Source organism: Haloferax prahovense DSM 18310, from assembly GCF_000336815.1.
Taxonomy (GTDB): domain Archaea; phylum Halobacteriota; class Halobacteria; order Halobacteriales; family Haloferacaceae; genus Haloferax; species Haloferax prahovense.
Genome location: NZ_AOLG01000012.1, coordinates 1 through 220650, shown reverse-complemented (window position 1 = coordinate 220650; position 220650 = coordinate 1). Strand labels below are relative to the sequence as shown.

The following is a 220650-nucleotide window of genomic DNA, read 5'->3' as shown; positions in this document are numbered from 1 at the left end:
CAAGTGGCGCGAAGACGACCACTGAGCGACTCGCCTTTTTCAGCCCTCCGTCCGTAACGCGGGGTATGCCCGACGCGCTCGCCCCGCCGACGCTCCCGCCGCTCGAGGGGTGGGTCCGCGTCGACGACGCGACCGACCGGCCGTTCGAACTCGGCCCCGTCAGCGTCGTCGCCCGGACCGTCGTCTACGAGGACGCCGCCATCCGCGAGCGCGTCCCGGCGACCGCCGACGGCCCGTGGCGCTTCCTGTTCGCCAGCCGCCTCGAAATTCGGCCGCACACGCCCCCGTCGAAGGCGCTGACGAAACTGGTCGGCAAGCGCGCGAGCGCCGGTTTCGAATCGCGCCTCGAAGCGCGCGGCTTCTCGGACGTTCGGCGCGTCGAGTCGCGGACGCTTCGGGTGCGAGTCGGCGGCGGCGGCGACGAGACTGATTCCGCCGGCGACGGCGGGACCGAAGCCGAGGCCGACGTGGTTCGGTACGCCGCGACCGTCGAACTCGCGGGGGTCGAACTCGCGGCCGACGCCTACCTCGCGGTGACGCCAGTCGACGGCGAGTTCCTCCTGACCGGCGGCGCGTACCCCCGCGAGGTTCGCGGCGGCGAGGCGGAGACGGCGGCGGCGCTCCGCGAGGTAATCGAACCGGAGCGGTTCAGAGAAGAGCTGTTTCGCGTGATTCGCGGCGTCGGGTGAGGCGACGCCGGCGGGCCGAAAGCGGGGCTGGCCCGGCGGCGTCGGCGTCGTTCACTCGTTGCGGGCGAAGACGAGGTAGCCGGTGTGGCCGACGCCGGCGGTCGAGGGGCGCGACCCGCGGTCGTTGAAGTCCATGTGCCGCTGAATCGTCTCGAACGTCTCCACGTCCGACAGGCCCGCCTCTCTGGCGGCTTCGACGGCCGCGCGCGTGCCCTCTACGAACGGGGAGTAGACGGCGACGTAGCCGCCCGTCACGAGGAGGTCCGGCGCGTGGCGGACGACCTCGGGCGCGTTCTCGGTGTCGAGGGTGAGCACGTCGAACGCCGACTCCGAGAGGTCGTCGACCTCGTCGGTGATGTCGCCGGTGCGAACGTCGACGCGTTCTTCCACGCCGGCGAGTTGCATGTTCTCGCGGGCGACGTCGGCGAACTCGGCGTCGCGTTCGAACGTCGTCACGTCGACGCCGAGGCGACCGAGGTACGCCGAGAGGACGCCCGTGCCGGTGCCCGCGTCGAGGACGCGTTCGCCGGCCGCGACGCCGGTGTGGCCGACGATGAGGCCGATGTCGCGCGGCATCATCGGCGCGCCGGTGCGCTCGAAGTGGTTGAAGAGGTCCGGGCCGCGCGGCTCGCGGACGAGGAACTCCTCGCCGATGTGGGTCTCGAGCGTCTGGCCGGCGTCGACGTCCTCGGGGACGGTGAGCATCCCGAGGTCGGTGTGCAGCTCGTCGCCGGGCGCCCGGAGGTACTCCCGGTCGCCGTGGACGAGGAGTATCACTCCAGTCGCGAGATGGCCGCGGCGAGGTCGCCGTCTTCGGCCTCCAGCGCTTCGCGGGCCTCGTCTTCGGGGACGCCGGCGCGCTGGGCCACGATGGCCACGTCGTCTGCCGGGATGGCGTCGGCGGCCTCCGCGGCCTCGTCGTCGCCGTCGCCGTCGTCACCGGCACCGAGTTCGCGCGTCTCGGGCTCGCCGACGATTTGGTAGGTCTCCTGGCCCTGCGCGTCCATGCGCGTGACCTGCGCGTCAGAGAAGACGAGTTCCTCGTCGGCCGTCTTGATGACGACTTCCTCGGCATCGAGCTCCGTCACGTCGATGCCCATCTGCTTCATCATCTGCTTCATCTTTCGCGGGTTCATCCCGCCGCCTCCAAACATACCCGAAGGGTCGGGGTGGGCGCTCAAAAGCGTGGCGAACGTCGGTGCGCGGCGGGCCGAGCCCGGGCCGACGGTCGCGCGCTCACTCGACCCGCGTGCTGACCGCGAGACCACTGCCGACCGGGAGAACGATGGTCTCGTACCGCGGGTCGGCCCGCACCGCGTCGAGGAACGCCGCGATGCCGCGGGTGTCGGCGTCGGCCCCGTCCAGCGCCTCAGCCTTCCCTTCGCTCCAGTCGGTGAGCGCGCCGAAATCGACGGGGCCGCGCATCACGTTGTCGGCGACGACGACGCCGCCTTCCGTGACGCGGTCGGCGACGAGGTCGAACGCCTCGGCGTAGCGGTGTTTCTGGTGGTCCAAGAGCACGAGGTCGAACTCGCCGTCGACGCCCTCGAACAGGTCGAGCGCGTCGCCTTCGAGGAAGGTCGTCCGGTCGGCGAGGCCGGCGCGGTCGAGAAAGTCCCGCGCCATGTCGAGTTCGTGGGCGTCGTGTTCCGTCAGGTAGAGTTCGGCGTCGTCCGCCATCCCCTCGGCGAACCACGTCGCGGAGTAGCCGAAGCCGGACCCGAACTCGAACAGCCGCTTCGCGTCCGCGAGGTGCGCGAGGACGCGGAGCACGCCGCCCGCTTCGGGGCCGATAATCGGAAAGCCATGCTCGTCGGCGTACGTGGCCATCTCGGCCTGCACCGCGTCGTGTTCGGGCGCGGTCGCCGCGAGGAACCGCCGCGTCTCGTCGGTCAGGATGTCCATGGCGAAGCAGGGCGCGCGAGCGACATAAAATCGGTCGCAGCGGCCGGATTCGTGGGTTCTGTCGCGGGCGCGTTTGCGCTCCGCCTTCACCGCGTCCGCCGCCGTCGGTCTCGCGGTCTCGCGCCCGTCCTCGTCGCACCCGCAGTCGGTGGCGGCACCGCGATTCGCCGACCCGCGTACGCTTAAGTAGGGACAAACCACATCTTCGACCATGTTTGATCCCGACGAGCTCGAAGAGATTCGGGAGGCGAAAGCCGAGTGGGAAGAGGAGACGCTGGGGCCGACGCTCGACCGCTTCGGGGAGCGGAAAGAGGAGTTCACGACGGACACGGGCGGCAACGTCGTCGAGCGGCTCTACACGCCCGACGACGCCGACGTGGACTACGACGAGGACGTGGGCTTCCCGGGCGAAAAGCCCTACACGCGCGGGGTCTACCCGACGATGCACCGCGGGCGGCTCTGGACGATGCGGCAGTACGCCGGCTTCGGGACGGCCGCCGAGACGAACGAGCGGTTCCGCTACCTCATCGACAACGGCTCGTCGGGGCTGTCGCTCGCGTTCGACCTGCCGACGCAGATGGGCTACGACTCCGACGCGATGATGGCCGCCGGCGAGGTCGGGAAGTCGGGCGTCGCCATCGACAGCCTCCACGACATGGAGACGGTGTTCGACGGCATCGACCTCGGCGAGGTCTCCACGTCGATGACCATCAACGCCCCGGCGGCCGTGTTGCTGGCGATGTACGTCGCGCTCGGCGACAAGCAGGGCGTCCCCCGCGAGGAGCTCCGCGGCACCATCCAGAACGACATCATGAAGGAGTACATCGCGCGGAACCTCTACATCTTCCCGCCGGAGCCGTCGATGCGGCTCATCACGGACATATTCGAGTTCTGCGCGGAGGAGACGCCGAAGTTCAACACCATCTCCATCTCCGGTTACCACATCCGCGAGGCCGGCTCGACCGCCGCCCAAGAGGTCGCGTTCACCCTCGGCAACGGCATCCAGTACGTGCAGGCCGCGGTCGACGCCGGCCTCGACGTGGACGAGTTCGCCCCCCAGTTGTCCTTCTTCTTCAACGCCCACAACAACATCCTCGAAGAGGTGTCGAAGTTCCGCGCCGCCCGGCGGATGTGGGCGAAAATTATGGAAGAGCGCTTCGGCGCGGAGAACCCGAAGTCGATGCAGTTGAAGTTCCACACCCAGACCGGCGGGTCGACGCTCACCGCCCAGCAGGTCGAGAACAACGTCGTCCGAGTCGCCTATCAGGCGCTGGCGGCCGTCCTCGGCGGCACGCAGTCGCTACACACCAACGGGAAGGACGAGGCGCTGTCGCTGCCGACCGAGAAGTCGGTCCGCACGGCGCTTCGGACCCAGCAGATTCTCGCCCACGAGTCGGGCGCGGCGGACACCATCGACCCGCTGGCGGGGAGCTACTACGTCGAGGCGCTGACCGACGACATCGAAGACGAGGCGTTCGACCTGCTCGACGAGGTCGACGACCGCGGCGGCATGCTCGACGCCGTGAAGAACCAGTGGGTCCAGCGGGAGATTCAGGACGTGGCCTACGAGCGCCAACGCGAGATTGAGGAGGGCGAGCGCGTCATCGTCGGCGTCAACGAGTATCAGGTGGACGAAGAGCCGACCGTCGAGGTCCAGGAGGTCGCCGAGGAAGATGAGAGCAAGCAGGTCGAGTCGCTCGAATCCCGGAAGGACGACCGCGACGAGGCGGCCGTCGAGGCCGCCCTGGAGGACATCCGCGCCGCCGCGAACGGCGACGAGAACCTCCTCCCGCTCATCGTCACGGCGGTCAAGGCCTACGCGACGGTCGGCGAGATATGCGGCGTCCTCCGCGAGGAGTTCGGCGAGTACGAACCCGGTATGGCCTGAGTCACCTCCGAGACTCGGGGCGCGACCACCGACCCCGACCCGGCGGCCACGTGCTGCTCCCCTCCAGTCCGACCGCCCAGTCCGTCTCGGCCCGTGCCAACTAGTCACTCGAATTATACATTCACCCGGCTAACGAGTTTTATTATCACCCCCCGAGTGGAGACAATCGAGGCTTATGATGCCGCTTATCGCATTCTAAACCCGTCACACGCCCGGCCGCCGTCTGTCGGCGCGAGGTTCGCGCCACCAGTCGCTCGACGTTCGAGCGGCGGCCGTCGCGTTGCGGGGCTCTTCGACCCGAGAGCCCCCGGTATCGCATCCGATTGTCCACCTCACCAGACGAATGTCACGAAGACGCTCCCGAGACAGTCGTACCGTCTCCGATTATCGCCCCTCGCATCACCGCCCCGCGCCCTCGCTGGCGACGCAGGCCGTCCTGCTCGCCTCGATGGCCGCGGTCGTCGCGGTCGTCACCTACCCCGTGGCGTCGCTCGCGGTCGCCGTCACCGTCGCGGCCATCGTCGCCGTCGCCCGCGCCGTCGTCACCCGGGCCGACCGCTCGATGCTGACGGTCGACGTGCCCGGCGTCCCCGTCGAGGTCACGGTCGCCCGGACCGCCCGCGACTGAGGACCGACCGAACGCCGTGAGTTCCACACCGCCCCCGCTCGCGTCCCTCACACCTCGCACACGCCACGCCTCTCACGACCACCACACCCTCCACGGCCGTCACGACTCCCGCGTCCCGCTCTTGACGCGCGCTTCCGCGCTCATTTTCGTCCCCGCTCTCGACGCGTGTCCCGCTTTCGCGTCACTCACCGACCCCGACGAGTCGGGTTCGGAGCACCCGGCCGACCGCCACGACGACCATCGCTTCGAGGTAGCCGAAGACGGCGAGCGCCGGATAGAACGTCGCCGTCTCGCGGACGCCGAACTCGTTGGCGGCGAGCGTGTCGAAGAAGAAGGCGGCAACCAGCGCGGGGAAGTCGACGACCCAAATCTCCTTCGGCAACACGCCGAAGAAACCGACCGCCCACGCGGCCGCGAGCACGGCGAAGACGGCGACTGTGGTCAGGTCTGTGGCGAGTCGAGCGAACCCGCGTGCGAGCCGCCGCGGGTCGCGGACGGCGCGCCGAGACGTCGGCGTCACCGTCGGCTCACGCCACGTCGGCGTTCGACGCGGACGCCGATTCCGCGTCGTCGTCGGCGTCGGCGTCACCGACGAGTTTGACAGCGGTCCCGTAGGCCAGAATCTCGGCCGCGCCCTGCGTTACCTCGGCGGTCACGTAGCGGACGCCGACGACGGCGTCGGCACCCATCGCCTCCGCCTCGGCCACCATCCGGTCTGTCGCCTCGTCGCGCGCCTCGGCCATCAGCCCGGTGTAGGACTTGAGTTCGCCGCCGACGATGTTTCGGAGCCCCTGCGTGATGTCGCGGCCGACGTTCCGAGCGCGAATCGTGTTCCCGCGGACGGCACCCAGCGTCACCTCGATGTCGCGGCCGACGACCGACTCAGTTGTGGTTACTATCATGACATGAGTATCGAACCGTCTGGGTTTATCCGTTGCGCCCGACGAACTGGTGACATGCACTTCGACCACGTCGGAATCGCCACGCCCGACGCCGCCGGACTGGCCGCGCTGTTCGCGGAGCTGTTCGACGCGCCCGTGGCCCACGAGGAGACGTTCGACGGCATGTCGGTCGTCTTCCTCGAACTCGAAAACGGCTACTTCGAACTGCTCGAACCCCACGAGGGGGGTGCCATCTCGAAGTTCCTCGACAAGCGCGGCGGCGGCATCCACCACGTCGCCATCGAGACCGACGACATCGAGGCCGCGCTCCGGACCGCCGAGGCCGCCGGCGTCGACCGAATCGACGAGGAACCGCGCCCCGGCGCGTGGGGCCACGAGGTTGCCTTCCTCCATCCCAAGTCCACGGGCGGCGTCCTCGTCGAGTTCGTCTCGCACTGAGCGATGACGGGAGATTACCCCGACGACGCGCCTGTGGACTCAACCGACGACGACGCAACCGCCACCGGCAGTTCAGACGGTGGCGATGAGGGCTCCGCCGCTGACGGTTCCGCACCCGGCGGCGAGGGAGGCGGGTTCGCCGGACCGATGCGCGACTGGCTCTCCCACCGGGTCGCCGCGACGCCCGACCGAGAGGCGCTCATCCACGCCGCGACCGGCGACTCGTGGACCTTCCGCGAACTCGACGCGCTCGTGGACGAGACGGCCGGCCAACTCGCCGCGCTCGGCGTTGAGGCCGGCGACCACCTCGGCGTCGTTCTCGACCCCGGCGTGGACTACGTCCGACTCATCCACGCCGCGACGCGGCTCGGGGCGGTGCTCGTCCCCCTCAGCGACCGACTCACCCCCGACGAGGTCGGCCGCAACGTCGAACTCGCAGACGTGACGACGCTCGTCTGCGGCGAGTCCACCGAGTCGACGGCGGTCGAGGCCACGACCGACGTGCCTGTCGTCTCCGTGGACGACCCGCGCTGGGAAGGCGTCATCAACCTCTCGTCTATCGCGCCGAAACGGGTCGAACCCGCGGGCTGGTCGCTCTCGGAGACGATGCTCCTGCTTTTTACTTCGGGGACGACCGGGACGCCGAAGGCCGTGAAACTCACGATGGGCAATCTGCTCGCCAACGCCGTCGCCGGGGCGTTCCGACTCGGCGTCTCGCCCGACGACCGGTGGCTCGTCACGCTCTCGCTGCACCACATGGGCGGCATCGGCCCGATTCTCCGCGGCCCGCTGTACGGGACGACCGTCGTCCTCCGCGAGGGCTTCGACGCCGGCGGCGCGGCCGACGACATCGGCAAGTACGACGCGACGGGGGTCTCGCTCGTACCGACGATGCTCAAGCGGATGCTCGACAGCAGGGGCACGCTCTCCGATTCGCTCCGCGTGGTGCTCCTCGGCGGCGCGCCCGCCCCCGACGACCTCGTCGAGCGCTGTCGGAACTACTCGGTGCCGGTCTACCCGACCTACGGCATGACCGAGACGGCCTCGCAGGTCGCCACCGCGACCCCGGACGAGGCGTTCGCCGACGTGGGGACCGTCGGGCGACCGCTCTTTTTCACCGACCTCTGGGTCGTCGACGAGGACGGCACCGCCGTCGAACCCGGGACGCCGGGCGAACTCGTCGTCTCTGGACCGACCGTCTCGCCCGGCTATTACCGGAACCCGGAGGCGACCGCCGACGCCTTCACCGACGCGGGCCTCCGGACCGGCGACATCGGCTACCGCGACGACGACGGCCTCCTGTACGTCCTGAACCGGAAGGACGACCGCATCATCACCGGCGGCGAGAACGTCGACCCCGGCGAGGTCGCGGCGGTCCTGCGGGACCACCCCGACGTGGACGACGCCGTCGTGCTCGGCGTCCCCGACGCCGAGTGGGGCGAGCGCGTCGCCGCGCTCGTCGTCCCCGCCGACCCGGAGAATCCTCCGGACGACGAGGACCTCGACGACTTCTGCCGCGAGCGACTCGCCGGGTTCAAATGTCCGCGACTGGTCGAGACCGCGGAGGAACTCCCGCGGACCGTCTCGGGGACCATCGACCGCGAGGCGGTCCGCGAGCGACTGGTCGCGGCCAAGCCCGTCGCGGAGGCCGAACCGGAGCGCGCGGCGGCCGAGGAAAGCGACGAAGCGCGCGCGACCGAGAGCGGGCGCGAAGCCGACGAATCCGAGGCCGAAGTCGACGAGGCGACGCCCGCGAGCGACGCCGATAGGGCCACCATCGACGACGCCGAGGCCGACCCGGCGGTCGCAGACGCGGACGCGGAACGGGACGGTGACGACGGTGAGGCGATAGCCGACGAAGACGAACGCGATGACGTCGAGAGCGGGGAGGGCGACATCGGCGGCGGCGACGACGGACCCGCTCCCGACCGCGACGAGGAGTGAACGCGCCCGCGAGTGAAGCGAAATCCACAGCCCGCGTCTCGCCGGGTTGTGTCCAAACAATCATTACGTTTTACCGCAAGAGGACAGTATGGTAGGTGCTACCAACCAGACGCTTCGGCCGTTCCTGTGGCGCGCGGGCAAGCTCTTTCCGGACCGCGAAATCGTCTCTCGGACCGCCGAAGGGCTGGAACGCTACACGTACGCGGAGTACGAGGGACGCGTGGCACGGCTCGCGGGGGCGCTTTCGGACGCCGGCATCGGGGACGGCGACCGGGTGGCGACCTTCTGCTGGAACCACAACCGACACTTCGAGACGTACTTCGGCGTGCCGTCGATGGGCGCGCAGTTGCACACCATCAACCCGCTTCTCCCCGACCACCACATCCAGTACATCGTCGAGAACGCGGCAGACCGCATCATCTTCGTGGACCCGTCGCTCGCGCCGAAACTCGCGGGCGCGGTCGATGAGGACGCGTTCGCCTCCGTCGAGCAGTTCGTCGTGATGGCCTCGGACGTCCCCGAGGACGTGGGACTGTCCCCGGTGACGGACTACGAGTCGTTCATCGCCGACTACCCCGACGAGTACGACTGGCCGGACCTCCCGGAGGACCAACCGGCGGGGATGTGCTACACGTCGGGGACGACCGGGGAGCCGAAGGGCGTCGAGTACTCCCAGCAGATGCTGTGGGCGCACACGATGGCGACGCTCCCCAAGTCCGGTCTCGACATCGGCGCGGAGGACGTCATCATGCCGGTCGTGCCGATGTTCCACGTCAACGCGTGGGGCCTGCCGTTTTCGACGACCGCGGCGGGCGCGAAACACGTCTATCCCGGCCCATCGCCGACGCCCGAGGACCTCGCGAAACTCATCGAGGAGGAGGGTGTGACGATGACCGCGGGCGTGCCCACGGTGTGGCTCGGCCTGCTCGACTACCTCGACGAGCACGACGCGGACATCTCGTCGCTCGAACGCATCATCATCGGCGGGTCCGCCGCGCCCAAGTCGGTCATCCGCCGGTTCGACGAGGAGTACGACGTGGACGTGCTCCACGCGTGGGGGATGACGGAGATGTCGCCGGTCGGCACCGTCGCGCATCTCAAGCCGGGGATGGAGGACCTTCCCGCGGAAGAACAGTACGAAAAGCGCGCCAAGCAGGGGCTGCTCGCGCCGGGGCTGGAGATGCGCGTCGTCGACGACGACGGGAACGAGGTCCCGTGGAACGGCGAGGACTTCGGCGAACTCTGGGTGCGCGGCCCGTGGGTGACGACCGAGTACTTCGAGCGCCCCGACGCGAACGCGGAGGACTACGAGGGCAACTGGCTGAAGACGGGCGACGTGGTCACGGTGGACGAAGACGGCTACGTCCAAATCGTCGACCGGGCGAAAGACGTCATCAAGTCCGGCGGCGAGTGGATTTCGTCGCTCGAACTGGAAAACAGCATCATGGCCCACGACGACGTGGCGGAGGCGACCGTCATCGGCGTGCCCCACGAGCGCTGGCAGGAGCGCCCCGTGGCCTTCATCGTCCCGAAGGCGGGCGCGGACGAAGCGGCGCTCAAGGCCGAACTCGTCGCGCTCGTCGAAGACGAGTTCCCGAAGTGGTGGGCCCCCGACGAGGTCGTGTTCATCGAGGAGGTCCCGAAGACCGCGACCGGTAAGTTCGACAAGAAGGTGCTCCGAGACCGGTACGACGACTCCTCGCTCATCGAGGGCAAGACGCCCGACGCGGAGGCTCCGTCGGACGAGTGAACGCCGGGTCGGTCGTGGGTTCTAACGAAGAACTAGTTTGAAGTTTAGACTGGTTCCATACACTATTTTTACTGTACAATCCTATGTCGGGACATGGAACTTCTCGACGACTCCATCGTGCCCGAACACGCCCGCGAACTCAAGCAGGAGGCCCGCGAGTTCGCCAAAGAGCACATCGAACCGGTCGCGGAGGAATACTACGAGTCCGGCGAGTACCCCCACGAGGTCCTCCAGGCGGGGATGGACGCGGGACTCGTCGCGCAGGACATCTCTGAGGAGTACGGAGGCAAGGGCTTCGACCTCCAGCAGATTCTCGCTATCTCCGAGGAGTTCTACCGCGCCGACGCCGGCATCGCGCTGACGCTCCAACTCGCCTCGTTCGGCTGCGAGATTATGGAGGACTACGGCAGCGAAGAACAGAAGGAGAAGTGGCTCCGCCCGGTCGCCGAAAACGAGCAGATTTCGGGGCTCGCGGTCTCCGAGCCGCAGACCGGCTCCGACATGGCCGGCATGGAGACGACCGCCGAGAAGACCGACGACGGCTACGTCCTCAACGGCGAGAAGTACTGGGTCGGCAACGCCGTCGAGGCCGACTGGCTGACGGTGTACGCCAAGACCGCCGACACCGACGACCGCTACTCGAACTACTCGATGTTCATCGTGCCGACGGACACCCCCGGCTACGAGGCCGAGCACATCCCCGAGAAGATGGGCATGCGCGCGTCCAAGCAGGGCCACATCGTCTTCGACGACTGCGAGGTTCCCGAGGAGAACCTCATCGGCACCGAGGGCGGCGGCTTCTACATGCTCGCGGACTTCTTCAACCACGGTCGCATCATCGTCGGCGGCCACAGCCTCGGCCTCGCCGCCGCCGCCATCGAGGAGGCGTGGGAGTTCGTCCACGAGCGGCGGGCGTTCGGCCGCAACGTCTCGGAGTTCCAGGCGGTCCAGCACATCCTCGCCGACATGCGCATGGAGTTCGAGGCGGCCCGCGCGCTCAACTGGCGCGCCGCCGAGAAGGTCGAAAACAACGAGGACGCCGGCTTCTGGGCGGCCGCCGCCAAGACGAAGTCGACCGAGACGGCGGTCGACGTGGCCGAACGCGGCATGCAGCTCCACGGCGGTCGGTCGGTCCTCAACGAGTACAAGATTTCGCGGGTCTACCGCGACGTTCGCATCCCGGTCATCTACGAGGGCGCGAACGAGATTCAGCGCAACCTCATCTACCGGCAGGGCGCGCTGTAAGGCGACCCTGGGCCGGGGGTGGAACTGACAACTCGTTTTCCGGTTTGGCATCGCTTGACCGGAACGCAGTTACTATCTGAGCGTCGTACCTTGACTCAGCACAAATGGTACGCACGAGCGTTATCGGCTGCGGAAACATGGGGAGCGCCCTCCTCACCGGGCTCTGGAAGGCGGGCGGTCACTCGGTCGTCGCCTGCGACCTCGACCCCGACGCCCTCGCCGCGGTCGCCGACTACTGTGAAGCGACGACGGACGACGTGTCGCGCGCCGCCGACGCCGACGTGGTGTTCGTCGCGGTCAAGCCCGACATCGTCGAGGCCGTCCTCTCGGAACTCGACCTGTCTCCCGACCAGACTCTCGTCACTATCGCCGCGGGCGTCCCGACCTCGTTCGTCGAGGCGCGCACCGACGCCCGCGTCGTCCGCATCATGCCGAACCTCGCCGCCGAGACCCGCGACATGGCCGCGGCGGCGACCGGTGACCTGACCGACGAGGTCCGCGAACTCCTCTCCGACGTGGGCGAGTTCGTCGAGGTCGAGGAGTCGCAGATGGACATCGCCACCGCGGTCAACGGCAGCGGCCCGGCCTTCGTCTTCTATCTCATCGAGGCCGTCACGCAGGCCGGCGTCGCGGGCGGGCTCTCCGAGGAAGACGCCGAAATCCTCGCCGCCCAGACGTTCAAGGGCGCGGCCGAGACCGTCGTGCAGGACGACCGCAGCGCCGACGAACTCATCGACGCGGTCTGCTCGCCGAACGGGACGACCATCGAGGGGATGGAGGTTCTCTGGGACAGCGCCGCCGACGAGGCCGTCACCGAGGCGGTCGTCGCCGCCGAGCGCCGGTCGAAGGAACTCGCGGAGGAGTTCGCCGATGAGTGAGGTGAGCGAGACGACGGAGACCTCCGAGGTCGCTGAGCCCGACCCCGACGCGGTCGCCGCCGCCCGCGACGCCGCCGCCGAGGCGAACCGCGTCATCGTCAAGGCCGGCACCAACTCGCTGACCGACGAGGACTCCAACCTCGACGACGACAAGCTCGACAAGCTCGTCGACGACATCGAATCGCTCCTCTCGCGCGGCAAGGAGGTGCTTCTCGTCTCCTCGGGCGCGGTCGGTGCCGGCATCGGCCGCCTCGACCATCCCACGGCGGATCGCGACACCCTCGAAGCGTCGCAGGCGCTGTCGACGGTCGGCCAGAGCCTCTTGATGCACCGCTACACCGAGAGCTTCGAGCGCTACGACCGGAAGGTCGCCCAGATTCTCATCACCCAGCACGACCTGGAGAACCCCGAACGGTTCACCAACTTCCGGAACACGGTCGAGACGCTGTTGGAGTGGGGCGTCGTGCCCATCATCAACGAGAACGACGCGGTCGCCACGGAGGAACTCCAGATCGGCGACAACGACATGATTTCGTCGAACATCGCGGTCGGCATCGGCGTCGACCTGCTCGTGACGCTCACCGACGTGGGCGGCGTCTACACCGGGAACCCGAAGGAGGACCCCGACGCCGAGCGCATCGAGGTCGTCGGCGACAACTACAGCGACGTCGAGGACATCGTCACCGCGAGTTCGACCGGCGGCTTCGGCGGCATCCAGACGAAGGTCCGCGGCGCGCGCGACGCCGCCGAGTACGGCATCCCCGCCGTCATCGCGCAGTCGACCGAGCCCGACGTGCTGGCGAAGATCGCCGAGCGCGAATCGGTGGGAACAATGTTCCTCCCCCTCGATGGTGAACTCGATGACTGAGCGAGACACGACCGCGCAGGTCGAACAGGCACAGTCGGCGGCGCTGCGCCTCGCCAACGTCGACGCGGCCGACCGCGACGCCGCGCTCGGAGCCATCGCGGACGCCATCCGCGACAACAGCGAGGCGATTCTCGCGGCCAACCGCGAGGACGTCAAGGAGGCCGAGGCGATGCTCGAAGCGGGCGAGTACACGCAGGCGCTCGTCGACCGCCTCAAACTCGACGAGGCGAAACTCGACGACATCGCCGGAATGGTCGAGTCCGTCGCCGAGCAGGACGACCCCCTCGGCGAGACGCTGGAAGCGCGCGAACTGGACGAGGCCCTCGAACTGTACAAGCTCTCGGTCCCCATCGGCGTCGTGGCGACCATCTTCGAGTCGCGGCCCGACGCGCTCGTCCAAATCGCCGCGCTGGCGCTGAAGTCCGGCAACGCCGTCATCCTCAAGGGCGGCAGCGAGGCGAGCGAGTCGAACCGAGTGCTGTACGAGACGATTCTGTCGGCCACCGAGGACCTCCCGGACGGTTGGGCGACGCTCATCGAGGCCCACGAGGAGGTCGACCGCCTGCTCGAACTCGACGACATGGTCGACCTCGTGATGCCTCGCGGCTCCTCGGAGTTCGTCAGCTACATCCAGGACAACACCCAGATTCCCGTCCTCGGCCACACCGAGGGCATCTGCCACGTCTACGTCGACGAGTCGGCCGACCTCGACATGGCCGAAGACATCGCCCTCGACGCGAAGGTGCAGTACCCCGCGGTCTGCAACGCCGTCGAGACGCTCCTGGTCGACGAGGCCGTCGCCGCCGACTTCCTGCCGGCGGTCGTCGCGCGCTACCGCGACGAGGGCGTCGTCCTCCGGGGCGACGAGGCGACCCGCGAGTACGTCGATATCGACCCCGCGACCGACGACGACTGGGACACCGAGTACGGCGACCTCGAACTCTCCATCAAGGTCGTCTCGGACCTGTACGGCGCAGTCGACCACATCAACGCCCACGGCTCGAAGCACACGGAGTCCATCGTCACCGACGACGCCGAGCGCGCCGAGACGTTCATGACCGGCGTCGACGCCGCCAGCGTCTTCCACAACGCCTCGACCCGGTTCGCCGACGGCTACCGCTACGGCCTCGGCGCCGAAGTGGGCATCTCGACGGGCAAGATTCACGCCCGCGGCCCGGTCGGCCTCGAAGGGCTGACGACCTACAAGTACTACCTCGAAGGCGACGGCCAGTTGGTCGCCACCTACGCCGGCGAGGACGCCGTCCCCTTCACCCACGAGGCGCTCGACGCCGAGTGGAACCCCGGCCACCGAAGTCGGCGAGACTGAGCGCGGCGGACGCCCTTCGGTCGTCACTCCGCGCATCGAGTTCTCGCGGCACATAGAACTATATCCCTGACAGTCGCCTCTCCGGTAGAGTCGTCTCCGCTGCGACTCGGTGACTCCAATGGATTTAGACGAATTCGTCAGCACGCACGCACCGTCCGAAGGCGGCGAAGCCTTCGAACTCGAAAACTCGAAACTGCTCGACGTGGCTCTCGACGGGAGCGTCATGGCCAAGGCCGGGTCGATGGTCGGCTACACCGGCGACATCTCCTTCGAGCGGAAGTCCGCCGGCGGCCTGAAAGGGATGCTCAAGAAGAAAGCCACGGGCGAAGGCGACGTCATGATGCAGGCGACCGGCACCGGGCACCTCTATCTTGCAGACCAGGCCAAGGAGGTCCAGATTCTCGAACTCGACGCGGGCGAGGAGCTGAGCGTCAACGGTAACGACGTGCTCGCGTTCGAGTCGAGCGTGAACTGGGACATCAAGATGCTGACGAGCATCGCCGGGGCGTCCTCCGGCGGCCTGTTCAACGTCTTCCTCGAAGGCCCCGGCCACGTCGCCATCACGACCCACGGCGAGCCCATCGTCCTCCAGACACCGGCCAAGACCGACCCCAACGCGACCGTCGCGTGGAGCGGTAACGTCTCGCCGTCGTCGAACCGCGACATCAACATCAAGGGCCTGCTCGGCCGCTCGTCGGGCGAGTCCTACCAGCTCGAATTCGCGGGCGAAGGCGGTTTCGTCATCGTCCAGCCGTTCGAGGAAGTCGGCCCCGGTCAGTAGCGTAGCGAACTTCCGCTCCCGTTTTTTCACCGTCGCTCGCCGACCGAGTTCGCCCCCGCAATCCGACACAGAGCGGGCCGAAACGACGCGTATCTCTCGTGCCCGACGGACATATATTGACTGCCTGAACTGTTATGCCGGCTCCGTCCTAATCCCGGCGTATGGGTGACATCAGCGTCCATCTGGTCGACCGCGGTCGCGTTCTCACGGATATGGGGTACGTCCTCGACGGGTACACCATGGGAAGCGCGTCGAACCGAAGCCCCGACCACGAAACGGCCGAGTTCGTCGTCTGGAACGCCGTCATCGACGGCCCCGACCGGACGGTGCTGTGGGACACCGGAGCGAACCCCAAGGCGGGCGACGGCTACTGGCCCGCCCCGCTGTACGAGGCGTTCGAGTACGTCGACGCCGCGGAACACACGCTCGAAGGCGACCTCGATTCGGTCGGCTACGACCTCGGCGACATCGACGCCGTGGTGATGAGCCACCTGCACCTCGACCACGCGGGCGGCCTCGCCGAGTTCGCCGGGACGGACGTGCCGATATACGTCCACGAGGAGGAACTGAAGTTCGCGTACTACTCGGCGAAGACAACCGAGGGCTCCATCGCGTACCTCGCGTCGGACTTCGACCGCGATTTGAACTGGAACGTCGTCCACGGCGACGAACACACGCTGTTCGACGGCTTCCGGCTCGTTCACCTGCCGGGTCACACCCCCGGCGTGCTGGGCGCGCACATCGAGACGCCCGTCGGCGACGTGCTCGTCGCGGGCGACGAGTGCTACGTCGAGGGCAACTACACGGACGAGGTGCCGCTCGGCCCCGGCCTGCTCTGGAGCGAGCGCGACTGGTTCGAGAGCCTCCAGAAAGTGAAGGAACTCGAACGCCGGACCGGCGGCGACGTGCTGTTCGGCCACGACCTCGACCGGTTCGAGTCGTTCGGCGACGGCTGGAACGTCTGAGACGGGCGACGGCGCGCTCGACGGGCTCTGATTTTCACGCGTCAACCGCAGAACAGCGGACAGACGCAGCTCTCATCGCGTCCGAAGAACGGTCAAAAGGGAACCGCAGGGATTGGTTGGGTGGTGGGTTGGGGTGGAGTGGGGGATTGAATGGCTGGTGGAGACGACGAGCCGGCCTAAATCATGAGTTGCACGTCGGCGTCGGCCATGTGCTGGAGGGCCGTCGCCGCGCCGACGCCGGTGGTGACGCCGTCGTAGAACTCGGCTTCGTCGTAGCCCATCAGCTCGATGGTCATCTGGCAGGCCTGGAGGTCCACGCCCATGTCGAGGGAGGTCTCGATGAGTTCCTCGACGGTCGCGGTCCCGTTTTCCTGAATCTTCTTTTCCATCATGCTCGTGGCGACGCTGTCCATGAAGGGCAACGCGGCCACGGCGTTCGGCATCGGCATGCTCGGGTTGCCGACCGCGCTGAGCTTCAGGTTCTTCGACTTCTTCTCGTGGAGGATGTCGAGTCCCCAGAACGTGTGGAAGACCACGACGTCCCAGCCGAAGGCGGCCGCCGTACTGGCGAGGATGAGCGGCGGGTACGCCATGTCGAGGGTGCCTTTGGTCGCGATGATGGTCATCGACTTCTGTCCGTCGTCGTCGGTGGCCTCCCGGAGGTCGGAGACCTCCTCCTGCAGGGCTTGGACCTGCGCGCGGAGGTCTTCGACGGAGGCGGCTCCCGCGTCGACGGGCGCGTCGGCGTCCGAGCTCATTCCTTCTGGATGAGGTGGCGGAAGACCGCGTCGCCGTCTTCCTCGGCCTCTTCCTGGTCGAGCATGGAGACGCCGTCGGTGGAGTCGGCCCAGCCCTTCAGGTCGCTCATACTACCGGAGTCGGTCGCGACGACCTGCAGAATCTCGCCGCTTTCGAGGTCGTCGACCGCGCCGCGGGTCTTGACGACGGGCATCGGGCAGGACAGTCCTTTCACGTCGAGGGTTTCGGTGGGTTCGTATGTACTCATTTTTCGAGGTCACCTGTGTTGGGTGTATTCCACAATATAGGTGTGCTTCGTAAAAGTGTGTCGGTTCTTGGGTAGGCTACACAATACTTAGGGTCCACCGACGTCACTGCCTGAATTGGGACGTTTCGAGGCACTAAGAATCATAACGCGCACTCACGAGTGCGAAATCACACTACAATCTGTCGGTCCTGCCGGGATTAGTATTGCAAGAAAATCAAACTACCATCCGAAAGCTTAAGTCGAATCATCCGATAGTGGGTGATGCATACATGACCGTTCCAGACCTGCCGGAACTCGAAGTCGACGTGCCAGTCATCGAGCCCGAGACGCTGAAAGCCCGCATCGACGAGGGCGAGCCGCTCACCATCCTCGACAATCGCGTGCCGTCTGAGCACGAGGATTGGCGCATCGACGGCGAGAACGTCTCGCACGTCAACATCCCCTACTTCGAGTTCCTCGACGAGGAGCTCGACGAGTCGCTGTTCGAGGACCTGCCCGAAGACGAGGAGTTCGTCGTCCTCTGTGCGAAGGGCCACTCCTCGGAGTACGTCGCCGGGCTCCTGATTCAGGAGGGCTACGACGCCGTGGCGCTCGAACGCGGGATGAACGGCTGGGCGAGCATCTACGAGTACACCGAACTGGAGACCGACGGCGACGCGCTCGTCGCGCAGTACCAGCGCCCCTCCAGCGGCTGTCTGGCGTACCTCGTCGTCGACGGCGACGAGGCGGCCGTCGTCGACCCACTCCGCTACTTCGCCGACGAGTACGTCGCCGACGCGAAGGCCCTCGGCGCTGAACTGAAGTACGCCGTCGACACGCACATCCACGCCGACCACATCAGCGGGGTCCGCACGCTGGTCGAAGAACACGGCGTCACGGGCGTCATCCCCGAGGCCGCCGAAGACCGCGGCGTCGACTACGACACGCCCTACGAGACCATCGCGGACGGCGAGACGCTCACCGTCGGCGACACCGACATCGAAGCAATCCACACGCCCGGTCACACGACCGGAATGACGACCTACAAGGTCGATAACGTGCTGTTCACGGGCGACGGCCTGTTCATCGAGTCGGTCGCTCGCCCCGACCTCGAAGACGGCGACGAGGGCGCGCCCGACGCGGCCGGAATGCTCTACGACTCGCTGCAGGAGCGCGTCCTCTCGCACGACGACGACGCTATCGTCGCCTCCGCGCACTTCAGCGACGCGGCAATCCCCGCCGACGACGGCAGTTACACCGCCACGCTCGGGGAACTGAAGGACACGATGGACGCACTTTCGATGCCCAAAGACGAGTTCGTGGAGTTCATCCTCTCGGACATGCCGCCGCGGCCGGCCAACTACGTCGACATCATCGAGACGAACCTCGGCGTGCAGGTGTCGGACGACGACCGCGCCTTCGAGCTCGAACTCGGGCCGAACAACTGCGCGGCCAGCAACGAAGCCCTCACGAACTAAATGTCGGGTCTGACGCCGCTCCTCGTCGAAGGGCTCTTTCCGAACGGTATCGCGCACTACGCGCTCGGCGGCCTCCTCATCGGCCTCGGGACCGCCGTCATCTACCTCGGGACGGGCATCATCGCCGGTGCGAGCACCTTCCTCGAATCGACGCTGTCGTACGTCTCCGACCTCCCGCGGTTCAACAAGGCGAAGTACGTCGCCTCGCGGGACTGGCGGGTCGTGTTCACGCTGAGCATCGTCGCCGGGGCCGCGCTCTACACCGTCCTGTTCGGTGACGGCTGGTGGGTCTCCGACGTACAGCCGTGGCGCTTCGCCGTCGGCGGCGTGCTCGTCGGCGTCGGCACCCGCATCGGGAAGGGCTGTACGTCCGGTCACGGGGTCTGCGGCGTCGGCTCGCGCTCGCGGACCTCGCTCGTCAACGTCGCCACCTTCATGCTCGTCGCCATCGGGGTCGCACAGCTCCTGAGCGCGCTGGGGGTGTCGCCGTGAGCGACGACGAACGCGGACTCGGGTTCATGCTGGTCGTCATCGCGGGCGGCCTGATATTCGGGTTCGGCCTCGCCGTCAGCAACATGGCCCGCCCGGAGGTCGTCCTCGACTTCCTCCAGTTCGACGACCTCGGTCTCGTCTTCGTGATGGGCGGGGCCGCGGTCGTCACTGGCACCGTCTTCGCGCTCGCCGAGGCGTTCGGCGACCGCGCGCCACTCACCGGGCGCGACTACGGCCGCCGGCTGAAGTCGTTCGACAAGAACGTCGTCGTCGGCGGGGTCGTCTTCGGAGCCGGCTGGGGTATCTCCGGCATCTGTCCCGGCGCGGCCTACGCCAGTCTCGGCGTCGGCAACTACCCCATCCTCATCGCCATCGGTGGGATGTTCGTCGGCGCGTACCTGCAGGGACTCTGGCGCGCCCGCCGTACCGAGAGCGCCGCGACCGGCACCTCCGCCGACTGAGCCGCCGTCGGCGAATTCGATTTCGTTCTTTTCCCGTCCGTCGTCCCCGGAGCGACGGCGACGAAGTTCTCGCCCCCTGTCGGTGAACCGCCGCCGATGGACCGCGGCTCGCGCGCGCTGCCGAACAGTCGGTGGTGGTTTTCTCCCGCGAGTCGACGTTCGACGCTCGCCGCCGATGCTCGAGAACGCCGCCGTGAGTGCCTCTCGACCGAATCCTCTCGGTTGATGTTCAGCCAAATATAGTATTGCACAATAAGCAAACAACTATTTTGTCATAGATAGCGGATAAATATGTTCGTAACGTCGCGTGATACAAAATATGGCCCGGTTCGGTGGTATTTCTATGTCCATTCTATAACTTATGTGTATGCAATAAAGATATGGTCTTGTACAGTATTCCCAAAAGCGTTATATCCTCACTCCGGTTAGCCAGCGGTGTACAAGAAAGTATGATGAGTGCAATACACTCCGGGCACCCCGAGGGGTGCTGGTAAGATGTTCGGAATCGAGACGTTGGGCGGGAACGCACAGGCTGCCGCGCTCGTCGGCGTCGTCCTCGTCGAGGCGATGGTGCTGTACGTCGGGTACGGCGCGCTGACCGCCGCACTCGGACCGACCGTTCGGAAGGCCATCGGTGGTGAGTGAGCGTGTTCGAACTACTCGGCATGTCTGCCGGGATGCTGGCCCTCTTCGTCGCGTTCGGGGTTCTCATCGGCGTCCTGTTCGGCTTCTTCGGCATGGGTGGGTCGTTCCTCGTGACGCCCGCGCTGCTCGTCATGGGCTACCCCTCGCGCGTGGCCGTCGGCTCCGGGCTCGCGTTCGTCTTCGGGACCTCCGTCATCGCGACACTGAAGCACCGCGACCTCGGACAGGTCGACTACAAACTCGGCATCTCGATGATTATCGGGACCACGGTCGGCCTCGAAGTCGGGAAGGAAATCGTCCTCTACCTCGAAGAGCTCGGACTCGCCGGTAACATCATCAGCGTCACGTACGTGCTGCTTCTCGGCGGTATCGGGCTGTTCGTCACCTACGAGGCGCTGAAGGGCGGCGACGGCGGCGGCGTCAGCCACGACGTGGACGGCGACGCCGACATCGACGCCGACGACATCCCCGAGTTAGCCAAGAAGATTCAGAGCTACTCGCTCCCCCCGATGATAACCCTCCGCGGCGGCGTCAAGGTCTCGCTGTGGATGATTCTCTTGGTCGCGTTCGCCACGGGGCTCCTCTCGGGTTTCCTCGGCGTCGGCGGCGGCTTCATCCGCATGCCCGCGCTGTTCTACCTCATCGGCGTTCCGGTGCCCATCGCGGTCGGGACCGACCTGTTCGAAATCATGTTCTCGGGCGGCATCGGCTCGTTCCTCTACGCGCAGTCCGGCGGCGTCGACCTCTCTATCGTCGCGCCGCTCCTCGCCGGGTCGGCGCTCGGCGCGCGCGTCGGCTCCGCCGCGACCTCCATCGTCAACGAGGACGAGATCAAGATTTACTTCGGCCTGATGCTGCTCCTCGGCGCGCTCGCCGTCGCCGTGCGGCAGGCCGGGAACTACCTCGGCATGGGCGTCCTCGACTACGTCAGTCTCGCGCTCATCCTCGGGTCGGCGCTCATGGTCTCCAGCGCGGTGCTCTACAGCGCCGTGAAGTCCATGCGCGCGCCCTCGACCACCGGGGGTTCCACCGCCGACTGAGGGCGACGGCTCGCACGCGAACCGCACTCGCATCGAACGCGAATCCACGACACCGGGACGCCGTTTCTCGCCCGGTGTTGTGCAAACTATACAAACCCTTTTGAGGGCTGACCACGTAGCCCGAACCGATAATGGCTAGCTCGATGGTCGAATACCTGCAATCGGACATGGAGTGTGAGGGACTCCTCGAGTGTCTCCACGGACTGAAGCAACTCGACCGACGGTGTTTCGAGGTGCTCGTCGAGACCGACGAACACCTGACCGTCGACGAGGTCGCCGAGGCGGTCGAGCGGGAACGTTCGACCGCGTACCGCTCCATCCAGCGCCTCCTGCAGGCGGGGCTCATCCAGAAAGAACAGGTGAACTACGAACACGGCGGCTACTACCACGTCTACCATCCGACTGACCCCAACGAGGTCGCGGACGACATGCAGCGCATGCTCAACGACTGGTACGCCCAGATGGGCACGCTCATCCAAGAGTTCCGCGACAAGTACGACGAGAAAATCGTCCCCGCGGAGTAGTTTCCTTCGACCGACGAGCGGCCGCCGCCCCTCGATTGGCCGCGTCCCAAATCGATTAGGTTCCGTATTCAACGGCGCGCAGTCCATAGCTACTGCTACGACCACTCTATGTCGAAGAGTAAAAGCAGTCCCCGAAACAACGAGTTCGTCGAAGAGTGCCAGTCGTGTGAGTCCCGAACGCCGCACGACGTCTCCATCGAAATCAAGACCGAGAGCCGGAAACGCGAGAACCGCGAGTTCTCCCGCGAGCCGTACCGTGTCACGCGCTGTACGCGCTGCGGGAACACGCGGTCCCAGCGAATGAACGACGCGTGAGCGATACCCCCGCCGACCGCCGGCCACCCTCGGCAGACCACGCCCGACCCCGACCGACCGCCTCCGCCACACCGACGTAGCCACGGTCCGAGCCATGACACAGCCACCCACACCAGACGCGCCGACTGTCCTCCTCGTCGACGACGAGGCCGCCCTCGCCGATAGCCTCGCGCTGTGGCTCGAACGCCGCTACCGCGTCCGAGTCGCGTACTCCGGGCGTGAGGCCCTCCAGACGTTCGACGAGAGCGTCGACCTCGTCTTCCTCGACCACAACCTCCCCGGTCTCTCCGGCGAGTCCGTCCTCGAAGAACTCTCCCGACGGGTCGACCCGTCGTCGTTCGCGGTCGTCATGCTCAGCGCCGCGCCCGGCGACGAACTCGCCGACCTCCCCGTTGACGCCGTGCTCACGAAGCCAGTCACCAAACGCGACGTCTTCGACGCCGCCGACCGATTCGTCGGCGACGCGCCCGAAGCCAAACTCGACTAATCTCCTTCCGACGGTCCGTGGCCGCCCGCTTCAGTCGTCCGCCGACGCGGGGTTCAGCTCGTCGAAATACGTCTCGATGAGCTTCCGCTCCGCCGTCCGGAGGTGTTCGTGGAGCGTCGGCGGCGAGATGCCGAGCGAGTCGGCGACCTCTTCTGCCGTGCTCCCGCGGGGCCACTCGAAGTAGCCGGAGACGAGCGACGTTTCGAGGACCGTCTTCTGCCGGTCTGTCAGTTTCGAGTCGAGCGTCCGCCGGAAGGAGTCGGCCGACTGGACGGAGCGCTCCACCTCGCGCTTTGCGACGACCGAGACGCCGGCCGCGGCCGTCGTCACCGCCTCCACGAGCGCGCCGTGGTCGGCGTCGGCCGCGACGTGGAGCGCGAGGGTGCCGCTCCCCTCGGAGAGCGTCAACCGCTCCACGCTCGCGCCGTGGTCGATGGCGGTCGACAGCACCGCCTCGGCGTCGGTGCGGAGTTCGACGACGGACTCCTCGTCGCCGTCGGCGACGACGCGGGCCTGCGAGACGTCGGCGGCATCGATAGCGGCCGCGACCGCGTCGCACCCCGACGCGCCGGCGACGCTGACGAAACAGGTAAGCTCGTCGCCGGCGCGGGTGACGCCGTCCAGCGAGAGTCGGCAGTCGAGCGTCGCCGAGAGACCGGCGAGCACGCCGGCGTCACCCGCGCCGGCGACCTGAAACTCCAGTTCGACGACGCTGTCGCCGTTGAGAAGCTGCTTGCTCTGGGTTGCGTTGATACCGTTGCCGACGGTCGCGCCGAGGTCGGAAAACAGGCCCGCGGACTCCTCGTCGAAGCCGTCGGTCTCGTCGTAGACGACGAGCGCGCCGTACGCCGTCTCGCGGTAGTCGATGGCGACATAGAGCGCCGACACCGCGTCGAGGTCGGCGGCGTCGTCGCCGAAGACCGCCGCGCGGTGCGCCTCGGAGATGTCCTCGAAGGCGAAGCCGTCTTCGACCGTTCCGTCGATGTCGAACGCCTCGTCGACGAAGTCGAGGTCGACGCCCGCGGGGTCGAGTCCGTAGCCCGCCGCAGCGGTACACCGGAGCGTGCCGGCGGCGGTGCGTCTGAGAACGAACGCGGCCTCGTGGGCGCTCGCGACCGCGTCGCAGACGGTCTGTTCGATTTCGTCGCGGCTCCGCGCGTCGATTATCGCCCGGTCGATGTCGCGGAGGAGCTCGTTGGTCCGGTTCAGGCGGTCGAGCTGCGCCTCGCGGTTACGAATCGCCGCCTCGTGTTCGGCTCGGACCGCCTCCAGTCGACCGCGGAGGTCCGACAGCGCCTCGGGCTCGCGGAGCTCTTCCACGTCGCGGCTGTCGAGCGCCGCCTCGGTGGATTCGAGCGCGAAGTACTCGCGGACCTCGGACTCGAAGCCCGACCGCACGAGCAGCTCTTCGACCGTCTCTTTGACCTCCGACTCCGAGACGGGCTTGACGAGGTAGGCGTCGAACGGCATGTCGACGATGTCGGTGTCCGGCTCGACCGCGGTCATCATCGCCACGCGGCAGTCGAGGCCGCGCTCGCGAATCTCGTCGAGCACGTCGTCGCCCGTGACGTTCGGCATTCGGCGGTCGAGGAGGACGACGTCGACGGTGTCGTCGAGTCGGTGGAGGGCTTCTTCACCGCCGTAGGCGGTCTCGACGGCGAACCGCTCGCCGTCGAGCCAGTACCGGCAGGTGTCTGCGAGGTCCTCGTCGTCGTCGACCACGAGAACGACCTGCTCGGCGGCCCGCTGTTCGGGGCTCTCGCGCGCCGAGCGTTCGGTGACCATCGTATCGAACACACAGTAACGGCGAACAGTAATATATCTGCCCATCACAGCAGGTGGAATTTAGGCGGTTCAGTGACCCGATTCGGTCGTCTCCGACGGACGGGGAACTCCCGCGACCGACTGCGACCCGACCCGCGGGCCGAACTCACGCTCGCGGGAGCGTGACGACGAACGTGGCTCCGCCGCGGTCGTTGTCCTCGATTGCGACCGTCCCGCCGTAGCTCTCGACGATTTCGCGGACCAGAAACAGCCCGAACCCGTTGCCCGGATTCGACAGGTCCTCGATGCGCTGGTCGACGATGCGGTGTTTCTCCTCGTCCGGGACGCCCGGGCCGTTGTCGGAGACGCGGAGTTCGACCGCGTCGTCGCCGGCCCCAACCTCGACTTCGACCGCCGGGTTCGGCTTGTCGTTGTGCTGGACGGCGTTTTTCAGCAGGTGCTCGATGACCTCGTCCAGCAGGTCGTCGGCGACGACCGAGACGTCGGGGAGTCGTCCGACTTCGACGCTCGCGGCCTCGGTCTCGCTCCGCAGCGACTCCGCGCCGTGGTCGACCGCCTCGTCGATTCGACGCGGCCGGAACTCGTGGGACTCGCGCTCGACGATGACCTTCATGAACGTCCGCATCGTCCCGACGAGTTCGGTCATCTCGCGGACGCGTCCCTGTATCGTTTCGAGGTGCGTCAGCCCCGCGTCGTCCACGAAGTCCTCGACGATGTCTGCCCGCGCGCCGACCACGTTGAGCCCGTTGAGGAGGTTGTGGCGGATGATGCGGTTCACGAACTCCAGTCGCTCCTGTTCGCGCCGCAACTCCCGCTCTCGCTCCTTGCGGGCGGTGATATCGTGGCCCTCGAGGACCAGAAGCGACACCTCGCCGTCGTCGTCGTGGACCGGGGTGACGGAGAAGTCGATGACGACTGGCCGGTCCGTGTTCACCCGGTCTATCTCGACCTCGTAGCGGACGAACTCGCCGTCGGCCGCGCGGTCGAGCGCGGCCCGGAGGTCGGCGATTCGCTCGTCGTCGCCGCGCCACCACGGCGTCTCCCACGCCCGCAGTCCGACGATGTCGTCGCGGTCGCCGTCCACGAGGTCGAGGGCGGCGTCGTTCACCCGGAGGACAGTTCCGTCGGGCTCGACCAGCCCGATGTACTGGAAGGTGCTGTTGAACACCGCGTCCAACTGTCGCTCGCGGCGCTTCCGGTCGGTCATGTCGCGAGTCACCTTGGCGAAGCCGATGACCTCACCGGTGTCGTCGGTCAGAGCGGTGATGGTCACAGACGCCCAAAAGCGAGTACCGTCGGCACGGACGCGCCACCCCTCGTTTTCGGCCCGGCCCTCGGTCCGCGCTCGGTCGAGAAGGCGCTCGGGCAGGCCGTCTTCGGCGTCCTCGTCGGTGTAGAACGTCTCGATGTGCTCGCCGAGTATCTCTTCCGTATCGTAGCCCTTGATGGCCGCCGCGCCGCGGTTCCAACTCTCGACGCGACCCGAGGCGTCGAGGCGGAACAGCGCGTACTCCTCGATGTTCTCGACGATGCGCGAAAACGCCTGCTCGCGGCGTTCGAGTTCGCGCTCGCGCTCCCGTCGGACGTGGGTGTCGATGCCGTGGGCGACGGCGTGGCCGAGATTCGAAATCGGCTCGGCGAGCTCCGCCGTGAACGCCCGCTCGTGTTCGGCGTACATCGTGAGTACGCCGTAGCGCGCGTCGTCGTAGACGAGGGGCACCGACGCCGCCGAGCGGTAGCCGCGTTCGAGCGCCGGTTCGCGGAACGGCCCGAACGCCGGTTCGTCGGCGATGCTGTGGGTCGCCTGCACCGCGTTCGACCGGACCGCGCGGCCGACCGGGCCGTTTCCCTCGGGGCGCTCTGCCGACACCGACACGTCTATCTCGTCGAGGTACCCGTCCTCGACGCCGGCCCACGCGGTCGGTTCCACGTCGCCGGTCGTCTCGTCGACGACGCCGACCCACGCGAACCGGAGTTCGTCGGTCTGGACGAGTCGCTCGCAGACCTGCCGTTCGATGTCCGCGCGCCCGCCGGCGTCGACGATGGTCTCGTTCACGTCCGCGACGACCTCGTTGAACGTCGCGAGGATGTCGAGTCGCTGGCGCAGTTCGCGCTCCGTCGCAGACGGGTCGTCGACCGACTGCGGAGACCCGTCGGTCATCCGTCTCGACCCCCCCTCGAACCGGCGTCCCGTCGTGCGTGCATACCCCGACTCTAACCCCCACTGACTTGTGCGTTTCTCGGTCGGTCCGAGCCAGCCCTAACCACGTAGGGCCGTGAATTACTACCGACCGCGCCATTCGACTATATGGCCACAGTGACCTGCCCGGGTCACTCGTCGTGCCCGCACGACCCTACGGCGGAATCGACAACCTACCCCCTCTCTCCGCCCTGGGGACGTGTCCCTGCCCAAACCCCAACTCCCTTTCCGCGAAACCGACCGACGAGCCACGGGTGTTTCGTTCGTGTCCCCGGTGCGTACATTCATTTCTAGCCGAGGCAGATACAAGACCAAAAGCACGCACCACCGCGCCATTTACGCCGGATGAGCACATACGTGCAACCCATGAAGAAAAACGAGCTCATTCACGTGCATTCGCTGCTCGTGGAAATCGCTACAGACTACCTCGACCGCGGGGTGCTCACGAGCGCCGACCTCGAACCGTACCACCGTCTTGGAATCGGCCCGATGGCTCTCCGGGACTGCCGGGCCGACCACGAGCACGCCGTCCGGACGCTCACGACCGCGCTCGCGGTCGGTGCCGCCCGCGAGCTCGACCGCGACGCGGAGTCGGTGCCCGGCCGACACCTGCTCCGTCCCGACGAGGCGACCGACGCCGACGCCGACCCCGACACCGACCAGCGCGTCACGTCACACTGATATTTTCTTCGCGGACTCCCCCTCGAACAGCGGCGGCACCGGCCGACGGATGGACCTAAGAGCGCCCGGTGAGACGCCCCCGGTATGCGACTCGAAGACTACTGGGGAGTCGGCCCGAAGACCTCGGACCGACTGGAATCGGCTCTCGGCAGGGAGGGGGCGGTCGCCGCTATCGAGTCGGCCGACGTGCGGGCGCTCGTCGACGCCGGCGTCACCCGCGGGCGGGCGGTTCGCATCCTCCGCCGCGCCGACGGACAGGCCGGCATCGACGTGCTGTCGACCCGCGACGCCCGCGACGTGTACGACGACCTCCTGTCGCTCGCGAGCGACCGCGCGCTGACCGAACACGCCGCCGACCGAATCCGCGTGCTGACGCCGCTCCCGACCGTTGGAGACCGACGCGACCGCCTCGACCGCGTCCTCGCGGCGCGGGAGGCGTGGGCCGACCTCGACGACGACGCCCGCGACGCCGTCGAAGCGACGTTCCGCGACTACGACGAGGCCGGCGAGACCGAGCGCGCCGCCGTTCGCGCCGCGCTCGAACTCCGGGAGGCCGGCCTCCGCGGCGAGCCGTTCGACGCGCTGGAGGAGGCCGACCCGGGCGCCCTCCGCGACGCCCTCGGCGCGCTCGGCTACGTCGACAAGGACGGCTCGGTCGCCGCGGGTGCCGACGACCGCCTCGACAGCCTGCGGAGCCGGCTCGAAACCGCGAACGAACTCCAATCCGGCTCGTTCGACGTGCTCGAAACCATCCAGTCGCGGGGCGTCCGCTCGCTGGACGACTTCCGCGCCGCGTTCGTCCAGTACGTCGCACAGGAGACCGACCTCTCGCGCGGCGAGGTCGAGGCGGTCGCCGCCGAGGACGCCCGCGACGCGACCGACTTCGTGAGCGCGTCGCTCCGGGCGCTCGTCGAGGACCTCGAAGCCGACGTCGCCGCGCGCGAAGAGACCGTCGCCGAGGAGCTACGCGACCGCATCTGGGCCGCCCGCGACGACGTGGACCTCGCGGTCGAGGCCGTCGACGAGGTCGCGCTGTCGCTGTCGCTCGCGCGGTTCGCCGACGAGTACGACCTGACGCGACCGGACATCGCCGAGACGGGGCTGGCGGTCTGCGGGGCCCGAAACCTCTTCATCGACGACCCACAGCCCGTCTCCTACGCCGTCGGCGACCACGAACTCGCGTGCGCTACCGGGTCGACGCCGCCGGTCGGTGACCGCGTGTCGGTCCTCACCGGGGCCAACAGCGGCGGGAAGACGACGCTCCTGGAGACGCTCTCGCAGGTCGCCATCCTCGCGTCGATGGGACTCCCCGTCCCCGCCGAGTCGGCGGTCGTCGGCCGATTCGACTCGGTCGTGTTCCACCGCCGGCACGCGAGCTTCAACGCGGGCGTGCTCGAATCGACGCTTAAGTCCATCGTGCCGCCGCTTTCGGGCGACGGGCGGACGCTGATGCTCGTCGACGAGTTCGAGGCCATCACCGAGCCGGGTCGCGCGGCCGACCTGCTCAACGGTCTCGTGAACCTTACCGTCGAGCGCAACGCGTTCGGCGTCTACGTCACGCACCTCGCGGACGAACTGAGCCCGCTCCCACCCGAGGCGCGCATCGACGGCATCTTCGCCGAGGGGCTGACCGACGAGTTGGAACTGCGCGTGGACTACCAGCCGCGGTTCGGGACGGTCGGCAAGTCCACGCCGGAGTTCATCGTCTCGCGGCTGGTGGCGAACGCCCGCGACCGCGCCGAGCGCGCCGGCTTCGAGGCGTTGGCTGCGGCGGTGGGCGAAGAGGCGGTACAAAAGACGCTGTCCGACGCCGAGTTCGTCGGCTGAGCCGACGCGGCGGCGCGGGGAGCTATCGGCGACGTGCGCTCTCGTCGGCTGCGCGGCGACCGCGGCGGCGACGACTCAGCACATCTCGTCGAGCGAGATGAACGCGTCGGCGTCGGCGGTCAGCCACGCCTCCATTCGGTCGCAGCAGCTGTCGCGCCGGGGGTAGACGGTGACCTGGTCCGGGCTCCCTCGATAGGTGACGACGACGCTATGGAGGAAGCAATCCCCGGTGGTATCCGCGCCGGTGCGGTCAGCGGTCCCTGCAACCGAGTCCTGAGAGGCGGGCACTTCTGACATTCGCCGTCACCTATACACACGCGACGGCGATTACATAACCTTCACTAAGTGTGGTAGTGATTGACAATACCCGTTGGTTACAAAACGTTGCACCAAGTGGGAGTACGGAGTGATACATAGCTTCGGTTTCCCTCGCGCGGGTGTGGATTCCACAGTTCCGCGGGAGAATCCGCCCCGCCGGGCGACTTCTGCCGGCGGAGACGGGTTGAAGTGCCCGGGACCGCCATCTGGCTGTCGATGGTCGATCCCACGTCCGATTTGGAAGAGAACGTAGACCCCGAAGACGCCCCGACCTGTGCGACGTGCGGGGAGCCGGTTGCCAACAATCCGACGCACCGCGTCGTCACGTGGGTCGAAGACGGCGCCGTGCAGGCGCGGCACTTCTGCGACGACGACTGCCGGGACGCGTGGGACGACGAACGCTGACGCTCTCCTGACGACACGTCTGGCCCTCGACACGCCGGCGGCGGCGCGGCGCGTCCGCGACTACTCGACTGACGACCAGAACCGGTCGAGACCGAAGCCGAGCATGTCGGGACTGACCGGTCTGAACTCCTCGCGCTCCTGTTCCGGCAGGTAGTCGCGGACGCCGTTCCACGAGTCGCGGGCGTACCGGGCGTCAACGAAGACGCGGACGCCGACCTCGTCGGTCCCGCGGATGACGCGGCCGATAGCCTGCCGCGCCTTTCTGACCGCGGGCACCGTGAGCGCCGTCTCGAATCCGTTTCCGAACTCGCGGTCGTAGGCCGTCTTCACCGCGCGGGTCCGCGGTGACGACGTGTTGATGAGCGGGACGCCGCAGACGACGGCGGCCGAGAGCTTGTCGCCGCTGTAGTCGACGCCCTCGGTGAGCGTGCCGCGGAGGCTCGTCACGAGCACTTTTCCCTCGCCGCCGAAGAAGTCCCGTTTGAGTCGCTCGGTGGCCCCGTCGTCGGACGACTCGTCGAGGAGGACGGGCTTGTCGACGCGGGCTTCGAGCGCGCCCGCCATCCACTCGGCCTCGGCGTAGTTCGGCATCCCGACGAGGACGTTGCCCGGCGAGCGCTCGCACACCTCGACGGCGGCGTCGGTGTACGCGAGTCGCGTCTCGTTTTCCTCGCCGGGCGGCCCGCGGTTGCTGTGGGTGAACTTCGGCACGTCGACGGCGAAGCTCGCGCGGTTCGACTCGGGGAAGCCGAGGCCGAACGTCCGCTCGGCGACCGGGCGGCCGTCGTCGGCGAGGGCGTCGAGGCCGGTCACGCGACGGAACACGTCGATGGGTTCGAGCGTCGCACTCATGAGGACGCCGCCACCGAAGTCGCCGAGGCGCTCGGCGATGGCCTCGCCGGGGACGCAGTTGTGGACCGACAGCCGGACGTTGTACGCGCGACGCCACGACTCCGGCGGCTCCATCTCGTCCCACGTCCGTTCGAGCTCGATTTCGCGGAAGTGCTTTTCGTGGTCCGCGTAGGCCCACGTCGCCAGCGCCCGCCCCGCCGCGGGCGCGGCCCGGCGCTTGTCGTCTTCCTCCACCGAGTCGAGGATGCGGGCGACCGCCGAGCCGGTCGCCTCGGCGCGGACCCACGTCCCCTCGTCGTGGCCGTTCGCCTCGGCCCACTCGGTGAGTTCGTCGACGCCGGGCTCCTCGGGGTCGCGCAGGGGGAGTTCCTCGTCTTCGAGTTCGGTGAGGTCGGCGCGCCAGCCGACGTACTCGCGGTCGAGGTGCGCGGTCACGCGCCGGTCGAGCTCCTCCCGGAGGTCGCGGATGAAGTCCCGGGTCTCCTCCAGTTCGCGGAGCGTCACGTCGGCCTCCTGTAGCTCCCCGCGGACGAGTTCGGCGTCGACAGTCGACTTGCCGGCGTCGTCGAACTTCACCGGCTGGATGACGCGGGTGAACTCGCTTTCGGCGTCGCGGAGCGTCCGGTCGCCGACGCCGACCGAGACGAGGTCGCGGACGCGGGGTTCGAGCATGTGCGCCTCGTCGCAGATGACGAACGTCGAGTCGTCGACGAGCGCGCCGGTGAACGTGCCGACGGTCGTCGGGTCGAACGCGTGGTAGTAGTTGCCGACGACGACCTCGACGTTGGGCAACAGCGCGCCCATCACGGAGTGCGGACACGACCCCGCGCCCGCGGCCAGCGAGACGAGGTCTTCGGTTGTGATGAGTCCCTTGTCGTCGAACTCGAAGGGGACGGCCTCGATTGGGTCGCCGTCTTCGGGGAGGTCCGCGAGGAAGTTCGCGTAGAACGGGCAGTACTCCACGTCCTCGTAGTCCGGCATCGACTTGGGGTACGGCGTCGGGTCGCCGGCAGTTTCGAGGTAGGAGGGGCCCGCGCTCGTCGAACCGGTGTCGAGGAGGCCGGTCTGTTGCTCGCGGGCGTCTTTGGCGAGCGCCTCGGCGCTGGTCCGGCCGCCGTCGCCGACGAGCCCGCGGGTCCGGTCGCGGAGGCCCTCACAGCGGTCGTAGACGGTCGAGTCGTCGATGCCGCCGCAGCCCTCGCGGCTGTAGGGACACACGTCCGATTTGCCGACGAGCGTGAGCCCCGAGACGGGTTTCCAGTCGGTCGGGAGGTTCTCGTTGATGGTTCGGAGGTCGGCCTCGAACTGCCGGAGCTGTTGTTTGACGCTCGTGAGGACGAAGACGCGCTCGTAGTCGGAGTCGGGGTCGCGGACGAGGTCGATGCCGGCGGTGAGCGCGAGCATCGTCTTGCCGGTCCCGCACGCGCCCTCAACGACGGCAAATCCATCGTCTCGGGCGGTCTGTATCGCGGTCTCGATTCCGTCGGCCTGCTCCGGGTACGCCTCCGGGTGGCCGAACACCTCCTGCCAGGTCACGCTCTGTGGTCCAGTTGCGACGGCCATAGGGGTGTCGGTGACTGGCCGCGGACTCGTACTTGAACGTTCGCGCGAGGGGTGGCGTCCGGGTTGGCGACGCTATTCGAGAAAGGAGGCGATGGCCTCGGCGAACGCCTCACGGTCGCCGTCGTCACCGCCGACGCAGACGACGAACGGCGCGCCGGCGGCGGCGTACACCTTCATCTCGCGGCCCTTCTCGGAGTAGCGGGTGCCGGCGACGCGGACGAGGTCGGCGTCGATGAGGTTCCCGAGGTGGTGACGGGCGTTCTGGACGGATGTCTCGACTCGCGCCGAGAGTTCGGTCGCCGTCGCCGGCGAGTCCTGCAGGCACGAAAGGAGGTCGCGGGCGGTGTCACAAGAGAGGCTTCCGAGGAGTTGCTCCGTCTCGTCGTCGTCGAGCCAATGGACGCGCGGGGCGGTCTCGTCGCTGGTATCGACGGTTCCGTCGGACGGGAGCAACCCTGACATACAATCGACATTTCGGTGCGGGAAGTAAACCGTTTCGGGAGGTCAGGCGCTCGACGGTTCGGTCCGGTCGACGCCCGGCAGTCGGTTCACCGCGTAGAGGACGGCGAGCGCGGCGACGAACACCGCGAGCCCCCCGGCGAGTGTTCGGAAGACCGACTCGAATGCGTAGTTCGCCTCGGTCAGGAAGCCGACCGCGCCGCTCCCGTTGGCCTCCAAGAGGAGCGCCGCGCCGCTGAAGACGGCGTAGGCGCTCCCGCGGGCGTCGCTCGGCAGCGACGAGAGCATGAACGTGTCGAGCGCGGGAAACAGGCTGTGGATGACGTAGCCGAGCACCGCGACGACGACGGCGACGGCGACGAAGCCCTGCGCGTACGTCAGGGCGACGAGCGCGCCGATAAAGGCGACGAGCAGGCCGAAAATGTAGGGGACGTGCGGGAGTTTGTCGGCGAGTCGTCCCGACAGCGAGAACGCGGGGACGCCGGCCGCGAAGACGATGGTGAGCATCGTGCTCGCCGTGGCGGGGTCGAACGCCTTCGCCTGCGTCATGTACGACACGAGGAAGTTGAACAGGCCCTGCCAGACGAACCCCGCGGGCGCGATGAGGAGGATGCCAGTGAGGATGAGTTTCCAGTGGCCGAGCGCGGCCGAGAAGTCGCGGTCGGCGCCCGTGCCGGCCCCTGCGCTCCCGTCGCGGGAGACGGCGTAGAGGAGGAGCGTCACGAGCGCGCCGGCGGCGGCCAGGACCCAGAACGTCTCGCGCCACGTGTACGACGCGAGGATGAAGACGACGACGGGCGCGGCGACGACGGCGGCGACCTGGCTGGCCGCGCCGTGGATGCCGACCATGCGGCCGACGCGCTCGGGGAACAGTTCGCCGACGAGCGGGGTCGCGGAGACGAAGTACGCGCCCGAGGCGAGGCCGAGGCCGAACGCGCCGATTTGGAGGGTCAGCACCGACGTCGCGCTCGCGGTGAACGCCGCGGCGACGACGAGCAGCGTGCCCGACCCGAGGACGACCTTCGACCGCGAGACGCGCGTGAGCAGGTAGCCGACGGGGATTCGCGGGATGGCGGTTCCGAGCCAGACGAGGCTCGTCACGACGCCGATGGTCGCCGGACCGACCGAGAACTGCGTCTGGAGCGTCTCGACGAGCGGCGGGAACGCGACGCGGCCGAAGTTGACGAGGAAGACGAGTCCGCAGAGAGTTCCGAAGAGGCGGCGAGTCACTACCCCGGATTCAGTCGCCGCCGTGTCAAGCGTTGCGAATCCGACCCGCGACCACATGTGTTAACGCGGCCCCGGGCCAACGGGGGCGTATGATTACGAGTCGACGCATGGCCGCGGTCGACCTGAACGCCGAGGCGCTCGGCGTGCCGCGGAAACAGCTCATGGAGTCGAGCGGGAACGCCGTCGCGCGGGCCTGCCGCGACCTCGCGGACCCCGGCGCGTCGGTCGCAATCGTCGCCGGACGCGGCAACAACGGCGGCGACGCGCTCGTCGCCGCACGGTTCCTGAAGGCGTACGACGTGACCGTCCACCTGCTCGGCCGCCCGGAGACGATTTCGACCGACATCGCCCGCGAGAACTGGGACGCCCTCGTCGCGGGCGAGGCCGACCGGCGGACCGTTACCGACTCGGTCGCCTTCGACCTCGGCGACCCGGACCTCGTCGTGGACGCGATGCTCGGCACCGGCGTCACCGGTGCGCTCCGCGAACCCGAGGCGACGGCCGCGCGCGCCATCAACGAATCGGCTGCGACCGTCCTCGCGGTCGACGTTCCCTCCGGCCTCGACGCTGACACCGGCGACGCGGCGGGGCTTGCGGTTGACGCGGACCGGGTCGTCACCTTCCACGACGACAAACCCGGCCTCGTGGACCTCGACTGCGAGGTCGTCGTCGCCGACATCGGCATTCCCGAGGCGGCCGAACTGTTCACCGGACCGGGCGACCTGCTCGCGCTCGACCGCGACGCACAGAGCCACAAGGGCGACCACGGCGACGTGCTCGTCGTCGGCGGCGGCCCGTACACCGGCGCGCCCGCGCTCGCCGCGCAGTCGGCCCTCAGAGCCGGCGCGGACCTCGCCCGCGTCGCCTGCCCCGAAGGCGTCGCCCGCGAGGTGCAGGGCTACTCCGAGAACCTCATCGTCCGCGGCTTCTCGGGCGACCGGCTCGCGCCCGAGCACGTCCCCGACCTCCTCGATTTCGCCGCCGACCGCGACGTCGTCGTCTTCGGCCCCGGCCTCGGCGACGCCGACGAGTCGCTCGACGCGGTCCGCGAGTTCCTCGCCGCCTACGACGGGACCGCCGTCGTCGACGCCGACGCCCTGCAGGTCGTCCCCGAGGTGGAGACCGAGGCGACCCTGATTTGCACGCCCCATCAGGGCGAGTTGCGGAAGATGGGTGGCGAGACCGACGCCGACTGGGAGACGCGACGCGACCTCGTCCGCGAGTTCGCCGCCGACCTCGGCCACACGCTCCTCGTGAAAGGCGCGTACGACGTGGTCTCCGACGGCGACGCCGTCCGCGTCAACCGGACCGGGAACCCCGGCATGACCGTCGGTGGAACCGGGGACGTGCTCGCGGGCGCGACCGGCGCGCTCGCGGCCGTCTTGCCCCCGCTCGACGCGGCCGCCGTCGCGGCCTACGCGAACGGCCGCGCGGGCGACTTCGCCGCCGAGGAGTTCGGCGGCGGCCTCGTCGCGACCGACCTACTCGAACGACTGCCCGTCGGCCTCCGAGGTGACGGAGAGTGAGCGACGAGCGCGCCGGGACAGCGTCGAACGACTCGGACGACCGCGACCTGACCCACGTCGACGAGGAGGGCAACGTGCAGATGGTCGACGTGGGCGCGAAACCGGACACCCGCCGCCGCGCGGTCGCCCGCGGGACCATCCACCTCAGCGCCGACACCGTTCGGGCCATCCGCGACGACGAAATCGGGAAAGGCGACGTGTTGGCGACGGCCCGAATCGGCGCGATTCAGGCCGTCAAACACACGTGGGAGACGATTCCGATGTGCCACCAGATACCCATCACGAACGTCGACACCGAGTTCGAGGTGGCCGACGAGTCGGTCACGCTCTCCGTGACGGTCGGCACGACCGGCAAGACGGGCTGTGAGATGGAGGCGTTAGAGGGCGTGACGACCGGCCTCAACGTCGTCTGGGACATGGTGAAAGCCGCGGAGAAAAACGACGACGGCCAGTATCCGGGGACGCGCATCTCGGACGTCGAAGTCGTCACGAAGGAAAAAGAGACGCTCGACTGAGTCGGGTCGGCGGTCCGACTTCCGCCGTCCGCGCCGAGGCGGGCGGCTCCGACGGTTCGACTCAGGCCGAGTCGGCCGGCGCGGAGAGGTCGGCGGCCTTCGCCCGCGCCTTCTCGACGATTGCGGGGCGCGCCTCGAACTCGACGTGGACCTGTTCGCCCTCGTACTCCTCGGCCTCGACGTGGGCGTGGTCGTAGAGCCACGAGACGAGGCTCATCGTGTCGTCGGCCATCGGCAACAGCAGTCGCTCGCGCTTCCACGCGGGCAGTTCGCCCTCGACGCGGTCGGCCAGTTCCTCGACGTTCTCGCCGGTCAGCCCCGAGACGGCGACCGGATTGGGCGCGAGCGCCGACAGCGCCGCGCGCTTTTCCTCGAGTTCCTCGGCCTCGACCTTGTCCACCTTGTTGAACACGGTCACGATGGGCGCTTCGTTGCGCTCGTAGAGCGTGTCGTGGCTGGTGACGAGCTTCTCGCGCATCTCCTCGATGGGCTCGGAGGCGTCCACGACGAGCAACACGAGGTCGGCGCGGTAGACCGAATCGAGCGTGGACTTGAACGACTCCACGAGCCAGTGGGGGAGGTCCGAGACGAACCCGACGGTGTCGGTGAGAAGCACGTCGCGCTTGCCCGTCTCGGCGCGGCGCGTGGTCGTCCCGAGGGTGGTAAACAGCTTGTCTTGGGACTCCGCGGTCGGGTCGAGGTCCGGGTGAAGGTCGTCGTTCTGGCCGACTTCGAGGTCGGCGGCGAGCCGCTGCATCAGCGTCGACTTCCCGGCGTTCGTGTAGCCCGCGAGGGCCACGAGGTCGAAGCCGGACTCGCGGCGCTGTTCGCGCCGGGTCTCCTCTTTGTCCGCGATGGCGTCCAGTTCGTTCTTGATGCGCGAAATCTGGGCCTTGATGTCCTGCTCGCGGCTCTCGTCGTACTCGCCGAGGCCCATGAACCCGGGGCGCTCGTCGCGCTTCGCCAGCGACGCCTTCGCCTCGGCGCGCGGCAGTTCGTAGCGTAGCTCCGCGAGTTCGACCTGTAGCTGCGCCTTGCGGGTGTTGGCCCGCTGGCCGAAGATTTCGAGGATGAGCGTGAAGCGGTCGATGACCTCCGCGTCGTCCGGGAGCTTCTGGGCGATGTTGTACGTCTGGTAGGGGCCCAGTCGGTTGTCGAAGACGACGGCGGCGGCGTCCTCACGCGCGACGAGCGACGCTAACTCGCCGACCTTCCCTTCGCCGAAGTGGAACGCGGCGTCCTCCTCTCGGGTCTGGGTGAGTTCGCCGACCACCTCGTAGCCCGCCGCGCGGGCGAGGTCGGAAATCTCCGTGAGGTCGGCGTCGCCGCGGTCGACACGCTTCGCGACGACGACGCGACTCATCGCCGCACCTCGAGTGTGGGGTACGTAGCCTGCACTGTGTCAGTCGGTACTAGCCGCCGGAGGCACTTAAGCCCCGCTCGGCCGGGGTCACGCGTCGAGATGGCGTCCCGTCACCTCCCGTTCCATGGCCGCGTTTGGACGCCGGGACTCTTGTAGGTTGCCCGGACGCGACCTGATAGTTCGGTGACTGCGACAGTCTCCCCACAAATCACTTATACCAACGGGCGGGATGTTCGCCGTATGGACCCCTTGCAACTGAGCATCGACCCGCAGCAGCTCGGCATCGAGTTCGGGAGCGGGGCCGTCATCGGCGGTATCATCGGCTTCGCGGCCAAGAAAATCGCGAAGCTCATCGCCGTCATCGTCGGCCTCGAACTCGCCGTGTTCAAGTTCCTCGAATCGCGGGGCATCATCACCGTCGACTGGGAGCGCCTCACCGGCGGCCTCGTGAGCGCCACGCAGGACGCCGCGACCGGCGCGCCTCCGGACTGGATTTCGACGGTGCTCTCGACCCTGTCTATCTCCGCCGGCTTCTCCGGCGGTTTCCTCGTCGGCTTCAAGAAGGGGTAGTTCGCGTTCGAGACTCGCCGACGCGCCTCAGAGTTCGTCTTCGTCCTTGACGATGCGCGTCTCGGCCGTGCCGCTCGTGATGTTGTTCACCTTGTCGTAGAAGTCGTTTTGCATCCCCGCGGGGAACGTGATGACGCCGACCCACGAGCCGTCGTTCTGCCACTCCTCGCGTTCGAGGTCGCCGTAGCTCCGAATCTGTGCCTGTCCGCTGCCGGCGTACTCGGCCGGGAGTTGGACGGCGACGGTGACTTCGGCGAACTTGATTGGCAACACGGGTCGGAGCGCGTCGAGCGCGTCGTCGACCTGCGACTCGACCGGCTCCATCGGGTCGATTTTGAACCCGGCCTCTTCGAGCGCGCGCTCGATTCGCTCCGGCGGGTGCGGCGAGTCGTTCATCTGCGGGTTGACCGCGTTGCGGGCGATGCGGTTGATGAGCGACTTGCGCTTCTGTTCTTGCATCTCGCGGCGCTGTTCGGCCGTGATCTGAATCTCCCCTTTCTTGACGACCTCGGGGATTATCTGGAGCGGGTCGGTCGTTCCGAACACCTTCTCGAGGTCGTTCTCGGCGGGGCGGTCGCCGCGGGAGGCGTCCTCGAACACGTCTTCGGCGGCGATGACCTCTTCGAGGTCGCCGTCGAACTCACCGCGCTTTATCGAGAGCGCCGCGTCGGGGTCGATGAGCACCTCGAACCGCGCGCCGTGAGATTCCAGGCGGGCCGTGACTGCCTCGTCGAGTGAAATCATAGGTTCCGATACTCTCTCCGTGGTAAAAAGCCCTCGCCGACCGACTCCCCCGACAGCGTCTCGCGAAATTCGCCGCGACCCGTTCGGAGCAATCGTTATGCTCGCCCGCACCCCACCTCTCGGTATGAGTTCGCAGACGTCGGAGAAGTCCCTCGAAGAACGGCTCGACCTGTTCATGCGGCGGAACTTCCCCCAAATCGAGATGCACGGCGGCGACGCGGGTATCGAGGCAATCGACGAGGAGACCGGCGAGGTGTGGATTTCACTCACCGGCGCGTGTTCCGGATGCGGCATCTCGCCGATGACGATTCAGGCGCTGAAGGCGCGCATGGTCGCCGAGTTCGAGGAGATAGACGCGGTCCACGCCTCGACCGGCGGCTTCTACGACGACGAACCGGGCGCGGGGTTCGAACCCGACGTGTCCGACGCGCCCTTCTGAGCGGCCTCTGACATCGCTTTTCGACCGAACCGCCCCGACGAGCGACGCCGCCCCGAGCCCGCGCCGCGCCGTCGCTCGCCGTGGGAGAAAACTGAGGAACCGAGTCGAGTCGAGTCGAGCGGACGCCGAGTTACGCGGCGGCTTCGATGATGTCGACGAGGTCCTCTTTGCTCTGGACGCCGATGACCTCTTTGACCTGCTCGCCGCCGGCGTAGAACTGCAGGGTCGGGACGCTGCGAATTCCTTTCTCGCGGGCTAGTTCTTGGAGTTCGTCGATGTCGACCTTGGCGACGACGGCGTCGGTCTCCTCGGCGATTTCCTCCACGGTGGGTTCGAGCATCTTACACGGGCCGCACCACTCGGCGTGGTAGTCCACGAGGACGACCGCGTTGTCGGCGATGAGTTCGTCGAGGTGGTCCGAACTCTCGACGTGGACGGGTGCATCGGTTGTCTTCGGAGTGCTCATACCTCCACGTATCGGCGCGACACTCTTACCCATTGCGCCTGTTTGCGTGCCGACGCACGACCGCGAAACTCCGTGTTCGCGGCGAAATCGGCCGGGTTCAGGGAGCGATCCTCAGCAGTCGTAGGTCAGGAGCACGCCGTCGTCGACGCGCTCCACGTCGCGGAGCGATAGCTTGGGAAAGTCGGCGACGAAGCCCTCGCCGTCGGCGAGCGTCGGCGCGTCGCGGCCGCCGATGACCATCGAGCCGACGTAGAGCGTGAGTTCGTCGACGAGGCCGGCCTCGAACAGCGAGAAGATGAGTTCCCCGCCGCCTTCGACCATGAGCCGGTCGACGCCGCGCGATTCGAGCGCGTCGAAGGCGTCGGGGAGCGACACTCGCTCCGCGCCCGCGACGACGAGTTCCGCGCCGGCGGATTCGAGCGCCTCGCGGCGGTCGGCGGGCGCGGCCTCGGAGACGAGCACGTAGGTCGTCGCCGCGTCGTCCAGAATCCGGGCGTCGGTCGGAGTTCGAGCGCGCGAGTCGGCGACGACGCGGGCGGGATGCGGCGGGTCGCCCCGTTCTTCGCGGGCCGCGACGAGGTCGGGGTCGTCGAGCGTGAGGTGCGGGTCGTCGGCGAGGACGGTTCCGACGCCGACGGCGACGGCGTCTGCGGCCGCGCGAATCTCGTCCACGCGGGCGAAGTCGTCGTCGCCGCTTATCATCACCTGCTCGCGGCGGCGAGACGAGAGCTTGCCGTCGAGGCTGGCGGCGGCGTTGACGTGGACGTGCATACTCGCGGGTCGTCGCCGCGGCGAAAACGCCTTTCGGTGGGGTGCCGTCGCAGTATTGCCGGACAGGAATTAAATAGGCCTCTGTGGTACATTGTGGCATCTATGACTGCCAAGGTCCTGATGCTGGGGTGGGGGTTTCCGCCGAACGTCAGCGGCGGGCTCGACACGCACGTCGGCGAAATGTTCGAGCGACTCGAAGACCGGGATGACGTGGACATCGAACTCGTGCTTCCCGCCGAGTACGCGCCGGACCGCGAGGGAATCGTCGGGGTCCCGACGGGCGAAGGGGACATCATCACCCGAATCGGACGGCTGGGGTCGACGTTCGCGGAGCGCGCCGCCGAGGCCGACATCGTCCACACCCACGACTGGTTCGGCTACGGGCCGGGGTCGCGCGCGAAGTCGAACAACGAGGACGTGGAGTGGGTGACCACGTTCCACTCGCTTTCGTCCGACCGCAACATCGACCCGCCGCAGCGGGAAGTCGAGACCGAGCGCCGAATCGCCGAGCGCTGTGACCACCTGCTCGCGGTGAGCGAACTCCTCGCCGACAAGGTCAAACGGGAGTACGGCGGCGACTGCCACGTCATCTACAACGGCTTTTCGGAGTGCGAGACGACGGGGCGCGACCTCAAAGAGGAACTCGGCATCGACGGGAAGATGCTGTTTTTCGTCGGCCGGCACACCGACCAGAAGGGCATCTCGCATCTCGTCTACGCGATGGAGAAACTCGCCCGCGACGACGTGACGCTCGTCATGGGCGGGTCGGGTCACCTCACCGCCCAACTCAAGCGCTTCGCCGAACTGCTCGGCGTCGAAGACCGCATCAAATGGGCCGGCTACGTCCCCGAAGAGGCCCTCGGCGACTACTACGCCTCGGCGGACCTGTTCGTCTCGCCGTCGCTGTCCGAGCCGTTCGGCATCACCATCGTCGAAGCGCTCTCGACCGGCACGCGCGTCGTCGCCACCGAGAGCGGCGCGGCGGAGGTCCTCCCCGAGGACTGCGTCATCGAGGTCGAACCCGACTCGCGCTCTATCGCCGACGGTATCGAGTACGGCCTCTCGCTGGAGGGAGAACCGGAGTACGAACCGTACACGTGGGACCGCGTCGTCGACGAGACGGTGGAGTACTACCACAGCATCCTCGACGGGGACACCGACGTCTCTGCCGGGGCGGAAAACGAAGTCGAAGCCAGCGACGCGGACGCCGACGAGGCGGACGCGAACTGAGCGGGCGACCCCCGTTCAGCGGAGGAGGCGCACGTCGGTCACCGGCTCGGGGTGGCGAATCCGGTAGCCGCCGCGGGTCGGCACCATCCCTTCTCGCGGCATCGTGCCGCGGGCTGACTGATACGGCGAGTCGTCGGTCTGGACCGACTGGTACGGCGAGTCGTACGCCGACTGGTAGGGGCTGTCCGACGACTGGTACGCGCTGTCGGTGGCCGCCTCGGCGTCGAACCCCTCCGGCGGGAGGTAGATTCGCTCGCCGGACGCCGAGCGGACGACGACCGCGCTGTCCTTGTCGCCCTCCATCACGATGGTCGTCCAGCCGTCCTCGATGGTCACAGAGAAGGAGACCTCCTCGTCGGCGGCGTCGGCGTCCGGGGTCTCGTCGTTCGACATACGACTCCAACTGACACGCGAGCACTTAGTGATTCGCCCGCCGGTCGCCGCCCGCACGCCCGGCAACACTTTTTATCCGACGGGGGCGAATCCCGACTCGATGGAACTCGACCAGCACGCCGAGGAGCTTGCCTCCGCCCTCGGTGTCGACAAAGAGGAGGTCAAATCCGACCTGCAGAACCTCCTGCAGTACAGCGTCCCGCTCGACGAGGCGAAACAGAGCGTCCGCCGCAAACACGGCGGCGGAAGCTCCGGCGGCAGCGACGGCGCGCCGTCCACGAAGCGAATCGCCGACATCGACCCCGACGGCGGCAACGTCTCCGTGACGGTCCGCGTGCTCACCGTGGGCACCCGCTCTATCGTCTATCAGGGCGACGAACAGACCATCCGCGAGGGAGAACTCGCCGACGAGTCCGGCGTCATCTCCTACACCGCGTGGCAGGACTTCGGCTTCGAACCGGGCGACTCCGTCGTCATCGGTAACGCCGGCGTCCGCGAGTGGGACGGCAAGCCCGAACTGAACATCGGCGCGTCCTCGACGGTCGGCGTGGAGTCCGAGACGGTCGAGACGCCCTACGACGACCGCATCGGCGGCGAGGCCGACCTCATCGACCTGCAGGCCGGCGACCGCGGCCGAACCGTCGAGGTCCGCGTCCTCGAAGTCGACTCGCGCACCATCGACGGCCGAAACGGTGAGACGACAATCCTCTCGGGCGTCGTCGCCGACGAGACCGGCCGGCTCCCCTTCACCGACTGGGCACCGCGCCCCGACGTGAAAGAGGGCGCGAGCGTCCGTCTCTCGGACGTGTACGTCCGGGAGTTCCGCGGCGTGCCGCAGGTGAACCTCTCGGAGTTCACGACGCTCGAGGTCCTCGACGACCCCGTCGCCGTGACCGACTCCGCGCCCCGCCTGAAAATCGGCGAGGCCGTCGACGCCGGCGGGATGTTCGACGTGGAAGTGCTCGGCAACGTCCTCGAAGTGCGCGACGGCTCCGGGCTCATCGAGCGCTGTCCCAAATGCAGTCGCGTCGTCCAGAACGGTCAGTGCCGACAGCACGGCGAGGTCGACGGCGAGGACGACATGCGCGTGAAGGCGATTCTCGACGACGGCACCGGCACGGTGACCGCCATCCTCGACCGCGACCTCACAGAGGAAATCTACGGCGGGACCATGGCCGACGCGATGGAGGCCGCCCGCGAGGCGATGGACAAGGAGGTCGTCGCCGACGACATCGCCGACACGCTCGTCGGCCGCGAGTACCGCGTCCGCGGGAACCTCTCCGTGGACGAGTACGGCGCGAACCTCGAAGCCGACGAGTTCGAGGAGACGGACGACGACCCGGCCGAACGCGCGGCCGCCCTCCTCACGGAGGTGCGCGCATGAGCGCCTCGCCGGTCGTCGGCACGCGGGAAATCGCCTACCGCGTCTTCGCCGCCGAGTTCGACGACGCGTCGCTTTCGTACTCCGAGAGCGACGAGGAGCGCGCGCCGAACTACGTGGTCACGCCCACCGGCGCACGGCTGAACCGGACGTTCGTCGCGGGCGTGCTCACCGAGGTCGAACACGTCAACGACGAGGTGCTCCGCGGGCGCATCGCGGACCCGACGGGCGCGTTCGTCACCTACGCCGGGCAGTACCAGCCAGAGCCGATGGCCTCCCTCGACGCGGCGACGCCCCCGGCGTTCGTCTCGCTCGCGGGCAAGGCCCGGACGTACGAACCGGACGACGCCGACGTGGTTTACTCCTCGGTCCGCCCCGAGAGCGTCAACACCGTCGACGCCGACGTGCGCGACCGCTGGATCGTCTCGGCCGCCGAGGCGACGCTCCGCCGCATCGCGGTGTTCGACGAGGCGCTGTCGATGTCCTACCGCGGCGACGACCTGACTCGCGCGCTCGAAGCGCGCGGCGTGGACTCGACGCTCGCGGCGGGCGTCCCCCGCGCCATCGACCACTACGGGACGACCCGGACCTACCTCGAGGCCCTGCGCGAAGTCGCCGTGCAGGCGCTCGAACTCGTCGCGGGCGACCGCGACCAAGTCGACCCCCTCGACGTCGCCCCCGGCGACGGCGGGGACGCGGTCCTCGGCCCGCTCCCCGAACTCGACCTCGAACCGGCCGCGAGCGTCGATATCGAGGTCGGCGAGGCGGACGCGGACGACGGCGACGACCTCGACAACTCGGAGCCCGACGCGGGCGAGTTCGACGCCGAACCGGACGCCGAGACGGTCGCTGACGCCGACACGGAACCGGAACCGGAACTCGACGCCGGAGGCGAGCCCGAACCCGCCGCGGAAGCCGAGCCTGAACCGGAACCCGAGTCGGAGCCAGCATCCGACTCGGAACCCGTCGCCGCCGAAGCGACCACCGCGACCGAAAGCCAGCCGGCGTCCGAGTCAGAACCGGAGACCGCGCCGTCCACGACAGCTGACGCAGAGCCGAAACCCGCGGCGGACCCCGAACCTGACGCAGAGCCGGAACCTGCTGCGGAACCTGATCTCACGTCCGAACCCGACCTCGCGTCCGACTCGCTCGACGCCGACTCGGAGCCCGACTTCGACGCCGGCTCGGACGACGGCGCGCTCGGCGACTTCGAGGACGACGCCACCGACGCGGATACGGCCGAATCGGACACCTTCGGCGGCTCCGACGACGGCACGCTCGGCGACTTCGAGGACGGTTTCGACGACCCCGAACCCGAGGCGGACGCGTCGGCCGCCGCGGCCGACGAGTCGTCAACCGACGCGGCGACCGACTCCGCGACCACCGACGCCGACGACTCGGTCGACCCCGACGGGATGTACGAACTCGACGAGGACGAGCGGGCCGAAATCGAGTCCGAGTTCGGTACGGAGTTCACCTCCGGCGCGGACGTCGACCCCGCCGGCGAGGCGGACATCGACGTGCCCGACGCGGACGACCTCACCGAACAACTCGAAGACGAACCCGCCGACGCCGAACCGGTAGCAGAGCCGGAATCGGACCCCGCGGCCGACGCCGCCTCGGAACCCGAACCGGCGGTCGACCCCGAACCGGAATCCGAACCAGAGCCGACGCTCGACGCCGGGTCGGACGACGCCGAGACCGAGGCCGACGCCGACGAAGCCGCCGAGGACATCGACCTCGAATCGGTCGTCGTGGACGCCATGGACGACCTCGACGACGGCGACGGCGCGTCCCACGACGAGGTCGTCGCGGCCGTCGTCGACGAGTACGGCGCGGACCCCGGCGCGGTCGAAGACGCCATCCAAGAGGCGCTCCTCGGCGGCCGGTGTTACGAGCCGCAGGACGGCGTGCTGAAGGCCATCTGAGGCCGTGTCGGGACCGCTCGTCGAACCGATACCCGGCCACCCAGCCGCGGTGGCGCGGACGAGCAGACGCGGGTTCCCCGAGCGCTCGCTCGTCGTCGCCGACTACCACGCCGGCATCGAGGCCGGCCTGCGGTACGAACGCGGGGTGGAACTCCCGTCGAAGGCCGCGGTCCGCCGCGAGCGCCTGCTGTCGCTTCTCGATCGGACGGACGCCGACCGACTGGTCGTCCTCGGCGACCTCGGTCACCGCATCGGCGACCCGGAGGGAGACGAGGCCGAGGAACTGCGCGACCTCGCGGACGCCGTGGCCGACCGCGCCGAACTGACGGTCGTCCCCGGCAACCACGACGGCGGCCTCGCGGCATTTTTCGGCGACGACGTGGAGGTGACAGACCCCGCGGGCGTCCGCCTCGGCGACGTGGGATTCTGCCACGGCCACACGTGGCCCTCGCGGGAGGTGCTCGCCGCCGACGTGGTCTGTTCGGCTCACGAGCACCCGGCGGTCAGGCTGGAGGACGAGGTCGGCGGCGCGCGGAAAGAGCGCGTCTGGCTCCGCGGCGCTCTCGCTCCCGAAGTGTTCGCGGAGCACTACGAGGTCGACCCCGCGGAGGTGACGCGAGCCGACGCCGAACTCGTGGTGTTCCCGGCGTTCAACGACACCTCGGGCGGGACGTGGGTCAACGTCCCCGGTCAGGGATTTCTCTCGCCGTTCCTGCCCGACGGCCTCGCGGACGGGGAGGCCTACCTGCTCGACGGCACGCGATTGGGCGACTACCGGAACGTCTGAGGGGCCGAAGTCGTCGCGGTCGTCAAACGCGACTTCCCGTTTTTCCGACCCGCTACGCGAAGACGAACGTGAGAGTGCCGATGACGAACACGGAGGTGGCCGCCACGTTGGCGAGTCGTTGCCAACCGGTCCACTCGCGGAAGAACTCCGGGACGCCCTTTTCTCGTTCTCGAACGGCGTAGCCGACGAACCAGAGGGTCGAAAGCGCCAGCACCGCCGCGAAGACCAGTTGCCACGTCGCGAGGTCACCTCGCTGGTTGCCGAGAACGATGAACAGGTTCCCGCCGGTGAAGCCGGCCTGCGACAGCCAAAAGGAGCGCTCGGGAGTCACATCACCACCGAGTACAGTTGGAGGGCGACGCCGAACGTGTAGAGCGCCGCGCCGACGATGACGAGGTAGACGAGCGGGCTCCAGTCCGACGGGACCCGAGCGCGGTCGGGGTCGCGGAGGGCGACGACCGACGCGTAGCCGACCACGACGACGCCCGCGGCCGCTGCGGCGGTGTTGATACCCACGTCTCCCGCGGAAACGTCGAGCGCGATATCGACGGCGGCACAGAGACCGAAGACGAGGAACGCGGACCAGTAGACTCGTTTCGGGGACACGCCCGAAATTGATTCACTGACGACATGAATCTCCCGGTCGGGACCGCCCCGAGCGGTGCGCTTAATCGCCTCGAACCGTAACCTCGGGCGATGCCAGACGGCGAGGCCGCCGCCGGAATGGACGCCTTCGCGACGCTCTCGTCGCCCGTTCGAAACGCGCTCTCGGAGCGCGGATTCACGACGCCCACCGAGCCGCAGCGCCGGGCGATTCCCCCGCTGACCGACGGGAAACACGGCCTCATCATCGCGCCCACGGGCACCGGAAAGACGGAGACGGCGATGCTGCCGGTCTTTTCGGCCATCGCCGACGCCGAGGGCCGGTTCGGTATCTCGGCGCTCTACATCACCCCGCTTCGGGCGCTGAACCGCGACATGCGCCAGCGGCTCGACTGGTGGGGCGAACAGCTCGACGTCGACATCGACGTTCGCCACGGCGACACCACGCAGTACCAGCGACAGAAGCAGGCCAACGACCCGCCGGACGTGCTGGTGACGACGCCCGAGACGCTGCAGGCGATGCTCACCGGGAAGAAGTTGCGGACGGCGCTGTCGGACGTGCACCACGTCGTCGTCGACGAGGTCCACGAACTCGCGTCGGCGAAGCGCGGCGCGCAGTTGACAATCGGGTTAGAGCGCCTCCGCGAGTTGGCCGGGCCGTTCCAGCGAATTGGGCTCTCGGCGACGGTCGGGTCGCCCGAGGAGGTCGGGAAGTTCCTGACCGGCGACCGACCGTTCGAGGTCATCGAGGTCGACGTGGACAACCGCGTCGAGTTCGAAGTCGTCCGCCCCGAGGTGACGAACGAGGACGAGGCGCTGGCGGGCAAACTCGCCACCGACCCCGAGATAGCGAGCCACGTCCGGACGGTTCGAGATATCGTCCGCGACCACGAGTCCGTGCTCGTCTTCGTCAACACCAGACAGACCGCGGAGGCGCTCGGCTCGCGGTTCAAGGCGCTCGGCGACCCAATCGAGGTCCACCACGGCTCGCTGTCGAAGGACGTTCGCATCGACGTGGAAGACCGCTTCAAGGCCGGCGAGTTGGACGCGCTCATCTGCACGTCGTCGATGGAACTCGGCATCGACGTGGGCCGGGTGGACCACGTCGTCCAGTACAACAGCCCCCGCGAGGTGTCGCGGCTCCTCCAGCGGGTCGGCCGGGCGGGCCACCGCTTGGGCGTCGTCTCCCGCGGGACCGTCGTCACCGACCACCCCGACGACACGCTCGAAGCGCTCGCCATCGCCCGGCGGGCCGTCTCCGGCGAGGTCGAACCCGCCCGCGTCCACCACGGGAGCCTCGACACCGTCGCCAACCAAATCGTCGGCGTCGTCATGGACTACGGTGACGTGTCGGCCCGCCGCGCCTACGAGATTATCACGCGGGCGTACCCCTTCCGCGACCTCGACGAGGACGACTTTCGGGCGGTCGTCCGCGAACTCTCGGGGAACCGCCTCCTCTGGCTCGACGAGGACAAAGACCTCCTCGAAAAGTCCGGCGGCACGTGGCAGTACTTCTACGCCAACCTCTCGATGATTCCCGACGAGGAGACCTACGACGTTCACGACATCTCCTCGCGCCGGCAGATAGGGACGCTCGACGAGAAGTTCGTCCTCAACTTCGCCGCGCCGGGCGCGACGTTCATCCAGCGCGGCGAGATGTGGCGCGTCAACGACGTGGACGAGGAGGAGGCGCAAGTGAACGTCTCGCCCATCGAGGACCCCGGCGGCGAGGTGCCGTCGTGGGTCGGCTCGGAGATTCCGGTGCCCGCGCCGGTCGCCGGTGAGGTGGGCGAACTCCGCGACGTGGCCGCGCCGCAGTTCGAGTCCGGAGCCGACCGCGAGGCCGTCGCCCGCGACATCGCCATGCGCTACCCGACCGACGAGGCCACGGTCCGCTCGGCGCTCGGCCCCATCGAGAAACAGGTCGAAGCCGACGCGCCGATTCCGACGGCGAACAGGCTCGTCCTCGAAGGCTCGCCTCGGAAGGTGACGCTGAACTCGCCGTACGGCCACCGGGTGAACGAGACGCTCGGTCGGCTCCTCTCGGCGCTCATCGGCCAGCGGACCGGCTCGTCGGTCGGGATGGAGGTCGACCCCTACCGCATCGAGTTCGACGTGCCGGGGAAGGTCCGCCCGACGACGTTCGCCGAGGTGCTCCGCGAGACCGACCCCGACCACGTCGAGGCCCTGCTCGAACTCGCGCTCAAGCGGTCGGACTCGCTGAAGTTCACGCTCGCACAGGTGGCCGCGAAGTTCGGCGCGCTCAAGCGCTATCAGGGGAAGGGTCGCTTCGGCGGCGACCGCCTCCTCGCCGCGCTGGAGGACACGCCCGTCTACGACGAGGCCGTCCGCGAGGTGTTCCATACGGACCTCGCCGTCGAGGAGACGGTTGAACTGCTCCGCCGCGTCCGCGAGGGCGACGTGGAACTCGCCGTCGCCCGCGAACCGACCGCCATCGGCACCGGCGGCCGCGGGTCGGGAACCGACCTGCTCGTCCCCGAGAACGCCGACGCGAGCGTCATCGAGACGGTCCGCGACCGGATTCAGAACGACCGCGTGCTGTTGGCGTGTCTCCACTGCAAAGACTGGACTCGAAAGACGAAGGTAAAGCGCGTCCGCGACCCCGTGGCGTGCCCCGAGTGCGGCGCGACCCGCGTCGCCGCGCTCAATCCGTGGGACGAGGAGACGGTGAAAGCGGTCCGCACGCCGGAGAAAGACGACGAACAGGAGCGACTGACGAAGCGGGCCTACCGCTCGGCGAGTCTCGTGCAGGCCCACGGCAAGCGGGCGGTCGTCGCGCTCGCGGCCCGCGGGGTCGGCCCGCACAACGCCGCGCGCATCATCAACAAGCTCCGCGAGGACGAAGACGACTTCTACCGCGACATCCTCGAACGGGAGCGCGAGTACGCCCGAACCCAGTCGTTCTGGGACTGACGGGGTGGATTCCGGTTCGCCCGCTTACTCCTCGATGGCCCACTCGTCGAGAATCTCGGTCGTCGCGGCCGCCAGCGCCTCGAAGTCCTGCATCGAGATGCCGTCGGTGGTGACGAAGACGCCGAAGTCCTCGACGGTGATGCGAACGAGGTAGCCGTTTTCGAACACGCGAATCGTGTACTCGTAGTCGCCGAGTTCGGAGCCGCGGTAGGCGTCCTGGGTCATCTTGAAGTCGTGCCACTCGTTGCCGATAAAGGAGTTCAGGTCGGCCTCCTGTTCGAGGTCCTCGCGGAGGTACACCTGCACGTAGTCGAAGCGGCTGAAGTACGTGAGCGACCGGAGGCTGTCGCCGACGGCCGTGCGGCAGACGGTGACGAGCTTTTCTTTTGCTTCCTCGGGGAGGAGATTGGACATCGCTTCAGCCTGCGCGAGCGAGCGCCAAATAGGCGGCGGCTTCGGCAGCGGGCGGGTGGGAGCTGAGACGCGGCGGTCGTCCGTGACGCCGCTACTCCGACGCGTAGACGTCCCGGTAGTCGCGCTCGCGCCGGATGAGCTCCTCGACGCCGTGTTCGAGGATGTCGGAGCCGAGCGACGTGGCGCGATAGTACGAAAACAGGCCTTCGTCGTCGGCTTGCGACCGTTTTCGCTTCTCGACTAACCCGGCGTCGACGAGTTTACCGAGGTGGTAGTGGAGCGTGTTCGCCTGCACGTCGAGCGCCTCGGCCAGCGCTTTCGGACTTCGCTCGCCGAAGTGGACCAGTCGGTACAGCAGGGTAAAGCGCGTCCGGTCGCCGAGTGCCGCCTGCATGTCGAGGTACTCGTCCAGCGTGAGGACGCTCGTCGGCGGCAGCAACTCGGCGGGGTCCTCGGGCAGCCCGTCCGAATCGACCGGGTCGTTCGTCGCCATCTCGGTTCGCTAGATGGAGCGTATCGAGTTAACGGTTCTTGAGTCGAACTTCGCTGAAAAATCCGAATTTTATATACTAACGTGCGGTACGTGTGCCCATGACGGACGCCATCTCGCGCGACGAGATACGGGCGGCGCTCGGGCGAACGACCTACGACCGGTTTCTCGTCTACGTGATGGGTCCGTACAAGTCGTTCAACCTCAACTACGTCCTTTCGGAGGAGGAACTCGCCGCCATCGACATCGAGGACCTCCCCGGACCGATTCGGAAGCTGTTCGCCGCGCGGGACGAGGTCGACGACGCGCTCGCGCTCCTCCGACGGGTGCAAGGAAGTCTCCGCGCGGACCCGGGTGTCAACGCCTTTCTCGCCGTCGACGTGGACCTCAGCACCGACGAGGTGGACGCCGCCACGCAGTCGCTCGCGTTTGCCGAGGCGAGCAACGCGACCGTGTTCGTGCTGCCGTTTCTCGGCCACAACTTCGGCGTCGGCGAGGAGGCGGGGTCGATACTCGAGCGACTCTCCGAGACGCACGGCGACAGAATCGTCTTCGTCCACGAAGCGACGGTCACGAGCGAGATGATTCGCGCGGCGCGCGCCCGCTGGGACCTCCGCGTCGAGACCTACGACACCGAAGCGGAGCTACGCAAGCGCATCCGACTGTTCGTCGCGGACGTGATGAACCGCGAACTACACGGCGACTTGGGCCGACTGGACTGACGCTTCCGCCGAACCATGTTGATTGCTACTCAGCAGCACATTAAATATAGTTTACACGAGAGCGACGAACGACACGTCATGCCCGACGACGCCCTCGGACTGGCGATGTTGGACCGGGTTCGCGGCTGTCTGCGCGCCCCGTGCGTCTACCGCGCCGGCGACGACGCCCGTGGTACCGCCGGCGACGCGCACATCTACGAGAACTATCTCGTCCCGTCGCAGCGGTGGCCCGCCGCGAAGCGCGAGTTCGTCGACTCGCTTCGGACGCCCGTCCTCGACGTGGGATGCGGCGCGGGCCAGCACGCTCTCGCCGGACAGGAGCGCGGCGAGGTCGTCGCCTTCGACGTGAGCCCGAACGCGGTTCGCGCGGCCCGCGAGCGCGGCGTCGAGGCGGCGGTCGTCGGTGATATGTTCGACCCGCCGGTCGGGGCGAGTCGGTCAGAGCCGTCGGCGGGAGGCTTCGAGACGGTCCTCGCCAACGGGACGCAGGTCGGACTCGCGGGCTCGCTGGACCGACTCGCCGACCTGCTCGCGTCGTTTGCCGACCTCGTTTCGTCCACCGGCGAAGTCGTCGTCGACTCGTACGACCCGACGCGCGTCGACCCCGAGCGCTTTTTCGGCTACCGGCCGGACCCGCGGGAAGGCGTCGCCCGACGGTCGTTCCGCGTCGAGTACGGCGACCTCCGCGGGCCGATGCTCGACTTCGTTCTCGTCTCGCCGGCCCGGCTCCGGGCGGTCGCTACCGAGGCGGGCCTCGACGTGCGCGGGGTGACTGTCCCGAACGCCGAGTCGAGTTACTACCGGGCGCGACTGGCGTGAACCGCGCGGTCCCTGCGGCACTTCGCGGTGGCACTTCGGGGCGAGGTCGTCGCCGGCCGTCTCTTCCCACGCGCTACGGCCTACTCCCAGCGATTGGTCGCCTCGTTGCGCCGCGGAAGGAACGGGAGGAACAGCGCGACGGCGAAGACGATACCCGCGATGGCGAGGTACTCGGGCGACCCGAGGACGACCGCGACGAGCGAGAACACCGATGCCTCGCCGTCGGCGACGGCCGAGACCGCGTCCGCGTCGTTGTTCAACAACACGAGGAACATGAATATGGCCTCGGCGAACGCGACTCGAAGGCCGGCTTTCGTGACCCACCACGTCGCGGAGAGCGGGCCGCCGGTGAGCGCGTCCCACTCTCGGCGGACCTTCCGCCGCCACGCCGCGTTCACGACACACCTCTGTTGCGAGTGAACATGAGACACAGTACGCGGCGAAACGAGATAATCTCGCAGGTGAGCGGGAACGGAGGTTCTCCGGCGGTCGGCCCCGTCAGACCTGTGTCGGCGAGACAGATTCCAGCGCCGCATCGAAGTGCGCGCGGGTGATGCGCACCTCGTCGGCGTGGTCGTTCGCCTCGGTGCCCTCGTAGGCGTCGGCCACGTCCTGAATCGCACGGAGCGCGGCCTCGCGGCAGACCGCGGCCACGTCGGCCCCGGTGTAGCCGTCCATGTGAGCGGCCACGTCGCCGAGGTCCACGTCGGTGCCGAGCGGCTTGTCGCGGACGTGCACGTCGAGGATGGCGCGGCGTGCCTCGATGTCCGGGGCGGGAACCTCGACGTGGGTCTCCAGCCGGCCGGGTCGGAGGAGCGCGGGGTCGAGCGCGTCCCGGCGGTTCGTCGCCGCGAGGACGACGAGGTTCGGGTTGTCGGCGGCGTTGTCCATCTCCGTCAGGAGTTGGGAGACGACGCGCTCGGTGACGCCCGAGTCCGACCCGGCGCTGTCGCGGTCGGTGGCGATAGCGTCTATCTCGTCGAAGAAGACGATGCTCGGGGCGGCTTGTCGGGCGCGGTCGAACACCTCGCGGACGGACTTCTCGGACTCGCCGACGTAGCGGTCCAGCAGTTCGGGGCCGGCGACGTGGATGAAGTTGACGCCGCTTTCGGCCGCGATGGCGCGGGCGAGCATCGTCTTGCCGGTCCCCGGTGGCCCGTGTAAGAGCAGGCCGGTCGGCGGGTCGGTCGAGGCCGCCTCGAACAGCGGCGCGTAGGTCAGCGGCCACGTCACCGCCCGTTCGAGCGTCCGCTTCACGTCGTCGAGACCGCCGACGCCCTCGAAGCCCTCGGTCGGCTGTTCGGCGACGTACTCGCGCATCGCCGAGGGTTCGACCGTCGCCATCGCCGACTCGAAGTCGGCGCGCGTGACGGTCATGTCCGCGACGGCGACCTTCCCGCCACCGTCCCCGCTTCCGCCCCCACCCTCGCGGCGGACGCGCCGGAGCGCGGTCATCGCGGCCTCCTTGGCCAGCGATTCGAGGTCGGCACCGACGAAGCCGTGGGTTCGGGAGGCCAGTCGGTCGATGTCCACGCCCTCGGCGAGTGGCATCCGCCGGGTGTGCACGTCGAGAATCTCGCGGCGGCCCGCCTCGTTCGGGACGCCGATTTCGATTTCGCGGTCGAAGCGACCGCCCCGACGGAGCGCCGGGTCGAGGCTGTCGACGCGGTTCGTCGCGCCGATGACGACCACGTCGCCGCGGGCGTCCAACCCGTCCATGAGCGACAGCAGTTGGCCGACGACGCGGTTTTCGAGGTCGCCGCCGTCGTCGCGCTTCGACGCGATGGAGTCTATCTCGTCGAAGAAGATGATGGCCGGCGCGTTCTCGCGGGCCGACTGGAACACCTCGCGAAGCTTCTCCTCGGACTCGCCTTTGTACTTCGAGAGCACCTCCGGGCCCGAAATCGTGGTGAAACTCGCGTCGACCTCGTTGGCGACGGCCTTCGCGATGAGGGTCTTCCCGGTGCCCGGTGGGCCGTGTAAGAGGACGCCCTTCGGCGGCTCGATGCCGAGATGGGCGAACACCTCGGGTTCGGACAGCGGGAGCTCTATCATCTCGCGGACGAGGTCGAGTTCGTCGTCGAGGCCGCCGATGTCCTCGTAGGTGACGCCCGTCGCCCGGCCGCGGCTCCCGGCGTCGCCGCCGTCGCCGCCGGTCACGCTCTTGACGGCGTCGCGGACGGTCTCGCTTGCGCCCTTCGAACTCGTCGCCGTCACGGAGACCGCCGTCGCGTCGGTGACGCGGACCACGCCCTCAGGCTTCGTCTCGCTGACGACGAGGGCGGCCCCGCCGAGTCGCTCGACGCGGACGCGGTCGCCCTCGCGGAGCGGCCGGTTCCGAAGCTCCGCCTTCACGACCTCCTCGATGGTCTCGCGGTCCACGCTGGTCCGCTCGAAGGCGCTGGGTCCGGCGAGCGTCACCGAGCGCGCGTCCTCGACGGCTATCTTCCTGACGCGGACGCTGTCGCCGATTTTCACGCCGGCGTTGGCCCGCGTGTCGGCGTCGACGAGCATCTCGCCCGCCGCCGCGCCGGGGCGGGCGGGCCACATCTTCGCGACCGTCTCTCGGGACCCCTCGATGACGACCGTCTCGCCGCTGAGCACGCCGAGTTCACGGCGGGCGGCCTCGGGGAGGCGGGCGATGCCGCGGCCCGCGTCGCGTTTCTCCGCGGCGCGGACGACGAGCGTCACCCCATCTTCTGACATACCCCCCGATTCGGTCGCTCGACCCTTGAGGGTTCGCCCGGAGTAACCGTTTTCCGGGACGGCGCGGTAACAATACGCATGGTTGCCACGACGGAGAAAGACGGTGTGACGTGGTACCGATGCGAAGAGTGCGGGATGCTGTTCGACGTGGAGACCGACGCCGAGGCCCACGAGGAGAACTGCGACACGGACAGTCCGTCGTACTTGCAGTAGCGGCGCGCGGCGGGTGCGAGGGCGGCTACACCGGGTCGTGTTCGTCTGCGAGTCGCTCGGCGTGGTCCAGCGATGTCGCACGCTCCCAGCGGACGCGCTCGGCGTCGCCATAGGCGAGCGCCTCCTTCAGTTCGTCGCGGAGGACGCCCACGCCGCGGCCGACGAGGTCGCCGTCCGCGTCGCCGAGTTCGTAGTAGCCGTAGGCTTCCGGGGCCTTTCCGATGGTCCGCTTTTCCAGCGGCTCCCAGCGCTTCCGGAGCATCACTCGGCGACGAACTCGTAGGAGTGCTCGGCCCAGTCGTCCTCGACGAAGACGAACACGCGGCCGCGGGCGACCGCGGGGTCGGCCTCGATTTCGAATCGGTGGCCGGGGACACGCCGGACGAGGACGCCGGGGAACAGCTCTTCTTCTTCGCCCTCGCCGAGGATGACGCGGCCGACGCCGCTCGATTCGAGCACGTCGTCGTGGCTCTTGAGGTCGTTGACGTACATCATGACGCCCTCGGTCTCGGTGGGGTCGGTGACGAGAACGTGGACCTCCTTGCCGGGAGCGGTGGCGAGCGTTCCCGTGACCGCTTCGGGGACGCCCCGGTAGACCGTGGTTCGGTTGTCGATGTACTCCACTTCGACGCCGTAGTCGTGGAGTTCGACGCCGAGTGTGCTCGGGGCGATGTCGCTGCGGGCGCTCATGGCTCACCGTTGCCGCGGGGACGGCAAAAACGTCGCGTCTCGGGTCGACCCGCTGGCGTCGGAATCGAACGCGCCGCCGCCGCGTCGGTCCCCGAACCTACGGGCGAAAACGGCACGGACCGCCACACATAACACGATGTGCCGACCTCCGGCAAGTATGCACGGCCGAGCCACCGCCCTCGGGGCGGGCACCGTCTTGAACGCCCTCGCGACGGCGACCGGCTCCGCGTTCGCCATCGACGCGGAGACCACCGCGTCGGTCGAACTGGACGATTCCGGCGCGGTCCGCGGCAGCATCGCGGAGGCCCCGGACGCCGACACGCGGCTCATCGAGCGCTGCGTCGAGCTTGTGGTCGAGGCGTTCGGCGACGGCGAGGGCGGCACCGTCGAGACCGAAAGCGACCTGCCGATGGCCGCCGGCCTCAAGAGTTCCAGCGCCGCGGCCAACGCGACGGTGCTGGCGACGCTCTCCGCGCTCGGTCGCTCGGTCGGCCCCGGCCCGGACGCCGACATCTCCCGGCTCGACGCCTGCCGGATGGGCGTCCGCGCCGCCCGCGAGGTCGGCGTCACGGCGACCGGCGCGTTCGACGACGCCTCGGCCTCCATGGTCGGCGGCGTCGTCGTCACCGACAACACCGAGGACGAACTCATCGTCCGCGACGAGGTCGACTGGGACGTGCTCGTGTGGACGCCCCCCGAGCGCGCCTACAGCGCCGACGCCGACGTGAGTCGCTGCGAGAACGTCGCCCCGATGGCCGACCTCGTCGCCGACCTCGCGCTCGAAGGCCGCTACGCCGAGGCGATGACCGTCAACGGCCTCGCCTTCTCGGCCGCCCTGGACTTCCCGACCGACCCCGCCGTCGAGGCGATGCCCATCGCCGACGGCGTCTCGCTGTCCGGGACCGGCCCGAGCGTCGTCGCCGTCGGCGACCGCGCCGACCTCGAACGCGTCAGAGAACTGTGGGACGCCCGCGACGGAGAGACCCGACTGACGACCACCCGAACCGACGGAGCACGAATCCAATGACAGACGACACCGACACCGCAGCCGAACCGTTCCAGGACATGTCGCTCGACGAACTCCGCGAGGAGATAGAGGATATCGACCGCGGCATCGTCGAACTCATCGCCCGCCGGACCTACGTCGCCGACACCGTCGCGCAGGTCAAAGCCGAGAAGGACCTGCCGACGACCGACGAGTCCCAAGAAGAGCGCGTGATGGAGCGCGCCGGGCAGAACGCGGCCCACTTCGAGGTCGACTCGAACCTCGTGAAGGCGATTTTCCGGCTGCTCATCGAGATGAACAAGGCCGAACAGCGGCAGAATCGGTAGCCGATTTCGGGGTTCTAAGGCCGCACATCGGAGTTTTGTTAGTTGACTCTTCTTTGGGCGGCTGTTCTGTTGTTCCTCGGTCGTTCACGAGGACACGGTACCCACGGACCTCACTCGCGAGTCACCAACTCGGGAAGTGAGATTCGCTTCGGCGAGTCCGGGACGAGCCACGCCGGGACGACTCGCGTGAGAGTGACCATCCCGACCAGTTCGACGAGCGTCTGCGTCACGACGACCGCAGGTACCAGTCGGTACCCCGCCGGAAGCGCAAGTGCAAGTGGGAGGACGACCAGCGAGTTACGGGTGACCGACGTGAACACGAGCGCCCTGCCCTCCCCGGCATCCATCTGCAAGACTCCCGCCGCGAGTCGTCCGAGTATCGACATGACGACGAGGAAGGCGACGTACACCGGAATGACGACTGCAATCTGCTCGATCGAACTCTGCACCCGGGGAAGCTGTGACGCGATGACGACGAACAACGTCGCGCCCATCATCGGAACCGGTAACCACCCCATCGTCTCCTGCCACGCGTCGCCCCTCGACGACCGTTCCGCCCACGCTTCGGTAAGCCACGCGAGCGTCAACGGGAGCGCGATGAGTACCAGAAACGCCTCGACGAACGGCCCCGGTTCGATGACCGCTGCGACCGTCGAACCCATGAACAGCCACAGGTACAACGGGAGCAACAACAGTTGGACGAGCATCAGGGCCGGGGTCGTCGCTGTAACCTGCTCGGCGTCGCCGCCTGCGAGTTCGGTGAAGGTGATTACGTAGTCGATACACGGCGTCAGAAGCACCATGAACGCACCCACGAGGATGACTGGTCGCTGGGGGAGGAACCGAGTGAGTCCCCAGACGACGACGGGGACGACCAAGAAGTTCATACCCAGTGCCGCCGCGACAAACCGCCCGTTCCGAAACGCGCGACGGAGTCGAACGAACGGAATTTCGAGGAACGTGACGTAGAGCAGGGCGGCCAGTACCGGGTCGATGAGCGACTCGGAGAGCGGGGCCGAGTTCGGAAGATAGACGCCGACTCCGACGGCCAAGAGAACGAAGCCTGCATAGACGGCAACTTGATGCCGTTGGAGCCACCGCTTCGAGTTCATCTACTGGCTGATTCGTTCGTTGCCGGTAAACCATCGTCGCTCCCCCGTGTCAGACAGGAAGCGGCGAAGTAGACGGAATCTATCACACCAAGTGGGGACTTGACAGGCCGAACAGCGGCAGAATCGGTAGCTCGGCGCGCCGCGGCCAACCCACTCGAACTCGGCACCGACAGCGCACGGCGTTCGAACCGAGACTAATCCGAGGCGAGACGCGACGCCGCGTCACTCCCGGATAACCATCACCTTCACCCGGCGGACCGCGTCGAAGTCCCGGAGTCGGTACGTTAGCTCTCGGACGCGCTCCGCGGGGCCGCGGCAGAACAGCGATTCGAGACACCACTCGCCTTGGTGGGTGTGGCTCGTGTTGAGGATGACGTCCTGAAACTCGTGTTGCGCCCCGTGCAGCTCGCGAATCACGTCGTGGTGGCGGTAGTCGAAGCCGACGAGCGCGACGACCTCGCCGGACACGTCTTCGAGCCGGGCGTGGGACTCGATGAACTCCTGCATGGCCTCTCGAACCGCCCGCGACCGGTTTTCGATGCCCTCGTCGCGCCACGCCCGGTCGAACTCCTCGACCAGTTCGTCGGGGATGTTGAAACTCGTCCGCATCGGTTCGAACTGACGTGCGCAGCTACAAGAGTTCCCGTTATGACGACACCCCCGGTTCGGTATTAACAACCCCTATACCCCTCGTTTTCCACGAATACGGTAGTACATGGCCTCGAACGAACTGCTCGGACTCGTCGTCGGCGCGGTGGCTCTCGGGGCCATCCACGGCGTCGAACCGGGTCACGGCTGGCCCGTCGCGGCCTCGTACGCGCTCGACCAAGCGAACAAGTGGGTGTACGGGTTCGCAGCGAGTTTCATCCTCGGAATCGGCCACCTCATCAGCAGTATCGCGATGGTGGGCGTGTTCTTCTACGCGAAGGAGTACTTCGACCTCACGCAGGTCAACGAGCCGATTACGATACTCGGCGGCGTCCAAATCGGTGGACAGGTCAGCCTCGTGGCCGGCGTCTTACTCATCGCACTCGGTGTCCGCGAGTACTACCACGGACACGCTCACGGGACTCACGGGCACGACGACGGAGAGGAGCACGCTCACGACCACGACCACTCACACGAGGGCAGTCACTCGCACGACGATGGCCATTCGCACGACCGCGGGCACTCACATGACCACGATGACCACAGCCACGACGGCCACACTCACGGTCACGATGACGGCGGGTTGTTCTCCCGCCTGAAAGCGTTCGTGCCCTTCGTCGGCGGGCACTCCCACTCTCACTCACACGGCGACCTCGACGAAGCCGCGGACCGCGGCCTCCTCGGCATCGCGTGGTTCGCGTTCGTCCTCGGGTTCGCCCACGAGGAGGAGTTCGAGATTATCGCGCTCTGTGCCGGGTCGAACTACTGCCTCGAACTGATGAGCGCTTACGCCATCACCGTCGTCGTCGGCATCGTCGGACTGACGATGTTGCTGATCGCCGGCTACCAGCAGTACGAAGACGAGGTCGAGAAGTACACGCCGTATCTTCCGGCGTTCTCCGCGGCCGTGTTGGTCCTGATGGGTCTCGGCTTCATCACAGGGCTGCTCTAATCGGTGACGGGTAGTCGGCACCAACGTTGATTGCGCCGGCGGGCCATTCAGGACGGGCGATAGACGTATCACCCGGCGACGCATCGAAGCGGCCACGAGGTGATGTCTATTAACCACGACAATCGGAATCTTCGTCCGCGGACTCGTTCTCGGCGTCTCGATAGCCGCGCCGGTCGGACCAATCGGCGTCCTGTGCATCCAGCGAACGCTTTCTAAGGGCCGTCTCTCGGGCTTCGTCAGCGGACTCGGAGCGGCGTCCGCGGACGCGGTCTACGGGGCCATCGCGGGGTTCGGCCTCGCCGCGCTCTCGTCGGTCCTGCTCGGACACCGCAACGGAATCGCCCTCGCTGGCGGGGGAATCCTCCTGTACATCGGCTTCCAGTCGATTCGAGGCGACCCCGAGTCGGTCGAGTCGGCACCGACGGCGGACTCGTCTTCTGTAAGTACGCCGGCCAGCGACGCCCGGACACTCGTCGCCGACTTCGGGTCGACGTTCCTCCTGACGCTGACGAACCCGGTGACGATACTCGCCTTCGTGGGCATCTTCGCCGGCTTGGGCGTCGGCGTCTCGGGCGACTACCTCGCGGCGGCGGTCCTCGTCGCGGGCGTCTTCGCCGGGTCGGCGCTCTGGTGGTTCGTCCTGAGCGCCGCCGTCGACCGCGTCCGGGAGCGAGTCACCCCGGCGGTCCTCCGGCGGGTGAACCAACTCGCGGGCGTCGTCATCGTCGGGTTCGGGGTCGCCGCGCTCTGGAGCGGCCTGTAGCGCGCCGCCTCAACCTCTACTCCGCGCCCGCCGGCCGCCTCGAACGCGCCGTTCGCCGTCATCTCCATATCGTTGGCGACCGTAGGCGTGCGTGAGATGCCCACGCACAAAGCTGAGACGACGTGGACCGGTGGCAAAGACGGTAGCGGCGAGTTCTCGACGGAGAGCGGGACCGTCGAGGGGACGTTCACGTTCCCGACGCGGTTCGAGGACGAACCCGGGTCGAACCCCGAGGAACTCATCGGCGCGGCCCACTCCGGCTGTTTCTCGATGCAGTTGACCGCGTTCCTCGAAGGTGAGGGCTACGCGCCGACGAGCCTCCACACCGCGGCCGACGTGCACCTCGACCCGGCCGACGGCGGCGGCTTCGAAATCTCTCGCATCGACCTGACGCTCGACGCCGACGTGCCCGACATCGACGAGGAGACGTTCGCCGAACTCGCCCAGCGCGCGAAGGAGAGCTGTCCGGTGTCGAAGGCGCTCGCCGGGCCGGAAATCACGCTGACCGCGACGCTCGCCTGAGCGGGCGCGTCGAATCCGGCATCGCGTCCGGCGTCGCGAACCGACCGAGTCGACCGCGCCCTCGGCTCAGCGGTTCGACTCGAACCAGTCTTCGGCGAAGTCGACCAGCGCGGGCTGGTCGAGGAGCGTCGCCTGCGCGGCCGCGACCGACCCGTCTGTCGCGCCGACGGCCGTCTCGAACGCCTCGCCGACTTCCTCGAAGTCGTCGGTCTCGACTTCGATGTCCTCGTACTCGACGACGACGCGCTCGCCGTCTCGGAGCAGCGGCGCGCGCTCCGTCGTCCGCGTCTTTTCGAAGTCCGCGCGGTGTTCGGCGAGGTGGAGCGAGGTGTCGTTCCCGTGGCCGACGCCGAGCAGGAGCACGTCGCCGCCGCGGTCGTACACCCGAGCCAGCGGTGACCCGTCGCCGAGGCCGTAATCGAGTTCGTGGTCAGCGGCTATCGCTTCGGCAGCCGCGCCCCACGCCGCGAAGGAGACCGTCGGATGCTCGCTGCGGACGACGCCGGGGTAGTTGCGGAAGCACTCGGGTATCGCGCCCATTCCGCGGGTGGGCGTCACGTCGGGGCGGAACGGCGGCATCGACTCGCCGATGGTTTCCACCCAGTCGTCGGGGACCGGCGGGTTCTCCCACGCCGACGGGTCGGTGTACTGGCCCGTGTGGGTCGGCATGACCAGCGTCCCGTCGTCGGTCAGCACCGTCTGGAGGGCGTCCACGACCGCTTGCGGGCCGCCGGCGACCCAGCCGATCGAACTGAGCGACGAGTGCACGAGGAGGGTGTCGCCGGCCGCGACGCCGAGCGAGCGGAGGTCCGCGGCGAGCGACTCGACGGTTCCCGGCTCGTCGACGCGCTCGACCGCATCTGCTTCGGACATACGCGTCCGTCGGCCGGCCCGGGATTCAATCTTTGGTGTCGGCCGACCGAAAGGACCAGGTTCGCCCCCGGCGACGCGTTCGACATGTCACGCGTCTCCGCCCGCGACGCCCTCCGCTACGCGACCGAAGACGACGCCATCGCGCTGTTTGCCGTCATCGCCGGCGGCTGGGTGTTGCTAGCCGTCGGCAGTTTCGCCCTCGCAGGCTACGGGTTCGGGCTGATGTTCGCTCTCGGAATCGTCGCCTCACTCGCCGGGGCGCTCGCGATGTTCGCCGGGGGCGTCGGCCTCGCGTACAAACTGCTGGTGGACAGTCGCTGGGCGGCGGAGTGAGAAATCAGTTCACCGCCCGAGAGAAGCCGACGAAGACCACGTAACAGAGTCCGCCCATCACGAGAAAGACGAACTGGTAGCCGGTGTTCGAGACGATGTCGGCGACCGACTGCGCCGGGCGGAGCAGTTTCAGCCACAGAACCATGCCCGCGCCGAGCATTCCGACAAGCCAGAGACCTCCCAAGAGCGGCCGCTGTTTCAGATAGTCGTTGAGCTCGTCACGGTTCATGACATTCAAATGACAGTAATCATATAAAAAGGCGACGGTGAGGCTCGGGCCGCATGCGTGGCGCATCGCGCGAGTCGCCGCGGTCGACAAGACCCTCCGAAGGGCGGACCTCAGAAGAACTGTTCGAACAGCCGTCCGAGGAGGAGGATGACGAGCGGGATGCTAAACAGCACCGCGATAGTGACGAGAAAGCCGGTGACGCTGCCCGACTCGGCGGCTTGGAGAAACGGGGTCATCGGTCTCGTCGGCGTTTCAGGACCCTCGGATATACGCTTTGTTGCCACCGGACGACGCTCGACGCTCGGCCTACTCCAGATACGTCTCGGCGAGCGCGTCCAGCGCCTCGTGGCGGTGGGTCGTGTGCGGCGCGGTCAGCGGCGAGACCGACACGCGGCCCTCAACGACGGCCCGGCGGTCGGTGCCGTCGGGGTCCGGGATGTCGCCGGTTCGCATCCGCTCCCAGACGCGGTCGTGGAGCTTCACGGTCCCGTTTTCGAACTCCGCGGTCATGTCGTACAGCTCCGAGGGAACCGTCACCTGCATGTCCGCGGGGTCGCCGCTGGGGTCGCGCATGGGCGCGTTGACGTTGAGGTAGTCGCACTGGTCGAAGACGCCGGCCGGCTCGGCGTGTTTGACGAGGTACGAGGCCGCGTGGGTCGCCTCGCGGAAGTCCCGCGGGTCGGTCGCCTTCTCGTGCCACGGCAGGTCGCCGCCGGCGGGGACGTACAGCGAGAGGGCGATGGCGGGCACGTCGAAGAACGCGGCCTCGACGGCGGCGCTGACGGTTCCCGACCGGCCGAGGACGTACGCGCCGATGTTGGCTCCCTTGTTGATGCCGGAAACGACCATGTCCACGTCGGGACACAGCGCCTCCAGGCCGGCGACCGTGCAGTCGGCTGGCGTCCCCTCCAGCGCGTAGCCGAGTTCGTGCTCGGTGACGACCGCGTCGGTGGACATCTTCCGGCCGACCGCGCTCTGGTCCGTCGCGGGCGCGACCGCCGTCACGTCGGCGAACTCCGAGAGGGCGTCGTAGAGCGCGCGGAAGCCGACGCTCTCGATGCCGTCGTCGTTGGTGAGGAGGATGCTGGGTTCGCTCATGGTCCGACTGGGGACGGAGCGCGCAAAAAGCCACCCGTCGGACGCAACGTGTCCCGAGGAACGGCGGCGGCCGACGCGCCCCGCTCAGGCGACGCGGTCGACGAGCGTCTCGTCGTCGACGACGAGGTTGTACGCCTCTTCGTCGTCGTTCCAGAGCGCGAGGACGTTCTCGAAGACGAGCACGTCGCCGTAGTCGGCGTCGGCCACATCGGCGTTCAGGACGGTCTCGCGCGTGCGGACGGCGTAGTGGTCGACCGCCTCGCTGCCGTCGCCGATTTTGAACACCTGGTTGTTGCCCTCCGAGAGGTCGTGGCTCAGTTTGACCGCGAGGAGGTCGATGCGGTTCGTGACGTGGCGCTCCATCTCGGCCATCTTGGCGAACCGCGCGGGGTTCCCGCGAACGTCGAGGCGGCGCTCGCCGTCAGTCCGGAGGACGCTGTAGGAGTACTGTACGTCCACGTTGACGAAGGTCCCCTCGTCCTCGTCGCCGTCGCGACCCTCGTCGAGGCGGCGCTGGAACCCCGGCACGTCGAGGTCGGGCTTCACGTCGAACGACCAGCCCCGGTCCGAGGGCGCGTAGCCGTCCCAGAGACGGAGCGTCGGCGAGTACACGGTCACGTCGCCGTCGGCGGGCACGACCTCACGTTCGACCTCGCGGAGACCGATGCTCGTGTTTCTGTCCGCCGGCGCGATGGCGACGATTGCGCCGTCGTCGGCGAGGGCGTCGAGGTACTTCTCGACGACCGCGACGGGGTCGTCGAGCTCGCTCAGGACGCTGGCGAAGAGGACGATATCGTACTCGCCGTCGGGGTCGAACGCCTCGGCGGTCTCGCGGTGGACGGTCGTCCGGAAGTTCCGGCGCGTCTCGCCGAGCATCCGGTCGAGCACGTCGGCGGAGGCGCTCGGTTCGACCGCGTGGTAGTCGACGACGGCGTCGTCGGGGAGGTAGTCGTGCAGACCGAGCGCGGGGCCGCCGGTTCCGGCACCCACGTCGAGCACGCGAGGGTTACGGGGGAGTAGGCTCCGTTCAGCGAGGTCCGAGAGGACGTAGCCGACGGCGGCGTAGTAGTCCGGGAGGTGGTAGATCCCGTAGCCGAGCGCGGCGTCCTCGTCGTACTCGACGGGGGTGCCCCGGTAGTAGTCCTCCTTGAGCTGGCGGACGCGCTCCCGGAGGCGGTCGCCGGAGTCGCCGACGTGCCAGTTCGCGCCGTAGCGCCCGATGAGCAGGTCTTCGAGGGCGAAGGAGTAGTCGTCGGGGAAAGCCGCGGGCGACCAGTGCTGAACCGGCGCGGGGTCGTCGTTCGCGGGGACGAACGTGCCGTCGTCGCGCTCGAAGAGGCCGAGGTCGTGGGCCTCCTCGCGGAGCGTCTGTTTCACCACGGCGGGGTGCGGCGCGCCCTCGATGTACTCGGCTATCTCGTCGGGGTCGATGGGGCGGACGTTTCTGAGGTACTTCGCGTTGTCGCGGACGGCGTCTCTGTCTATCATCGGTGGGCTGTGGAGCGAGTCGCCGCCGCCCGCGCGGCGGGAATCGGGCCCGCGGCGGGGCGTCGGCGTCGGTGTCTCCCTTCACTCGTCACTCGATAGGGTCGTGCTTGTCGGTCTGGTCGCGGGTGCGGTCGTCGGCGACGCGGTCGGCTCCCGCGCCGACTCCGGTGTCGCCGCGGGAGACGCGCCGGTAGAGGTCGGCGAACGCCTCGTCGTCGGCCGCGGCGAGCGCGCGGGCCGCGTCGGCGACGCGGTCGGCCCCGCCGCCGAACGAAGATTGGATGTCCGCGTACACGCGCGGGGTGCCGCCGGACACCGAGGCGACGAGTTCGTCGAGCGCGGCGGAAATCGGCGTGGCGAACTCCTCGCGCACGTCGTCGGCGGCGAGCCCGAACGCGAGGACGGCGGCGTGGGCGGCCGCCTGCACCGTCTCCATCGCCGCGTCGTGTTCCTCGGGCGTCGTCTCGAAGACGCGGTTGCCGGCCGCGTCGAGGTCGGCGAGCAGGGCGTCCGTCTTCGGCCCCGATTCGTCGGCGACGGCGGCGACGTTGCCGGGGGCGTTGTGCGGGGCGAAAAGCGGGTGGAGGCTGAGTCGCTCGCGGTCGGGGAGGTGGTCGCGCATCGCCGCCACCGGCGGTTTCATCGCGCCGGTCACGTCGCACATCGCGGCGTCCGCGCGGTGGGCGTTGTCGGCGACGGCGTCGGCCGCGAGTCGCATCGGAACTGCGAGACAGACCACGTCGAACCGCTCGTCGCCGTCCAGCGGGACCGCCCGGCCACCCAGCGCGTCCGCTGCGGCGACCGCGCTCTCGGGGTCCGCGTCGGCGAACGCGAGGTCGGCGCCGACGGTGCGGCCGAACCAGCGTCCCATTGCGCCCGCGCCGACGATGAGCACGTCCATCGGTACGGGTGTGGAGGTGCAGCGGCCAAAAGGGAATCGGTGGCGGCGGGTGTGGCGAGACGCCCACCTGCACCCGACCCGCAAACCACGTTCAACCGACGCCCGGTGTACGAACCATCAAGTGGCCGATGACCGATAGGAAACTATGGCATTCGATGATGTGGATTTCGAGGGTCGGACGGCCTTCATCACGGGAACCAGTCGCGGCATCGGGAAGGCCATCGCGCTCGACTTGGCCGACCGGGGCGCAAACGTCGTCTCCACGGGCAAGACCGTCGACGGGCGCGAGGACCTCCCCGGGACCATCGTCGAGACGACGGAGGAGATACGCGAGCGCGGCGGCGACTCCATCTGGTGTCAACTCGACGTGCGTGACGACGCCTCCGTGCAGACCGCAATCGACGAGACGGTCGACGCCTTCGGCGGCATCGACTTCGTCGTCAACAACGCGGGCGCGATTCACATCGCGGGCTTCGAGGACACGCCGCCGAAGCGGTTCGACCTCCTCATGGACGTGAACGCCCGCGGGGCGTACGCGACGACGCACGCCGCGCTCCCGCACCTCCGCGAGAGCGACCACGCCCACGTGGTCACCTTCTCGCCGCCGATGCCCGCTCGCCCCGCCCCGGGCAAGGTCGCCTACGCGCTCTCGAAGTACGGCATGACGTTCATCGCGCAGTCGCTCGCGGGCGAACTCGACGCCGACGACATCGGCGTGAACGCGCTGTGGCCGGTCTCCGCCATCGAGTCCGAGGCGACGCGACACTTCGGGATGGGCACGCCCGAGGACTGGCGCACCCCGCAGATACTGTGCGACGCAGTCGCCGAGTTGTTCTCGCGCGACCCGACTGACTGCACCGGTAACGCGTTCTACGACGAGGAACTGCTGTCCGAGGCGGGCGTCGACGACCTCTCTTCGTACGCCGTCGTCGAGGGAAGCGAACCGGGACCGATGTCGGCCCAACTGTTCGACCCCGAATACGAACGCTGACCCCGATTATCGGCGCTGAGTCTCGGGAGCGGACGTTTATAACGAATGAACTCGAAACCACTCGCGATGAGTTCATACGTCGTCGCAGCTAGAGAGACAGTCCTCTCGACGCGACGGTTTGTCGAATCGGCAATTAGACTTATCTACTGGTGGAGAATCGCCTAGCCCATGGAGTTCCCTCGCCTCCCGACACGAGATACGAGCGGCCAGAAAGTCGTCCTGCCGGACGACTTAGAGGGTGAACAGACGCTCGTGCTCATCAGTTTCGACCGCCGCCAGCAGTCGCTGGTCGGGTCGTGGCGCGGGTTCGCAAAGGAGTTGTGCGAGACGTACGGACACTTCGAGTACTACGAACTGCTCGTCCTCGGCGGACGGAGCGGGATGATGCCACCGATGTCCGGCGGCGGAATGTCGCCGGGTGCCGCTCGGAGCCGCACCCACGACAACGCGCTCATCGCGCGGGTGGACAAGACCGCGCTCCAGCGCCGTCTCGGACTGCTCGGCGAGGGCAACATCTACGCGCTCTTCATCGAGGACGGGACGGTCGTCCGGCAGGCAGCGGGCGTACTCACGCCCGAGACGGGCGATGCGCTGGAAGACCTGCTAAAACAGTGGCGCGAGGCCAACTCCGGCTGGACCGACGCGCCCGCCGCTTGCGGCTCGACCGGCGACAACGCCCTCGATAGCTGATTTTCTCCGCCGACGTCGATTCGGATTCGGATTCGGATTCGGCGCTCGTTCCGATTCCGCGTTCTCGCGCCGGCTACTCGACGACGAGTTCGACCGGGTACTCAGTCAGGTTCTCGTAGCCGTCTTCGGTGACGACGACGAGGTCTTCGATTCTGACGCCGCCGATTTCGGGGTCGTACAGCCCCGGCTCGATGGTGATGACGTGACCGGGGCGAAGCTCCTCGCCGCTCGGGCTCAGCGACGGGAGTTCGTGCACGTCGAGGCCGACGCCGTGACCCGTGCTGTGGATGAATCCGGTCTCGGCCGAGGGGTCGGCGCGGAGCGTGCTCTCGCCGGCCGCCTCGTACACGTCGCAGACGGCATCGTGTACGTCCTTACCGGTCGCGCCCGGCTCGACGGCGTCGAGAGCGGCCTCGAACGCCTCCTCGGTGAGGTCGAACCACTCGCGTATCTCGGGCGACGGCTCGCCTTTCACGAACGTCCGGGTCATGTCGCCGTTGTACTTCGTCTCCTTGTCGCGCGGGAAGATGTCGATGATGACGGCCTCATCGGCGTGCAGCGGGCCGCTCCCGCGGTCGTGCGGGTCGGCGGCGTCGGCCCCGCAGGCGACGATGGTCTCGTCGAGGGCGCAGCCGTGTCGCAGGAGCGTCACCTCGATTTCCTCCCTGACGCGCTCGCTCGTCAACGGGTCGCCTTCGTAGGTGAGCGTGCCGTCCTCGGCCACGTCGGCGGCGCGGATGAGGCCCTCGGCGGCCCGCATCGCGGCCTCGTTGGCGTCCTGTGCGGCGTGGATGTGCTCGACTTCCTCGTCGGACTTCACCGCGCGGATGTTCGTGAGCACGTCGTCGGCCTCGGCCTCGACTGTGACGCCCTCCTCGCGCAGGGCGTCGGCGGTGCCGAGCGGGAAGTCCGCGGGGACCGCGAGCGACCCGACCCCGTAGTCGGCGAGGAACGCCGCGACCGTCTTCGCCTTCCCGACGACTGCCCCGTGTTCGGCGTGCTTGTCGCGGTAGTCGTAGTCGGAGAGCCGCGAGACGGTGTCGGCGCGGCTCTCTTTCTTCGCGCGGCCGAACTCCAGCGTCGAGACGAGGAGGTGGATTCCCTCCGGCGTGTAGAGCGTCACGTACGGGTCCGGCGCGTCGAACCCAGAGAGGTACAGCTGGTTGGAGTCGCTCCCGTCGGCCGAGATGAGATAGCCGTCGAACTCGTCGCCGAGGAACTCGGCCAGCGGTGAGAAATCGGGTTCCATACTCCGGGGTTCGCCCGGCCGGTAGTAAAGCTCTCGCGTCGCGGTCGGCGGGTTCCGGTATCGACTCCGCGACACGCCTCTTCGGGCGGGAGACGCGCCGCGAATCGGCCGCCGGAACTCGTCGCGCGCGGGGTGCGGCGGAACGCCGCGGCCCGCGGCGCTCATCCCGAACACAGTACGCTCGCCCGCGATATATGTTTGTTGGCAAACAAGAAACCGAGTGACCGCGCCTCCGTCGCCGTCCGGGAGAACGTCGCCGCGTCCGGTACCCTGATACCGGACCCTGCCGACCCCTCGCGTATGGACGCGCACGTCTCCCCGTCTCGGGTCGCCGGACGCACCCGAGCGCCGCCGTCGAAGAGTTACACCCACAGAGCCGTCCTCGCCGCGGGCTACAGCGACGAGGCGGTCGTCCGCGACGCGCTCGTCAGCGCCGACACCAAGGCGACCATGCGCGCGGTCGAGGCCTTCGGTGGGTCGGTCGACCGCGACGGCCAGACGGTCGAGGTCGCCGGCTTCGGCGGTCGCCCGGGCACGCCCGGCGACGTAGTCAACTGCGAGAACTCGGGGACGACGATGCGCCTCGTCACCGGCTGTGCGGCCCTCGGCGACGGTCTGACGGTCCTCACGGGCGACGCCTCGCTCCGGTCGCGCCCCCACGGCCCGCTTCTCGACGCCGTCTTCGACCTCGACGGCCGCGCCGAGAGCACGCGCCGAAACGGGCAGGCCCCGCTCGTCGTCGGCGACGGCATGACCGGCGGCACGGTCGAGATTCCCGGCGACGTGTCCTCGCAGTTCATCACCGCGCTCCTCATGGCCGGCGCGGTCACAGAGGAGGGCATCGACGTCGAACTCACGACCGAACTCAAGTCCTCGCCGTACGTCGATATCACGCTCGAACTCCTCGCCGACTTCGGCGTGGAAGCGACCCGGACCGACGACGGCTTTTCCGTTCCCGGCGGCCAGTCGTACGCCCCCGAGGGCGGCGCGTACAGCGTCCCCGGCGACTTCTCGTCTATCTCCTACCTGCTCGCGGCCGGCGCGGTCGCGGGCGCTGAGGGCGAAGACGTTGTCATCGAGGGCGCGCGCCCGTCCGCACAGGGCGACAGCGCCATCGTCGACATCGTCCGCGACATGGGCGCGACGGTGGACTGGGACGAGGACGCCGGCGAACTGACCGTCTCCGCGGCCGACCTGACCGGCACGACCGTGGACGTGGGCGACACGCCCGACCTGCTCCCGACCATCGCGGTCCTCGGGGCTATCGCCGACGGCGACACGGTCATCGAGAACTGCGAGCACGTCCGGTACAAGGAGACCGACCGCGTGAGCGCGATGGCTGAGGAACTCGCGAAGATGGGCGCGAACGTCACCGAACAACAAGACAGGCTCACGGTTCACGGCGGCGAGACCGACCTCGTCGGCGCGGCGGTCGACGGCCGCGGCGACCACCGCATCGTCATGTCGCTCGCGGTCGCCGGCCTCGTCGCGGACGGCGAGACGACGATTGCGGGCAGCGAGCATGTCGACGTGTCGTTCCCGAACTTCTTCGAGGCGATGTCCGACCTCGGCGCCGAGATGACCGAGAACTGACCGGGGCGCACCGCCCACCTCGGCTGGCCAGAGCGTCACCGAGCCCCCGGCCGACGAAATCTTTTTCGCCCGCCCGGACGCCGACCGTGGTATGTTCGACGCCGACGCGCAGGCGCTCCGCGAGCGACAGTCGGACGGCGACTATCTCCTGCCGGCCTACGACGACTGGTGTTTCTCGCGGATTCCGGGGACCGTCGCCGACCTGCTCGGCGCGGACGTCGGACCGCGGCTCCCCGCCGAAGCCACCGCGGGTTACGACGACGTGTCACGGGTGATCGTCTTCCTCGTCGACGGCTTCGGCCTCGCCCAGTGGGACGGCGAGCGCGATCGGATTCCCTTCCTCCGGGAGTTCGAGCGCGCGGGCCGCGTCACCCCGCTCACCACCGTCTTCCCGTCGGAGACGGCCGCCGCGATGAACACGTTCCACTCGGGAGCGTTGCCGTCGGAGCACGGCGTCGTCGGCTGGAACGTCTACGACCCCGACGCCGACGAGATGTTCGAGGCGCTGCCCTTCCTCCGGAAGGACGGCACCCAGCCGGAGCGAATCGACCGCGCCGACGTGGCCGACTGCGAGAGCGTCTATCCCGACCTCGCCGCCGCGGGCGTCGAGACGCACCACGTGACGCCGTTCCCGTCCGAGGAGACGGTCCCGCACACCTACGACCCGGAGGACCTCTCGACGTTCTCGGACGCCTTCGAGGAGGCGGTCGAGTCGGCTGTGGACCCGTCCTACGTCTTCGCGTACCTCCCGCAGACCGACGCCGTGGCGCACACTGAGGGCGTCGACTCCGAGGCGTACCGCGAGACGGTCGACGAGACCTTCGACCGCGTGGAGAACGCGATAGCGACGCTCGCGGAAGCGACCGACGAAGACGACGCGGGCGAGACGCTCGTCTGTCTCACCGCCGACCACGGCCTCGTCGACACCGACCCCGAGCGCAACCCCGACCTCTCGGAGCCGCCGTTCGACCTCGTCTCCGACCTGCGGACGCTCACGGACGGGACGCCGATTCGGTTCTCGGGGAGCCCGCGGAACGTCCACCTCCATCTGAGAGACGACCGAATCGAACCGGTCTACGACCTGCTCACGACCGAGTTGGACGCGCGGGTGTTCCGGAAGCGCGAGGTGCTGGAGCGGGAACTGTTCGGCCCCGCCCCCTCGCCGACGTTCGAGCGACGACTCGGCGACCTCGTGGTCGTCCACCGGAACCTCGGCGTCTGGTACGGCGACGAGGAGCCGGGGAACCTCGGCTTCGTCGGCATGCACGGCGGACTCCACCCCGACGAGATGCTGATTCCGTTTGCCACGGCGACACTGGACTCACTCCGGTGACTTCGCTTCCTCGGGGCCGTGGCCCGTCACGCCCGTCTCTCGCACGACGGCGTCGACCCACCAGAGCTTGAGGACCATCACGCCGAGCGTACCGAGGAGCGTGCCGACCGGGTTGCGCTGAATCGCCGAGACGAAGGCGTAGAGCGTGACCGGGACGTTGAGGACGTTGAGCACGTTCGGGTAGTCGAGGCCCATCGTCCCGCGCTCGGCGTCGAGCCACTCGCGCTCGGCGAGGACGATTCGGCTGAGGTAGTTGTCCGTGCGCGCGGGCCGCGGGAACAACACCGGGTTGACCGCGGTGAACGCGACGGCGGCGAGAAAGAGCCGGCGGTCCCGTCGGTAGACCGCGTACATCAACACGGGATAGACGAGGATTCGCGTGCCGGCGCTCCACGGGTTGGCGTGGCGCTCCCAGAACGCCGCTTCGAAGCGGCCGCGGAGTCCGGACGCGGCGTCGGAGTCGGAGTCGAGGTCGGAGGCGGCGGGGCCGGTGGGGGGCGTCGGTTCCATACGGCGGATTCGTCGTCGTCGACCATGAACGTGGGGTCGCCGAACCACCGCCCACGATTGCACCTTTCTACAAACACTAAATGGGCGGCCACCCGAGGGGCGGGTAATGAACGGCAACGAATTCGGTCGTCTCTTTCGGATGACCACCTACGGCGAGAGCCACGGCGACGCGATGGGCGTCACGGTGTCCGGCTGTCCCGCCGGCGTGGAGCTCTCGGTCGAAGACGTGCAGCACGAACTGGACCGACGGAAGCCGGGCCAGTCGATGATTACGACGAGCCGCGGCGAACCGGACGCCGTCGTCGTCAACTCCGGCGTGCAGGACGGCTACACGACGGGCACGCCTATCGGGATGGTCGTCCAGAACAAGGACGCCCGCTCGGGCAAGTACGAACCCTACGTGACCGCGCCGCGGCCCTCGCACGGCGACTTCACGTACTCGGCGAAGTTCGGCACGCGCAACTGGGGCGGCGGCGGGCGCTCGTCCGCGCGCGAGACGGTGAACTGGGTCGCCGCCGGCGCGGTGGCGAAGCAGGTCATCGAGCAGAGCGACTACGACATCGAGGTGAAGGCGCACGTGAACCAGATCGGCGACGTGGAAGCGCCGGAGGTCTCCTTCGACGACCTGCGCGAGCACACGGAGGAAAACGACGTGCGCTGTGCGCACCCCGAGACGGCGGCGGAGATGCAGGAACTCATCGAGGAGTACCAGAAGGAAGGCGACTCCATCGGCGGCTCGATTTACTTCGAGGCGCAGGGCGTCCCGCGCGGCCTCGGCGCGCCGCGGTTCGACTCTTTCTCGGCGCGGCTCGGACAGGCGCTCATGTCGGTGCCGGCGGCGACGGCGTTCGAGTTCGGCCTCGGCCGCGAGGCCCGCGAGTGGACCGGCCACGACCGCAACGAGAACTGGGAATTTAGTGAAGAGGGCGACCCCCGACCCGTCGGCAACAAACACGGCGGCATCCAGGGCGGCATCACGACCGGCGAACCGGTGTACGGCGAACTGACGCTCCACGCGCCCACGTCCATCCCGAAGAAACAGCGGACCGTGGACTGGGAGACCGGCGAGGAAAAGGAGATTCAGGTCGTCGGCCGGCACGACCCCGTCCTCCCGCCCCGCGGCGTCCCGGTCGTCGAGGCGATGCTCTACGTGACCATCCTCGACTTCATGCTCCTCGGCGGACGCATCAATCCCGACCGCCTCGACGGACAGGCCGGCGAGTACGACACCCCGTACCACCCGTCGAGTCCCGACAACGAGTAGCGACCCCCGATTCCGAGTTATCGTTCACTCTATTCCGCGGGCGTGATAGCCCGTTCGTCCACTTTCGACGGTGGGAGGGTGAGTCAGTTTAACAATATTAAGTCCTTCATTATCTTTCCTTGTTAATCCATAGCAAAGTCTTTAATCGGACCCTCCCCAACTTTTCAGGTAGCGCCCCAGCGGGGCCGTGAGCTCAACATATGACTGACCACGAACTTATCTGGCGGATCGCAGGGGGTTCCGGTGACGGTATCGCCTCGACGAGCCAGAACTTCGCCAAAGCCCTGATGCGAGCGGGGCTACACGTTTTCACGCATCGCCACTATCCATCGCGCATCCGCGGTGGCCACACGTACACCGAAGTGCGCGTGAGCGCAGACCCCGTCAAGTCTCGCGGCGACGGGTACAACTTCCTCCTCGCGCTCGGTGACTCCTTCGCCCGCAACCCGAGCGAGGGTGCCTACTACGGCAACGAGGAGATCAAGCCGCTCTCGGAGAACCTCGACGAACTCGACGAAGGCGGAGTCATCGTCTACGACTCCGGTCTGCTCGACGCCTCCGAGATCGAGGACTTCGACGAGCGCGTCGAGGAGAACGACTGGCACGTCTACGACATCGACCTGCGCACCATCGCCCGCGAACACGGTCGCGAGGTCATGCGCAACACCGCCGGTGTCGCCGTCACGTGCGCCATCGCCGGCATCGAACCCGACGTCATCAAGAGCCTGATGGCGGACGCGATGCCCGACAAGATTCTCGAACCGAACCTGACCGTCTTCGACGACGCCTACGAGATGGTCCAAGAGGAGTACGACGTCGAGGCTCCCGACGTGTCCGCGCCGACCGGCGAACACGACGAAGAGCAGGTGCTTCTCTCCGGCTCCGACGCCATCGCGTACGGTGCCATCGACGAAGGCTGCCGCTTCATCGCGGGCTACCCGATGACCCCGTGGACGGAAGTCTTCACCATCATGACCCAGAACCTCCCCGAACTCGGCGGCATCTCCGAGCAGGTGGAGGACGAAATCGCCGCGGCCGCGCTGGCAATCGGTGCCTCCCACGCGGGCGTCAAGGCGATGTCTGGCTCTTCCGGTGGCGGCTTCTCGCTCATGTCCGAGCCGCTCGGTCTCGCGGAGATTACCGAGACGCCGCTCGTCCTCGTCGAGGCCATGCGCGCCGGTCCCTCGACGGGCATGCCGACGAAGCCCGAGCAGTCCGACCTCGAACACGTCCTGTACACCTCGCAGGGTGACTCCCACCGCATCGTCTTCGCGCCCGGGACCGCCGCCGAGGCGTACTACCAGACGCGTAAGGCGTTCCAGATCGCCTACGAGTACCAGATTCCGTCCATCGTCCTCTACGACCAGAAGCTCGGGGGCGAACTCTCGAACGTCCCGGCTTCGGTCTTCGACGAGGAGCCCAACGCCGACCTCGGTTCGGTCCTGACGGAAGCGGAACTCGAAGACGCGCCGCACGACGACTCCGGCAAGTACCAGCGCTTCCAGCACGACACCGAAAACGGCGTCTCGCCGCGTTCGCTGCCGGGCCAGAAGGGCGGTCGCTACCTCGCCACGGGTAACGAGCACATGCCCGCGGGTCACATCTCGGAGTCCCCCGAGAACCGCGTCGCGCAGATGAACCGCCGCATGCAGAAGGTCGACAACATCCGCGCCGAACTCGACGCCGACGGCGAGTTCAACACGGTCCACGGCGACGAAGACGCCGACCTCGGCCTCATCACCTTCGGCAGCCAGCAGGGCACCGTCGAAGAGGCCGCCGACGTTCTCAACGAGAAGGGCCACTCGGTCAAGGTCCTCGGCGTCTCCGAGATGATGCCGTTCCCGAAACAGGAGGTCGCGGACTTCCTCGACAGCGTCGACGAGGCGCTCGTCGTCGAGATGACCGCCTCCGCCCAGTTCCGCGGACTCATCTCCAAGGAACTCGGCGGCTACGGCGACCAGATGTCGAGTCTCCTCAAGTACAACGGCAACCCGTTCGAGCCCGCCGACATCGTCGAGGGCTTCGAGACGGCGCTCCTCGAAGGTGAGGAGCTCCCAGACAACCGCACGAAGTTCGTCCCCAAGGTGGGTGAATAAATCATGAGTGCATTCAGCGCAATCGGTGAAGAAACGGAGCAGGACCAAAACGAGTTCACCCCCGGACTCGAACCCCAGCCGACGTGGTGTCCGGGCTGCGGTGACTTCGGTGTCCTCAAGGCGCTCAAGGGCGCGGCGGCCGAACTCGGCCTCTCGCCCGACGAGATGATGGTGACGACCGGTATCGGCTGTTCCGGCAAGCTCAACAGCTACTTCAACAGCTACGGGTTCCACACCATCCACGGCCGCTCGCTGCCCATCGCCCGCGCCGCGAAGCTGGCGAACCCCGGTCTGACCGTGGTCGCCGCCGGCGGCGACGGCGACGGCTACGGCATCGGTGGCAACCACTTCATGCACACCGCTCGTGAGAACCACGACATCACCTACATCGTGTTCAACAACGAGATCTTCGGCCTCACGAAGGGCCAGACCTCGCCCACCTCGCCGATGGGTCACAAGTCGAAGACCCAACCCCACGGCTCGGCCAAGACGCCGCTCCGCCCGCTCTCGATGTCCCTGAACTCCGGGGCGTCGTACGTCGCGCGGACGGCCGCCGTCAACCCGAACCAGGCGAAGGACATCATCGTGGAAGCCATCCAGCACGACGGCTTCTCCCACGTCGACTTCCTCACGCAGTGTCCGACGTGGAACAAGGACGCCCGTCAGTACGTCCCGTACATCGACATCAACGACTCCGACGACTACGAGTTCGACAACACGAACCGCTCGGAGGCCTCGGAGATGATGTTCGAGACGGAGAACGCCCTCCACGAGGGCACCGTCCTCACCGGCCGGTACTACGTCGACGAAGACCGCCCGTCCTACCAGCAGGAGAAACAGCGCATCGGCGAGATGCCCGAAGAGCCGCTCGCGGAGCGCTACTTCGACGACTCCTACGAGTGGGAGCGGACGTTCGACAACTTCCTCGACAAGCACAAGTAACGCCGACGACGAGGTAGTCGGCGCTCGGTTCACGGCCGGCGGCCGCGCCGGTTCGATGTGACCGAGAACCCTTTTCGGATTCGCAAGATATTTTTCTCCCGTCGGAAAACCAACGGGCATGGAAACCACGTCCACGGAAGGACGCATCCTCGCGGTCTTGGAGGAAGACGCGAAGGCGTCGTATGCCCAGATCGCAGACAGGGCGGACGTGTCGAAGCCGACGGTTCGGAAGTACATCCGAAAGCTCGAAGACGACGGCGTCATCATCGGTTACTCGGCCGACATCGACCCGAAGAAACTCGCCGGGCAGTCTATCGCCATGGTCGGCATCGACGCGACGAGCGAGCGCTACGTCGAGGTCACGCGCATCCTCAAGGAACTCGACTCGGTGGAGGCGCTGTACACGTCCTGTCTCTTATACACNGTCATCTCCGACGAGATTCTGTCTATCGACGGCGTCACGGCCGCACACCCGTCGTTCCTACAGGAGCGACTGAAGTAACGCGGCCGATCTCGCCCGCCGCGACCGACCCGCCGCGTCCTTCCCCTTCGCTTTACTTTCGCCGCGCTATCTGAAGCTTCAGGTGCGTTGCGCCCGTCACCTCGACCATGGCGGAGGAGACGCTGCCGGGCACGACCGCCGACGACGCCCCCGACAGCATCGTCCTTCACGTCGACATGGACTGTTTTTACGCCGCCTGCGAGCGCCTCCGCGAACCCGAACTCGAAGGTGAGCCGGTGGTCGTCGGCATGGGCTACGAACCCGGCGAGGGCCACGGCGCGGTCGCCACGGCGAGCTACGAGGCCCGCGAGTTCGGCGTCGAGAGCGCCCAGCCGATTTCGACCGCGCTCGAACGCCTCCCGCGAACCGAGGGCCTCGGCCCCGACGACGACCCCGCGGCGGCGGGCCACTACCGCACCGTCGACCTCGAGTTCTACAAGGAGGTCGCCGCCGACGTGAAGGCGATTCTCCACGACTGCGCCGACGTGGTCCGCGAGGTGAGCATCGACGAGGCCTACCTCGACGTGACCGACCGGACTGCGTGGGACCTCGCGGCCTCGGGCGACCGGACGCTGGCGGAGGGCTTCGCCCGCTACGTGAAACAGCGCATCGCCCGCGAGGTCGGCGTCGCGGCCTCTATCGGCGTCGCGCCGAACATGTCGACCGCGAAAATCGCCTCCGACTTCGACAAGCCCGACGGGCTGGTCGTCGTCCGTCCCGGCGAGGTTCGGTCCTTTCTCGCACCCATCCCGGTCGAGGAGGTCCACGGCGTCGGCCCCGTGACGGCCCGAAAGCTCGGCTCGCTCGGCGTCGAGACGGCGGGCGACCTCGCCGAGGCCGACGCCTCGGTCCTCGAAGCCGAGTTCGGCTCCCGCGGCCGCGAACTCCACGAGCGAGCCCGCGGCTACGACGACCGGACGGTCACGCCGACGGGCCGACCCAAGAGCCTCTCGCGGGAGTCTGCGTTCACCGAGCCGACCGACGACATCGAGGACAAGCGGGAGGTCGTTCGCGCCCTCGCGGCCGACGTGGCCGACCGCGCGAACTCCCGCGGGGCGATGTACCGGACCATCGGCATCAAGGTGGTCGTCCCGCCGTTCGACATCAACACGCGGGCGACGTCGCTTTCCGGGCCCGTGGACGACCCAGAACTCGTCGAATCGGTCGCGCTCGACTTACTCGACGCCGAGTTCGAAGAGACGACCGTCCGAAAGCTCGGCGTCCGCGTCTCGAAGCTCTCGTTCGCGGACGCCGACCAGTCGAGCCTCGACGGGTGGGAGTCGACCGGGTCCGGCGGCGACGACATTTCAGACGACCGCGTCGGCGACGACACCAGCGACGACGCCGGCGACGACGAGCCCCCGAACGCCGGCGGTGGAACCCGCTCGCACGAGGGCCAGTCGTCGCTCGTCGAGTTCGACTGACGCCGCGGGACCGACGGGGCGAGGGGGAGGAACTATGGCCTCCGAGGGAGTCGACCAAACCGGATGACGGATTCGGACACGGAAACCATCTCGGTCGCCGAGATCAGCGACGGTCCAGGGGGAGAGGGAGCCGAAGAGCCGGGGACGACGGTCGACCTGCCGGTGGTCGACATCCTCACCGGTCGGGGGTTCGTCACCGGCAAGTCCGGGTCGGGCAAGTCGAACACGGCGTCGGTCATCATCGAGAACCTGCTGTCGGCCAACTTCCCGGTGCTCATCGTCGACACGGACGGCGAGTACTACGGCCTCAAACAGGAGTTCGAACTGCTCCACGCCGGGGCCGACGAGGAGTGCGACATCCAGGTGAGCCCCGAGCACGCGGAGCGACTCGCCACGCTCGCGCTCGAACAGAACGTTCCTATCATCCTCGACGTGTCCGGCTACCTCGACGACGCGGCCTCCGACGAACTGGTGACGGAGGTCGCGAAACACCTCTTTGCGAAGGAGAAGAAGCTCAAGAAGCCGTTTTTGATGCTCATCGAGGAGTGCCACGAGTACATCCCCGAGAAGGGCGGGATGGACGAGGCGGGCAAGATGCTCATCAAAATCGGAAAGCGCGGCCGCAAACACGGCCTCGGGGTCGTCGGCATCTCCCAGCGCCCCGCCGACGTCAAAAAGGACTTCATCACCCAGTGCGACTGGCTCGTCTGGCACCGCCTCACGTGGCGCAACGACACCAAGGTCGTCGGGCGAATCCTCGGGTCGGAGTACGCCGACGCCATCGAGGACATGGGCAACGGCGAGGGATTCCTCGTCACCGACTGGTCCGAGTCGATTCGGCGCGTGCAGTTCCACAAGAAGCAGACGTTCGACGCGGGCGCGACGCCGGGCCTCGACGACTTCGAGCGCCCGGACCTGAAGTCCGTCGACGGCGACCTCGTCTCCGACCTCAAGGAGATTTCCGACGAGAAGGCAAGACAGGAGAGCCGCATCGCCGACCTCAGACAGGAGATAGACAAGAAGGACGCGAAGATTCGACAGCTCGAACGGGAGCTAGAGGAGGCGCGAGACCTCTCGCGGATGGCCGACCAGTTCGCGCAGGCGATGTTCCAGAAGGCGGAGTCGCCCTACCGCGGCGGCGACGGTCGCAACCTCAACCGCCCCACCGAAAAGCAGGCCGCGCTCGGCGAGTACAACGAGGCCACCGATGGTGACGTGGCGAACGCGGCAGCCGACGCCGCCGCTGAGGGTGGCGACGGGATCGAGAACACCGGCGACACACCGCCCCGACGACCGCTCGAAGCTCCGTCCGGGCCGCCGTGGCCGACGCACGGACTGCTCTCCGAGAGCGACGAGGCGGGGGCTGACGGCGCCGATGGCACGGGCGACGCGGCCCCTGCGGCCGCGCCGGCCGACGACGAGTCGTGGATGGCGGCCGCCGAGATGGGCGACTTCGAGCCAGCGGAACTCCACCCCGCGCCGGGTGCCGAGAGCCGCCGCGACGTGGTCGACCGCATGACGGCCATCGTGAACGCGCTGGGCGACGTCCACCACGGAATGCTCGCGCACTACCGCGAGCGCGGCATCTCCGACCCGTTGGCGGCCCACGTCGCCGCGGGCGAGACCGGCGACCAGCACCTCGCCTACGGCCGGAACCGCTCGCTCCGTCGGGCGGGCTTCATCCGCCACGCCGGCCGCGGGAAGTACGAGTACGCGCTGCCGGACCTCGTGAGCGACGAGTACGCGGACCTCTTGGGCGACGACGAACTCCGGGAGACGGTCGCGGCTATCGAGGCGTCGTTCGTCGAAGAAGAAGGCGACGGCGAGTAGACGTCGAGACGCGGGCCGTCGGTCGGAAGGAGAATTTTGGCGCGCTTACAGGCCGGAGACGAGGTCTTCGAGCGCCGCGCGCGGGTCGTCGGCCTTGGCGACGCCGGAGGCGAGGAGGATGCCGGACGCGCCGAGTTCCTCAGCGGTCACCACGTCGTCGCCGGTCGAGATGCCCGCGCCGCAGTAGACAGCAACGTCGTCATCCACGTTGGCCGCGGCGTCGACGGCGTCGGTGACGATGCCGGGGTCGGCGGTCGCGACGGAGACGTCGCCGCCGATGAGTTCCGGCGGCTCGACGGCGACCGAGTCGGGGCCCAGCGCGGCGACCGCGCCGATTTGGGCGGGGTTGTTGGCGCAGACGCAGGTTTCGAGGTCCGCTCGCTCGGCGGCCTGTACGGAGCCGTCGATGTCGGCGAGCTTCAGGCGCTTTTCGGAGTGGTTGATGAGCGTGCCGACCGCGCCGGCCTCGGCGACGGCCTCGGCGAGGGTGCTGCCGGTGTGGCTGCCGTGGCCGTTCGGGTCGACGTGCTGGGCCCACGTCTCGACGCCGGTGTCGGCGACGCGGGAGATGTCGGCCGCCTGTGGGGAGACGGCGATGCGGACGCCGGACTCCTCGGCCACGTCGCGCGCGGCGGTGGCGACTTCGATCGGGTCACACGGGTACGCTTTGAGGTTGACTAGGATGAACACAGTCGAAGTCGCGTCCGGCGAGACTAATAAATTGGTTTTCGGGGCCGCGATTGCCACGAGACGGCGTCTCGCGGGCGGAAAATCGTGATAAACGGTGCGGAGAAACCGACCGCGTCGTTTCCGCGATGGGTCGTCGGCGTCGGTCGCCGGCTCGCGTCAGTCTTTGCGCTTGACCACGTCGCCGAGGGTGGTCGTCGTGGAGCCGCCGCCGGACCACTCGGAGTCGTCGTCGCTCTCGCCTTCGACCAGCGAGATGTCGAGCTTGCGCTCGATTTTCTTCCGGACGGAGTCCGGCGGCATGATGTCGCCGCGTTCGAGCTTGCGGATGAGGCTCGCCTTCTCGTTGAGCGACTGGGCGAGTTCCTCTTGGCTCATTCCGCGGGACTCCCGCGCCTGCCGGATGCGGTCGTCGTAGTCGGTCGCGATTTCGTCCATGTCGTCGAACATGTCGCGGCGGCGGCGCTTCGACGACGAGGAGGAAGACGACCCCGAGGAGCGAGAGGAGTTCGAGCCCGACGAGGAGGACGTGGAGTACTTCGTGCTCGCGCTGGAAGTCGACTCGGTGCGGACCTCCGTGCCGAACTCGGCGCAGTCGTCACACAGCTGCAGTTCTGCGCCTTCGACCTTCACAGTCTTCAGAGAGGCTTGGTCGGAGCCGCACATCTCGCACTGAGGCATACACTCACGTACCCGCCCGCCGCGTATAAAAGGCACGCCACCGGTCACTAACCCGACGCGCCCGAGGCGCAACTGACGCGACCGAAACGCGACCGTCCGCGTCACTCGCGCCCGATGCGCGCTCGAATCTGGCGACGGACGGGTCGCGTGACGACGCGGTGGCCTCGCCGATAGACGACGACGTACGAGACCGGCAGGAGCGCGACGAACGCGACGATGAGCCAGCGACCCTGCGTGAACGGGTCGGGCGGGAGCGTGAACGCGCCGGCGACGTACGAGGCGACACCGGCGAGCATCACGGCGAGCGCGGCGCGTTCGGTCCTCGACGGCGGTCGCCGCCTCGACGACCCGCTGACGAAAAACAACAGGTACGCGACCAGTCCGACCGGAACGAAGGCGACGAGCGCCCCGAGGAGGTTCGGGAACCCGTGGCCGCGGGCGGCGGCGTTCTGCGAGACCCAAAGCGACGTGGCGACGAGGACGACGACCGGGACGAAAAACAGCGTCGCCTCCGCGGGCGACGGAACGATGGAGGGCACGAATCGTCGTCGTTCGTGTCACCACATAGTAGTTTTGGCGAGGTTCTGGGACAGTCAGCACCGCGCCTCGTCCGCCAGCGGAAGCGCCAGTTGGACGGTGCTCCACCCGTCGCGTCGGTCGTAGTCGACTCGGCCGCCCGCGGACTCGACAACCCATTTGACGACCCACAGCCCCAGCCCCGAGCCGTGGCTGAGTTGCGTGATGTCCTCGTCGCCGAAGACGGCGGCCCACTCGATTTCGGGGATACCGTCGCCGTCGTCGCTGATGCGGAGGGTCGCGTCGTTCTCGCACGCCGCCGCCTCGATGCGGACCGTCACGTCCTCGGGGGTGTGTTCCAGCGCGTTCTCCACGACGTTGGCGAGCGCCTGCGCGAGTTTCGGCCCGACGGAGACCGGGAGCGACGGGGGAAGGTCGAGGTCGAACGTCGCCGCGGGGTATCGGGTTCGCCGCGACTCGACGACGGCGCGGACCGTCGCGGTCGCGTCGACCACCTCGTCGGGTCGTTGGTCGTCGAGGACGGCGGCGGCGGTTCGTGCCTTCTCGCTGACCCGCAGGAGCGTTTTGGTGTGCTCGGCGATTCGCGCGGCCGCGTGGTCGACGCGCGAGTCCGCCGTCGCCTCGCGTATCTCCTCGGCCATGCCGAGGACGACGTTCATCTCGTTTCGGAGGTTGTGCCGGAGGACGCGCTGGAGCACCTGTAAGTGCTCTCTGGCACGGCGCTGACCGGTGATGTCCGAATAGATGGAAAAGCCGTACCGCCTTCCGTCGCCGCGGCTGTAGGGGATGCCGCGATAGAGGAACTCCCGTCTCCCCCACGCGGTCTGGCGGGTGACGATGGCGTGGTTGGCCTTCCCGTCGGCGGTCCGTTGGTCGAAGTCGACCGCCTCGTCGTCGGCGTTCGGCGGGACGATGAAGTCGTTGAGCGACTCGCCGCGCACCTCGGCCGCACCGTAGCCGAAGACGGCCTCGAACCCCGGATTGACCGTCCGGATAATCGGTTCGACGCCGACGATTTCGAACTCGATGACCGCGTCGTCGACGAGGTCGAACAGGTGGTCGAACCGGTCGCGCTCTGTGTGCAGTCGCGCGGCCGCCGGCTCCGGCAGTTCGCGACAGACCGCGCCGACGACCCGGCCCGCGCCGGTGGCGTCCGAGTCGCCGTCGCGGTCGGCGTCTCCGCTTCCGTCACCGGCTCCGCTTCCGTCACCGGCTCCGCCACTGCCGACTTCGACACCGGGGGACGGGGCGAACTCGATTGCGACCGCGACGGCTCCGGCTGCCCCGCCGCCGACTCCCGAGAGCCGACAGTGGCACCGACGGCTCTCCCACCCGCTCGCCGCTCGCACGGCGGCAGCGGCCTCGCGAACCTCCGGCCAGTCCCCGTCGGCGAGGAGGTCCGAAAACGGTCGCCCGCGGAGCGCCGCGGTGTCCGTCCCGAGGTGTGCCGCGAATTTCTCTCCCGCGTGGACGACGACGCCCGACGCGTCGAGGACGAACATCACTCGGCGAGGGCCGAGCACCGCGGGCGCTCACTCTCGGTGCGAGAAAACAGATATCGTGGGGCCCGGTGGCGAAATTGCGCGAGTATGTGAGTGTGTGTTGCGCGGTTGTGTCTCATTCGATTCGTTCTCTGGTGATAATCTGAAACATATAAATCCGAGGTAGCGGGCAACATCCTCGGGCAGTCGGTCGGGTTACCTCAGGTCGCTCCACGCGCCCCAGAAGCGCTGGACGGCGGTGAGATGGCCGACGACGGCGAAGAACACGAGCAGCCAGCCGACGAGCGTGAACCCGCCGAGCGTGCCGGTGTAGACGGCGGACGCGAGGCCGACGAGGCCCATGAGCGCCAGTCGGTCGGCGCGTCCGACGAGGCCGCCGTAGGCGCGTCCGAGGCCGACCGCCTGAATCTGCGTGCCGAGATAGGAGGTCATGAGGACGCCCGTGACGGCGGCGAGGCCCAGCGCGAACGAGTCGATACCGGCGGCGAGGCCGACGAGGACGACGATGTCGGCGTAGCGGTCGAGCACGTGGTCCAGCAGGTCGCCGGCCTTCGAGGAGACGCCCTGCTCGCGGGCGAGCGCGCCGTCGACGAGGTCGAGCCAGCCGTTACAGAAGACGAACACCGCGCCGAGGCCGTACCAAAGCGGGTCGGCGAGGCCGAAGGCGACGCCGGCGGCGACGGCGAACCCGAAGGCGACGACGCTCACGCCGTTCGGCGAGAGGCCGGCGGCGTCGGCGACCGAGACGAACGGGGCGAGCAACTTGTCGGCGGTGTCGCGGTACTGGTCCAGCGTCATAGGTAGTCGATGAAGTCGACGGTCCCCGCCGAGGGTTCGCGCTCGCCCGCGACGACCGCCGCGATGTCGTCTGCGACGGCGTCGGGGTCGCGCTCGGTCGTGTCGATTTCGTACACGGAGTCCTCGCCGTGGAACTCGACGGCCTCGCCGAGAATCACGTCCAGCGCCTCGGACTCGCGGTTCTCGCGCGCCTTCGTCTCGGCCTCGCCGCGGTCGAGGAGGCGCTGTTCGAGGATGTCGGGGCGACACCGAAGCACGACCACGCGGTCGGCCTCGAAGTGGTGTGCGAGGTGGCTCTCGACGAGTCCGTCCCAGTCGCCGAGTTCGTCGCGGGCGGCGTCGAGGTCGACGACGAGCGTGTCGCGTTCCTCGTCGCGCTCGGTCCAGAGGCCCTCGTCTTTCACGAGTCGGTTGAGGTGGACCACGTCGAGGTCGAGGTCGTCGGCGACGCGCTCGGTGGCGGTGGTCTTGCCGGTGCCGGGCGTGCCGGTGACGACGACTCTCACGCCGTCGGCACCTCCGAGACGATTCGGTTGAGCACGTCCACGGCGCGCTTCGTCTGGGCCTCGGTGCCGCAGGAGACGCGGATGCACTCCGGGAGACCGAAACTCCCGCAGTCGCGGACGATGACGCCCTCGCGCTGGGCCGCCTCGGTGACGGCGGTCGCGTCGCCGACCTCGACGAGGACGAAGTTGCCCTCGCTTTCCCACGTCGGCGCGTCGAGGTGCTCGCGGAGGTACTCGCGGGACCACCGTGCAGACTCGACGGATTTCTCGACGTGTTCCTCGTCGTCGAGCGCGGCGAGCGCGGCGCGGCAGGCGACCTCGCTGGCGGCGAACGGCGTGTTCACGCGGGCGTAGGCGTCGGCCCACGCCTCGGGCACGCAGGCGTAGCCGATGCGGAGGCCGGCAAGCCCGTACGCCTTCGAGAACGTCCGCAGGACCGCGACGTTGTCGTACTCCGAGAGCAGGTCGATGGCCGAGGGCACGTCGGCGAACTCGCCGTAGGCCTCGTCGACGACGAGGAGCGTGTGGTCCTCGACGGACTCGGCGAGTTCGACGAGTTCGTCCCGGGGGAGCACGGAGCCAGTCGGGTTGTGCGGCGTCGTGAGGTAGACCATGCGCTCGCCGTCGTAGGCGTCGAGGACGAGGTCGGCGGTCTGCTCGAAGTCGTCGCCCTTCGACACCTCGTACTGGACGGCGTCGCCGTGGTGGTACCGGGCGCTCATCGAGTAGTACGAAAAGCCGGGCGACGGTTCGAGAATCCGGTCGTCCGGTTCGAGCATCGCGCGGGTCAGGTAGTCGATAGAGCCGTCCGCGCCGGGCGACACCCACACCTGTTCGGCTTCGAGGCCCCACTTGTCGGCGAGGCGCTCGGTCAGGTCCGTGTGGGCGGTCTTCGGGTAGACGCTCACGGTCGGCGCGGCGTCCTCGATGGCGGCGACCGCCTTCGGACTCGGGCCGTGGGGGTTCTCGTTCGAGGAGAGTTTCGTCAGGTCCTCGGGGTCCATCCCGAGTTCGCGGGCGACCTCCTCTGTCCCGCGGCCGGGTACGTAGGGAGCGTGCGCGGAGAGGTCCCGTGGTTGCATGGTCGGAAAATGCGGGTCGCGGTTCTTAAGCGTGCGTACTCCGGGACGGGAGTGGTGAGACGGGAGCGACGGGATTGGGAGGTCAGGGGACGGTGGTGAGAAGCGCCCCCGACGGGCACTACCCGAGTTGCGCCCGAAGCGACTCGGCGAGTCGAAGCGAGAGCGCCGCGATGGTGAGCGTCGGGTTCATCGCCCCGCCGGTCGGGAAGACGCTCGACCCCGAAATCCAGAGGTTGTCGAGGTCGTGCGCGCGACACTCGGCGTCGACGACGCTCGATTCGGGGTCGTCGCCCATCCGCGTCGTCCCCATGTGGTGGTACGCGGGGCCAGTTTCGTCCGGGCCGACGGTCCAGCGGTCCTCGACGCCGAGTTCGTCAAGCACGCGCGCCTGAATCTCGTTGGCCCGCGAGAGCGCGGCCTCCGTTTGTTCATCGACGGACCAGTGTATCTCGGGGACGGGGTCGCCGAGGTCGTCGGTCGTCTCCCGGTCGAGGCCGACGTAGTTGTCCTCGCGGGGGAGCTGTTCGACCAGCGCGCCCATGGACACGTGCGTGCCGTAGCTCTCGTCCAACTGGTCGAGCAGGTCGTCTCCCCACGTGTCGGCGTGGAGGGCGTCGATGACCGGCGACGGGCCGGCGTAGTTGAGAAACTCCAGTTTGAGGCCGTTGACCGGGTCGGCGTCGTCGTAGAACTGGTGGCACTCGCTGGTGTTGAAGCCGACGTGGTTCTGGCGCGTGGGTCGGTCGAGGCGGCCGCCCATCCCGGCGAACAGGTGGTCCATGAAGTACCGACCGACCGCGCCCGAGGAGTTGGCGAGGCCGTCGGGGTAGCGGTCGGAGTCGGACAGCAACAGCAGTCTGACGTTCTCGACGCCGCCGCAGGCGAGAACGAACTGGGTCGCCTCCTGTCTGTGGGTCTCGCCGTCGGGGGTCGTGTAGGCGGCGGCGACGACGCGCTCGCCCGCCTCGTCGTGTTCGAGTCGCCGGACTCGCGCCCGGTCGATGACTCGCGCCCCCGCGGCCTCCGCCTTCTCGACGTGGGACTCGGCGGTGTACTTCGCGCCGGAGGGACACACCGGCTTGCACGTCCCGTAGCCGACGCAGGGCGACCGGTCGTCGTAGGGCTCGGAGTTGCGGGCGTTGCCCACCGAGTGCATGTCGATGCCGAGGCGCTCGCAGGCCTCGGCGAAGATGGAGTCCGAGTGCGACGGCCGGAAGGCCGGAAGCGGGTAGGGCTCGTCCCGCGGCGGCGCGTAGGGGTTGTCGGCCGCGCCCGCGACGCCAAATTCGCGCTCCGCGGCGGCGTAGTGCGGCCGGAGGTCGCCGTAGCCGACGGGCCAGTCGGCCCCGACGCCGTGTCTGGTGTCGAGTTCGAAGTCGCGCTCGTGGAGGCGCATCACCATCCCCTGCCAGTGGAGCGTCGACCCGCCGACGCCCTTCACGCGGGCGGCGTTCAGCGGGTAGAACGACTCGCCCGAGGAGGAAAACGCGTCCCGCGGGCCGCCCATCTCCCACGGGCCGTCGAGGCCGGGGCGGACGTGCTGTTCCAGTTGCTCCCGCCTGTCGCCGTCGAACCGCGGCCCGGCTTCGAGGACGACGACCGCCGCGCCCGACTCGGCGAGCCGATGGGCCACGAGACCGCCGGCGGGGCCGGCACCGACGATACACACGTCGGCGTCGGCGACGGGTGTCCTATCCATCGGTCTCGCCCCCGGAGTCGGTCGTTTCGGGTTCGTCCATCGTCGCCCGCCGGTAGCTCTCGGCCCCGCCGGGGTGGCCGATGGGGTTCTCGATGCCGACGAGGCGGCCGCCGGTCGGCGAGGCGTAGAAGGCGTAGAGCAGTTCGTTCACGACGTGAAACCGGAGGCGCTCGGAGAGCGTTCCGTCGGGAACCGGGTCGGCCGCGTCGACGCCGAGTTCGCGGAGCAGGCGGTCGCGGTCGGCCGCGGGGAGGTCGGCGAAGGCCGCGCCCTCCCAGTCGCGGGCCACGTCGTCCAACTCGGTCGCGGCATCGACCATCGCGGCGCGACGCGAGTCGTCTCGCGCGCGCCCGACGACGTAGGTCTCGACGAACTCCGAGACGCCCTCGGCCGCGCTCGGATAGACGACCTCGGCCGCGGCGGCCATCGTGTCGCGCACCGCGGTCGGTGGAGTGTCGTCGCCGCTCGCTCCGTCCTCACCAGTCGACCCGCCTTCCTTGCCGGTCGAATCGGCGGTCGGCGGGTCGAACTGTGTCAGCGACACGGCCCCGCCGGTGACGCCGAGACCGGCGAGCACGGCCAGCGCGTCCCGTCGAGTCAGTCGCATTCGGCGGGAATTAGGCCAGCCTAATTATAGGGTTTGTCCTCTCGTCCCACGCGGTCGAGGACGACGGCGACGACGCCGAACGTGACGACGACGGGGACGACCGCGACGAACATATCGAATCGCGCACCGAGGTTGTGCGCGAGGACGAGCGCCTGCACGTACGCGAGGAACGTCGCCAGTATCGTATCGAAGACGGGCGGAACGCTGGTTCCGCGTCCCGTCGCTCCCGCGAGTCGGGTGACGGCGAGCGCGCCGACGCCGACTACCGGGATGAGAAGCACGCCGAGCGGGGCGGCGACGAACGAGTCGGGGTCGCCGCCGGTTCCGAAGTGAACCGCGACCGAGGAGGGGAGTACGGGAAGGAGCGCGACGCCCGCGACGGCGCTGAGCGCGAGCATCGCGACGCCGACGAGTGTCAACCGGGGAACACGCATACGGTCGGGTCGTGGCTCGACGATGAAAAAACGGACCGTCGGTCGGGGTCAGTCCTGTCTGACGCGGTGTTCGAGGACGCCGACGCCCTCGACTTCGACCTCGACGCGGTCGCCGTCTTCCAGCGGGCCGACGCCCTCGGGCGTGCCGGTCGAGATGACGTCGCCGGCTTCGAGCGTCATGTAGGACGTGATTTCGGCGACGAGGTCGGGAATCGAGAAGATGAGGTGTTCGATGCTGGAGTCCTGTCGCGTCTCGCCGTTCACGCGGAGCGAGATGCTCGCGTCCTCGGGGAGGTGGTCGGGGTCGGCGAGGGCCGGCCCGAGGGGCGCGGAGCCGTCGAACGCCTTCCCGCGGACCCAGTTCGTCTCGATATCCTGGTCGTCGCGGTTCGACACGTCGTTCATGACCGTGTAGCCTGCGATGACCGCCTCGGCGTCCTCGGGCGCGACGTTTCGGCACTGCTCGCCGATGACGACGGCGAGTTCGGCCTCGTGTTCGACGTTCTCCTTGCCCGCGGGGAGCGTCACGGTGTCGCCGTGGCCGGCGACCGCGTTCGGCGGCTTGAGGAACAAAAGCGGCCGGTCGGGAACCTCCTCGTCGCGCTCCTCGGCGTGCTTGGCGTAGTTGCGGCCGATGCAGACGATTTTCGACGGCTCGCACGGCGGGAGCACGTCGACCTCGTCGAGGTCGTAGTTCTCGCCGCCGAAGGAGACCGAATCGCCGTGCCACTCGCCGGTTCGAACCGCGCCCGCGGGGTCGCGGAATCGGACGTGATGCATGCCCCACGCGTCGGCGGGGGGCGTGATAGGCTTTTACATCGCGCGAGTCTCTCGGTGACGTGGGACATTCTTGCACGATTCTCATCGCTTTTGTGGCCCTGGGGTGACGGACGTGTATCGGCCGTCCCGGACAGTTCGTTCGAGTGGACTCGGGCGGCCGATTCTGCTGTCGAATTCGAGACGAGAGCGGCGGGACCGTCTCCTCGAACGTCGCCGGAACTCCCGGAACGTCGCTACGAACCCCCGACGAGCGCGCCCGCCGAAAAGCGGTCACACCGCCCCCTGCGAATAGCTTTTTGTGTATTTCGCGTGTAACGTTCGGGTGCTATGGAACTCACCTGGCACGGTCACTCGACGTGGTACGTCACGGTCGGAGACACCTCGCTTCTCATCGACCCGTTCTTCGACAACCCCGCCACGTCTCTCGACCCGAGCGACCTGGAGACTCCGGACTACGTGCTTCTCACTCACGGGCACGCGGACCACATCGCCCACGCAGGCGAGTTCGACGGCGCGACGGTCGTCGGCACGCCCGAACTCACCGGCTACGTCGAAGCCGAGATGGGCGTCGACGACACCATCGGCATGAACATCGGCGGGACGGTCGAACTCGGCGACGCGTTCGTCACGATGGTCCGCGCCGACCACACCAACGGCATCAACACCGGCTACGAGCACGAGGCCGGTATGCCCGGCGGCTACATGATCAGCGATACGCTGCCGACACAGGAGTTCGACGCCGACTCCACGACGTTCTACCACGCCGGCGACACGGGACTCATGACCGACATGCGCGAGATTTTCGGCGCGTACTTCGAACCCGACGCGGCCGCGCTCCCGGTCGGCGACCACTACACGATGGGCCCGTGGCAGGGCGCTGTCGCCGCCGACTGGCTCGGCGTCGACCACGTCTTCCCGATGCACTACAACACGTTCCCGGCCATCGAAATCGACGTGCGCGACTTCGAGCGCGAGGTGAAGGCCGCCGGCAGTCAGGCCGAGGTCCACGCCCTCGACGGTGACGAGTCGTTCACGCTCCACTAACCCCTCGCCTCGCTCGGCGACGGCCCGTCTCGGGTCGTCGCTTGTGCACACCGTTGTCCTATTGAGGAACTTTTAGGGTCGGTCGCTCCGTTCCTCGGAACGAATGTCCGACATCCAGACCTCTACTGTCAGCGAAGAAGGTTTCGCATGCACGAGCCAGGTCGGCGACTTCGACCTCCAGATCGACGCGACCGACGAGACGGGCCCGAACCCGAACGCCGCGCTCGTCGCGACGTACGCCTCCTGTTTCCTCCCCGCGTTCCGCGTCGGCGGTCAGAAGACGGGCTTCGACGACCTCGGTAAGGTCCAGATCGACGCCGACGCCGACCTCGACGACGGCGACGACCTCGAGCGCATCAGCTTCGACGTCTACGTGGAGTCCGACCTCTCGGACGACGAGTTCGACGAAATCGCGGAACTCGCCGAGGACATCTGCCACGTCCACGACGCGCTCCGCGGCGAACTGCAGGCCGACGTGACCGTCGTCGGCGACGCGTTCTAAGCGTCGCTCGCCGCTCGGGCCGATACGCATTCTTTTCGCAGAAGTCGAAGCCGCCAGCGACGGGTGTCGCGGCGGGTTCGGAGACGCCCCGCCGGGTCAGTAGCGTCGCTTCTTATAGCTTCGAAGACTCATAGCCTCTCCTTCCACGATGATAACCTCGCGGTCTTGGGGGTCCGATTCGACGACGTCGTCGACCTGTTCGCGGAAGTATGGGCTGTTCGGCTCTTCCATACCACTCCCTTCGTCGCACCTAATAAAAATCTTTGTCAGACATTCTCACGCGCGATACCGCGTGAGCGCCGCGGCGAATCAGTCGTCAGCGGCCGCGGCGGCCGGTTCGTGGCTGATTTCGGTGCCGAGCACGTCGAGGAACGCCGCCAACCACTCGGGGTGGTCCGGCCACGCCTGCCCGGTGACGAGGTTGCCGTCGACGGTCACCTCGTCGACCCACGAACAGCCCGCGCGCTCGACTTCCGCGCGAACGGCCGGGTAGGCGGTCATCTCGTAGCCGTCGAGGACGCCCGCGGCGGCGAGAATCTGCGGGCCATGGCAGATTGCGGCGACCGGCTTCCCCTCGTCGAAGAAGTGCCGGACGGCGTCGAGCACCTCGTCGTAGCCGCGGAGGTACTCGGGGGCGCGCCCGCCGGGGACGACGAGCGCGTCGTAGTCCGCGGGGTCGATATCGGCGAACGTCGCGTTCAGCGCGAAGTCGTGGCCGCGGGTCTCCAGATACGTCTGGTCGCCGCGGAAGTCGTGGACGGCGGTCTTACACCGGTCGCCGTCCTCCTTTTCGGGACACACCGCGTGGACCTCGTGACCCACCATCTGCAGCGCCTGGAACGGTACCATAATCTCGTAGTCCTCGACGAAGTCGCCGGCGAGGAGCAGAATCTTCTTTCCGGACATGGGCATCACCCACGCGGTAGTTGTCGCGTCAGAACGATAATGATTGTGCAGGTGGAGATGGCGGCGGCTCGGGAGTCGAGGTCTGGCCGCGAGAGCGACTGAAGCCGGTCATTTCGAGACGATGCGCCCGATGTCGCCGAGGCCGTCGAGGACGTAGTCGGGGTCGTACTCACTTGCCGCGAGCACCGCGTCGTCGGTCACGCCGGTTCGGACGAGTGCGGTTCCCATGCCCGCGTCGATGCCGAACGCGATGTCGGTGTCGAGGCGGTCGCCGACGATAAGGACTTCCTCGGGCGGCAGGCCCAACTTGTCGAGGACGTACTCCTGTGCGACCCGCGAGGGCTTGCCGAGAATCGCGTCGGGGTCGCGCTCGGCGACGCCCGCGACGGCGTTGATAATCGCGCCCGACCCGGGGATGTCGCCGTCCGCGGTCGGGATGATAACGTCGGGGTCGGTGCCGTAGAAGGCGGCCCCGGACCGGAGCGCGCTGTTGGCGTCGCGGAGGTCGTCGTAGTCGAACTCGCGGTCGATGGCGACGACGACGACCTCGGGGTCGTCGCCGGCACGGACGAGTTCGAGGCCGGCGTCACGGAGTTGGTCGCGGAAGCCCGCCTCGCCGATACAGAACGTCCGCGCGCCGGGATGTCTGTCGGCGAGGTACACCGTCGTCGTCGTGCCGGAGGTGACGACCTCGTCGGCGGTCGCGTCGATGCCGGCCCGGCGGAGTCGCGCCTCGTAGGCGACGGGGGCCTTCGTCGGGTTGTTCGAGACGAACAGTCGGTCGAGTCCGGCGGCGTCGACGGCGGCGAGTCCGTCGAGCGCGCCGGGTATCGCTTCGTCGCCGCGGACGACCGTTCCGTCAACGTCGAAAACCACGCCTTGGTAGTCCATCGTCCTCGGTAGGGAGGCGGAGCTGTTGAACGTTCGCCCGAGAGAACTATTATGTTCATTGGTGACATATGTCGTTATATGGGTGTCTCTTCGAAGCGGTTGGTCGGGTGGCTGCGCGGGCCGGCGACCGGCAACAGCGCCATGGGCGTTTACGGGCTCGTGACGGCGATGGTCGCGCTGTTTTTGACCTACTCCATCGTGGCCACGTTTTCCGTCGTCGTCCCGCTGTTGTCGACGACGGCAATCGTCCTCACGGCGCTCGTCGTGTGGGTGCTGACGTGGGCGGTCCTCGACGTGGTCGCCAGCCGGACGATTCGCGAGTCGTCGGCCTGAGGGGCTCTCCCTCACCATCGCGCGCCTCGTCGCCGTCAACGAGCGCGGCGTGGCGCGCTCGCGTCGGCGGTGAGCGCGCCGCGAGCGTCGGGTGCGTCGGGTTCGACGTAGCGGCGGAACCGTCACAGAACCAAAGACCAATATGCGCGTCGCCCTACTCGTCTACCGTGACGAACACGCAGCTGACACTCGTCCAAATCGACAACTACGGGCCGTGGACGGTCACCCCGGACCCGCGGCGGGAGATGGACCTCCAGACGCTCCAGTCGCGGCTCTTCGCCGACTTGGCCCAGTTCGTCGGCTCTCGCGACGGGTACGCGTTTTTCACCCGGTTCGACAACATGGTCGCGGTCACGAACGGGCTCGACCGCGACGACCACGAACTGCTGCAGGAATCTATCGGAAATCGCTATCCCGTAACGCTCAGTCTCGGTGTCGGCGTCGACCGCTCACCCGCGGTCGCACTCGAACGCGCCACCGACCGCATCCAGCGCGTCGGAAGCGCACAGGACGGCGACCGCCGCGAGGTGCTCTCCGGGGAGACGCTCCCCGAGGCCGACCGCTCGGCGACCGACCTCCAAATCGCGCACTTCGACGTGAACGACGCGACGGGCAAGTACACCGACCGCCTCAACGAGTTCGACACGTTCATTCACATCGAACAGGGTTACGCGTCGCTCATGCGCTATCTGCGTGAGGAACACGGCGCGCTGTCGTTCTTCGTCGGCGGCGACAACATCATCTCGGTCACGCCCGACCTCACCGAAGACCAGTACCGCGCCGCCATCGACCACGTCGAGGCCGAGGCGGACGTGGAACTCAAAGTCGGCGTCGGCACGGCGTCGAACGCCCACGAGGCCGGCTTCGCGGCGAAGCACGCGCTCGAAGACTGCCGCCACCGCGGCACGACCGTCGAGTTCGCCGACGCCGCGGTCGAGACTGCAGACGACTGAACGATGGAGGGTCGCGCGGTCTACTTCGTGGCCCCCGAACGCGTCGAGGTCCGCGACCGCGACGTTCCCGCCCCCGGACCGGAGGAGGTCCGCGTCCGAACCCTGACCTCCGCCGTGAGCTCCGGGACCGAGCGACTCGTCTACCGCGGCGAGGCCCCGACCGACCTCGCCGCCGACGAGTCCATCGCGGCGCTCGAGGGCGATCTCTCGTTTCCGCTCCGCTACGGCTACGCCGCCGTCGGAGAAATCGAGGCCGTCGGCGACGACGTGCCCGACTCGCGGCTCGGAAGCCGCGTCTTCGCGTTCAACCCTCACGAGAGCCGATTTCTGGCGTCTCCCTCGGAACTCATCTCCGTCCCCGACGACGTGACCGACGAGCGCGCCGCGCTCCTGCCGACGATGGAGACCGCGCTCAACTTCGTGATGGACGGTCGGCCGCTCATCGGCGAACACGTCGTCGTCTTCGGACAGGGCGTCGTCGGCCTCGTGACCACCGCGCTCCTCGCGCAGTTCCCGCTCGGGAGCCTGACCGCGGTCGACTGCGTGGCCGAGCGCAGGGCAATCGCCGAGGGACTCGGCGCGGACGAGGTGGTTCACCCCGAATCGCTGGACGCGCCAGCCGACGGGGCCGACCTGACGCTCGAACTCTCGGGCGACCCCGACGCGCTCGACGACGCCCTGTCGGTGACGCGGTACGACGGTCGGGTCGTCGTCGGGTCGTGGTACGGCACCAAGCCCGCCACGCTCGACCTCGGCGGGCGGTTCCACCGCTCGCGAATCAGCGTCGAGAGCAGTCAGGTCAGCACCATCGACCCCGACCTCCGGGGGCGCTGGGACGCCGACCGCCGCTTTTCCTTGGCGTGGGACCACCTCGAAGACCTCCCGCTGGACCCGCTCGTGACCCACCGAATCGACGTCGAGTCCGCCGAGCGCGCCTACCGACTCCTCGAAGACGCCCCCGACGAGGCCGTCCAAATCCTCTTTACCTACCGGAACGCTTGACAGTTCATGTACCGCGTCTCGGTTCGCAGGGACCTCATCGCCCAGCACTACCTGACGGTTCCGAACCCCGGACCAGAGGGTGAGCTCCACTCCCACGCATTCACCGTCGAGGTCGAGCTGTCGGGACCGGAACTCGACGAGTACGGCTATCTCGTCGACATCGACGACGTGAAGGCCGCGTTGGACGCGACGCTGTCTCGCTACCGCGACGAGACGATGAACGAACTCGTCGAGTTCGCCGGGCAGAACCCGAGCGTCGAGCGGTTCGCCCGCGAGGTGTGCGAACAGTTCGTCGAGGCGGCGTCACTCGAGGCGCCCCAACACGTCTCCGTTCGCATCTGGGAGGACGACACCGCGAGCGCGACCTACGAGACCCCGCTCTGACGTGCGGGTCGGAATCGTCGTCTACGGCCCGCTCGACGACCGCTCAGGCGGCTATCGCTACGACCTAGAACTCGTCGATGGGCTCCGCGCCGCCGGCGACGACGTGACCGTCGTCTCACTCCCCGAGCGGTCGTACCGAAAGCGACTCCGAGACAACGTCACCGCCGCGCGTCGCCTCCGCGGCCTCGACGTGGACGTGCTCTTGCAAGACGAACTGTGTCACCCCTCGCTCGCCGGCGCGAACGCCGCGCTCGACGACGACATCCCGGTCGTCTCGGTCGTCCACCACCTCAACTCGCTGGAGCAGTTCCGGGCGTGGCGACGACACGCCAGGCGCGCCGTCGAGACTCGGTATCTCCGCTCCGCGGACGCGTTCGTGTTCAACAGCGAGACGACGAAGGGGACGGTCGCGGCCGTCACCGACCCCGAACCGAGCGTCGTGGCGCGCCCGGCCGGCGACCGTTTTTCGTCGTTCGGCGCGCCCCTCGGTGACGACGAGATACGGACCCGCGCCACCGACGGGCCACTCCGGGCCGTCACGGTCTGTAACCTCGAACCGCGGAAGAACGTCGACGGCCTGCTCCGCGGCCTCTCCCGCGTCCGCGGCGACTGGGAGCTGACGGTCGTCGGCGCGGCGGTCGACGCCGACTACGCCGACTCGCTTTCGGACCTCGCCGCCGACAGTGGCATCGACGACCGCGTGACCTTCGCGGGCCGGCTGTCGGACGCCGACCTCGCCGCGACGCTCCGGGAGTCCCACCTGTTCGCGCTCCCCTCCCACTACGAGGGGTTCGGCATCGCGGCGGTCGAGGCGATGGGGTTCGGCCTGCCGGCGCTCGTCTCGTCGGCCGGCGGCGCGAGCGAACTCGTCACCCACCGACAGGACGGCTTCGTCGTTGACCCGACCGATTCGGCCGAAATCACCGACGCCGTGGCTCCGTTGTGTCGGAACCGTCGGCGACTGCTGTCGCTCTCGCTTTCGGCCCGCGACCGCTTTCTCGCACACCCGACGTGGGACGAGACGGCGGCGGAGATTCGCTCCTTTCTGTTAGACCTTGTCGACGGCGACGACGCGGGGTCGCACGGGGCCCACGAGTAGCCGCCGCGGGCGCAGAAACGCACAGTGGGCGCGCTCGGAGGCGACTGGTACGTCTCAGTCGCGGTCGACGCGGACCCACTCTTGGAGCGTGAAGCCTTCGTAGTCGGTTTCGTCGTCGAGTTCCCACTCGTCGTCGTCCCACTCGGGGTAGAACGTGTCGCCCTCGTACTCGCCGGGGACGCGGCTCAGCACCATCCGGTCGAGGTGCGGTTGGAACAGCGCGTAGATGGCGGCCCCGCCGATGACGTAGGCCGTCTCCGCGCCCAGCGACTCCGCGATGTCGACCGCGTCCTCGACGCTCGCCGCGCGGTGAGCGGTGTCGACCGAAAACGACCGCTCGCTTCGGCTCATGACGATTTGGGCGCTCCCCGGCAGGTCGTCGAGCATCGACTCGAACGTCGTCCGACCGAGCACCACCGGGTCGTCGGCGATGCGGGCGCGGTACTGCTCCTTGTCGGCGGGGATGCTCGGCCACGGGAGTTCGCCGTCGCGGCCGATGACGCGGTTCTCGGCGAGCGCGGCGACAGAGACGAGTTCCATCACTCTCACGTCGGGCGCGTGAGAGAAAATCGTTGTGCAGCGCCGGCGTCGCCCCGGGTCCGTCCCGGCGTCGTCGGACCTTCGACGACCAACGGACCGACGCTCAGCCGCTCCGGTCGACGATTCGCCGACAGTCCTCGATGAACTGGAGGAGGTCCGTCCCGGCGTCGGTCCCGATGCTGATGATGATTCGCTCCGCCTCGGAGAAGGGAAACTGCAGGACGAACGCGTTCTCGTAGTAGTGGACGACGGCGCGGCGCTCGCCGATGGGATGGGTGTCGATTCCGGGGGTCGAAAACGGCGTCTCGACGCGGAGGTCGGAGACGACTTCAGTCAACGTCCCTTTCGTGTATCGCTCCGAGAGGTCGTCGCGGAGATACTCCAGTTCGTACCCGTCGTCGTCGGCGATGACCACCGTCCGGAGTCCGTCGCCGATGCGCCTGTTCAGATATTCGGCGAGTCGCCGCGCTGTGTCCCGTACCATACCGCGCCGTCGCTCCAAGCGCCTATAGTTCATCGGTATCTTTGTGGTATCGACACCGAACCGAACGCCAATCGTTTTCAAACGAGCGACAACAACTGCGGGGCATGGAGAAGCAGCCGCGGGACCTCCGGCGCGACGGCGCGTTAGTCCTCATCGGACTCGCGGGGTTGGTCGCGCTTCAGGTGTTGGTTCCCACGGACTCGGTCACGGGCGTCGCCGAGATATTTCGGGGAGGTCTCTTCGGCGGGTCCGTTTCGGTGATGGCGGCGGGCGTCTTCCGCGTGCCCGACGAGCAGGCGGTTCGGTTGACGGCCGCGGTGGCCGCGGGGTTCGCGCTGGGCTCCCTGTCGTTTCTACTGTGAGGGCGGCTTCGTGGCTCTCGTGGAACCTGTGTTGACTGGACCACCGAGCTGTTAATCCTTCTCCGTCGGCAGCGCTCTTTTCTGGTGGAGAATCGCTCACGGAGAACGCACCTCCCGAGTGGGAGAGAACCCACGCGAGAGCGCCGCTGCTCCTTGTTAAAACCCTGCGTTAGAATTAAGGTTAGAGTGGGGCCGGAGGGATTTGAACCCCCGATCGACTGATATCTCCGGTGGGCACCTCGGAACTCCAGAGGGTCGTCAACACGACCGATGATCAGTCGGCCGCTCAGTATATCAGCTGGAGTGTCGTCCCGGGCGCCAAGCCTCTGGAGTCAGTCGCCATGCCGGGCTTGGCCACAGCCCCGATTCGTGCTGTCTGCACTCTCTCGTATGGCGATTTTTCTTAAAGGGGTTTCGATTCTACTCGTCGCGGTCGTCGTCGGCCCAGTCGCACTCCTGGCACTTGTAGGCCGTCACGAACTCCGTCACGCTCGGCATGTAGCCCACCTGGATGACGTTCTCGCCGCACTCCGGGCAGTCGAAGTCGGCGTCCTGAATCGGCTCGGCGTCCATCGGGCGCTCGCCCTCGACGAGTTCGGCGAGCGTCTCGGGCGTGACCATCCGTCCTTGTACGACGCGGTTGCTCATACCCGTGCAACCGTCCCGAAGTAAGTAAGCCCTCCGCCAGCGGTTGGAGTCCACGTCGCCGCGGGCGTCCGCGCGGCCGCACCCCGGTCCGGTTCACGGCGTTGCAACCGTCACGGTCCGGGTGCGCGGGCCGTCGCACTCCACGAGGAGGACGGACTGCCATCGGCCGAGGTCGAGGCCGCCGTCGGCGACCGGTATCGAGACGCCGTTGCCGACGAGGAGCGCCCGGAGGTGCGAGTCGGCGTTGCCGTCGAGTTCGTCGTGGTCCCAGCCGTCGTCGGGGACCGCCTCGGCGAGCATCGACTCGATATCACCAAGCAGTCGCGGTTCGGCCTCGTTGACGCAGACGCCGGCGGTGGTGTGTTTCGAGAAAACCGTACAGACGCCGTCGTAACTCGCGGGCACCGATCGGCGACTTCGTCCGTTACGTCGATGACCTGAAGCCGGCGCTCGGTTCGAACGTCGAAGGTCCGTCGCATGCGACGGGGTTCGTCGGCCGGGAGAAAAAGTCGCCCGGCGGACTACAGCCAGGGCGCGCGGGACTCCTCTTCGCCGGGGTAGCCGTACCCCGGTTCGGAGTCGTCGTCGGTCTCGTCCGCGTTGTCGACCAACGCCTCGTAGTCCTCTGACGACTCGACGTCGTCGCCGCCGTCTGCGACCGGCCCGGCCGCGGCCGCGCCGTTCGCGTTCGGCGTGGCCGATTCGGAGTCGGACGCGTCGTCGACGAACTCGTCGAGGTCCGCACCGTCGGAGCCGGGGTCGAACGCGAACAGCGCGGTGACGCCGAGGACGCCGAGAGCGACGGGGGCCTGCGTCGGCATCAGGCCGAGCACGTCGAGCGCCAGCATGCCGAGGGCGACCGAGCTACCGAAGCGGAAGAGGTCGATGTCGACGTTGCCGCGGAGCCGCGGGGCGAACAGCGCGATGGCACCGGCGAAGCCGACGCCTGTGCCGGCCGCCGCGCCGGCGCTGAGCAGGCGCATCGGGTCGGGGTTGACGATGAGTTCGAACCCGGCGGGATTGAAGCTCGCAACGAGGCCGAGACCGATGATGATGCTCGGCGACGGGAGATACTCGCCGACCTTCGAGGAGGCCGTCTTCGCCGCCACGGCCAGGATGACGAGGCCGGCGAAGCGGTGGAACACCTCGAAGTTCAGGAGCGTCTCGATGGTCTCCGCGACGGCGGCCTCGGCGACCGCGACCGGGATGAGCAACGCGCCGAGCAGGAGGATGGACGTGAGCTGTTCGCGGCGCGTGCCGTCCATCTCGGCGAGGATGACCGCGACCGTCGCCGACCCACCGAAGATGAGCAGGCCGGTCTGGAGGATGCCTGCGACCGAGGGGTCGCCTGCGGCGGTCGTCAGCGCCCCCGCGATGATGAGCGCGGGGAAGATGCCGTCGACGAGGGGAAGCCCCATGACGGTTGCGAGCAGACGGGTGGCACCCCCTACCTGTTGCTCGAGGCGAAGGGCGACCGGGTGGCGTGAGACACTCATTCGATGTTACTGGCCTTCACCATGGCCCAAGCGGCGATACGAACGCAATTCGGACAGGGGCGTGCTGGCGCTCTGCACGCGAAGCCCATTTCGTCCGAAATTGAACTCCTGTTTAAATGTCTGCCACATCGATGTAAAGAGAATGCCGGAGTCGGAGGTCGTTTGACCGGCAATGCGCGATGCGGCGGGACACGTGGAGTCCATACAAGATTACATTAGGACAGGAGTATTAAACGTTGTGTGGGATACGACCGCATGGATCATAGGTATCTCTGCCCACCTTATAAAAAGGACTGAAGATTCGTCGGATATAGATTGATATCTCGAAGATACTGTGGTACAAGTTCATGAATATGGTGATTATTCACGATGGTCTTGTGATTCGGTACACCGTGACGAGGGGACGAACACCCCGAGCAGTCGCGGCCGCGGCGTCCGTCGCTCGCGGGTCTCGTCGCGTGTGCTGGTGGTCGTCTCAGTCCGCCGGCGATGTGAAGAATACTCATGAATGTGCATATATCACCGAACTGGTTTGCGATACATCGACACGCCCGTGCTATCTCGCAACCCTTTTGTCGTCGCCGCAACCACGCTTGATATGGCGAACGACGTTCCTGACCGAGAACCCTTCACCGAGAAGCTACGGGTACCCGAATCCCTCACATTCGACGACGTGCTGCTCCGCCCGATGGAGAGCCGCGTCGAACCCGACGACGCCGACGTGTCGACGCGCGTCTCGAAGAACGTCGAACTCAACATTCCCATCCTCTCCGCGGCGATGGACACCGTCACCGAGAGCGGGATGGCTATCGGGATGGCCCGCGAGGGAGGTCTCGGCGTGCTCCACCGCAACATGAACGCCGAGCAGATGGTCCGCGAAATCGAGCGCGTCAAGCGCGCCGACGAACTCGTCATCCGCCGCGAAGACGTGGTCACGGCCAACCCCGGCCAGACCATCAGCGAGGTCGACGAGATGATGGAGCGCGCCGGCGTCTCGGGCGCGCCCGTCGTCGACGACGACGACGTGGTCCTCGGCATCATCTCCGGCACCGACATCCGCCCGTACCTCGAAGTCGGCGAGTCCGACGAGGTCGGCGAGGCCATGACTGACGAGGTCATCACGGCCGAGCGCGAGGTCACCGCCCGCGACGCGCTCGAACTCATGTACGACCACAAGATTGAGCGCGTCCCCATCGTCGACGACGACAGCCGCCTCGTCGGCCTCGTCACGATGCAGGGCATCCTCCAGCGACGCGAACACGAGAACGCCGCCCGCGACGACGACGGTCGCCTCGTCTGCGGCGTCGCCGTCGGTCCGTTCGACGACGAGCGCGCGCAGATGGCCGACGACGCCGGCGTCGACGTCATCTTCATCGACTGCGCCCACGCGCACAACCTCAACGTCATCGACACCGCCCGCGAAATCAAGGAGTCCGTCGAGGCGGACGTCGTCGTCGGGAACGTCGGCACGCGCGAGGCCGCGGCCGAACTCGTCGACTTCGCGGACGGAATCAAGGTCGGCATCGGACCCGGTTCCATCTGTACGACCCGCGTCGTCTCCGGTTCCGGCATGCCCCAGATTTCGGCCGTCGCGGAGGTTGCCGACGTCGCCGCCGAGTACGATATCCCGGTCATCGCCGACGGCGGCATCCGCTACTCCGGCGACGCCATCAAGGCGGTCGCCGCCGGAGCCGACGCCGTCATGCTCGGTTCCTACTTCGCCGGCACCGACGAGGCCCCCGGCCGCGTCATCACGATGAACGGCAAGAAGTACAAGCAGTACCGCGGCATGGGCTCCGTCGGCGCGATGCAGTCCGGCGGTGCCGACCGCTACCTCAAGGAGGACAACGAGGACGAGGAGTACGTCCCCGAGGGCGTCGAGGCCGCGACGCCGTACAAGGGCTCGCTCGCGTCCGAGCTCCACCAGCTCGTCGGCGGCATGCAGTCCGGCATGGGCTACGTCGGCGCCGAGACCATTCCCGAGGTCAAAGAGCGCGCCCGCTTCGTCCGCGTCTCCGCCGCCGGCCAGACCGAAGGCCACCCCCACGACGTGATGATTACCGACGAAGCGCCGAACTACAGCCCGAGCGAGTAACGCGCTCTCCCGCTCCCCGGTTTCGTCGCGCCCGAATCATTCCCCGACGTGCCCCGTTTTGCCGGTCGCCGCTCCGCTGTTCTTTCTCTCGCCGCACGCTTCGACGTCGTCTGCGGCCACTTCCTGTCACGCGGACGAGACGAAGACATGGGATAATTAATACGGATGTATGTCGTGCCTCTACAAGCGATGGATACCGCGGAGCTACGGACCGCACTTCGGAACGCCGGGTTGTCACAGTATCAAGCGGAGGCTTACGTCGCGCTTCTGCAACTCGGCGCGGCGAGTGCGACCGAACTCGCCGACGCCTGCGCCGTACCGACTGCCCGTATCTACGATGTTCTCCGCGACCTTGAGGCCAAAGGCTACATCGAGACCTACGAACAGGACAGTTTGCACGCGCGGGCGTGCGACCCAAAGTCGGTGATGGAGGACCTCAAGAGCCGCGCCGTCCAACTCGACGAGGCCGCCTCCGAGATAGAGACGCGCTGGCAGCAGCCCGCGGTCGACCGACACATGCTGAGCATCGTCAAGCGCTTCGAGACGGTGTTCAACCGAGCAGAGGAGATGATTCGGGAGGCGGACGGCGAGGTGCAGCTGTCCGTCACCCCCGAGCAGTTCGACGAACTCAAGCCGGCGCTCTCGGAGGCGTACGAGAACGGCGCGCTGGTGAAGGTCGTGTTGCATCCCGAACGGACCGACGAACTCAAACCGCTCGCAGAACAGGAGTACGACGGGGTCGCCACGGAGGTCAGACACCGCACTCTCCCGACGCCGTTCGTCGCTATCGTGGACCGGACGGGCGCGTGCTTCGCGCCGCACGACAGCTCCATGAACCAGTACGGCGTCCTCGTCGACGACTACACGCTGGCGTACGTCTTCCACTGGTACTTCCAGACGGCGCTGTGGGAGGTCTGGGAAGTCGTCTACGACGCACAGACGGACGAACCTCCGTTCGTGTATTCAGACATCAGACACTTCGTGCAGGACACGGAGCCGCTCATCCGCGACGGGAAACGTATCATCACCCACATCAAGGGTTACGAGACCGACAAGCGCGACCCGATAGAGTTCACCGGCGAAGTGACCGACGTGTACTACACGGCGGTCTCCGCGCCGACCGACACGCTGTCGTTTTCCGAACTCGCGGGACAGGTCTGTCTGACCGTCGAGACCGACGAGGGGACCTACACCGTCGGCGGGTGGGGCGCGGTCTTGGAGGATGTCGAGGCGAACCGAATCACCGTCGAGGAGATCTCAGAGACATCTGACAGGTGAAATCTGTTCGATTCGCCGGAATGTATAACAACTCCGGGGGGCAATTAGTGCGCACAAGCGCAGTTTCGGACGGCGTTAGACAAGAGGTATTTTGATATACCACTGCACGACATTGAGTTTCGTGAGCGTCCCCGGAACACCCCTACACTACCAATGAGCGCAGAACAGCCACTGGTGCTCATCGTTGAAGATGAGCCTGACCTCGCCGATCTGTACGCAACCTGGCTTAGGAACGACTACAGCGTTCGTGTCGCCTACGGCGGCCGCGAAGCGCTCGATAAGCTCGACGACGAGGTTGACGTTGTTCTCCTCGACCGTCGAATGCCCGACCTCTCGGGCGACGAAGCGCTCTCGGAGATTCGGGACCGTGGCTTCGAGTGCCGCGTCGCGATGGTGACCGCGGTCAAGCCCGACTTCGATATCATCGCCATGGGCTTCGACGACTACCTCGTCAAGCCCGTCTCGCGCGAAGCGCTGACTGACACCGTCTCTAACCTCATCCTGCGAAACGCTTACGACGTAGGGATTCAGGACCTGTTTTCCCTCGCGTCGAAGAAGGCGCTCTTAGAGTCCGAAAAGGACGAAGCAGCGCTCGAAGAAAACGAGGAGTATCAACAGCTCACCGCCCGGTTGACCGAACTCCGGCGCGAACTCGACGAGACGCTCGGCCAACTCGACGAGACCGAGGGAATCTCCGCAGTCTACCGAGACATCGGCGGCGAAGTCGACATCGACAGCTCCTAATCGGGTGCGGGCGTTCCGGTCGCCGACCCCTTTCACCCCTCTTTCCCGCTTTCGAGCGCCTACAGCGCTGTTTGCGACGTCGACGATTACTTGCGACACGTGTTCACTTAATTAAGTTATTTTCATATCAGATATACACGAAAAATTATATTTCGCGCTCGCTCCTTGGGGTAAGTGCACATGTCCGACGACAGCAACCAGATGGTCGCGTACCTCCGTCAGAACCCCCGCATGATGGGCGTCCTGTTCACGCTCACGCTCCTGCTCTCACAGGCGGGAAGCGTGGCAGCCGGCAACACCGGAGTCATCTACGGCCCGTAATCACGAGAGGAATTCGCAGTCCCAGTAGACCGTATCGTCGTAGACGACCGGAATCTGTTCTAACGCGAGGAAGTTTCGAAGCTCCGCCTCCGTGAGCCTGATGTCGGAGAGGCCCTGCGAGGAGAGATAGTATTCGTTCGTCTCGGGTAGGGCGGGAATGATAAGCGACCCGGGCCCGCATCGAGACGTTGGATACGAGTTGTACGAGAGACTGTACTCGTCGTCTGACAGCTGTGCGACCTCACAGAGTACGGCGACACCACTTTCGGTCTGAACGACCGATAGCCCTCCGTCCCCGACCACGCCGTACTGGTGGGCGATGTCGCTGTCGGTTCGGACCACGTCGAGGGACGCCTGCAGCGGGAATCCCCCGTTAAGCAGTCGGGCCAGCGTGCGCCCCACGCCGACCGCCTGACTGTTGATGACCTCGCTGAACGTGACGATGCCGCCGATAGCGCCGGCCTCGACGAGCGCGAGCCCCTGGTCGTACGACTGGCAGGCGTTGAGGAAGAACGCCCCCGTCCCGACGTGGTCGAGCGTCTCGGCGTCGACCCTGCCGTCGCGACACTGGAAGCCGTCGTCGTCGATGTGGCCGATGTAGTGGAGGAAGTCCGTCGGCTCGGCGAGTATCTCCCGAAGCTCCGCCCGGCTGAGGTCGTAGTGGGCGTCGACGTCGAACGACAGCCCGTCGCGCGAGCCGTAGACGTCGTCGACGATGTCCGTTTCTGCGAGCATCTCCGGGTCGTTGCAGACGACCGTGATACCGATGTCCCCCTGCGTCGGCTTGCGCTGAAGCCGGTTCCGGTAGGCGGCGGGAGTGGTCTTGCTCGCGCCGACCGGCGTTCCGTCGCTTATCCACGCCTGCTCGACCGAGTCGGTCGAACTGGGCTTGACGTACGTCTCGTTCGGGGTCGTCGCGCCCGCGCTCCTGACGATGTCGTCGCGGAGGAAATCGTTGACGACGGCGGCTTGCACCTCCGAGTGGGGGACTTCGGTCCCCGTCGGCGTTCTGACGACCGCGAGGTCGTTCGTGATGAACGGCAGGAGTTCGATGTTGTCGGTCTGCGGCGCGACGTGCGTCGTCAGCTTCCACTCCGGAACGAGGTCGGCGATGTGCTCGTAGGGTATCTCGAAGTACGCCGAGAGCTGCTCGCCGAGCGACGCGTCGTACAGCCGCTCGACGTCGATGTCCGTCCGCGACTCGACCGTCTGGCGCTCGTGGAGCGGCACGTCGTAGATGCCCTCCGTCCGAACGACGCAGTCGAGGAAGAACGTCCGTTTGAGTGCTCGCGCGACCGACTCCTCGAATCCGTGGGGGCCGTCGAAGTCGTGGACGAACCCGTCTTCGGCGACGAGTCGGGGGGCGTCACCGGGGACGAGCCTCGCGCCGAGATAGTACGCCAGCGGCGTCGCCACGAAGATGTGACTCAGCGTCGGCGGGAGTTCGATTCGGACGCCGGTCTCGGGGACGTGAATCCCCTCCGGGATGTCGAGTTCGTCGCCCAACTCGAGAAGCGGCGGGTGACCTCGGAGCGTGGGGTACGACCGCTCGACGCTCGTGGTCTTGAGCGCGGAGCTGAACGCCGAGACGGCCTCCATCACGTCCAGCGGGTCGTCGGTCGTCGTGACCGTCGTCGCGGGGCTCTCGTGCGACGACCGCGCACCGACGTACACCGTCTGTGGCTCCTCGAACGAGAGGACGGTTTCGAGCGGCTTCGCGTCGACGGTCAGCGGTCCCTCGACTCGGAGGTACGTCTTGACCGCACCGAAGAGTTCGATGCTGTAGGTTGCCGCGTCGAGTTCCTCGTGTCCCTGCTGGTCGACCTGCGCGAGCATCGACCCCGCCTCGTCGCGGACGCAGACGACCGTGTTCGCCGCCAACCCGATACGGTCGGTCTCGATGCGGACCGCCGCGTCCGTCGGGAGCGAGAACCGACGCCGGTCGGCCGGTTCGGGCGCGACAGGCGACGGCGTGCGAAGCATGAACTGGTGGCGTTCGACGTTATCCCGAACGACCAACCCCGCGCCTTCCGAAGGGAGCGAAAAGCCGACTTCCAGCGTGGAAGACGCGTCAGCCCGCTTGCCCTGCCCGGACGATTCCATTGAGTCTATGTGACACGATTAGGGTAAAAAACGTATTGGTCGCGAGAACGTCACGGCTCCAAGGGAAACCAGCCGGACGAGACCCCCTTCCGCCGGAGGTGCCAGCGTTGGCGGACCTCAGCGCCCTCGACGTCGAGTTCGACGACGGCGTCGAACAGCGGTTCGAGCATCCGATTGATCTCGTCCTCGCGGCCGCCGGGAGACCAGACGTGGACCATCCCGTTTCGCGCGCGGACGTGAGACGTCATGACGTGGAGAAACCGAAACACGTGGTCCCGCTCGTACCGCGAGAGGAGCGACGGCAGACAGTCGAACGCGACGCGGAGTTCGGCCGGAGAGAGCCCCCCGGCGAGGCTGTCGAACTCGGTCACGTCGGTCGCGAGTTCCGCGCCGAGTTGGCCGAGGCCACCGCTCACCCGGCGTTCGCAGGTCTCGACCGCAGTCGGGACGGCGGCCGACGGTGACGATGACGCCGCTGCGCTCCGTTCGAGCGTCGAGTACCGCACCACGCGGGTCCACTCCTTCGAGCGTTGGATGTCCGTGTCGAGGCGGGTGTCGAGCGGCGTCGAGTCGTTGAGAACTAACAGGCGGCGTCGCGGCTCGTCGGGAGCGCCGAGCATCTGCTTGGACGCGCGTGAGTAGAGTTCCGTCGGAACCGACCCGACGACGAGGAGTGCGCTCCCTCGTCGCTTGAGGTCGTCCAGCCCGAGTTGGAACGTGGACGTGTCCTCCGTCACGGCGATGTCCGTGTCACCTCCCGAAACCATTCGTGTTGCACGAGGAAACCATATTTAATAATACTTTGCGTGTTGGTCTCTCGAAATGTGTCACCATGTGTCATTATTGATGGTGAACTCTGATTGGGGCGTGTTCGGCCGTTTCGACCGCCCGAGACGGCGGGTCAGATTACCCCGTCGCCCGGACGGTCAGCACGGGCACCGGCGCGGTCCGGACGACGCGCTCGGTGACGCTCCCGAGGAGCACGCGTTCGACGCCCGTCCGGCCGTGCGTCGCCATCGCGATGACCTCCGCGCCGTGTTCCGTCGCGTAGTCGAGGATGGTCTCGTGGGGCGCGCCCCGCCGCACGGCCCCGACCGTCTCGATGCCGCGGCTCTCGCCGCGTTCGACGACCTCGTCGACGACGCGTTGGCCCTCCTGCTCCAGCGTTTCGAGGACCGTCCCGCCGATGATACCCGCGTTGTCCCGCGTCGTGTTCACGACGAACAACACGTGTACCGTCGCGTCGTACCGCTCCGCGAGGTCGAACACGTGCGGTATCGCCTGTTCGGCCGCCGGACTCCCGTCGACGGGGAGCAGGATTTCCTCGTACATCGCTGGATGTACGCGCCCTATCTGTGTGAATCCTTCGCACACACCGGTGCGCCGCTCGTTCGGTCAAGAAACGGAGTTACCGGCAGGTCGGGGCTGACGGCCGGGGCGGGGCAGGACGTCTCAGTCGCTGACGTACGCCTCGATACGGTCCATCGCCTCGCGGAGTTCGCGCATCCCCGTCGCATAAGAGACTCGAAGGTGGCCCTCGCCGCCCTCGCCGAAGACGCTCCCCGGAACGAGCGCGACGTTCTGCTCTTCGAGGAGGCCCTCGGCGAACGCCTCGTCGTCGCCGTCGGGGGCCTCGGGGAAGACGTAGAACGCGCCTTTCGCCTCGAAGCAGTCGAGTCCCATCTCCTCGAAGCGGGCGAGGACGAACCGCCGGCGGCGGTCGTACTCGCGGCGCATCTCGTCGACGGAGTCGTCGCACGACCGCAGCGCTTCGAGCGCCGCGTACTGCGCCGTCGTGGGCGCCGAAAGCATCGCGTACTGGTGGACCTTGTTCATCGCGTCGATGGCTCCGGGCGGCCCCATGGCGTAGCCGAGCCGCAGCCCCGTCATCGCGTAGGCCTTCGAGAAGCCGTTGAACACGATGGTCCGCTCGCGCATCCCGGGATGGGTGGCGATGGAGGCGTGGTCGTCCTCGTACCGGAGGTCGGAGTAGATTTCGTCGGAGAGCACGACGAGGTCGTGGTCCCTGACGAACGAGGCCACGTCGGCGAGTTCGTCGTCGGACATCACCGCGCCGGTCGGGTTGTTCGGGTAGCAGAGCACCAGCACGTCGGCCTCGTCGGCCCCGGCGGCTTCGAGCGCCTCGGGGGTGAGCGTGAACTCGTCTTCCGCGCGAGTCGGTACCGGCAGCGGTTCGCCGCCGGCGAAGATGGCTCCCGGCGTGTACGAGATGTACGACGGCTGGGGAATCGCCACCACGTCGCCGGGGTCGACGAACGCACGGAACGCGAGGTCGACGGCCTCGCTCGCACCCGTCGTGACGATAATCTCGTCTTCGGGGTCGTACTCTTGGCCATAGCGGGTGACGCGCTCCGAGATGGCCTCGCGGAGTTCGCGCATCCCGCGGTTCGACGTGTAGGAGGTCTTGCCGCGTTCGAGCGAGTCGATGGCGGCGGTCCGGGCGGCCCACGGCGCGGAGAAGTCGGGTTCGCCGACGCCGAGGGAGATGACGTCGTCGACCTCCTCGGCGAGTTCGAAGAACTTCCGAATCCCCGACGGCGGCACCTGTTTGACGCGGTCCGAAAGCTGGTCGCCGAGCGTCATGGCGACACTGAGAGCCGGTCGTCGTCGTCGCCGTCGCCGAGTTCGATGCCCTCCTCCTTGTAGGAGTCCATCACGAAGTGCGTGACCGTCTTCGTGACCTCGGGGATGGGGGCGATGCGCTCGGAGACGAAGTTCGAGACGGCGTGCATCGACGCGCCCTCGACCTCGATGAAGAAGTCGTAGTCGCCGGAGACGAGTCGCAGCGTGGCGACTTCGGGGAACCGCGCGATGCGGCGGGCGATCTCCTCGTAGCCCGTCTCGCGGTCGAGTTCGACGTCGACTTCGACCTGCGCCCGGACGTGTTCCTCGTCGACGTTGTTCCAGTCGACGACCGCCTGGTAGCCGCGGATGACCCCGTCTTCTTCGAGTTCCTCGAGCGCTGCTGCCACTGCTTCGGCGTCTGCGCCCAGCTGGCGGGCGATGTCATCTACGCTCTCGCGAGCGTCGTGACGCAGCAAGTCGAGCAGTGACTGCTTGTCCATGGACAGTCCGTTGCAGGCATCCGTAAAATGGTTTGCCCAACCGGGCGGAATTGTCGTGTCACACAGTGTCATGCGACGGTCGTCGTCGCCGACCCGTCCGGCGGAACACTATTCCGCCGCCGGCGGAAACGTGTCCGCCATGAACACCGAGTTCGATTGGCTCACCCTCGACGACGACGAAGCGGTGCTCTGGGCCGACACCCCGCATCCCTACAGCCTCGTGCCCTCCTTCATCGTCGGCGTCCCGCTCTCGCTCGTCCTCGTGGGCATCCCGCTTCTCGTCGGGTCGTACCTCTCGCACAAGAACACGAACTACGTCGTCACGTCCGACGCGCTCTACCGGAAGTCGGGCGTCCTCTCTCGGAGCGTCCAACGCATCGAGTTCGACAAGGTCCAAGACACCTCCTACAGCCAGACGTTCCTCGGCGCGCAGTTCGGCTACGGCTCCGTCAACATCAGCACCGCCGGCGGGAGCGGCATCGAGATGAGTTTCCAGAACGTCGCCGACCCGCAGTCGCTCCAGACGCTCATCAACGAGCGAATCAAGCACCGGGCCGGACCGGAGACCGACGCCGAGGGGAAGGCCGCCGTCCTCGACGACATCCTGACCGAACTCCGCGCGATTCGGCGGGCCGTCGAAGGCGACGAAGGGGTCGCCGCGGGCGACGACAGTCCCGACGGGGACGGAACCGAGTCCGCCTCCGGCGCGTCGGCCGACGCGCTCGAACCGAGCGACTTCGAGTTCGACGCGACGACCGACGAGCGATGACGGGCGGCGATTCGAGCCCCGCGGACTCGCCGTCCGAGCGCGCCGCGACTGACTCGGCGGCCGGCGACGCCGATTCTGCGACCGCCGCGGCCATCGACGACTGGCTGGCCCGCGGCGACGACGAGACCGTCCGCTGGGCGGGTCGCCCGCGGATACAGACCGTCATCCCCGCCGCGGTCGTCGGGGGCGCAATCGCCGTCGTGGCCGTCGCCGTGTCCGTCGTGAACGACGCGCCGGCGCTCGCACTCGTGGCCCTCGTCGGACCCCTCCTGCCGGCGTGGTCGTACCTCCGCGTCACCAACACGCGCTTTGTCGTCACCGACAGGGCGCTCTACCGGAAGTCGGGCGTCCTCTCTCGGACCGTCCAGCGCGTCTCCCTCGACCGCGTCCAGAACAGCGCGCTCTCGCAGGGCGTCGCGGGGTCGCTGTTCGGCTACGGGACCGTCTCGGTCGAGGCCGCGGGCGGCGGCGCAATCCGCTTCGAGGACGTTGACGACCCCGGTGCCGTCCGCGACCGAATCGAGGGTCGGGACGACCGCGATGGCGACGAACTCCCCGGCACGGTCGAGCAGTGGGTCGCCGTCCGCGACGAGGTGCGGGCGCTCAGGGCGGCGGTAGACGGTAAGGAAAAACGGTAGTTTTCGGTTCGCGGCGCGGGTTTCCGTGCGTCAGTCGTCGTCCGCCGCCGGAGCGGCGGGACCGGGCTGTGCCGTGCCGTTCCCCGAGAAGCCGACGCCCGCGAGGACGAAGGCGAACAACACGAGCGGCGAGAGGTAGCCGAACATGTAGTACGGGGCGTACTGGAGGGTCGAGACGCCGAGGACGCCGGCCATGTACGCGCCGCCGGCGTGCCACGGGAGGAGCGCACCGGTCGGGGTCCCGGCGGACTCGATGGCTTGCGAGAGGTCCGAACTGTCGAGGCCGAACTCGTCGTAGGTGTCGCGGAGCGTCATGCCGGGGACGACGATGCTCATGTACTGCTGGGCGGTGAGCGCGTTGGTCAGCATCGCCGAGACGCCGGTGGAGGCGACGAGCAGGCGCGGGCTCCGAATACCGCGCTGGAGGCGGTGGGCGAGGACGGCGAGCACGCCGGTCTGTTCGAGCAGGCCGCCGAGCGTCAGCGCCGCGACGACGACGGCGATAGTCCACGCGGAGCCGGAGACGCCGCCGGAGGCGAGCAGGCTGTTGACGAGTTCGGAGCCGGTTTCGGGGCCGGTGCCGCTCATGAACGTCTGCCACGCCGTGACGAACGACGCGCCCTGCACGAGGATGCTCGTGAACGCGCCGGCGAACGCGCCCGCGAGGAGGACCGTCAGCGCGGGGTAGCCCGCCGCGGCGAGGCCGAACGTGACCGCGAGCGGCAGGAACGCGAGGAGCGTGATGTCGTACGAGGAGGCGAGGGCGGTCTGAATCTCGGCGATTTGGCCGGCCGGAATCGCGCCGGTGATGCCGAGGCTGAGGAGGACGAAGCCGACGAGCGAGAGGCCGAACGCGACGGCCGTCCCGCTTCGCATCGCGCGGATGTGGTCGTAGAGGTCGGTGTTCGTGACGGCGGCTGCGAGGTTCGTCGTGTCGGACAGCGGCGACTGCTTGTCACCCGCGTACGCGCCGGAGAGAATCGCGCCGGCCGTCATGGGCTCGGGGACGCCGAGCCCGGAGCCGATGCCGATGAAGGCGACGCCGAGCGTGCCGACCGCGGTCCACGACGAGCCGATGGCGAAGGTGGCGATGCCGACGAGGAGCGCCGTGGCGGGGAGGAACACCTGCGGCGACAGCAGGTCGAGACCGTAGTACATCAGCGCCGGAATCGTCCCCGCAGCGACCCACGTCGAGACGACGCCGTAGATGACAAACAGGATGAGAATCGCCTGTAGCCCCATCGCCAGGCTGCGTTCGATGCCCTCGTAGAGGTCCTCCCAGGTGTAGCCCCAGACGAACCGTCCGAGGAGGCCGACCAGCGCGATACTCCAGATGAGCGGGATGTGCGGGTCGAGTCCCAACCACGCCGACCCGAGACCGAGGAAGGCGACGAGTCCGAGCACCGGAACGAGTGCCTGTTTCAGCGTCGGGCGCTGCTCCGGGGCGATGTCGTCGTACGACCGCGGTGTGTACCTATCAGTTCCCATCGTAGCTCGACAAATAACTCCAGAGCATAAAATTGTGTCGTGTTATGCTTAAAGTGCATTGTTATGCAATGACGTACTTTCGTTTGACAATATAATTCCCGACAGTAATCCTGAGGGCGAGTCGCCGCGGGCGGTCGCTCCGAACAGTCACGTATTCCGATAGGTCGATATTTCGGAACGTGTCAACAAATAGGGAAACAGCCATACCGGAGGCGCGCCACGGGTCGGGCATGGCCCTCGACGAGTTCTTCTTGTTTCCCCTCGGGTTGATCGCCCTCTTGGGGGCGGTCCCCCTCGTCATCCTCTATCTGCTGCGGCCGGAGCCGGTCCGGCGCACCCTCCCGACCTTCCGGTTCCTCGCGGACTCGGCGGGACGAAACGCGTCGAACCCGATCTTCGACCGCCTGCTCCGGAGCCTGCTCCTCCTCATCCAGCTGCTCGCGCTCGTCGCGCTCGTCGGCTCGCTGGCGACGCCGTACGTGATGGTTCCCGAGTCGGAGACGGTCCAAGAGACCGTCCTCGTCGTGGACACGAGCGCGAGCATGGGCGTCCGCGACGGCGGCGGGACTCGATTCGACAGCGCCCTCGCGGCGGCGCGAGACGAGGTCTCCGGCACGACCTCAGTCGTCGCGGCGGGGTCGAACGCGAACGTGGTGCTCCGCCGGGGGAGCGCGACCGACGCCCGCGCCGCCCTCGACGGCCTGCGCGCGAGCGCGGCACCCAGCGACCTCCGCTCCGCGATTACCGCCGCCGCCTCCATCGCCGGCGAGGACGCCCGCGTCGTCGTCCTGAGCGACTTCGCCGACGACTCGCCGTGGAGCGACGCGGTCCGCGAGGCCCGCGCCCGCGGCCTCGTGGTCGAACTCCGGCAGTTCGCGGGCGGCGGACAGGGCAACGTCGGCATCGTCGACCGGCGCTTCTCGGGCACGAACGTCACCGTGACGGTGAAGAACTACGGCGACTCGGCGGCGACTCGGACGCTCTCTCTCGCCGGCGTCACACGGGAGGTCCGGATGGACCCCGGCGACGTGACGACCGCGACGCTTCCGGTCCCCGCGGGCGGCGGACGCGCCGAACTCTCGCCGGGCGACGCCTTCCCGACCGACGACGCGCTGTACGTCGCGGCCCCCGAGGACGCCTCGGTGGACGTGCTCGTCCTCACGAACGACGAGAACCGCTACCTGACGACCGCGCTGTCGGTCATCCCCGAGGTGTCGCTGACCGTTGACAACCCGCCGACGGCGGTCTCGACGAACTACGACGTGGTCATCTACAGCAACGTCAACCCCGGTCGCCTGCTCTCGGGCAACGTCGAGGCCGGCCGCGAGGTCGTCGCCGACGGCGGCGGCGTGGCGATTCAGGCACAAGAGGAGTCGCCGAACTACGGCGACCTGCAGCTCGTCTCGCAGGCGAGCATCGAGACGAACCCGACCATCGGGACCGTCGAGAGCCACGAGATAACCCGCGACATCACCTTCCCGCCGCCGACCGAGTACGTTGCCGGCGACCTCCGGTCGGGTCAGTCGCTCGTGACCACGACCGGCGGCACCTCGCTCGTCGCCGTCGAGCGCCGCGGGGGCGGCCGCGTCCTCTACTACGGCTTCATGGAGGACAGCTCGGCGTTCAAGTACAACTACCAGTACCCCGTGTTCTGGAAGCGCTCGGTGTTCTACCTCGCCGGGCGCTCGACGCTCTCCGAGCTGAACCGGGCGACCGGCGGGTCGCTCGCGGCGGGCGCGAACCAGACCGTCGAGACGCCCGCGGGCGAGGCGACCGGCCCGGAGGTCCGCCTCGCCGACGCCGGCTTCTACCGCGTCGGCGACGAGCGGTTCACGGCGTCGCTCCTTAGCGAGGCCGAGTCCGACGTGGTCGCCGCGCCGCTGGATGGCGAGTCGGCCCCCTCGGACTACCCGACGCGGGTCGAAGAACGGAGTGTTCCCGACCCGCTCACCGAGTGGGCCGCGTTAGTCGCGCTCGCGGCGACGATGCTCGAATTGGCCTACCTGCGCCGGCGGGGTGACCTCTGATGGCGGCGTTCGGCTCGGCGTCGGCCGCGCTGACAGCGCTCGACGCCGTCGCCGCCGCGACGACGCCCCTCGCGTGGACGGTCGAGGCCGCCGGACGGACGCTCGGCATCCAGCGCCCCCTGTTCCTCGTCGCGCTCCCCGTGGCCGCGCTCCTCGCGTGGGCGCTCATCTTCCGCGGGGCCGACGGGACGGCCGGCGGGCGCTCCCGGCGACTCCTGTTCGCGTCCCGGTTCCTCGTCGTCGTCCTCTTGGTCGTCGCGGCTGCGGGGCCGTACACTATCACGACCCGGATGACCGACGGCGACCCGCAGGTGACGCTCCTCGTCGACGACTCCGACAGCGCGGCCGTCACCGAGGACGTGGCGTCGCAGCTCGCGGCGGACATCGAAGCGGAGGGCGTCCCCGTCACGACCTCGACGGTCGCCCGCGGCGAGGAGTCGCCCATCGGCGACGCCGTCGCGGCCAACCTCAGACCGGACGGGACGGTCGTCCTCGTCTCGGACGGGCGGGTCACCTCGGGGCGGAGCCTCGCGTCCGCGACGACGCTCGCCCGCGACCTCAACGCGACCGTGAGCGCGGTCGCGCTCGAACCGACCGAGGCCGAACACTACGTCACCGTCAGCGGCCCGTCGAAGACCAGCGTCGGCGTCGAGAACGCGTTCCTCGCGCAGGTCGACGGGGTCGTTCCCGAGGGCACCGAGGGCGCGACCGTCGAACTCGTCGTGGATGTCGACGGCGAGGAAGTCGCCCGCGAGGTGGTCAACACCACCGGCGGCGTCGAGTTCTCCCAGACGTTCGAGACCACCGGGACCCACCGCGTCACCGCTCGCATCGAGAGCGACGACCGCTTCCAGACGAACGACGTGTTCCGCAAGACGGTCCGCGTGGTCGAGCCGCCGCGGGTGCTGTACGTCTCCCGGGGGGACTACCCGTTCCGCGACTACCTCTCGGAGCTGTACGACGTGGAGACCGCCGAGGCCGTCCCCGCGGACCTCTCGTCGTACCACGCCGTCGTCTTGCAGGACATCCGCGCCGAGGACGTTGGCAACACCGACTCGCTCCAGCGGTTCGTCATCGACGGCGGCGGTCTCCTGACCGTCGGCGGGCGCAACTCGTTCGAAAACGGCGGCTACGACGGGTCGAGCCTCGCGTCGATGCTTCCGGTCACGACCGGCGAGGGCACGTCCCAGCAGACGAACCTCGTCTTCGCCATCGACGTGTCCGGTAGCGCGGAAAGCGGCATGCGCGTCCAGAAGTCGGTCGCGCTCGACGCGCTCGACCAGCTCGGCGACGAGAACCAGGTCGGCATCGTCGGCTTCAACTACCGTGCCTACGAGGTCTCGCCGCTCCGCCCGCTCGGGCCGAACCGCGAGTCGACAGCCGACCTCATCCGCCGGCTCCAGTCCGGCGGCGCGACCGACATCTCCGTCGGCCTCGAGGGCGCGGCCCAGCAACTCGGCGACAGGCGCGGGACGATTATCCTCATCAGCGACGGACACGACCGGTTCCAGGACGCCGCGAGGGTCGCGGACCAACTCGGCCGCGACGGGGTCCGCGTCATCACCATCGGGACCGGGCCGAGCCCGAACGAACAGACCCTCCGGACCATCGCGCGGGCGTCCGGCGGGAACTACCTCAGGGCCGACGAGACCGACCGACTCCGCATCCTCTTCGGCGGGTCGAACCGCCAGTACGCCGGCGACGGCCTCACGGTCGTCGACCAGAACGACTTCGTCACCGCCGGCGTCGAACTGACCGCGAACCCCGGCAGCGTCAACGACGTGTCGGTCAGGAGCGGCGCGAACTTCCTCGTCGCGGCCGACGACGGGACCCCCGCAGTCGCCTCGTGGCGCTACGGCCTCGGCCGCGTCGCCACCATCACCACGTACGCGGGCGACGGCACGCTCGACGGCCTGCTCCGGAGCCCCGACTCGCTCCTGCTCACGAAGTCCACGAACTACGTCATCGGCGACCCGGAGCGGAAGGCGACCGGCGTCGCCGAGGTGGCGGACACCCGCGTCGACCAGCCGACGACCGTCGTCTACCGCGGCGGCGAGCGCCCGCGGGGCGTCGAGGGGCTGTCCTTCTCGGCGGTCGATTCCGGGGTCTACGAGGCGACGGTCGTCCCCACGGAGACGGGCTACCGGAACGTGCTCGACACCGCCTTCGCGGTGAACTACCCCGCCGAGTACGCCGGGTTCGGTCGGTCGGCCGCGCTCGAAGCCGCCGTCTCCGACAGCGGTGGGACGATGTACGACCCCGAAGACGCGACCGAAATCGCCGCCTCCGCTCGCGACAACGCCGCTGGCGTCCAACCCGTCCGCGACGACTGGGCGGCCGCGTTCGTCGCCGCCGCGTTCCTCCTCTACCTCGCCGAGGTGCTCGTCCGGCGTCTTCAAGTGTATCGGGGTCGAACGCAAAGTGAAGGTGGTCTGATATGAGTTCCCTGGGTCGGTCCCTGAATCTCGGTCTCGTCCTCGTCGTCGTCCTCCTCACCGCCGGAACCGTCGGCGCGACGATGTTCTACCAGTACTCGGTCGATTCGCTCGACCAGCAAAACGAGCAACTGCGCGAGCGAAACGAGGCGCTGGAACAGGACCTCTCGCAAACTCGACAAAACTTGTCGGCGACGCGGGCGGAGCTACAGGAGCTGAACAGCAGTCTCGAACGCACCCGCGGCGACGTCTCGCAGGTCGCGAACAATCTCGAAGACACGGAGTCACAGCTCGAATCGACCCAAAGCGAGCTGTCGTCGACCCGGAACGAACTCCAGGAGACCGAAAGCAATCTCCGAGACGCCCGCAACCGTATCAGCGAACTCACGGCGACGCTCGACGAACTCGAAGAACAGCGCAACCGGCTCGAAAACCAGATAGACGACCTCGAAACGGATAACGAGGAACTGGAGGAGACGAACGCCGAACTGGAGACCCAGATAGAGACGCTCCAGTCCGACATCGACGACCTCGAAGACCGGGTCGACGAACTCGAAGCCGACCTCCGGCGGGCCTGTTCCGAGTTCGAAGACGGCAACGAACCGGCGGTGTGCAGCGGTGTCTGAATCACCTCCGCCCGAACCGGGCACCGACGGCAGCGGCGTTCCCGACGCTGCCGACACGTCAGACGCACCCGACACGGCCGCCGGCTCGGAATCGGGAGCGACCCGCCGGGAGGCCATGGCCGACGCCGTCAGCGAGGTCCGCCACGAGGCCGCGAAGGCCGCCGTCGTCTCCAGCGTCGTCGACGCCGCGGTCGCGACGCTGTTGGCGAACATCGCGTTCCGAGTGGTCGCGTTGCCCGTCCAGTCGTCGGTGTCGCTCGGCTTCCTCCCGCGGGTCGACCCGGCCGTCTCGGTTCACGTCGCCGTCCCAATCGCCCTCGCGGTGGGCCTCCTCGTCGGTGTCGCGGAGTACCTCATCCTGATGCGGGTACCGCCGGTCGAGCAGTTCGAGGCGGTGAATCCCTCGGTCGCCGAGGCGCTCCGGACCGCCCGCGACCTCGTCGCCGACGAGGGGAACCCGAACCGCGACTCGCGCATGTCGGTCGCGCTCTACGACGACGTGCTGTCCCGCTTGCGGGAGTCGTCGTCGGTGGAGCTCCTGCCGACCCGCCGCATCGTCGGCGCGCTGCTCGTCGCCTTGCTCCTCTCGGCGGGGAGCATCCAAGTCGCCGTCTCGGACATCCAGTTCGAGGGGCTCGCCGGCGACGGCGGGCCGGCGGGCGACAGCCTCGACCAACCCGACGAGGAGACGGGGCTCCAGAACGGGAGCTCGATTCTCGGCGACCCCGAGGACGTGGACGCCGGCTCGGAGCAGTTGAACGCTACCGTCGCCGGGACCGGCGGGAGCGGCGACGGACCAGAGTCGTCGGCCGCGGCTTACGACTCGACCGGTTACGGCGGCGACAGCGCCGTCGAGAGCCAGCGCGCCGGCTACCTCGCCGACGACACGCTCGAAGAGGCCGACCTGATTCGCGACTACACCCTGAAGATACGAGAGAACGAAGATGAGTGACAAACGAGACTGGCTCGGAGACGACGGACAGCAGACCGCGGCCGAAGGTGATATCGCGGTCGAAACAGACGACGACCTCAGCATCGAGGACCTCCAGGCGAGCGTCGCGGCGGTCAAAGACGAGGTCGGAAAGCGCATCATCGGCCAGCACGACGTGGTCGAACGACTCCTCGTCTGCGTCCTCTGCGACGGCAACGCGCTGCTCGAATCGAACCCCGGACTGGGGAAGACGACGCTCGTGCGCGCCCTCTCGGACGCGACGGACCTGCAGTTCTCGCGGGTGCAGAACACGCCCGACCTGATGCCCTCGGACATCACGGGCACCGAAATCATCCGCGAGACGCCGGACGGTCGGGACTTCGTGTTCGAGCGCGGGCCAATCTTCGCCAACGTCGTCCTCGCCGACGAGATAAACCGGGCGACGCCGAAGACGCAGGCCGCGCTCCTCGAAGCCATGCAGGAAAAGCAGGTGACCGCCGCGGGCGAGACCTACGAGCTTCCGGACCCGTTCTTCGTCCTCGCGACGCAGAACCCCATCGACCAGGGCGGCACCTACCCGCTCCCCGAGGCGCAGACCGACCGCTTCCTGATGAAGATTCTCGTCGGTTACCCCGAGTTCGACGAGGAGCGGTCCATCGTCAAGCAGTACGCCGAGGGCGGCGCGTCGCCCGAAGTCGAGCGCGTCCTGCCGCGGACCCACCTGCTGGCGGCCCAACGGCTCGTGCGGCAGGTCCCCATCTCCGACGACATCCGCGACCGGACCATCGAACTGGTCCGCAAGACCCGCGAAGACGAGCAGGTCGAGTTCGGCGCGAGCCCCCGCGCGAGCATGGCGCTCGTCCTCGCCGCGAAGGCGCGGGCGTTCGTCCACGGGCGCACCCACGTCTCGTGGGAGGACGTGGTCGAGATGGCCCCGCCGGTCATCAGACACCGCATCATCCTCGACTTCCGGGCGGAGCGCGAGGGGCTCGACCCCGACGACGTGATTGCGCGGCTGTTGAACGAGTGACGAACCGATGATAGACCCCGGCTTCCTCGACGAACTCGACCGCTTCGACACCTCGCTGAAGCGCGTCTCGAACGCCCGACGGCAGGGCGACCAAGAGTCGCCGGACGTGGGCGAGGGGCTCACCTTCAGCGACCACCGGCGGTACGCCGCCGGCGACGACCCGCGGCTCATCGACTGGAAGGTGTACGCCCGGACCGAAGAGCTGTTCATCAAGCGGTTCGAGGCCGAGCGGAACCTGACGGTCCACGTCCTCCTCGACGCCTCGGCCTCGATGGACTTCGGTGAGGGCGACACGAACAAGTTCGAGTACGGCGCGAAGCTCGGCCTCGGCTTTTGCCACCTCACCGCCGAGGAGAACAACGACTTCCGCTTTTCGCTCCTCGGCGACCTGCCCGACCGCATCGACACCGACGCGTCGAGCCGCGGCGAGGTGCTTCGGCTCGTCGAGCGTCTCAACGAGACGACGCCCGGCGGCGACGGCGACATCACGGCCGCGCTCTCGACCTACGCCGAGACCATCCGCTCGCGGTCGCTCGTGGTGGTCGTGAGCGACCTGCTTTTCGACCCCGACGACGTCGCTTCCGGCCTCGCCGCGCTCGCGCGAAACGACGTGCTCGTCGCGCAGGTGCTCACCCCCGAGGAACTCGGCCCGGAGGCGACGGGCGACGCCATCTTCGAGGACCCCGAGTCCGAGGCGACCCGCCGGACCTACTTCGGCGGGTCGGCGGCGCGGCAGTACACGGACCGACTCCAATCGCATCTCGCGGCGGTGGACGAGCGGTGTCAGGCGCTCGGCATCGAGCGCGAACTCGTCGACACCGGTGCGGACTTCTTCGACACGTTCGCCGACCTCTGGCTCGGCGCGCGCCTCGGCGGGGAACGTCGCGGCCGCGGCTAATCCGACTCCGGGACCAACATCGCCGCGGACCGCGGGCTTTTCACGAATTACCCCCCATTGGCCGGTGTGACGGAGACACAGGAGCGGCGCGTGGTCGGCCTCGTCGCGGGCTCGCACGTCGTCAACCACGCCTACCTCGTCGCGCTCGCGCCCGTCATCGGCCTCGTCGCCGACGACTTCGGCGTGAGTATCGCCGCCGTCGGCCTCGCCATCGGCGTTCAGGGCGGGGTCGTGACGCTCCTGCAACTCCCCTTCGGCTACCTCTCGGACGCGCGGAGTCGGACGCTCGTCCTCGCTGTCTCGCTCGTCGTCGGCGCGGTGGGAATCGTCGCGACCGCGCTCGCGCCCTCGTACCGGTGGCTCCTCGCCTCGCAGGCGCTCCTCGGCGTCGGCATCGCGGGCCACCACCCCGCGCACTACCCGCTTTTGGCGACCGCCTCCTCGGAGACGAACCGCGGGCGGGCGTACTCGCTGCACGCCCTCGGCGGGTCGCTCGGCTTCGCCGTCTCGTACGCCATCGCGGCCGGCGTCGGCGCGCTCGGGCTCGGCTGGCGCTGGACCGTCGCGGCCATCGCCGTCTTCGGCGCGGCGTTCGCGCTCGTCGCGCTCCCAGTCGCCCGCGGCTTCCCCGAGCGAATCAAGAAGCCGGCGGCGGAGGACCGCCCGTCGTCTCGCCCCACGCTCGCGGGCGTTCGGCGGGGCGCGTCGGCACTCCTCTCGTCGGCGGGGCTGATGGGCCTCGCGCTCCTCTCGTTTCTCACCTCGGCGGCCGCGTGGTGCATCCGGACGTACTCGCCGCAACTGCTCACCGCCGGCTACGACCTCGCGCCGGGGACGGCGAACCTCCTCGTCTCGGGGATGCTCGTCGTCGGCGCGGGGACGATTCTCGTCGGCGGCGCGCTCACCGACCGCGTCGGCCCCGGAACCGTCGCCCTCGGCGGCTACGCCGCGCTTGCCGGACTGGCGGCGCTCTTGGCCAGCGGGTCGCTCCCGCTCGCGCTCGTCGTGTTGATTCTCCCCTTCAGCGGGACCATCAGCGTCTCCCGGCCGGCGCGGTCGACCCTCGCGGACCGCCTCTCGGAGCGCGCCGACCTCGGCAAGAACTTCGCCGTCGTCACCATCGGCATCTCGCTCGGCGGGGCCGTCGCGCCCCCAGCGTTCGGGGCGCTCATCGACCTCGCCGGCGTGCGCGTCACCTTCGGCGTCGTGACGGTCCTCGGCCTGCTCTCGTTCGGGCTGACCCGGTGGCTCCTCGGCCGGGTCGACGGGTCGGCGCGGCGGCCGCAGGCGGCCCCGAGCGACTGACGGCGGCGCGTTCGCTCGCGGCGGTCACTCCGGCGCTTCGTGCTCAGTACTCGTCCCCTCGACCCACGAGCACCCCGAGCGCGATGCCGACGACCGCGCCGAACCCGGCACCGAACGGCCCCAGAAACGCGAACCCCGCGCCGCCGAAGGCGAGCGCCGGAACGAACACTGCAATCGGCGAGACAGTAGCGGACATATCCGCGATTCCGTCTCCGCGGCGATAGTTCTATTGACACTTCGGCGTCGACGGAGCTTGGGGGTGCCGTCGGTTCCCTTCTCCGGCCACGTTCATGATGCCAAGAATCCATAACTAAGCCGCTGTCTGCCGTCTCTCCGAGCGGTGGTAGAAATGGCTGCAACATCCGAGAAAGAACAACAGCACCGAGCGTCGTTCCTGCGCGTGGCGGACGAACTGTGGAACAAACGCGACTACGAGGTCATCAGAGAGGAGTACGACCCGCTGGTCGAGGTCCACGCCTTCTCTGACCCCGACGGCATCATCGGGACCGACGCGGTCGAGGAGTGGGCGCGGCGGTACCACGACGCCTTCTCCGACTTCCACGTGGAACTGTTCGACGTGGCGGCGCGAGACGACAGCGTGTACGCACGGTATCACCTGACCGGCACCCACGACGGGACGCTCCGAAGCGCCCGCGGCGACATCCCCGCGACCCACCGCAAGATGGACACGTGGGGTATGGTACAGGCGCGCTACGAGGGCGGACTGTGCGTCGAAGAGTGGAACAGCACCGACATCATGACCATGCTGTCGCAACTCGGCGTCGCTCCCGAGTGAGCCGACCGAGTCGCGAAAAACGACCGTTTTTGGACGCCTATCCGGACCACTCGCCGCGAACGTCGTCGGCGACCGCGTCGCGCCACATGCCGAACCCCTGTTGACAGATGGGGCTCTCTTCGAGGTGGTCCATGAACCCCTCTCCTTCGCTCTCCAGTTCGTCGAGACAGAACGGACACCGAGTCGGGTCGTCCCACGTGTGCGCGATGACCGAGGGTTGTACTTCCTGAGACATACACACCAATATGCGATAATACTTGATAAAAATTTGCACGTGGGCTGTATATGGTCTCCTTCGTCTACTTGAAACCATATTTTGTACTTGATTCTAAACTGAGTTCCCCAGTTCCGTCCCCGTGTTATTCCGGCTCGTTCACGCGGTTTCGACCCCGAATCGTAACCCTATACACGACTCGGACCTCGGTGTTATCCGTGAACTACATCTCGTGGGCGGTCGTCGCGCTCGGGGCCTACTCCCTCGTCGCGCCGCTGATGAAAGTGGCGACGACGGGACAGGGGAAGATTCCGAGCGACGTGGCCGCGCTGGTCGCCAACACCGTGCTCGTCGTGGGAACCGTCGGGGTCATCGTCGTCTCCGGGCAGAGCGTCACGGACTCGGTCGTGAGTTCGAAACTCCCCTACGTCCTCGCCGCCGGTGCCTGTCTCGCGGTCGGCATCCTCTCGTACTACCGGGCGCTCGCGCTCGGCCCCGTCTCCATCGTCGCCCCCATCTTCGGGATGTTCCTCGCGATTTCGTCGGTCGTCGGCATCGTCGCGCTCGGCGAGCCGCTGACGGTTCGTAAGGCGGCCGGTATCGCCTTCGCCGTCCTCGCAATCGCCCTCGTCTCCATCGACTGAGGGGCGTCACGGAGCCGATGAAGGCGACGCGGAACTGCCGCGGGCCAACCGCTTTTGATGCTCGCGAGCCAACGCGCTGACATGGTACTCCTGGAATCCGACTCCGAACTCGAACGCGGCGACGCCGCACCCGACTTCGAACTCCCCGGCACCGACGGCGAGACGTACTCCCTCTCGTCGTTCGCCGACTACGACGCGCTCCTCGTCGTCTTCACCTGTAACCACTGTCCGTACGCGAAGGCGAAGTTCGAGGAGCTGAACCACCTCGCGAGCGCCGACGACGACCTCGCGGTCGTCGGCATCAACCCGAACGACGCCGAGGACCGCCCCGAAGACTCCTTCGAGAAGATGCAGGAACTCGTCGAGGACGGCACGATTGGGTACACCGCCTACCTCCGCGACGAGTCGCAGGTGGTCGCCGCCGAGTACGGCGCGGTCTGCACGCCCGACCCGTTCCTCTTCGAGAACACCGGCGACGGCTTCGAACTCGCGTTCCACTCCCGCATCGACGACGCGATGAGTCCCGACGACGAGGTGACCGACTACGAGATGCGCACGGCCGTCGAGGCGCTCCTCGCCGGCGACGACATCCCCGTCGAGGAGTCCCCCTCGCAGGGCTGTTCCATCAAGTGGAAAGACCAGTAAAATAGCGCACTCGGAACCGGTTCGAACGACTGGCGGACGGCCCTACTCGTCGCCGAGGAGGGCTTCCCGGGCGTTCTCCACCGCGGCTTCTTTCTTCGCCGGGTAGGCCTCGACTTTCGCGCGGAGGGTGAGCCCGCCGCCGCGGCGGGCCTCGCCCTTGAACGCGGCCTGTTTGTCCAACCGCAGGAAGAACTCCGTGTTGTCCGTGACGCGCTGGTCGAGTTCGTCGAGGAGCGTCTCGAAGTCGGGGAGGTCGCGAATCTTGGCGAGGACGTGCCGCACGTCGTTGGCGCGCTCGACGCGCGCGGAGAAGACGATGATGCGGTCGCCGTGGTGGCCGGTGCTCTCGACGCGGTCGACATCGAACTCGTCGGGGAGGAACGTCCGCAGCGCCTCCTCGACCCGTTTTTCGTCTTCCGTCTCGTAACAGAACGTTCGGAGGTCGATGTAGTGGAACGGAACGCGTGGCATAGTGGGTCTAAGAGGCGTCGGTCGGTGTCGGTCGCTTACTCTTCGTCGGCTTCGTCGGCTTCGTCGTCGGCGTCGGCGGCTTCGAGCTGGTCCTGCGCGATGCCGACCTCCTGGCCCTCGTCGAAGCTGATGGTGTAGGTCGGCTCGCCGAACATGCTCTCGATGACCTGCGTGACCGTACCGGTCTCGCCGTCGAACTCGCTGTGCTTGTCGTGCAGAACGACCTTGTCGTCTTTCTCGAAGCTCATACGCACAGGTTCCGCGTCACCGGATAAAAGGGCGATGATTGGCCGCGAACTCGCCGGCTCCACCTTGCGACGGCGCGTGTCGAAGCCGATTTGTGGAGCCGCGCCGAACCGTGAACTATGCCGAGTCGCCCGCTCGCTCATCGACCGCCGGTTGCGCGCCGATGACGGTCGACGACCTGTGGTTCCTCGCCGACGAGGCGCGACAGCGCGCCGAGCAGGCGTACCACCGCCTGCGCCGGAGCCACGCCGACGCCGACTACCTCGAACCGGTCCACACCCGCCGCGTCTCCCGCCCGCGGTTTCGCACGCTCGCCGCCCGCGTGAAGTCCACGGGGACGCCCTACGGCGTCCACACCGTCGTCCGCCGCCGCGACGACGAGATACTGCTCGTCCGCCACGAGGGCGTCGGCCTCTGGGTCCTCCCCGGCGGCGGCGTCGACGGCGACGAGGGGTTCACCGAGGCCGCCCGGCGCGAACTCGCCGAGGAGGCCGGTATCACCGCCGACTACGGCGGTCTCGCGATGGCCACCCGCGTCGACATCCGCTGCGACGGCCACCAGACGTGGGGCGTGATGCCCGTCTACCGCGCCCGCGCCGACGAGGCCGCGGAGCTCAGCGTGAACGACCCCGACGAGGAAATCTCGGCCGCGCAGTGGTTCCGCGTCTCGGAGCTCCCGCCAGACACCCGCGACCGCGACGACCTACTGTCGTGGTACGACCACGTCGCCGGCGACTGACCGGGCCGCCGGCTCAGTCGGTCGGTTCCTGCGCGTCTTCCGCGTCCTGCACAGCTCCTGTTTCGCTCTCGTCGGCTTCGACGCGTTGGCCCCAGAACCCGGGGTACTTCTCCACCCAGAGGTCGCCGAGGACGACCGTCTGGCACGCGAGTCGGAGCCCCGAGTCGGAGTCGTGCGGTGGGAACCGGAGCCGGCGGCGCTCCTTTTTCGTCCGATAGGTCACGGGGCCGCGAACCCGGACGGCGCAGGTGCCACACGAGCCCCCGCCGCGGCAGTTGAACCAGGACGAGTGACCGTTGTGCGGCGGCTCGCCGGCCGCTCGAAGCACGTCACGGAGCACGTCCCCGCGGTCGCACGCGATTTCCCGGCCGCGAAAGTGGACGGTTGGCACGTGTTGGGTGACGCCACGCGAGGCTTAAGCGGTGTCGTTCGAGCGGCGACGGGGAGGGCCGGCAAAGGGCCGCCGACCGTCCACCGCCGCGCCGCCGCGGTTCCCGAACCGAACCACGAAAAGCGGCAATGGCGTCCGAAACTCCCCGATTCGCCTCGGAGAATCTAAGTTCGTCCGTCCCCGAATCCGACCATGCGCAACACACGACGCGCGTACCTCGCCGCCACGGCGGGTGCGCTGACGCTGGGAACCGCCGGCTGTCTCGGCGGCGGAAGCGGCGGTTCCGGCGACGAAGCCGTCGCCGCCATCGGTTGCGAGGTCCCCGCGCGCGACACGGTCGATTCGCTCCCCACGCCCGTTATCGGGGCCGAGGACGCGAGCGTCGTCGTCGACGTCTGGGAGGACTTCGCCTGCCCTCACTGCGCGACGTTCGCGGTCGACGTCGCCCCGCAACTCCGGTCCGAGTACGTCTCGGAGGGCGTCGTCCGCTACCGCCACCACGACTTCCCGATTCCGGTCGACGACTGGTGGTCGTGGAAGGGCGCTTCGGCGGCCCGCGCCGTCCAGGACGAGGCCGACGACGAGACCTTCTTCGACTTCGCCCACACGCTCTACGAGAACCAATCGGAGTTCACCGGCGGCGACGCCGAGGGCTCGCTCTCGACGCTCCGGTCGCTCGCGGACGACGCCGACCTCGACGGCTGTTCGGTCGCCGCGGCCGCCTCCCGGGAGCGTTACCGCCCGCTCGTCGAGGCCGAGCGGACCGAAGCCGTCGACGAGCGCGGATTCCAGGGGACGCCGACCGTCCTCGTCGACGGCGAGCAGGTCGCGCCGCGGTGGTCCGACCTCCAGAGCGCCGTCGAGAACGCCCGGTAATCGGATTCGACGCCCACACCACCTCTCGCGCGGGATTCGCGCACGACACCAGCGATGCTTTACGGCGAGATTCACTAGCCACGAGTATGCACGCGACGCGACCGCTCCGCCGACGCCGACGAGGTGACGACCGGTGAGACGACGCGCCCTCCTCTCTCTTCTCGCGGGCGCGGGTGTCGCCAGCCTCGCTGGCTGTCTCGGCGACGGGTCCGCACCCGCGGAGGCGACTGAGACGGCCGAGACGACCGCCGGAACGACTTCGGAGAGCGCGTCGTCCGGGTCCGGCGACCTCCCGCTCGTCGTCGACACCGTGGAGGCGCAGGGGTCGTCGGCCGGCGAGGCTCGAATCCCGGCGGACGGGACGCCGACCGTCCTCGACCTCTTCGCGACGTGGTGTGCGCCCTGCGTCGCCCAGATGGAGTCGCTTCGGACGCTCCACGAGGAGTTCGGCGACGACGTGGCGTTCGTCTCGGTGACGAACGAGCGCCTCGGGGGCGGCCTCACGATGGACGACATCCGAGAGTGGTGGGCGGAACACGACGGGAACTGGACGGTCGGCCACGACCCCGAAAGCGCCCTGATGCGCGCGGTCCGCGCGAACGGCCTCCCATATCTCGTCGTCTTCGACGCCGACGGCTCGATAGCGTGGACGCACCGCGGCCTCGCCAGCGAGGAGAACCTCCGCGCCGCCGTCGAGGACGTCGCCTGATGCCCGGGTTCGGTCTCGGTCCCGTGCTGGGACTCGACCCCGGATTCGCCGGCACGCTCGCGTTCGCCGTCAGCGCGGGCGTCGCCACCTTCTTCGCGCCCTGCGCCTACCCGCTTCTCCCGGGCTACGTCGGCTACTACCTCTCCCGCGAGGAGGCCGACCTCGGCGGTGCGGCCGTCCGCGGGTCGGTCGCATCGCTCGCCGCGCTGGTCGTTCTCGGCGCTATCGGGAGCGCGCTCGCCGTCGTCGGCGGCCGCATCGCCTCGCACCTCGCGCTCCTCGAACCGCTCGTCGGCGCGGCGCTCGTCTGCTTCGGCGTCCTCATGTTCACCGGTCGCGCGCCGAGCCTCCACGTCGTCCTCCCGGAGTACCGGTCGTCCGTGACCGGCTTCGCCGTCTTCGGCGGGGTGTACGGCCTCGCGGCGGCCGGCTGCGTCGTCCCGATTTTTCTCGGCGTCGTCACGCAATCGCTCGCGCTCCCGACCCCGCAGGCGGTCGTCTCGCTCGGAGCCTACGCCGCCGCCGCGGCGCTCCCGCTGGCGGTCGTCACCGTCGCGGCCGCGCTCGGCGACGGACTCGCCCGTCTGTTTTCGGGTTACGTCGGATGGATTCAGAAGGTCGCCGCGGTCGCGATGGTGCTCGCCGGTCTCTGGCAGATTTGGCTGGCGCTGTCGTTCTTGGGACACGTCTGAGGGCGCGACTGGCTGAACACGTAACCGGGGGCGCTCGCCTCAGTCGTCCAGCCCCGGAACCTCGCCGGTCGGCGTCGGCAGCGACCGAATCTCCCGCGGCGGCACGAGGAAGTTGCCGCGGCGCTTGACGAAGATGTACTCTAAAATCCCGTTGTTGACGCGCTGGCGGACGGTCGGCACGTCGGTCAGGTCGGTGCCGTTCATCGCCTCGCGGACCGCCTCGAACTCGGAGATGCCGCGCTGGAGCGACGGGAAGTGCAGGCTCGCCACGCCGTCGTCGGCCGACTCGAAGTGCCGACGGAGCAGTCTGACGTTGCCCTCGTCGTCGCGGTTGGCGCGGGCGGCCTTCTGGGCGTGGCCGACGTGGCCGAATTCGAAGGCGTCGTCGCGGAGGCTGTCGAGCATCGCGTCGATGCCGCTGTCGTCGCCGAGGTTGTCGCCGACGCCCTCGACGAGTCCCTGTTCGGCGTGTTCCGGCGAAAATAGCTTCATGACCCGGTGGTAGCGGTCTTCCTCGTCGTACCAGTCCGAGAGGCGCTGGCGGACGTTCGCCACGTGCTTCGTGGTCGCGCCCGCGAACGGCCCGTCGTCGATGGTGACGTACTCCTCGGTGGCCTGATTCTTGGCGAAGCCGGCTTTGAACCCCATGAACAGCGGCGACTCCTCGGGGACGGGGTTCCCGTCGGGGATGCCGTTCAGGTCGGACTGGTGTTCTGCCGGGAGGCCGGCCCCGACGAAGCCCGTCCGTCTGGAGGCGACCGAGAAGACCCCCGAGAGGTCGGCGTCGACGGCGATGCCGTTGGCCTCGTCGACCTCGCCGAGGAGCGCCTGCTCGGCTTCGAGGACCGCGTCGGCGCGGTCGGACGCGAGGTGGACGAGCGCGTCCTGCCGGTCGAACTCGGGCGTCTCGAAGGGCGACAGCGCCCGCGGTTCGGGCAGGTCCACACTCGCCGGGAGCGGGTCGTCGAAGCGGTCGAAGTACCGCGGGGAGTAGGCAACCGACCAGATGACTCCCTCGTGGCGCCGCTCGTAGGCGCGGTCGAGGACGCGGAAGGCGTTCTCGACGGTCTCGCGGTCGGTCTCGGCGGGCGGTCCCTCGCCAGCGAGGTCGAGGTAGAGAAGCACCTGATGCCGAGGCATCTCGACGTTGCCGTGGTCGTCAGCCCGGCAGAACTCGTTCCACGCGTGCTGTCTGCTCGGGAGCGTCTCGAACGCGTCGGTCCCCGCCGGGACGGGGTCGTCCGGTGCCCTGTCGAGGCAGGCGGAGAGCGCCGCCGCGCCGCCGGCGGCGACCGCGGCCTTCAGGAACTCCCGGCGGGACGGAGACCCGTCGAACATACCTCGGCTAAGGACCTCGCGGGGAAGTCCGTTCTGGTGTGTGCGTCGAAGATTTCGCCGCGGTCGTGCGGAACGAGAACACGCGCGCTGGCGTTCGAAACGCACACCAAACGGCATTTGAGTACCGGGCCGCTAGCGAGGGTAATGAAACGACGAACGTATCTCCGCGCCGCGGGGGCGGGCGCGGCGCTCGGTCTCGCTGGCTGTCTCGGCGGCGGCGACGCCAATCCGAACGTCTCGCTGTCGAAGCCCGACCGCGAGAACGACGTGTCCAGTGAGGACCTCCCCTACCCGGCGTGGGGCCAGCAGGTTCCCGACGTGACGCTCTCGGACCCCATCGCGGGGGCCGAGGTGTCCGTGCGCAACATCGACGTGCCGCACTTCCACACGTACTTTTTCACCAACTGCATGACCGTCTGTCCGGTCCTCATCAGCGCGCTCCGCGAGGTCCAGATTCACTCGGTCAGCGAGGGCTACGCCGACGAGGTGTCGTTCTACCCCATCACGTTCGACCCCGCCCGCGACGACGCCGACGCCTTCCGCGCGGAGGCCGACCAGATGAACGTGGACATGGACGCGGGCAACTGGCACTTCCTCCGGCCCGCCGACGAGTCCGAGGCGAAGTCGGTCGTCGAAGACCAGTTCGGCGTCTTCTTCCAGAAGAACGAGCCGAACGACGAGGGCAACTACATGTTCACCCACCTCGGACTCGTCTCGCTCGTCAACGGCGACGGCTACGTCGAGCGGACCTACCGCGGCAACCAACCGGACGAACAGACGCTCATCGACGACCTCACCGCGCTCCGGGAGGCATGACGAGTCGGCGTCGGTTTCTCGCGGCGAGCGGGACCGTCGCAACCGCCGGGCTCTCCGGCTGTCTCGCCGAACTCGGTCGACTCTACACGTCGAACGAACCGCCGGTCGTCTCGAACCGCCCCGACGAGGTGTACGTCCCGACCCACACCGAGGGGATGCGCATGGTCGGGAGCGCGGACGCCGGCGGCCTCCGGGTGGGGGTCTTCTACAGCTATCCGCACCGGTTCTGGGTGATGTCCGACGAGGGCGACGGCTTCGGCACGTCGAAAATCTCGGTCGAGGCCGGCGACGACGTACATCTCATGGCCGCCGTCTGGGACGCCGAGACGGGCGTCGTCGTCCCCGATACCGGTCTCTCGCTCGAAATCGCCCGCGACGGCGACCTCGTGAGCGAGGAGGTCGTCTACGCGATGCTCTCCCAGCGGATGGGCTTTCACTACGGCTCGAACTTCGGCCTCGACGGCGACGGGACCTACGAGGTGACGGTGGACGTGGGCGCGCCCTCGCTGCGCCTGTTCGGCGACCTCGACGGGCGGTTCGACTCCCCCGCGACCGCGACGCTCGACTTCGAGTACAGCGCCCGCGACCGCGACGACATCCAGTACACGATGCTCGACGACCAGCAGGGCGACCCCGGCGCGGTCAAGCCGATGGAGATGGACGGGCTTCCGCTCGGCCGCGCCCCTGAGACGCTTCCGGGGACGGCGCTCGGGTCGGCGACGACGGGCAGTCTCCGACTCGTCGGCACCGTCCTCGACGCCGACCGTTTCGGCGACGACCCGTATCTGGCCGTCTCCCCGCAGACGCCCTACAACCGCCTTCTCGTCCCGCGACTGGGGCTCACCGGGACCGTCGCGTCCGGCGGGTCGACCCGCTTCGACGGTCGACTCGAACCCGGCCTCGACGCCGACCTCGGCTTCCACTACGGCGCGACGGTTCCGGGGCTCGCCGGCGACGACGCGACCGCGGACCTCGCGGTGGACGTGCCGCCGCAGGTCGCCCGCCACGAGGGATACGAGACGGCCTTTCTCGAATTCGACCCCGTCCGCCTCGGGTAACGGCAACCGAGTCGAACAAGGACAGGGCTATTTTCGTCCGGACCGACCGACCCCGTATGGACTCGACGCGCCGCGAACGAGCGACACTCGCCCTCGCCGTCTGGGGCGTCCTCGTCTCGCAGGTGCTCCTCTACCCGGGCGTCTCCGACCTCGTGACCGCACTCGGCGGCGGACAGGGGGAGTACGACCTCTCGGCCGGGATGCTGTTTCTCGTCGCGGAGTTCGCCTCGTTCGTCGCCTTCTCCAGCGTCTGGGGCGCGCTCTCGGACGCCCTCGGTCGGCGGACGTGGCTCATCGTCGCGGGCGCGGTCGGCGGCGCGGCCAGCTACGTCGCGCTCCTCGCGCTCGCTACGCTCCCGTGGCTCGACGCGACGTTCGGAGCAGTTCTCGCAGTCCGCTTCGTCGGCGGCGCGATGACAATCGGGGCGTTCTCGCTGTCGATTACGATGCTCGCGGACCTCTCGGGGGGCAACGGACGGAACATGGGCGCGGCGGGCATCGCCATCGGTCTCGGTGCGGCGCTCGGCTCGGTCGTCGGCGGCCAACTCACTACCATCGACCCGCTCGCGCCGCTGTACGCGTCCGCCGCGTCGCTCACCGCCGTCGCGCTGCTCGTCACGACCGTCACCGACCGGACGCCCGATTCGACCCGCGTGGGCGTCGGCGTCGTCCTCAAGAAACTGGCCGCGCGCCCGGCGTTCGCGGTCCCCTATGCCTTCGGCTTCATCGACCGCATGACGGCCGGCTTCTTCGCCCTCGTCGGAGTGTACTACTTCCGCGAGGTGTTCGGCGTGAGCGCCGCCGTCGCGGGCGGGGTGCTGGCGCTCTTTTTCGTCCCCTTCGCGCTCCTGCAGTACCCCCTCGGGTCGCTGTCCGACCGCGTCGGCCGGTTCGTCCCCGTCGTCGCGGGGTCGATGCTCTACGGGGTGGCCATCATCGCCGTCGGGCTCGCACCGGTCTTCGAACTCGCGGCCGGCCTGATGGTCGTCGTCGGCGTCTTCGGCGCGCTCGTCGCGCCCGCGACGATGGCGCTCGTGACCGACCTCGCCGAGTCGGGCGAGCGCGGGGCGGCCCTCGGCGGGTTCAACGTCTTCGGGAGCCTCGGCTTCCTCGCCGGCTTCCTCGTCGGGGGCGTCGTCGCCGACGTGGTCGGCTACCTCCCGTCGTTCCTCGTCGTCGGCTTCGCCGAGGTTGCCATCGCGCTCGTCGCGCTCCGGGCGGTGAAGCGGCTCGACGGCATCGACGCGACTCAGACCCCGTCGAGCGCCGACTGAAGTTCTGCGTTCACGACGAGCCACATCCCGCGGAGGCAGACGACGACGGCGAGGCCGACGCCCGCGAGGACGAACGCCAAGAACAGGCCGACGAAGACGCCGCCGCCCCGCGGGTCGGGGACGGTCGCCGCGAACTCGCCGAGTTGGACGGCGAACGCGACGATGCCGGCGACGAGAAACGCGAGCATCAGTTCGAGGAGCCGCCAGAACGTCTCGATTCGCAGGCCGCCGCGGCCGGTGAGAAGGAGGGCGATTCGCCGCGACGCGGCCAGAAGCGAGACGGCCGTCAGCAGGAGCGTCGCGGCGGCCGCGAGCCCGAAGCCGACGTCGGCCAGCGGTAGCGACGACGCGAGCGGCGAGACGAGCGTCAGCGCGACGCCGAGGAGGACGCCGGCCGCGAAGAGCGACTCGACGCCGAGAATCGCCGTCTCCGGCTCGTCGCGGGCGATTCGAGCGAGTGTCCGGTACACAACCGACGCTCTCGGCGGGCGCTGAAGGCTGTTTCCCTTGGACCTAGTCGTGCCCGGAGACGCGGACCGGCTGGTAGGGTTCTTCGAGGTAGTCGATGTCGGAGCCCGAGAGCTTGATGTCGAGGGCCTCGACCGCGTCTTCGAGGTGTTCGATACTGCTCGTGCCGACGATGGGCGCGTCGACCCAGTCCTTGTGGAGCACCCACGAGAGCGCGAGTTGCGCCATCTTGACGCCCTTCTCGTCGGCGAGTTCCTCGACGCGCTCGTTCACCTCGCGGCCGCCGCCCTCGAAGTACGGGTGGCCCTTGGCGTGCTCGTCGGTCCGACCGCGGGTCGTCGCCTCGAACTCCTCGTGGGGGCGGGTGAGGTAGCCGCGGGCGAGCGGCGACCACGGCATGACGCCGACGCCCTGCTTCTCGCAGAGGGGGAGCATCTCGCGTTCCTCCTCGCGGTAGAGCAGGTTGTAGTGGTTCTGCATCGTGGCGAAGCGGTCCAACCCGAGCGAGTCGGCGGTGTACTGCGCCTCGGCGAACTGGTGGGCCCACATCGACGACGCGCCGACGTAGCGCGTCTTCCCGCGGCGGACCGCGTCGTCGAGCGCGCGCATCGTCGTCTCGATGGGCGTGTCGTCGTCGTAGCGGTGAATCTGCAGCAGGTCGAGGCTGTCCATCCCGAGGCGTTCCAGCGAGTTGTCGAGTTCCTGCTCGATGGCCTTCCGCGAGAGACCGCCGGAGTTCGGGTCGTCCTCGTCCATCTGGAAGTACACCTTCGAGGCGACGACGGCCTCGTCTCGGCGGCCCTCCAGCGCCTTCCCGAGGACGCGCTCGGACTCCCCGTTCGAGTACATGTTCGCGGTGTCGAAGAAGTTGATACCGAGTTCGATGGCGCGGTCGACCAGTTCGAGGCCCGCCTCCTCCTCTAAGACCCACTCGCGCCACTCCGGGGTGCCGAAGCTCATACAGCCGAGACAGATGCGGGAGACCTCCATGCCGGTGTCTCCGAGCGTCGTGTACTCCATGCCGAAACATCCCCGCGAGTCGGCAAAAAGATGGACCAAGCGGTAGCCGCGGTGGGGGACGCCCCCTTCTCGTCCGGTCGTCGACTCACGAGATTCAGGTAAAACGGCCGTTTCTCGGGGTTTGAAACCGTCTCTCTCGATTTATGCCGCTGCGAGTCGTATCATTCATCCGAGGCGTTGCCTCGGTGATTCCGATGTTCACAACGAAACAACTGGTCGCGGTCCTCCTGAGCCTCCTCGTGGTGGGGTCGCTCGCGGGCGTCGCGGCCGCACAGCAAGGCCCGGCGGCCGGCGGGGCCGTCGTCGTCGGCGAAGGCGAGACCGTCGACGGCGACCTCGACGCGGTCGGCGGCACGGTCGTCATCGCCGGGACGGTGACCGGCGACGTGTCGGCGACCGCCGGGACCGTCCTCCTGACTGAGACCGGAACCGTCGACGGGAACCTCGACGGCGTCGCGGGCTCCGCGACCCTCGAAGGGACCGTCGGCGGCGACGTGAGCCTCGCGGGCGGCGCGGTGTTCGTCCGCGACACCGCCGACATCGGCGGGTCGTTAGACGCCGCCGGCGGCACCGTCCAGCTCGACGGCGCGGTCGCCGGTAACGTCCGCGTCGGGGCCGACGAGTTCGCTGTCGGCCCGACCGCTCGGGTCGGCGGCTCGCTCGAATACGACGCGGCGACCGCCAGCATCGACTCCGCGGCCGTCGTCGACGGCGGCGTGCGACAGGTCGACGACCTCGTGGTCGCCAGTCCCGTCGTCGCCGGCGCGCCGTTCCAGTTCGGCCAGTTCGAAGCCCCGGTCATCCCCGGCTGGGTGGTCTCGGGCTACTGGCTGCTCGCCAACTTCGTCCTCGGCGCGATTATCGTCCTCGTCGCTCCCGACTTCGCCCGCCGCGTGACGGGCCTCGGGACGAAGAAGGCCGTGCGGAGCGGCGGCGTCGGCCTCCTCGCCATCGTCGCGATACCCATCGTCCTGCTGCTCCTGCTGTTGACCATCGTGGGCATCCCGCTCTCGCTGGCCGGCGGGGTCGGCTTCCTGCTCGCCCTCTGGGTCGCGGGCATCTACGGGGCGCTCGTCCTCGGGACGTGGCTCCTGTCGCTCGCGGACTACGACAACCGCTGGGCCGCGCTGTTCGCCGGCCTGTTCGTCCTCGCCGTCCTCGACTTCGTCCCCCTGGGGGGCGTCCTCGAGTTCGTCGTCCTCCTCGTGGGTCTCGGCGCGTTCGCGCTGGCGCTCCGCGGGGAGTCCGGCGACGACGGTGACGAGGGCGTGAGCGCCCCCGGTGAGGGCCCCCAAGAAGGCTCGCCGATGGCCTGACGGCTCGGCCGCCCCTGCCCAACCCGGACGAACAATTATTATGGTCTGTTCTGTCTGTCGAGCCATGGCAGTCGAGTACGAGACCGAGTCGGAATCGTTCGAGTGGGACATCCCCGAGGACTACAACATCCCCGCGGTCATCGAATCGCACGCCGACGCCTTCGGCGACCGCGTCGCCCTGAAGTTCCGCGACGCCGACGGCGGCCGCGAGGAGCGGACCTACGGCGACCTCCGGGACGACATGAACCGCTTCGCCAACGCGCTCGAATCCATGGGCGTTGGGAAGGGTGACCGGCTCATCCACTTGCTTCCCCGCGACCCCGACGTGTTCGCCGTCCAGCTCGGCGCGCTCAAGCGCGGCGCGCTGCTCGTTCCCAGCTCCTCGATGCTCAAGCCCAAGGACATCGCGTTCCGCGCGAACGACTGCGAGGCGACGACCGCCGTCGTCCACGAGTCGCTCGTCGGCATGGTCGACGAGGTGCGCGACGAGACGCCGCTTTCGAACTTCGTCGTCCTCGGCGGCGACGCCGACGGCTGGACCTCGTTTTCTGACCTCGTCTCCGACGAGTCCGCCGACCACGACGGCCCCGACCTCCGGGCCGAAGACCCGATGTCCATCAACTACACGTCGGGGACGACCGGCCAGCCCAAGCCGGTCCGCCACCGCCACCGCTGGATGCGCTGTTTCGAACTCGTCAACGCCCCCTACTGGTGGGGCGTCACAGCCGACGACGACCTCTCCGACGAACTGCTCTGGGCGACGACCGGAACCGGCTGGGCCAAGTGGTTCTGGAGCCCGGTCGGCGTCGGGCTGACGACCGGCGCGACCCAGTTCGTCTACCGCGGCGACTTCGAACCGGACACGTTCCTCGACATCATGGAAGAAGAGGGCGTCACCCGTCTCTGTGCCGTCCCGACCCAGTACCGGATGTTCGCCCAGCGCGACCTCGGCTCGTACGACCTCCGACTGAAAGAGGCGCTGTCGGCGGGCGAACCGCTCAACCGCGAACCCATCGAGGCGTTCCGCGAGGCGTTCGGCGTCATCCCGAGAGACGGCTACGGCCAGACCGAGACGGTCGCGCTCCTCACGAACTACCCCGGCATCGACGTGAAACCCGGCAGCATGGGCAAGCCGACGCCCGGCCTCGGCACGACCATCATCGATGAGAACGAGGCGGAGGTCGGCGTCGACGAAATCGGCGAAATCGCCGTCCCGGTCGGCTGTCCCGGTATCTTCGACGGCTACTACGAGAAGCCGAATCTCGACGAGAAGACGTTCTCGGGCGACTACTACCGGACCGGCGACCTCGCCTCCCGTGACGAGGACGGCTACTTCTTCTTCGAGGGCCGCGCCGACGACATCATCATCTCGGCGGGCTACCGCATCGGCCCCTTCGAGGTCGAAGACGCGCTCGTCTCCCACGAGGCGGTCGCCGAGGCCGCCGCGGTCGCCAGCCCCCACGAGGAGCGCGGGAGTATCGTCAAGGCGTTCGTCGTCCTCATCGACGGCTACGAGGGCTCCGACGACCTCGTCGACGAACTCCAAGCGTTCATGAAAGAACAGACGGCCCCGTACAAGTACCCGCGCGAAATCGAGTTCGTCGCGGAACTGCCGAAGACCTCCTCGGGGAAGATTCGCCGCATCGAACTGCGCTCGCAGGAACGGGACTGAGCCGCGTCCACCGGGAACCCATTTCCCCTTTGTCACCTTTCTTTAGGCGTCGTCGCTTGGTGACGCCCATGTACATCGCGGACCAGACGTGGCCCGAACTCGGCGACTACGTGGCCGAATCGTCGCTCGCGGTCGTGCCGCTCGGCTCGACGGAACAGCACGGCCCGCACCTCCCGCTCGCCACAGACCACCTCATCGCGGAGGCGTTGGCCCGCGAGGCGGCCGACCGGACCGGCTACCTCTGCACGCCGACCGTCAACGTGGGCGTCAGCCCGCACCACCGCCAGTTCCACGGGACCATGTGGGTGGACGCGCCGCAGTTCCGCGACTACGTGGAGTCGATGACGCGGAACCTCGCGTACCACGGCGTCGACCGGGTCGTGTTCGTCAACGCCCACGGCGGCAACGTCCAGCACCTCCGGGAGGTCGGTCGCCGCCTCCGCGACGACGGCACCATGTACGCCATCGAGTGGATGTGGGACGAGTCGATTCCGGACCTGGTGACGGACCTGTTCGACCACCCCGGCCCCCACGGCGGGCCGAAGGAGACCTCGATGATTATGCACATCGCCCGCGACCTCGTCCGCGAGGGCGAACTCGAAGCCGCCCGCGACGACGGCGTCGTGGACCTGGGCGACGAGCACCTCCGCGAACACGGCGCGCGGACCTTCTACGACGCCGTCGAGAACTCCGAAAACGGCGTCTTCGGCGACCAGACCGACGCGTCGCCGGCGGCCGGCGAGGAACTGTTCGAGGCCGCGACGGACCAGCTCGTCCGCCTGCTGTCGTGGCTCGACGACCAGCCGATTGAGGACCTGCTCGCGCCCGCGCACGTCGACCCGCAACCGGGCTCGCGTCGCTGACCCATCGACTGGCCGACACGCTCTTTTCTCCGCCGCCGAAGGGACGCCTATGACCGTCTGGGTCCTCGGCGACCAACTCGACCCGTCGGCCGCGCCGCTCCAGTCCGACGACCGCGTGCTGATGATAGAGGCGCACGGCTTCGGCGACCGACTGCCGTACCACCCCCAGAAGCTCGCGCTCGTCTTCTCGGCGATGCGGCACTTCCGCGACGACCTCCGCGAGCGCGGCTCCGAGGTGACCTACGTCGAAGCCGAGACGTTCGGCGAGGGGCTCGACCGCTACTTCGACGCCGCGCCCGGCGACGACCTCGTCGTGATGGACCCGCCGAGCCACGGGGCGGGCGAGCGGCTTCGGGAACTCGTCGCCGCCCGCGGCGGGTCGCTCACCCTCGTCGAGAACGACCTGTTTCTCACGACGCCGGCCGACTTCGACGACTGGGCCGGCGACGCCGACACCTACCGACAGGAACACTGGTACCGGCACGCCCGCCGGGAGACGGGCGTCTTGATGGACGGCGACGACCCCGCCGGCGGCGAGTGGAACTACGACGACCACAATCGAGAGACGCCGCCGGAGGGGTGGACGCCGCCTGAAGCACCGCGGTTCGAACCGGACGAGACGACACGGGAGGTCATCGAGTTCGTCCGCGAGCGCTACCCGGACGCGTGGGGGTCGCCAGAACCGTTCGTCTGGCCGGTGACGCGCGAGGCGGCGAGACAGGCGCTGTCGCACTTCGTCGAGGTCCGCCTCCCCGAGTTTGGCCCGTATCAGGACGCGATGGTCGACGGCGAGTGGGCGCTCTGTCACTCCCTGCTGTCGGCGGCCATCAACCTCGGCCTGCTCCACCCGCGCGAGGCGGTCGAAGCCGTCGAGGAGGCCTACGAGGCGGGCGACGCCCCGATCAACAGCGCCGAGGGGTTCGTGCGGCAGGTTCTCGGCTGGCGGGAGTTCGTGCGGCACGTCTACCGGCGGTCGATGCCCGAGTTGGCCGCGGCGAACCAACTCGACCAGACCGAATCGCTCCCGGAGGCGTACTGGACCGCCGAGACGGACATGCGCTGTCTCTCGGAGGCCGTGGGCCACGTCCGCGACCGCGGCTACGCCCACCACATCGAGCGCCTGATGGTGCTTTCGAACTTCGCGCTCGTCTACGGCGTCGACCCGGCGGAACTCGACCGCTGGTTCCACCTCGGTTTCGTCGACGCGTACCACTGGGTGACGACCCCGAACGTGGTCGCCATGGGGTCGTTCGCCACCGACGTGCTCTCATCGAAGCCCTACGCCTCCTCGGGGAACTACGTGAACGAGATGTCAGACTACTGCTCGTCGTGTCCCTACGCGGTGTCGAAGACGACCGGCGAGAACGCCTGCCCGTTCAACGCGCTCTACTGGGATTTCCTGAAGGAGAACGAAGAACGCCTCCGGGGAACGGGTCGGATGGGACTCATGTACTCTCACGTCGACCGGAAGGACGACGAGGAGTGGGACGCCATCCGGGCGCGGGCCGACGAGATTCGGCGGATGGGCCGGGCGGGGACGCTCTGAGAGAGTGCAAGGAGCGGCCACGACCCGCCCGAGACCGGCGACCGCGGGGCGCGAGCGCCGCGGCTCGACGGGTGATAATGCAGAACGCTGTTCGCTGTCGAGTCGCCGTCGGCCGGAACGCGCCGGACTCAGAGTCGCGTGACGTTGACCGCTCGCGGGCCCTTGTCGGCCTGCTCGATGTCGAACTCCACTTCTTGGCCCTCTTCGAGGTCGGGGCCGCCGATGTCCTCCATGTGGAAGAACACGTCGTCGTCGTGGTCTTCGGTCTCGATGAAGCCGTAGCCGCCGGAGGACTTGAAGAATGCAACCTTACCTTTCGCCATTGCGTGTCGAAATGCACCGCTATCGGCCATAAGGATTCCGCCGATTGCTACCACTGACCGTGGTACTGTTTACTATCCTTCGAGTCAGTCGTCGCGCGGCTCTCGGCCGAGCGTGTGGAACTCCTCGTTCGGCCGCATGTCGGCGAACATCGCCATGCGGTTGCTGAGGTTGAAGAAGGCCGTGACCGCGCCGATATCCCAGACCGCCTCCTCGGAGAAGCCGGCGTCGCGGAGTCGCTGGAGGTCGTCCTCGCCGACCTCGGCGGGCGACTCAGTGAGTTTCACCGCCACGTCGAGCATCGTCTTGTGCTTCTCGGGGATGTCGGCGGTGCGGTAGTTGGCGACCAGTTGGTCCGCGAGCAGCGGGTCTTTCGCGTAGATGCGGACCAGCGCGCCGTGGGCGACGTTGCAGTAGTAACAGTGGTTGACGCCGGAGACGGCCACGATTATCATCTCGACCTCGTGGCGTTCGAGGTCGGTGTCCTCGACGAGGGCGTCGTGGTACTCGAAAAAGGGCCGGAAGTGCGAGGGCTTGTACGCGAACGCGGCGAAGACGTTCGGGGTGAAACCGGCGCGCTCGGTCTCGTCGTCGATGCGCTCGCGCAGGTCGTCCGGGAGGTCGTCGCGGTCGGGCACCGGGAAGCGGCGCATGGCGTCGTCGTCCATGCGTCTCCGCTCTCCCGGGCGGACCTTAACGATTCCTCAGGTTCGCGGGGCGCTCGACGCCTCGCGTTCGGGGTCGCTCAGAGCGCGACCGAGAGGTACGCCGCCGCGGCCACGGCGAACACGCCGACGGCGAACAGGCCGTAGTTGGCGACGGTGTTGTCCGCGGTCCACAACGAGAGCGTGAACTTCCGGGACGAAAGCGGCCACAGGGGGCGGATGCCGTCCGGCGTGAGCACGTCGGCCAGAAGGTGCGCGAGGATGGTGAGCGCGCCCACGGCGAAGCCGAACGCGCCGAGCGCCGTCGCCGCGGCCTCGGGTTGGCCGGCGTTGCTGGCGAGGAGGTACGCGCCGCCGCCGCCGACGCCGCCGACGAGGGCCGCAAAGAGGACCGTGTGGGTCGGCCCGCGGTGGGAGATGCCGGGGACGCGCATGTCGTAGTCGGGGAGCATCGCCAGCCAGCACATCGCCGCGCCGGCGACGAAGGCGAGTTCCGGGCGGCCGGCCTGCACGAGCGCGAAGCCGACCGGGGCGAACACGAGGAGCGAGACGCCCCAGTGACCGAATCGGTACATCTGGTGTGCCCTCGCGCCCGCGGCGAACAAAACCTTTCGGCCTCCGCGACCGTCAGCGGAGCAATCGTTATCCCCGGTGGCCGCGATTTCCGTCGCATGAGCCAACACCTCTCGTCGTTTCTCTCGGGCCTGTCGGCGCTTGAGGTGACGGCCCTCGTGCTTCTCATCTCGGTCGGCGGCGCGTTCGTCATGGAGAAGGTGGTCATCCGCCTCCTGTTTCAGTACACCAGCCGAACCGAGACCTCGCTCGACAACATCGTCGTCCAAGAGCTTCGGTGGCCTATCGTCGTCACCGTCTCGTTGACCGGTATCTTCCTGTTCTCCAGGGCCCCCGCGGTCGCCGAGGCGCTCGTCGTCGACTCGGCGACGCTCAACGACTTCTTCGGCCTGCCGTCGCTGTCTGTCGGCATCGTCGTCTGGGCGTGGGCGCTCAACCGCCTCGTCAACCGCCTCGTCGAGGCGGTCAAGGACAAGGGCAGTCGCTACGACTTCGCGCCCGTCTTTTCGAACGTCTGGACCATCGTCGTCTCGGTCGGTACCGTCGGCGCGCTGCTGTACATCTGGGGCATCGAAATCACGCCGCTTTTCGCCGGCGCGGGCATCGCCGGCATCGCCGTCGGCTTCGCCGCCAAGGACACCGTCGCCAACTTCTTCGGCGGCATCGCGCTGTACTTCGACGACACCTACAAAATCGGCGACTACGTCGTCCTCGACTCCGGCGAGGCGGGCACCGTCGTCAAGGTCGGCATCCGCTCGACCACGCTTCTCACCCGCGACGAACTGCTCGTGACGGTGCCGAACTCGGTGCTCAACGCCGCGAAAATCATCAACGAGTCCGCGCCGAACCGCCGCCGCCGGCTGAAGGTCCCGGTCGGCGTCGCCTACGGAACCGACGTGGACGAGTTCGAGGAGTTGCTGACCGAACTCGCGCTCGACGAGCCGCTTGTCCTCGACGCGCCGCGTCCGCGGCCGCGGTTCCGCCGGTTCGGCCCCGACGCGCTGGAGTACGAACTCGTCTGTTGGGTCAACAGCCCGCTCAAGCGCGGGAAGGCGACGCACAACCTCAACCGCGAGATATACAAGCGCCTGAACGACGCGGGCATCGGGATTCCGTTCCCCCAGCGAGACGTTCACGTCCACTCGACGGACACCGAAGCGACCCGGCAGTCGCCCGCGGCCGGACTCTCGAACGGTGGGGTCCGGCAACCGGCTCGCACCCCCGACATGGCGAGCGAGGGCACGGCCGACGAAGTCGCGGACGCGGACGCGGAAGCGACGACGGACGAAGACGACAGCGCCGACGACGAGTGAGCGCCCGGAGCCGTCCGCCGCGCCCGCCGGGAGCACCCGCGATGACCGCCCGCCGGGAACGTTAACCGCAGCGCGGCCGTGGCTTGGATATGCTCCAACTCGGTCCCGTGGACGGACTCATCGAGACGTTCGGTCCCTTCGCCATTCCGGCCTTGCTGTTCGTCGCCGGGTTCGTCGGCTACCTCGTGCTCGTCGCGCTCGGGCGGACCGGGCGCGACGAGACCTGAGCCTGCTCCTCGACGACGAGACTACTCCTCGACGGCGATAGTTCCTGTCATGCCGGCGGCTTCGTGAGGCACGCAGTAGTACGCGTGCTTGCCGACCATCTCGAAGGTGTGGACGGAGGACTGGACCGCGCCCTTGCCCTCGCTCCATCCGGTCTCGGCCGCGGTCGAATTCTCGGTCGACTGGCCGTTACAGCCCGCGAATCCCGCGGTAGCGACTGCGAGTTAAAAAATTGTCAGGGCGGCTCAGTCGGCCGTCGCCGACTCGTCGCCGCGGAAGCGGTCCAGCGCCGACTCGAAGTCGCCGTCGTCTTCGACGGTGTCTTCCCACTCTTCGAGGCCGCGCTCGGCGCGGGTCCCCGAGATGGTGTTGTCGAAGAAGAAGGCGATGAGGCCGCCGACGGCCATCCCGGTCGAGCCGATGACGAAGACCGTGTCGGCGACGAGTTGGGTCCCGAGGACGGGGCCCACGAGCGCGACCTGCCGCATCCCCTCGCGGAACGCCGCCGCGCTCTCGACGTTGCCCATGTAGGCGGGGACGGCGAGGCCGGCGAACATGGCGACGCCGACGATGAACACGTTACGGGAGGAGTCGAGGTCGACGTACTTCAGGTTCGAGAGGCCGACGGCGACGATTTGGCCGAACATGGCGACGTAGAGGCCGCCGACGATGGGGTCGGGAATCGTCGCGATGAGCTGTCCGAAGTAGCCGACGAAGCCCATGACGAGCATCACGACTGCGCCGACCTGTACGACGTAGCGGGAGGCAACGCCCGTGAGGCCGATAGCGCCGATGTTCTCGGAGTAAGAGGTCGAACCGCTGCCGCCCATGACGGCCGAGAAGACGTTCATCACGCCCTCCATGCCGATGCCGTGGTTGATGCGGCGCTCCGAGGGCGCGCCGACGCCCGAGAGCCGGGCGACGGCGTGGTAGTCACCGAAGGACTCGACCATCGAGGCCGCGACGCCCGCGAGCATTCCGATGATGAAGGAGGTCGTGAACTGCGGGATGCCGAAGGCGACCGAGCCCACGACGGGGAGCGCGACCGTCGTCGTCCCCGCGCCGCCCGCGAAGCCCCACTGCAAGGGGTAGATGGTCATGAGCGCCGGGGCCTCGACGACCGTCTGGAGGTTCACGTAGCCCGCCGCGCCGGGGGCGATGACGCCCGCGACCGAGAGGCCGGCGGCGACGACGTACGAGACGATGACGCCGAGCAGCACCGGGAACAGCTTGAACGCCGGGTGCGCGGTGTCGAGGTACTGCGAGAACAGGACGATGAGCGCGAGCGTCAGGCCGAGGAGCCACCAGTTGTTAGTCGCCGACGCGACCTGCGGGGCGTTGAAAAGCGACAGCCCGATGAGCGCGATGGTCGGCGCGATGACGACCGGCGAGATGAACTTCCGGAGGCGTCCGAGCAGGCCGAAGTAGCCGACGAACACCTCGACGACGGCCGCGACGATAATCGCACCCTGCAGTTGCAAGAGGGCGCTCTGCCATGCGATGCCCGATTGGTCGGCCGCCGTCGCCACGCCGATGACGGCGAGCGCCGGCGCGAGCATCGAAAACGGTGCCCCTTGCACGATGGGGTAGCGGTTCCCGAACGTCGTCTGCATCAACGTCGCGATGCCGGAGACGACGAAGAACGTCCCGACGAACCGCGGCACCACGTCGGCGGGCATGCCGAGGGCTCCGGCGAGGATGAGGGGGACGGCGATGTTCGCGCCCACCATGGTGAGGTAGTGTTGGGCGCCGAGAAGGAGAGCGGTCGGAAGGGGTGGTTTGTCGTCGATACCGTACTGCACGAACGAGGAGGGAGAGGAGTCGTCCGTCACGACCATCCCCCCGTGTGTGGTGGTTCGCTCCCGAGCATGGTTGTCCGAGGATTTTGTTCAGACTATATATGTCCTGCTTTTCGCGCGCGTTCGGGGGGTAACGACTTTGTTTCACCGGTTTCATTCGTGACGCGTGACCGACCGACACGGACGTTCGAAGACGGGGAACCGCGACCGGTGGCTGTTCGGTTGGGCGCTGGGCTATGCCGCGGTGGGCGCGTCGTCGCTCGTCGTCCCGCTGTACGCCATCGAACTGGGAGCGAACGCGCTGTTCGTCGGCCTCATCGCCGCGACCGCCGCCTTCGCCGGCGCGCCGGGCGCGGTGCTCTGGGGCCGGCTGGCCGCCCGCGCGAAGCGCAGGCGACCGTTCATCCTCGTCGCGCTCGTGGCGACCGCCGGCGCGCTCTTCCTCACGGCCACCGTGTCGTCGCCGGCCGCGGTCCTCGTCGCCAACGCCCTGTTGTGGTTCGTCGTCGCCGCGGCCGCGCCGGTGTTGAACCTCATCGTCGTCGAGGGCGTCCCGTCGAAGGACTGGGACCGCCGCTTCGGCGTCCTCAACCACTATCAGGGGTACGGCTGGCTCGGCGGCCTCGTCGTCGGCGCGGTCTGGTCGGCGCTGGCCCCGCGCCTGTTCGGTCTCGACGCGCTCGCGGTCCAGCGGCGGTTCCTCGTCGCGGCCGCGGTCGCCGCCGCGCTCGGTGCCGTCCTCGTCCGCGTCTGGTACCCCGAACGCTCGACGCTGTCGGCGCGGCGGTTCGCCCGTGTGTCGGCCAGTATCCGCCGACAGAGCGGCCTCGTCGGGCGTTCGGTCCGCGCGGTCCCGTACGGTCCCTCGCGGCTCTACTGGGCGCTCCAGAGCCTCGACCTCGACGACCTCCGGGCGCGGATGAGTCCCGAACTCCTCCGGTACCTCGCGGCCGCGACGCTGTTTTTCGTCGGCTTCTCGGTCTTCTTCGGGCCGCTGCCCGCGTACCTCGTCGGCTCCGGCCGGTCCGCCGACGAGGTGTTCGCTCTGTTCGTCCTGTCGAGTCTCGGGTCGGCGGTGAGCTACGCGAAGGTCGGCGCGTTCGCGGCGCGACACGACCCCCGTCACCTCCAGGCCGGCGCGCTGGCGACCCGCGGACTCGCCTTCCCGGCGGTCGCCGTCGTCGGCACGCAGTTCGCGGCGCTCGCCGCGCTCGTCACCCTCGGCGCGACGTTCCTCGTCATCGGCGTCACGTGGGCGGTCATCGCGGTGACGGCGACCGGGATGGTGACGCGACTCGCGCCCGACCGGATTCGCGGGGAGGCCCTCGGCGCGTACACGGCGCTTTCGAGCCTCGGCGGCGGGGTCGGCTCGGCGCTCGGCGGGTTCGTCGCCGACGCCGCCGGCTACGTCGCCGCGTTCGGCCTCGCGGGCGTCGTCGTGGGTTGTGCGCTCGTCGTGGTGGTACTCACCGGCGGGCGGGGCGTCGCGGCGGGAGAGCAGTCGCTCGCCGATTAGGTTCTCGAAAACGAGAGCGGGGCCGGTCGCAGAACGTCCCTACTCGATGGCGTGCACCGGCGAAATCCAGACGACGAGGTCGCCGTCGCGCTTGATGACGCCCTCGATGGAGTCGTCTTTTTCGAGCGGCGGGTCCTCCACGTCGTCCATCGAGACGCGCACGACTTGGTACACCTCGTCGACGAGCCAGCCGGTCGCGGCCTCGTCTTCGAACTTGTTGGGGTCGAAGATGACGATGCGCTTCGACTCGCCCTCGTCGTCGATGCTGAGAAGCGACTTCGGGTTGATGATTGACGTGGTCCGCCCGCGGAGGTCCATCACGCCCTCGACGTAGTCCGGCGCGTTCGGAACCGCCGTGAGCTGGCCCTTGTCGACGATTTCGCTCACGTACTCGATATCGACGCAGTACGTCTCCGGGCCGAGTTGGAATTCCAGCACCTGTACTTCTTCGGCGGAGTCCTCCGCGTCGGTCTCGTCCGCGCTCATCTCGGTCGTGATTGCATCTTGTCGCATGGTCATCCCCGGCGGCGACATCCGCCGCCACCTGTCTGCTTCAGAGTGGTGAGATTCAGCGTATAAAGATACGTACCCGATTATCAGCCGTGATTATCCTCGCCGAGTGTTTATATACCCGATTTCCGAACCTCGGAGGTAGATGAGCGGTCAACGAAACGGCACACTAACGAATCCACCGAGCCCTCGGCGGGGGGGCCACTCGGCGTCGTCGAGTTCCCGCCGACCCGGAACCGCCGGGTGGGGACGATGAGCGCGTCCGCCGGCGCGGAGCCGACTCGCGCGGTCGTCGTCGACGACTCGCGGTTCATGCGGACGCTGATTCGCACGCTCCTCGAAGACGCCGACGTCGAGGTCGTCGCCGAGGCGGCCGACGGCCGCGAGGCGATTTCGGTGGTCGAGGCGAACCGACCGGACGTCGTGACGATGGACATCGAGATGCCCGAGATGAACGGACTCGACGCGGTCGAGGCCATCATGGAGGAGTGTCCGACGCCCGTCCTCATGCTCTCGGCGCACGCCGAGGAGGACGCCGATGTGACGTTCGAGGCGCTCGACCGGGGGGCGGTCGACTTCGTGACGAAGCCGGGCGGCGAGGTCACCTCCGAGATGCCCCGCGTCAAGCGGGAACTGGTCGAGAAGATTCAGTCCGCCGCGGCGGTCGACCTCTCGGCGACGCGCCGGGGCTCCCGGCCGCCGAAGACGGAGCCGAAGTCGACGGCGACCGCGGGGTCGAAACCGGCGTCTTCGGGGGCGACCGGGTCGCTGCCGACCGAGGGCTCGACGCTGATTATCGGCGCGTCCACGGGCGGGCCGAACGTCGTCGAGCGGTTGCTCGCGGCGCTCCCCGAGGAGGCGGGCCTCCGCGTGCTGGTCGTCCAGCACATGCCGGCCGGCTTCACGAAGCGCTTTGCGGCGCGGCTCGACGGCCGCTGTGACTACGAGGTCCAAGAGGCGAGCGACGGCGAGCGAATCGGTCCCGGGCAGATTCGCATCGCACCCGGCGGTTCCCACCTCCTCGTGACCGGCGACCGGGCCGGACGTCTCCGGCTCGAACTCTCCGACGACGAGCCGCTCCACGGCGTCAAGCCGGCTATCGACCTCACGATGGCGTCGGCCGCCGAGGCGGTCGACGCGCCGCTGGCCGGCGTGCTCCTCACCGGCATGGGCCGCGACGGCGTCGAGGGGATGACCCGAATCAAGCGGGCGGGCGGCCACACGGTCGCACAAGACGAATCGACCTCCGCGATCTTCGGAATGCCGAAGCGGGCCATCGAGGCCGGCTGTGTCGACACCGTCTCGGCCGACGGGCGAATCGCAGACGAAGCACTCCGCGGGCTCACTACCTGACCATGGACGAAGAACTCTACCAAGCATTCATCACCGAGAGCGAAGAGAGCATCACGCAGTTGAACAACTCCCTGCTGTCGCTGGAGTCGAACCCGGACGACACCGAGGCCATCGACGACATCTTCCGGCAGGCCCACACGCTGAAGGGGAACTTCGGTGCGATGGGATTCGACAACGCCGCGACGGTCGCCCACGCCGTCGAGGACCTCCTCGACGAGATTCGCCACGAGCGACTCGACGTGACGGCCGAGCGGATGGACCTCGTCTTCGACGGGATGGACCTCATCGTGGAGATTCTCCACGACATCGAGGAGAACGGCGAGTCCACCATCGACCCGACCGACACGGTCGAGGAGATTCGCGCCGCCGTCGAAGACGGAGGTGACGCGGGAAACTCGAACCCGGCGGCGTCTGACGAGGCCGACCGCGAGTCGGTCGACCTCGACTCTCTCGCCGCCGACTGCGTCGACACCGATGCGCTCGACGCGACCACGCTCACCCACGCCCACGTCGAACTCGACGCGGGCCAGATGAAGGGCGTCGACGCCGGCATCTTCCTCAGTAGCATCCCGGAAGAACTCGACGTGGTCGGCGCGAACCCGAACCGCGACGCCATCGAAGACGGCGAGTTCGGCGACGGCTTCGACCTGTTCGTCGCCGAGCGCGACGCCGCCGTCGTCGAAAGCGAACTCGACGGGCTCTGGAAGGTCTCGACGGTCGAGACGACCGACGTGTCCGACGCGCTCGCCGGCGGCGACGAGGCCGCGGACGCCGGCGACACTCCGGCGGCGGAGTCGGATATTGACGCCGGGGTTGACGCCCCGGCATCGGATGGCTCCGACCAGTCCGCTGACGCTGACGGCGCTGTCGACAGTGACAGCGACGCGGCGTCCGACGCACCCAGCGTCGACGACGGGAGCGAAGGAGACGCCGACGAGGCCGAGTCGACCGAGAGCGACGAAGAACCGGAGTCCGGCACGGAGAAGAAAAAAGAGGCCCGCTCCATCTCCGCGGTCAAGTCCGTCCGCGTGGACGTCGACCAGCTCGACGAACTCCACGAACTCGTCGAGCAGTTGGTCACGAGTCGCATCAAGCTCAGAAACGCCATCGACGTGGGCCAGACGACCGCGCTCGACACGCTCGACGAACTGGACAAGATTTCGTCGAACCTCCAGAACACCGTGATGGACATGCGGCTCATCCCGCTGAAGAAGGTGTTCGACAAGTTCCCCCGACTGGTGCGCGACCTCGCCCGCGAGCAGGACAAGCGCGTCTCGTTCAAGGTCGAGGGCGCGGACATCGAACTCGACCGCACCATCCTCGACGAGATTTCCGACCCGCTGATGCACGTCCTCCGGAACGCCGTCGACCACGGCATCGAAGCACCCGACGTGCGCGAGGCAAACGGCAAGTCCCGCACGGGGACCATCAGACTCTCCGCGCGCCGCCAACACGACACCGTCATCGTGACCGTCGAGGACGACGGCGGCGGTATCAACGCCGACGCCGTCCGCGAGAAGGCCGTCGACAAGGGCGTGGCGACCCGCGAGGAGGTAACCCAGATGCCCGACAGCGAGGTGTACGACTACATCTTCCACCCCGGCTTTTCGACCAACGACGAAATCACGGACGTGTCCGGCCGCGGCGTCGGCATGGACGTGGTGAAGACGACCGTCGAATCGCTCGACGGCTCGGTGTCGGTCGAGAGCGAACCCGGCGAGGGAAGCACGTTCAACATCCGGCTGCCGGTGTCGGTCGCCATCATCAAGGTGCTTTTCGTGCAGGTCGAAGACCGCGAGTTCGGCGTCCCCATCAAGTACATCGACGAGATAAGCCGGCGCGACCGCGTCCAGACGGTCAGCGGCGCGGAGGTCATCGTCCACGAGGAGACTATCTTCCCGCTGATTCGGCTCCGCGAGGCGCTCGAAATCGACTCGCCCGAACCCGACGACGGCATGGTGGTCCGCATCCGTCCCGACGACAGACAGGTCGCGCTACACTGTGACGGCGTGACGAAACAGGAGGAAGTCGTCGTGACGCCCCTACAAGGACCGCTGTCGGGCGTCGGCGGGCTGTCGGGAACGGCCGTCATCGGCGACGGCAACGTCATTCCGATTCTGGACGTCTCGACGCTCGAACTCCCCGCTGACGGCCAGCAGGCGATGCGCGAGTTCGACCCGAGCCAGCTCCCCGACACCGCCGAGGAGGCGGCCGACTGATGCCCTCGTCGGCGACCGACGACCCGGCGTTCGGCCGGCTCTTGGACTACATCGAAGACTCCCTGCAGTTCCAGACGAGTTCGTACAACGACGCCTACCTCGACCGCCGAATCTCCGCGCGGATGCGGCGGCGACGTGTCGACGACTACGGGTCGTACCACAACCTCCTCACCGACGACGAGGAAGAACAGCAGGCGCTCCTCGACGCGCTGTCAGTCAACGTGACGAGCTTCTTCCGCAATCCCGAGGTGTGGGAGGCACTCCGCGAGGTGCTCCGCGACCTGAGTTCGCGGGGGAGCCGCCACGACCCCATCAAGATCTGGAGCGCGGCCTGCTCGGACGGCCGCGAGGCCTACTCGCTGGCGATGCTCGCCCACGACGACGACCGCGTCGACGAGCGCCGCATCGAAATCGTCGGCACGGACATCAAACGCGAGATTCTCCGCGCCGCCAGGGCGGGCGAGTACCGCGCCTCCGAGACCAACGACGTGGCCGAACAGCTCGACCCCATCGGCCGCTGGGAGCGCTTCGTCGACCGCGACGACGACACCTTCCGGGTGAAAGACGCAGTCACCGACATGGTCCGCTTCGAGCGACGCGACCTCATCCGCGAGGAGCCGCCGGGGACGTTCGACCTCGTCGTCTGTCGGAACCTGTTCATCTACATCAACGCCGAGTCGAAGCGGGCGGTCTTCGAGACGCTCGGCTCCGCGCTGAAGCCGGACGGGTACCTCACCATCGGCATGACAGAGACCATCCCGCCGACGTGTAGACAGCAGTTCGACCCCGTCGAGAAACGACTCCGCATCTACCGCGCGAGCGACGCCGCGGTCGGGAGGTGAGCGATGAAACCCGGTGAGCAAAAACTCGGAGACACCCGCGGGCGGTTCCTCCAAGTCATCAAGAACGGCCGGGAGATACACGACGTCGACTGGACGAGCGGCCGAATTCTGCTTTCGAACAGGCGGCTCATTCTCGCGGGGACGGGCGGCAAGCGGACGATTCAGCTCTCGAAGATACAGGAGTTCGGCGGCCGGTACGACGTGAACCAGCGCATCGCGACCGTCTCCGACTACTTCAGCGTCCACATCCCGTCGGGCGTCGTCCTGCTCGCGCCCGTCGACTACGACGAGTTCGAGACGGACTTCTTCGGGGCGCTCCTCAACACCGAGCAGTTCCTCGCGCGACATCCCGCAGTCGCCGGCGGCGTCGTCCAGAACACCGAGTGGGAAAAGTCCCGGCTCAAAGTCGAAGACGAGGCCGTGAGCATGGCGACCGTCGGCGGCAAGTTCGTCGAGGTCCGCCTCGACGACATCGGCGACGTGAAGACCGGCGAGCGAACCATCGTCGACAAACACCGGAGCGTCATCGAGGTCGAACACTCCGACGACGAGGGGACGAGCCTCCAGACGTACATCTCCGGCTCCGACCGCGCCGTCAGCTTCCTCTACACGCTCCTCCGCGAGGGCGAGGAGCTTTCCGAGACCTCTATCGAACTGAGCGAGACGGACAAACAGGTCCTCACGGCGCTGTACTCCGGCGTCTCCCCGTTCGACATCCCCAGCTTCCTCGGGCTCGACGTGGACGAGGTCGAGGAACTCTTCCAGCGGCTCATCGACCACAACGTCGTCGAGGAGATTCGCGTGCGCCACGAGGTGCAACTCAACGCCCGCGGCCGCAGCATCGCCTCCGACGCCATCAACGAACAGTAGTCAGCACTCGGTTTTTCCCGGGGAACTCGCCGGACGAGAGCGACGCGTCGCGCTCGTCAGTCGTCGCTCGCGCGCCGAGAGGCGCGTTCGAGTGCGATTCCGGCGAAGAGACCACCCAACCAGAGCCCGCCCAAGAGAACCATTCCCCGAACGCGCCCGCCGGGTTCGAGGTGCAGGCCGTACGCCGCGAGGATTGGTAAGAGGGCGCTCAAGACGCCGACTATCGTGTACCAGAAGTGGTCGTTCGGTCCGGACCACCGCCAGCGGTACGCGGGAAACGCGGCGTACCCGAAGCCGGCGATTGTGTACGTGAGAAGGAGAGCGACCCCAACCCAGACCGCACCGTGTCGGAAGCCGAATGAGTAGCTGACCGCGCTCCCGACTCCCAGACCGAAGAGCGACGAGGCCCACGTTCGCATAGAAACAGAATCAGTTGCACCGTTGATAGTTCTTCCCGGTCGCCGGTCGACTCCGGTTTCGGGAGAAACGCCCGCTCTCAGACGTTCACGTCTTCGATTTCTTCGTTGACGACGAACCGTCCCTGCGGCGTCAGCGAGGTCGGAAGCTCGTCGTCGCCGATGAGTTCCTCCTCGTGGAGCTTCTCCAGTTCCGCGTCGAGGACTTCCTCTTCGACGCCGAGGAGTTCGCTGAAGTCGACTTCCGCGGCCATCTCGCCGGCGGAGTACAGTCCGACGAGGACTTCGAGGCCCTGTTCCGTGACCTCGACGTTTCGGACGCCGGACTTTATCCAGTGGTAGACGAGCCGGAGGTAGCGCCCGAGGATGTTCATCTTCCGACGCGAGTCGAGCGTTATCTCGGAGGTGACCGTCTGACCCTGCTTGACGTGCTGGACCGAAAGCACCAGCCGCGTTTCGCCGTCGACGGTCCGCTCGAGCACCTCGAAGAAGATGACGCTCGCGAGGTCGATGTGGAACGGGTCGCCGTTCTCCGTGAGCGGGCCGTCGTCGTCGGGGAACGTGACGGCCTCGTAGTCGAGGTGGAGGCCGGAGGGTTGTCGCTCCGTGTCGAGGACGCGCCCGCCGATGCGGGCCGGGTGGGTGACCTGCGCGCGCGAGCCGTTGAGCGCCGCGCGGAACAGCAACAGCGAGAACTTCTCGATGGTATCTCGGTCGCCGCCGATGACGGTCGTCCGGCGCTGGCGGCCGATAATGTAGCCGACCATCACCGTGTAGTCGAAGAACTCCTCGACCTCCGGGGGGACCTGGCCGACGGCGATGTCGAAGATGGAGGTGATGGGGATGACGGTCTTGGCCTTCGACGTGGCGAGGATAAGCCGGCGCTGGCTCATCAGGACGCGGCCCTTGACGGGCTCGAACGAGGCGTTGCCGCCGGCGACGAAGTTAGCGACGAAGTCGACGACGATGGACTCGCCGTCGCTGGTCTGTTTTTCCGTCTGTCTCTTCGAGCGCGCCCGCTCTTGTTCCTCGCGTTCGTCCGACGGTTCGGACTTCTTCCGGCGGTACGCCTGTAGGAGGTCGCTTTTCGCCACGTCGCCCCCCTCGGGCGCGCGGGAACGGGCCTCCTGTGGGGTCTGTTCGCCTGCCGCGTCTGGCATCGAATCTCGGGTCTGTTGTCCGTCTTCAGTCATATACTAATCAGCGCTCCTGCGAGCGACGAGGTGGCGACCGCCATCAGGGAGCCCACCCAGACGAGCATCACGAAGTGCAGGTAGGCGTTCGCCTTGTGTCCGCCGTCGACCATCCGAATCATGAGCGACGACAGGAGGGCGTTAAACAGGATGATGAGCGTCAGCATGTACTCGATGAAGGGCACGTCGTAGACGCCCGCGTAGATGAGCGTCCCGAACTGGAGGCTGTCGAGGTTCATCTGCGTCGAGAAGGACGCCAGAATCTCGACGACTTCCAGTCCGATGAAGAACGCGAACGACGCGGAGGCCGTGATGCCGTAGAGGACGCCGATGAGGGTGACCGTCGACTGCTTTCGCTGTCGGCGGAGCTTGATTATCTCGTTCATGTTACGGCTGATGAGCTCGCCGAGGAGCTTCGGTTTGCCACCCATCGACCGGCCGACGTTGTACATCTCGGAGAACTTCTGGACGAGATAGGAGTTCGTCTCCGCGGTGAAGAAGAACCACGACCGGTCGGGGTCGAGCCGCATCCGAAGCCGCGTGTACAGCCGCGATATCTCCCGCGAGAGGACGCCGAAGTCCTTCGTCTTGAGCGTCTTCAGGACGGCCGTGGTCGTGCTCTGTTTCGCCGTCTCGGACGCCCCGAGCGCGCGGATGAACCCGGGGTACTCCTCGTCGCGCTCGCCGATGCGTTTCTCGTGGCGGCGCGCGACGATGCCGGGGACCGCAAGCGGCGTCAGCGGCGTCGAGATGAGGAGCGGAATCGGGAGTTCCATCATGATGGGCCGGACCGTCTCACCGACGACGGTCAGGTTGAACGTGCCCAACGCGAGCACGAGGACCATCGTGATAGAGAGGCCGACCGCGCCGTACAGCGTGATGTCTATCTGCCGGTCCGCCTTCGTCCGGTACTCGCGCTGGTGGAACCACAGCGGGTCGTACGGTGACATCGTCCGGATGACGAAGTAGAACCCCAACTGCACGAAGACGAAGAGTACGATGACCGCGCCGATGGTCATCGTCGCGTCGGTCCCCGTCAGGATGGGGAGGACGATGGCGTTGATGATGGCGAAGGTCATCGACAGAATCATCGAGAGATAGAGGTCCTTCATGACCTCCAGGTTCCCGAGCGCGCTCTCGTAGACGGTGATGTACTTCTGAATCATCGCGTTCTGCTCGCCGAGGAGGAAGTCGTCGATGCTCTGGCCGGCGTTGATGGAGTACGCGAGCCTGTCGAGGAAGTCGGCGAGTGGCTTCGACGGGACCTCTCGGGCCCGGCGCTGACAGGCGTCGTCGAGCGACTGGTTCCACGCGTCGACGAGCTGGACGATGCGGTTCATCTCGGTCGCTAGCTCGCCGTACTCCTCCTCGCGCGCGAGCGTTCGAAACACGGCGACACGGTCGATGTTCGTCGTCGAGAGCACGGTCATGTGCGTGATGAGGAGGGGGAGTTGGTTCTCTAAGCTGCGGCGCGTCTGCTCGACGAGGAGCCGCGGGTAGAGGACGGCCCCGCCCAACAGCAACACGCCGAGGAGGAACACGGGGATGCGGACGAGAAGGGGAAGCGGGAGCGCGATGGCGCCGGCCAGAGAGAGCATGAAGAACACGATGGCGGGGCCGAGCACCGCGAGCAGGTACCGCGGCAGCGCCATCGGCATCTTCTCGTAGGACTCGATGATGTCGCTGATGAAGTCCCGAACCTGCACCGCCTGCATCGACGCGCTCTGTTCCCCTGCCATCTCGCTACACCCTCGCCATGTCGAACGGCAGTCCCTCGACGCCGTCGCGTTGGTAGTCCTCGATGAGTTCGTTCACCTCGTGGTAGCCGAGGACGTTCTCCTGAATCGCCCGGCGGACGAGTTCGGCGCGGAACTGGATGTCGTCGTATATCTTCCGCGTGTCGTCGTAACCGAGGAGCGTCGCGACCTTCTGTTCCATGATGAAGGAGTTGTTCATCCCCTGGAAGATGATCTCGTCTTGGACGGGGTCCCAGTAGAACGCCTCGCGGGTGACGACGCCGCCCATCTCCTTCGAGTAGCCCTCGATTTCCTGCACGCTCGTCACTCGGCGCAGGATGTCGTTGCCCCGGCGGACGCGGTTCTGGAACAGCGCGATGTCGCAGTTGTCCATGAACGTCTCGGGGACGTTGATGGGGTCGCCGGTGAAACGCTGAATCATCGAGACGATGTCGGACGCGTGGAACGTGAGCATCACCGGGTGGCCGGTCTGGGCCGCCTGGAACGCCATGCGCCCCTCCTCGCCACGGACCTCCCCCACGATGATGTAGTCGGGGCGAGAGCGGAGCGCGGCCGCGACGAGGTCGAACATGTCGACTTCGGAGTCGGAGCCGCGGCCCTCGCGGGTGAGGAGCTGCTGCCACGTGTCGTGCGGCGGGAGCACCTCGGCGGTGTCCTCCGCGGTGTAAATCTTCGAGTCCTGCGGGATGAACGAGAGGATGGCGTTGAGCGTCGTCGTCTTCCCCGATGCCGTCTCGCCGACCACGAAGATGGTTCGCTCGTTCTCCAGCGCGATCCAGAGGTACGCGGCCAGTTCGGGCGAGAGCGTCCCCCACTTGGCGATTTGGAACACCGAAAGCGGCACGTCGTCGCCCTGACGGATGGTGAGCGACGACCCCTTCAGCGACACGTCGTCGGAGTAGATGATGTTGATACGCGAGCCGTCGGGGAGCGTGGAGTCCACGATGGGGTGGGCGTCGGAGACGGGGTCGCCGATGCGTTCGCCCATGTTGCGGAGCCAGTTATCGAACTGCTCCGTGCTGTCGAACTCGACGCTCGTCTCCAGCAGGCCGAACGTCCCGTGGTCGACGTCGACCTGGCTGGGGCCGATGACGTGAATGTCCTCGTTCTCCGGGTCGCGCATGATGGGTTCGAGCGGCCCGAGGCCGACGATGTCGCGGACGAGTCGGTACTGTATCTTGTCGTAGGTCGTCTGGGAGACCTCGATGCCGGCCACGTCGAGCCGCTTGGCAACCGAGCCGAGCGGCCCGCGGTCGTCGCCCTCGATGTGGACGATTTCGGAGAGCAACTCCTCGATGCGCTCTTCGTAGTCGGCGCTTTCTTCGGGCGCCGGCTTCGAGACGCTGCGTTCGAGCAGTTTGTCCTTGACCCGGCCGAACACCTCGAGTTCGTCGTCGTCCATCTCGGGTTCGATGGTGTAGTACTTCGTCGTCTCGCCGAAGTTGCCGTACACCTGGCAGAACACGGGGCCGCCCAGCGGGTAGATGATGTTCGGACGCCGGGACTCGTAGTCGCCCGGCTCGTCGACGAGCATCGGAAACTCGCCGGTGATCTGTCGGAACCGCTTGAGGTGGTCCCGCAGGTGCGGCCACTGCATCGCGAGGCGCTTGAGGTCGTCCGACAGCCTGGCGGAGCCGTGTTCGCTCGCCATCTACGCCACGCTCCTCGATTCGATGACGAGCCCGATTCCCGACCGGACCGAGAAGCCGACGCGGTCGCCGACCTGCTGGCCCATCCCCGCGAAGCGCTTCACGAAGATGTTCCGTCGGACGTCGTTTCCGACCTCCACCATCTCCAGTTCGAAGTAGACGTCGGCGATAGAGCGGAACGGACCGATAGACCCCTCGTCGACCGACGACGGGTCGACGGTGATGATGATGGTCTTGCCCTTCGTCGTCAGCTCGCGGAAAAACGAGATGATTTCGAGGGCGGCCTGCCGCTCGTCGTTCTGCCGGACCAGCGCCTCGAACTGCGGGTCGTTGCGCAGGATGGCGTCGAACGTGTCGATGATGATGACGTCGGCGTCCCAGAGCGTCTCGGCGTCCATCAGCCGCCGGAGGAGCTGCTTGCGCTCCTTCTGGCTGCTGCCGCCAGAGAGCGCGCCACTGCTGTCGATTTCGGCCTGGAGGAACAGGATTCGCTCGTCGAGCAGATGCTTGACGATGTCGTACGAAAGCGAGTGCATCTGGTCGAGGAAGCCGCGGACGCCCAGTTCGGTCGAGACGAGCGTCACCACCGTTTCCTCGTTGCAGAAGCCATAGCTGAATCGCTGCGACAGCACGCTTTTTCCGGCGCCGTAGTCCCCTTCGATGAGGACGATTGCACCCTTGGGGATGCCGCCGCCGAGTTCCTTTTCGAGACGGTCGTGCCCGGATAGCCCGAGAGAGAATTGACTGCTCATGATACGCGGAATTCGAACACCTCTTCGTCACCGTCGACGACGACGGTCATCCGGTAGTCGCCCGAGCTCAACGCGATGTCCGTCACCGTGAGTTCGATGACGTTGCTCGGCCGCCACTCGGTGCCGTCGACGACGTTCACCGTGACGTTGGTCTGGTACTGTCCACCGACGATGATATCGAAGCCGCCGCTGGTCGCCGGGAGCGTCCTGAGGCCGGTGTTCTTGACGTATATCGAGAGGTTGTCGTTCGCACCGTCGTAGACGCCCGCCTGCGGGTCGCTTATCACTTCGATGTCGGTTCTGATCTCCGTGCTCACGTCGCCGCCGCGCTCGTCGAGCGAACTGCTGATGCCGGTCACGGTGTCGATGAGGACGCCCGAGACGCCGGCGGCGACGACGATACTGGCGATGAACAGGATGAGGCTCGGAACGGAGATGTCTGCCATTTAGTTCACCGCCCCCGTGGCGGCGACGCCGCTTCCGGTAACCACTTTCACGCGTGCGGGCGTGGGGTCGGCGTCGACGACGAGACTGAGATTCTCGCCGGCGTACCAGAGGTCGGTTCCGGCGTCGCCGTCGACGGTCGCGTTGGCCGCCGGCACGTCGACGTAGGTGTTGTCGACGAGCAAGGTGGTCTCGCTGACCGAGAGCGTCTCCGAGCCGGCGTTCGTCAGGTTCACCGTGAGGCTCTCGTTGCCCGCGTCGTAGGTCGCGTTCGTGACGGCGATGTCCGTGTTCGTCCGTTCGAGGGCCCGCTCCGCGTCGGCGTCCTGCGCTTCGAGCACGTTCTCCGACGCGTTCGACGTCGCTGTGTACAGCGTCCCCGTGGCCACGAGGACGCCGAGGAAGATGACGGCGGTCGAGCCACTAACACCGAATCCCATCGAATCTCCTCCCGTAGGCGACTAACTCCTCGTACAGTTGGCCCCGCGGGACGTCCTCCGCGAGTCGGCAGACGTACGCGAGACTCGTCTGGTGGTCGTCGATGCGGAGTTCGCCCCCGTCGGCGTCAGCGACCGACGGCGAAATCTGTCCGACGTGGGCGTTCAGTTCGCTCTCGACGGCGCGCGATATCCAGTCCTGCTCCCGATACTGGCGGAGCGCGCGCGACGCGCCGAGCGCGCCGCCGACCGCGACGAGGTGTTCGACCCACTCGAGGACGAGTACTTCGGAGACGTAGTTCGACGGGAGAGCCGCCAAGTAGGCGTCGGACTCCTCGACCGCCGCGGACGGCTCGGGTTCGGTGGCCGCGTCGTCCTCGTCGTCGGCCGAAAGCTCGTCTTTGGCCATCGCCGCGGTGGCGTACTCCGCCTCTAGCTCGTCGAGCGTCTTGCGGACGTCACCGTCGGCGTCTTCGACCTCGGGTTCGGACGGTTCGTCGCTCGGGTCGTCGGCCTCGTTGGCGACCGCTTCGAACTCGTCTTCGATGCCGTCGACCGGCTCGTCTTCGAACCCGTCTTCGAGGTCGACCGCCGCGTCGGCGAGGTCCGTTTCGGCGTCGTCAGCCTCCACTTCGTCCGTCTCTGCTTCGTCCGCCTCCGCTTCGTCCTCTTCGTCCCAGCCGCCGCCCTCCTCGTACTGCTCTTTGAGGTCGTCGAAACTCGCGCCGCCCGCGGCACCCGAGTCGTCGGCCTCGGCAGCATCTTCGTCGCCGTCGCCGTCGTCGAGGGCGTCCGCGGGACTCTCGCGTTCCGCTTCCACGAGTTCGTCTTCCGCGGCGAGTTCCGCTTCCTTCGCGCCCTCCTCGGCGTCGAGTTCGCCGAAGTCGTCGTCGAAGAACGACTCTGCATCGGCGTTCGCCACGTCTGGGTCGAGGTGCTCTTCGTCCTCGGCCTCCGCCTCGAAGAGGCCGAACGACCCACCCCCGCCGTCGAGGCCGCCCATCTCGCGGGCGTCGTCGACGAACGGGTTGATGCCGCGGGTGACCATCTCGTAGATGTCGAGCAGTTTGCGAATCGTGTCGTCGAGCTCTTCGACGGTCTCACCGATCTGTTTGTTCTCTTCGCGGACGGTGTTCATCCCCGACGAGATGGCGCTTACTTCGTTCTCGAGTTCGCCGACGCGATCTTCGAGCTCTGCGAGTTCCTCGCTGTTGTCGTCGTCGAATCCGCCGAAATCGTCATCGTCGAATCCGTCGTCGAGGTCGTCGCCGAAGTCACCAAACTCGTCGGAGAGGTCGTCTATCCCCTCCTCGAATCCAAGTCCATCGTCTGATGACATGTGTTGTTCTTCCGTCTCCGTTTCGTCCCCGGCGTCAGCCGTGTCTTCGTCGTTCTGCCACTCCATCATGCTCGCAGCGAGCACCTCCGTACCGTTCGCGGGGCGCTTCGTTCGAGCGACGGCCTGTCACCCGGCCGAGCGGCGGACCGGCCGGGGCGGTCCGACGGACTCGGGGGAGCAGGTAACATTGGTGCAAGGTACGTAAGTCGGTACAAGAAAGTTCCCGTCCCGTTATCAGTCGCGATATTTTAGACGTTCGGAATTTTCGCCCGTCAAGTATGTAATAAAAGTCAGACGGCGCCGTAGCGGCGGTAAGAAGAATTATCCGGCGTCGGCACGGACGTTCTTCCGACAGCCAACACACGTTCCAACACAATCATGACAGAACTAGTCAAGACCGGTGTCGAAGGACTCGATTCCATCCTGAACGGCGGTATCGTCAAGAACGCCGCGGTGCTCATCAGCGGAAACCCGGGGACGGGAAAGAGTATCCTCGGCCTCCAGTACCTCTACAACGGCGTCGACCAGTTCGACGAGGGCGGCCTGTATCTCACCTTCGAGGAGACCGAAGACGACATCCGCGAGGCGGCCGAGTCCATCGGCTTCGACCGCTGGCACGAGTACGTCGAGTCCGGAGATATCAAGGTTTACGACAAGCGGACGCTCCTCCGCGACGGTGACTTCTCGACGACGCTCGACCGCATCCTCGGCGACCTCCAGGACACCAACTACGACCGACTCGTCCTCGACTCGCTGACGATGTTCCAGCTGTTTTTCGACGACGAGAAAGAACAGCGCCAGTACCTCCTGAAGTTCATCGACATCCTGAAGGACAGCGGCCTCACCTCGCTTCTGACCACCGAGCAGTCGGCCATCTTCCCCGAGACCGACATCGGCCTCGAGAACTTCCTGACCGACGGGAACATCTACCTCATCCAGAGCCCCGCGGGCGCGACGAGCAACCGCTACGTCTGGGTGGCGAAGATGCGCAAGCAGAGTATCAAGAACTCGATGTTCCCGCTGGAAATCGCACAGGGCGGCATCAAGATATACGAGCAGGCGGCCGGGTTCTCTATGGTCGGCGAATCCCCGCCGTGGTTCGGCGAAGAGACCGAATAACGCGCGGGCTCGGCGGCGAGCGACCGGTCCCGACGGTTCTTTTTCTGTCTTCGCCGAATCGACTGTTCTGACGGCCCCGAACGCGGAGCGCGCGCCGCGCTCGTCCACTTCGCTCGGGGTCATGTCGCTGCAGACGTCTCGCTTCGCCTCGCCTCTCTGGCCGTCTCGACTCGGCCGTGATAGTCGTCTCCCAAGCGAGTGTCGTCGATGCCGGCGGCCGAGAGCGTTGCCGTCTAGTCCAGTGCTCCTGTGTGCGCGGTGTACTACGGACACACGACAGCGCCGCCGCTCGACGGCTGAGGTGGATAAAATGAACGGAAAGCGTGAAGTCGGGTTACAGTTCGACTGGTTCGCCCTGCGTCTTGCCCGCGAGCTGCTGGGGCATCGTCAGGATGACCTGCGTCGTGCCACCCGTGCGGGAAGTGATTTCGAGGGTGACCTGCTCGCCCGTCGAGAGGCCGCCGACGAGGTCGGTCTCGTCAGCGTTGCTGTCCTCGATGGCGGCGGTGTCGATCTTGACCTCGTAGCGGTCGTTCATGCTGTTGAGGACACCGAACGAACTGTCGTCGTCGGTGACCTCGGTGAGACCGAACTCATCGGCGTCGGGGTTCGGTTCCGTCCCGTCGCCGTCGTACTGCGTCTGGTTAGTCAGAGTCTCGACGCTGTCGCCGCTGAGGTACTTAATCGAGGTCTCGTTCATGTCCACCGCGTCCGAGCCGGCCGCCAGACGAACGGTGAGCGTGATGTTGTCGATGTCCGCCTCTCCGCCGACCGTTCCGTGCGAGTTGAGGACTTCGACGCGGTTGGTGACCTTGTTCACGGACTGCTCACCGGCGTCTTCGGCAGTCGCCTGCAGGAAGCCGGCCGTGTTCACGAGGACGCCCGCCGCGATTGCAGCGACCAGAACCATCGCGATGAAGACGATGAGGGTCCCGATACCGACCTGACCGCGGTCGTCGTCAGTAATTTTGTTAAACATATGAATCTCCTTAGAGCGCGATCGGGTCGTTGTCGTCCTTACCCGCGAGCTGCTGGGGCATCGTCAGGATGACCTGCGTCGTGCCACCGTTGCGGCTGGTGATGTCGAGCTTGACCGTCTGGCCCGTCGCCGTTCCGTTGGCGGAGGTGCCTTCGACCGTCGAGGTGTTGATGACGATCTCAGCGCGGTCGGACTGCTCGTTGAGGACCTCGAACGAACCGTCACTGTCCTCGAGGACGCCCGCGGTGAAGTTGTTCCCCGTCGTCAGGTTAGCGGGGTCTGCGGTGTCAGCGTTGTTGACGGTGTCGTTGTAGGTGAGCGTCCGCGCGGTCGTCTCACTCAGGTACTTGACCGTCGTATCTTCGAGAGAGACACTTCCGGAACCGGCCGCGAGGCGGACGGTCAGGAAGACCTGGTCGACCGTGCGTTCCTCACCGGACTGGTTGACCAGCCCGTGCGCGTTCACGACGTCGACGCGGTTGGTGACCTTGTTCACAGATTGCTGTCCAGCGTCCTCGGCGGTAGCTTGCAGGAAGCCAGCCGTATTCACGAGGACGCCCGCCGCGATTGCGGCGACCAGAACCATCGCAATGAAGACGATGAGGGTCCCGATACCGACCTGACCCCGGTCTTCTTTGATGTTTTCGAACATGGGTTTCGTGGGTTTGGTCCCACACTCAGCGGGGAGCGGGGAACCGTCACTCGTCAACTTGGAGAGGTGCTACATAACGCTACGGCCCTCAATATCAAGATTGATATCATGCGGCCGGTACGTCGATAAGTAAACTTCTTCGCACGCTCACGCGAGACGCTAGTCGACACTTACCTCAGGAAATATAAGAAAAGAGTCCGGAGCCGGAGCGGTTCAGTCCTGCGTAATCTTCCGCCACACGTCGTCGAGTTTGTTCTTCACCTCCGGGCGCTCGGTGACGCTGACCGTGTAGTCGTCGGCCTCGAACCGGACGACGATTTCGTCGACTTCGCGGCGGTAAACGTTCGTCCGTCGGTGCTCGTCGGAGAGAACCCGGTCGTGAAGTTCGAGGAGGCCCGCCGCCGTCAGTTCCTCGATTCGGCGATAACAGGTCGCGATGGGGATATCCAGCATCTCGCTGAACTCCTGTGCCGAGTGCGGTTCGTCCGCGGCACGGAGGATGTCAGGGTTGTATTCGTTCCCCAGTGCGGAAAGGGTCCTGTCAGACTCCATAGATGGAAATTTATCGGAACGCACCGCTTGTCAATGTGTTGGTTGTCTCTCTGCCACGTTCTCAGACATAGTAGTGAGTCTGTCACGCTCGGTGACGATGGGATTATATGCCACGACACCGAGCATTCGCCGATGGACGACGAGGACGAACGTCCTCCCAATCACCCGCGGGAACAGGGTGTCGTCGGGGCGGACGAACTGGATATCAGCCGCGACGAGCACGTCGCGGCGCTCGACACGGGCCGGTACGTCATCTCGACGGGAGAAAACAGGCCGCCCGCGCCGGTCGACGGCGGGGACAGTGACGGGGACGGTGACGACCGCCGACCGCCCGGCACGGACGGAACGACCCAGTCCGACTCCGAGCCGACCGGCGAGCGAGGAGAGAGCGACCGGAACACCGGCGCTCCCGAACTCGTCCTCCCGAAAGACCCGAAAAAACGGGCCGTGCTCGCCCGCCGACTGTTCGCAGAGCGCGTCGGAGCAGTCACCGCGGACCACGCGCTCGTCACCACTGCGCTCGTCGATGGCGAGGTAACCCGTCACGAGACCGTCTCCGACGACGTGACCGAGGTCGTCAACTCGTTTCTCTCGTGGTACGCCGACGCTGTCGGCAGCCCCGACACGCCGCCCGACGAGGTGCTCGGCATCCTGCTTTTAGCCTCGGAGGTACAGGTCACCTATCCCGGTCGGGCCGTCGAGGCGCTCGCGACCGCGAACGGACTCGACCGCGACGACAGTATCGGTGACCTCCTCGACGCCGTCGAAGAGGCCGGCGCTTCGTTCCCGCCGCGTCGACGATGATGCGACGGTGACAGGTTCCGGTTCGAGCATCGGAGCTCCCGAATCTTCGGTCGACACGATGTGACGCGGGCGAATCGCCCGTCCAATACCGTATCATCCTTGATAATGGGGAGGAAGGGTTTATGGTGTGATTTTCGGAAATCTGGAGGTATGGCAAGCAAGGTACTGGTCGTGGACGATTCTGCGTTCATGCGGAACCTCCTCAAACAGCTCCTCGAGGGTGAACACGAAGTCGTCGGCGAGGCCGAAAACGGGGTCGAAGCGGTGGAACTCTACCGCGAACTCGAACCCGATGTCGTCACGATGGACGTCGTGATGCCGATTCGAAACGGCATCGAAGCGACGTCCGAAATCAAGTCGCTCGACGCCGGCGCATCGGTCATCATGTGCACGTCGGTCGGACAGGAAGAGAAGATGCGCGAAGCGGTCGAAGCGGGGGCAGACGGCTACATCACGAAACCGTTCCAGAAGCCGAACGTGCTCCAGGCTATCGCCGACGTGATTCAGGCAGAGGCATGAATCTCGACGTCCGGTCGCTTCGCACGTTCAGTCGGCTCGCCCACTCGGGCGCGGAGAAAGCCGCGGGTTCGCTGACCACACTCGCCGGCATCGACACGTACGTCAACGTCACCAAGGTGGAGCTCGGGACGAAGGCGGACGTCGAAAACGAGTTCGCCGAACGCGACCTCGTGAGCGTCCACATCGGCTTTTCGGGCGGGTTGGACGGTCACACCGTGTTGGCGTTCTCGCCGGAGTCCGCAGAGCGCTTGGTCGACGCGCTGATGCCGGATATCGACGCCACCGACGCCGAGGGTGAACTCGCCGAGAGTAGCCTGAAGGAGGTTGCGAACATCATGCTCGGCGGCTTCATCGACGGCTGGGCCGACTACCTCGACACCACCGTCGACATCACGACGCCGACCTACGTCGACGACGAAAACGACGGCCCGCTCGACCACGTCGACGCCGAGGGATTCGAGAACGGCGGCGACGACGAGCACGTCCTCGTCTTCCGTAACCAGTTGGAGGCCGCGGACAACGCCATCGAGTTCGACCTGTACATGGTTCCGACCGCCTCGTCCATCGGGACCATCGTCGAGGCGAGCGGCGAGGACGGCGCGCTCCCGGTCGAGTCGTTCGCCGCCTTCTCCGAGATGATAAACGACGGCGCGAACCAGGCCTCGGAAGACATCACGGCGATGACGGGCATCGACACGACCGTCGAGGTGAGCCGGCTGAGCTTCGTCCCCATCGAGGGCGTCCCCATGTCGTTGACCGACGCGGTCCGCCGCGGCGTCGTGTTGGAGTTCAGCGGGACGCCGAGCGGTTACATCGCCATCCTCTTCGACGAGCCGTCGGCCGAGAACATCGCGAGTAGCCTCCTGCCGGGCATGGAAGGCGACGAGGCGATGCGCCAGAGCGCGATTCAAGAGATTGGCAACATCACCACCTCTGGCTTCCTCGACGGCTGGGCCAACGCGCTCGAGACGACTATCGACATCTCGCCGCCGAAGCACGTCCACGACATCGGGTCGGCCATCATCGACCCGCTCGCGACCGACCTCGCGCAGTCTCAGGAGTACGCGTTCCTCATCGATTCGACCATCCGGACGGACGACGACGAGTTTACCTGCGACATCTACGCGCTCCCCGACGAGACGGAGCTGCGCAAGGCGCTCAAGCAACTCTCGCCCGCCGCGTGAACCCTCCGTAGAGGCACCCAGTAATGCAAGTATACACCACGGACACGCCCGCGGCTCGCTCCGGTCGAATCAAGGTCGGAATCGCCGATTACGCCGTCTCCGGCGACGAGAGCACGCTGACCACGAGCGGTCTCGGCTCCTGTATCGGCGTCGCGTTGTACGACCCCGAGACCGGCGTCTCCGGTCTCGCACACGCGATGCTTCCGGAGGCGGACGACGGCAGCGAGCCGGCGAAGTTCGTCGACACCGGCATCGAACTCCTGCTCTCGGAGATGCGAGCCGCCGGCGCGGACATCGACCGCGTCGTCGCGAAAATCGCCGGGGGAAGCACCATGTTCGACTTCACCTCGGCCGACGGCGACGGCAGTATCGGCGATAGAAACGTCGCCGCGACGCGAACGACGCTCGACGGGTTCGGCATCGACGTCGTCGCCGAAGACGTCGGTGGCTCCCACGGCCGCTCGTTGGAGCTCGACAGCCAGACCGGCGACCTCCGCGTTCGGAGCGCGAAGAGCGGCAACCACGTTCTCTGAGGGCGTCACCGGCCGAAGTTCGGCTTCGAGGATCGTCTCTCCTGTCTCTCGTCCGTCTCAACTGCGTCGAGCGCCGCCCGCGAGCAGGGAACCGAAAACGGCTGACGCGTGAGAACCGACCGAAGCCGGTTCGACCCCGCACCAGAGGTATCAGTTCTGATAACGTCTCGAATAGATTTATGTCGCCTCCTTCGAATGCTTTCACCGAAACGGTACGATATCGCGTGTGACACCGCGGACAGCGCTCCGCGCTCTCCGCCGCCCTGAGTCGGGGGACTCGGGGGGAGTCGTGCCGTCCCCAACGAGGTGACCTATGTACTTGGACCCGGACGAATACGACCCAGACGAACTTCGACGTATCGCGCGTGACGCCCCACGGCCCAGACGGAACGGTGACGGCCGATTCGACGACGGCAGATTCGACGACAGCCGATTCGACGACGGCAGATTCGATGACGCCCGGTTCGACGACCGGAGTCCGTTCCGGTTCGACAACCCGCTTTTCGACCGGAGCCGACAGGAGGCGTCCGAAGCCCTCCGGTCGAGCCAGCTCGAACACCTGCTCGTCCACCAGTCTCGCGACGAGGAAGACGGCGTCGAAAAGCCGTACCTCCGCTCGCTTCCGGACAAGTACGGCGCGGAACGCGTCGTCTTCGACTGGCTCGAGTTCCTCGTCCTCAAGGGCGGGTTCAAGCGGGCGATGGACGCCCTCCGGTACTACCAGACGGTCGACTGGGTCACGCCCGGCGTCGAGGAGACGCTCCGGGACTACCTCCTCGGGTTCTCCGCTGACGTCGACGAACCGACCGACCTCGACGTCGACGACCACCTGCTGAGTCTGGTCTACGTCGCACGTCTCTCCTCGATGGTGTGACGCCGACCGACGGGTCTCGAATACGGTCTCTCCTTCCGACAACCGAGTGTATACCATGACTGCGCGAACCACCCGCCCGCCGAGTCCGAACCGAGTTGATACCGCATGACGAACGACGCAGCCGCCGCTAACGACGCTGGTGTGGCGTCCGAGTCCGACGAGACCGACGTGCCGACGGCCGTCGGCGTCAAGTTCGGGAGCGCCCGGACGGCGCTCGCCTTCGACGACGGCGACGCGGCGAGGACGGTTCACCTCCCCTCGTGCCTGACCGACGGCGAAGACGCGCTCGCCGGCGACGAGGGCGTCCACGACGGCGGAGAGACAGTCCGGGAGTCCTCCGAGCGAGTCGAGTTCATGCTCCGCTCGGGCGTGCCGGCGACCGCCCGCGACGCCGAGTCATTCGAGCGGTTTGTCCGCGAACTCTGCGCGCGACACGACCTCTCCGCCGAGAGCGCCGTCGTGTACGCGATGCCGACCGTCGACGACGATATCGGTCTCGCGAACTTCGGCACCGCGGTCGGCGAGTGCGGCATCGGTGAGGCGCTCGCGCGAGGCTTCCCCGAATCGCTGTGCGCGTCGATTCCGGCGCTCGGCGACGGAATCGAGGCGGTCGACGAGGTCTTCATCGCTCTCAACCTCGGTGCGACGAACCTCGAAGCGTGCGCGTACCGACGCGGAGAGCGGTTGCTCCCGTTCGTCTCCGCGGAGGCGTCCGGCGACCGCGTCGACCGGCGCATCGCCGAGGCGGTCGAAGCCGAGACGGGCGGGCGAGTGACGATTGACCCCGCCACCGCCCGCGGGTACAAGGAGACCCACGCCGACTTCGGCGGGTTCGACCCCTTCACCGACGCGGTCGAACGCGGGGACGAGGGCGCACACGAGTTCACCGTCGAACGGGGTGTGATGGAGCCGTTGGACGAGTATCTCGACGACGTGGTCGCCGAGCTCGGCGATTTCTTCTCGCGACTGGCAAGCTCGCACATGAAAACCTATCAGCTCGCTCGCGCACGCCCGCTCGTCGTCTCCGGCGGGATGGCGTGCATTCCCGGACTGGTTGAGGAACTCGAAGCGCGTCTCGCCGCGGAGCTCGACCGCCCGGTGAACGTGGTCGTCCCCGACGACCCGGTGACCGCCGCGGCCGAGGGCGCACACAGACTCGCGGTACGGCTCCGCGACGCGGCCTGAACGCTCGGCTCTCGGGTCTCTCGTTTTCTGTGCGACTCACCCAGTCGCTGCGTAACTCAGTCCGTCTCCGACTCGGTCGAAACCGTTCCGCCGTCGCCGACGGAGACCGCTCGGTCAGCGCTCCGGAGGCCGACGATTGCGACGGTCCCCCTGGGGTCGTTCTCCGCGAACCGGAGCCGACCGTTCGAGCGGTCGATTATCCACTGGACCAACCAGAGCCCGAGCCCGCTGATGTGTTGGAGCGGCGTCTCGGTCCCCGATTCGAGGACGGAGAGCTCGGCGTCGGGGACGCCCGGCCCGTTGTCGGCGATTCGAATCTCCACGTAGTCGGTCGAGGTCGCCCTTCGCTCGACCGTGACGCCGACTTCCGGAATGACGCGGTCGTTGTGTTCGAGCGCGTTGTCGATGAGGTGTTTGATGGCCGATTCGATGAGGTCGTCCGCGGAGACCCACATCTCGTCGGGGAGGCTCCGGTGGACGATGGCCTCGGGGTAATCGGACTCGATGTCGTCCAACTGCGCCTCGATGCGCCCGACGACCTCGACGGGTTCGATTCCGGACGACCCGCGGGTCAGTGTCGTGTCGATGTGGCGAGTCTGCTCGCCGAGTTCGACCAGCGACGACGCCTTCCGCTTTATCGTTCGAGCGTGGTCTTTCGACTCGGCGGGGATGCGCTCGTCGAGAAGGAGGTCCGCGTGGCCGAGGATGACGTTCATGTCGTTTCTGAGGTCGTGTCGAAGGACGCGATTCAGCACCCGGAGACGCTGTTCGTAGCGATGGCGACTGGTCACGTCCCGCGAGTTCAACACGACGCCGTCGACGGCGGGGTCGTCGAGGAGGTTCACACCGACCGTCTCGAACCGCCGCCACACGCCGTTCTTGTGGCGGATTCTGAACTCCGAGCGCACGGGAGAGTCGCCGGCTATCACCTCGTCGAGGCAGCCGGCGACCCGGTCTCTGTCTTCGGGGTGGACGAGGTCGAGCACCGACTCGCCGACGAGCGCGTCGGTCTGATAGCCGAGCACCTCGGTCATCGAGGGGCTCGTGTAGGTCCGTTCGCCGTCCTCGTTGAGGACGGTGATGACGTCCCGGGAGTTCTCGATGAGCGCGCGGAACTCCTCTTCGGTGTGCCGGCGCTCCGTCACGTCGTAGAAGACGAGCAAGAGTGCGCGGTCGTGCGTCTGGTCGCCGACCGCCTCGGAACGGACCTCGAAGTAACGGCAGGTGCCTCCGTCCTCGACGACCGCCTCAGCCCTGTCTCGACCCTCCAGAACCGTCCGGACCTCGGCCGGAACGCGAACGCTTTCGAGGACCGGCTCACCGATGCACTCGTCGACCGGCCGCTCTAGTAGCTCCGAGGCGGCACCGTTCGATTCGACGATTCGGTCCTGTTCGTCGAGGACGACGACTGCGTCGCGCATCTCCGAGAGAATCGCGTCGCGGGCGATGGGTGTGATGTCGAACAGCTGGTGTCTGAAGAGCGCCCAGAGCACGACGACCGAGCTGACGCCGATAGAGAGGGGAACCGGGTTGATTCGAATCGGGAAAAAGAACTCACCGGCGAGTGCGGCGAGAGGTATGAGACCGGCGACGACGAGGAACCCGGCCTGTCGTCGATGGATGCTCGAACTCCGGAGGTACGTCTTTCCGATGACGGTCAGCCCGGTGAGGGCGACGCCGGAGCCGTAAATCACGTGGACGACGAAGAGGAGCTCCGGACCGGGCGGGACGAGAAGGTGCAGACCGGCTCCTCCGGTGTTGTCCGGTGCGGTGGCCGCCCAGAGGTCGAGCGAGGACCCGAGGAGTCCGTGAGAGTGGTTCGTCAGCGCGAGGGCGATTGCGACGGCGGGCTCGACGGCGAGGAAGCCGACCATCTGGGTGGTGAGCAGTTGGTCCTCGCCGGCGTAGACGAGGGCGAAGATGAGCCATATCGTGGGGAGCACGGCCGCGCCGGCCCACGCCAGATACGCGTAGAACAACTCGGCACCCGGCGTCGTCGCGAGAAAGGCGAAGCCGTACGCGGTGGCCCAGATACTTCCGGAGAGCGTCAGGAGCGCGAACGGGAGGCGGACCCGCCGAGAGTAGAGTCGGAACCGACCGAGGACGACGAGCGTCACGACCCCCGCGAGGATGCCCGCGGCGAACAGCGCGTACGCGTACGGGAACTGCCCGACGCTGGTCATGAGTTGGTCGTGGTGCGCATCTGTGAGCCTCTGGAACTGTTCTTTCCGACGAGTGTCACATCGGAGCGATATCAAACGTGTATCCGTTTCTGAACTTAAGCGGTTCGCCCTCTTTATCAACGCTGATACTTGGTTCCGGTTGAGAGACAAGCGGCCGGTTCGAGGGGCTCTTACGCCTCAATAAGGTCTCATTCACCGAATGGTCGGTTACATTATCAGAGATAACATCACAGGGAATGCTGACGGTTCGCGCGAGTCGCAGAAATGTCGATATTCGGACGTTCGCCCGAACGCTTAATTCGGATGGATGCACACGCAGGGATAGATGCCGCGCGAGTCACGTCGTCCCAACGTCGCCGAAGCCCCGAGCGGACCCGGACCCCGTCGGGACACCAGCGACCGGTCGTTCGACTGGGTCGACGCGCCGACGAATCGGACGTGGAGCGACGTGGCCCACGAGCGCCTCCTCGCGACGACCGCGGCGGTCACGTCGGACGGTGAGCCGTTTCTCGACGAGATTCCGCGGACGCCGCGGGCCGAGCGGGTGCTCCTCGAGTGGTGCGTTCACCTCGTCGAGCGATTGGGCGGCCGCGGCGCGCTGGAGATGGCGTCGTACTACCGCGATATCGGCTGGATCGGCGACGGGCCCCACGACGCGATTCGCGAGCGCGTCGTCTCCTTTACCGTCCCCTCGGACTTCGAGGACGCGCCGACCGAAGAGGACCACGTCCGCAGTTTCTCGTACGTCGCCCGGCTGTCGGTGATGGCCGATTCGGAGTGAGAAAAGGACGGCTTCGACGAGTCCCTAGAGTCCGAGTTCGCGACCGATGATGAGGTGTTGAATCTCGCTCGTTCCCTCGCCGATTTCCATGAGCTTCGCGTCGCGGTAGAACCGCTGGGGGGCGAAGTCGGTCGTGTAGCCGTAGCCGCCGAGCACCTGCACCGCGTCTTCGGCGACTTCGCGGGCGGCCTCCGAGGCGTCGAGTTTCGCCAGTGCGGACTCTCGACTGACCCGCTCACCGGCGTCGTACCGCGTCGCCGCCTTGTGGGTGAGCAGTCGCGCCCGCTCGGTCTTGCGGTGCATCGAGACGAGTTTGTCGCGGATGGCGTCGAACTTCGAAATCGGTCGGTCGAACTGCTCGCGCTCTTGGGCGTACGATTTCGCGTGACCGTACGCGCCCTCGGCGAGCCCCACCGAGAGCGCCGCGATGGAGATGCGGCCGCCGTCGAGCGTCTTCATCGTCTGCTTCCACCCCTCGCCCTCCTCGCCGAGGAGTCGGTCTTCCGGTACCCAGCAGTCGTCGAAGGAGAGCTCGCAGGTCGGCGAGCAGTTGAGGCCCATCTTGTCCCACTCGGTCGTCACCTCGAAGCCGTCGTCGTTCTCCGGGTCGACGATGAACGTCGAGATGCCGTCGTAGCCCGCGCCGGGGTCCGTGACAGCCTTCACGAGGACGGAGCCGGCGACGCTCGCGTTCGTGATGAACTGCTTCGTTCCGTTGATGACGTAGCCGTCGCCGTCCCGCTCTGCGACGGTGTCCATGTCGCTGGCGTCGCTCCCGGAACCGGGTTCGGTCAGGGCCCAGCCGCCGAGGTACTCGCCGGTCGCGAGCGGCGTGAGCCAGCGTTCTTTCTGCTCGTCGGTGCCGAACAGTTCGATGGGCTTCGACGCGAGGCTGACGTGGGCGGCGTACGACAGGCCGATACCGCCCGAGACGCGACCGAGTTCCTCCACGACGAGGGCGTACATCAACTGGTCGCCGCCGAGGCCACCGTACTCCTCGTCGATGGGGACGCCCATCACGTCCAACTCGGCCAACTGGTCGAATATCTCCGCGGGGAACCGGTGTTCGTCCTCGATGTCCTGCGCGATGGGCGCGATTTCTTCCTCGCAGAACTCGCGGACGGTGTCGCGAATCATCCGGTGTTCGGCCGGGATGTCGAAGTCCATGCGACAAACTATCGCCGTCCCAGACATAAACTAATCGAACGACCATGAAGAATTGTGGCGGCGCGAGCGGCGAACTGGGGCCGTCCGACCCCTTTCGGGCCGACCGCCCCCGACCCGAACGCTCTCACCGCGTGGGAATAGGCGTCCGGGTCTTTTTGCGCCGCGGTCCGAGATTCTCGTATGTACTCCCACATCCTCTTTCCGACCGACGGAAGCGAGTGCGCGGACGCCGCCTTGGACCACGCCATCGAGCACGCCCGCACCTACGACGCGACGCTCGTGGCACTCTACGTCGCCGACGTGCGCGAGGTCGGCTACGCCGCACCCGCGCTCTCGCTCGAACGGGTCCGAGAGGCGCTCCTCGAAAGCGGCGAACAGGTGTTAGACCGCGTCGCCGAGAGGGCCCGCGAGGCCGGCGTCGAGGTCGAGACCGCCGTCACCGAGGGCACGCCCGCGAGCGAGATTATCCGTCACGCCGACGAGCGGGACATCGACCTGGTGGTGATGGGCACCCACGGCCGAAGCGGCATCGACCGCTATCTCATCGGTAGCGTCGCCGAGCGCGTCGTCCGCGGCTCCGACGCGCCCGTGTTGACAGTCCGACAGGAATCGGCGTAGGCCCACGAGGTTAAGCCGCCCCTCGTCTTACGGGGGTGCATGGACCTCCGTCGGCTCGTCCGCGGCCGCCTCGGGTGGCCGCGTCTGGAGACGGTCGCCCGCGAACTCGCCCGGCGGTACGACCGCGACACCCTCCACATCCGATTTCTCGAGGCGGACAACTGGCTTTCGACCCCGATGGTCGTCGACGACGAGTGGTTCGTGAAGGTCATCTCCAAACAGAACTCGCTCGTCCACGCCGTCTTCACCACCGGGCGGAACCTCGGCGCGTTCTCCAGCGGGACGGAGGGTTTCTTCGGTCACTTCGGGACGCCGCTGGAGATGGCCGAACACGAACTCGAAGCCACGAAGCGACTCCGGAACATCGGCCTGCAAGCGCCCGCGCCGGTCGAGGCGTTCGAGGTTGACGGCCTCGGCGTCCTCGTCCTCGAATACCTGCCGAACTTCCACACCCTCGACACCGCCCCGCGGGAGGAGGTCGAACGGCTCGCCCCCGAGTTGTTCGCGGCGCTCGCGGAGATGCACGACAACCACCTCGCCCACGGCGACCTCCGGGCGGAGAACGTCCTCGTCCGCGAGGACGGCATCTACTTCATCGACGCGACGAACGTCAACGACGAGGGGATGCGCGACGCCCGCGCGTACGACCTCGCCTGCGGGCTGGCGGCGCTCGAACCGCTCGTCGGTCCCAAGAAAGCCGTCGCCGCGGCGCTCGACTCCTACGGTATGGACGCGCTCTTGGACGCCGTCGACTTCCTCGACTTCGTCAACATCCGGCCCGACCACGACTTCGACGCCGCGGCGCTCAAAGGCGAGATAGAAAAGCACGCGGCGTAGCTGTCTCCGGTTCCCCGTGTCTCGACGTCCTCCGACTCACTCGCAGGGGAGCGTGCCGTCGTAGCTCGCGTCGCCGACCACGACGACCCCGCACATCGCCTTCGAGCCGTGGATACCACAGTCGTACTGGTAGACGCCGGAGTCGTCGAACCGGTAGGTGACCCGCCCGTCGCGGCCGACCGTCCCGGACTGAAACGACCAGTCGGTCGCCGCGTCGTCGAAACTCGCCGCGCGGACGTTGTGCTGAAGCGCCTCTCTGTTCTCCCACGCGACCGTCGTCCCCGGCTCGACCGACAACCGCATCGGCGAGAAGGCGACGCTCTCCATGGTGACGAGCGGGTCAGACTCGTCGTCCGACGCCGGTTCGCTCGTCGGCGTTGGCGACTCGGTCGGTGTCGGCGTCGCCGTCGTGTCCGGTGACGTGGTCGTCTCCGGAGACGCCGTCGTCGCGGTTGTGGTCCCAGTCTCGGACCCGGTCGACTCCGTCTCGTCGTCCGTCTCTCCAGCGTCGTCACCACCGGTACAGCCGGCGAGCAGTCCGAGTCCGGCGGTCGCGGCGGCGAGGGCTCGTCGTCTCGTGAGTCGCATACCGGTGGTCGGACCACCCGAAGAATAAGCGATGTCCCAAATTCCGCCCGATTGGAACCCCATCTCACCGAGAGCGGCGGGGGTCGAGGCGGAACACGGCGTTCCGTGACGGATGGACGAAGCCGCGGGGTGCGTCGCACCCGCGAGTCGCGGGCTACTCGCCCTCGACGCCCTCGTAGTCCGCGCCGCCCATGTAGAGCCGCGAGACTTCGGGGTCGTCGAGGAGGCCGTCGGCGTCGCCCTCGTAGGCGACGGTCCCCTGGTCGAGGACGTAGCCGCGGTCGGAGATGCCGAGCCCCTCGCGGGCGTTCTGCTCGACCATCAGGACCGCCGTCCCGAGTTCGTTCACCTTCTTTACGTCCTCGAACACCGACTTGACGATGTTGGGCGCGAGGCCCGCCGAGGGCTCGTCGATGAGGAGCACTTCGGGCTCCATCACGAGCGCGCGGGCGAACGCGAGCACCTGCCGCTGGCCGCCCGAGAGCGTCCGCGCCTTCGCAGAGCGCTTCTCGTCGAGAATCGAGAACTGGTCGTACAGCTCGTCGATTCTGGCCTGCAGGCCCTCGGAGCGGGCGACGCCGCCCATCTTGAGGTTCTCGTCGATGGTGAGCGACGAGAAGACGTTGTCCACCTGCGGGACGTAGCCCATCCCGACGCGGACGAGGTCCTCCGGCTCCTCGCCGGTGATGTCCTGTCCGCCGAGTTCGACCGAGCCGGTCCACGGCTTGAGGAGGCCGAACACCGTCTTGAGGACGGTCGACTTCCCCGCGCCGTTCGGCCCGATGATGCAGACGATTTCGTCCGATTCGAGGTGGAGCGACAGGTCGCGAAGGACCTGCACCTCGCCGTAGCCGCTGTCGACGCCGGAGACGTCGAGTGCGCGGTTGGTCATGGGCCGGCCCCTCCGAGGTACGCCTCGATGACGCGGTCGTCAGAGCGGACTTCGTCCGGCGAGCCCTCCATGAGCACCTTCCCTTGGTCGAGAACGATGATGGGGTCTGCGAGGTCCATGATAAACGGCATGTCGTGTTCGATGATGAGGAAGGTCTGACCCTCCTCGTTGAGTTCGCGGATGAACCGCTTGATGTCGTTTGCGAGCGTCGGATTGACGCCGGCGACCGGCTCGTCCAAGAGCAGGATGTCGGGGTTCGTCGTGAACGCCCGCGCCAGCTCGACGAGCTTCATCTGCCCGCCGGAGAGGTCGGTCGACGGCTGGTCGATGAGGTGCCCGATTTCGAACCGTTCGAGCAACTCGCGCGTCTGTTCGATGTTCCCTCGTTCCTCTTCGGTGACGTCGGAGCCGGAGAAGAAAAGCGAGAAGATGGACTCGCCTTTCTGCGGTCCGGGGCCGACGAGCATCGCCTCGCGGACGGACATCCCCTCCAGCCGCCGGGGCGTCTGGAAGGTCCGAACGAGCCCCTTTCGGGCGCGCTCGTGCGGTTCGAGGTCGGTCACGTCCTCGCCGTTGACGGTGACGTGACCGGCGTCGTTCTCGTAGAAGCCGGAGATGAGGTTGAACAGCGTGGACTTCCCCGCGCCGTTCGGCCCGATCATCCCCGTGATGGTCCCGCGGTCGACCTCGATGGAGACGCCGTCGGTGGCGACGAGGCCGCCGAACGCCTTCTCCAGGTCGGTCGTCTTCAGAACGACGTCCGACTTCCCGAGGCGCGCGCCCTCGTACGCGTCGTCGTTCATCGGTCGTCACCCCCGTTCGAGGCGGTGCCGCCGTCCGGGGCGGCACCCGACGCGGACGCGCCGCCGGCACCGCCCCCGTCGCGCGCCGCCGGCCAGATGAGTTCGTCCTTCGGCGGAAGGAGCCCGTCCTGCCGGAAGCGCATGATGAGGATGATGAGCCCGCCGACGAACAGCAGTCGAAGCGGGGCCAGGTCGACGCCGAGCGTCTGGATGAACCCGATGTCGTTGAGGAAGCGGGTCCCCTCGCGGATGGCGATGACGACGGCCGCGCCGACGACCGCCCCGCGGTTCGACCCGGTCCCGCCGAGGATGACGGCGATCCAGATGTAGAACGTCGTCAGGGGAACGAGGTCGGAGGGGTCGATGTAGAGGTTCAAGTGAGCGTAGAACGCCCCGGCGACGGCCATGATGACCGAGCCGATGACGAACGCCTGCATCTTGAACTGGTAGGTGTTTTTACCGAGCGCCTTGGCGAGGTCCTCGTCGGACCGGATGGTCCGGAGGACGCGGCCCCACGGCGACCGGTGGACGCGCCGGAGGAACAGGTAGACGACCGCGATGAGGACGACCACCACTGCGGCCGTCGTCGCGGCGTCGGTCAGCGGCAACCACGACAGGAGTTCCGGGATGCCGCTGATACCGCTCGACCCGGCGGTCCACTGGTCCTCGTTCAGGATGATGGCGCGGATGACTTCGGCGAGTCCGAGACTGGCGATGGCGAGGTAGTCCTCGCGCAGGCGGAGCGTCGGGATGCCGATGAGCACCGCGACGAACGCGCTCACGACGATGGCCGCGAGGAACCCGAACACCGGGTGAAGTCCGAGTCCGAGCGGGGAGTTCGGCGCGGTCAACAGCGCGGCGCAGTAGGCTCCGATGCCCCAGAACGCCGCGACGGAGAAGTTGATAAGCCCGGCGTAGCCCCACTGGACGTTGAGTCCGAGCGAGAGCAGGGCGTACATCCCGACGAGCGCGATTTGGAACAGGAGGAACCGCGGCCCGATGACGCCGGTGAGGACGCCGACGACGAGCAGCACCGTGATGAGTCCGAGCGTCGCGAAGATGCGCCGCTCGGTCGCGTCGCGGACGAGCGTCTCGCTCACCCACGAGGACACGGCGCTCATCCGCTATCACCCGCGATTCCGCTCGGGCGAACGAGCAGGATGGCGACCATGATGACGAACGCGACGGCCGCGGCGTACCGCGAGCCGACCGGGATGATTCCCCACTGGTTGAAAAGCGGAACCAGTTCGTGGACCATCCCGATGACGAGGCCGCCGAGCATCGCGCCGTAGACGGAGCCGATGCCGCCGAGGATGACGGCGGCGAAGATGATAAGCAGGATGTCGAAGCCCATGCGCGGGCGGACGAGTTCCTCTAACCCGAGGAAGACGCCGCCGGCCGCGGCGAGCGCGCCGCCGATGAGCCACATGGCGAAGATGACCTCTCTCGTCCGAATCCCGCTGACGCGCGCGAGGTCCGCGTTGTCGGCGGTCGCGCGCATCTTCCGGCCGAGGGTCGTCCGCGTCAGCGTCAGGTGCAGCGCCGTCACGAGGACGACAGTGAGCATCACGACGACGAGGTTGCGCGGCGTGACCGCGATGCCGAGCGTCTCACGGACCCACGGTATCGGTCCCTGTCTGGGCACGCCGTAGCGCTCCGGCTCGGTTCCGAACGACAGGAACACGAGCGCGCGATAGACGAGCGCGACCCCGATACTGGAGATGAGCAGGCCGATGGAGTCGGACCCCTTCACCGGTTGGTAGACGACGCGGTCGGTGATGACGGAGATGACCGCCGCCGCGCCCATACCGAACGCGAGCGCGAGGAAGAACCAAAGCGGCAGGCCGAACACGCCCGCGTCGCCCAGCATCGGTCGGAGGAAGCCGACCGAGAACAGCGCGGAGAACGCCCCCACGGTCATGAGGTCGCCGTGGGCGAAGTTCGCGAAGTCCGCGATGCTGTAGACGAGCGACAGCCCGATGGCCGCGAGGACGATGATGCTCGAAAACACCACGCCGTTTGCGACGTACTGGAAGGGGCTGACTTGGAGCGGTATCACGGCTCGGTGGCCCCCCTAAGGGTCGTTCGGCGTCCGTTCCGTGCGTGCATGGTTAGCTCGTGATGTAGTCGCCGAAGACGTACTCGTGGTCCTGGACGCTGTAAATCTGGTAGTAGCCCGGCGGGTCGCCGTTCTCGTCGAGGTCGACCGGACCGCTGACGCCCTGATAGTTGATGTCGCTCGGCGAGCCACCGTCGCGCAGGACGGCCGCGGCCTCCTCGAAGTTGAAGACCTCCTCGCCCTCGGGGCGGGTCACGTCGCGGACGACCGACGAAAGCGCCTCGCCGGAGAACTCGTCGGCAGCCTCGATGGCGAGCGCCGCCACCGTGACGGCGTCGTAGGCGTAGGCCGACCAGACCGTCGGCGTCGCGTCGTAGTTCTCTTCGAACGCGGAGACGAAGTTCTGGTAGTTCTCCTGGTCCTGCGGGGCGCTCTCGGTGATACCTTTCATACCGTCCATGCTGCCCGGGGCCGTGTTCTCGATGATGGAGTCGGCGACCGTGGACTCCGCGCCGTAGTAGTCGACGGTCGTGTTGTAACCCTGGTCGAACCCCTCGTTGACCATGACGGTGTACTCGTTCGCGTAGGTGAGGAAAATCCACGCCGAGGCGTCCGTCGAGGCCATCTCGGTGAGGATGCCGCTGTACGACGACTGACCCTGGTCGTGGGGTTCGTTGTAGGCGACGGTGCCGCCGAGTTCGGACTCGAACGTCTCGGCGAACACGTCCGAGAGGCCCGTCCCGTAGTCGTTGTTGATCCACGTGATGGCGACGGTGTCGTGGCCGTCGTCGCTGACGAGGCTGGCGAGCGCCTGCCCCTTCGCCGCCCCCGAGGGACTCATGCGGAGCAGTTCCGGCCGCGACGTGAGTTCGGGGCTCGTGCTGTTCTGGCTGATCTGGACGACGCCGGCGTCGTTGGTGACGCTGTCGTGGATGGCGATGGAGACGCCCGAGCCGACGGAGCCGATGAGGAGCGGCACGCCGTCTTGGTTGACGAGCTTCTGCGCGCCGTTGACCCCGCCCTGGTTCGTACTCTCGTCGTCCTCAACGGAGATTCTCAGCGACCCACCCTCGGAGCCGATGCCGACATCGTTGATCGCGGCGAGCGCGAGTTCGCGACCGCGGGTGTTGCGCTCGCCGTAGGGCGCGAGCGACCCGGTGAGCGAATCGACCATGCCGATGGTGTACGACGACTCGCCACCGCCGCTCTCTTCGGTGGTCGTGGTCTCCTCGCCGCCGCCACCGCCACTTTCCTCAGTCGTCGTGGCCGTGGTCGTGTCCTCGTCTTCGCCTTCGAGACAGCCGGCGGTCGCTCCGACAAGTGAGAGTCCCGACAGCTTCAGCAGCGTTCTGCGGTCCATGTCGTGTGGTGACATAACAAACTATGCTCTCCAGTTATCGTAAATATACCTGTAACCGTCCATGGTCGGGAGTCCGAAACCCGCCGGACGAAACGAGTATCCGCTCTTTATTTCACTAATATTTTTCAGAATGATTTGGTAGGGTCTCTCTTTAGGGTACGTGTCTCACAATAGCCGGCCATGATACCCCCCATCGCGAACAACTTCGTGGCGGGTGAGACGTCCGACGGGGCGGTCTCGCACGTCGAGTCCCTGAACCGCGACGGCATCGCGGGGATACTGAACCTGCTCGGCGAGCACTACACCGACCGGGCCGACGCCGACGCCGACGCCGACGCGTACGTCGACCTCGTCCGCCAACTCGGCGCGACGAACCTCGACGGCTGTGTCTCGGTGAAACCCTCGCAAATCGGCCTCGATATCGGCGACCACGCGTTCCGGGAGAACCTCGACCGCATCGTCGACGCCGCGGACGCCGAGGGCGTGTTCGTCTGGGTCGACATGGAGGACCACGAGACGACCGACGTCACCCTCGACGCCGTCGACGACTTGGGCCACCGGACGGGCGGGAACGTCGGCGTCTGCGTGCAGGCGAACCTCAAGCGCACGCGCGACGACCTCGAACGCCTCGCCGACGTGCCGGGGAAGGTCCGCCTCGTCAAGGGCGCGTACAACGAGCCCGCGTCCATCGCGTACAAGGAGAAGTCGAAGGTGGACGAGGTGTACGAAGAACTCCTCGAGTACATGTTCACCGAGTTCGACGACGGCGTCGCGGTCGGCAGTCACGACCCGCACATGATCGCACACGCTCGCCATCTCCACGAGCAGTACGGGACGCCCTACGAGGTACAGATGCTCATGGGCGTGCGCGAGGACGGCCAGCGCGACCTCGCGGACGCCGACATCGAGATGTGGCAGTACGTCCCCTACGGGGACAAGTGGTTCTCTTACTTCTACCGGCGCGTCCGCGAGCGGAAGTCGAACGCGCTGTTCGCGCTCCGCGCCGTCGCCGGCATCTGAGTCGGGGCGTCCGACCTACTGCGGGTCGAGCAGTTTCGATTCCGCCTTTCGGAGGTGTTCGAGCAGCGTCGTCTTCGAGATGTCCATCTCGGCGGCGAGTTCGCGGGTGGAAACCTCGCGGGGCCAGCGGTAGTAGCCTTCCTCGCGCGCGAGTTCGAACGCCTGCCGCTGACTCCGGGTGAGCGTGTCGAGCCGCCGACTGCGCTCCGGTTCCGCGCCCTCGGACGTGGAGATGGAGGCGACGCGAATCTCGGCTCCGGTCTCGTCCATGACGGTCTCGATGCGCGGCTGTATCTCCTCTCGCGCGCCCGCGAACCAGACTTCCCACCGCTCTCGGCCGTTTTCTATCTGCGTGGGGGCGCTGTGGACGAAGCCCTGCTTGAGCAACTGCGGACACATCATGTCGCTCGGGTCGTACTCCAAGAAGAACTCGCGGGCGACCGGGCCGGGCGCGACGTGCTTCCCGCGGGAGTCGAACCGCTCTTGCAGTTCCAACACTTCGCCGGTGAGGTCCGAGTCGGCGATAACGTCGAGGAGCGTTTCGACCTCGTCGAGCGACTCGCCGTAGGCGGTGAACAGGCCGTTCGACCGCTCGACGCCCGCGGTGGGGGCGTCGTAGATGGCGTGTGCGAGGATGCCGCCGTCGTACTCGCTCGTCGATTCTATCGCCCAGCAGTTCGGATGCCACAGGTCGAGCGTGAGGCGCGTGCCTTCACCTGACGTGCGCTCGCTCATACACTGGGTAATACGCCGCTACGTAAGATGTTGTCTGTGGTCACTCGGGGGCGGGTTGACGCGTCGACTCGGGCGCGTCCCTTCCATGGGAGGGTCCGGGGTTATTAATCCTAGTTGTGACTCTAGAGTCATATGGCGCAGGACGAATATCGACACTATATCGACGGCGAGTGGACGGACGGAACCGGCGACGAGACGTTCGAAAGCACGAACCCCGCGACGGGCGAGTCGCTGGGGACGTTCCGACGAGGGACGCCCGAGGACATCGACGCCGCGGCGGCCGCGGCCGACGAGGCGTACGAGGAGTGGCGCGAACTCTCGCACATCGACCGCGCGGAGTACCTCTGGGACATCTACCACGAACTGCGCGACCGCACCGAAGAGCTCGCGGAGGTCGTCACCAAAGAGTGCGGGAAGGAGATTTCCGAGGGCCGCGCCGACGTCATCGAGGCGTACCACATGGTCGAGTGGGCCGCGGGCGACGCCCGCCACCCCAAAGGCGACGTGATTCCCTCCGAGATTCCCGCGAAGGACGCCTACATGCGCCGCAAACCCCGCGGCGTCGTCGGCTGTATCACCCCGTGGAACTTCCCCGTCGCCATCCCCTTCTGGCACATGGCCGTCGCGCTCGTCGAGGGCAACACCGTCGTCTGGAAGCCCGCCGAGCAGACGCCGTGGTGCGGTCAGATTATCGCCGAGATGTTCGAAGACGCCGGCATCCCCGACGGCGTGTTCAACATGGTGCAGGGCTTCGGCGACGCCGGCGCGACCATCGTCGACGACGAGCGCGTCGACTCCGTATTGTTCACGGGCTCCGCCGAGGTCGGCCACGAGGTCGCGAGCAAGGTGGCCCAACACCCTGGAAAACTCGCCGCGTGTGAGATGGGCGGCAAGAACAACATCGTCATCACGGAGAAGGCGGACCTCGACATCGCAGTCCACTCCGCGACGATGTCGTCGTTCAAGACCACCGGCCAGCGCTGTGTCTCTTCCGAGCGCATCGTCGTCCACGAGGAGGTGTACGACGAGTTCAAGGAACGCTTCGTCGAGAATGCGAAGAACGTCTCCGTCGGCGACCCGCTCCGCGAGGACACCTTCATGGGCCCTCTCATCGAGGAGGGCCACAAGGAGAAGGTCACGAAGTACAACGAACTCGCGGAGAAGGAGGGCGTGAACGTCCTCGTCGACCGCACCGAACTCGACGCCGACGAGATTCCCGAGGGCCACGAGGAGGGCCACTGGGTCGGGCCGTTCGTCTACGAGGCCGACCCCCACGACGACCTTCGTTGCACCCACGAGGAGGTCTTCGGCCCCCACGTCGCCTTGCTCAAGTACTCCGGTGACATCGAAGACGCCGTGGAGATTCAGAACGACACCGACTACGGTCTCGCCGGTGCCGTCATCTCCGAGGACTACCGCCAGATTAACTACTTCCGCGACCACGCCGAGGTCGGCCTCGCCTACGGGAACCTCCCGTGTATCGGCGCGGAGGTCCACCTCCCGTTCGGCGGCGTGAAGAAGTCCGGAAACGGCTACCCCTCGGCCCGCGAAATCATCGAGGCCGTCACCGAGCGCACCGCGTGGACGCTCAACAACTCCAAGGAGATTCGCATGGCGCAGGGCCTCTCCGCGGACATCAAGACCAAAGAAGACGAGTAAGGTCGGTCACCCGCCGCGGCCCCGCATCTGTCCCACGTTTTCGTTCCGTCGTTTCACCCGTCGTCCGCAGACTCTTCCGCACCGCGAGCGGCCGCCGTAACGTAGACGCCGGGCATGTCCGTCTCCTCGACGGTCAGCGTCACCTCCTCGTCCTCCTGGGCCGGTCGGTCGGTCACGACGGTCACCGCTTCGATGGGGTCGCGGCGGACGAACGCCCAGATGAGGTCGAGTATCGAGGGGTGACCGCCCTTCCGGACGACGAGCACGTGGCGCGAGTCGGCCAGCGCCCGGAGTTCCGGCGACAGGTCCTCTTCGTCGAGTTCGTCCGGCGGGATGGCGTGCAGCACGTCGCCTCGAATCGTCTCGGTCATGGTGTCTCAACGGCCCCCGGAGGAAAGAAGCGTGCGCTCCGAGACGCGACCGGTATCGGCGACCGACGGCACCGTGGCTCGGAGCGAAGCGGTCGTCAAAAGGCGGAGGCGAATTCGCCTCCCACTGAATCTCGTGTCACCAGTTGGCGAAGTGAGACGAGGGGAGTGCCCCCACCGGGCTTGGGGGCGTGAAACGACGTGGCCACGTCGTTTCGGATGCCGCAACGGACCCCGAAACGTTGCGGCGGGTGCGGCGGATGTGGAGTCGCCGACGACTGGCGAGAAAAGCGCCTATTGCGTCGGCGATTTTCGCTTAGAAGCCGCGATGTATAAACCCTCCGCAACACGGGTTCCCACGCCCCGTGAGCGCACGGTTCCCGCGGTTCGTCGCTCCGGACTCACCGTGAATGAGCGGTCGTCTCCGGCCTCAGGCGGTCGCTTCGAACTCGCGCCGGAGCGCCGATTCGAGGTTGTCGAGTTCGCGGTCGAGGTTGCGCTCGAAGAACGCCTCTACACCCGGCAGCCGGCCGTCGACGATGAACTCGTTGACGAGGCGGCTGCCGCCGTCGTGCTCTTCGATGGTGTGTTCGCCCGTCACCCGCATCACCCGCGACTTGCCGACGAACTTGACGTGCGTCGGCTCGTCGACTTCGATGTCTTCGGTCTCGACGGTCACCGTCGAGCGGATGAGCGGAATCGGCAGTTCGAGGTACCACGTCGCGTGGCGGCCGTCGTCGGCCACGTCGAAGCGGTCGACGACGCTGATAGCCCCCGCTCGCTTGGCCGGGTCGGCGATAAACTCCCAGACGCGCGCGCCGGGAGCGTCGAACTCGAAGGTTCGTTTCACGCGGACGGTCATGGGATACCATCACACCTCCACAGTAAAAAGCCGTGGAATCGCCTCAGCTTCGGGTGACGCGCCACGTCGTCGAGCGGGCGCGTCCCCACTTCTCGATTTCGACGTCCTCGGACTTCTCGGCCAGCCGCGGCAGACGGGACCCGACCTGCTTCGCGGTGAGACCGATGGCTTCGGCGATGTTCTTCGCCCGGAAGTAGCCCTCTCCACGGCTGACGCTGTCGCGGAGATAGGCGAGAATGCGTTGTTCCTCGTCGGTGTACTCAGTCATCCTCGGGCCGTCTAGGGAATGGGCGTTATTAACGGTTACCCGTGTTCCTCAACGTTGATAGCTACTGGAACAGATGCGCACCGCAGACGGCCAGCGAGGCCGCGATAATCGCTACCATGAATCCGAGCGCCTTCGTCAACTGGTCCGGTCCGGCGACCATCAGCCCTGCGCCGACGAGCGTGAGCACGCCGAACAACGCCGCAAAGCCGATGGACTTGTCGGATTGCACCGTCTTGGTTTCCATGTTTCCGACCTTCGCGGGTGCGCACTTAGTTCATTCGACACCGCCTGTCGTGGGGCGGCGTGACGCGGGCGCGAGGCGTGCGGTGCGGTCCCACGGACCGACCCCGCGCTCGGCCGTTCGACATATGTACCACTAGTCTCGTGTGTCCACAACGATGGGACTGACATCCGCGTTGTTCGGCGGAAAACTCCGTATCGCACTCGTCGCGCTGGTGCTCGTCGCGGCCGGCGTCGGCGGGGCGTACGCGACCGGCGTCATCGGCGCGCCGAGCGTCGACCGGGTCGACAACCGGTTCGCCGGGGTCAACTCCACGGAGACGGTCATCGAGACCGACCTGTACGTCTCGAACCCCAACCCGCTGTCCGCGAACCTCTCGGGCCTCGAAGTCGACTACGGCGTCGAGATGAACGGGATTCAGATGGCGACGGGCGAGAAGGAAGGCGTCGCTATCGGGCGGGGGACCTCGGCGGTCCCGCTCCGGACGACCCTCGAAAACGAGCGCATCCCCGAGTGGTGGGTCTCGCACATCCAGAACGGCGAGCACACCGACCTCGTCGTGGACGCAAACGTCTCCTCGGAGACGCTGGGACAGACCTTCAAAGCGCCCGAGATAACTCGGAGCATCGACACCGACCTGCTGTCGGCGTTCAACTCCACGGAGACTCGCGAGATAGACGCGGACTCGCCGGTCGTCTCGGACCCCGTGTTGTACGTCAACGAGACGAGCGCCGAGTGGGGCGAGTCCACGAGCGAGCGCACGGCGCTCGAACTCACGTTCGTCGTCCACAACCCCAAGCCGTACCCGATTGCGGTCTCCGAACTCGGCTACGACATCTCCATGAACGACGTGGACGTGGGCGAGGGGACGACGAACTCCGAGTACGTCATCTCCCCGCAGTCGACGGAGACCATCGAGGCGACGACCTACATCCAAAACGACAAACTCGACGAGTGGTGGGTCTCGCACCTCGAACGCGACCAGACGACCGACCTGCGCATCGACTTCTACGCGAACCTCGACGCCGGCGGCACGACCCTCCGCGTCCCGCTCGACCCGCTGACCTACGAGAAGACGTTCGAGACGGACATCTTCGGGAACAAGGCGGCGTCGGCGGGGAACGAGACGGCGACTGAGACGACGACGACGCCGACCGAGACGGCCACGGAAACCGCGACCACCTCGACCGCGACTGCAACTGAGACTTCGACAGACACCGCGACGGCGACAACGACGACAACCACAACGACAGCGGCGACAGCCGAGACGACAACGACCACGTCGGACGGCGGGACCACCACGACGGACGACGGCCTCCTGTAGCGGTCGCGTTCCGCCCCGCGGCGGACGCGAAGTCGGACCGTCGTTCGACCGTCCCGATTCGCCGAGAAATCTTCGGTGATTCCTGACTTAGCCGACAACCCTTTACCGTCGGACGAGATATTCGATGATATGACACGGAGTACCCACGCTCCTGATCGAGTTCTTCTCCCGTAATGAGAACCCTGTGTCCGTCGAGAGCGACGACGAAACCATCGTCGTCTCCTTTGGCGACCAGTCCTGTGAACTGTCCCGAGACGCCGCCGCCGACCTGCAGGAGGCTATCGGCTCGGCGCTGACCGAGAAACGAGAGTTCTTCCGCACGGCCGGCGAGTACCGTCGGGACGGCAGTTACGTCGTCTCCCGCCGCGGCGCGGACTCCACTGGCAACGCGAAGGTGTTCACCAGTTTCGACGAACTGCGTCGGCTGTACGACCGCCTGCCCGAGCGCTTTACGGCCGAGGACATCGGCCGAACCGGCATCACGGGGTCGCGGCGCCACATGATACTCCGGCACTTCGGCGAGCATCCGGCGTTCGACTGCCGCATCGCCAGTCGCAACCCGCTGACGGGCGAAAAAGAGTCGTCCGAGACCGAGAACAACGACGCGATGGAAGTCATCGCCGACTGAGCGCGACGGCGCGCCACCCGCGGTCTTTCGTTCCTCAGTCTATCGTGACGTGGTCCGACTCCTCGTTGAGCGCGAGGTTCGACGCGATTTCGGCGTTCCGCATCGCGTACTGCGCGGTCTGCTGGAGGCTCACGAGCACCTCGCGAATCTGGAGGAGCTTCTGGTTTTCCATCTCCGGGAGGTCGTTGAGGATGTCGCGCTCCCGGTCGCTTATCTCGCGGAACAGCTCTCGACACTCGATGGTGAGGTCGTAGTCGCGCTCGACGACGGCCCGAACCGCGGTCGTCGTAATCTCGTCGACGTGGTCGGTGAACTCGCGGATGCGCCGCATCGTCGACTGGTCCACGTCGATGGTGTGGCCCTCGGCGTCCATGACGATGTTGGCGATGTCCTCGGCGTTGTCGGCGGTCAGTTCGAGGTTCTTCGCCACCGAGCGGTAGCCGATGAGCGGGAAGCCGGAGTCGAGGCCGACCGCCCGCGCGAGGTTGGGGTTCTGGTAGGACGTGAAGATGAGTCGGAGCAGGAGGACGAAAATCTTGTTCGCCTGCCGCTCGCGGTTGAGCGCCCGCTGGGCGAGGTCGGGGTTGCCGTGGGCGAGCGCCTTGATGGCCTCGCCGCGCATCGTGCTCCCCGTGTTTTCGAGGCGCTCGAGCAGGTTGTCGAGGGTGAAGTCCTCCGCGTCGACCGAGCAGCGAATCGCGATTCGCTCGGGCGTCTCCTCGATGACGCCGAGGCCCATGAGCTGGGTCTCGGCCTTGTAGACGGCGTTGATGTGGTCCGAATCGAGCGCGCCCTCGCTTTTCTCGATGTGGATGACGCGCCGTCCGAGGACGTACTGCGCCACGATGGCGCGTTCGAGCGCCTCCGCGTTCAGACTGTCAGCGCGAATCGTCGCCTTCGAGTCCTCCGTGTTGACCGACTCGGGAAGCACGGTCAGCGTTCCCTTGCCGCTCGTCCGAATCGTCACCTCGTCGCCCTTCTCGACGTTGTGTTCCTTGGCCCACTCCGCTGGAAGCGTCATCGCCAGCGTGGAGGGACCGAGACGCTGGACTTTCCGGGTTTCCATGCCAGTCAGAACCCATCCAATGACCTTAAATCTCACTATATTACACCCTCCATGAATAATGGGTAGTGGGTCTCATTGCACACGGTCCCAAATATTAAATCATTCACGTCGTCCGAATTCGAGTGAGAGGGACCTCGTCGGGCACCGCCTGTTCCGAGAGACTGCGTATCTCTCGGTCGGTCCGGTGAAGTGGCTCAGCTTTGCGGAATTCGACGCGACGCAGGCGGAGGATGTGTTCAGAGGAGGTGAACGTCGGTTCACCTTTTTCGGGATGAACGTCCGGTAAAGCAGCGTATTAACTGCGCAGTTCCGCGGAACGTCGTCGATACGGTCAGATTATACATTTCTAGTTAATATATAACTTTACCATTCTGATACGTTATACTAACACACCTCCCTGCCGCATTGGGCTTCGGAGGTTCAGGGTGGGTAACACATGGTATCGAAAGCCACACAACAAGAGATGGAGGGAATGCTCGGTCAAGTCCCGGGTTGGATGGAGAACTTGGCAGAACCGGCGAGCGAACACAGTTGGGGGCTCTTCCGCGACCTCAATCTGGGCGAGAACACCGAACTGTCCGCGAGAGAGAAAGCGCTCATCGGGGTCGGCGTCGCGGCCGCCACCAACTGTCCGTTCTGTACCTACTTCCACAAGGAAGAGGCTCGGTTGAGCGGCGTCACAGACGACGAACTCCGGGAAACCGTCAACCTCGCCGCCGACACCAAGTACTTCTCGACGATTCTCCACGGGAACGAGACCGACCTCGACGAATTCAAGGCTGAAACGGACGAAATCGTCGAGTACATCACGCAACAACAGGCACCGGCAGACGACTGACGAGACGGCCGACGGGAGCGTTCTCCCGCTCGATTTTTCTGTTGGCGCGGCGCGTCGAGTCGGTCACGACCGGCCTGCGCCCCTGGTCAGTACAGCGCACCAAGCGACCGCAACTGAGTAGTTCGACGGCGACGCTCACTCGATTTTCATCATCCGCCGCTCGACGCGACCCACGCGGACTTTCGTCCACCCGCGGAGGTCCGCGTCGAGGTCCGGGTCGTCGGTGTCGACCCGAAGGACCGGAATCGCGTCGAGTTTCGACCGCGAAGCGACGACCGACACGTCGCAGCGGCGAATCACGTCGGGAGAGAGTTGAGGGTTGCCGCGGCCGAAGACGAACCCCTGTCCGCCGATTGGCGTGACGACGATGACGTTCTCCTCGCCGAGGCTCGCCAGAATCTCGGCTTCGGTCGCGTCGCGGGCGAGTACCTCGCCGTCGCGGTAGATGTCGACGCCCAGCGGCGACCCGTCGATACCCAACTCGGCTTTCACCGCGCCGACGGTGCTCCCGGGGCCGAGGACGTAGGTGACGCCCGCCGTCGCCCGGATGTCGTCGGCGACGCCCGCAGCGAGCGCCTCGACGGTTCCGCCGCCGGTCTGTTTCGACGACTGGAGGTCCTCGGCGACGGGAACGTGCGCGACCGCCCGAAGCTCCGGCCTGACCTCGCCGGCGCGGTAGTCGTCCTCGTCGATGTCCATGACCTCGCGGGCTTCGGTCCGCTCGAACGAGGTGACGACGTGGGCGGCGTCCTCCGGCGAGACGGCGAAAACGGAGGAGTAGACCTTCACGCCCGCGGGGACGCCGAGCATCGGGACGTCGGTGCCGTCGAGCGCCTCGGCCACGTCGGCGGCGGTCCCGTCGCCGCCGACGAACAACACGAGGTCCGCGTCGGCGGCGACAAACGACTCGACGGCGGCGACCGTGTCGGCCGCGCTCGTCTCGCCGCCGGACGGCTCGCCGAGCACGTCGGGGTCGAACCCGGCATCTCGGGCGGCCGACGCGCCCATCTCCCCGCCCCACGCGAGCAGTTCTGTCTCGGGGACAGCCTCGAAGAGCCGCGAGAGCGCCCGTCGCGCCCGCTCCGGCGACCGCGGCTCCGCGCCGCGCGCTCTGGCCTCCGCGACTTTCCCGTCGGTTCCCTTCAGGCCGACCCGGCCGCCCATCCCCGCGACGGGGTTGACGACGACACCGATTCGCATGACTGAACGAACCCGCGCCCGGGGGAAAAGCGACGCGGTAACCGGCGGCCGAACCGCCCGCCGCGAGCGACGGTGCCGCGGGCAGCGCGCGTCGACCTCGGTGGCGACGTTCAGCCCGCACCGACCGTCGCCGGAACCTCACCGTTTAACAAGGGGACCGAGCAATTGTCATCCATGATTCCGTTAGAATCCGCCGGACAGGTGCTGCCGACCTCGGAGACGGCCGCGACCGTGCTTCTCGTGGGTATTCTCATGACCGCCGGGTGGCTCTGGTACCTCCAGCGCTGACCCGTCGGCCGACCGACCCTATTCTTCGTACGACTCGACTCGCGCTTCGAGCCACGCGGCCGCCGATTCGACGGTCTCCTCGTCGGCCCCGGCGAGTTTGATTCTGACGTGGTCGCCGGGGTAGCTCCCGACGGTCACGTCGAACTCCGATTGGACGGCCTCGAACCGCTCGATGAGCGAGCTTTCGGGCTCCGACGTGTGGACGAACCGGACGTGGGTCCGCTCGCCGGCGAACTCGTCGGCGACGCGGGCGAACATGGCTTTCATCTCGCCGGGGACGCCGGGGAGCACGTACACCGAACCGACGACCGCGCCGGGCGCGACGCCCTCGTCGTTCGGGAGCATCCGCGACCCCGCAGGAAGGTCGGTCGTTCCCTCCACGAGGTCCGCCGCGGAGTAGCCGCCGTTCGTCTCCAGCCACTCCTCGGCGTCGGGGTTCCGCTCCAGAGAGCGCCCGAACGCGGCCGCAACGGCCTCCATCGTCACGTCGTCGTGGGTCGGCCCAAGCCCGCCAGTGACGACGACGGCGTCGTACTCGGCGTGGTATTCGTTTACCACGCGGGCGATGTCGGCGACGCGGTCGGGGACCGTCGTCACGCGCTCGACGGAGACGCCCCGCTCTGTCAGTTCCGTGCACAACCACGCGGCGTTCGTGTTGACGGTGTCGCCGGCGAGGAGTTCGTCCCCGACGGTGACCACGGCGACTTGCATATCCCGAGGTAGCGGGCTGCGAGGCAAAAAAGCGTTCACACCGGCGAACCGAGCCGGGCGACCGACGCCGCGTCTCTCGGGCGGCCGTCAGCGGTCGTCGTCTTCGACGTCCAAGCCGAGTTCCTGTCGGCGGTCGCGAAGCGCCTGAATCTGCCGGCGGTAGTAGAGTATCCCCGCGCCGCCGACGAGCACCGAGACGGCGGCGACGGCCGCGAAGATACCGAGGTCGCGCTGGAGGTAGAACTGCACGACGACGTTCCCGTCGGTCACCTCGGGCCACCGGATGTGGACCCGGTCGTCGATGACCTCGGTGTCGTAGCCGGACGGCCGAACCGCCCCGAATATCGGGAAGTCGACGCGGCGGTCGGCGGGCAGGACGACCTCGTAGCTCCCCTCGACGAAGACGGGAAGCGAGAACCGCTTCGGCGAGGACGACGAACTGAACGCGATTTTGCCGGCGCTCCCGGCGTCCGCGGGGAGCGTGACGTTCGTGATGCGGTCGTTCTGGGTCACGTCGCCGCCGCGGGCCTTCAGTTCGGTCCCGTTGATGACGGTCCCGTTTTCGTAGCGGTAGCGGACCGCCTCGACCGGAAGCGGCGTCCGACTGCCGAAGCCGTCGAACCGGTAGAGTTCGACGAACGAGCCGTTCATCTCGTAGACCGCGCGGAACCGGCCGTTGTCCTGGACGGTGATGTGCGCGTCCGTCTCGGCGGTCCACGCGTACTCGCCGTCGGGCGCGGCGTCGAGCCGGTCGTTCGAGACGCTGGAGGTGCCGCCGAGACAGCCGGCGGTCACGAGGAGGAGGGCGAGCGCGGCGATACCGACGAGGAGTCGCCTGTTCATCGTCTTACTGGCCGATGACGCACTTCAGTTCGGCCGGCAGGTACGAGCCGATGCTGGCGAGGAGGCCCGGCGGGTCGGTCTCGTCCCGGCAGACGATGCTCTGTTCGAGGAGGCCGAGGCGCTCGACGGTCACGATGTCCTTCGCGTGACCGGCGCGGTTGACCGTTGCGCGGACCTCGCCGCGGGTCGCGCTGTTGACGTTGACGCGACCGCTGCCGCGGGTCCAGTCGTAGAGGCGGTCGACCTGCTCGTCGGCCAGCCGCGAGGGCTCGTCGTCGCCGCCGTAGACGAACGTCAGCGGCATGTGCTGGACGAGGCCGAAGCGGTCGCGAATCTGGGTCGCGGAGCCGCGCCCGAGGCCGAGTTCCTCGGTCGGGATGCGCACCTCGATGCCGGCGTCGAGGACGAAGCCGTCGTCGTCCCAGTGTTCGAGCGTGCCGACGTAGGTCTCACCGGCCGAGAGGTGCGGCGTGACTTCGCCCCACTCCTCGCGGAGGACGTTGCGCGCGACCGTCTCGTCATCGCCGGAGACCGTCACGGAGATGAAGTCGTCGTCGCGGACGCCGATGTCGTACTCCACGTCGAGGTCGCCGATATCGTTGGCGACGAGCGAGGTGAGGCTGTCGAGCGCGCGGTCGCGGGCGTCACCGTCGATGTAGCACTTCGTTGCGAGAACGACCATTCAGTTCGTCCCCGTCACTTCGACGTTGAGCTCGTCTCGAAGCTCTTCGATGCGTCGTTCCATCGCGTCGACGAGGTCGTCGTTGTCCATCGGTTCGAGGGGCGCACCGGTCTCGGGGCACTGGAAGCCGAGCTCCATCGCCTCGGAGAACTCGAAGCGGATGCCGGCGGGCTCCGAGAGGTAGAACTCGTGGTCGCGCTCGTAGTCGAGTCGTTCCTCGAGCGCCTCGAGGAGGCGGTACATCTCCTCTTCGAGGTTCTCGGGGATGTTTTCGTAGTGGAACGTCCAGAGGTAGGTGAGCCAGCCGGAATCCTCGTCGCGGACGCGACGATACGACGCGAGGTCGTTCTCGTAGAGGATAAAGAGCGCACGGCGCACGTCGTTGAGCTCGAGCCGCAGTTCCTCGGCGAGTTCCTCGTCGGTGACCTCGCCGTCCGGGGGTGCCGCCGCGACCGGCATCCCAGTGGGCCCAACCAACTCGTGGAGGTACTTCTGGATAACAGGGTCGTTCAGTAACTCCTCAAAAGCCATTGTGCGAAATGGCGTCAGGAACGCCATTAAGTCTTATTACTCCCGGGCAGCGGAGAACCGCCGGCGGGCGCGCCGACGCGTCCGATTACTCCTCGTCGGCCGGTACGACTTTCTTGCCCGTCGCCATCGGGACGACCCGGTTTTCGGCGTCCTCCCACTCGCGGTCGAGCTCGCGCCCGTCGAACAGGCGGTCGAGGAACACCGCGAGGCCGGCGACCTCCGAGTGCGGCTGGTTCGTGACGCCGACGTTCCAGTCCGCCCCCTCGTACACCTCGAAGGGGACCTTCTCCCCGCCGACGACGACGAGAAGCGGTTCTTCGGCGTGCGCCTCGCGGATGTCGGCCTCCACGTCCTGAACGCGCTCGCCGTACATCGTGAGGTGGACGACCTTACCCTCCCAGTTGCGGATGACGCCGTTGAGCGCCTCGGTGAGTTCGCCCTCGAAGGGGCCGCCGAACCGGCCCGTGATGTCCTCGACGGTCTCCATCGAGTGGCCGGCGTTGTCCGGGAGGATGACCCGGTCAGCGCCGAGCGCGCGGGCCGTCAGGCCGACGTGCGTCGTCATCCGGTCGTCGCGCCCCGGCCGGTGTCCGTACCGGAGGACGGCGACCTCGGGTTCGTTGTGCATGTCTCTCCGAAGACGGTGGGGGAAAGTGGTGCTTTCGGAACGCGGGCGGCGGCGCGGCGGTCCCTTGTCCGTTCGTCCATCTGTCCGTTCGTCTACCTGTCCCCGCGGTCGAGATTTATCTACGCTCCCGCCGCAGACGTACGCATGAACCACCGCCCGGAAGTCGGCGCGGGCGTCGAGCGCGCCGACCTGTCGAACCGAACTGCGCTGGTGACCGGCGCGACCTCCGGCGTCGGCCGCGAGACCGCGCTCGCTCTCGGCCGACTCGGTGCGACCGTCTTCGTCCACGGCCGCGACCGGGACGCGGGTCGGACCGTCGCCGCGGCCGTGGAAGACGCCGGGGGCGACGCGGTCTTCTTTCGCGCCGACCTCGCCGAACAGGACACCGTGCGCCGCCTCGCGGCGGCGGTCCGCGACCGGACCGACCGCGTGGACGTACTCGTCAACAACGCCGGCGCGCACTTCTCGACGGGCGAACTGACCGCCGACGGCGTGGAGAAGACGTTCGCCGTCAACCACCTCGCGCCGTTCGTCCTCACACACGGGCTCCGCGACCTGCTCCCCGACGACGGCCGCGTCGTCACCGTCTCCTCGGAAGTCCACCGCCGATTCGAGGGCCCGCTCGACGCGACGGGTCTCGATGACTACGACGGCCTCGACGCCTACGCTCGATCGAAACTGGCAAACGTCCTCTTCACCGCCGGCCTCGCCGACAGGCTCGACGGCCCGACCGCGAACTGCTGTCACCCCGGCTTCGTCCCGTCGAGCGGCCTGTGGCGCGACGCCTCGCTCCCCGTCCGCACCGGGGTCGGCCTGCTCTCCCGACTCCCGCGCCGACTCGTCGGCGGCTTCGCGGATACGCCAGCGACGGCCGCCGACACGACCGTCTACCTCGCCGCGTCGCCGGCCGTCGCGGGAGTGACCGGGACCTACTTCTCCGACTGCGCGCCGGCCGAGCCGTCGGCCGCGGCGACGGACCCCGAACACGTCCGGGAGCTGTGGCGGCTGAGCGAGGACCTGACCGGACTCTCGTGGTCCCGGTAGCGCGGACGTCACCGACGCCCGGCCGCGGCCCGGAGGGGAAACGGACTTATCACTCGGTCGAATCATCTGAGCCATGTCGCTGGAACTCTCCGACAAGCGCGTCCTCGTGACCGGGGGCGCAGGACTCGTCGGGTCTCACCTCGCCGCGCGCCTCTCCGAGGACAACCACGTGGTCGTCGCCGACGACCTCTCGAAGGGAGACCGCGAGCAGGTCCCCGACGGCGTCGAGTTCGTACAGGCCGACATGACCGACCCCGACGACGTCGCCGAGGCCGTCACCGAGGACCTCGACATCGTCTTCCACTTCGCGGCCTACACGGACACGAACTACGGCAACCCCCGCCAGCTGTTCGAGGAGAACACCGAGATGACCTACAACATCCTCGAACGGATGCAGGAGGTCGGCGTGTCGAACATCTCCTTTACCTCGTCGTCGACGATTTACGGCGAGGCCCCGCGGCCGACGCCCGAGGACTACGCGCCGCTCGAACCCATCAGCATCTACGGCTCCTCCAAACTCGCCGACGAGGGCCTCTTGTCGACGTTCGCCCACTCCTACGACGTCACGGTCTACATGTACCGCTTCGCCAACATCGTCGGCCCGAACCAGCGCGGCAACGTCATCCCCGACTTCATCGAGAAGCTCCTCGAAGACCCCGAGACACTCGAAATCCTCGGCGACGGCCGGCAGGAGAAGTCCTACCTCCACGTCGAGGACTGCATCGACGCGATGTGCCACATCGTCGAGCACGCCGACCGCGACTACAACGTCTACAACCTCGGCACGCGGACGACCACCTCGGTGACGACCATCGCCAACATCGTCGCCGACGTGCTGGACCTCGACCCCGAGTTCGAGTACACCGGCGGCGACCGCGGCTGGACCGGCGACGTGCCGAAGATGCGCCTCTCCATCGAGAAGCTCTCCGCGCTCGGCTGGGAGCCCGACGGGTCGAGCGACGAGGCCGTCCGCCGCGCGGCCGAGGAACTCGCCGAAGAACTCCGCGCCGAGTACGAATAACGACTGCCGATAACCGCGACGGACAGCCGCGACCAACACCGACACCGCGGGGCGACGCCCGGCAGGCCTCGCAGTTCGCCCCCGGAGCGAGCCACCTTTCTACCGCGACTCCCTACCCCGGAGCGTGCAGGTCGTCGGCTACGATACCGGAACCCCCGCGCTGTTCGTGAGCGCGAGCGGCGGCATCGACTCGGTCGCGCTCGACCCCGGCACCGAACTCGACTACCGCCTCGGCGAGCGACACTGCGCGGGCACCATCCACGACGACCGACACGTCGCCTGCGACAACGACCGCGCGCCCTACTGCCCGGACCACCGCCACACGTGGGTCTGCGCGAAGTGTACCGGGACGTGTCTGAAAGACGAGATGGACTGCGACGAGGACCACGCGGTCTACCTCGCCGCGTTCGCCCCCGACACGTTCAAAGTCGGCGTCACCCGCGAGTGGCGACTCGACACCCGCCTGCGCGAGCAGGGCGCGGACCGCGGGGCCCACATCCGAACGTTCTCCGACGGTCGCGTCGCCCGCGAGTACGAGGCCGAACTGGCGACCGAGATTCCGGACCGAATCCGCGTCCCGACCAAAATCGAGGGGTTCGGCCGGGCGGTCGACGCCGCGGCGTGGGACGCCCTCGTCGCCCAGTTCGACCCCATCGAGACGTTCGCGTTCGACTACGGTCTCGACCTCGCCGGCTCGCCTGTCGCCGAGACCGTCGCCACGGGAACGGTCCGCGGCGTGAAGGGGCGCGTGCTCGTCCTCGACCACCGCGGGACGACCTACGCGGTCGACATGCGCGACCTCGTCGGCCACGAACTCGGCGACGGCGGGACCGACCGCGACCTCCAGTCGAGCCTCGGCGCGTTCGGGTGAGCGACGGCACGCTTCTCAGAGACCGTCAGCACTTTCCGGGAGGACGGCCAATTCGCTCTCATGGCTGACGACGAACCCGCAGACGAGACGCAGACGCCCGGCGAGGGCGACGACGGCGAAGAAGAGAAGTCGTTCCGCGAGCGGGTCGAAGAGATTCGACAGCGCCGCGAGAAAGAGCGCGAGGAAGGCGAGCGTCCCGACCCCGAAGAGATGATGGGCGGCGGCGGCCCCGGCGGCATGGGCGGCGGCGGCAACCCGTTCGCGCAGATGATGAGCGGCATGATGGGCGGCGGCGGCCCCGGCGGCATGGGCGGCGGCGGCGGCATGGGCGGCGGTCCCGGAAGTATGGGCGGCGGCCCGCGCGACCCCGAGCAGGGGAGCGGAAACGACGAACAGCTCGTCCGGGAGGTCCGACAGCTCCGCGACGAGGTCCGCGACGTGAACCGCGAACTGCGCCGCATCGCTGACGCGCTCGAAGGTCGCGACTAACGCGGTTTCGCAGTCGGTCTCGCTGTTTTTTTATTCCGATGCCAACCGGTCGTAGAGCGCGGCGAGTCGGTCGACAGACCGGTCGACGCTCACCTCGTCACGGCGGTCGAGACACCGCGCGCTGAGCTCCTCGCGCTCCGCCAGCGCCCGCCGGATTCCGCGCCGGAACCCGTCTAAATCGCCGGACTCGTAGTGGTAGCCGGTCACGCCGTCGAGGACGGTGTTCTCAAGTGCGCCCTCGTTGACGCCGACGACGGGCGTCCCGCAGGCGTTGGCCTCCAGCGCGACGAGCCCCTGCGTCTCGACGGGGCTCGGAAAACAGAACACGTCGAGCGCGGAGTAGAACGCCGGCAGTTCCTCGCGGTCGAGAAAGCCGAGGAAGTGTGCGTCCACGCCGAGGTCGTCGGCGAGGGCTGACAGCTCGTCGCGGGCGGGGCCGTCGCCGCCGAAGACGAGCGTCGCGTCGAGGTCGGCCGCGGCCCGGACGAGTTCGTCGAGACGCTTCTCGTAGCCGTGGCGGCCCGTGTAACCGATGAGCGGGCCGTCGCCGAGGTCGTAGCGGCGGCGGAAGTCGTCGCCCTCGACGGGTTCGAACCGCTCCACGTCGATGCCGTTCGAGAGGACGACGATTTCGGCCTCGACGCCGACCTCGTCGACGAGGCGGCGCTCGGCGTCCTCGCTCGGGACGATGACCGCGTCGGCGCGGTCGAAGAACCACCGCTCGTACCGCTCGGCGGTGCGCTCGACGCCGCGCTCGATAGCGCCGACGGAGCTGAGGTACTCGGCGTACTCGCCGGTCGGGGTGTGGTAGGTCGCCACGAGCGGGAGGTCGCGCCGGCGGGCGAGTCGGAGGCCGGCCAGTCCGAGGCCGAACGGGGTGTGGGCGTGGACCACGTCGACGTCGTCGACGGCCCCCGGAATCCGTGGCGCGCCGATTCGAATCCCCTCGTAGAACGGGAAGGGAAGGCTTCGGACGCCGTACTCGCCGGGCTCGGGGTCGTAGTCGTCGTCCGCCGGGAACACCACGTCCATGCGGCCGCCGCGGCGGTGCCACCGCTCGCGCCACGTCTGAATCGTGTAGGTGACGCCGTTGACGGTCGGTAGGTACGTGTCGGTGAACGCGGCGACCGACTGCATGGCCGTTCGTGCGACCCCGACGGGATAAACCGTTGTGACTTCCCGCTGGACTGTCGTGTGTTACCGAATCAATCGGCAGCCTCCCGGGGGTCGGCCAACGAGAGTCGCCGGACGAGAGTCGGCCACTCAGCCTTCGAGTCGTCCGGACAGCGCGTCCTCGTACGTCTCGACGAGCCTGTCGCCGACGCGGTCGAGGCTGTGTTCGGCGGCCGTCTCGCGGGCGTTCTCGCCGAGTCGCCGCCGGAGGTCGGGGTCGCGGGCGAGCAGGTCGAGCGCCCGGCGGAACTCCGCGTCGGTCGAACACTTCAGGCAGTCGTGGCCGTGGGTGTAGAACTCCTCGAACACCGGGATGTCGCGGAGGACGACCGCCTTCCCGCAGGCCATCGCCTCGAGGACGGCGATGCCCTGATTCTCGTTTTTCGTCGCGAAGAGGTAGACGTCGCCCGCGCCGAACGCGCCGCGGATGTCGTCTATCCACCCGGAGAATGTGACGTTCTCCGGGGCGTTTTCGACCCAGTATCGCACCTTCTTCGAGGCGTGCGGCCCGGTGTCGTAGGGGCCGAACCACGCGAAGTCGTAGTCGGTCTCCTGGGCGAGCGTACAGAACGTCGTGAGGCCCTTGCGCTCGAAGACGTTGCCGACGGTGAAGACGGTCATGCCGTCGAGGTCGTACTCGGCTCTGTACTCCTCGCGGAGCTCCTCGAACCCGTCGAGTGCGTCGGTGTCGACGCCGTTCGAAATCGGTCGAATCGGCGCGTCAACCGGGTAGGATTCGAGGGTTCGCTTCGTGTACTCGGAGGGACAGAGCACCACGTCTGCCTGCGAGTAGAACCACTTGAGGTACTTTCCGAGGGCGGGGGCGACCGCGGTCGACCCGCGGAAGCTCTCGGCGAAGTCCTCGCGGGTGACGTGCGAGTGGAGCACGAGCGGGATGTCGTTCCGTTTGGCGTGTCTGGCCACGGCGAGCGACCCGGGGCCGATGAGGTTGCAGTGGGCCACGTCGTGGTCGCGGACGACCCCGTCGCCCCGCAGGAGGCCCACGGCACCCGCGGCGGCCGACTCGGGCCACGGGGAGGTGACGACCTCCACGTCGGTCGTGGCGAGGGCCGCCCGCTGCTGGTCGGTGGCGGTGCCGATGCCGCTGCGTTCGAGTTGCGAGGCGAACTCGAGGTAGTTCAGGACGCGCACAGTCGCCGTTTTTCCGGCCGAGGTTTCACGTTACCGGCTTCGGCTCCGCGTCGCGGTTCGGAACGTCTTTGTCCGGGCCGCTCGCCCGAACGTGTATGAACATCGCGGAGGAGCGCATCGACCGACTCCACGACCTCGCCCGTGAGGCGGCGAGCGACCGCGACCACGAGCGCGCCCGCGAGTACGTCCGCCTCGCCCGCCGGGTCGCAGAGCGGAACCGCTGCGGCCTCCCGAAGGCGTTCCGCCGGTTCACCTGCGACGACTGCGACGCCTACCTCCGTCCCGGCGTCAACGCCCGCGTCCGGACCCGCGCCGGCGGCCGCGTCGTCGTCAGATGCGACTGCGGGGCGACGAAACGCTATCCGTACTGACCGCCCGCCGGCGATTCCGGCAGTATCGCCCCGTTCTCGCGTGTGTACGACAACCAAACGGCCGCCAAAGCCTTACTATTGAAGCCCTCCGGCACATAGTGGAGGCCACACATGAACACGCAGGAGCTGCGAAAGGAGGCCCACGACGTCGACGTGACCGTCTGGGTGGGTAAGAGCGGAATCGAAGCGGTGGTCGGCGAACTCAACGACCAACTGGCCGACCGGAACCTCGTGAAAGCGAAGTTCCTCCGGGCGGCGCTCGGCGGCACGACGGTTGACGAGGCGGCCGCAGACCTCGCAGACCGGGTGAACGCCGAACTGATAGAGACGAGGGGGAAGACCGCGGTCTACCACCGATGAACGCGCTCGCACTCCCGCTCCAACTGCAGGGTGACGGCGGCGCTATCGGTCGACTCCTCACCCAGCAGAACGTTCCGTACGCCGAGACGCTCGGGACGCTCCTGGGCCTCGTTCTCGGCTTTGTCGTCGTCTACATCGTCGGCAAGGCGGTCGTGTCGTCCGCGCTCAACCGCGTCCTCGACCGACGCGGCGCGGAGGAACACGCCAAAAAGCCCCTGATGAAAATCGCGACCCTCGTCGTGGCGTTCGTCGCCCTCGGAGCGGGGTTCGCGTTCGCCGGCCTCGGCAACATCCTGCAGTCGCTCGCCACCATCGGCGCGGCCGCGACGCTCGCTATCGGCTTCGCGATGCAGGACGTCATCGCCAACTTCGTCGCCGGCATCTTCATCTTCACCGACAAGCCGTTCCGCATCAACGACTGGATTGAATGGGACGACAACTCCGGCGTCGTCGAGGACATCTCCTTCCGCGTGACGCGCGTTCGTACCTTCGACAACGAACTGCTCACTGTGCCGAACTCGCAGCTCACCGACGGCGTCATCAAGAACCCCGTCGCGAAGGACAAACTCCGCCTGCAGGTGCCGTTCGGCATCGGCTACGACGACGACATCCAGCAGGCGACCGACATCATCCTCGACGAGGCTGAAAACCACGAGGGAATCATGACGACGCCCGAGCCGTCGGTCAGACTGACCGAACTCGGCGACTCGTCGGTCACGCTCAAGTCGCGCATCTGGATTTCCCAGCCCAGCCGCGCCGACTTCGTGAAGACCCGCGGCGAGTACGTTACCGCCGTCAAAGAGCGGTTCGACGAGGAGGGAATCGACATCCCCTACCCGAACCGCACCCTCAGCGGCGAACTCTCGGTCGGCGGCGCGGAGCGCCTCGCGCAGTCGAACGACTGAGGAGAGAACCGAACCGGTGCCGACTGCGGGACTCACCCGCGGCGGTCGCCCGTGCGGACGACTCGGATTTTTTGACTCCCGACGCGCCGCTTAGAGTTCGATGCGCTCGACGAGCCTGTCTTCGGACTTCGTGTTGACCGCGACGATGCGGACGTGGTCTTCGAGGCCGGAGCCGTCGAGTTTCGCCTTCAGGAGGTTGTCGACCTGATAGACGCCCGCGGCGTTCACCATCTCGATTTCGACGAGGACCGGCGACTCTTCGCCGGGCTTCAGGACGACGTTGTTGATGGCGCGGCTGGAGAGCGTGTTGATGCCGCGGCCGCCCTTCTCGTAGGGGATGCGCGAGCGGCCGCGTTCCATGTCGAGCGCGTCGGCGACGCGGATGACGCCGGCTTCGAGCGTGAGCGGGTCCTCCTCGCGGTGGTGACAGAGGATGGCGTGGAGGACTTCCGCTTTGATTCGGACCGCGTCGGCGAGGCCGTAGAACTCGGGGAGGAAGCGGTCGAGCACGTCCGACGCGAGCGGAATGGAGTAGTACGCGTGGTTGTCGCGGTGGACGATGTGACCGATGTCGTGCAGTTGCGCCGCGAGGGCGATGATGACCGCTTCGTCGGCCTCGGCGAGTCCCTGCTCGGCCGCGCCGTTGAACTCGCAGTCGCCGGCCTTGAGCAGGTCGTACAGCCGAAGCGCGCGGTTGCGGACGATTTCGATGTGCTTCGGGCCGTGGTCGTTGTAGCCCTTGCGCGTCACCGCGTTCACGTTCTGCGCTTCGAGGAGCGTCGTCACTTCCTCGTCTTCGAGGAGCGCGGGGAGCACCTCGTTGAGCTTCTCGTCGGGGAAGGCGTGGTCCGCCTCGGGGTCGTAGACGCGGCCGCCGTTCAGGGTGTCTTCGGTATCGCTCATGACCCGCAAGGTGGTCGCACGGAGAGAAAAGAACTTGGGCTCCGAATCAGGTGCGCTAACGCGTCGCGTGGCGGGGGGAGCCTACGCGGCCTCGGTCGGTTCTTCGAGCTTCGCGGCGGCGGCCTCGACCGCGTCGTAGTCGGGTTCGACGCCGGGGTCGTCGCTGACCCACGCGTAGGTGACTTCGCCGTCTCCGTCGACGACGAACACCGCGCGCTTCGCCACGCGGTTGACGCCGAGGCTCGCGAAGTCCATCGCCACGTCGTAGGCGTCGACGAGTTCGCGGTTCGTGTCGCTGATGAGGCCGAAGTTGAGTCCGTTCTGCTCGGCGAACTCCGTCAGCGTGAACGGCGTGTCGATGCTGATGCCGTACACCGTCGCGCCGACGTCCTCGAAGTTGGCCATCTGGTCGCGGAAGGTGCACATCTCGGTGGTGCACGTGCCGGTGAAGGCCGCGGGGAAGAACGCGAGGACGATGGGCGCGTCGTCGAGGTTTTCGGAGAGCGTGAACGACTCGATGTCGCCGTCGATGTCGGTGAGCGGTGCGGTGAAGTCCGGGGCGTCGTCGCCGACTGATACCATACGGGTGCCATTCGACTCCGCACACATTATTTCACCGTCGTCGGAAATTCAGGGGACCGGTGGTGACGGACCGACCCAGTCGGCGCATCGGAACGGCCAAGCGCGTCCGGCAGCCTGCCACAAGTTTTTCGTAGGAGTTACGCGCCGAAACGCGTCGATTCGGCCGATGCGGGAGTTCCGGTACGCCGATATTCCGTCTTTCCAGAACCCGCAGAAGGCAAAAAGCCTATAATTGCCACTAGGTAACGCAGAAATAGCGATGTTCGAGACCATCACCCCACTGTTCCCGGGACTCCCGGGCGGGCCCGAGCTGCTCGTCGTTCTGCTCATCGTCGTCCTGCTGTTCGGCGCGAACAAGATTCCGAAGCTCGCTCGGTCCTCCGGGCAGGCCATCGGCGAATTCCAGCGCGGCCGCGAGGAAATCGAGGACGAGCTGCAGGATATGAAAGGCGACGACGAAGACGAAGACGACGCGACCATCGAGAGTTCGGCTGACTCGGTCGAGACCGAGTCCGCTTCGACCGAATCGTCGAACTAATCGCAGCTCACTCTCTCTCTTCTGCCCGCGCAGGGCGAACCACGCGATTTTTGACCAGTCCTGAGAGATTGCGCCGTAGGGCGTGTGGCCTAGTGGACAGGGCGAGAGGTTCCTAACCTCTCGATCGCGGGTTCGAATCCCGTCACGCCCGTTATCGTGACGAGCGGAGCGAGTCCGATAACGCAACGTGCGGGATTCGAATCGGGGAGCGAACGTCAGTGAGCGACCGAGGTTCGAATTCCGTCACGCCCGCTTCGCTCACTTCGTTCGCTCAGCGGCCGCGACGAACATCGCGAATCCTCCGGATTCGCTCAATCCCGTCACACCGTTCGCCACTTCGTTCGCTCANTCGTTCGCTCAGCGGCCGCGACGAACATCGCGAATCCTCCGGATTCGCTCAATCCCGTCACACCGTTCGCCACTTCGTTCGCTCAGCGGTCGTTCCTGAGTCCCACTCGCTCTGCTCGCGGGACTCCCGCCACGCCCGCTTCGCTCGTCGCGACGCTCCTCGCTGCACGGCCGCGGTAGAAATCGCAAATCCCGGAGTCCAGTCCCGTCGCAAACGTCTCTGACTCACCGCTCTTTCGTCTCCACGGCGGAACCCCGGCCCGCAACGGCGACAGCCCGTCTCCCGTGCTGCACGACATATCAGAAAACCACTATTCTACAGGCGTCCCTCGATTCGCCCCGGTTCACGCCGCGATAAAGCCCCGATTTAGCCGGCGGTCTGGATGCGTCGCAACGACCTTTCCTGATAAAATGGTATAAAAATAGAACTTAAACAGGACTTAAACTGTGAATTAGCTGAGAAAAAGACTTTTCCATCGGCCCGGATACCCGGTGACAATGGCAACCGACGACGCCGACGGAGGGGAGCGAAAGGCGTTAACGGGTGATGTAACACCGCCCGTGGAGAGCGACACCGCTCCGGAGCAGGCGTCGAACGCGCGCGTCGGGTCGTACACGTGGGCAGACTTTCTCGACGAGTACGGAACCGACGGCGACGTGGAAGCCCTCTACGGGACCGATCCGCGGACGCGACGCGACGCGCCCGGCACGTCCCGGTGGGAGGAAGACGACGAGCGGGCGGCCTCGACGCCGACCCGGACCGACTGGGAGCGCGTCGACCTCGACCCCGAAGAGTACCTCGACTGTCACCCGGTCGACGCGGCGGAGTTCATCGGTAAGCGCGGCGCGCACGCGACGGACATCAACGAGCAGTTCGAAGCCTTCTGTAACCCCGAGACGACCCCCGTCGTCAAGGACGTCTGGCTGTGGGAACACTACAAGCGGGAGTACTACTACGAGGACGACGGTTCCCGCCCGCGGGATTCCGAGGGCGACATCGTCCGCTTCGACGCCGAAGAGGCGCTCGGGTTCGACCCCGACTACATCGAGAACGCGCTCGCGCGGGCCGGCCAGCGCGCCGAGGAACTCGACGCAGTCGTCGAGGAGCGCACGGTCGATGTCGACCCCGAGTTCGACGAGGACGCGTTCTTCTCCAGCGTCGACGGCACGACCACGCTGGCGAACCGCTACGACCTCGAGAAGGCCGTCCCGATGGAGAAGAAGACGCACTTCCGCGAGGTCGAGCGCTACTGGGTGAACAAGCCCTACGCGTTCGTCATCATCTTCCACTCGGTCAAAGAAAACGAGAAGAAGTACTACGTGGTCGAACCGTACCTGAACCGCATCGAAGACGACCTGACGGAGTTCCTCACGAACAAGCTTCGGACCGCCATCAAGTACGGGGACGAAAGCGTCGTCGAGGGCGGCCGCGACAACCGCGGACGGGTCATCGAGGCGGAGACGTACGAACTGCTCTCGCGGTACGACCTCTACGACCCGCCGGCGTCGGCATCCGCGGCTGGCGAAAGCGACGACGGTTCGGCCACTGACGTGGCGGCGGAGTCTTCGGGCCTCGCGTCTCGGCTCGGACTGGGCGGCCTCCTCGGTGGCGGAGGTGGGTCGACGGACGGCTCTTCGGCGACTCCCGCGACCGCCGGGCGATTCGGCGGACTCGGCGGCATCGGGTCCCGACTCGGGTTCGGTTCCGTCTTCGGCGGCCGCGCCCGCGACGCCGACGATGACGCCCCGCTCGGCGGCATCGACGGTATCGCCGCCCGACCCGAACCGGCGGTCCTCGCCGACGACGCCGACGACCTGAACGACTACCAAGTCCGGAAGCTCCAGTACTACCTCCGCCGCGACTTCATCGGCTACGAGCGCATCGACGGCATCAAACACGACATCAACGTCGAGGACATCTCCTGCGACGGCTACAACTCGCCGGTGTTCGTCTACCACTCCGACTACGAACAGATCATCTCGAACGTCTACCACGGCGAGGGCGAACTCGACGACTTCGTCGTGAAACTCGCCCAACGCTCCGGGAAGGGCATCTCGAAGCGCCGCCCGCAGGTGGACGCGACGCTCCCGGACGGGTCGCGCGCGCAACTCACCCTCGGTCGCGAGGTGTCGGACCACGGGACGAACTACACTATCCGCCAGTTCAAGGACGTCCCCTTCACGCCCATCGACCTCATCAACTGGTCGACGTTCTCGCTGGAGGAGATGGCGTTCCTCTGGCTCTGCATCGAGAACGACAAGAGCCTCATCTTCGCGGGCGGCACGGCGTCGGGGAAGACCACCTCGCTCAACGCCGTCTCGCTTTTCATCCCGTCGAACACGAAAATCGTCTCCATCGAGGACACCCGCGAGGTCGAACTGCCCCAGCGCAACTGGATCGCCTCCGTCACCCGGCCGTCGTTCGCGGACGACGACAAAGGCGACGTGGACGAGTTCGACCTGCTCGAAGCCGCGCTCCGCCAGCGCCCGGACTACATCGTCATGGGCGAGATTCGCGGCGAGGAGGGCCGGACCCTGTTTCAGGTCATGTCCACGGGTCACACCACCTACACGACGTTCCACGCCGACTCGGTCGGCGAGGTGCTCAAGCGGTTTACGACCGCGCCCATCAACGTCTCGAAGACGATGTTCACCGCCCTCGACCTCGTGTCCATCCAGACCTCGACGCGGGTCGGCGGCAACAAGGTGCGCCGGAACAAGTCGCTCACCGAAATCAACCACTACGACCCCGAGAACGACGAGATAAACGTTCAAGACGTCTACCAGTGGCAGGCCGAGACCGACGAGTTCCTCCAGATGGGTTCGTCGAACACGCTCGAAGAGATCAAGTTCGACCGCGGCTGGAATCAGGAGACGCTCGAACTGGAGGTGTTCAAGCGACAGGTCATCCTCGCGTACCTCATCGACCGCGGGCTCAACACCTACACGCAGGTCGCGGCGACGTTCCAGGCGTTCATCAACGACCAAGACACCATCCTCGGACTGATGGCGACCGACGACCTCGAACGGAGCCTCGAAGACCTCCGGGAGATGGAGTCGGTCCACATCAACATCGACCCCGAGAGCGAGGCGATGGTCCCGCGACCCGACCCGCCGGAACACGTCCGAAAGCTGGCGAAGGAAATCCTCCGCCGGGCCGAAGAGGAGCTGTTCCCCGACTACCGCGGCCGCGACGTGGGCGAGGTCGCGGAGGCGCTCAACCACATGCGCGACGAGTCGGACGTGGAGGCGACGCCCGGCGAGCGCGGCGAACTCGACTCGCTCGACGCGTCGACCCGAGACCCCGAACTCGACGAGGGAGACGACCGCGACGAACTAGACGCCGGCGACGAGACTTCCGAAATCGAGGGCGACGACGGGCCGTCGTCGCTCGACGGCGAGGACGAGACGCCGGCGCTGGAGGCCGGGCGCGACGAGGCGGACGCGGACCGCGAGGGCGACGAGCCGACCGGCTTCGGCGACCCCGGCGGGGCGTTCGGCTTCGACGACGCGCCCTCCTTCCCCGACCCCAACGGCGACGACCTGGACCTCGACGACTTCTTCGGCGCGTTCGGCATCGACGACGGGTCGGACTCGACCGCGGCTTCGGACGGCACGGCGGGGCGAGGCGAACCCGACAGGGCCGACCCCGACGACGCGGCCGACCCCGACGACGCGGCCGACGAGACGTGGGGCGGGTTCGAGGCCGCCGAGGCCGACGACCCGCACGAGGGCGACGAGGACGACGACGCGGGCGCTCGCGGGACCGACTCCGAAGAGGGCGAGTAGATGAGCAACCTCGACTCGAAGACCTCGGGCGGCCTCGACCGCAGTACCGACACCCTCGGCGACGCCTTCTACCCGCTGTTTCAGCTCATCTTCGACGAGGACGGCGAGTTCGTCGCCGACATCGAAGAAAAGTTGCAGCAGGCACGGATGCCCGACACCGTCGAACTCTACCTCTCGCGGGCGCTCGCTATCGGCGTGCTCGTCGGCCTCGCACTGTGGCTCGTCGGGATGGCCGTCGGCTACGGCGTCTTCGCGCTCGGCCTCGTCTCGGCGGACTCGGTGAGCCTCGGGATTCCGGTCGGAAGCGAGTCCACGGCGGCCACGCTCCGGTCGCTCGCGATGCCCGCGGCCGTCGTCGTCTCGGGGCTCGTCTTCGGGTCGCTCGGCTTCGCCGGCGGCTTCGGGACGCTCGTCGCGATTCCGTACTCGACGGCGTCCGCCCGCAAGCGCGAGATAAACATGCTCCTGTCGGACTCCATCTCGTTCATGTACGCCCTTTCGGTGGGCGGGCTGAACCAACTGGAGATTCTGGAGGCGATGGCGCGCGCCGAAGACACCTACGGCGAGGTTTCCCGGGAGTTCCAGAGCATCGTCCAGGAGACGGAGTACTTCGGGACCGACTACCGCAACGCCATCCGGCAGCAGGCGATTTTGACCCCTTCGGACGACCTCTCGCAGTTCCTGACGGACATGCTCTCCATCGTCAACTCCGGCGGTAATATGCAGGGCTTCCTCGACGACAAGAAGGACAAACACCTCCGGACCGCGAAACAACAGCAAGAACAGACGCTGGAGACGATGGAACTGTTCGGCGAGATGTACATGACGCTCTCGCTTTTTCCGCTGCTTCTCATCATCATCCTCGTCATCATGAGCATGCTCGGGGAGGCCCAGTCGAGGCTGCTGTACGCGACCGTCTACGGCCTCATCCCGCTGACCGGCGTCGGCTTCCTCGTCCTCGTCTCGACGGTCAAGCAGGACGAAATCGGCGACGGCTTCCTCAGCCCCGAAGACGAGAGCGACCGCCTGCAGGGTCAACAGCGCGAGGGGCTCGTCCACATGGGGCTCGTCGAGAGCTACGTCGGCGAGTTCAGCCTCTTTTCGCGCATCAAATCCCGCGAGGGGACGTTCAAGACCAAAGAGCTCCTGCGCCGCCCGCATCTGTTCTTCAAGCGGCACCCGCTTTTCACCCTCGCGCTGACGGTGCCCGCGGCGCTCTCGCTCCTCGCCGTCTCCGTCGTCGAAGGTGCCGCCCCGACGACGTGGGACGGGATGGTGGCTAACCCCGTCTGGGGGACGTTCATCTGGTTCTACGTCCCGGTCTACCTAGTCGCGGTGCCGCTCGCCGTCTTCCACGAGTGGAACGTCCACTCGCGGTCGGCCATCACGGGGAAGCTCTCCGACAACCTCCGAAAGCTGTCGAGCGCGAACGACACCGGCCAGACGCTCCTCGAGTCCATCAAGACCGTCTCCGACACCTCCTCGGGGAAACTCGCGGACGAGTTCGAGGTGATGTACGCGAAGGTCCACTACGGCATGAGCCTCAGAGAGGCGCTCGTCGAGTTCAACAACAAGTACCACATCCCGCGGCTCGCCCGGACGGTCAAGCTCATCACGAAGGCCCAGGAGGCGTCGAGCCAGATAACCGAGGTCCTAACGACGGCCGCGCAGGCCTCCGAGAACCAGGACGACATCGAGCGCGAGCGCATCTCGCGGACCCGGATGCAGGTCGCCATCATCCTCATGACCTACGTGACGCTGCTGGCGGTGATGGCCATCCTGAAGACGCAGTTCCTCGACGTGATGGCCGGCCTCTCCTCGCAGGCGTCGAGTTCCGGCGGCGCGACGACCGGCGGCCCGAGCTTCGGCGGCGGCATCGACCCCGACCTGCTGTCGCTTCTGTTCTTCCACGGCGTCACCATCCAGGCGATGCTCTCGGGGTTCATCAGCGGCTACATCCGCAACGCGGACCTCCTCTCGGGAGTCAAGTTCGTCGTCATCCTCCAGACGCTCTCGCTCGCGGTGTGGATGGTGGTCGGCTGATGCGGCGACGCGACCGCGGCGACGGCCGACGCAGTGACGGCCGACGCGGAGCTCCCGGCCGGAGCACCCGCGCCCAGACGACCATCGACTTCGCCGTCGGCGTCGGCATCTTCCTCCTTGCGGTCGCGTGGGTCGTCGGCACCATCCCGCAGATTCTCGACCCCTTCGAGGCCGAACAGGACCGCCCGCTCGTCGCGAACCGCGCCGCCGACTCGCTCACCCAGCGCCTGCTCGTCGACGACGAGAATCCGGACGCGCTCGACGCGGCCTGCACCGAGGCGTTCTTCGACGGAGACCCGCCGCCCGGCGACTGCGACTACGGGAGCGCCGACCCCAACGCCGCGACCGGAATCGACGCGTCCTACGGACTCAACGTCACGCTCTCGCGGGGTGGGACCGTCGTCGAGACGACCGGCGAGCCGGTCCCGACAACCCGGAGCGTCGTCGCCGCTCGGCGGGCAATCCTCCTCGACGGCGAGCTCCACGAGCTATCGGTGAGGGTGTGGTGACCGTGTCTCGCGCACAGGCCCACGCGCTCGAAGCCATCGTCGCCGCGATGGTGCTCCTCGCCAGCGTCACGTTCGCGTTGCAGGTGACCGCGGTGACGCCCCTGACCGCGAGTACGTCGAGCCAGCACATCGAGAACCAACAGGCCGCCGTCGCCGACGGCGTCCTGACGGCGGCCGCCGAGACCGGCGCGCTGAAGCGGACGCTCCTGTTCACGCACCCCGAAAACGGGAGCTTCTACGGCATCGACGCGCGCGGCTACTACGTCGACGGCGGCCCGCCGACCGCCTTCGGGACGATGCTCGACGAGTCCTTCTTGGACCGCGGCATCGCGTTCAACGTCTACGTACACTACCTCCGCGACCGGGAGGTCCGCCGGACGAGCCGACTCGTGTTCATGGGTGAACCGAGCGACCACGCCGTCTCGCGGACTCGGGTCGTGACGCTCGCGGACGACGACGCGCTGACCGAGCCGGGAACGTCGCCGGGCGGCGAGCCTCGCGCGGTCGAGACGACCAAGACGCTCGAATCGGTCGCCGCCGCGAGCGACGAGACGTATTTCATCCAAGACGGGAGCGTGGGGCCGCTCTACGGCGTCGTCGAAGTGGAGGTGGTCGTATGGCGGATGTGACCGACGCGTTCGACGGCCCGAGGGACGAGGCGACGGGAGCCGTGCGCTTCACCGGCGACGACCGCGGTCAACTGATGCTCGTCGCCGCCCTCGCAATCGCGGTCCTCCTCGTCGGTCTCGCGCTGACGCTCAACACCGCGATTTACACGGAGAACCTCGCCACGCGGACGACCGATACGAGCCTCGACGGGGCCGTGAGCCACGGCCGAACGGTCGAAGCCGGTGCGGGACTCCTCCTCGACGAAGCCAACCGCGAGGGCGGAACGTACGGCGAACTCGCCGGCTCGTTCGACGAGACGTTCGGCAACTGGAGCGACGCGACCGCGACGCTCGCCGCGGTCAGGGGAGCCGCGACGAACGCCTCGCGCGTCGACCACGTCGAGGGCACCCGAATCTCGCAGACCGACGCGACGCGGAACTTCACGGACGGGAACGAGACGACCGACTGGACGCTCGCCAGCGGCGTCGGCGTCCGCGGCGTCCGGTTCAACGTCTCGCGCGACTCGCTCGCGACGAGTAGCGGGTCGGCGTTCGAGCTCGTCGTCGACGACGGGACGAACGCGGTCGAGACGGAGGTCTACCGGAATTCGACGCGGGTCTTCGTGACCGTCGAGGACGCCGGCGGGAGCCGGACGACCTGCGGCGTGGCGGCCGACGCGGGCGATTACGTCACGATTGACGTTGCCGACGGCCGACTCGACGGGGCCACCTGCGACCCGCTCGATGCGGTCCACACCGACCTCGACGGCCCTGTCACGCTCTCGTACCGGAACGCCGTGCAGGCCGAGGGGACCTACGAACTGTACGTGAACGAGACGAACGCGACGGTGTTCGACGCGGCGAAGTACGCGCCCGCCGGGAGCGGGTCGTCGCCGGTCGCAGAGCAGGCGCTGTACGCCGTCAACGTCTCGTACGTCTACGAGACGGGCGAGGCGTACGTCTACCGAGAGCTTCGGGTCGCGCCGGGTGAGATTGCGTGACGCCACCGATAGCCCCGGACGACCGGGAGAACCGCGTTCGGCGCGGGAGCCGCGGGCGCCGCGCCCGCTCCCGTTCGACCGACCGCGGCGTCTCGACGGCGCTCGGCTACGTCCTCACGCTCTCCATCACGGTCGTTCTCATCTCGGGGCTGTTGGTCGCCGCCGGCGGCTTCGTCTCCGACGAGCGCGAGCGGGTCACGGAGACGGAACTCGACGTGGTCGGAAACCGGCTCGCGGCCGGCATCGAATCGGTCGACCGAATCGGGGCCGCACCGGGCGAGTCGCGGGTCGAGGCGACGGTACGACTGCCCCCGAGGGTCGCCGGCACGACCTACTCCATCGAGGTGGTGTCGGGGTCGCCGAACGAACTCGTGCTCACTTCGACCGACCCCGAGGTGACGGTCCGCGTCCCCGTCTCGACCGAGACCTCGCTGACCGCGAGCCGAGTCGACGGCGGCGACGTGACCATCACCTACGACCCGTCGTCGGGGCTGGAGGTGAACTCGTGAGCGACCGCGCGGTGAGCGACACGCTCGGGTTCGTCTTCGTCTTCGCCATCGTCCTCTCGATGGTCGGTCTCGTCAGTGCCGTCGGGATGACCGGCCTCCAAGACGCCCGCGACGTGGAGCGCGTCAACAACGCCGAGCGCGCGCTCGACATCCTCGGCGACAACATGGAGGACATCGCCGACCGCGGCGCGCCGAGTCGGGCCACGGAGGTGAAACTTCAGGACGCTCGCTTGACCCTCGACCGGCCCGTCGAGTTCGTCGTCTCCGGGGAGTTGACGTCGGACCCGTCGGTCAACTTCACGAACACCTACGACGTCTCGCCGGTCGTCTACACGGCCGATTCAAGCGACGAGCGAGTCGTCTACGCGTTCGACGCGCTTCTCAGGACTCGCGGCGACAGCGGGACGTTCGTCCGGCGGCCATCGTTCGTCCTCACCGAAGAGCGGGTGTTGATTCCGGCGTTCGTGACGCGCCCCGACGAGGAGGCGACGACCTCGGTCGGCGGGTCGGGGACGTTCCTCATCCGAGCCGACAAGGCCGCGAGCGACGTGTTGGCCGCGCGGACCGACGGGCAGTACGACGTGAATCTAACCGTTCGCTCCCCGCGTGCGGCGCTCTGGCGCGAGGAGCTATCGAGCCGTCCCGACGTGACCTGCGACCCGGTCGTCCCGGCCGCGACACCCGACAGCTATCCGAGCGTCTCGTGTTACGTGAACGGGGCAGAGCGCGTCTACGTCGTCTCGACGTCGGTCGATATGACGTTCGCCGACTGAGAGACTGAAACCCGGGGCCGGACCCCGCCGTGACGGTCGGTCGGGAGACGCACCCGCTTACTGGACTTCGACTTCGACCTCGTTTTCCGTGACGTGGAGGAAGGTGATGAACTGGCCGCCCTCGGCTTGGTCGTAGTCGAGTTCGCCGCGCGACCCGGACTCGTCGACGCTCTGGCTGTTGCCCGGACCGTCCGTGACGGTCAGTTCGAACTGCGGCGCGGCCAGCGAGAAGTAGTGGTTGACGACGAAGTCCATCTGAGCGGTGTCGCCGTCGGCCTTCGAGAACGTCTGGCCGCTGTCGGCGTCGTGTTCGTCGAAGGTGACGCTGTCGTAGGCTTCGCCGTCGACGATTTCGGGGGCGAACTGCCACTTGTTCTGGTTGCCGAAGCCCTTGTCCGACTGGATGTCGCCGTAGGTCATCGTCTCCGAACTCGTGAAGTCGACGGTGAGTTCGGGAGTGCTGGCCGTGCAGTCGATGCTCACCGCGTCGCTCGTGTCCGGGTCGAGGTCGGTCGCCTGCCAGCCGTGGTACTTGCCGTCCTCGGTGGCGTAGTAGAGCGTCAGGTCGAACGTGCCGTCGTAACTCCCGCTCTTGCACTTGTCGTCCGCCTGCACGTGGAGTTCGAGGTCCTTCTGGTCGCCGTCGTAGTACAGCCCCCACTCCATGTTCTGGAGGTGCTGGTCGTTCGAGAGCGTGAGCGAGAACGTCGAGACGTTGTGGTTCGCGGCCATCCCGCGCACGTCGACCGACGTGCCCTCGTTCGGCATCTGGAACTCGCCGACGAGCCCGAGCGTCTCCAGTTCCACGCTCGCGGTCCGGTTGGCGTCGTCGACCGTCACGGTGCCCTCGCTCCGCGACTCGAAGAACGAGGCCCATCCTCGGTAGTGGTCGCTGTGGACCGTCACGACGACCGTTCCGTTGCTGACGGGGTTATCGAAGCTGGCCGTCGGTAGCTCGTCGTAGCTCGCGGTCGCGTTGGGGTAGACACGCCGAGCGCGCTCGGTCGCCGAGACTCTCGCGGACACGTCGCCCGACGCGGACCCGTCGCCGGCGACCCGAACGACCGGAAGCGTCAGCGTCGCGCCGCGGTAGTGGAACTCCGGCGGCGAGACCATGGTCGTGCCGCCGTCCTGCGTGCGCCAAACACCGCCTCCTTCGTAGGCGATTCGGGCGTCGCCGTCGCGGTACTCGACGCTTCCGAGGGACTCGTTGTAGAGCTCTTGGTCGTCGCCGGCGTCCGTGTAGTTCTTGTGCGTGACGCGTATCCAGCCGGTGTCGTCGTCGACGACGTAGGTACCGCCGCCGGTCCCGCCGAGGTCGACGAACTGCGTCTCTCCCTCGCCGAGCGCGGCGATGGCGACCCGCGAGTCGAACAGCGTCATCGAGTGCTCGGCGCGCGTCAGTTGGGACTCCTGTTTCGTCTCCTCGAGGGCGACCCCGCCGAGCGCGACGACGGCGGTCGTTCCGGCGACCGTAATCGCCAACAGGAGAACGACCGCAATCGGCGAGGTCTGCGCCGTCCGGTCTCTGACGACGCGATAGACCAGTGGAACACGGGGACGACCGCTCATTACCTGACTGGAGGCGACGCGGGGTGAAAACCTCGCGGGGTACCTGACAGTCTGGTAAGTGGAATCGTTCGCTGGGACTGGCCTGCGCCGCGTCGGAGGCCCCGTGTCATGGAAAACGAATTTCACCGGGATACGAGACAGACAGACGAGTGACCAATGTCGGAGGATGCCGAGACGACGACCGGGCGGACGACGCGAAGGCGGAGAACCATCGACCACGAGCGGATATTTCGCCGCGACGACTACACGTGCCAGCACTGTGGGCGCGAGTACGACGAGGGCTCGAACGTTCTCGAGGTCGCCCATCAGCGCCCGGCGCGGGATTTCGAGAACCCCGACGACCCCGAGAATCTCGTCACGCTGTGCCCGAACTGCCACCGGAGGTTCGACATGGGCGAACTCGGCGACAGAATCGCGTCGAGCCTCCAGCGCGACTTCCGCGAGCGGGCGAAGGCGAGAAACCACGCGAGTACGGTCGAGGCGTTCGCGGGCGACGCCATCGAGATAACGAAACTGAACGTCCTCATCGCGAGCGTCTTCGGGACGGGCGTCACGGTGCTCCTCCAAGCGGACGTCGTGACGGACGTCTCCGCGCTGGCGAACGTCGGCGTCGGGTTCGGCGGACTCGCGTGGGTGCTATCCACGGGGTTCACCCTCTTGGCGTATCATTCGTGTCGCACCTCGGGAGCGAGTTCCAGCGCCATCGAGGAGGTTCTGGAGCGCGGCGACGACGACGAACTCCCCCAAGAGACGACGAAAATATACTACCGAAACGCCAGGCGAATCGGCATCGCAATCGGCCTGACGCTCATCTGCGTCCTCTTGCTCATCGCCGGAATCGCCCTCGCGGTGACGGGTGATGGTGGGCTCGCGGCGCTCGTTGGGTAACGATAGCGTGTGCCGACCGCTGGGGCGCTCACAGACGAATCCGGATTGAATTATCACCCAGTTCGATTGCCGGACTCGCGGGTCGCCCGCAGACGGAGCGAGTGGGACGTCGGCGAGTCCACGAACGACTGAAGGTACGAAGTGACCGAAAGGAAGTGAGTGGACTCGCCGGGATTTGAACCCGGGGCCTCTCCCATGCCAAGGGAGTGATCTACCCCTGATCTACGAGCCCTCAAACGCAATCATTCATTCCCCGGTCGGATAAATAAGGGCTTCGAATCGTTCGACGGCTGTGGGGTGCGGACACAGATCGCATTCCGTTGTGGTTGTCCCTTGTCTACGCGGGCCGAACTTCACAGACGTACACATCCGTGAACAGGTTTCGGAACGTCCCCATCCAATGCTCTTGGGTGTCCTGAAACTGGTCCGTGTGTGCTTTGACTTCCACGAGAACCGGGCCGCCGAACAGCTGTTGGTCGATGCCAACGAGGTCCGGTGCGCCGGAGAACCCGAGCGCCTCACGCACGCGCTCGATGGGTTCGGCTCGGTCGAATATTTCAGTGAGAACCGTTTCAGACGCGTCGGTCCGCATCGGTCCGGCGATCTCGCGGAGGCCGCGTTCAATCGCGTCCGCGAATCTGACACGCGAAAATCGACCGTGTTCGTCCAAGTTATCGGTCTCCCACGCCGGCTCCGTATTGCATCGTTTGACATCCTCCCCGCGCTGAAGCGCGAGGATTCCCCACCGCCGTTGGGATATTGTGGTTTACGACGTTACCTGTTCTTGAGGTGCGAACGCACCAGTGTCCTTGTCAAACAACAACCTCGATGGCTGTGCCAACCAGCCGTTACTCCTATTCACCGACAAACTCGGTGAACTCGGAGATACTTTCTGCCGAATGTTCTCAGCACCGTTCACATCTGCATTCGCCACCGTACCGCACTCGTCACAGACGTACAACCCACGCTCCACGCGATTCGCCTTACGCTTCCGACCACAACACGAACACGACTTCGACGTATCACGCTCAGACACCCGCTCAACCGCGATGCCCTCCATCTCGGCCTTGTATTCCAGCATTGAGGTGAACCGGTCGAACGCCCACGAATGCAGATCGAGATTGCCGTGCTTGCCCCAATTCTTCGACTCACCGTTCCCCTCGTCCTCACGGATTCCCGAGAGGTCACCCACCACAATCGTTCCAACTTCTTCGTCCACACACCGTTGGACGATGTGTTTCGAAAGGGCGTGGAAGTAATAGGTGCGACGAGCCGACTTCTTCTGGTTCAACCGCGTCGCTTGGTCGGAGTCGGAGTCGCCACATCGAGCGATGCGCTTGCTGAAGTAGTAGTCGTCCTGCTTCAGACAGTTGAGCGGATACAGTTCGCTGTGGCCGTCTTCGTAGGCGAGTGCGGCAAAGTTGTTGATTCCGAGGTCAACACCTACGGTTTTCTCACCGGGCGCTTCGCTCACTTTACCTTCGACTTTGCAGACGAACTGTAGTTTCCACTCGGTTCCTGTCCAAACTGCTCGAACCTGTTGAACGCTCTCTACGGTGGAGAGGTCAACGTCAGGTCTTGTCTTGTATTCACAGAGGATGAAGTCCGACCAATACTCCTTGAGGTTCGAACCTTTCGAGAGTCGGACCCTCCCGTACTTGGTGTCGAGTTTGAAACCGGCGGCTTTGAACGTCACCGTGCTTCGGGGGTGTTCGTTGCCGTGTTTACGGTACTTCGGCGGGTTAGCCCGTGTCTCTCCGTTGCGTCGTTTGCCGTACCAGCCGGTGAACGCCTCAGCGAGTTCTTGCAGGACTCGCTGACTTGACTGCGAATGTAGGTCATCATAGCGTTCGTGCGACTTGAGGTACGAGGTGAGTTCGTTGTGACCGGGAATGTGGCCTATCTCCGACCACACGCGGTCGCAAACCCACCGTCCGACGTTCCAGAGTTTCGACGCTGAGAACCCGAGCGAATCGAGGTCGTCAGACACCTGTTGCTGGTTCCTGATGGAAGCAGTGTAGGTGCGGGTGACAACCTGTTTCGCCATACGTAACCTATGTCGGGAAGATTACTTGAAGGTATGGATTACGCAGCGTGGAATATCCTGCCGTGCAATCAAGCGGTGGGTGTGTCGTTGATTGTCGGATTCATCCCCGCCCTAAAGGACGGGGCTTCCTCCTCGATTCTTCGTAACCGCTGTCGGCGTTATCCCGTATTGGCTTGTTGGAACGGCCGAGACGCGTTCCAAACGTTTCTCCGCTCCCGGCAACGAACCGACTCGTTTTTTCCGTCGCTGACGGAACGATTCGGTATGACTGACGACGACGCTCCCGAAGTCCCGGTCGTGTGCGAGGCCTGCGACACGACCACGCGCGTTTCGCTTTCCGAGGTCGCGGACGCCATCGAGCGGCACAACGAACAGGTCCACGACGGGGACGATATCGCGCAGGTCGACCCCGAGATTGTCAAGCACGTGACCGACCTCGCGGCGAAGGACATGAGCGTGTTCGAAGACGAGGCGTGAGCCGCAGGGAGGCGCTGACGCGTCGCATCTTTTCAGCCGCGGTAGCTCGGATACCGATTACCGGACTTGTGGGACGCCCATAGCGGGGCAAACGGTTGACCCGGAATCCACCAGTCCTTCGAGTGCGATTGCAGGACTCGCCGGGTTGAGCCCGGGAGCAGACGTGCTCGCTCACACGGTTCGCTGCGCGCGACTTCCAGGCAAACCCACGCACTCGCTACGGCGGGTGCCCGGTCGCCATTTCTTCGCTTCGTTCAGAGTGGACTCGCCGGGAGTCCCGCGAGCAGAGCGAGACGGCACTGCCGTCTCGCATGCCATGCGGGCGACTCGCGGGTCGCCCGCAGACGGAGCGAGTGGGACGTCGGCGAGTCCACGAACGACTGAAGGGAACGAAGTGACCGAAAGGAAGTGAGTGGACTCGCCGGGATTTGAACCCGGAGGAAGACGTGCTCGCTCACGATGTTCGCTCCGCGCGACTTCCAGGGCTTCAAATCCACGCGCTCGCTACGGCAAGCGCTCGTCTCGTCATTTCTTCACTTCGTTCAGAAATGGACTCGCCGGGATTTGAACCCGGGGCCTCTCCCATGCCAAGGGAGTGATCTACCCCTGATCTACGAGCCCGCACCTTCTGATAGCCGTCGCCCGTTTAGAAGCCCTTCGATTCCGCCCGAGGCGAGTTGAGGCCGAGTCGAATCCGAGTCGAAACGGTTTAACCCGGCGCGCGTGGACAACACGATGGGAATCCAGCACGGCCGCAAATCTGACTCGCCCGGTTCGGGCTTGGGATTGCGGTAGTGCCCCAGCAGTCGGTGATACGACTGCGGGGTACTCGTTTCTGCGGTCAGTGCGGTTCCAACCCGCAACAATGGCACGAATGCACACCCGCCGCCGTGGCTCGTCCAGCTCGGACAAGCCGGTGGCAGACGAAGCACCGGAGTGGAGCGACGTCGACGCGGCTGACATCGAAGCCCGCGTCGTCGAACTTGCAGAACAGGGCAAGGACCCGAGCCAGATCGGCCTGTCCCTGCGCGACGAAGGCGTCAAGGGCGTTCCCGTCCCGGACGTCAAGCTCGCCACGGGCAAGAAGGTCACCACCATCCTCGAGGAGAACGACGCCGCAGGCGACCTCCCCGAGGACCTCCGTAACCTCATGGAGCGCGCCGTCCGCCTCCGCGAGCACATGGAGGAGAACCAGCAGGACAAGTCCAACCGTCGCGCCCTGCAGAACACGGAGTCGAAGATTCGCCGCCTCGTCTCGTACTACCGCGGCGACAAGCTCGACGACGACTTCACCTACAGCTACGACGTCGCTGTCGAACTCCTCGAAGAATAACTGAATGTCCGTGAACCCCGCCGAACAGACACCCGCCGCCGACGCCGCCGCGACGCTCCGCGAGGCGACGTTCGTTCGCCTCCGCGTCAGCGCGAGCGGTGCCGCCGTCGCGGCCGCCGGTGTCATCGGCCGGGCGCTCAGGACACTCGACGTCCCCTTCCGCATCCGCGCGACCGACGCCCCCGACACTGTCGCAAACGACGACGTTGTGGCAGTCGTGGGCCTGTCGAACGCCGATGCGGACCTCGAACTCGACCCGACCGACGCCGTCTCTATCGTCCGCGAACTCGGAGTCGACCCCGACCCGGCGGTCGCGCTGGCCTGCTTCCACGCCGCCGGCGTAGCCCCGGACGACGACACCGACCTCGCGAACGCCGCGGCCGACGCGGGCGTCGAAGCCGGACCCGGCGTGGCCGTCCCGACGGGCGACCTCGCAGACGGGCTGGCGCACTCGACGCTCGTCCACGCGTCGTTTTCGGCCGACAGGGAGCGCGCGCAGGCGACGCTCGCCGAACTGTCGCTCCCGGCCGAACTCGACGCGGACGCCCGCAGACGCGTCGCCTCCATCGTCGCCATCGACGCGACGACCGGTGAGGCGACCGCCCGAGCGGCGACCGCCGTCGAGCGCGTCTTGCGCTCGGAGGCGACCCCGAACGGGCCGTTCGAAACCGTCGGCGGCTTCGCCGACGTGCTCGACGCGACCGTCCGGGAGTCGCCCGGGACCGCCGTCGCGCTGGCGCTCGGACACGGCGTTCGAGACGCGGCGCTCGACGCGTGGCGCGACCACGCGCAGGCGACCCACGGCGCGCTCCGCCAGGCGACGACGGGACGCTACGAGAGCCTCTACGCGCTCTCCTGTGACCTGTCGTCGCCGGGGCGACTCGCCACGGTGGCGAGGCTCGCCCGCGACTTCCGCTCGCCCGAGCCGACCGTTCTCGCGGTCGGCGTCGGTGCCGCGGCCCTCGTCTCGACCGGCCCCGCCGGACTGGACGAGGCGCTCGCCGCGGCCGCGAACGAACTGCCGGACGCGTCCGCGACCGGGTCGCCGTCGGAGGCGACGATGACGTTCGACTCCGCGGCGGAGCGGAGCGATGTCGTCGCGGCCGTCAGGGAGGTGCGCCGATGACGCGGCGTGCGACCCTGCGGACGACCCACGGCGACCCCGGCATCGTCGCCGGCGCGCTCGAACCGGACAACACGGCGTCGATGCGCACCCGAGTTGAGGGGGACGAACTCATCACCACAATCGAACGCGATTCGACCGGTGGCCTGCACGCCACGGTCGATGACTACGTCGTCAACGTGACGGTCGCCGAGACCGTCATCGAAGCCACACGAACGCACACAGACACTAACCATGAGTGAACGATCCGTCTCCAAGCAGAAGCGCGGAAAGCGATGGTACACCGTCATCGCTCCCGAGAATTTCGACCGTAAGGAACTCGGTTCGACCTTCGCGGACGAACCCGAGAAGATCAACGGTCGCACCGTCGAGTCCACCCTCGGCGAACTCAACGACGACCAGGGCGCCAACAACGTCAAGCTCACGTTCAAGATTACCGACGTGGGTAGCGACGCCGCCTACACCGAGTTCATCCAGCAGGAGCTCACCCGAGACTACCTCCGTAGCCTCGTCCGCCGCGGCGCGTCCAAAATCGAGGCCAACGTCACGGCTATCACCAAGGACGACTACCGCGTCCAGCTCCAGCCC

At 67.3% G+C, this 220650-nt stretch carries 241 protein-coding genes, 4 tRNA genes and 3 pseudogenes (1 of these 248 only partly in view); 131 read left to right on the top strand and 117 right to left on the bottom strand.

What is annotated here, in order from left to right; all coding sequences use genetic code 11:
- Together C457_RS07075 and C457_RS07070 are read left to right on the top strand one after the other, a co-directional pair.
- A protein-coding gene (locus tag C457_RS07075) for a transcription factor S (RefSeq protein WP_049905217.1) crosses the window boundary here: on the top strand, window positions 1-25 show its 3' portion. It extends 296 nt beyond the left edge of the window; the window shows 25 of its 321 coding nt (coding positions 297-321); its start codon lies off the left edge, out of view; its stop codon occupies window positions 23-25.
- A gap of 40 nt (window positions 26-65) precedes the next feature.
- Window positions 66-689 carry a DUF6517 family protein gene (locus tag C457_RS07070; protein WP_008093194.1) on the top strand — a complete coding sequence of 208 codons (624 nt, stop codon included), beginning with the start codon at window positions 66-68 and terminating at the stop codon, window positions 687-689.
- A gap of 51 nt (window positions 690-740) precedes the next feature.
- On the opposite strand, the gene C457_RS07065 is transcribed toward C457_RS07070, so the two are convergent.
- The 3 genes from C457_RS07065 to C457_RS07055 all read right to left on the bottom strand — a co-directional run bounded on the left by C457_RS07065 (window position 741) and on the right by C457_RS07055 (window position 2594).
- Complete coding sequence (locus tag C457_RS07065) at window positions 741-1466, bottom strand: methyltransferase domain-containing protein (RefSeq protein WP_008093192.1); 726 nt, start codon at window positions 1464-1466, stop codon at window positions 741-743.
- The gene (locus C457_RS07060; RefSeq protein WP_081909204.1) at window positions 1463-1843 is read right to left on the bottom strand and encodes a nascent polypeptide-associated complex protein; all 381 of its coding nucleotides are present in this window, start codon (window positions 1841-1843) and stop codon (window positions 1463-1465) included. The genes C457_RS07065 and C457_RS07060 overlap by 4 nt, the downstream gene beginning before the upstream one ends.
- 82 nt (window positions 1844-1925) lie before the next feature.
- Window positions 1926-2594 (bottom strand): O-methyltransferase, encoded by a 669-nt coding sequence (locus tag C457_RS07055; RefSeq protein WP_049913425.1) that lies wholly within the window; start codon window positions 2592-2594, stop codon window positions 1926-1928.
- A 211-nt stretch (window positions 2595-2805) separates the two neighbouring features.
- On the opposite strand from C457_RS07055, the gene C457_RS07050 reads away from it, so the two are divergent.
- Window positions 2806-4482: an acyl-CoA mutase large subunit family protein gene (locus tag C457_RS07050; protein ID WP_008093188.1), complete on the top strand. Its 1677-nt coding sequence runs from the start codon at window positions 2806-2808 to the stop codon at window positions 4480-4482.
- 343 nt (window positions 4483-4825) lie between these two features.
- Window positions 4826-5110, top strand: a complete 285-nt coding sequence (locus C457_RS20870; protein ID WP_233514186.1) for a hypothetical protein — start codon at window positions 4826-4828, stop codon at window positions 5108-5110.
- Between the two features lie 181 nt (window positions 5111-5291).
- On the opposite strand, the gene C457_RS07040 is transcribed toward C457_RS20870, so the two are convergent.
- Window positions 5292-5630 carry a hypothetical protein gene (locus tag C457_RS07040; RefSeq protein ID WP_008093186.1) on the bottom strand — a complete coding sequence of 113 codons (339 nt, stop codon included), beginning with the start codon at window positions 5628-5630 and terminating at the stop codon, window positions 5292-5294.
- Window positions 5631-5637: 7 nt separating this feature from the next.
- Window positions 5638-6012, bottom strand: a complete 375-nt coding sequence (locus C457_RS07035; RefSeq protein WP_008093185.1) for a YbjQ family protein — start codon at window positions 6010-6012, stop codon at window positions 5638-5640.
- Between the two features lie 54 nt (window positions 6013-6066).
- Between C457_RS07035 and mce the strand changes: the two genes are divergently transcribed.
- The 9 genes from mce to C457_RS06990 all read left to right on the top strand — a co-directional run bounded on the left by mce (window position 6067) and on the right by C457_RS06990 (window position 16208).
- Window positions 6067-6450, top strand: coding sequence for a methylmalonyl-CoA epimerase (gene mce, locus C457_RS07030; protein WP_008093184.1), 384 nt, complete (start codon window positions 6067-6069; stop codon window positions 6448-6450).
- A gap of 3 nt (window positions 6451-6453) precedes the next feature.
- Window positions 6454-8394 (top strand): o-succinylbenzoate--CoA ligase, encoded by a 1941-nt coding sequence (menE, locus tag C457_RS07025; RefSeq protein ID WP_049913424.1) that lies wholly within the window; start codon window positions 6454-6456, stop codon window positions 8392-8394.
- An 88-nt stretch (window positions 8395-8482) separates the two neighbouring features.
- A complete protein-coding gene (locus C457_RS07020; RefSeq protein WP_008093182.1) occupies window positions 8483-10144 on the top strand; it encodes a long-chain fatty acid--CoA ligase in 1662 nt (553 codons plus the stop codon).
- A 93-nt stretch (window positions 10145-10237) separates the two neighbouring features.
- Entirely contained in the window at window positions 10238-11389 is a 1152-nt protein-coding gene (locus C457_RS07015; RefSeq protein WP_008093181.1) for an acyl-CoA dehydrogenase family protein, read from the top strand.
- Window positions 11390-11493: 104 nt separating this feature from the next.
- Window positions 11494-12267 carry a pyrroline-5-carboxylate reductase gene (gene proC, locus C457_RS07010; RefSeq protein WP_081909203.1) on the top strand — a complete coding sequence of 258 codons (774 nt, stop codon included), beginning with the start codon at window positions 11494-11496 and terminating at the stop codon, window positions 12265-12267.
- A complete protein-coding gene (gene proB / locus C457_RS07005; protein ID WP_008093178.1) occupies window positions 12260-13135 on the top strand; it encodes a glutamate 5-kinase in 876 nt (291 codons plus the stop codon). Before proC ends, proB begins: the two co-directional genes overlap by 8 nt.
- Window positions 13128-14462 (top strand): glutamate-5-semialdehyde dehydrogenase, encoded by a 1335-nt coding sequence (locus C457_RS07000; RefSeq protein ID WP_008093175.1) that lies wholly within the window; start codon window positions 13128-13130, stop codon window positions 14460-14462. The genes proB and C457_RS07000 overlap by 8 nt, the downstream gene beginning before the upstream one ends.
- Before the next feature lie 118 nt (window positions 14463-14580).
- Complete coding sequence (locus tag C457_RS06995; protein ID WP_008093173.1) at window positions 14581-15243, top strand: AIM24 family protein; 663 nt, start codon at window positions 14581-14583, stop codon at window positions 15241-15243.
- Window positions 15244-15404: 161 nt separating this feature from the next.
- Complete coding sequence (locus C457_RS06990; RefSeq protein WP_008093171.1) at window positions 15405-16208, top strand: N-acyl homoserine lactonase family protein; 804 nt, start codon at window positions 15405-15407, stop codon at window positions 16206-16208.
- A 176-nt stretch (window positions 16209-16384) separates the two neighbouring features.
- Here C457_RS06990 and C457_RS06985 read toward each other — a convergent pair whose 3' ends face one another.
- Together C457_RS06985 and C457_RS06980 are read right to left on the bottom strand one after the other, a co-directional pair.
- Window positions 16385-16966: a DsrE/DsrF/DrsH-like family protein gene (locus C457_RS06985; RefSeq protein ID WP_008093170.1), complete on the bottom strand. Its 582-nt coding sequence runs from the start codon at window positions 16964-16966 to the stop codon at window positions 16385-16387.
- A complete protein-coding gene (locus C457_RS06980) occupies window positions 16963-17214 on the bottom strand; it encodes a sulfurtransferase TusA family protein (protein ID WP_049905219.1) in 252 nt (83 codons plus the stop codon). The genes C457_RS06985 and C457_RS06980 overlap by 4 nt, the downstream gene beginning before the upstream one ends.
- Window positions 17215-17483: 269 nt before the next feature.
- On the opposite strand from C457_RS06980, the gene C457_RS06975 reads away from it, so the two are divergent.
- From C457_RS06975 to C457_RS06945, 8 genes are all read left to right on the top strand, one after another.
- Window positions 17484-18671: an MBL fold metallo-hydrolase gene (locus C457_RS06975; protein WP_008093168.1), complete on the top strand. Its 1188-nt coding sequence runs from the start codon at window positions 17484-17486 to the stop codon at window positions 18669-18671.
- The gene (locus C457_RS06970; RefSeq protein ID WP_008093165.1) at window positions 18672-19163 is read left to right on the top strand and encodes a YeeE/YedE family protein; all 492 of its coding nucleotides are present in this window, start codon (window positions 18672-18674) and stop codon (window positions 19161-19163) included. It abuts the gene before it with no gap.
- Window positions 19160-19624, top strand: a complete 465-nt coding sequence (locus tag C457_RS06965) for a DUF6691 family protein (RefSeq protein ID WP_004043576.1) — start codon at window positions 19160-19162, stop codon at window positions 19622-19624. Before C457_RS06970 ends, C457_RS06965 begins: the two co-directional genes overlap by 4 nt.
- A gap of 495 nt (window positions 19625-20119) precedes the next feature.
- Window positions 20120-20269: a DUF7512 family protein gene (locus C457_RS20590; protein ID WP_004043577.1), complete on the top strand. Its 150-nt coding sequence runs from the start codon at window positions 20120-20122 to the stop codon at window positions 20267-20269.
- Window positions 20266-21309 (top strand): sulfite exporter TauE/SafE family protein, encoded by a 1044-nt coding sequence (locus C457_RS06960; RefSeq protein ID WP_008093162.1) that lies wholly within the window; start codon window positions 20266-20268, stop codon window positions 21307-21309. Before C457_RS20590 ends, C457_RS06960 begins: the two co-directional genes overlap by 4 nt.
- 143 nt (window positions 21310-21452) lie before the next feature.
- Entirely contained in the window at window positions 21453-21833 is a 381-nt protein-coding gene (locus tag C457_RS06955; RefSeq protein ID WP_004977164.1) for a helix-turn-helix domain-containing protein, read from the top strand.
- 108 nt (window positions 21834-21941) lie between these two features.
- Window positions 21942-22148, top strand: a complete 207-nt coding sequence (locus C457_RS06950; RefSeq protein ID WP_004977165.1) for a DUF7835 family putative zinc beta-ribbon protein — start codon at window positions 21942-21944, stop codon at window positions 22146-22148.
- 94 nt (window positions 22149-22242) lie between these two features.
- Complete coding sequence (locus C457_RS06945; protein WP_008093156.1) at window positions 22243-22635, top strand: response regulator transcription factor; 393 nt, start codon at window positions 22243-22245, stop codon at window positions 22633-22635.
- A gap of 30 nt (window positions 22636-22665) precedes the next feature.
- Here C457_RS06945 and C457_RS06940 read toward each other — a convergent pair whose 3' ends face one another.
- Window positions 22666-24420, bottom strand: coding sequence for a bacterio-opsin activator domain-containing protein (locus C457_RS06940; RefSeq protein WP_008093154.1), 1755 nt, complete (start codon window positions 24418-24420; stop codon window positions 22666-22668).
- Between the two features lie 145 nt (window positions 24421-24565).
- Window positions 24566-26581, bottom strand: coding sequence for a sensor histidine kinase (locus tag C457_RS06935; RefSeq protein ID WP_008093152.1), 2016 nt, complete (start codon window positions 26579-26581; stop codon window positions 24566-24568).
- A 405-nt stretch (window positions 26582-26986) separates the two neighbouring features.
- Between C457_RS06935 and C457_RS06930 the strand changes: the two genes are divergently transcribed.
- Window positions 26987-27301 (top strand): UPF0058 family protein, encoded by a 315-nt coding sequence (locus C457_RS06930; protein ID WP_008093150.1) that lies wholly within the window; start codon window positions 26987-26989, stop codon window positions 27299-27301.
- Window positions 27302-27385: 84 nt separating this feature from the next.
- A complete protein-coding gene (locus C457_RS06925) occupies window positions 27386-29128 on the top strand; it encodes a DNA mismatch repair protein MutS (protein WP_008093148.1) in 1743 nt (580 codons plus the stop codon).
- A 75-nt stretch (window positions 29129-29203) separates the two neighbouring features.
- On the opposite strand, the gene C457_RS06920 is transcribed toward C457_RS06925, so the two are convergent.
- On the bottom strand, window positions 29204-29425 hold the full coding sequence (locus tag C457_RS06920) for a DUF7511 domain-containing protein (RefSeq protein WP_008093146.1): 222 nt from the start codon (window positions 29423-29425) through the stop codon (window positions 29204-29206).
- 237 nt (window positions 29426-29662) lie between these two features.
- Here C457_RS06920 and C457_RS06915 point away from each other — a divergent pair, with 237 nt between their 5' ends.
- Complete coding sequence (locus C457_RS06915; protein ID WP_049913423.1) at window positions 29663-29851, top strand: DUF7576 family protein; 189 nt, start codon at window positions 29663-29665, stop codon at window positions 29849-29851.
- 60 nt (window positions 29852-29911) lie between these two features.
- Here the strand turns inward: C457_RS06915 and C457_RS06910 are convergent, their stop codons facing one another.
- The 3 genes from C457_RS06910 to C457_RS06900 all read right to left on the bottom strand — a co-directional run bounded on the left by C457_RS06910 (window position 29912) and on the right by C457_RS06900 (window position 33955).
- Complete coding sequence (locus C457_RS06910; RefSeq protein WP_008093142.1) at window positions 29912-32266, bottom strand: ATP-dependent DNA helicase; 2355 nt, start codon at window positions 32264-32266, stop codon at window positions 29912-29914.
- 72 nt (window positions 32267-32338) lie between these two features.
- On the bottom strand, window positions 32339-32728 hold the full coding sequence (locus C457_RS06905; RefSeq protein ID WP_049913422.1) for an ArsR/SmtB family transcription factor: 390 nt from the start codon (window positions 32726-32728) through the stop codon (window positions 32339-32341).
- Between the two features lie 42 nt (window positions 32729-32770).
- Window positions 32771-33955 (bottom strand): MFS transporter, encoded by a 1185-nt coding sequence (locus tag C457_RS06900; protein WP_008093138.1) that lies wholly within the window; start codon window positions 33953-33955, stop codon window positions 32771-32773.
- Window positions 33956-34044: 89 nt separating this feature from the next.
- On the opposite strand from C457_RS06900, the gene C457_RS06895 reads away from it, so the two are divergent.
- Window positions 34045-35481 carry an NAD(P)H-hydrate dehydratase gene (locus C457_RS06895; protein WP_275039351.1) on the top strand — a complete coding sequence of 479 codons (1437 nt, stop codon included), beginning with the start codon at window positions 34045-34047 and terminating at the stop codon, window positions 35479-35481.
- On the top strand, window positions 35478-35996 hold the full coding sequence (gene moaC / locus C457_RS06890; protein WP_008093135.1) for a cyclic pyranopterin monophosphate synthase MoaC: 519 nt from the start codon (window positions 35478-35480) through the stop codon (window positions 35994-35996). Before C457_RS06895 ends, moaC begins: the two co-directional genes overlap by 4 nt.
- A 61-nt stretch (window positions 35997-36057) precedes the next feature.
- On the opposite strand, the gene hflX is transcribed toward moaC, so the two are convergent.
- Complete coding sequence (hflX, locus tag C457_RS06885; RefSeq protein ID WP_008093134.1) at window positions 36058-37359, bottom strand: GTPase HflX; 1302 nt, start codon at window positions 37357-37359, stop codon at window positions 36058-36060.
- A 240-nt stretch (window positions 37360-37599) separates the two neighbouring features.
- On the opposite strand from hflX, the gene C457_RS06880 reads away from it, so the two are divergent.
- Entirely contained in the window at window positions 37600-37929 is a 330-nt protein-coding gene (locus tag C457_RS06880; RefSeq protein WP_004043593.1) for an FUN14 domain-containing protein, read from the top strand.
- A gap of 27 nt (window positions 37930-37956) precedes the next feature.
- Here C457_RS06880 and C457_RS06875 read toward each other — a convergent pair whose 3' ends face one another.
- A complete protein-coding gene (locus C457_RS06875; RefSeq protein ID WP_004043594.1) occupies window positions 37957-38673 on the bottom strand; it encodes a ribosome assembly factor SBDS in 717 nt (238 codons plus the stop codon).
- A gap of 124 nt (window positions 38674-38797) precedes the next feature.
- Here C457_RS06875 and C457_RS06870 point away from each other — a divergent pair, with 124 nt between their 5' ends.
- Window positions 38798-39112, top strand: coding sequence for a NifU family protein (locus tag C457_RS06870; RefSeq protein WP_004043595.1), 315 nt, complete (start codon window positions 38798-38800; stop codon window positions 39110-39112).
- Window positions 39113-39242: 130 nt separating this feature from the next.
- Here the strand turns inward: C457_RS06870 and trxA are convergent, their stop codons facing one another.
- The gene (gene trxA / locus C457_RS06865; protein WP_008093133.1) at window positions 39243-39578 is read right to left on the bottom strand and encodes a thioredoxin; all 336 of its coding nucleotides are present in this window, start codon (window positions 39576-39578) and stop codon (window positions 39243-39245) included.
- Between the two features lie 111 nt (window positions 39579-39689).
- A complete protein-coding gene (locus tag C457_RS06860) occupies window positions 39690-40349 on the bottom strand; it encodes a 2,5-diamino-6-(ribosylamino)-4(3H)-pyrimidinone 5'-phosphate reductase (protein ID WP_008093132.1) in 660 nt (219 codons plus the stop codon).
- Window positions 40350-40469: 120 nt separating this feature from the next.
- Here C457_RS06860 and C457_RS06855 point away from each other — a divergent pair, with 120 nt between their 5' ends.
- Window positions 40470-41579: a glycosyltransferase family 4 protein gene (locus tag C457_RS06855; protein WP_008093131.1), complete on the top strand. Its 1110-nt coding sequence runs from the start codon at window positions 40470-40472 to the stop codon at window positions 41577-41579.
- Between the two features lie 15 nt (window positions 41580-41594).
- On the opposite strand, the gene C457_RS06850 is transcribed toward C457_RS06855, so the two are convergent.
- The gene (locus C457_RS06850) at window positions 41595-41972 is read right to left on the bottom strand and encodes a DUF7510 family protein (protein ID WP_008093129.1); all 378 of its coding nucleotides are present in this window, start codon (window positions 41970-41972) and stop codon (window positions 41595-41597) included.
- 100 nt (window positions 41973-42072) lie between these two features.
- Here C457_RS06850 and C457_RS06845 point away from each other — a divergent pair, with 100 nt between their 5' ends.
- From C457_RS06845 to C457_RS06835, 3 genes are read left to right on the top strand one after another with little or no spacing between them, the layout of a single operon-like run.
- A complete protein-coding gene (locus tag C457_RS06845; protein WP_008093128.1) occupies window positions 42073-43356 on the top strand; it encodes a Single-stranded DNA binding protein in 1284 nt (427 codons plus the stop codon).
- The gene (locus C457_RS06840; RefSeq protein ID WP_008093126.1) at window positions 43353-45281 is read left to right on the top strand and encodes a hypothetical protein; all 1929 of its coding nucleotides are present in this window, start codon (window positions 43353-43355) and stop codon (window positions 45279-45281) included. Before C457_RS06845 ends, C457_RS06840 begins: the two co-directional genes overlap by 4 nt.
- A 4-nt stretch (window positions 45282-45285) precedes the next feature.
- Complete coding sequence (locus C457_RS06835) at window positions 45286-46068, top strand: metallophosphoesterase (protein ID WP_049913421.1); 783 nt, start codon at window positions 45286-45288, stop codon at window positions 46066-46068.
- 52 nt (window positions 46069-46120) lie between these two features.
- On the opposite strand, the gene C457_RS06830 is transcribed toward C457_RS06835, so the two are convergent.
- Window positions 46121-46399: a hypothetical protein gene (locus C457_RS06830; protein WP_008093122.1), complete on the bottom strand. Its 279-nt coding sequence runs from the start codon at window positions 46397-46399 to the stop codon at window positions 46121-46123.
- Window positions 46396-46674 carry a hypothetical protein gene (locus tag C457_RS06825; RefSeq protein ID WP_008093120.1) on the bottom strand — a complete coding sequence of 93 codons (279 nt, stop codon included), beginning with the start codon at window positions 46672-46674 and terminating at the stop codon, window positions 46396-46398. Before C457_RS06825 ends, C457_RS06830 begins: the two co-directional genes overlap by 4 nt.
- A gap of 90 nt (window positions 46675-46764) precedes the next feature.
- Between C457_RS06825 and C457_RS06820 the strand changes: the two genes are divergently transcribed.
- Entirely contained in the window at window positions 46765-49605 is a 2841-nt protein-coding gene (locus C457_RS06820; RefSeq protein ID WP_008093118.1) for a DEAD/DEAH box helicase, read from the top strand.
- Window positions 49606-49629: 24 nt separating this feature from the next.
- Here C457_RS06820 and C457_RS06815 read toward each other — a convergent pair whose 3' ends face one another.
- The gene (locus C457_RS06815) at window positions 49630-50019 is read right to left on the bottom strand and encodes a DUF7522 family protein (protein WP_004977200.1); all 390 of its coding nucleotides are present in this window, start codon (window positions 50017-50019) and stop codon (window positions 49630-49632) included.
- Between the two features lie 91 nt (window positions 50020-50110).
- A complete protein-coding gene (locus C457_RS06810) occupies window positions 50111-50512 on the bottom strand; it encodes an ArsR/SmtB family transcription factor (RefSeq protein ID WP_008093115.1) in 402 nt (133 codons plus the stop codon).
- A 98-nt stretch (window positions 50513-50610) separates the two neighbouring features.
- On the opposite strand from C457_RS06810, the gene C457_RS06805 reads away from it, so the two are divergent.
- Both C457_RS06805 and C457_RS06800 read left to right on the top strand, forming a co-directional pair.
- Window positions 50611-51231, top strand: coding sequence for a DUF7509 family protein (locus C457_RS06805; protein ID WP_008093113.1), 621 nt, complete (start codon window positions 50611-50613; stop codon window positions 51229-51231).
- Window positions 51232-51309: 78 nt separating this feature from the next.
- On the top strand, window positions 51310-52050 hold the full coding sequence (locus tag C457_RS06800) for a class I SAM-dependent methyltransferase (protein WP_008093111.1): 741 nt from the start codon (window positions 51310-51312) through the stop codon (window positions 52048-52050).
- Between the two features lie 80 nt (window positions 52051-52130).
- Here the strand turns inward: C457_RS06800 and C457_RS06795 are convergent, their stop codons facing one another.
- Complete coding sequence (locus tag C457_RS06795) at window positions 52131-52448, bottom strand: hypothetical protein (protein WP_008093110.1); 318 nt, start codon at window positions 52446-52448, stop codon at window positions 52131-52133.
- Between the two features lie 100 nt (window positions 52449-52548).
- Entirely contained in the window at window positions 52549-54756 is a 2208-nt protein-coding gene (locus C457_RS06790; RefSeq protein WP_008093108.1) for a CDC48 family AAA ATPase, read from the bottom strand.
- Window positions 54757-54834: 78 nt separating this feature from the next.
- Here C457_RS06790 and C457_RS21030 point away from each other — a divergent pair, with 78 nt between their 5' ends.
- Window positions 54835-54969, top strand: a complete 135-nt coding sequence (locus C457_RS21030; RefSeq protein WP_008093105.1) for a DUF7128 family protein — start codon at window positions 54835-54837, stop codon at window positions 54967-54969.
- Window positions 54970-54994: 25 nt separating this feature from the next.
- Here C457_RS21030 and C457_RS06780 read toward each other — a convergent pair whose 3' ends face one another.
- Window positions 54995-55231, bottom strand: coding sequence for a DUF7508 domain-containing protein (locus C457_RS06780; RefSeq protein WP_008093103.1), 237 nt, complete (start codon window positions 55229-55231; stop codon window positions 54995-54997).
- On the bottom strand, window positions 55231-55659 hold the full coding sequence (locus C457_RS06775) for a DUF5796 family protein (RefSeq protein WP_008093101.1): 429 nt from the start codon (window positions 55657-55659) through the stop codon (window positions 55231-55233). The genes C457_RS06780 and C457_RS06775 overlap by 1 nt, the downstream gene beginning before the upstream one ends.
- A gap of 157 nt (window positions 55660-55816) precedes the next feature.
- Here C457_RS06775 and C457_RS06770 point away from each other — a divergent pair, with 157 nt between their 5' ends.
- Window positions 55817-56686, top strand: a complete 870-nt coding sequence (locus tag C457_RS06770) for a shikimate kinase (RefSeq protein WP_008093099.1) — start codon at window positions 55817-55819, stop codon at window positions 56684-56686.
- Window positions 56683-56991 (top strand): chorismate mutase, encoded by a 309-nt coding sequence (locus tag C457_RS06765; protein WP_004977216.1) that lies wholly within the window; start codon window positions 56683-56685, stop codon window positions 56989-56991. Before C457_RS06770 ends, C457_RS06765 begins: the two co-directional genes overlap by 4 nt.
- A 110-nt stretch (window positions 56992-57101) precedes the next feature.
- Here the strand turns inward: C457_RS06765 and C457_RS06760 are convergent, their stop codons facing one another.
- Entirely contained in the window at window positions 57102-58103 is a 1002-nt protein-coding gene (locus tag C457_RS06760; protein WP_049913420.1) for an arsenic resistance protein, read from the bottom strand.
- A 222-nt stretch (window positions 58104-58325) separates the two neighbouring features.
- Window positions 58326-58712: a CopG family ribbon-helix-helix protein gene (locus C457_RS06755; protein WP_004977218.1), complete on the bottom strand. Its 387-nt coding sequence runs from the start codon at window positions 58710-58712 to the stop codon at window positions 58326-58328.
- Between the two features lie 106 nt (window positions 58713-58818).
- Between C457_RS06755 and C457_RS06750 the strand changes: the two genes are divergently transcribed.
- The 3 genes from C457_RS06750 (at window position 58819) to C457_RS06740 (ending at window position 60988) form a co-directional block, all read left to right on the top strand.
- Window positions 58819-59703 (top strand): hypothetical protein, encoded by an 885-nt coding sequence (locus tag C457_RS06750; RefSeq protein WP_008093093.1) that lies wholly within the window; start codon window positions 58819-58821, stop codon window positions 59701-59703.
- Window positions 59704-59824: 121 nt separating this feature from the next.
- The gene (locus C457_RS06745) at window positions 59825-60466 is read left to right on the top strand and encodes a LysE family translocator (protein ID WP_338036216.1); all 642 of its coding nucleotides are present in this window, start codon (window positions 59825-59827) and stop codon (window positions 60464-60466) included.
- Window positions 60467-60562: 96 nt separating this feature from the next.
- The gene (locus tag C457_RS06740) at window positions 60563-60988 is read left to right on the top strand and encodes an OsmC family protein (RefSeq protein WP_008093087.1); all 426 of its coding nucleotides are present in this window, start codon (window positions 60563-60565) and stop codon (window positions 60986-60988) included.
- A gap of 66 nt (window positions 60989-61054) precedes the next feature.
- On the opposite strand, the gene C457_RS06735 is transcribed toward C457_RS06740, so the two are convergent.
- A complete protein-coding gene (locus tag C457_RS06735) occupies window positions 61055-61861 on the bottom strand; it encodes an aminoglycoside N(3)-acetyltransferase (protein ID WP_008093085.1) in 807 nt (268 codons plus the stop codon).
- Between the two features lie 84 nt (window positions 61862-61945).
- Between C457_RS06735 and C457_RS20865 the strand changes: the two genes are divergently transcribed.
- Window positions 61946-62194, top strand: coding sequence for a hypothetical protein (locus C457_RS20865; protein ID WP_008093083.1), 249 nt, complete (start codon window positions 61946-61948; stop codon window positions 62192-62194).
- Window positions 62195-62198: 4 nt separating this feature from the next.
- On the opposite strand, the gene C457_RS06725 is transcribed toward C457_RS20865, so the two are convergent.
- The 5 genes from C457_RS06725 to C457_RS06710 all read right to left on the bottom strand — a co-directional run bounded on the left by C457_RS06725 (window position 62199) and on the right by C457_RS06710 (window position 65910).
- A complete protein-coding gene (locus tag C457_RS06725) occupies window positions 62199-62423 on the bottom strand; it encodes a hypothetical protein (protein ID WP_008093081.1) in 225 nt (74 codons plus the stop codon).
- A gap of 110 nt (window positions 62424-62533) precedes the next feature.
- Complete coding sequence (locus C457_RS21025; RefSeq protein ID WP_255409901.1) at window positions 62534-62659, bottom strand: hypothetical protein; 126 nt, start codon at window positions 62657-62659, stop codon at window positions 62534-62536.
- 70 nt (window positions 62660-62729) lie between these two features.
- Window positions 62730-63521, bottom strand: coding sequence for a 5'/3'-nucleotidase SurE (gene surE / locus C457_RS06720; protein WP_008093078.1), 792 nt, complete (start codon window positions 63519-63521; stop codon window positions 62730-62732).
- A gap of 84 nt (window positions 63522-63605) precedes the next feature.
- Window positions 63606-65009: a small ribosomal subunit Rsm22 family protein gene (locus tag C457_RS06715; RefSeq protein ID WP_008093075.1), complete on the bottom strand. Its 1404-nt coding sequence runs from the start codon at window positions 65007-65009 to the stop codon at window positions 63606-63608.
- A gap of 88 nt (window positions 65010-65097) precedes the next feature.
- Window positions 65098-65910 carry a prephenate dehydrogenase/arogenate dehydrogenase family protein gene (locus C457_RS06710; RefSeq protein ID WP_008093074.1) on the bottom strand — a complete coding sequence of 271 codons (813 nt, stop codon included), beginning with the start codon at window positions 65908-65910 and terminating at the stop codon, window positions 65098-65100.
- Window positions 65911-66055: 145 nt separating this feature from the next.
- On the opposite strand from C457_RS06710, the gene C457_RS06705 reads away from it, so the two are divergent.
- Complete coding sequence (locus C457_RS06705; protein ID WP_049913418.1) at window positions 66056-66901, top strand: SDR family oxidoreductase; 846 nt, start codon at window positions 66056-66058, stop codon at window positions 66899-66901.
- Between the two features lie 168 nt (window positions 66902-67069).
- The gene (locus tag C457_RS06700; protein WP_008093070.1) at window positions 67070-67591 is read left to right on the top strand and encodes a hypothetical protein; all 522 of its coding nucleotides are present in this window, start codon (window positions 67070-67072) and stop codon (window positions 67589-67591) included.
- A 73-nt stretch (window positions 67592-67664) separates the two neighbouring features.
- Here the strand turns inward: C457_RS06700 and C457_RS06695 are convergent, their stop codons facing one another.
- Window positions 67665-68840 carry a M24 family metallopeptidase gene (locus C457_RS06695; RefSeq protein WP_008093067.1) on the bottom strand — a complete coding sequence of 392 codons (1176 nt, stop codon included), beginning with the start codon at window positions 68838-68840 and terminating at the stop codon, window positions 67665-67667.
- Window positions 68841-69140: 300 nt separating this feature from the next.
- Between C457_RS06695 and aroA the strand changes: the two genes are divergently transcribed.
- Together aroA and C457_RS06685 are read left to right on the top strand one after the other, a co-directional pair.
- A complete protein-coding gene (gene aroA / locus C457_RS06690; RefSeq protein WP_008093066.1) occupies window positions 69141-70433 on the top strand; it encodes a 3-phosphoshikimate 1-carboxyvinyltransferase in 1293 nt (430 codons plus the stop codon).
- Window positions 70434-70524: 91 nt separating this feature from the next.
- Entirely contained in the window at window positions 70525-71766 is a 1242-nt protein-coding gene (locus C457_RS06685) for an alkaline phosphatase family protein (RefSeq protein WP_008093063.1), read from the top strand.
- Here C457_RS06685 and C457_RS06680 read toward each other — a convergent pair.
- Entirely contained in the window at window positions 71755-72276 is a 522-nt protein-coding gene (locus C457_RS06680; RefSeq protein ID WP_008093061.1) for a DUF6653 family protein, read from the bottom strand. The genes C457_RS06685 and C457_RS06680 overlap by 12 nt on opposite strands.
- Before the next feature lie 106 nt (window positions 72277-72382).
- Between C457_RS06680 and aroC the strand changes: the two genes are divergently transcribed.
- From aroC to C457_RS06650, 6 genes are all read left to right on the top strand, one after another.
- Window positions 72383-73540, top strand: coding sequence for a chorismate synthase (gene aroC, locus C457_RS06675; RefSeq protein WP_008093059.1), 1158 nt, complete (start codon window positions 72383-72385; stop codon window positions 73538-73540).
- Window positions 73541-73740: 200 nt separating this feature from the next.
- On the top strand, window positions 73741-75636 hold the full coding sequence (locus C457_RS06670; RefSeq protein WP_049913417.1) for a 2-oxoacid:acceptor oxidoreductase subunit alpha: 1896 nt from the start codon (window positions 73741-73743) through the stop codon (window positions 75634-75636).
- 3 nt (window positions 75637-75639) lie between these two features.
- Window positions 75640-76578, top strand: a complete 939-nt coding sequence (locus C457_RS06665; RefSeq protein ID WP_008093056.1) for a thiamine pyrophosphate-dependent enzyme — start codon at window positions 75640-75642, stop codon at window positions 76576-76578.
- Window positions 76579-76696: 118 nt separating this feature from the next.
- Window positions 76697-77080 carry an Lrp/AsnC family transcriptional regulator gene (locus C457_RS06660; protein ID WP_008093053.1) on the top strand — a complete coding sequence of 128 codons (384 nt, stop codon included), beginning with the start codon at window positions 76697-76699 and terminating at the stop codon, window positions 77078-77080.
- A 107-nt stretch (window positions 77081-77187) separates the two neighbouring features.
- Entirely contained in the window at window positions 77188-78504 is a 1317-nt protein-coding gene (gene dinB, locus C457_RS06655) for a DNA polymerase IV (protein ID WP_008093051.1), read from the top strand.
- Window positions 78505-78567: 63 nt separating this feature from the next.
- Window positions 78568-80334 (top strand): helicase HerA domain-containing protein, encoded by a 1767-nt coding sequence (locus C457_RS06650; protein ID WP_008093050.1) that lies wholly within the window; start codon window positions 78568-78570, stop codon window positions 80332-80334.
- A gap of 45 nt (window positions 80335-80379) precedes the next feature.
- On the opposite strand, the gene tpiA is transcribed toward C457_RS06650, so the two are convergent.
- The 11 genes from tpiA to C457_RS06590 form a co-directional block, all read right to left on the bottom strand.
- The gene (gene tpiA / locus C457_RS06645) at window positions 80380-81024 is read right to left on the bottom strand and encodes a triose-phosphate isomerase (protein ID WP_008093049.1); all 645 of its coding nucleotides are present in this window, start codon (window positions 81022-81024) and stop codon (window positions 80380-80382) included.
- A gap of 156 nt (window positions 81025-81180) precedes the next feature.
- Window positions 81181-81702, bottom strand: coding sequence for a multiprotein bridging factor aMBF1 (locus tag C457_RS19445; protein WP_081909201.1), 522 nt, complete (start codon window positions 81700-81702; stop codon window positions 81181-81183).
- A 101-nt stretch (window positions 81703-81803) separates the two neighbouring features.
- Window positions 81804-82241: a hypothetical protein gene (locus tag C457_RS06630; RefSeq protein ID WP_008093047.1), complete on the bottom strand. Its 438-nt coding sequence runs from the start codon at window positions 82239-82241 to the stop codon at window positions 81804-81806.
- Between the two features lie 54 nt (window positions 82242-82295).
- Complete coding sequence (locus C457_RS06625; RefSeq protein ID WP_008093046.1) at window positions 82296-83741, bottom strand: PAS domain-containing sensor histidine kinase; 1446 nt, start codon at window positions 83739-83741, stop codon at window positions 82296-82298.
- Between the two features lie 195 nt (window positions 83742-83936).
- Window positions 83937-84539 carry a CDP-alcohol phosphatidyltransferase family protein gene (locus tag C457_RS06620; RefSeq protein ID WP_004977249.1) on the bottom strand — a complete coding sequence of 201 codons (603 nt, stop codon included), beginning with the start codon at window positions 84537-84539 and terminating at the stop codon, window positions 83937-83939.
- Window positions 84536-85045 (bottom strand): adenylate kinase family protein, encoded by a 510-nt coding sequence (locus tag C457_RS06615; RefSeq protein WP_008093045.1) that lies wholly within the window; start codon window positions 85043-85045, stop codon window positions 84536-84538. The genes C457_RS06620 and C457_RS06615 overlap by 4 nt, the downstream gene beginning before the upstream one ends.
- The gene (hisC, locus tag C457_RS06610) at window positions 85042-86127 is read right to left on the bottom strand and encodes a histidinol-phosphate transaminase (protein ID WP_008093044.1); all 1086 of its coding nucleotides are present in this window, start codon (window positions 86125-86127) and stop codon (window positions 85042-85044) included. Before hisC ends, C457_RS06615 begins: the two co-directional genes overlap by 4 nt.
- Before the next feature lie 118 nt (window positions 86128-86245).
- The gene (locus tag C457_RS06605) at window positions 86246-87826 is read right to left on the bottom strand and encodes a GMC family oxidoreductase (protein WP_008093043.1); all 1581 of its coding nucleotides are present in this window, start codon (window positions 87824-87826) and stop codon (window positions 86246-86248) included.
- The gene (locus tag C457_RS06600; protein WP_008093041.1) at window positions 87819-88433 is read right to left on the bottom strand and encodes a gluconate 2-dehydrogenase subunit 3 family protein; all 615 of its coding nucleotides are present in this window, start codon (window positions 88431-88433) and stop codon (window positions 87819-87821) included. The genes C457_RS06605 and C457_RS06600 overlap by 8 nt, the downstream gene beginning before the upstream one ends.
- Window positions 88434-88453: 20 nt before the next feature.
- Window positions 88454-88852 carry a DUF1648 domain-containing protein gene (locus C457_RS06595; protein WP_008093038.1) on the bottom strand — a complete coding sequence of 133 codons (399 nt, stop codon included), beginning with the start codon at window positions 88850-88852 and terminating at the stop codon, window positions 88454-88456.
- A 63-nt stretch (window positions 88853-88915) separates the two neighbouring features.
- Window positions 88916-89647, bottom strand: a complete 732-nt coding sequence (locus tag C457_RS06590; protein WP_008093036.1) for a fumarylacetoacetate hydrolase family protein — start codon at window positions 89645-89647, stop codon at window positions 88916-88918.
- 327 nt (window positions 89648-89974) lie between these two features.
- On the opposite strand from C457_RS06590, the gene C457_RS06585 reads away from it, so the two are divergent.
- The gene (locus tag C457_RS06585) at window positions 89975-90691 is read left to right on the top strand and encodes a metal-dependent hydrolase (RefSeq protein WP_008093034.1); all 717 of its coding nucleotides are present in this window, start codon (window positions 89975-89977) and stop codon (window positions 90689-90691) included.
- 103 nt (window positions 90692-90794) lie between these two features.
- Window positions 90795-91193 carry an OsmC family protein gene (locus C457_RS06580; RefSeq protein WP_008093032.1) on the top strand — a complete coding sequence of 133 codons (399 nt, stop codon included), beginning with the start codon at window positions 90795-90797 and terminating at the stop codon, window positions 91191-91193.
- 96 nt (window positions 91194-91289) lie between these two features.
- On the opposite strand, the gene C457_RS21020 is transcribed toward C457_RS06580, so the two are convergent.
- The 3 genes from C457_RS21020 to C457_RS06570 form a co-directional block, all read right to left on the bottom strand.
- Entirely contained in the window at window positions 91290-91424 is a 135-nt protein-coding gene (locus C457_RS21020; protein ID WP_004968055.1) for a hypothetical protein, read from the bottom strand.
- A gap of 78 nt (window positions 91425-91502) precedes the next feature.
- Window positions 91503-92099, bottom strand: coding sequence for a DJ-1/PfpI family protein (locus C457_RS06575; RefSeq protein WP_004063616.1), 597 nt, complete (start codon window positions 92097-92099; stop codon window positions 91503-91505).
- Window positions 92100-92207: 108 nt separating this feature from the next.
- On the bottom strand, window positions 92208-92990 hold the full coding sequence (locus C457_RS06570; RefSeq protein WP_008093028.1) for an HAD-IIA family hydrolase: 783 nt from the start codon (window positions 92988-92990) through the stop codon (window positions 92208-92210).
- A gap of 78 nt (window positions 92991-93068) precedes the next feature.
- Here C457_RS06570 and C457_RS06565 point away from each other — a divergent pair, with 78 nt between their 5' ends.
- The 5 genes from C457_RS06565 to C457_RS06545 all read left to right on the top strand — a co-directional run bounded on the left by C457_RS06565 (window position 93069) and on the right by C457_RS06545 (window position 96761).
- A complete protein-coding gene (locus C457_RS06565) occupies window positions 93069-93323 on the top strand; it encodes a hypothetical protein (RefSeq protein WP_049913415.1) in 255 nt (84 codons plus the stop codon).
- 167 nt (window positions 93324-93490) lie between these two features.
- Window positions 93491-94276 carry a GTP cyclohydrolase III gene (locus C457_RS06560; RefSeq protein WP_008093026.1) on the top strand — a complete coding sequence of 262 codons (786 nt, stop codon included), beginning with the start codon at window positions 93491-93493 and terminating at the stop codon, window positions 94274-94276.
- 3 nt (window positions 94277-94279) lie between these two features.
- Window positions 94280-95278 carry a zinc-binding dehydrogenase gene (locus C457_RS06555; RefSeq protein ID WP_008093025.1) on the top strand — a complete coding sequence of 333 codons (999 nt, stop codon included), beginning with the start codon at window positions 94280-94282 and terminating at the stop codon, window positions 95276-95278.
- 6 nt (window positions 95279-95284) lie between these two features.
- Window positions 95285-95662: a 6-pyruvoyl trahydropterin synthase family protein gene (locus tag C457_RS06550; RefSeq protein ID WP_008093024.1), complete on the top strand. Its 378-nt coding sequence runs from the start codon at window positions 95285-95287 to the stop codon at window positions 95660-95662.
- 1 nt (window position 95663) lies between these two features.
- On the top strand, window positions 95664-96761 hold the full coding sequence (locus C457_RS06545; RefSeq protein WP_008093023.1) for a glycosyltransferase family 4 protein: 1098 nt from the start codon (window positions 95664-95666) through the stop codon (window positions 96759-96761).
- A 54-nt stretch (window positions 96762-96815) separates the two neighbouring features.
- Here C457_RS06545 and hdrA read toward each other — a convergent pair whose 3' ends face one another.
- A complete protein-coding gene (hdrA, locus tag C457_RS06540; protein WP_008093022.1) occupies window positions 96816-97301 on the bottom strand; it encodes a dihydrofolate reductase HdrA in 486 nt (161 codons plus the stop codon).
- 103 nt (window positions 97302-97404) lie between these two features.
- The gene (locus C457_RS06535) at window positions 97405-97785 is read right to left on the bottom strand and encodes a hypothetical protein (protein WP_008093021.1); all 381 of its coding nucleotides are present in this window, start codon (window positions 97783-97785) and stop codon (window positions 97405-97407) included.
- Window positions 97786-97889: 104 nt separating this feature from the next.
- On the opposite strand from C457_RS06535, the gene C457_RS06530 reads away from it, so the two are divergent.
- Window positions 97890-98147, top strand: a complete 258-nt coding sequence (locus tag C457_RS06530; RefSeq protein WP_008093020.1) for a hypothetical protein — start codon at window positions 97890-97892, stop codon at window positions 98145-98147.
- 187 nt (window positions 98148-98334) lie between these two features.
- On the opposite strand, the gene C457_RS19960 is transcribed toward C457_RS06530, so the two are convergent.
- From C457_RS19960 to C457_RS20435, 5 genes and pseudogenes are all read right to left on the bottom strand, one after another.
- Window positions 98335-98511: transfer RNA gene (locus tag C457_RS19960), tRNA-Trp, on the bottom strand.
- Window positions 98512-98567: 56 nt separating this feature from the next.
- The gene (locus tag C457_RS06525) at window positions 98568-98795 is read right to left on the bottom strand and encodes a DUF5795 family protein (RefSeq protein WP_013035372.1); all 228 of its coding nucleotides are present in this window, start codon (window positions 98793-98795) and stop codon (window positions 98568-98570) included.
- Window positions 98796-98888: 93 nt separating this feature from the next.
- A pseudogene (locus tag C457_RS06520) lies at window positions 98889-99274 on the bottom strand (secondary thiamine-phosphate synthase enzyme YjbQ).
- 42 nt (window positions 99275-99316) lie between these two features.
- Window positions 99317-100213, bottom strand: coding sequence for a DUF5794 domain-containing protein (locus C457_RS06515; RefSeq protein WP_008093013.1), 897 nt, complete (start codon window positions 100211-100213; stop codon window positions 99317-99319).
- A gap of 84 nt (window positions 100214-100297) precedes the next feature.
- The gene (locus C457_RS20435) at window positions 100298-100495 is read right to left on the bottom strand and encodes a hypothetical protein (protein ID WP_081909200.1); all 198 of its coding nucleotides are present in this window, start codon (window positions 100493-100495) and stop codon (window positions 100298-100300) included.
- Window positions 100496-100889: 394 nt separating this feature from the next.
- Here C457_RS20435 and guaB point away from each other — a divergent pair, with 394 nt between their 5' ends.
- From guaB to C457_RS20585, 4 genes are all read left to right on the top strand, one after another.
- On the top strand, window positions 100890-102386 hold the full coding sequence (gene guaB / locus C457_RS06510; RefSeq protein WP_008093012.1) for an IMP dehydrogenase: 1497 nt from the start codon (window positions 100890-100892) through the stop codon (window positions 102384-102386).
- A gap of 189 nt (window positions 102387-102575) precedes the next feature.
- Entirely contained in the window at window positions 102576-103664 is a 1089-nt protein-coding gene (locus C457_RS06505) for a TrmB family transcriptional regulator (protein ID WP_008093010.1), read from the top strand.
- Between the two features lie 153 nt (window positions 103665-103817).
- Window positions 103818-104408 (top strand): HalX domain-containing protein, encoded by a 591-nt coding sequence (locus C457_RS06500; RefSeq protein WP_008093008.1) that lies wholly within the window; start codon window positions 103818-103820, stop codon window positions 104406-104408.
- Window positions 104409-104588: 180 nt separating this feature from the next.
- The gene (locus tag C457_RS20585; protein WP_008093006.1) at window positions 104589-104729 is read left to right on the top strand and encodes a DUF7503 family protein; all 141 of its coding nucleotides are present in this window, start codon (window positions 104589-104591) and stop codon (window positions 104727-104729) included.
- Here the strand turns inward: C457_RS20585 and C457_RS06495 are convergent, their stop codons facing one another.
- From C457_RS06495 to C457_RS06475, 5 genes are all read right to left on the bottom strand, one after another.
- The gene (locus C457_RS06495) at window positions 104730-106748 is read right to left on the bottom strand and encodes a hypothetical protein (RefSeq protein WP_008093004.1); all 2019 of its coding nucleotides are present in this window, start codon (window positions 106746-106748) and stop codon (window positions 104730-104732) included. It lies immediately after the preceding gene.
- 134 nt (window positions 106749-106882) lie between these two features.
- The gene (locus C457_RS06490; protein ID WP_008093002.1) at window positions 106883-107599 is read right to left on the bottom strand and encodes a DUF7504 family protein; all 717 of its coding nucleotides are present in this window, start codon (window positions 107597-107599) and stop codon (window positions 106883-106885) included.
- A gap of 139 nt (window positions 107600-107738) precedes the next feature.
- Window positions 107739-108164, bottom strand: a complete 426-nt coding sequence (locus C457_RS06485; RefSeq protein ID WP_008093000.1) for a universal stress protein — start codon at window positions 108162-108164, stop codon at window positions 107739-107741.
- 120 nt (window positions 108165-108284) lie between these two features.
- The gene (locus tag C457_RS06480; RefSeq protein WP_008092998.1) at window positions 108285-109436 is read right to left on the bottom strand and encodes a pyridoxal phosphate-dependent aminotransferase; all 1152 of its coding nucleotides are present in this window, start codon (window positions 109434-109436) and stop codon (window positions 108285-108287) included.
- Window positions 109433-109918 (bottom strand): Lrp/AsnC family transcriptional regulator, encoded by a 486-nt coding sequence (locus C457_RS06475; RefSeq protein ID WP_004977292.1) that lies wholly within the window; start codon window positions 109916-109918, stop codon window positions 109433-109435. The genes C457_RS06480 and C457_RS06475 overlap by 4 nt, the downstream gene beginning before the upstream one ends.
- A gap of 139 nt (window positions 109919-110057) precedes the next feature.
- Between C457_RS06475 and C457_RS06470 the strand changes: the two genes are divergently transcribed.
- Together C457_RS06470 and C457_RS06465 are read left to right on the top strand one after the other, a co-directional pair.
- On the top strand, window positions 110058-110687 hold the full coding sequence (locus C457_RS06470) for a PH domain-containing protein (protein ID WP_049913433.1): 630 nt from the start codon (window positions 110058-110060) through the stop codon (window positions 110685-110687).
- Entirely contained in the window at window positions 110684-111325 is a 642-nt protein-coding gene (locus tag C457_RS06465; protein ID WP_008092992.1) for a PH domain-containing protein, read from the top strand. The genes C457_RS06470 and C457_RS06465 overlap by 4 nt, the downstream gene beginning before the upstream one ends.
- A gap of 30 nt (window positions 111326-111355) precedes the next feature.
- Here C457_RS06465 and arcD read toward each other — a convergent pair whose 3' ends face one another.
- Window positions 111356-112813: an arginine/ornithine antiporter ArcD gene (arcD, locus tag C457_RS06460; RefSeq protein ID WP_008092990.1), complete on the bottom strand. Its 1458-nt coding sequence runs from the start codon at window positions 112811-112813 to the stop codon at window positions 111356-111358.
- 230 nt (window positions 112814-113043) lie between these two features.
- On the opposite strand from arcD, the gene C457_RS06455 reads away from it, so the two are divergent.
- The 7 genes from C457_RS06455 to C457_RS06425 all read left to right on the top strand — a co-directional run bounded on the left by C457_RS06455 (window position 113044) and on the right by C457_RS06425 (window position 122065).
- Window positions 113044-114840 (top strand): vWA domain-containing protein, encoded by a 1797-nt coding sequence (locus C457_RS06455; protein ID WP_008092988.1) that lies wholly within the window; start codon window positions 113044-113046, stop codon window positions 114838-114840.
- Window positions 114840-117281: a VWA domain-containing protein gene (locus C457_RS06450; protein ID WP_008092986.1), complete on the top strand. Its 2442-nt coding sequence runs from the start codon at window positions 114840-114842 to the stop codon at window positions 117279-117281. The genes C457_RS06455 and C457_RS06450 overlap by 1 nt, the downstream gene beginning before the upstream one ends.
- Entirely contained in the window at window positions 117278-117901 is a 624-nt protein-coding gene (locus C457_RS06445) for a hypothetical protein (RefSeq protein WP_008092984.1), read from the top strand. The genes C457_RS06450 and C457_RS06445 overlap by 4 nt, the downstream gene beginning before the upstream one ends.
- A complete protein-coding gene (locus C457_RS06440; protein ID WP_008092982.1) occupies window positions 117894-118853 on the top strand; it encodes a DUF7502 family protein in 960 nt (319 codons plus the stop codon). The genes C457_RS06445 and C457_RS06440 overlap by 8 nt, the downstream gene beginning before the upstream one ends.
- Window positions 118846-119862, top strand: coding sequence for an AAA family ATPase (locus C457_RS06435; RefSeq protein ID WP_008092980.1), 1017 nt, complete (start codon window positions 118846-118848; stop codon window positions 119860-119862). Before C457_RS06440 ends, C457_RS06435 begins: the two co-directional genes overlap by 8 nt.
- Before the next feature lie 7 nt (window positions 119863-119869).
- Window positions 119870-120760 carry a DUF58 domain-containing protein gene (locus C457_RS06430; RefSeq protein WP_008092978.1) on the top strand — a complete coding sequence of 297 codons (891 nt, stop codon included), beginning with the start codon at window positions 119870-119872 and terminating at the stop codon, window positions 120758-120760.
- Between the two features lie 66 nt (window positions 120761-120826).
- The gene (locus C457_RS06425) at window positions 120827-122065 is read left to right on the top strand and encodes an MFS transporter (RefSeq protein ID WP_008092976.1); all 1239 of its coding nucleotides are present in this window, start codon (window positions 120827-120829) and stop codon (window positions 122063-122065) included.
- Between the two features lie 43 nt (window positions 122066-122108).
- Here C457_RS06425 and C457_RS20580 read toward each other — a convergent pair whose 3' ends face one another.
- Window positions 122109-122261 (bottom strand): hypothetical protein, encoded by a 153-nt coding sequence (locus tag C457_RS20580; RefSeq protein ID WP_162832765.1) that lies wholly within the window; start codon window positions 122259-122261, stop codon window positions 122109-122111.
- A gap of 153 nt (window positions 122262-122414) precedes the next feature.
- On the opposite strand from C457_RS20580, the gene C457_RS06420 reads away from it, so the two are divergent.
- On the top strand, window positions 122415-122861 hold the full coding sequence (locus tag C457_RS06420) for an ester cyclase (protein WP_004977317.1): 447 nt from the start codon (window positions 122415-122417) through the stop codon (window positions 122859-122861).
- A 37-nt stretch (window positions 122862-122898) separates the two neighbouring features.
- Here C457_RS06420 and C457_RS06415 read toward each other — a convergent pair whose 3' ends face one another.
- Window positions 122899-123096, bottom strand: a complete 198-nt coding sequence (locus C457_RS06415) for a DUF7501 family protein (RefSeq protein WP_004063678.1) — start codon at window positions 123094-123096, stop codon at window positions 122899-122901.
- Between the two features lie 197 nt (window positions 123097-123293).
- On the opposite strand from C457_RS06415, the gene C457_RS06410 reads away from it, so the two are divergent.
- The gene (locus C457_RS06410; protein WP_008092972.1) at window positions 123294-123719 is read left to right on the top strand and encodes an EamA family transporter; all 426 of its coding nucleotides are present in this window, start codon (window positions 123294-123296) and stop codon (window positions 123717-123719) included.
- Window positions 123720-123800: 81 nt separating this feature from the next.
- The gene (locus C457_RS06405; protein WP_008092970.1) at window positions 123801-124364 is read left to right on the top strand and encodes a thioredoxin family protein; all 564 of its coding nucleotides are present in this window, start codon (window positions 123801-123803) and stop codon (window positions 124362-124364) included.
- Window positions 124365-124406: 42 nt separating this feature from the next.
- Here C457_RS06405 and C457_RS06400 read toward each other — a convergent pair whose 3' ends face one another.
- Together C457_RS06400 and C457_RS06395 are read right to left on the bottom strand one after the other, a co-directional pair.
- Entirely contained in the window at window positions 124407-124835 is a 429-nt protein-coding gene (locus C457_RS06400) for an RNA-binding protein (protein WP_004977322.1), read from the bottom strand.
- A 35-nt stretch (window positions 124836-124870) separates the two neighbouring features.
- Window positions 124871-125083 (bottom strand): hypothetical protein, encoded by a 213-nt coding sequence (locus C457_RS06395; RefSeq protein WP_008092969.1) that lies wholly within the window; start codon window positions 125081-125083, stop codon window positions 124871-124873.
- A gap of 161 nt (window positions 125084-125244) precedes the next feature.
- On the opposite strand from C457_RS06395, the gene C457_RS06390 reads away from it, so the two are divergent.
- Window positions 125245-125820: an NUDIX hydrolase gene (locus tag C457_RS06390; RefSeq protein WP_008092967.1), complete on the top strand. Its 576-nt coding sequence runs from the start codon at window positions 125245-125247 to the stop codon at window positions 125818-125820.
- A 13-nt stretch (window positions 125821-125833) separates the two neighbouring features.
- On the opposite strand, the gene C457_RS06385 is transcribed toward C457_RS06390, so the two are convergent.
- Window positions 125834-126211, bottom strand: coding sequence for a 2Fe-2S iron-sulfur cluster-binding protein (locus tag C457_RS06385; protein WP_008092965.1), 378 nt, complete (start codon window positions 126209-126211; stop codon window positions 125834-125836).
- Window positions 126212-126403: 192 nt separating this feature from the next.
- Between C457_RS06385 and C457_RS06380 the strand changes: the two genes are divergently transcribed.
- From C457_RS06380 to C457_RS06370, 3 genes are all read left to right on the top strand, one after another.
- On the top strand, window positions 126404-127087 hold the full coding sequence (locus tag C457_RS06380; protein WP_008092963.1) for a DsbA family protein: 684 nt from the start codon (window positions 126404-126406) through the stop codon (window positions 127085-127087).
- Between the two features lie 133 nt (window positions 127088-127220).
- Window positions 127221-127796 carry a TlpA family protein disulfide reductase gene (locus tag C457_RS06375; RefSeq protein ID WP_008092961.1) on the top strand — a complete coding sequence of 192 codons (576 nt, stop codon included), beginning with the start codon at window positions 127221-127223 and terminating at the stop codon, window positions 127794-127796.
- Window positions 127796-128488 carry a cytochrome c biogenesis CcdA family protein gene (locus C457_RS06370; protein ID WP_008092959.1) on the top strand — a complete coding sequence of 231 codons (693 nt, stop codon included), beginning with the start codon at window positions 127796-127798 and terminating at the stop codon, window positions 128486-128488. Before C457_RS06375 ends, C457_RS06370 begins: the two co-directional genes overlap by 1 nt.
- Window positions 128489-128527: 39 nt before the next feature.
- On the opposite strand, the gene C457_RS06365 is transcribed toward C457_RS06370, so the two are convergent.
- Entirely contained in the window at window positions 128528-129826 is a 1299-nt protein-coding gene (locus tag C457_RS06365; protein ID WP_008092957.1) for a DUF7405 family protein, read from the bottom strand.
- 144 nt (window positions 129827-129970) lie between these two features.
- On the opposite strand from C457_RS06365, the gene C457_RS06360 reads away from it, so the two are divergent.
- From C457_RS06360 to C457_RS06350, 3 genes are read left to right on the top strand one after another with little or no spacing between them, the layout of a single operon-like run.
- Window positions 129971-130642: an SCO family protein gene (locus C457_RS06360; RefSeq protein ID WP_008092955.1), complete on the top strand. Its 672-nt coding sequence runs from the start codon at window positions 129971-129973 to the stop codon at window positions 130640-130642.
- A complete protein-coding gene (locus C457_RS06355) occupies window positions 130639-131700 on the top strand; it encodes an iron transporter (protein WP_008092953.1) in 1062 nt (353 codons plus the stop codon). Before C457_RS06360 ends, C457_RS06355 begins: the two co-directional genes overlap by 4 nt.
- Before the next feature lie 56 nt (window positions 131701-131756).
- Window positions 131757-132974 carry an MFS transporter gene (locus C457_RS06350; RefSeq protein ID WP_008092951.1) on the top strand — a complete coding sequence of 406 codons (1218 nt, stop codon included), beginning with the start codon at window positions 131757-131759 and terminating at the stop codon, window positions 132972-132974.
- On the opposite strand, the gene C457_RS06345 is transcribed toward C457_RS06350, so the two are convergent.
- The gene (locus C457_RS06345; RefSeq protein ID WP_008092949.1) at window positions 132950-133444 is read right to left on the bottom strand and encodes a hypothetical protein; all 495 of its coding nucleotides are present in this window, start codon (window positions 133442-133444) and stop codon (window positions 132950-132952) included. The two genes, C457_RS06350 and C457_RS06345, sit on opposite strands and share 25 nt — an antisense overlap.
- A 43-nt stretch (window positions 133445-133487) precedes the next feature.
- Window positions 133488-134462 (bottom strand): aldo/keto reductase, encoded by a 975-nt coding sequence (locus C457_RS06340; RefSeq protein WP_008092948.1) that lies wholly within the window; start codon window positions 134460-134462, stop codon window positions 133488-133490.
- 194 nt (window positions 134463-134656) lie between these two features.
- Here C457_RS06340 and C457_RS06335 point away from each other — a divergent pair, with 194 nt between their 5' ends.
- From C457_RS06335 to C457_RS06320, 4 genes are all read left to right on the top strand, one after another.
- A complete protein-coding gene (locus C457_RS06335) occupies window positions 134657-135778 on the top strand; it encodes a bactofilin family protein (RefSeq protein ID WP_008092946.1) in 1122 nt (373 codons plus the stop codon).
- Window positions 135779-135842: 64 nt separating this feature from the next.
- Complete coding sequence (locus C457_RS06330) at window positions 135843-137450, top strand: acyl-CoA synthetase (RefSeq protein WP_008092944.1); 1608 nt, start codon at window positions 135843-135845, stop codon at window positions 137448-137450.
- A gap of 68 nt (window positions 137451-137518) precedes the next feature.
- Entirely contained in the window at window positions 137519-138313 is a 795-nt protein-coding gene (locus C457_RS06325; protein ID WP_008092943.1) for a creatininase family protein, read from the top strand.
- 49 nt (window positions 138314-138362) lie between these two features.
- The gene (locus C457_RS06320) at window positions 138363-139859 is read left to right on the top strand and encodes a cryptochrome/photolyase family protein (RefSeq protein WP_008092941.1); all 1497 of its coding nucleotides are present in this window, start codon (window positions 138363-138365) and stop codon (window positions 139857-139859) included.
- Between the two features lie 128 nt (window positions 139860-139987).
- Here C457_RS06320 and C457_RS06315 read toward each other — a convergent pair whose 3' ends face one another.
- The 3 genes from C457_RS06315 to C457_RS06305 form a co-directional block, all read right to left on the bottom strand.
- Window positions 139988-140182, bottom strand: coding sequence for a cold-shock protein (locus C457_RS06315; RefSeq protein WP_004967996.1), 195 nt, complete (start codon window positions 140180-140182; stop codon window positions 139988-139990).
- An 84-nt stretch (window positions 140183-140266) separates the two neighbouring features.
- Entirely contained in the window at window positions 140267-140848 is a 582-nt protein-coding gene (locus C457_RS06310) for a peroxidase-related enzyme (protein ID WP_008092937.1), read from the bottom strand.
- A gap of 77 nt (window positions 140849-140925) precedes the next feature.
- Window positions 140926-141420 carry a metal-dependent hydrolase gene (locus C457_RS06305; protein WP_008092936.1) on the bottom strand — a complete coding sequence of 165 codons (495 nt, stop codon included), beginning with the start codon at window positions 141418-141420 and terminating at the stop codon, window positions 140926-140928.
- Between the two features lie 96 nt (window positions 141421-141516).
- On the opposite strand from C457_RS06305, the gene C457_RS06300 reads away from it, so the two are divergent.
- Window positions 141517-142731: a mechanosensitive ion channel family protein gene (locus C457_RS06300; protein ID WP_008092935.1), complete on the top strand. Its 1215-nt coding sequence runs from the start codon at window positions 141517-141519 to the stop codon at window positions 142729-142731.
- A gap of 89 nt (window positions 142732-142820) precedes the next feature.
- Window positions 142821-142958 (top strand): hypothetical protein, encoded by a 138-nt coding sequence (locus C457_RS20575; protein ID WP_008092934.1) that lies wholly within the window; start codon window positions 142821-142823, stop codon window positions 142956-142958.
- A gap of 21 nt (window positions 142959-142979) precedes the next feature.
- On the opposite strand, the pseudogene C457_RS20860 reads toward C457_RS20575, so the two are convergent.
- Together C457_RS20860 and C457_RS06295 are read right to left on the bottom strand one after the other, a co-directional pair.
- Window positions 142980-143132, bottom strand: a pseudogene (locus C457_RS20860) (plastocyanin/azurin family copper-binding protein); the annotation flags it as partial.
- 69 nt (window positions 143133-143201) lie between these two features.
- Window positions 143202-144794 carry a uracil-xanthine permease family protein gene (locus C457_RS06295; protein ID WP_008092933.1) on the bottom strand — a complete coding sequence of 531 codons (1593 nt, stop codon included), beginning with the start codon at window positions 144792-144794 and terminating at the stop codon, window positions 143202-143204.
- A 127-nt stretch (window positions 144795-144921) separates the two neighbouring features.
- Here C457_RS06295 and C457_RS06290 point away from each other — a divergent pair, with 127 nt between their 5' ends.
- Window positions 144922-146271, top strand: coding sequence for an MFS transporter (locus tag C457_RS06290; RefSeq protein ID WP_008092932.1), 1350 nt, complete (start codon window positions 144922-144924; stop codon window positions 146269-146271).
- Window positions 146272-146310: 39 nt separating this feature from the next.
- On the opposite strand, the gene C457_RS06285 is transcribed toward C457_RS06290, so the two are convergent.
- A complete protein-coding gene (locus C457_RS06285) occupies window positions 146311-146784 on the bottom strand; it encodes a chemotaxis protein CheW (RefSeq protein ID WP_042662095.1) in 474 nt (157 codons plus the stop codon).
- A 249-nt stretch (window positions 146785-147033) separates the two neighbouring features.
- Between C457_RS06285 and C457_RS06280 the strand changes: the two genes are divergently transcribed.
- Genes C457_RS06280 through C457_RS06265 form a run of 4 tightly spaced genes read left to right on the top strand, consistent with a single transcriptional unit; the run spans window position 147034 to window position 152065 of the window.
- On the top strand, window positions 147034-148134 hold the full coding sequence (locus tag C457_RS06280) for a protein-glutamate methylesterase/protein-glutamine glutaminase (protein ID WP_049913431.1): 1101 nt from the start codon (window positions 147034-147036) through the stop codon (window positions 148132-148134).
- Between the two features lie 2 nt (window positions 148135-148136).
- The gene (locus C457_RS06275) at window positions 148137-150353 is read left to right on the top strand and encodes a chemotaxis protein CheA (RefSeq protein WP_008092929.1); all 2217 of its coding nucleotides are present in this window, start codon (window positions 148137-148139) and stop codon (window positions 150351-150353) included.
- A complete protein-coding gene (locus C457_RS06270; protein WP_008092928.1) occupies window positions 150353-151195 on the top strand; it encodes a CheR family methyltransferase in 843 nt (280 codons plus the stop codon). The genes C457_RS06275 and C457_RS06270 overlap by 1 nt, the downstream gene beginning before the upstream one ends.
- A gap of 3 nt (window positions 151196-151198) precedes the next feature.
- A complete protein-coding gene (locus C457_RS06265; protein WP_008092927.1) occupies window positions 151199-152065 on the top strand; it encodes a CheF family chemotaxis protein in 867 nt (288 codons plus the stop codon).
- Window positions 152066-152121: 56 nt separating this feature from the next.
- On the opposite strand, the gene C457_RS06260 is transcribed toward C457_RS06265, so the two are convergent.
- From C457_RS06260 to C457_RS06225, 8 genes are all read right to left on the bottom strand, one after another.
- Window positions 152122-152484, bottom strand: coding sequence for a hypothetical protein (locus tag C457_RS06260; RefSeq protein ID WP_008092926.1), 363 nt, complete (start codon window positions 152482-152484; stop codon window positions 152122-152124).
- A 77-nt stretch (window positions 152485-152561) separates the two neighbouring features.
- Window positions 152562-153575, bottom strand: coding sequence for a CheF family chemotaxis protein (locus C457_RS06255; RefSeq protein WP_181950712.1), 1014 nt, complete (start codon window positions 153573-153575; stop codon window positions 152562-152564).
- A gap of 95 nt (window positions 153576-153670) precedes the next feature.
- Window positions 153671-155413: an archaellar assembly protein FlaJ gene (flaJ, locus tag C457_RS06250; RefSeq protein WP_008092924.1), complete on the bottom strand. Its 1743-nt coding sequence runs from the start codon at window positions 155411-155413 to the stop codon at window positions 153671-153673.
- A 4-nt stretch (window positions 155414-155417) separates the two neighbouring features.
- Complete coding sequence (locus tag C457_RS06245; RefSeq protein WP_004977357.1) at window positions 155418-157082, bottom strand: type II/IV secretion system ATPase subunit; 1665 nt, start codon at window positions 157080-157082, stop codon at window positions 155418-155420.
- Window positions 157083-157832 (bottom strand): ATPase domain-containing protein, encoded by a 750-nt coding sequence (locus tag C457_RS06240; RefSeq protein ID WP_008092922.1) that lies wholly within the window; start codon window positions 157830-157832, stop codon window positions 157083-157085.
- Complete coding sequence (locus C457_RS06235; protein ID WP_004977358.1) at window positions 157829-158278, bottom strand: CARDB domain-containing protein; 450 nt, start codon at window positions 158276-158278, stop codon at window positions 157829-157831. The genes C457_RS06240 and C457_RS06235 overlap by 4 nt, the downstream gene beginning before the upstream one ends.
- Entirely contained in the window at window positions 158279-158716 is a 438-nt protein-coding gene (locus C457_RS06230; RefSeq protein ID WP_008092920.1) for a fla cluster protein FlaF, read from the bottom strand.
- Window positions 158700-160136 carry a flagella accessory protein C gene (locus tag C457_RS06225; RefSeq protein WP_193363434.1) on the bottom strand — a complete coding sequence of 479 codons (1437 nt, stop codon included), beginning with the start codon at window positions 160134-160136 and terminating at the stop codon, window positions 158700-158702. The genes C457_RS06230 and C457_RS06225 overlap by 17 nt, the downstream gene beginning before the upstream one ends.
- A gap of 294 nt (window positions 160137-160430) precedes the next feature.
- On the opposite strand from C457_RS06225, the gene C457_RS06220 reads away from it, so the two are divergent.
- On the top strand, window positions 160431-161171 hold the full coding sequence (locus tag C457_RS06220) for an RAD55 family ATPase (protein ID WP_004977361.1): 741 nt from the start codon (window positions 160431-160433) through the stop codon (window positions 161169-161171).
- Window positions 161172-161505: 334 nt separating this feature from the next.
- Here C457_RS06220 and flgA2 read toward each other — a convergent pair whose 3' ends face one another.
- The 3 genes from flgA2 to C457_RS06205 form a co-directional block, all read right to left on the bottom strand.
- On the bottom strand, window positions 161506-162150 hold the full coding sequence (flgA2, locus tag C457_RS06215; RefSeq protein ID WP_008092916.1) for a flagellin A2: 645 nt from the start codon (window positions 162148-162150) through the stop codon (window positions 161506-161508).
- Window positions 162151-162160: 10 nt separating this feature from the next.
- Entirely contained in the window at window positions 162161-162802 is a 642-nt protein-coding gene (flgA1, locus tag C457_RS06210) for a flagellin A1 (RefSeq protein ID WP_008092915.1), read from the bottom strand.
- A gap of 213 nt (window positions 162803-163015) precedes the next feature.
- Window positions 163016-163354, bottom strand: coding sequence for an ArsR/SmtB family transcription factor (locus C457_RS06205; protein ID WP_008092913.1), 339 nt, complete (start codon window positions 163352-163354; stop codon window positions 163016-163018).
- A 132-nt stretch (window positions 163355-163486) separates the two neighbouring features.
- On the opposite strand from C457_RS06205, the gene C457_RS06200 reads away from it, so the two are divergent.
- The 6 genes from C457_RS06200 to C457_RS06175 all read left to right on the top strand — a co-directional run bounded on the left by C457_RS06200 (window position 163487) and on the right by C457_RS06175 (window position 168453).
- The gene (locus C457_RS06200; RefSeq protein ID WP_008092911.1) at window positions 163487-164158 is read left to right on the top strand and encodes a DUF7500 family protein; all 672 of its coding nucleotides are present in this window, start codon (window positions 163487-163489) and stop codon (window positions 164156-164158) included.
- Window positions 164159-164308: 150 nt separating this feature from the next.
- Entirely contained in the window at window positions 164309-164677 is a 369-nt protein-coding gene (gene cheY, locus C457_RS06195; protein ID WP_004043735.1) for a chemotaxis protein CheY, read from the top strand.
- On the top strand, window positions 164674-165861 hold the full coding sequence (locus C457_RS06190; protein ID WP_008092909.1) for a chemotaxis protein CheC: 1188 nt from the start codon (window positions 164674-164676) through the stop codon (window positions 165859-165861). The genes cheY and C457_RS06190 overlap by 4 nt, the downstream gene beginning before the upstream one ends.
- Before the next feature lie 23 nt (window positions 165862-165884).
- Window positions 165885-166394, top strand: a complete 510-nt coding sequence (locus tag C457_RS06185; RefSeq protein WP_004977367.1) for a chemotaxis protein CheD — start codon at window positions 165885-165887, stop codon at window positions 166392-166394.
- A 313-nt stretch (window positions 166395-166707) separates the two neighbouring features.
- Window positions 166708-167268, top strand: coding sequence for a FlaD/FlaE family flagellar protein (locus C457_RS06180; RefSeq protein ID WP_008092905.1), 561 nt, complete (start codon window positions 166708-166710; stop codon window positions 167266-167268).
- Window positions 167269-167373: 105 nt separating this feature from the next.
- Window positions 167374-168453 (top strand): hypothetical protein, encoded by a 1080-nt coding sequence (locus tag C457_RS06175; protein WP_008092902.1) that lies wholly within the window; start codon window positions 167374-167376, stop codon window positions 168451-168453.
- A gap of 56 nt (window positions 168454-168509) precedes the next feature.
- Here the strand turns inward: C457_RS06175 and C457_RS06170 are convergent, their stop codons facing one another.
- Window positions 168510-170636: a histidine kinase N-terminal 7TM domain-containing protein gene (locus tag C457_RS06170; RefSeq protein ID WP_008092900.1), complete on the bottom strand. Its 2127-nt coding sequence runs from the start codon at window positions 170634-170636 to the stop codon at window positions 168510-168512.
- Between the two features lie 325 nt (window positions 170637-170961).
- On the opposite strand from C457_RS06170, the gene C457_RS06165 reads away from it, so the two are divergent.
- Complete coding sequence (locus tag C457_RS06165; protein ID WP_008092899.1) at window positions 170962-171417, top strand: FlaD/FlaE family flagellar protein; 456 nt, start codon at window positions 170962-170964, stop codon at window positions 171415-171417.
- Between the two features lie 24 nt (window positions 171418-171441).
- Here C457_RS06165 and C457_RS06160 read toward each other — a convergent pair whose 3' ends face one another.
- Window positions 171442-172584: an acyl-CoA dehydrogenase family protein gene (locus C457_RS06160; RefSeq protein WP_008092898.1), complete on the bottom strand. Its 1143-nt coding sequence runs from the start codon at window positions 172582-172584 to the stop codon at window positions 171442-171444.
- A 180-nt stretch (window positions 172585-172764) separates the two neighbouring features.
- Between C457_RS06160 and C457_RS06155 the strand changes: the two genes are divergently transcribed.
- Both C457_RS06155 and C457_RS06150 read left to right on the top strand, forming a co-directional pair.
- The gene (locus tag C457_RS06155; RefSeq protein WP_008092897.1) at window positions 172765-173202 is read left to right on the top strand and encodes a universal stress protein; all 438 of its coding nucleotides are present in this window, start codon (window positions 172765-172767) and stop codon (window positions 173200-173202) included.
- Between the two features lie 39 nt (window positions 173203-173241).
- Window positions 173242-174039 (top strand): RIO1 family regulatory kinase/ATPase domain-containing protein, encoded by a 798-nt coding sequence (locus C457_RS06150; protein WP_008092896.1) that lies wholly within the window; start codon window positions 173242-173244, stop codon window positions 174037-174039.
- A 36-nt stretch (window positions 174040-174075) separates the two neighbouring features.
- On the opposite strand, the gene C457_RS06145 is transcribed toward C457_RS06150, so the two are convergent.
- The 6 genes from C457_RS06145 to C457_RS06120 form a co-directional block, all read right to left on the bottom strand.
- Complete coding sequence (locus C457_RS06145) at window positions 174076-174627, bottom strand: cupredoxin domain-containing protein (protein ID WP_008092895.1); 552 nt, start codon at window positions 174625-174627, stop codon at window positions 174076-174078.
- A 154-nt stretch (window positions 174628-174781) separates the two neighbouring features.
- Window positions 174782-175519 carry an ABC transporter ATP-binding protein gene (locus C457_RS06140; RefSeq protein ID WP_008092893.1) on the bottom strand — a complete coding sequence of 246 codons (738 nt, stop codon included), beginning with the start codon at window positions 175517-175519 and terminating at the stop codon, window positions 174782-174784.
- A complete protein-coding gene (locus tag C457_RS06135) occupies window positions 175516-176322 on the bottom strand; it encodes an ABC transporter ATP-binding protein (protein WP_008092891.1) in 807 nt (268 codons plus the stop codon). The genes C457_RS06140 and C457_RS06135 overlap by 4 nt, the downstream gene beginning before the upstream one ends.
- The gene (locus C457_RS06130) at window positions 176319-177443 is read right to left on the bottom strand and encodes a branched-chain amino acid ABC transporter permease (RefSeq protein WP_008092889.1); all 1125 of its coding nucleotides are present in this window, start codon (window positions 177441-177443) and stop codon (window positions 176319-176321) included. The genes C457_RS06135 and C457_RS06130 overlap by 4 nt, the downstream gene beginning before the upstream one ends.
- The gene (locus tag C457_RS06125) at window positions 177440-178381 is read right to left on the bottom strand and encodes a branched-chain amino acid ABC transporter permease (protein WP_004977385.1); all 942 of its coding nucleotides are present in this window, start codon (window positions 178379-178381) and stop codon (window positions 177440-177442) included. Before C457_RS06125 ends, C457_RS06130 begins: the two co-directional genes overlap by 4 nt.
- 52 nt (window positions 178382-178433) lie before the next feature.
- Window positions 178434-179741, bottom strand: a complete 1308-nt coding sequence (locus tag C457_RS06120) for an ABC transporter substrate-binding protein (protein ID WP_008092887.1) — start codon at window positions 179739-179741, stop codon at window positions 178434-178436.
- Window positions 179742-179921: 180 nt separating this feature from the next.
- Between C457_RS06120 and C457_RS06115 the strand changes: the two genes are divergently transcribed.
- The gene (locus tag C457_RS06115) at window positions 179922-180761 is read left to right on the top strand and encodes a proline dehydrogenase family protein (protein WP_008092886.1); all 840 of its coding nucleotides are present in this window, start codon (window positions 179922-179924) and stop codon (window positions 180759-180761) included.
- A 15-nt stretch (window positions 180762-180776) separates the two neighbouring features.
- On the opposite strand, the gene C457_RS06110 is transcribed toward C457_RS06115, so the two are convergent.
- Window positions 180777-181496, bottom strand: a complete 720-nt coding sequence (locus tag C457_RS06110) for a helix-turn-helix domain-containing protein (RefSeq protein WP_004977390.1) — start codon at window positions 181494-181496, stop codon at window positions 180777-180779.
- Between the two features lie 132 nt (window positions 181497-181628).
- On the opposite strand from C457_RS06110, the gene C457_RS06105 reads away from it, so the two are divergent.
- Entirely contained in the window at window positions 181629-183155 is a 1527-nt protein-coding gene (locus tag C457_RS06105; RefSeq protein ID WP_008092885.1) for an aldehyde dehydrogenase family protein, read from the top strand.
- 53 nt (window positions 183156-183208) lie between these two features.
- Here the strand turns inward: C457_RS06105 and C457_RS06100 are convergent, their stop codons facing one another.
- The 4 genes from C457_RS06100 to C457_RS06085 form a co-directional block, all read right to left on the bottom strand.
- On the bottom strand, window positions 183209-183526 hold the full coding sequence (locus tag C457_RS06100) for a DUF7526 family protein (protein ID WP_008092884.1): 318 nt from the start codon (window positions 183524-183526) through the stop codon (window positions 183209-183211).
- Between the two features lie 427 nt (window positions 183527-183953).
- A complete protein-coding gene (locus tag C457_RS06095; protein ID WP_004977395.1) occupies window positions 183954-184385 on the bottom strand; it encodes an SRPBCC family protein in 432 nt (143 codons plus the stop codon).
- Between the two features lie 43 nt (window positions 184386-184428).
- Entirely contained in the window at window positions 184429-184653 is a 225-nt protein-coding gene (locus C457_RS06090) for a DUF7123 family protein (protein ID WP_004043755.1), read from the bottom strand.
- 61 nt (window positions 184654-184714) lie between these two features.
- Window positions 184715-184897 (bottom strand): DUF7525 family protein, encoded by a 183-nt coding sequence (locus tag C457_RS06085; RefSeq protein WP_004043756.1) that lies wholly within the window; start codon window positions 184895-184897, stop codon window positions 184715-184717.
- 154 nt (window positions 184898-185051) lie between these two features.
- Between C457_RS06085 and C457_RS06080 the strand changes: the two genes are divergently transcribed.
- Both C457_RS06080 and C457_RS06075 read left to right on the top strand, forming a co-directional pair.
- Window positions 185052-186218 carry an LEA type 2 family protein gene (locus C457_RS06080; RefSeq protein ID WP_008092879.1) on the top strand — a complete coding sequence of 389 codons (1167 nt, stop codon included), beginning with the start codon at window positions 185052-185054 and terminating at the stop codon, window positions 186216-186218.
- Between the two features lie 184 nt (window positions 186219-186402).
- Window positions 186403-186846, top strand: a complete 444-nt coding sequence (locus C457_RS06075; RefSeq protein WP_008092878.1) for a DUF7528 family protein — start codon at window positions 186403-186405, stop codon at window positions 186844-186846.
- Window positions 186847-186880: 34 nt separating this feature from the next.
- Here the strand turns inward: C457_RS06075 and C457_RS06070 are convergent, their stop codons facing one another.
- The gene (locus C457_RS06070; protein WP_004977402.1) at window positions 186881-187912 is read right to left on the bottom strand and encodes a phosphate signaling complex PhoU family protein; all 1032 of its coding nucleotides are present in this window, start codon (window positions 187910-187912) and stop codon (window positions 186881-186883) included.
- A 463-nt stretch (window positions 187913-188375) separates the two neighbouring features.
- Between C457_RS06070 and C457_RS06065 the strand changes: the two genes are divergently transcribed.
- Window positions 188376-188750: a carboxymuconolactone decarboxylase family protein gene (locus C457_RS06065; protein WP_008092877.1), complete on the top strand. Its 375-nt coding sequence runs from the start codon at window positions 188376-188378 to the stop codon at window positions 188748-188750.
- 135 nt (window positions 188751-188885) lie between these two features.
- Here the strand turns inward: C457_RS06065 and C457_RS06060 are convergent, their stop codons facing one another.
- From C457_RS06060 to C457_RS06035, 6 genes are all read right to left on the bottom strand, one after another.
- The gene (locus tag C457_RS06060) at window positions 188886-189950 is read right to left on the bottom strand and encodes an ATP-NAD kinase family protein (RefSeq protein ID WP_008092876.1); all 1065 of its coding nucleotides are present in this window, start codon (window positions 189948-189950) and stop codon (window positions 188886-188888) included.
- Between the two features lie 306 nt (window positions 189951-190256).
- Window positions 190257-190949, bottom strand: coding sequence for a competence/damage-inducible protein A (locus tag C457_RS06055; protein ID WP_008092874.1), 693 nt, complete (start codon window positions 190947-190949; stop codon window positions 190257-190259).
- An 87-nt stretch (window positions 190950-191036) separates the two neighbouring features.
- The gene (locus C457_RS06050; RefSeq protein WP_008092873.1) at window positions 191037-191792 is read right to left on the bottom strand and encodes a DUF5803 family protein; all 756 of its coding nucleotides are present in this window, start codon (window positions 191790-191792) and stop codon (window positions 191037-191039) included.
- A gap of 4 nt (window positions 191793-191796) precedes the next feature.
- Complete coding sequence (locus C457_RS06045) at window positions 191797-192474, bottom strand: DUF2110 family protein (protein WP_004977408.1); 678 nt, start codon at window positions 192472-192474, stop codon at window positions 191797-191799.
- Window positions 192475-193005: a transcription factor TFIIE subunit alpha gene (locus C457_RS06040; protein ID WP_004977409.1), complete on the bottom strand. Its 531-nt coding sequence runs from the start codon at window positions 193003-193005 to the stop codon at window positions 192475-192477.
- An 85-nt stretch (window positions 193006-193090) separates the two neighbouring features.
- A complete protein-coding gene (locus C457_RS06035) occupies window positions 193091-193633 on the bottom strand; it encodes a tRNA (cytidine(56)-2'-O)-methyltransferase (RefSeq protein WP_008092869.1) in 543 nt (180 codons plus the stop codon).
- A gap of 144 nt (window positions 193634-193777) precedes the next feature.
- Between C457_RS06035 and C457_RS06030 the strand changes: the two genes are divergently transcribed.
- The 4 genes from C457_RS06030 to C457_RS06015 all read left to right on the top strand — a co-directional run bounded on the left by C457_RS06030 (window position 193778) and on the right by C457_RS06015 (window position 197058).
- On the top strand, window positions 193778-194677 hold the full coding sequence (locus C457_RS06030; RefSeq protein ID WP_008092868.1) for an SDR family oxidoreductase: 900 nt from the start codon (window positions 193778-193780) through the stop codon (window positions 194675-194677).
- A 73-nt stretch (window positions 194678-194750) separates the two neighbouring features.
- On the top strand, window positions 194751-195698 hold the full coding sequence (locus tag C457_RS06025; RefSeq protein WP_008092866.1) for an NAD-dependent epimerase/dehydratase family protein: 948 nt from the start codon (window positions 194751-194753) through the stop codon (window positions 195696-195698).
- A 124-nt stretch (window positions 195699-195822) separates the two neighbouring features.
- Window positions 195823-196569 carry a DUF2797 domain-containing protein gene (locus tag C457_RS06020; RefSeq protein ID WP_008092864.1) on the top strand — a complete coding sequence of 249 codons (747 nt, stop codon included), beginning with the start codon at window positions 195823-195825 and terminating at the stop codon, window positions 196567-196569.
- 60 nt (window positions 196570-196629) lie between these two features.
- Window positions 196630-197058: a hypothetical protein gene (locus C457_RS06015; protein ID WP_004043771.1), complete on the top strand. Its 429-nt coding sequence runs from the start codon at window positions 196630-196632 to the stop codon at window positions 197056-197058.
- A 30-nt stretch (window positions 197059-197088) separates the two neighbouring features.
- On the opposite strand, the gene C457_RS06010 is transcribed toward C457_RS06015, so the two are convergent.
- On the bottom strand, window positions 197089-198195 hold the full coding sequence (locus C457_RS06010; protein WP_008092860.1) for a glycosyltransferase family 4 protein: 1107 nt from the start codon (window positions 198193-198195) through the stop codon (window positions 197089-197091).
- A 126-nt stretch (window positions 198196-198321) separates the two neighbouring features.
- On the bottom strand, window positions 198322-199383 hold the full coding sequence (locus C457_RS06005; RefSeq protein ID WP_008092859.1) for a glycosyltransferase family 4 protein: 1062 nt from the start codon (window positions 199381-199383) through the stop codon (window positions 198322-198324).
- Between the two features lie 95 nt (window positions 199384-199478).
- Between C457_RS06005 and C457_RS06000 the strand changes: the two genes are divergently transcribed.
- The 3 genes from C457_RS06000 to C457_RS05990 all read left to right on the top strand — a co-directional run bounded on the left by C457_RS06000 (window position 199479) and on the right by C457_RS05990 (window position 201019).
- Window positions 199479-199754, top strand: coding sequence for a ribonuclease P protein component 4 (locus C457_RS06000; RefSeq protein WP_004977416.1), 276 nt, complete (start codon window positions 199479-199481; stop codon window positions 199752-199754).
- Window positions 199755-199865: 111 nt separating this feature from the next.
- A complete protein-coding gene (locus C457_RS05995; protein WP_004977417.1) occupies window positions 199866-200114 on the top strand; it encodes a YhbY family RNA-binding protein in 249 nt (82 codons plus the stop codon).
- The gene (locus C457_RS05990) at window positions 200111-201019 is read left to right on the top strand and encodes a mechanosensitive ion channel family protein (RefSeq protein WP_008092858.1); all 909 of its coding nucleotides are present in this window, start codon (window positions 200111-200113) and stop codon (window positions 201017-201019) included. Before C457_RS05995 ends, C457_RS05990 begins: the two co-directional genes overlap by 4 nt.
- Before the next feature lie 90 nt (window positions 201020-201109).
- On the opposite strand, the gene C457_RS05985 is transcribed toward C457_RS05990, so the two are convergent.
- Window positions 201110-201922 carry an HD domain-containing protein gene (locus C457_RS05985; RefSeq protein ID WP_008092857.1) on the bottom strand — a complete coding sequence of 271 codons (813 nt, stop codon included), beginning with the start codon at window positions 201920-201922 and terminating at the stop codon, window positions 201110-201112.
- A gap of 81 nt (window positions 201923-202003) precedes the next feature.
- Window positions 202004-202504 carry a redoxin domain-containing protein gene (locus C457_RS05980; protein ID WP_008092856.1) on the bottom strand — a complete coding sequence of 167 codons (501 nt, stop codon included), beginning with the start codon at window positions 202502-202504 and terminating at the stop codon, window positions 202004-202006.
- Window positions 202505-202763: 259 nt separating this feature from the next.
- On the opposite strand from C457_RS05980, the gene C457_RS05975 reads away from it, so the two are divergent.
- The 9 genes from C457_RS05975 (at window position 202764) to C457_RS05935 (ending at window position 212622) form a co-directional block, all read left to right on the top strand.
- Window positions 202764-203042 (top strand): Sec-independent protein translocase subunit TatA/TatB, encoded by a 279-nt coding sequence (locus C457_RS05975; protein ID WP_008092855.1) that lies wholly within the window; start codon window positions 202764-202766, stop codon window positions 203040-203042.
- 78 nt (window positions 203043-203120) lie between these two features.
- Window positions 203121-203193: transfer RNA gene (locus C457_RS05970), tRNA-Arg, on the top strand.
- A 695-nt stretch (window positions 203194-203888) separates the two neighbouring features.
- Entirely contained in the window at window positions 203889-207179 is a 3291-nt protein-coding gene (locus tag C457_RS05965; protein ID WP_049913413.1) for a type II/IV secretion system ATPase subunit, read from the top strand.
- Entirely contained in the window at window positions 207180-209222 is a 2043-nt protein-coding gene (locus C457_RS05960) for a type II secretion system F family protein (protein ID WP_008092853.1), read from the top strand.
- Window positions 209222-209731, top strand: coding sequence for a DUF7287 family protein (locus C457_RS05955; RefSeq protein WP_008092852.1), 510 nt, complete (start codon window positions 209222-209224; stop codon window positions 209729-209731). Before C457_RS05960 ends, C457_RS05955 begins: the two co-directional genes overlap by 1 nt.
- Window positions 209725-210360, top strand: a complete 636-nt coding sequence (locus tag C457_RS05950) for a DUF7288 family protein (protein ID WP_008092851.1) — start codon at window positions 209725-209727, stop codon at window positions 210358-210360. Before C457_RS05955 ends, C457_RS05950 begins: the two co-directional genes overlap by 7 nt.
- A complete protein-coding gene (locus C457_RS05945) occupies window positions 210348-211340 on the top strand; it encodes a hypothetical protein (RefSeq protein WP_008092849.1) in 993 nt (330 codons plus the stop codon). The genes C457_RS05950 and C457_RS05945 overlap by 13 nt, the downstream gene beginning before the upstream one ends.
- The gene (locus C457_RS05940; RefSeq protein ID WP_008092847.1) at window positions 211337-211849 is read left to right on the top strand and encodes a DUF7266 family protein; all 513 of its coding nucleotides are present in this window, start codon (window positions 211337-211339) and stop codon (window positions 211847-211849) included. The genes C457_RS05945 and C457_RS05940 overlap by 4 nt, the downstream gene beginning before the upstream one ends.
- Window positions 211846-212622 (top strand): DUF7289 family protein, encoded by a 777-nt coding sequence (locus tag C457_RS05935; RefSeq protein ID WP_008092845.1) that lies wholly within the window; start codon window positions 211846-211848, stop codon window positions 212620-212622. Before C457_RS05940 ends, C457_RS05935 begins: the two co-directional genes overlap by 4 nt.
- Window positions 212623-212679: 57 nt before the next feature.
- Here the strand turns inward: C457_RS05935 and C457_RS05930 are convergent, their stop codons facing one another.
- On the bottom strand, window positions 212680-214194 hold the full coding sequence (locus C457_RS05930) for a DUF7289 family protein (protein WP_008092842.1): 1515 nt from the start codon (window positions 214192-214194) through the stop codon (window positions 212680-212682).
- Window positions 214195-214350: 156 nt separating this feature from the next.
- Here C457_RS05930 and C457_RS05925 point away from each other — a divergent pair, with 156 nt between their 5' ends.
- On the top strand, window positions 214351-215082 hold the full coding sequence (locus C457_RS05925) for an HNH endonuclease (RefSeq protein WP_008092840.1): 732 nt from the start codon (window positions 214351-214353) through the stop codon (window positions 215080-215082).
- Between the two features lie 160 nt (window positions 215083-215242).
- Here the strand turns inward: C457_RS05925 and C457_RS05920 are convergent.
- From C457_RS05920 to C457_RS05910, 3 genes are all read right to left on the bottom strand, one after another.
- A tRNA-Ala gene (locus C457_RS05920) sits at window positions 215243-215314 on the bottom strand.
- Between the two features lie 105 nt (window positions 215315-215419).
- Window positions 215420-215674 carry a VRR-NUC domain-containing protein gene (locus C457_RS05915; protein WP_152419975.1) on the bottom strand — a complete coding sequence of 85 codons (255 nt, stop codon included), beginning with the start codon at window positions 215672-215674 and terminating at the stop codon, window positions 215420-215422.
- 174 nt (window positions 215675-215848) lie between these two features.
- Window positions 215849-217129, bottom strand: a complete 1281-nt coding sequence (locus C457_RS05910) for an RNA-guided endonuclease InsQ/TnpB family protein (RefSeq protein WP_008092837.1) — start codon at window positions 217127-217129, stop codon at window positions 215849-215851.
- Window positions 217130-217393: 264 nt separating this feature from the next.
- Between C457_RS05910 and C457_RS05905 the strand changes: the two genes are divergently transcribed.
- Window positions 217394-217606: a hypothetical protein gene (locus tag C457_RS05905; protein ID WP_004977436.1), complete on the top strand. Its 213-nt coding sequence runs from the start codon at window positions 217394-217396 to the stop codon at window positions 217604-217606.
- Between the two features lie 549 nt (window positions 217607-218155).
- Here the strand turns inward: C457_RS05905 and C457_RS05900 are convergent.
- Window positions 218156-218227 (bottom strand) — tRNA-Ala (locus C457_RS05900).
- 244 nt (window positions 218228-218471) lie between these two features.
- Between C457_RS05900 and C457_RS05895 the strand changes: the two genes are divergently transcribed.
- The 4 genes and pseudogenes from C457_RS05895 to C457_RS05880 form a co-directional block, all read left to right on the top strand.
- The gene (locus tag C457_RS05895; protein ID WP_004977438.1) at window positions 218472-218939 is read left to right on the top strand and encodes a 30S ribosomal protein S15; all 468 of its coding nucleotides are present in this window, start codon (window positions 218472-218474) and stop codon (window positions 218937-218939) included.
- A 4-nt stretch (window positions 218940-218943) separates the two neighbouring features.
- Window positions 218944-220065 (top strand): hypothetical protein, encoded by a 1122-nt coding sequence (locus C457_RS05890; protein WP_008092832.1) that lies wholly within the window; start codon window positions 218944-218946, stop codon window positions 220063-220065.
- Window positions 220062-220304: a KEOPS complex subunit Pcc1 gene (locus C457_RS05885; RefSeq protein WP_008092830.1), complete on the top strand. Its 243-nt coding sequence runs from the start codon at window positions 220062-220064 to the stop codon at window positions 220302-220304. The genes C457_RS05890 and C457_RS05885 overlap by 4 nt, the downstream gene beginning before the upstream one ends.
- A pseudogene (locus C457_RS05880) lies at window positions 220297-220650 on the top strand (30S ribosomal protein S3ae); the annotation flags it as partial. The gene C457_RS05885 and the pseudogene C457_RS05880, both read left to right, overlap by 8 nt.

Bases quoted from the DNA above. Each gene is read 5' to 3' on its own strand.
- C457_RS06700 (WP_008093070.1), top strand. From the start codon at position 67,070: ATGGAGTTCCCTCGCCTCCCGACACGAGATACGAGCGGCCAGAAAGTC.
- C457_RS06080 (WP_008092879.1), top strand. From the start codon at position 185,052: ATGGGACTGACATCCGCGTTGTTCGGCGGAAAACTCCGTATCGCACTC.
- C457_RS06365 (WP_008092957.1), bottom strand. From the start codon at position 129,826: ATGTTCGACGGGTCTCCGTCCCGCCGGGAGTTCCTGAAGGCCGCGGTC.
- C457_RS06625 (WP_008093046.1), bottom strand. From the start codon at position 83,741: ATGTTCGTCCTCGACGCGTCGGGCGTCGTCGTCCACGCGGGAGAGAAA.
- C457_RS06130 (WP_008092889.1), bottom strand. From the start codon at position 177,443: ATGAGCGCCGTGTCCTCGTGGGTGAGCGAGACGCTCGTCCGCGACGCG.
- C457_RS06165 (WP_008092899.1), top strand. From the start codon at position 170,962: ATGCCGCGCGAGTCACGTCGTCCCAACGTCGCCGAAGCCCCGAGCGGA.
- C457_RS06295 (WP_008092933.1), bottom strand. From the start codon at position 144,794: ATGGTCGTGACGGACGACTCCTCTCCCTCCTCGTTCGTGCAGTACGGT.
- C457_RS20870 (WP_233514186.1), top strand. From the start codon at position 4,826: ATGTCACGAAGACGCTCCCGAGACAGTCGTACCGTCTCCGATTATCGC.
- C457_RS06400 (WP_004977322.1), bottom strand. From the start codon at position 124,835: ATGCCACGCGTTCCGTTCCACTACATCGACCTCCGAACGTTCTGTTAC.
- C457_RS05915 (WP_152419975.1), bottom strand. From the start codon at position 215,674: ATGCGGACCGACGCGTCTGAAACGGTTCTCACTGAAATATTCGACCGA.
- C457_RS06240 (WP_008092922.1), bottom strand. From the start codon at position 157,832: ATGAGCAGTCAATTCTCTCTCGGGCTATCCGGGCACGACCGTCTCGAA.
- proB (WP_008093178.1), top strand. From the start codon at position 12,260: ATGAGTGAGGTGAGCGAGACGACGGAGACCTCCGAGGTCGCTGAGCCC.
- flgA1 (WP_008092915.1), bottom strand. From the start codon at position 162,802: ATGTTCGAAAACATCAAAGAAGACCGGGGTCAGGTCGGTATCGGGACC.
- proC (WP_081909203.1), top strand. From the start codon at position 11,494: ATGGTACGCACGAGCGTTATCGGCTGCGGAAACATGGGGAGCGCCCTC.
- menE (WP_049913424.1), top strand. From the start codon at position 6,454: ATGACGGGAGATTACCCCGACGACGCGCCTGTGGACTCAACCGACGAC.
- C457_RS06735 (WP_008093085.1), bottom strand. From the start codon at position 61,861: ATGTCCGAAGCAGATGCGGTCGAGCGCGTCGACGAGCCGGGAACCGTC.
- C457_RS06170 (WP_008092900.1), bottom strand. From the start codon at position 170,636: ATGACCAGCGTCGGGCAGTTCCCGTACGCGTACGCGCTGTTCGCCGCG.
- C457_RS06435 (WP_008092980.1), top strand. From the start codon at position 118,846: ATGAGTGACAAACGAGACTGGCTCGGAGACGACGGACAGCAGACCGCG.
- C457_RS20580 (WP_162832765.1), bottom strand. From the start codon at position 122,261: ATGTCCGCTACTGTCTCGCCGATTGCAGTGTTCGTTCCGGCGCTCGCC.
- C457_RS06925 (WP_008093148.1), top strand. From the start codon at position 27,386: ATGCGACTCGAAGACTACTGGGGAGTCGGCCCGAAGACCTCGGACCGA.
- C457_RS06060 (WP_008092876.1), bottom strand. From the start codon at position 189,950: ATGCGAATCGGTGTCGTCGTCAACCCCGTCGCGGGGATGGGCGGCCGG.
- C457_RS06525 (WP_013035372.1), bottom strand. From the start codon at position 98,795: ATGAGCAACCGCGTCGTACAAGGACGGATGGTCACGCCCGAGACGCTC.
- C457_RS05895 (WP_004977438.1), top strand. From the start codon at position 218,472: ATGGCACGAATGCACACCCGCCGCCGTGGCTCGTCCAGCTCGGACAAG.
- C457_RS06945 (WP_008093156.1), top strand. From the start codon at position 22,243: ATGACACAGCCACCCACACCAGACGCGCCGACTGTCCTCCTCGTCGAC.
- C457_RS05990 (WP_008092858.1), top strand. From the start codon at position 200,111: ATGAACGCGCTCGCACTCCCGCTCCAACTGCAGGGTGACGGCGGCGCT.
- C457_RS06880 (WP_004043593.1), top strand. From the start codon at position 37,600: ATGGACCCCTTGCAACTGAGCATCGACCCGCAGCAGCTCGGCATCGAG.
- C457_RS06905 (WP_049913422.1), bottom strand. From the start codon at position 32,728: ATGTCAGGGTTGCTCCCGTCCGACGGAACCGTCGATACCAGCGACGAG.
- C457_RS06790 (WP_008093108.1), bottom strand. From the start codon at position 54,756: ATGTCAGAAGATGGGGTGACGCTCGTCGTCCGCGCCGCGGAGAAACGC.
- hflX (WP_008093134.1), bottom strand. From the start codon at position 37,359: ATGAGTCGCGTCGTCGTCGCGAAGCGTGTCGACCGCGGCGACGCCGAC.
- C457_RS06330 (WP_008092944.1), top strand. From the start codon at position 135,843: ATGGCAGTCGAGTACGAGACCGAGTCGGAATCGTTCGAGTGGGACATC.
- hdrA (WP_008093022.1), bottom strand. From the start codon at position 97,301: ATGGAACTCGTCTCTGTCGCCGCGCTCGCCGAGAACCGCGTCATCGGC.
- C457_RS05955 (WP_008092852.1), top strand. From the start codon at position 209,222: ATGCGGCGACGCGACCGCGGCGACGGCCGACGCAGTGACGGCCGACGC.
- C457_RS06095 (WP_004977395.1), bottom strand. From the start codon at position 184,385: ATGACCGTCCGCGTGAAACGAACCTTCGAGTTCGACGCTCCCGGCGCG.
- C457_RS06110 (WP_004977390.1), bottom strand. From the start codon at position 181,496: ATGAGCGAGCGCACGTCAGGTGAAGGCACGCGCCTCACGCTCGACCTG.
- C457_RS06085 (WP_004043756.1), bottom strand. From the start codon at position 184,897: ATGGAAACCAAGACGGTGCAATCCGACAAGTCCATCGGCTTTGCGGCG.
- C457_RS06765 (WP_004977216.1), top strand. From the start codon at position 56,683: ATGACAGACGACACCGACACCGCAGCCGAACCGTTCCAGGACATGTCG.
- C457_RS06955 (WP_004977164.1), top strand. From the start codon at position 21,453: ATGGTCGAATACCTGCAATCGGACATGGAGTGTGAGGGACTCCTCGAG.
- mce (WP_008093184.1), top strand. From the start codon at position 6,067: ATGCACTTCGACCACGTCGGAATCGCCACGCCCGACGCCGCCGGACTG.
- C457_RS06605 (WP_008093043.1), bottom strand. From the start codon at position 87,826: ATGGATAGGACACCCGTCGCCGACGCCGACGTGTGTATCGTCGGTGCC.
- C457_RS06930 (WP_008093150.1), top strand. From the start codon at position 26,987: ATGAAGAAAAACGAGCTCATTCACGTGCATTCGCTGCTCGTGGAAATC.
- surE (WP_008093078.1), bottom strand. From the start codon at position 63,521: ATGAGCGAACCCAGCATCCTCCTCACCAACGACGACGGCATCGAGAGC.
- C457_RS21025 (WP_255409901.1), bottom strand. From the start codon at position 62,659: ATGACCCCGTTTCTCCAAGCCGCCGAGTCGGGCAGCGTCACCGGCTTT.
- C457_RS06845 (WP_008093128.1), top strand. From the start codon at position 42,073: ATGGAACTCGACCAGCACGCCGAGGAGCTTGCCTCCGCCCTCGGTGTC.
- C457_RS06915 (WP_049913423.1), top strand. From the start codon at position 29,663: ATGGTCGATCCCACGTCCGATTTGGAAGAGAACGTAGACCCCGAAGAC.
- C457_RS06430 (WP_008092978.1), top strand. From the start codon at position 119,870: ATGATAGACCCCGGCTTCCTCGACGAACTCGACCGCTTCGACACCTCG.
- C457_RS06185 (WP_004977367.1), top strand. From the start codon at position 165,885: ATGCAAGTATACACCACGGACACGCCCGCGGCTCGCTCCGGTCGAATC.
- arcD (WP_008092990.1), bottom strand. From the start codon at position 112,813: ATGGGAACTGATAGGTACACACCGCGGTCGTACGACGACATCGCCCCG.
- C457_RS06850 (WP_008093129.1), bottom strand. From the start codon at position 41,972: ATGTCGAACGACGAGACCCCGGACGCCGACGCCGCCGACGAGGAGGTC.
- C457_RS06860 (WP_008093132.1), bottom strand. From the start codon at position 40,349: ATGCACGTCCACGTCAACGCCGCCGCCAGCCTCGACGGCAAGCTCTCG.
- C457_RS06705 (WP_049913418.1), top strand. From the start codon at position 66,056: ATGGCATTCGATGATGTGGATTTCGAGGGTCGGACGGCCTTCATCACG.
- C457_RS05985 (WP_008092857.1), bottom strand. From the start codon at position 201,922: ATGAGCGATACCGAAGACACCCTGAACGGCGGCCGCGTCTACGACCCC.
- C457_RS06135 (WP_008092891.1), bottom strand. From the start codon at position 176,322: ATGAACGACGACGCGTACGAGGGCGCGCGCCTCGGGAAGTCGGACGTC.
- C457_RS06550 (WP_008093024.1), top strand. From the start codon at position 95,285: ATGTACCGCGTCTCGGTTCGCAGGGACCTCATCGCCCAGCACTACCTG.
- C457_RS06285 (WP_042662095.1), bottom strand. From the start codon at position 146,784: ATGCGACAAGATGCAATCACGACCGAGATGAGCGCGGACGAGACCGAC.
- flgA2 (WP_008092916.1), bottom strand. From the start codon at position 162,150: ATGTTTAACAAAATTACTGACGACGACCGCGGTCAGGTCGGTATCGGG.
- C457_RS20575 (WP_008092934.1), top strand. From the start codon at position 142,821: ATGCTCCAACTCGGTCCCGTGGACGGACTCATCGAGACGTTCGGTCCC.
- C457_RS05975 (WP_008092855.1), top strand. From the start codon at position 202,764: ATGTTCGAGACCATCACCCCACTGTTCCCGGGACTCCCGGGCGGGCCC.
- C457_RS06390 (WP_008092967.1), top strand. From the start codon at position 125,245: ATGACGGTCGACGACCTGTGGTTCCTCGCCGACGAGGCGCGACAGCGC.
- trxA (WP_008093133.1), bottom strand. From the start codon at position 39,578: ATGAGCACTCCGAAGACAACCGATGCACCCGTCCACGTCGAGAGTTCG.
- C457_RS05890 (WP_008092832.1), top strand. From the start codon at position 218,944: ATGTCCGTGAACCCCGCCGAACAGACACCCGCCGCCGACGCCGCCGCG.
- C457_RS06015 (WP_004043771.1), top strand. From the start codon at position 196,630: ATGGCTGACGACGAACCCGCAGACGAGACGCAGACGCCCGGCGAGGGC.
- C457_RS06420 (WP_004977317.1), top strand. From the start codon at position 122,415: ATGGCTGCAACATCCGAGAAAGAACAACAGCACCGAGCGTCGTTCCTG.
- C457_RS06950 (WP_004977165.1), top strand. From the start codon at position 21,942: ATGTCGAAGAGTAAAAGCAGTCCCCGAAACAACGAGTTCGTCGAAGAG.
- C457_RS06515 (WP_008093013.1), bottom strand. From the start codon at position 100,213: ATGGGGCTTCCCCTCGTCGACGGCATCTTCCCCGCGCTCATCATCGCG.
- C457_RS06855 (WP_008093131.1), top strand. From the start codon at position 40,470: ATGCTGGGGTGGGGGTTTCCGCCGAACGTCAGCGGCGGGCTCGACACG.
- C457_RS06970 (WP_008093165.1), top strand. From the start codon at position 18,672: ATGTCGGGTCTGACGCCGCTCCTCGTCGAAGGGCTCTTTCCGAACGGT.
- C457_RS06360 (WP_008092955.1), top strand. From the start codon at position 129,971: ATGAAACGACGAACGTATCTCCGCGCCGCGGGGGCGGGCGCGGCGCTC.
- C457_RS06990 (WP_008093171.1), top strand. From the start codon at position 15,405: ATGGGTGACATCAGCGTCCATCTGGTCGACCGCGGTCGCGTTCTCACG.
- C457_RS06505 (WP_008093010.1), top strand. From the start codon at position 102,576: ATGGATACCGCGGAGCTACGGACCGCACTTCGGAACGCCGGGTTGTCA.
- C457_RS06220 (WP_004977361.1), top strand. From the start codon at position 160,431: ATGACAGAACTAGTCAAGACCGGTGTCGAAGGACTCGATTCCATCCTG.
- C457_RS06685 (WP_008093063.1), top strand. From the start codon at position 70,525: ATGTTCGACGCCGACGCGCAGGCGCTCCGCGAGCGACAGTCGGACGGC.
- C457_RS06600 (WP_008093041.1), bottom strand. From the start codon at position 88,433: ATGCGACTGACTCGACGGGACGCGCTGGCCGTGCTCGCCGGTCTCGGC.
- C457_RS06335 (WP_008092946.1), top strand. From the start codon at position 134,657: ATGTTCACAACGAAACAACTGGTCGCGGTCCTCCTGAGCCTCCTCGTG.
- C457_RS06820 (WP_008093118.1), top strand. From the start codon at position 46,765: ATGCCAGACGGCGAGGCCGCCGCCGGAATGGACGCCTTCGCGACGCTC.
- C457_RS06190 (WP_008092909.1), top strand. From the start codon at position 164,674: ATGAATCTCGACGTCCGGTCGCTTCGCACGTTCAGTCGGCTCGCCCAC.
- C457_RS07060 (WP_081909204.1), bottom strand. From the start codon at position 1,843: ATGTTTGGAGGCGGCGGGATGAACCCGCGAAAGATGAAGCAGATGATG.
- C457_RS06090 (WP_004043755.1), bottom strand. From the start codon at position 184,653: ATGACTGAGTACACCGACGAGGAACAACGCATTCTCGCCTATCTCCGC.
- C457_RS06115 (WP_008092886.1), top strand. From the start codon at position 179,922: ATGATACCCCCCATCGCGAACAACTTCGTGGCGGGTGAGACGTCCGAC.
- C457_RS06120 (WP_008092887.1), bottom strand. From the start codon at position 179,741: ATGGACCGCAGAACGCTGCTGAAGCTGTCGGGACTCTCACTTGTCGGA.
- cheY (WP_004043735.1), top strand. From the start codon at position 164,309: ATGGCAAGCAAGGTACTGGTCGTGGACGATTCTGCGTTCATGCGGAAC.
- C457_RS20435 (WP_081909200.1), bottom strand. From the start codon at position 100,495: ATGGACTCCACGTGTCCCGCCGCATCGCGCATTGCCGGTCAAACGACC.
- C457_RS06590 (WP_008093036.1), bottom strand. From the start codon at position 89,647: ATGCATCACGTCCGATTCCGCGACCCCGCGGGCGCGGTTCGAACCGGC.
- C457_RS06325 (WP_008092943.1), top strand. From the start codon at position 137,519: ATGTACATCGCGGACCAGACGTGGCCCGAACTCGGCGACTACGTGGCC.
- C457_RS06935 (WP_008093152.1), bottom strand. From the start codon at position 26,581: ATGACCGACGGGTCTCCGCAGTCGGTCGACGACCCGTCTGCGACGGAG.
- C457_RS06260 (WP_008092926.1), bottom strand. From the start codon at position 152,484: ATGCGAACGTGGGCCTCGTCGCTCTTCGGTCTGGGAGTCGGGAGCGCG.
- C457_RS06205 (WP_008092913.1), bottom strand. From the start codon at position 163,354: ATGGAGTCTGACAGGACCCTTTCCGCACTGGGGAACGAATACAACCCT.
- C457_RS07015 (WP_008093181.1), top strand. From the start codon at position 10,238: ATGGAACTTCTCGACGACTCCATCGTGCCCGAACACGCCCGCGAACTC.
- C457_RS06715 (WP_008093075.1), bottom strand. From the start codon at position 65,009: ATGATAGACAGAGACGCCGTCCGCGACAACGCGAAGTACCTCAGAAAC.
- C457_RS05945 (WP_008092849.1), top strand. From the start codon at position 210,348: ATGGCGGATGTGACCGACGCGTTCGACGGCCCGAGGGACGAGGCGACG.
- C457_RS07035 (WP_008093185.1), bottom strand. From the start codon at position 6,012: ATGATAGTAACCACAACTGAGTCGGTCGTCGGCCGCGACATCGAGGTG.
- C457_RS06280 (WP_049913431.1), top strand. From the start codon at position 147,034: ATGAGCGCGTCCGCCGGCGCGGAGCCGACTCGCGCGGTCGTCGTCGAC.
- C457_RS06530 (WP_008093020.1), top strand. From the start codon at position 97,890: ATGGAGAAGCAGCCGCGGGACCTCCGGCGCGACGGCGCGTTAGTCCTC.
- C457_RS21030 (WP_008093105.1), top strand. From the start codon at position 54,835: ATGGTTGCCACGACGGAGAAAGACGGTGTGACGTGGTACCGATGCGAA.
- C457_RS06810 (WP_008093115.1), bottom strand. From the start codon at position 50,512: ATGGCGACGAACGACCCGGTCGATTCGGACGGGCTGCCCGAGGACCCC.
- C457_RS06370 (WP_008092959.1), top strand. From the start codon at position 127,796: ATGCCCGGGTTCGGTCTCGGTCCCGTGCTGGGACTCGACCCCGGATTC.
- C457_RS06870 (WP_004043595.1), top strand. From the start codon at position 38,798: ATGAGTTCGCAGACGTCGGAGAAGTCCCTCGAAGAACGGCTCGACCTG.
- C457_RS05905 (WP_004977436.1), top strand. From the start codon at position 217,394: ATGACTGACGACGACGCTCCCGAAGTCCCGGTCGTGTGCGAGGCCTGC.
- C457_RS06570 (WP_008093028.1), bottom strand. From the start codon at position 92,990: ATGGACTACCAAGGCGTGGTTTTCGACGTTGACGGAACGGTCGTCCGC.
- C457_RS06980 (WP_049905219.1), bottom strand. From the start codon at position 17,214: ATGAGTACATACGAACCCACCGAAACCCTCGACGTGAAAGGACTGTCC.
- C457_RS06265 (WP_008092927.1), top strand. From the start codon at position 151,199: ATGAAACCCGGTGAGCAAAAACTCGGAGACACCCGCGGGCGGTTCCTC.
- flaJ (WP_008092924.1), bottom strand. From the start codon at position 155,413: ATGGCAGGGGAACAGAGCGCGTCGATGCAGGCGGTGCAGGTTCGGGAC.
- C457_RS06840 (WP_008093126.1), top strand. From the start codon at position 43,353: ATGAGCGCCTCGCCGGTCGTCGGCACGCGGGAAATCGCCTACCGCGTC.
- C457_RS06770 (WP_008093099.1), top strand. From the start codon at position 55,817: ATGCACGGCCGAGCCACCGCCCTCGGGGCGGGCACCGTCTTGAACGCC.
- C457_RS06155 (WP_008092897.1), top strand. From the start codon at position 172,765: ATGTACTCCCACATCCTCTTTCCGACCGACGGAAGCGAGTGCGCGGAC.
- C457_RS06555 (WP_008093025.1), top strand. From the start codon at position 94,280: ATGGAGGGTCGCGCGGTCTACTTCGTGGCCCCCGAACGCGTCGAGGTC.
- C457_RS20590 (WP_004043577.1), top strand. From the start codon at position 20,120: ATGTTCGGAATCGAGACGTTGGGCGGGAACGCACAGGCTGCCGCGCTC.
- C457_RS06150 (WP_008092896.1), top strand. From the start codon at position 173,242: ATGGACCTCCGTCGGCTCGTCCGCGGCCGCCTCGGGTGGCCGCGTCTG.
- guaB (WP_008093012.1), top strand. From the start codon at position 100,890: ATGGCGAACGACGTTCCTGACCGAGAACCCTTCACCGAGAAGCTACGG.
- C457_RS06180 (WP_008092905.1), top strand. From the start codon at position 166,708: ATGTACTTGGACCCGGACGAATACGACCCAGACGAACTTCGACGTATC.
- C457_RS07020 (WP_008093182.1), top strand. From the start codon at position 8,483: ATGGTAGGTGCTACCAACCAGACGCTTCGGCCGTTCCTGTGGCGCGCG.
- C457_RS06780 (WP_008093103.1), bottom strand. From the start codon at position 55,231: ATGCTCCGGAAGCGCTGGGAGCCGCTGGAAAAGCGGACCATCGGAAAG.
- C457_RS06010 (WP_008092860.1), bottom strand. From the start codon at position 198,195: ATGCAGTCGGTCGCCGCGTTCACCGACACGTACCTACCGACCGTCAAC.
- C457_RS05980 (WP_008092856.1), bottom strand. From the start codon at position 202,504: ATGGTATCAGTCGGCGACGACGCCCCGGACTTCACCGCACCGCTCACC.
- C457_RS06695 (WP_008093067.1), bottom strand. From the start codon at position 68,840: ATGGAACCCGATTTCTCACCGCTGGCCGAGTTCCTCGGCGACGAGTTC.
- C457_RS06045 (WP_004977408.1), bottom strand. From the start codon at position 192,474: ATGGTCGTTCTCGCAACGAAGTGCTACATCGACGGTGACGCCCGCGAC.
- C457_RS06800 (WP_008093111.1), top strand. From the start codon at position 51,310: ATGCCCGACGACGCCCTCGGACTGGCGATGTTGGACCGGGTTCGCGGC.
- C457_RS06580 (WP_008093032.1), top strand. From the start codon at position 90,795: ATGTCCGACATCCAGACCTCTACTGTCAGCGAAGAAGGTTTCGCATGC.
- C457_RS06875 (WP_004043594.1), bottom strand. From the start codon at position 38,673: ATGATTTCACTCGACGAGGCAGTCACGGCCCGCCTGGAATCTCACGGC.
- C457_RS05965 (WP_049913413.1), top strand. From the start codon at position 203,889: ATGGCAACCGACGACGCCGACGGAGGGGAGCGAAAGGCGTTAACGGGT.
- C457_RS06490 (WP_008093002.1), bottom strand. From the start codon at position 107,599: ATGGTTTCGGGAGGTGACACGGACATCGCCGTGACGGAGGACACGTCC.
- C457_RS06775 (WP_008093101.1), bottom strand. From the start codon at position 55,659: ATGAGCGCCCGCAGCGACATCGCCCCGAGCACACTCGGCGTCGAACTC.
- dinB (WP_008093051.1), top strand. From the start codon at position 77,188: ATGGCGGAGGAGACGCTGCCGGGCACGACCGCCGACGACGCCCCCGAC.
- C457_RS05995 (WP_004977417.1), top strand. From the start codon at position 199,866: ATGAACACGCAGGAGCTGCGAAAGGAGGCCCACGACGTCGACGTGACC.
- aroC (WP_008093059.1), top strand. From the start codon at position 72,383: ATGAACGGCAACGAATTCGGTCGTCTCTTTCGGATGACCACCTACGGC.
- C457_RS06055 (WP_008092874.1), bottom strand. From the start codon at position 190,949: ATGCAAGTCGCCGTGGTCACCGTCGGGGACGAACTCCTCGCCGGCGAC.
- C457_RS06680 (WP_008093061.1), bottom strand. From the start codon at position 72,276: ATGGAACCGACGCCCCCCACCGGCCCCGCCGCCTCCGACCTCGACTCC.
- C457_RS06470 (WP_049913433.1), top strand. From the start codon at position 110,058: ATGAACACCGAGTTCGATTGGCTCACCCTCGACGACGACGAAGCGGTG.
- C457_RS05960 (WP_008092853.1), top strand. From the start codon at position 207,180: ATGAGCAACCTCGACTCGAAGACCTCGGGCGGCCTCGACCGCAGTACC.
- C457_RS07055 (WP_049913425.1), bottom strand. From the start codon at position 2,594: ATGGACATCCTGACCGACGAGACGCGGCGGTTCCTCGCGGCGACCGCG.
- C457_RS06355 (WP_008092953.1), top strand. From the start codon at position 130,639: ATGACGAGTCGGCGTCGGTTTCTCGCGGCGAGCGGGACCGTCGCAACC.
- C457_RS06105 (WP_008092885.1), top strand. From the start codon at position 181,629: ATGGCGCAGGACGAATATCGACACTATATCGACGGCGAGTGGACGGAC.
- C457_RS05925 (WP_008092840.1), top strand. From the start codon at position 214,351: ATGTCGGAGGATGCCGAGACGACGACCGGGCGGACGACGCGAAGGCGG.
- C457_RS06940 (WP_008093154.1), bottom strand. From the start codon at position 24,420: ATGGTCACCGAACGCTCGGCGCGCGAGAGCCCCGAACAGCGGGCCGCC.
- C457_RS06305 (WP_008092936.1), bottom strand. From the start codon at position 141,420: ATGTACCGATTCGGTCACTGGGGCGTCTCGCTCCTCGTGTTCGCCCCG.
- C457_RS06025 (WP_008092866.1), top strand. From the start codon at position 194,751: ATGTCGCTGGAACTCTCCGACAAGCGCGTCCTCGTGACCGGGGGCGCA.
- C457_RS07050 (WP_008093188.1), top strand. From the start codon at position 2,806: ATGTTTGATCCCGACGAGCTCGAAGAGATTCGGGAGGCGAAAGCCGAG.
- C457_RS06415 (WP_004063678.1), bottom strand. From the start codon at position 123,096: ATGTCTCAGGAAGTACAACCCTCGGTCATCGCGCACACGTGGGACGAC.
- C457_RS06145 (WP_008092895.1), bottom strand. From the start codon at position 174,627: ATGCGACTCACGAGACGACGAGCCCTCGCCGCCGCGACCGCCGGACTC.
- C457_RS06485 (WP_008093000.1), bottom strand. From the start codon at position 108,164: ATGTACGAGGAAATCCTGCTCCCCGTCGACGGGAGTCCGGCGGCCGAA.
- C457_RS06500 (WP_008093008.1), top strand. From the start codon at position 103,818: ATGAGCGCAGAACAGCCACTGGTGCTCATCGTTGAAGATGAGCCTGAC.
- C457_RS06975 (WP_008093168.1), top strand. From the start codon at position 17,484: ATGACCGTTCCAGACCTGCCGGAACTCGAAGTCGACGTGCCAGTCATC.
- C457_RS06910 (WP_008093142.1), bottom strand. From the start codon at position 32,266: ATGGCCGTCGCAACTGGACCACAGAGCGTGACCTGGCAGGAGGTGTTC.
- C457_RS06235 (WP_004977358.1), bottom strand. From the start codon at position 158,278: ATGGCAGACATCTCCGTTCCGAGCCTCATCCTGTTCATCGCCAGTATC.
- C457_RS06310 (WP_008092937.1), bottom strand. From the start codon at position 140,848: ATGGACGACGACGCCATGCGCCGCTTCCCGGTGCCCGACCGCGACGAC.
- C457_RS06405 (WP_008092970.1), top strand. From the start codon at position 123,801: ATGGTACTCCTGGAATCCGACTCCGAACTCGAACGCGGCGACGCCGCA.
- C457_RS06535 (WP_008093021.1), bottom strand. From the start codon at position 97,785: ATGGTACGGGACACAGCGCGGCGACTCGCCGAATATCTGAACAGGCGC.
- C457_RS06050 (WP_008092873.1), bottom strand. From the start codon at position 191,792: ATGAACAGGCGACTCCTCGTCGGTATCGCCGCGCTCGCCCTCCTCCTC.
- C457_RS06275 (WP_008092929.1), top strand. From the start codon at position 148,137: ATGGACGAAGAACTCTACCAAGCATTCATCACCGAGAGCGAAGAGAGC.
- C457_RS06985 (WP_008093170.1), bottom strand. From the start codon at position 16,966: ATGAGCTCGGACGCCGACGCGCCCGTCGACGCGGGAGCCGCCTCCGTC.
- C457_RS06300 (WP_008092935.1), top strand. From the start codon at position 141,517: ATGAGCCAACACCTCTCGTCGTTTCTCTCGGGCCTGTCGGCGCTTGAG.
- C457_RS06670 (WP_049913417.1), top strand. From the start codon at position 73,741: ATGACTGACCACGAACTTATCTGGCGGATCGCAGGGGGTTCCGGTGAC.
- C457_RS06395 (WP_008092969.1), bottom strand. From the start codon at position 125,083: ATGAGCTTCGAGAAAGACGACAAGGTCGTTCTGCACGACAAGCACAGC.
- C457_RS06160 (WP_008092898.1), bottom strand. From the start codon at position 172,584: ATGGACTTCGACATCCCGGCCGAACACCGGATGATTCGCGACACCGTC.
- C457_RS06750 (WP_008093093.1), top strand. From the start codon at position 58,819: ATGGCCTCGAACGAACTGCTCGGACTCGTCGTCGGCGCGGTGGCTCTC.
- C457_RS06445 (WP_008092984.1), top strand. From the start codon at position 117,278: ATGAGTTCCCTGGGTCGGTCCCTGAATCTCGGTCTCGTCCTCGTCGTC.
- C457_RS06175 (WP_008092902.1), top strand. From the start codon at position 167,374: ATGACGAACGACGCAGCCGCCGCTAACGACGCTGGTGTGGCGTCCGAG.
- C457_RS06140 (WP_008092893.1), bottom strand. From the start codon at position 175,519: ATGACCAACCGCGCACTCGACGTCTCCGGCGTCGACAGCGGCTACGGC.
- C457_RS06475 (WP_004977292.1), bottom strand. From the start codon at position 109,918: ATGGACAAGCAGTCACTGCTCGACTTGCTGCGTCACGACGCTCGCGAG.
- C457_RS06450 (WP_008092986.1), top strand. From the start codon at position 114,840: ATGGCGGCGTTCGGCTCGGCGTCGGCCGCGCTGACAGCGCTCGACGCC.
- C457_RS06070 (WP_004977402.1), bottom strand. From the start codon at position 187,912: ATGGAAACCCGGAAAGTCCAGCGTCTCGGTCCCTCCACGCTGGCGATG.
- C457_RS06755 (WP_004977218.1), bottom strand. From the start codon at position 58,712: ATGCGGACGAGTTTCAACATCCCCGACGAACTGGTCGAGGAGTTCGAC.
- C457_RS21020 (WP_004968055.1), bottom strand. From the start codon at position 91,424: ATGGAAGAGCCGAACAGCCCATACTTCCGCGAACAGGTCGACGACGTC.
- C457_RS06100 (WP_008092884.1), bottom strand. From the start codon at position 183,526: ATGACCGAGACGATTCGAGGCGACGTGCTGCACGCCATCCCGCCGGAC.
- C457_RS06575 (WP_004063616.1), bottom strand. From the start codon at position 92,099: ATGTCCGGAAAGAAGATTCTGCTCCTCGCCGGCGACTTCGTCGAGGAC.
- C457_RS07000 (WP_008093175.1), top strand. From the start codon at position 13,128: ATGACTGAGCGAGACACGACCGCGCAGGTCGAACAGGCACAGTCGGCG.
- C457_RS05930 (WP_008092842.1), bottom strand. From the start codon at position 214,194: ATGAGCGGTCGTCCCCGTGTTCCACTGGTCTATCGCGTCGTCAGAGAC.
- C457_RS06805 (WP_008093113.1), top strand. From the start codon at position 50,611: ATGACGGACGCCATCTCGCGCGACGAGATACGGGCGGCGCTCGGGCGA.
- C457_RS06995 (WP_008093173.1), top strand. From the start codon at position 14,581: ATGGATTTAGACGAATTCGTCAGCACGCACGCACCGTCCGAAGGCGGC.
- C457_RS06035 (WP_008092869.1), bottom strand. From the start codon at position 193,633: ATGCACAACGAACCCGAGGTCGCCGTCCTCCGGTACGGACACCGGCCG.
- C457_RS05885 (WP_008092830.1), top strand. From the start codon at position 220,062: ATGACGCGGCGTGCGACCCTGCGGACGACCCACGGCGACCCCGGCATC.
- C457_RS06000 (WP_004977416.1), top strand. From the start codon at position 199,479: ATGAACATCGCGGAGGAGCGCATCGACCGACTCCACGACCTCGCCCGT.
- C457_RS06065 (WP_008092877.1), top strand. From the start codon at position 188,376: ATGGAGGGAATGCTCGGTCAAGTCCCGGGTTGGATGGAGAACTTGGCA.
- C457_RS06320 (WP_008092941.1), top strand. From the start codon at position 138,363: ATGACCGTCTGGGTCCTCGGCGACCAACTCGACCCGTCGGCCGCGCCG.
- C457_RS06650 (WP_008093050.1), top strand. From the start codon at position 78,568: ATGACGGATTCGGACACGGAAACCATCTCGGTCGCCGAGATCAGCGAC.
- C457_RS06245 (WP_004977357.1), bottom strand. From the start codon at position 157,082: ATGGCGAGCGAACACGGCTCCGCCAGGCTGTCGGACGACCTCAAGCGC.
- C457_RS20585 (WP_008093006.1), top strand. From the start codon at position 104,589: ATGTCCGACGACAGCAACCAGATGGTCGCGTACCTCCGTCAGAACCCC.
- C457_RS06480 (WP_008092998.1), bottom strand. From the start codon at position 109,436: ATGACGCTCGGCGACCAGCTTTCGGACCGCGTCAAACAGGTGCCGCCG.
- C457_RS06585 (WP_008093034.1), top strand. From the start codon at position 89,975: ATGGAACTCACCTGGCACGGTCACTCGACGTGGTACGTCACGGTCGGA.
- C457_RS06455 (WP_008092988.1), top strand. From the start codon at position 113,044: ATGGCCCTCGACGAGTTCTTCTTGTTTCCCCTCGGGTTGATCGCCCTC.
- C457_RS06740 (WP_008093087.1), top strand. From the start codon at position 60,563: ATGCCCACGCACAAAGCTGAGACGACGTGGACCGGTGGCAAAGACGGT.
- C457_RS20865 (WP_008093083.1), top strand. From the start codon at position 61,946: ATGTCACGCGTCTCCGCCCGCGACGCCCTCCGCTACGCGACCGAAGAC.
- C457_RS06815 (WP_004977200.1), bottom strand. From the start codon at position 50,019: ATGTCCAATCTCCTCCCCGAGGAAGCAAAAGAAAAGCTCGTCACCGTC.
- C457_RS06465 (WP_008092992.1), top strand. From the start codon at position 110,684: ATGACGGGCGGCGATTCGAGCCCCGCGGACTCGCCGTCCGAGCGCGCC.
- C457_RS06760 (WP_049913420.1), bottom strand. From the start codon at position 58,103: ATGAACTCGAAGCGGTGGCTCCAACGGCATCAAGTTGCCGTCTATGCA.
- C457_RS06340 (WP_008092948.1), bottom strand. From the start codon at position 134,462: ATGGAGTACACGACGCTCGGAGACACCGGCATGGAGGTCTCCCGCATC.
- aroA (WP_008093066.1), top strand. From the start codon at position 69,141: ATGGACGCGCACGTCTCCCCGTCTCGGGTCGCCGGACGCACCCGAGCG.
- C457_RS06270 (WP_008092928.1), top strand. From the start codon at position 150,353: ATGCCCTCGTCGGCGACCGACGACCCGGCGTTCGGCCGGCTCTTGGAC.
- C457_RS06710 (WP_008093074.1), bottom strand. From the start codon at position 65,910: ATGGACGTGCTCATCGTCGGCGCGGGCGCAATGGGACGCTGGTTCGGC.
- C457_RS07070 (WP_008093194.1), top strand. From the start codon at position 66: ATGCCCGACGCGCTCGCCCCGCCGACGCTCCCGCCGCTCGAGGGGTGG.
- C457_RS06350 (WP_008092951.1), top strand. From the start codon at position 131,757: ATGGACTCGACGCGCCGCGAACGAGCGACACTCGCCCTCGCCGTCTGG.
- hisC (WP_008093044.1), bottom strand. From the start codon at position 86,127: ATGCAACCACGGGACCTCTCCGCGCACGCTCCCTACGTACCCGGCCGC.
- C457_RS06230 (WP_008092920.1), bottom strand. From the start codon at position 158,716: ATGGGATTCGGTGTTAGTGGCTCGACCGCCGTCATCTTCCTCGGCGTC.
- C457_RS06620 (WP_004977249.1), bottom strand. From the start codon at position 84,539: ATGACGCTGGACCAGTACCGCGACACCGCCGACAAGTTGCTCGCCCCG.
- C457_RS06380 (WP_008092963.1), top strand. From the start codon at position 126,404: ATGCGCAACACACGACGCGCGTACCTCGCCGCCACGGCGGGTGCGCTG.
- C457_RS06725 (WP_008093081.1), bottom strand. From the start codon at position 62,423: ATGAACCGTGACGAGCTCAACGACTATCTGAAACAGCGGCCGCTCTTG.
- C457_RS19445 (WP_081909201.1), bottom strand. From the start codon at position 81,702: ATGCCTCAGTGCGAGATGTGCGGCTCCGACCAAGCCTCTCTGAAGACT.
- C457_RS06200 (WP_008092911.1), top strand. From the start codon at position 163,487: ATGGACGACGAGGACGAACGTCCTCCCAATCACCCGCGGGAACAGGGT.
- C457_RS06565 (WP_049913415.1), top strand. From the start codon at position 93,069: ATGGGTGTCTCTTCGAAGCGGTTGGTCGGGTGGCTGCGCGGGCCGGCG.
- C457_RS06315 (WP_004967996.1), bottom strand. From the start codon at position 140,182: ATGGCGAAAGGTAAGGTTGCATTCTTCAAGTCCTCCGGCGGCTACGGC.
- C457_RS06030 (WP_008092868.1), top strand. From the start codon at position 193,778: ATGAACCACCGCCCGGAAGTCGGCGCGGGCGTCGAGCGCGCCGACCTG.
- C457_RS06895 (WP_275039351.1), top strand. From the start codon at position 34,045: ATGATTACGAGTCGACGCATGGCCGCGGTCGACCTGAACGCCGAGGCG.
- C457_RS05910 (WP_008092837.1), bottom strand. From the start codon at position 217,129: ATGGCGAAACAGGTTGTCACCCGCACCTACACTGCTTCCATCAGGAAC.
- C457_RS06920 (WP_008093146.1), bottom strand. From the start codon at position 29,425: ATGTCAGAAGTGCCCGCCTCTCAGGACTCGGTTGCAGGGACCGCTGAC.
- C457_RS06040 (WP_004977409.1), bottom strand. From the start codon at position 193,005: ATGGCTTTTGAGGAGTTACTGAACGACCCTGTTATCCAGAAGTACCTC.
- C457_RS06665 (WP_008093056.1), top strand. From the start codon at position 75,640: ATGAGTGCATTCAGCGCAATCGGTGAAGAAACGGAGCAGGACCAAAAC.